Source organism: Pseudomonas sp. LBUM1662 (assembly GCF_059695915.1).
This window is the reverse complement of record NZ_CP166793.1, coordinates 4,884,886-5,113,416: the sequence shown is the minus strand read 5'-3', so window position 1 is coordinate 5,113,416 and position 228,531 is coordinate 4,884,886. Positions and strand designations below refer to the sequence as shown.

At 59.1% G+C, this 228,531-nt stretch carries 208 protein-coding genes, 8 tRNA genes and 4 pseudogenes (1 of these 220 only partly in view); 159 read left to right on the top strand and 61 right to left on the bottom strand.

The features are described 5' to 3' along the window. The first annotated feature begins 58 nt into the window (after positions 1–58). From ACA049_RS23140 to ACA049_RS23130, 3 genes are all read left to right on the top strand, one after another. Positions 59–149 (top strand) — tRNA-Ser (locus ACA049_RS23140). A gap of 107 nt (positions 150–256) precedes the next feature. After that, a tRNA-Arg gene (locus ACA049_RS23135) sits at positions 257–333 on the top strand. Positions 334–404: 71 nt separating this feature from the next. After that, positions 405–481, top strand: a tRNA-Arg gene (locus tag ACA049_RS23130). Positions 482–500: 19 nt separating this feature from the next. Here the strand turns inward: ACA049_RS23130 and ACA049_RS23125 are convergent. Then, the gene (locus tag ACA049_RS23125; RefSeq protein WP_497330119.1) at positions 501–1,019 is read right to left on the bottom strand and encodes a cell envelope protein SmpA; all 519 of its coding nucleotides are present in this window, start codon (positions 1,017–1,019) and stop codon (positions 501–503) included. A 319-nt stretch (positions 1,020–1,338) separates the two neighbouring features. On the opposite strand from ACA049_RS23125, the gene mgtE reads away from it, so the two are divergent. Then, a complete protein-coding gene (mgtE, locus tag ACA049_RS23120; protein ID WP_497330117.1) occupies positions 1,339–2,781 on the top strand; it encodes a magnesium transporter in 1,443 nt (480 codons plus the stop codon). 215 nt (positions 2,782–2,996) lie between these two features. Here mgtE and ACA049_RS23115 read toward each other — a convergent pair whose 3' ends face one another. Then, a complete protein-coding gene (locus ACA049_RS23115; RefSeq protein ID WP_003178899.1) occupies positions 2,997–3,323 on the bottom strand; it encodes an Arc family DNA-binding protein in 327 nt (108 codons plus the stop codon). 385 nt (positions 3,324–3,708) lie between these two features. Between ACA049_RS23115 and phnN the strand changes: the two genes are divergently transcribed. Beyond that, positions 3,709–4,281, top strand: coding sequence for a phosphonate metabolism protein/1,5-bisphosphokinase (PRPP-forming) PhnN (gene phnN / locus ACA049_RS23110; RefSeq protein ID WP_497330115.1), 573 nt, complete (start codon positions 3,709–3,711; stop codon positions 4,279–4,281). On the opposite strand, the gene ACA049_RS23105 is transcribed toward phnN, so the two are convergent. Together ACA049_RS23105 and ACA049_RS23100 are read right to left on the bottom strand one after the other, a co-directional pair. Further along, entirely contained in the window at positions 4,256–4,435 is a 180-nt protein-coding gene (locus ACA049_RS23105; RefSeq protein ID WP_109634075.1) for a PA3371 family protein, read from the bottom strand. The two genes, phnN and ACA049_RS23105, sit on opposite strands and share 26 nt — an antisense overlap. A 22-nt stretch (positions 4,436–4,457) precedes the next feature. Continuing rightward, entirely contained in the window at positions 4,458–4,691 is a 234-nt protein-coding gene (locus ACA049_RS23100) for a hypothetical protein (protein ID WP_497330113.1), read from the bottom strand. Between the two features lie 290 nt (positions 4,692–4,981). Here ACA049_RS23100 and ACA049_RS23095 point away from each other — a divergent pair. Further along, positions 4,982–5,058: transfer RNA gene (locus tag ACA049_RS23095), tRNA-Arg, on the top strand. A gap of 146 nt (positions 5,059–5,204) precedes the next feature. Then, the gene (locus ACA049_RS23090; RefSeq protein WP_497330111.1) at positions 5,205–5,744 is read left to right on the top strand and encodes a hypothetical protein; all 540 of its coding nucleotides are present in this window, start codon (positions 5,205–5,207) and stop codon (positions 5,742–5,744) included. A gap of 1 nt (position 5,745) precedes the next feature. Here ACA049_RS23090 and ACA049_RS23085 read toward each other — a convergent pair whose 3' ends face one another. Next, entirely contained in the window at positions 5,746–9,897 is a 4,152-nt protein-coding gene (locus tag ACA049_RS23085) for a CheR family methyltransferase (RefSeq protein ID WP_497330109.1), read from the bottom strand. A 205-nt stretch (positions 9,898–10,102) separates the two neighbouring features. On the opposite strand from ACA049_RS23085, the gene ACA049_RS23080 reads away from it, so the two are divergent. The 4 genes from ACA049_RS23080 (at position 10,103) to ACA049_RS23065 (ending at position 16,813) form a co-directional block, all read left to right on the top strand. Then, positions 10,103–11,707 carry a response regulator gene (locus ACA049_RS23080; RefSeq protein WP_497330107.1) on the top strand — a complete coding sequence of 535 codons (1,605 nt, stop codon included), beginning with the start codon at positions 10,103–10,105 and terminating at the stop codon, positions 11,705–11,707. Beyond that, complete coding sequence (locus tag ACA049_RS23075; protein ID WP_497330105.1) at positions 11,704–12,396, top strand: sensor histidine kinase; 693 nt, start codon at positions 11,704–11,706, stop codon at positions 12,394–12,396. Before ACA049_RS23080 ends, ACA049_RS23075 begins: the two co-directional genes overlap by 4 nt. Positions 12,397–14,130: 1,734 nt before the next feature. Continuing rightward, positions 14,131–15,372, top strand: coding sequence for a glutamine synthetase family protein (locus ACA049_RS23070; RefSeq protein WP_497336950.1), 1,242 nt, complete (start codon positions 14,131–14,133; stop codon positions 15,370–15,372). 70 nt (positions 15,373–15,442) lie between these two features. Then, positions 15,443–16,813 carry an MFS transporter gene (locus ACA049_RS23065; protein ID WP_497330103.1) on the top strand — a complete coding sequence of 457 codons (1,371 nt, stop codon included), beginning with the start codon at positions 15,443–15,445 and terminating at the stop codon, positions 16,811–16,813. A gap of 64 nt (positions 16,814–16,877) precedes the next feature. Here ACA049_RS23065 and ACA049_RS23060 read toward each other — a convergent pair whose 3' ends face one another. The 4 genes from ACA049_RS23060 to flgA form a co-directional block, all read right to left on the bottom strand. Next, positions 16,878–17,621, bottom strand: a complete 744-nt coding sequence (locus ACA049_RS23060) for a flagellar brake protein (protein WP_497330101.1) — start codon at positions 17,619–17,621, stop codon at positions 16,878–16,880. 92 nt (positions 17,622–17,713) lie between these two features. Continuing rightward, positions 17,714–18,181 (bottom strand): flagella synthesis protein FlgN, encoded by a 468-nt coding sequence (locus ACA049_RS23055; protein WP_497330099.1) that lies wholly within the window; start codon positions 18,179–18,181, stop codon positions 17,714–17,716. A 48-nt stretch (positions 18,182–18,229) separates the two neighbouring features. Then, positions 18,230–18,556, bottom strand: coding sequence for a flagellar biosynthesis anti-sigma factor FlgM (gene flgM / locus ACA049_RS23050; RefSeq protein ID WP_109633993.1), 327 nt, complete (start codon positions 18,554–18,556; stop codon positions 18,230–18,232). 164 nt (positions 18,557–18,720) lie between these two features. After that, complete coding sequence (flgA, locus tag ACA049_RS23045) at positions 18,721–19,482, bottom strand: flagellar basal body P-ring formation chaperone FlgA (protein ID WP_497330097.1); 762 nt, start codon at positions 19,480–19,482, stop codon at positions 18,721–18,723. An 82-nt stretch (positions 19,483–19,564) separates the two neighbouring features. On the opposite strand from flgA, the gene ACA049_RS23040 reads away from it, so the two are divergent. The 9 genes and pseudogenes from ACA049_RS23040 to ACA049_RS23000 all read left to right on the top strand — a co-directional run. Further along, positions 19,565–20,497: a chemotaxis protein CheV gene (locus ACA049_RS23040; RefSeq protein WP_123432838.1), complete on the top strand. Its 933-nt coding sequence runs from the start codon at positions 19,565–19,567 to the stop codon at positions 20,495–20,497. Between the two features lie 46 nt (positions 20,498–20,543). Then, positions 20,544–21,371 carry a protein-glutamate O-methyltransferase CheR gene (gene cheR, locus ACA049_RS23035; RefSeq protein ID WP_010457158.1) on the top strand — a complete coding sequence of 276 codons (828 nt, stop codon included), beginning with the start codon at positions 20,544–20,546 and terminating at the stop codon, positions 21,369–21,371. A gap of 356 nt (positions 21,372–21,727) precedes the next feature. Beyond that, on the top strand, positions 21,728–22,135 hold the full coding sequence (flgB, locus tag ACA049_RS23030) for a flagellar basal body rod protein FlgB (RefSeq protein WP_497330095.1): 408 nt from the start codon (positions 21,728–21,730) through the stop codon (positions 22,133–22,135). Positions 22,136–22,138: 3 nt separating this feature from the next. Beyond that, positions 22,139–22,582 (top strand): flagellar basal body rod protein FlgC, encoded by a 444-nt coding sequence (gene flgC / locus ACA049_RS23025; RefSeq protein ID WP_007980123.1) that lies wholly within the window; start codon positions 22,139–22,141, stop codon positions 22,580–22,582. A 15-nt stretch (positions 22,583–22,597) separates the two neighbouring features. After that, positions 22,598–23,323: a flagellar hook assembly protein FlgD gene (flgD, locus tag ACA049_RS23020; RefSeq protein ID WP_497330093.1), complete on the top strand. Its 726-nt coding sequence runs from the start codon at positions 22,598–22,600 to the stop codon at positions 23,321–23,323. A 31-nt stretch (positions 23,324–23,354) separates the two neighbouring features. Further along, positions 23,355–24,668 (top strand): flagellar hook protein FlgE, encoded by a 1,314-nt coding sequence (gene flgE, locus ACA049_RS23015; protein WP_497330091.1) that lies wholly within the window; start codon positions 23,355–23,357, stop codon positions 24,666–24,668. Positions 24,669–24,959: 291 nt separating this feature from the next. Continuing rightward, a pseudogene (locus tag ACA049_RS23010) lies at positions 24,960–25,082 on the top strand (flagellar basal body rod C-terminal domain-containing protein); the annotation flags it as partial. 289 nt (positions 25,083–25,371) lie between these two features. After that, positions 25,372–25,497, top strand: a pseudogene (locus tag ACA049_RS23005) (flagellar basal body rod C-terminal domain-containing protein); the annotation flags it as partial. 285 nt (positions 25,498–25,782) lie between these two features. Further along, positions 25,783–25,908, top strand: a pseudogene (locus tag ACA049_RS23000) (flagellar basal body rod C-terminal domain-containing protein); the annotation flags it as partial. 281 nt (positions 25,909–26,189) lie between these two features. On the opposite strand, the gene ACA049_RS22995 reads toward ACA049_RS23000, so the two are convergent. Continuing rightward, positions 26,190–29,084 (bottom strand): ribonucleoside-diphosphate reductase subunit alpha, encoded by a 2,895-nt coding sequence (locus ACA049_RS22995; protein WP_497330089.1) that lies wholly within the window; start codon positions 29,082–29,084, stop codon positions 26,190–26,192. A 731-nt stretch (positions 29,085–29,815) separates the two neighbouring features. Here ACA049_RS22995 and ACA049_RS22990 point away from each other — a divergent pair. Beyond that, positions 29,816–30,529: a response regulator gene (locus ACA049_RS22990; RefSeq protein ID WP_497330087.1), complete on the top strand. Its 714-nt coding sequence runs from the start codon at positions 29,816–29,818 to the stop codon at positions 30,527–30,529. After that, a complete protein-coding gene (locus ACA049_RS22985) occupies positions 30,526–32,136 on the top strand; it encodes an ATP-binding protein (protein WP_497330085.1) in 1,611 nt (536 codons plus the stop codon). Before ACA049_RS22990 ends, ACA049_RS22985 begins: the two co-directional genes overlap by 4 nt. A 125-nt stretch (positions 32,137–32,261) precedes the next feature. Here ACA049_RS22985 and ACA049_RS22980 read toward each other — a convergent pair whose 3' ends face one another. Both ACA049_RS22980 and ACA049_RS22975 read right to left on the bottom strand, forming a co-directional pair. Then, the gene (locus tag ACA049_RS22980; RefSeq protein WP_497330084.1) at positions 32,262–32,987 is read right to left on the bottom strand and encodes a 4'-phosphopantetheinyl transferase family protein; all 726 of its coding nucleotides are present in this window, start codon (positions 32,985–32,987) and stop codon (positions 32,262–32,264) included. 176 nt (positions 32,988–33,163) lie between these two features. Beyond that, on the bottom strand, positions 33,164–33,955 hold the full coding sequence (locus ACA049_RS22975; RefSeq protein ID WP_497330083.1) for a dienelactone hydrolase family protein: 792 nt from the start codon (positions 33,953–33,955) through the stop codon (positions 33,164–33,166). Positions 33,956–34,102: 147 nt separating this feature from the next. Between ACA049_RS22975 and ACA049_RS22970 the strand changes: the two genes are divergently transcribed. From ACA049_RS22970 to ACA049_RS22955, 4 genes are all read left to right on the top strand, one after another. Then, positions 34,103–34,705, top strand: coding sequence for a hypothetical protein (locus tag ACA049_RS22970; RefSeq protein WP_497330082.1), 603 nt, complete (start codon positions 34,103–34,105; stop codon positions 34,703–34,705). Between the two features lie 164 nt (positions 34,706–34,869). Continuing rightward, positions 34,870–35,547 carry a response regulator gene (locus tag ACA049_RS22965; protein ID WP_497330081.1) on the top strand — a complete coding sequence of 226 codons (678 nt, stop codon included), beginning with the start codon at positions 34,870–34,872 and terminating at the stop codon, positions 35,545–35,547. Beyond that, complete coding sequence (locus tag ACA049_RS22960) at positions 35,544–36,890, top strand: ATP-binding protein (protein WP_497330080.1); 1,347 nt, start codon at positions 35,544–35,546, stop codon at positions 36,888–36,890. The genes ACA049_RS22965 and ACA049_RS22960 overlap by 4 nt, the downstream gene beginning before the upstream one ends. A 472-nt stretch (positions 36,891–37,362) precedes the next feature. Further along, complete coding sequence (locus ACA049_RS22955; RefSeq protein ID WP_497330079.1) at positions 37,363–37,722, top strand: DUF6124 family protein; 360 nt, start codon at positions 37,363–37,365, stop codon at positions 37,720–37,722. 107 nt (positions 37,723–37,829) lie between these two features. Here the strand turns inward: ACA049_RS22955 and ACA049_RS22950 are convergent, their stop codons facing one another. Further along, positions 37,830–38,828, bottom strand: a complete 999-nt coding sequence (locus ACA049_RS22950; RefSeq protein WP_497330078.1) for an AraC family transcriptional regulator — start codon at positions 38,826–38,828, stop codon at positions 37,830–37,832. 338 nt (positions 38,829–39,166) lie between these two features. Here ACA049_RS22950 and ACA049_RS22945 point away from each other — a divergent pair, with 338 nt between their 5' ends. Then, on the top strand, positions 39,167–40,501 hold the full coding sequence (locus ACA049_RS22945) for a dicarboxylate/amino acid:cation symporter (protein WP_497330077.1): 1,335 nt from the start codon (positions 39,167–39,169) through the stop codon (positions 40,499–40,501). Between the two features lie 144 nt (positions 40,502–40,645). Next, positions 40,646–41,827 (top strand): CaiB/BaiF CoA transferase family protein, encoded by a 1,182-nt coding sequence (locus tag ACA049_RS22940; RefSeq protein ID WP_497330075.1) that lies wholly within the window; start codon positions 40,646–40,648, stop codon positions 41,825–41,827. Between the two features lie 134 nt (positions 41,828–41,961). Here ACA049_RS22940 and ACA049_RS22935 read toward each other — a convergent pair whose 3' ends face one another. After that, on the bottom strand, positions 41,962–42,456 hold the full coding sequence (locus ACA049_RS22935; RefSeq protein ID WP_219097167.1) for a SprT family zinc-dependent metalloprotease: 495 nt from the start codon (positions 42,454–42,456) through the stop codon (positions 41,962–41,964). 147 nt (positions 42,457–42,603) lie between these two features. Beyond that, positions 42,604–43,206 carry a Yip1 family protein gene (locus ACA049_RS22930; RefSeq protein WP_010457124.1) on the bottom strand — a complete coding sequence of 201 codons (603 nt, stop codon included), beginning with the start codon at positions 43,204–43,206 and terminating at the stop codon, positions 42,604–42,606. Positions 43,207–43,610: 404 nt separating this feature from the next. Here ACA049_RS22930 and ttcA point away from each other — a divergent pair, with 404 nt between their 5' ends. Both ttcA and ACA049_RS22920 read left to right on the top strand, forming a co-directional pair. Beyond that, positions 43,611–44,435, top strand: a complete 825-nt coding sequence (gene ttcA, locus ACA049_RS22925) for a tRNA 2-thiocytidine(32) synthetase TtcA (protein WP_497330073.1) — start codon at positions 43,611–43,613, stop codon at positions 44,433–44,435. 132 nt (positions 44,436–44,567) lie between these two features. Beyond that, on the top strand, positions 44,568–45,242 hold the full coding sequence (locus tag ACA049_RS22920) for a DNA-3-methyladenine glycosylase I (RefSeq protein WP_497330071.1): 675 nt from the start codon (positions 44,568–44,570) through the stop codon (positions 45,240–45,242). Between the two features lie 90 nt (positions 45,243–45,332). Here ACA049_RS22920 and ACA049_RS22915 read toward each other — a convergent pair whose 3' ends face one another. From ACA049_RS22915 to arsC, 3 genes are read right to left on the bottom strand one after another with little or no spacing between them, the layout of a single operon-like run. Continuing rightward, entirely contained in the window at positions 45,333–45,758 is a 426-nt protein-coding gene (locus ACA049_RS22915) for a DUF2069 domain-containing protein (protein ID WP_497330069.1), read from the bottom strand. 1 nt (position 45,759) lies between these two features. After that, entirely contained in the window at positions 45,760–46,356 is a 597-nt protein-coding gene (wrbA, locus tag ACA049_RS22910) for an NAD(P)H:quinone oxidoreductase (RefSeq protein ID WP_497330067.1), read from the bottom strand. Further along, positions 46,353–46,706, bottom strand: coding sequence for an arsenate reductase (glutaredoxin) (gene arsC / locus ACA049_RS22905; protein ID WP_497330065.1), 354 nt, complete (start codon positions 46,704–46,706; stop codon positions 46,353–46,355). Before arsC ends, wrbA begins: the two co-directional genes overlap by 4 nt. A gap of 114 nt (positions 46,707–46,820) precedes the next feature. Between arsC and ACA049_RS22900 the strand changes: the two genes are divergently transcribed. Beyond that, on the top strand, positions 46,821–47,288 hold the full coding sequence (locus ACA049_RS22900; protein WP_497330063.1) for a TlpA disulfide reductase family protein: 468 nt from the start codon (positions 46,821–46,823) through the stop codon (positions 47,286–47,288). Between the two features lie 120 nt (positions 47,289–47,408). Here the strand turns inward: ACA049_RS22900 and ACA049_RS22895 are convergent, their stop codons facing one another. Both ACA049_RS22895 and ACA049_RS22890 read right to left on the bottom strand, forming a co-directional pair. Next, positions 47,409–47,813: an META domain-containing protein gene (locus ACA049_RS22895; RefSeq protein WP_497330061.1), complete on the bottom strand. Its 405-nt coding sequence runs from the start codon at positions 47,811–47,813 to the stop codon at positions 47,409–47,411. Next, entirely contained in the window at positions 47,813–48,247 is a 435-nt protein-coding gene (locus ACA049_RS22890) for a hypothetical protein (RefSeq protein WP_109633947.1), read from the bottom strand. Before ACA049_RS22890 ends, ACA049_RS22895 begins: the two co-directional genes overlap by 1 nt. A gap of 134 nt (positions 48,248–48,381) precedes the next feature. Here ACA049_RS22890 and ACA049_RS22885 point away from each other — a divergent pair, with 134 nt between their 5' ends. Then, the gene (locus tag ACA049_RS22885; RefSeq protein ID WP_497330059.1) at positions 48,382–48,783 is read left to right on the top strand and encodes a hypothetical protein; all 402 of its coding nucleotides are present in this window, start codon (positions 48,382–48,384) and stop codon (positions 48,781–48,783) included. A 5-nt stretch (positions 48,784–48,788) separates the two neighbouring features. On the opposite strand, the gene ACA049_RS22880 is transcribed toward ACA049_RS22885, so the two are convergent. Together ACA049_RS22880 and ACA049_RS22875 are read right to left on the bottom strand one after the other, a co-directional pair. Further along, on the bottom strand, positions 48,789–49,778 hold the full coding sequence (locus ACA049_RS22880; RefSeq protein WP_497330057.1) for a 2-hydroxyacid dehydrogenase: 990 nt from the start codon (positions 49,776–49,778) through the stop codon (positions 48,789–48,791). Positions 49,779–49,978: 200 nt separating this feature from the next. Further along, positions 49,979–52,732, bottom strand: a complete 2,754-nt coding sequence (locus tag ACA049_RS22875) for a response regulator (protein ID WP_497330055.1) — start codon at positions 52,730–52,732, stop codon at positions 49,979–49,981. Positions 52,733–52,946: 214 nt separating this feature from the next. On the opposite strand from ACA049_RS22875, the gene ACA049_RS22870 reads away from it, so the two are divergent. The 8 genes from ACA049_RS22870 to ACA049_RS22835 all read left to right on the top strand — a co-directional run bounded on the left by ACA049_RS22870 (position 52,947) and on the right by ACA049_RS22835 (position 62,535). After that, complete coding sequence (locus tag ACA049_RS22870; RefSeq protein ID WP_497330053.1) at positions 52,947–53,669, top strand: response regulator transcription factor; 723 nt, start codon at positions 52,947–52,949, stop codon at positions 53,667–53,669. Further along, positions 53,656–55,080, top strand: a complete 1,425-nt coding sequence (locus ACA049_RS22865; protein ID WP_497330051.1) for a sensor histidine kinase — start codon at positions 53,656–53,658, stop codon at positions 55,078–55,080. The genes ACA049_RS22870 and ACA049_RS22865 overlap by 14 nt, the downstream gene beginning before the upstream one ends. Before the next feature lie 183 nt (positions 55,081–55,263). Next, complete coding sequence (locus ACA049_RS22860) at positions 55,264–56,286, top strand: PDDEXK nuclease domain-containing protein (RefSeq protein WP_497330049.1); 1,023 nt, start codon at positions 55,264–55,266, stop codon at positions 56,284–56,286. 107 nt (positions 56,287–56,393) lie between these two features. Beyond that, on the top strand, positions 56,394–57,296 hold the full coding sequence (cysM, locus tag ACA049_RS22855; RefSeq protein WP_497330047.1) for a cysteine synthase CysM: 903 nt from the start codon (positions 56,394–56,396) through the stop codon (positions 57,294–57,296). Beyond that, the gene (gene rlmD, locus ACA049_RS22850) at positions 57,296–58,648 is read left to right on the top strand and encodes a 23S rRNA (uracil(1939)-C(5))-methyltransferase RlmD (RefSeq protein WP_497330045.1); all 1,353 of its coding nucleotides are present in this window, start codon (positions 57,296–57,298) and stop codon (positions 58,646–58,648) included. The genes cysM and rlmD overlap by 1 nt, the downstream gene beginning before the upstream one ends. A gap of 122 nt (positions 58,649–58,770) precedes the next feature. Further along, entirely contained in the window at positions 58,771–61,014 is a 2,244-nt protein-coding gene (gene relA, locus ACA049_RS22845) for a GTP diphosphokinase (protein WP_497330043.1), read from the top strand. A gap of 116 nt (positions 61,015–61,130) precedes the next feature. Further along, positions 61,131–61,964, top strand: a complete 834-nt coding sequence (mazG, locus tag ACA049_RS22840) for a nucleoside triphosphate pyrophosphohydrolase (protein WP_497330041.1) — start codon at positions 61,131–61,133, stop codon at positions 61,962–61,964. A 28-nt stretch (positions 61,965–61,992) separates the two neighbouring features. Then, entirely contained in the window at positions 61,993–62,535 is a 543-nt protein-coding gene (locus ACA049_RS22835) for a DUF2058 domain-containing protein (protein WP_497330039.1), read from the top strand. Positions 62,536–62,605: 70 nt separating this feature from the next. Here the strand turns inward: ACA049_RS22835 and ACA049_RS22830 are convergent, their stop codons facing one another. From ACA049_RS22830 to ACA049_RS22805, 6 genes are all read right to left on the bottom strand, one after another. Continuing rightward, a complete protein-coding gene (locus ACA049_RS22830) occupies positions 62,606–62,794 on the bottom strand; it encodes a hypothetical protein (protein WP_497330037.1) in 189 nt (62 codons plus the stop codon). A 377-nt stretch (positions 62,795–63,171) separates the two neighbouring features. After that, positions 63,172–64,392, bottom strand: coding sequence for a beta-ketoacyl-ACP synthase I (fabB, locus tag ACA049_RS22825; RefSeq protein WP_461955223.1), 1,221 nt, complete (start codon positions 64,390–64,392; stop codon positions 63,172–63,174). Between the two features lie 11 nt (positions 64,393–64,403). Next, on the bottom strand, positions 64,404–64,919 hold the full coding sequence (gene fabA / locus ACA049_RS22820; protein ID WP_008148022.1) for a 3-hydroxyacyl-[acyl-carrier-protein] dehydratase FabA: 516 nt from the start codon (positions 64,917–64,919) through the stop codon (positions 64,404–64,406). A 248-nt stretch (positions 64,920–65,167) separates the two neighbouring features. Beyond that, entirely contained in the window at positions 65,168–67,069 is a 1,902-nt protein-coding gene (locus ACA049_RS22815; RefSeq protein ID WP_497330035.1) for an ATP-binding protein, read from the bottom strand. Next, positions 67,066–67,998: an ABC transporter substrate-binding protein gene (locus ACA049_RS22810; RefSeq protein WP_497330033.1), complete on the bottom strand. Its 933-nt coding sequence runs from the start codon at positions 67,996–67,998 to the stop codon at positions 67,066–67,068. Before ACA049_RS22810 ends, ACA049_RS22815 begins: the two co-directional genes overlap by 4 nt. Further along, on the bottom strand, positions 67,999–70,122 hold the full coding sequence (locus ACA049_RS22805) for a TonB-dependent receptor plug domain-containing protein (protein WP_497330031.1): 2,124 nt from the start codon (positions 70,120–70,122) through the stop codon (positions 67,999–68,001). 196 nt (positions 70,123–70,318) lie between these two features. On the opposite strand from ACA049_RS22805, the gene ACA049_RS22800 reads away from it, so the two are divergent. From ACA049_RS22800 to ACA049_RS22755, 10 genes are all read left to right on the top strand, one after another. After that, positions 70,319–71,344, top strand: a complete 1,026-nt coding sequence (locus ACA049_RS22800; protein WP_497330029.1) for an NAD(P)H-dependent glycerol-3-phosphate dehydrogenase — start codon at positions 70,319–70,321, stop codon at positions 71,342–71,344. Positions 71,345–71,367: 23 nt separating this feature from the next. Further along, entirely contained in the window at positions 71,368–71,712 is a 345-nt protein-coding gene (locus tag ACA049_RS22795; RefSeq protein ID WP_109633920.1) for a DUF4389 domain-containing protein, read from the top strand. Next, positions 71,709–72,161 carry a phosphohistidine phosphatase SixA gene (sixA, locus tag ACA049_RS22790; RefSeq protein ID WP_497330027.1) on the top strand — a complete coding sequence of 151 codons (453 nt, stop codon included), beginning with the start codon at positions 71,709–71,711 and terminating at the stop codon, positions 72,159–72,161. Before ACA049_RS22795 ends, sixA begins: the two co-directional genes overlap by 4 nt. A 181-nt stretch (positions 72,162–72,342) precedes the next feature. Next, entirely contained in the window at positions 72,343–74,010 is a 1,668-nt protein-coding gene (locus ACA049_RS22785; protein WP_497330025.1) for an AMP-binding protein, read from the top strand. A 32-nt stretch (positions 74,011–74,042) separates the two neighbouring features. After that, a complete protein-coding gene (locus ACA049_RS22780) occupies positions 74,043–74,486 on the top strand; it encodes a hotdog fold thioesterase (RefSeq protein WP_497330023.1) in 444 nt (147 codons plus the stop codon). 211 nt (positions 74,487–74,697) lie between these two features. Then, positions 74,698–75,504 (top strand): alpha/beta fold hydrolase, encoded by an 807-nt coding sequence (locus ACA049_RS22775; RefSeq protein ID WP_497330021.1) that lies wholly within the window; start codon positions 74,698–74,700, stop codon positions 75,502–75,504. After that, positions 75,501–76,355, top strand: a complete 855-nt coding sequence (locus ACA049_RS22770; protein ID WP_497330019.1) for an alpha/beta hydrolase — start codon at positions 75,501–75,503, stop codon at positions 76,353–76,355. Before ACA049_RS22775 ends, ACA049_RS22770 begins: the two co-directional genes overlap by 4 nt. Positions 76,356–76,405: 50 nt before the next feature. Next, positions 76,406–77,065: a glutathione S-transferase family protein gene (locus ACA049_RS22765; RefSeq protein WP_438661991.1), complete on the top strand. Its 660-nt coding sequence runs from the start codon at positions 76,406–76,408 to the stop codon at positions 77,063–77,065. Between the two features lie 8 nt (positions 77,066–77,073). Continuing rightward, positions 77,074–77,880 carry a DUF4892 domain-containing protein gene (locus tag ACA049_RS22760; RefSeq protein WP_497330017.1) on the top strand — a complete coding sequence of 269 codons (807 nt, stop codon included), beginning with the start codon at positions 77,074–77,076 and terminating at the stop codon, positions 77,878–77,880. Positions 77,881–77,948: 68 nt separating this feature from the next. Then, positions 77,949–79,004: an AI-2E family transporter gene (locus tag ACA049_RS22755; protein WP_497330015.1), complete on the top strand. Its 1,056-nt coding sequence runs from the start codon at positions 77,949–77,951 to the stop codon at positions 79,002–79,004. A gap of 125 nt (positions 79,005–79,129) precedes the next feature. Here the strand turns inward: ACA049_RS22755 and xopAW are convergent, their stop codons facing one another. The 3 genes from xopAW to ACA049_RS22740 form a co-directional block, all read right to left on the bottom strand. After that, positions 79,130–79,978 (bottom strand): XopAW family type III secretion system calcium-binding effector, encoded by an 849-nt coding sequence (gene xopAW, locus ACA049_RS22750; protein ID WP_497330013.1) that lies wholly within the window; start codon positions 79,976–79,978, stop codon positions 79,130–79,132. Positions 79,979–80,211: 233 nt separating this feature from the next. After that, entirely contained in the window at positions 80,212–81,261 is a 1,050-nt protein-coding gene (locus tag ACA049_RS22745; RefSeq protein WP_497330011.1) for a sensor histidine kinase, read from the bottom strand. Then, a complete protein-coding gene (locus ACA049_RS22740) occupies positions 81,261–82,019 on the bottom strand; it encodes a response regulator (protein ID WP_077749216.1) in 759 nt (252 codons plus the stop codon). Before ACA049_RS22740 ends, ACA049_RS22745 begins: the two co-directional genes overlap by 1 nt. A 293-nt stretch (positions 82,020–82,312) precedes the next feature. Here ACA049_RS22740 and pyrF point away from each other — a divergent pair, with 293 nt between their 5' ends. Beyond that, complete coding sequence (pyrF, locus tag ACA049_RS22735) at positions 82,313–83,011, top strand: orotidine-5'-phosphate decarboxylase (RefSeq protein WP_027924005.1); 699 nt, start codon at positions 82,313–82,315, stop codon at positions 83,009–83,011. Positions 83,012–83,100: 89 nt separating this feature from the next. Here the strand turns inward: pyrF and ACA049_RS22730 are convergent, their stop codons facing one another. Then, entirely contained in the window at positions 83,101–84,105 is a 1,005-nt protein-coding gene (locus tag ACA049_RS22730) for an NADP-dependent oxidoreductase (RefSeq protein WP_497330009.1), read from the bottom strand. Positions 84,106–84,341: 236 nt separating this feature from the next. On the opposite strand from ACA049_RS22730, the gene ACA049_RS22725 reads away from it, so the two are divergent. The 4 genes and pseudogenes from ACA049_RS22725 to ACA049_RS22710 all read left to right on the top strand — a co-directional run bounded on the left by ACA049_RS22725 (position 84,342) and on the right by ACA049_RS22710 (position 88,753). Next, on the top strand, positions 84,342–85,103 hold the full coding sequence (locus ACA049_RS22725) for an SDR family oxidoreductase (protein WP_461991780.1): 762 nt from the start codon (positions 84,342–84,344) through the stop codon (positions 85,101–85,103). Positions 85,104–85,288: 185 nt separating this feature from the next. Then, on the top strand, positions 85,289–86,680 hold the full coding sequence (locus tag ACA049_RS22720) for an aminotransferase-like domain-containing protein (RefSeq protein ID WP_497330007.1): 1,392 nt from the start codon (positions 85,289–85,291) through the stop codon (positions 86,678–86,680). A gap of 108 nt (positions 86,681–86,788) precedes the next feature. Continuing rightward, positions 86,789–87,892 (top strand): annotated as a pseudogene (locus tag ACA049_RS22715) (HAMP domain-containing protein); the annotation flags it as partial. Then, positions 87,872–88,753, top strand: coding sequence for a methyl-accepting chemotaxis protein (locus ACA049_RS22710; protein WP_497336948.1), 882 nt, complete (start codon positions 87,872–87,874; stop codon positions 88,751–88,753). The pseudogene ACA049_RS22715 and the gene ACA049_RS22710, both read left to right, overlap by 21 nt. Before the next feature lie 652 nt (positions 88,754–89,405). On the opposite strand, the gene ACA049_RS22705 is transcribed toward ACA049_RS22710, so the two are convergent. Continuing rightward, entirely contained in the window at positions 89,406–90,176 is a 771-nt protein-coding gene (locus ACA049_RS22705; RefSeq protein ID WP_497330005.1) for a hypothetical protein, read from the bottom strand. A gap of 378 nt (positions 90,177–90,554) precedes the next feature. Here ACA049_RS22705 and ACA049_RS22700 point away from each other — a divergent pair. The 4 genes from ACA049_RS22700 (at position 90,555) to ACA049_RS22685 (ending at position 90,968) form a co-directional block, all read left to right on the top strand. Continuing rightward, positions 90,555–90,630: transfer RNA gene (locus ACA049_RS22700), tRNA-Glu, on the top strand. Positions 90,631–90,632: 2 nt separating this feature from the next. Then, positions 90,633–90,708 (top strand) — tRNA-Gly (locus ACA049_RS22695). A 105-nt stretch (positions 90,709–90,813) separates the two neighbouring features. Further along, positions 90,814–90,889 (top strand) — tRNA-Glu (locus ACA049_RS22690). A 3-nt stretch (positions 90,890–90,892) separates the two neighbouring features. Beyond that, positions 90,893–90,968, top strand: a tRNA-Gly gene (locus ACA049_RS22685). A 149-nt stretch (positions 90,969–91,117) separates the two neighbouring features. On the opposite strand, the gene ACA049_RS22680 is transcribed toward ACA049_RS22685, so the two are convergent. The 4 genes from ACA049_RS22680 to ACA049_RS22665 form a co-directional block, all read right to left on the bottom strand. After that, positions 91,118–92,857 (bottom strand): dipeptidase, encoded by a 1,740-nt coding sequence (locus ACA049_RS22680; RefSeq protein ID WP_497330003.1) that lies wholly within the window; start codon positions 92,855–92,857, stop codon positions 91,118–91,120. Between the two features lie 196 nt (positions 92,858–93,053). After that, complete coding sequence (locus tag ACA049_RS22675; protein ID WP_497330001.1) at positions 93,054–93,692, bottom strand: LysE family translocator; 639 nt, start codon at positions 93,690–93,692, stop codon at positions 93,054–93,056. A gap of 1 nt (position 93,693) precedes the next feature. After that, positions 93,694–94,464, bottom strand: coding sequence for a 2OG-Fe(II) oxygenase (locus ACA049_RS22670; protein WP_497329999.1), 771 nt, complete (start codon positions 94,462–94,464; stop codon positions 93,694–93,696). A 93-nt stretch (positions 94,465–94,557) separates the two neighbouring features. After that, positions 94,558–95,184, bottom strand: coding sequence for an alanyl-tRNA editing protein (locus ACA049_RS22665; protein ID WP_497329997.1), 627 nt, complete (start codon positions 95,182–95,184; stop codon positions 94,558–94,560). Positions 95,185–95,274: 90 nt separating this feature from the next. On the opposite strand from ACA049_RS22665, the gene ACA049_RS22660 reads away from it, so the two are divergent. Next, positions 95,275–96,264 carry a LysR family transcriptional regulator gene (locus ACA049_RS22660; protein WP_497329995.1) on the top strand — a complete coding sequence of 330 codons (990 nt, stop codon included), beginning with the start codon at positions 95,275–95,277 and terminating at the stop codon, positions 96,262–96,264. Positions 96,265–96,428: 164 nt separating this feature from the next. On the opposite strand, the gene ACA049_RS22655 is transcribed toward ACA049_RS22660, so the two are convergent. Both ACA049_RS22655 and ACA049_RS22650 read right to left on the bottom strand, forming a co-directional pair. Beyond that, the gene (locus ACA049_RS22655; RefSeq protein WP_010461909.1) at positions 96,429–96,836 is read right to left on the bottom strand and encodes a PA2817 family protein; all 408 of its coding nucleotides are present in this window, start codon (positions 96,834–96,836) and stop codon (positions 96,429–96,431) included. Positions 96,837–96,901: 65 nt separating this feature from the next. Further along, positions 96,902–99,349, bottom strand: a complete 2,448-nt coding sequence (locus ACA049_RS22650) for an acyl-CoA dehydrogenase (protein WP_497329993.1) — start codon at positions 99,347–99,349, stop codon at positions 96,902–96,904. Between the two features lie 248 nt (positions 99,350–99,597). Between ACA049_RS22650 and ACA049_RS22645 the strand changes: the two genes are divergently transcribed. The 4 genes from ACA049_RS22645 to ACA049_RS22630 all read left to right on the top strand — a co-directional run bounded on the left by ACA049_RS22645 (position 99,598) and on the right by ACA049_RS22630 (position 102,766). Continuing rightward, entirely contained in the window at positions 99,598–100,257 is a 660-nt protein-coding gene (locus ACA049_RS22645) for a transglutaminase-like domain-containing protein (protein ID WP_497329991.1), read from the top strand. Positions 100,258–100,300: 43 nt separating this feature from the next. Then, entirely contained in the window at positions 100,301–100,924 is a 624-nt protein-coding gene (locus tag ACA049_RS22640) for a glutathione S-transferase family protein (RefSeq protein WP_497329989.1), read from the top strand. A 133-nt stretch (positions 100,925–101,057) separates the two neighbouring features. Continuing rightward, on the top strand, positions 101,058–101,990 hold the full coding sequence (locus ACA049_RS22635) for an ABC transporter ATP-binding protein (RefSeq protein WP_162437993.1): 933 nt from the start codon (positions 101,058–101,060) through the stop codon (positions 101,988–101,990). After that, positions 101,987–102,766, top strand: coding sequence for an ABC transporter permease (locus ACA049_RS22630; RefSeq protein WP_497329987.1), 780 nt, complete (start codon positions 101,987–101,989; stop codon positions 102,764–102,766). Before ACA049_RS22635 ends, ACA049_RS22630 begins: the two co-directional genes overlap by 4 nt. Positions 102,767–102,910: 144 nt before the next feature. Here ACA049_RS22630 and ACA049_RS22625 read toward each other — a convergent pair whose 3' ends face one another. After that, the gene (locus tag ACA049_RS22625; protein ID WP_497312986.1) at positions 102,911–103,429 is read right to left on the bottom strand and encodes a DUF2062 domain-containing protein; all 519 of its coding nucleotides are present in this window, start codon (positions 103,427–103,429) and stop codon (positions 102,911–102,913) included. 135 nt (positions 103,430–103,564) lie between these two features. Between ACA049_RS22625 and ACA049_RS22620 the strand changes: the two genes are divergently transcribed. The 12 genes from ACA049_RS22620 (at position 103,565) to ACA049_RS22565 (ending at position 115,028) form a co-directional block, all read left to right on the top strand. Beyond that, positions 103,565–105,799 (top strand): DNA internalization-related competence protein ComEC/Rec2, encoded by a 2,235-nt coding sequence (locus ACA049_RS22620; RefSeq protein WP_497329985.1) that lies wholly within the window; start codon positions 103,565–103,567, stop codon positions 105,797–105,799. Between the two features lie 98 nt (positions 105,800–105,897). Further along, positions 105,898–106,533: a flagellar polar localization protein PocA gene (gene pocA / locus ACA049_RS22615; RefSeq protein WP_162556235.1), complete on the top strand. Its 636-nt coding sequence runs from the start codon at positions 105,898–105,900 to the stop codon at positions 106,531–106,533. After that, positions 106,530–106,961: a flagellar polar localization protein PocB gene (pocB, locus tag ACA049_RS22610; protein ID WP_109633873.1), complete on the top strand. Its 432-nt coding sequence runs from the start codon at positions 106,530–106,532 to the stop codon at positions 106,959–106,961. Before pocA ends, pocB begins: the two co-directional genes overlap by 4 nt. Further along, positions 106,961–107,971, top strand: a complete 1,011-nt coding sequence (gene lpxK / locus ACA049_RS22605; protein WP_497329983.1) for a tetraacyldisaccharide 4'-kinase — start codon at positions 106,961–106,963, stop codon at positions 107,969–107,971. The genes pocB and lpxK overlap by 1 nt, the downstream gene beginning before the upstream one ends. Before the next feature lie 25 nt (positions 107,972–107,996). After that, positions 107,997–108,182, top strand: a complete 186-nt coding sequence (locus tag ACA049_RS22600) for a Trm112 family protein (RefSeq protein WP_010461887.1) — start codon at positions 107,997–107,999, stop codon at positions 108,180–108,182. After that, entirely contained in the window at positions 108,179–108,943 is a 765-nt protein-coding gene (kdsB, locus tag ACA049_RS22595; protein WP_497329981.1) for a 3-deoxy-manno-octulosonate cytidylyltransferase, read from the top strand. The genes ACA049_RS22600 and kdsB overlap by 4 nt, the downstream gene beginning before the upstream one ends. Beyond that, positions 108,943–109,407, top strand: coding sequence for a low molecular weight protein-tyrosine-phosphatase (locus tag ACA049_RS22590; protein ID WP_497329979.1), 465 nt, complete (start codon positions 108,943–108,945; stop codon positions 109,405–109,407). Before kdsB ends, ACA049_RS22590 begins: the two co-directional genes overlap by 1 nt. After that, positions 109,404–110,423: a UDP-N-acetylmuramate dehydrogenase gene (murB, locus tag ACA049_RS22585; RefSeq protein WP_497329977.1), complete on the top strand. Its 1,020-nt coding sequence runs from the start codon at positions 109,404–109,406 to the stop codon at positions 110,421–110,423. The genes ACA049_RS22590 and murB overlap by 4 nt, the downstream gene beginning before the upstream one ends. 246 nt (positions 110,424–110,669) lie before the next feature. Continuing rightward, positions 110,670–111,140: a (2Fe-2S)-binding protein gene (locus ACA049_RS22580; protein WP_497304565.1), complete on the top strand. Its 471-nt coding sequence runs from the start codon at positions 110,670–110,672 to the stop codon at positions 111,138–111,140. After that, the gene (locus ACA049_RS22575; RefSeq protein ID WP_497329975.1) at positions 111,137–113,458 is read left to right on the top strand and encodes a xanthine dehydrogenase family protein molybdopterin-binding subunit; all 2,322 of its coding nucleotides are present in this window, start codon (positions 111,137–111,139) and stop codon (positions 113,456–113,458) included. The genes ACA049_RS22580 and ACA049_RS22575 overlap by 4 nt, the downstream gene beginning before the upstream one ends. Further along, positions 113,458–114,441, top strand: coding sequence for an XdhC family protein (locus ACA049_RS22570; protein ID WP_497329973.1), 984 nt, complete (start codon positions 113,458–113,460; stop codon positions 114,439–114,441). Before ACA049_RS22575 ends, ACA049_RS22570 begins: the two co-directional genes overlap by 1 nt. Beyond that, complete coding sequence (locus ACA049_RS22565) at positions 114,438–115,028, top strand: nucleotidyltransferase family protein (RefSeq protein ID WP_497329971.1); 591 nt, start codon at positions 114,438–114,440, stop codon at positions 115,026–115,028. Before ACA049_RS22570 ends, ACA049_RS22565 begins: the two co-directional genes overlap by 4 nt. Before the next feature lie 191 nt (positions 115,029–115,219). On the opposite strand, the gene rne is transcribed toward ACA049_RS22565, so the two are convergent. Continuing rightward, positions 115,220–118,441, bottom strand: coding sequence for a ribonuclease E (rne, locus tag ACA049_RS22560; protein WP_497329969.1), 3,222 nt, complete (start codon positions 118,439–118,441; stop codon positions 115,220–115,222). 700 nt (positions 118,442–119,141) lie between these two features. Between rne and rluC the strand changes: the two genes are divergently transcribed. The 3 genes from rluC to ACA049_RS22545 are packed head-to-tail and all read left to right on the top strand — an operon-like array spanning position 119,142 to position 121,767. Next, positions 119,142–120,104, top strand: a complete 963-nt coding sequence (gene rluC / locus ACA049_RS22555) for a 23S rRNA pseudouridine(955/2504/2580) synthase RluC (protein WP_497329967.1) — start codon at positions 119,142–119,144, stop codon at positions 120,102–120,104. Then, complete coding sequence (locus ACA049_RS22550) at positions 120,091–120,753, top strand: HAD-IA family hydrolase (protein ID WP_497329965.1); 663 nt, start codon at positions 120,091–120,093, stop codon at positions 120,751–120,753. The genes rluC and ACA049_RS22550 overlap by 14 nt, the downstream gene beginning before the upstream one ends. A 24-nt stretch (positions 120,754–120,777) precedes the next feature. Further along, entirely contained in the window at positions 120,778–121,767 is a 990-nt protein-coding gene (locus ACA049_RS22545) for a S49 family peptidase (RefSeq protein WP_497329963.1), read from the top strand. 118 nt (positions 121,768–121,885) lie between these two features. Here the strand turns inward: ACA049_RS22545 and ACA049_RS22540 are convergent, their stop codons facing one another. Then, positions 121,886–122,464, bottom strand: a complete 579-nt coding sequence (locus tag ACA049_RS22540) for a Maf family protein (RefSeq protein ID WP_497329961.1) — start codon at positions 122,462–122,464, stop codon at positions 121,886–121,888. Between the two features lie 106 nt (positions 122,465–122,570). Here ACA049_RS22540 and ACA049_RS22535 point away from each other — a divergent pair, with 106 nt between their 5' ends. From ACA049_RS22535 to ACA049_RS22405, 27 genes are all read left to right on the top strand, one after another. After that, the gene (locus ACA049_RS22535) at positions 122,571–123,098 is read left to right on the top strand and encodes a YceD family protein (RefSeq protein WP_004371317.1); all 528 of its coding nucleotides are present in this window, start codon (positions 122,571–122,573) and stop codon (positions 123,096–123,098) included. A 13-nt stretch (positions 123,099–123,111) separates the two neighbouring features. Beyond that, positions 123,112–123,294 (top strand): 50S ribosomal protein L32, encoded by a 183-nt coding sequence (rpmF, locus tag ACA049_RS22530; protein ID WP_008152339.1) that lies wholly within the window; start codon positions 123,112–123,114, stop codon positions 123,292–123,294. Positions 123,295–123,298: 4 nt separating this feature from the next. Beyond that, positions 123,299–124,309: a phosphate acyltransferase PlsX gene (gene plsX, locus ACA049_RS22525; RefSeq protein ID WP_497329959.1), complete on the top strand. Its 1,011-nt coding sequence runs from the start codon at positions 123,299–123,301 to the stop codon at positions 124,307–124,309. Positions 124,310–124,435: 126 nt separating this feature from the next. Further along, a complete protein-coding gene (gene fabD, locus ACA049_RS22520) occupies positions 124,436–125,374 on the top strand; it encodes an ACP S-malonyltransferase (protein WP_497329957.1) in 939 nt (312 codons plus the stop codon). Positions 125,375–125,390: 16 nt separating this feature from the next. After that, positions 125,391–126,134: a 3-oxoacyl-ACP reductase FabG gene (gene fabG / locus ACA049_RS22515; RefSeq protein ID WP_497329955.1), complete on the top strand. Its 744-nt coding sequence runs from the start codon at positions 125,391–125,393 to the stop codon at positions 126,132–126,134. Positions 126,135–126,325: 191 nt separating this feature from the next. Beyond that, the gene (gene acpP, locus ACA049_RS22510) at positions 126,326–126,562 is read left to right on the top strand and encodes an acyl carrier protein (protein ID WP_010165887.1); all 237 of its coding nucleotides are present in this window, start codon (positions 126,326–126,328) and stop codon (positions 126,560–126,562) included. A 108-nt stretch (positions 126,563–126,670) separates the two neighbouring features. Continuing rightward, positions 126,671–127,915: a beta-ketoacyl-ACP synthase II gene (fabF, locus tag ACA049_RS22505; RefSeq protein ID WP_010461853.1), complete on the top strand. Its 1,245-nt coding sequence runs from the start codon at positions 126,671–126,673 to the stop codon at positions 127,913–127,915. Continuing rightward, a complete protein-coding gene (pabC, locus tag ACA049_RS22500) occupies positions 127,915–128,730 on the top strand; it encodes an aminodeoxychorismate lyase (protein WP_497329953.1) in 816 nt (271 codons plus the stop codon). Before fabF ends, pabC begins: the two co-directional genes overlap by 1 nt. 3 nt (positions 128,731–128,733) lie before the next feature. After that, a complete protein-coding gene (gene mltG, locus ACA049_RS22495; RefSeq protein ID WP_497329951.1) occupies positions 128,734–129,957 on the top strand; it encodes an endolytic transglycosylase MltG in 1,224 nt (407 codons plus the stop codon). 19 nt (positions 129,958–129,976) lie between these two features. After that, positions 129,977–130,609, top strand: coding sequence for a dTMP kinase (gene tmk, locus ACA049_RS22490; protein WP_497329949.1), 633 nt, complete (start codon positions 129,977–129,979; stop codon positions 130,607–130,609). Then, positions 130,602–131,588 (top strand): DNA polymerase III subunit delta', encoded by a 987-nt coding sequence (locus ACA049_RS22485; protein WP_497329947.1) that lies wholly within the window; start codon positions 130,602–130,604, stop codon positions 131,586–131,588. The genes tmk and ACA049_RS22485 overlap by 8 nt, the downstream gene beginning before the upstream one ends. A gap of 42 nt (positions 131,589–131,630) precedes the next feature. Beyond that, positions 131,631–131,987, top strand: coding sequence for a PilZ domain-containing protein (locus tag ACA049_RS22480; protein ID WP_438657885.1), 357 nt, complete (start codon positions 131,631–131,633; stop codon positions 131,985–131,987). Between the two features lie 14 nt (positions 131,988–132,001). Next, complete coding sequence (locus ACA049_RS22475) at positions 132,002–132,787, top strand: TatD family hydrolase (protein WP_109633837.1); 786 nt, start codon at positions 132,002–132,004, stop codon at positions 132,785–132,787. Between the two features lie 342 nt (positions 132,788–133,129). Then, complete coding sequence (locus ACA049_RS22470; protein ID WP_008152317.1) at positions 133,130–133,768, top strand: TetR/AcrR family transcriptional regulator; 639 nt, start codon at positions 133,130–133,132, stop codon at positions 133,766–133,768. Positions 133,769–133,906: 138 nt separating this feature from the next. Next, entirely contained in the window at positions 133,907–134,875 is a 969-nt protein-coding gene (locus ACA049_RS22465; RefSeq protein WP_497329945.1) for a GTP 3',8-cyclase MoaA, read from the top strand. A 172-nt stretch (positions 134,876–135,047) separates the two neighbouring features. Further along, positions 135,048–135,653 carry a DUF4823 domain-containing protein gene (locus ACA049_RS22460; RefSeq protein WP_438657882.1) on the top strand — a complete coding sequence of 202 codons (606 nt, stop codon included), beginning with the start codon at positions 135,048–135,050 and terminating at the stop codon, positions 135,651–135,653. 15 nt (positions 135,654–135,668) lie between these two features. Then, positions 135,669–136,229, top strand: coding sequence for a DUF1285 domain-containing protein (locus tag ACA049_RS22455; protein ID WP_497329943.1), 561 nt, complete (start codon positions 135,669–135,671; stop codon positions 136,227–136,229). Positions 136,230–136,438: 209 nt separating this feature from the next. Further along, positions 136,439–137,155, top strand: a complete 717-nt coding sequence (locus ACA049_RS22450; protein WP_497329941.1) for a FadR/GntR family transcriptional regulator — start codon at positions 136,439–136,441, stop codon at positions 137,153–137,155. Positions 137,156–137,281: 126 nt separating this feature from the next. Continuing rightward, on the top strand, positions 137,282–138,157 hold the full coding sequence (locus tag ACA049_RS22445) for an SMP-30/gluconolactonase/LRE family protein (protein ID WP_497329939.1): 876 nt from the start codon (positions 137,282–137,284) through the stop codon (positions 138,155–138,157). Positions 138,158–138,354: 197 nt separating this feature from the next. Continuing rightward, entirely contained in the window at positions 138,355–139,173 is an 819-nt protein-coding gene (locus ACA049_RS22440; RefSeq protein WP_497329937.1) for an SDR family oxidoreductase, read from the top strand. A gap of 115 nt (positions 139,174–139,288) precedes the next feature. Further along, positions 139,289–140,293: a substrate-binding domain-containing protein gene (locus tag ACA049_RS22435; protein ID WP_497329935.1), complete on the top strand. Its 1,005-nt coding sequence runs from the start codon at positions 139,289–139,291 to the stop codon at positions 140,291–140,293. Positions 140,294–140,359: 66 nt separating this feature from the next. Further along, positions 140,360–141,904 (top strand): L-arabinose ABC transporter ATP-binding protein AraG, encoded by a 1,545-nt coding sequence (gene araG, locus ACA049_RS22430; protein WP_497329933.1) that lies wholly within the window; start codon positions 140,360–140,362, stop codon positions 141,902–141,904. A gap of 9 nt (positions 141,905–141,913) precedes the next feature. After that, the gene (araH, locus tag ACA049_RS22425) at positions 141,914–142,882 is read left to right on the top strand and encodes an L-arabinose ABC transporter permease AraH (RefSeq protein ID WP_497329931.1); all 969 of its coding nucleotides are present in this window, start codon (positions 141,914–141,916) and stop codon (positions 142,880–142,882) included. A 221-nt stretch (positions 142,883–143,103) separates the two neighbouring features. Next, positions 143,104–143,817 carry a GntR family transcriptional regulator gene (locus ACA049_RS22420; RefSeq protein WP_497329929.1) on the top strand — a complete coding sequence of 238 codons (714 nt, stop codon included), beginning with the start codon at positions 143,104–143,106 and terminating at the stop codon, positions 143,815–143,817. Further along, positions 143,814–144,812: an ADP-ribosylglycohydrolase family protein gene (locus tag ACA049_RS22415; protein WP_497329927.1), complete on the top strand. Its 999-nt coding sequence runs from the start codon at positions 143,814–143,816 to the stop codon at positions 144,810–144,812. Before ACA049_RS22420 ends, ACA049_RS22415 begins: the two co-directional genes overlap by 4 nt. A 213-nt stretch (positions 144,813–145,025) precedes the next feature. Then, the gene (locus ACA049_RS22410; RefSeq protein WP_497329925.1) at positions 145,026–146,492 is read left to right on the top strand and encodes a purine-cytosine permease family protein; all 1,467 of its coding nucleotides are present in this window, start codon (positions 145,026–145,028) and stop codon (positions 146,490–146,492) included. Further along, positions 146,485–147,414 carry a PfkB family carbohydrate kinase gene (locus ACA049_RS22405; protein ID WP_497329923.1) on the top strand — a complete coding sequence of 310 codons (930 nt, stop codon included), beginning with the start codon at positions 146,485–146,487 and terminating at the stop codon, positions 147,412–147,414. Before ACA049_RS22410 ends, ACA049_RS22405 begins: the two co-directional genes overlap by 8 nt. A gap of 189 nt (positions 147,415–147,603) precedes the next feature. Here the strand turns inward: ACA049_RS22405 and ACA049_RS22400 are convergent, their stop codons facing one another. The 4 genes from ACA049_RS22400 to ACA049_RS22385 all read right to left on the bottom strand — a co-directional run bounded on the left by ACA049_RS22400 (position 147,604) and on the right by ACA049_RS22385 (position 150,296). Further along, a complete protein-coding gene (locus tag ACA049_RS22400; RefSeq protein ID WP_109633813.1) occupies positions 147,604–147,858 on the bottom strand; it encodes a hypothetical protein in 255 nt (84 codons plus the stop codon). 46 nt (positions 147,859–147,904) lie between these two features. Beyond that, entirely contained in the window at positions 147,905–148,240 is a 336-nt protein-coding gene (locus ACA049_RS22395; RefSeq protein ID WP_497329921.1) for a hypothetical protein, read from the bottom strand. 84 nt (positions 148,241–148,324) lie between these two features. After that, positions 148,325–149,530, bottom strand: coding sequence for an MFS transporter (locus ACA049_RS22390; protein WP_497329919.1), 1,206 nt, complete (start codon positions 149,528–149,530; stop codon positions 148,325–148,327). A 112-nt stretch (positions 149,531–149,642) separates the two neighbouring features. Further along, a complete protein-coding gene (locus tag ACA049_RS22385) occupies positions 149,643–150,296 on the bottom strand; it encodes an HD domain-containing protein (protein ID WP_497329917.1) in 654 nt (217 codons plus the stop codon). A 163-nt stretch (positions 150,297–150,459) separates the two neighbouring features. Here ACA049_RS22385 and ACA049_RS22380 point away from each other — a divergent pair, with 163 nt between their 5' ends. From ACA049_RS22380 to ACA049_RS22355, 6 genes are all read left to right on the top strand, one after another. Next, the gene (locus ACA049_RS22380; protein WP_010461803.1) at positions 150,460–150,942 is read left to right on the top strand and encodes a GNAT family N-acetyltransferase; all 483 of its coding nucleotides are present in this window, start codon (positions 150,460–150,462) and stop codon (positions 150,940–150,942) included. Positions 150,943–151,133: 191 nt separating this feature from the next. Then, positions 151,134–152,126, top strand: a complete 993-nt coding sequence (locus tag ACA049_RS22375; protein WP_497329915.1) for a 2-dehydro-3-deoxygalactonokinase — start codon at positions 151,134–151,136, stop codon at positions 152,124–152,126. 19 nt (positions 152,127–152,145) lie between these two features. Next, complete coding sequence (locus ACA049_RS22370) at positions 152,146–152,766, top strand: 2-dehydro-3-deoxy-6-phosphogalactonate aldolase (RefSeq protein ID WP_497329913.1); 621 nt, start codon at positions 152,146–152,148, stop codon at positions 152,764–152,766. Positions 152,767–152,828: 62 nt separating this feature from the next. After that, on the top strand, positions 152,829–153,977 hold the full coding sequence (gene dgoD, locus ACA049_RS22365) for a galactonate dehydratase (protein WP_008152275.1): 1,149 nt from the start codon (positions 152,829–152,831) through the stop codon (positions 153,975–153,977). A gap of 172 nt (positions 153,978–154,149) precedes the next feature. Further along, positions 154,150–155,460, top strand: a complete 1,311-nt coding sequence (locus ACA049_RS22360) for an MFS transporter (RefSeq protein ID WP_010461785.1) — start codon at positions 154,150–154,152, stop codon at positions 155,458–155,460. Positions 155,461–155,520: 60 nt separating this feature from the next. Further along, positions 155,521–156,324 (top strand): IclR family transcriptional regulator, encoded by an 804-nt coding sequence (locus ACA049_RS22355; RefSeq protein WP_497329911.1) that lies wholly within the window; start codon positions 155,521–155,523, stop codon positions 156,322–156,324. Here ACA049_RS22355 and ACA049_RS22350 read toward each other — a convergent pair. Further along, entirely contained in the window at positions 156,321–157,373 is a 1,053-nt protein-coding gene (locus tag ACA049_RS22350; protein ID WP_497329909.1) for an NAD(P)-dependent alcohol dehydrogenase, read from the bottom strand. The genes ACA049_RS22355 and ACA049_RS22350 overlap by 4 nt on opposite strands. 190 nt (positions 157,374–157,563) lie before the next feature. Between ACA049_RS22350 and ACA049_RS22345 the strand changes: the two genes are divergently transcribed. Then, the gene (locus tag ACA049_RS22345) at positions 157,564–158,454 is read left to right on the top strand and encodes an AraC family transcriptional regulator (RefSeq protein ID WP_497329907.1); all 891 of its coding nucleotides are present in this window, start codon (positions 157,564–157,566) and stop codon (positions 158,452–158,454) included. Positions 158,455–158,638: 184 nt separating this feature from the next. Here ACA049_RS22345 and ACA049_RS22340 read toward each other — a convergent pair whose 3' ends face one another. Next, positions 158,639–160,303 (bottom strand): electron transfer flavoprotein-ubiquinone oxidoreductase, encoded by a 1,665-nt coding sequence (locus ACA049_RS22340; RefSeq protein WP_497329905.1) that lies wholly within the window; start codon positions 160,301–160,303, stop codon positions 158,639–158,641. A gap of 548 nt (positions 160,304–160,851) precedes the next feature. Between ACA049_RS22340 and ACA049_RS22335 the strand changes: the two genes are divergently transcribed. The 10 genes from ACA049_RS22335 to ACA049_RS22290 all read left to right on the top strand — a co-directional run bounded on the left by ACA049_RS22335 (position 160,852) and on the right by ACA049_RS22290 (position 170,593). Further along, complete coding sequence (locus ACA049_RS22335; RefSeq protein WP_105343061.1) at positions 160,852–161,601, top strand: electron transfer flavoprotein subunit beta/FixA family protein; 750 nt, start codon at positions 160,852–160,854, stop codon at positions 161,599–161,601. Next, positions 161,602–162,531, top strand: a complete 930-nt coding sequence (locus ACA049_RS22330; RefSeq protein ID WP_497329903.1) for an electron transfer flavoprotein subunit alpha/FixB family protein — start codon at positions 161,602–161,604, stop codon at positions 162,529–162,531. Between the two features lie 219 nt (positions 162,532–162,750). After that, positions 162,751–163,587, top strand: coding sequence for a substrate-binding periplasmic protein (locus ACA049_RS22325; protein WP_497329901.1), 837 nt, complete (start codon positions 162,751–162,753; stop codon positions 163,585–163,587). 9 nt (positions 163,588–163,596) lie between these two features. Next, positions 163,597–163,953 (top strand): DUF4398 domain-containing protein, encoded by a 357-nt coding sequence (locus ACA049_RS22320; protein ID WP_109633786.1) that lies wholly within the window; start codon positions 163,597–163,599, stop codon positions 163,951–163,953. Further along, entirely contained in the window at positions 163,950–164,762 is an 813-nt protein-coding gene (locus ACA049_RS22315; protein WP_497329899.1) for an OmpA family protein, read from the top strand. Before ACA049_RS22320 ends, ACA049_RS22315 begins: the two co-directional genes overlap by 4 nt. Positions 164,763–165,117: 355 nt before the next feature. Further along, positions 165,118–166,557, top strand: a complete 1,440-nt coding sequence (locus tag ACA049_RS22310; RefSeq protein ID WP_109633782.1) for an aminotransferase-like domain-containing protein — start codon at positions 165,118–165,120, stop codon at positions 166,555–166,557. Positions 166,558–166,646: 89 nt separating this feature from the next. After that, positions 166,647–167,138, top strand: coding sequence for a translation initiation factor 2 (locus ACA049_RS22305; RefSeq protein ID WP_497336946.1), 492 nt, complete (start codon positions 166,647–166,649; stop codon positions 167,136–167,138). A 166-nt stretch (positions 167,139–167,304) separates the two neighbouring features. Next, positions 167,305–167,559, top strand: coding sequence for a YkgJ family cysteine cluster protein (locus ACA049_RS22300; RefSeq protein ID WP_109633779.1), 255 nt, complete (start codon positions 167,305–167,307; stop codon positions 167,557–167,559). Positions 167,560–167,600: 41 nt separating this feature from the next. Beyond that, positions 167,601–168,206 carry an START domain-containing protein gene (locus ACA049_RS22295; protein WP_497329897.1) on the top strand — a complete coding sequence of 202 codons (606 nt, stop codon included), beginning with the start codon at positions 167,601–167,603 and terminating at the stop codon, positions 168,204–168,206. Between the two features lie 293 nt (positions 168,207–168,499). Beyond that, positions 168,500–170,593, top strand: coding sequence for an LTA synthase family protein (locus ACA049_RS22290; RefSeq protein WP_497329895.1), 2,094 nt, complete (start codon positions 168,500–168,502; stop codon positions 170,591–170,593). A 60-nt stretch (positions 170,594–170,653) separates the two neighbouring features. Here ACA049_RS22290 and ACA049_RS22285 read toward each other — a convergent pair whose 3' ends face one another. Continuing rightward, complete coding sequence (locus tag ACA049_RS22285) at positions 170,654–170,812, bottom strand: DUF3309 family protein (RefSeq protein WP_169858239.1); 159 nt, start codon at positions 170,810–170,812, stop codon at positions 170,654–170,656. Positions 170,813–171,091: 279 nt separating this feature from the next. Between ACA049_RS22285 and ACA049_RS22280 the strand changes: the two genes are divergently transcribed. From ACA049_RS22280 to csrA, 3 genes are all read left to right on the top strand, one after another. After that, positions 171,092–171,907 carry an SDR family oxidoreductase gene (locus ACA049_RS22280; RefSeq protein ID WP_497329893.1) on the top strand — a complete coding sequence of 272 codons (816 nt, stop codon included), beginning with the start codon at positions 171,092–171,094 and terminating at the stop codon, positions 171,905–171,907. A 64-nt stretch (positions 171,908–171,971) separates the two neighbouring features. Then, positions 171,972–172,304: a YnfA family protein gene (locus ACA049_RS22275; RefSeq protein WP_403107395.1), complete on the top strand. Its 333-nt coding sequence runs from the start codon at positions 171,972–171,974 to the stop codon at positions 172,302–172,304. 145 nt (positions 172,305–172,449) lie between these two features. Continuing rightward, positions 172,450–172,635 (top strand): carbon storage regulator CsrA, encoded by a 186-nt coding sequence (csrA, locus tag ACA049_RS22270; protein ID WP_497329891.1) that lies wholly within the window; start codon positions 172,450–172,452, stop codon positions 172,633–172,635. A gap of 5 nt (positions 172,636–172,640) precedes the next feature. Here the strand turns inward: csrA and ACA049_RS22265 are convergent, their stop codons facing one another. The 4 genes from ACA049_RS22265 to ACA049_RS22250 all read right to left on the bottom strand — a co-directional run bounded on the left by ACA049_RS22265 (position 172,641) and on the right by ACA049_RS22250 (position 177,940). Then, the gene (locus ACA049_RS22265) at positions 172,641–172,868 is read right to left on the bottom strand and encodes a YheU family protein (RefSeq protein WP_010461751.1); all 228 of its coding nucleotides are present in this window, start codon (positions 172,866–172,868) and stop codon (positions 172,641–172,643) included. A 193-nt stretch (positions 172,869–173,061) separates the two neighbouring features. Further along, positions 173,062–174,252: an osmoprotectant NAGGN system M42 family peptidase gene (locus tag ACA049_RS22260; protein ID WP_109633769.1), complete on the bottom strand. Its 1,191-nt coding sequence runs from the start codon at positions 174,250–174,252 to the stop codon at positions 173,062–173,064. A 163-nt stretch (positions 174,253–174,415) separates the two neighbouring features. Further along, positions 174,416–176,164, bottom strand: a complete 1,749-nt coding sequence (gene ngg / locus ACA049_RS22255) for an N-acetylglutaminylglutamine synthetase (RefSeq protein ID WP_497329889.1) — start codon at positions 176,162–176,164, stop codon at positions 174,416–174,418. Between the two features lie 3 nt (positions 176,165–176,167). Further along, a complete protein-coding gene (locus ACA049_RS22250; protein WP_497329887.1) occupies positions 176,168–177,940 on the bottom strand; it encodes an N-acetylglutaminylglutamine amidotransferase in 1,773 nt (590 codons plus the stop codon). Positions 177,941–178,235: 295 nt separating this feature from the next. Between ACA049_RS22250 and ACA049_RS22245 the strand changes: the two genes are divergently transcribed. Then, positions 178,236–183,062, top strand: a complete 4,827-nt coding sequence (locus ACA049_RS22245; RefSeq protein WP_497329885.1) for an NEL-type E3 ubiquitin ligase domain-containing protein — start codon at positions 178,236–178,238, stop codon at positions 183,060–183,062. 5 nt (positions 183,063–183,067) lie between these two features. Here ACA049_RS22245 and mnmC read toward each other — a convergent pair whose 3' ends face one another. Beyond that, a complete protein-coding gene (mnmC, locus tag ACA049_RS22240) occupies positions 183,068–185,050 on the bottom strand; it encodes a bifunctional tRNA (5-methylaminomethyl-2-thiouridine)(34)-methyltransferase MnmC2/FAD-dependent 5-carboxymethylaminomethyl-2-thiouridine(34) oxidoreductase MnmC1 (protein ID WP_497329883.1) in 1,983 nt (660 codons plus the stop codon). Positions 185,051–185,323: 273 nt separating this feature from the next. On the opposite strand from mnmC, the gene pap reads away from it, so the two are divergent. Together pap and ACA049_RS22230 are read left to right on the top strand one after the other, a co-directional pair. Beyond that, positions 185,324–186,847 carry a polyphosphate:AMP phosphotransferase gene (gene pap, locus ACA049_RS22235; protein ID WP_497329881.1) on the top strand — a complete coding sequence of 508 codons (1,524 nt, stop codon included), beginning with the start codon at positions 185,324–185,326 and terminating at the stop codon, positions 186,845–186,847. Positions 186,848–186,949: 102 nt separating this feature from the next. Beyond that, positions 186,950–188,134, top strand: a complete 1,185-nt coding sequence (locus ACA049_RS22230; RefSeq protein WP_497329879.1) for a thiolase family protein — start codon at positions 186,950–186,952, stop codon at positions 188,132–188,134. 120 nt (positions 188,135–188,254) lie between these two features. On the opposite strand, the gene ACA049_RS22225 is transcribed toward ACA049_RS22230, so the two are convergent. Next, a complete protein-coding gene (locus ACA049_RS22225) occupies positions 188,255–188,449 on the bottom strand; it encodes a DUF6316 family protein (protein WP_497329877.1) in 195 nt (64 codons plus the stop codon). A gap of 210 nt (positions 188,450–188,659) precedes the next feature. On the opposite strand from ACA049_RS22225, the gene ACA049_RS22220 reads away from it, so the two are divergent. Next, complete coding sequence (locus ACA049_RS22220; protein WP_497329875.1) at positions 188,660–189,619, top strand: DMT family transporter; 960 nt, start codon at positions 188,660–188,662, stop codon at positions 189,617–189,619. A gap of 129 nt (positions 189,620–189,748) precedes the next feature. On the opposite strand, the gene ACA049_RS22215 is transcribed toward ACA049_RS22220, so the two are convergent. Beyond that, positions 189,749–191,143 carry a class II fumarate hydratase gene (locus ACA049_RS22215; protein WP_497329873.1) on the bottom strand — a complete coding sequence of 465 codons (1,395 nt, stop codon included), beginning with the start codon at positions 191,141–191,143 and terminating at the stop codon, positions 189,749–189,751. Positions 191,144–191,334: 191 nt separating this feature from the next. Here ACA049_RS22215 and ACA049_RS22210 point away from each other — a divergent pair, with 191 nt between their 5' ends. From ACA049_RS22210 to ACA049_RS22180, 7 genes are all read left to right on the top strand, one after another. After that, complete coding sequence (locus tag ACA049_RS22210; RefSeq protein WP_403107373.1) at positions 191,335–191,865, top strand: DUF2059 domain-containing protein; 531 nt, start codon at positions 191,335–191,337, stop codon at positions 191,863–191,865. Between the two features lie 12 nt (positions 191,866–191,877). Beyond that, entirely contained in the window at positions 191,878–192,171 is a 294-nt protein-coding gene (locus ACA049_RS22205) for a BolA family protein (protein ID WP_497329871.1), read from the top strand. A 167-nt stretch (positions 192,172–192,338) separates the two neighbouring features. After that, on the top strand, positions 192,339–193,280 hold the full coding sequence (gene trhO, locus ACA049_RS22200) for an oxygen-dependent tRNA uridine(34) hydroxylase TrhO (RefSeq protein WP_497329869.1): 942 nt from the start codon (positions 192,339–192,341) through the stop codon (positions 193,278–193,280). 39 nt (positions 193,281–193,319) lie between these two features. Then, positions 193,320–193,922, top strand: a complete 603-nt coding sequence (locus tag ACA049_RS22195) for a DsbA family protein (RefSeq protein ID WP_497336944.1) — start codon at positions 193,320–193,322, stop codon at positions 193,920–193,922. Further along, complete coding sequence (locus tag ACA049_RS22190; RefSeq protein WP_497329867.1) at positions 193,915–195,732, top strand: ABC transporter ATP-binding protein; 1,818 nt, start codon at positions 193,915–193,917, stop codon at positions 195,730–195,732. Before ACA049_RS22195 ends, ACA049_RS22190 begins: the two co-directional genes overlap by 8 nt. A 135-nt stretch (positions 195,733–195,867) precedes the next feature. Next, on the top strand, positions 195,868–198,327 hold the full coding sequence (locus ACA049_RS22185; RefSeq protein WP_497329865.1) for an EAL domain-containing protein: 2,460 nt from the start codon (positions 195,868–195,870) through the stop codon (positions 198,325–198,327). 78 nt (positions 198,328–198,405) lie between these two features. Then, on the top strand, positions 198,406–199,167 hold the full coding sequence (locus tag ACA049_RS22180; protein WP_403107365.1) for an iron-containing redox enzyme family protein: 762 nt from the start codon (positions 198,406–198,408) through the stop codon (positions 199,165–199,167). A 136-nt stretch (positions 199,168–199,303) separates the two neighbouring features. Here ACA049_RS22180 and ACA049_RS22175 read toward each other — a convergent pair whose 3' ends face one another. The 5 genes from ACA049_RS22175 to ACA049_RS22155 form a co-directional block, all read right to left on the bottom strand. After that, positions 199,304–200,230, bottom strand: a complete 927-nt coding sequence (locus ACA049_RS22175; RefSeq protein WP_497329863.1) for a GGDEF domain-containing protein — start codon at positions 200,228–200,230, stop codon at positions 199,304–199,306. Positions 200,231–200,604: 374 nt separating this feature from the next. Next, the gene (locus ACA049_RS22170; RefSeq protein WP_008031809.1) at positions 200,605–201,345 is read right to left on the bottom strand and encodes a YciK family oxidoreductase; all 741 of its coding nucleotides are present in this window, start codon (positions 201,343–201,345) and stop codon (positions 200,605–200,607) included. A 179-nt stretch (positions 201,346–201,524) separates the two neighbouring features. After that, positions 201,525–202,196 (bottom strand): N-acetylmuramic acid 6-phosphate phosphatase MupP, encoded by a 672-nt coding sequence (gene mupP, locus ACA049_RS22165; RefSeq protein ID WP_497329861.1) that lies wholly within the window; start codon positions 202,194–202,196, stop codon positions 201,525–201,527. Between the two features lie 4 nt (positions 202,197–202,200). After that, positions 202,201–202,899, bottom strand: a complete 699-nt coding sequence (gene ubiG / locus ACA049_RS22160; protein WP_038982154.1) for a bifunctional 2-polyprenyl-6-hydroxyphenol methylase/3-demethylubiquinol 3-O-methyltransferase UbiG — start codon at positions 202,897–202,899, stop codon at positions 202,201–202,203. A 57-nt stretch (positions 202,900–202,956) separates the two neighbouring features. After that, the gene (locus ACA049_RS22155; protein WP_497329859.1) at positions 202,957–204,291 is read right to left on the bottom strand and encodes a TRZ/ATZ family hydrolase; all 1,335 of its coding nucleotides are present in this window, start codon (positions 204,289–204,291) and stop codon (positions 202,957–202,959) included. Between the two features lie 108 nt (positions 204,292–204,399). Here ACA049_RS22155 and mtnA point away from each other — a divergent pair, with 108 nt between their 5' ends. The 22 genes from mtnA to ACA049_RS22045 all read left to right on the top strand — a co-directional run. Beyond that, a complete protein-coding gene (gene mtnA / locus ACA049_RS22150) occupies positions 204,400–205,476 on the top strand; it encodes an S-methyl-5-thioribose-1-phosphate isomerase (protein ID WP_497329857.1) in 1,077 nt (358 codons plus the stop codon). A gap of 423 nt (positions 205,477–205,899) precedes the next feature. Next, the gene (gene gyrA / locus ACA049_RS22145; RefSeq protein WP_497329855.1) at positions 205,900–208,569 is read left to right on the top strand and encodes a DNA gyrase subunit A; all 2,670 of its coding nucleotides are present in this window, start codon (positions 205,900–205,902) and stop codon (positions 208,567–208,569) included. Positions 208,570–208,828: 259 nt separating this feature from the next. Then, on the top strand, positions 208,829–209,914 hold the full coding sequence (gene serC / locus ACA049_RS22140; protein WP_497329853.1) for a 3-phosphoserine/phosphohydroxythreonine transaminase: 1,086 nt from the start codon (positions 208,829–208,831) through the stop codon (positions 209,912–209,914). Further along, complete coding sequence (gene pheA / locus ACA049_RS22135) at positions 209,914–211,008, top strand: prephenate dehydratase (protein WP_028620536.1); 1,095 nt, start codon at positions 209,914–209,916, stop codon at positions 211,006–211,008. The genes serC and pheA overlap by 1 nt, the downstream gene beginning before the upstream one ends. A gap of 10 nt (positions 211,009–211,018) precedes the next feature. After that, positions 211,019–212,131: a histidinol-phosphate transaminase gene (gene hisC, locus ACA049_RS22130; RefSeq protein ID WP_497329852.1), complete on the top strand. Its 1,113-nt coding sequence runs from the start codon at positions 211,019–211,021 to the stop codon at positions 212,129–212,131. 28 nt (positions 212,132–212,159) lie between these two features. Next, positions 212,160–214,367, top strand: coding sequence for a bifunctional prephenate dehydrogenase/3-phosphoshikimate 1-carboxyvinyltransferase (locus tag ACA049_RS22125; RefSeq protein WP_497336942.1), 2,208 nt, complete (start codon positions 212,160–212,162; stop codon positions 214,365–214,367). Continuing rightward, on the top strand, positions 214,364–215,053 hold the full coding sequence (cmk, locus tag ACA049_RS22120) for a (d)CMP kinase (protein WP_497329850.1): 690 nt from the start codon (positions 214,364–214,366) through the stop codon (positions 215,051–215,053). The genes ACA049_RS22125 and cmk overlap by 4 nt, the downstream gene beginning before the upstream one ends. A gap of 119 nt (positions 215,054–215,172) precedes the next feature. Next, on the top strand, positions 215,173–216,864 hold the full coding sequence (gene rpsA, locus ACA049_RS22115; protein ID WP_008148721.1) for a 30S ribosomal protein S1: 1,692 nt from the start codon (positions 215,173–215,175) through the stop codon (positions 216,862–216,864). 217 nt (positions 216,865–217,081) lie between these two features. Beyond that, the gene (locus tag ACA049_RS22110) at positions 217,082–217,360 is read left to right on the top strand and encodes a hypothetical protein (RefSeq protein ID WP_010461678.1); all 279 of its coding nucleotides are present in this window, start codon (positions 217,082–217,084) and stop codon (positions 217,358–217,360) included. 143 nt (positions 217,361–217,503) lie between these two features. Continuing rightward, positions 217,504–217,812, top strand: a complete 309-nt coding sequence (ihfB, locus tag ACA049_RS22105; RefSeq protein ID WP_311098855.1) for an integration host factor subunit beta — start codon at positions 217,504–217,506, stop codon at positions 217,810–217,812. A gap of 11 nt (positions 217,813–217,823) precedes the next feature. Then, entirely contained in the window at positions 217,824–218,063 is a 240-nt protein-coding gene (locus tag ACA049_RS22100; protein ID WP_497329848.1) for a lipopolysaccharide assembly protein LapA domain-containing protein, read from the top strand. Between the two features lie 230 nt (positions 218,064–218,293). Next, positions 218,294–219,373, top strand: a complete 1,080-nt coding sequence (rfbB, locus tag ACA049_RS22095; protein ID WP_497329846.1) for a dTDP-glucose 4,6-dehydratase — start codon at positions 218,294–218,296, stop codon at positions 219,371–219,373. Beyond that, positions 219,370–220,263 (top strand): dTDP-4-dehydrorhamnose reductase, encoded by an 894-nt coding sequence (gene rfbD / locus ACA049_RS22090; protein WP_497329844.1) that lies wholly within the window; start codon positions 219,370–219,372, stop codon positions 220,261–220,263. The genes rfbB and rfbD overlap by 4 nt, the downstream gene beginning before the upstream one ends. Next, positions 220,260–221,153: a glucose-1-phosphate thymidylyltransferase RfbA gene (gene rfbA / locus ACA049_RS22085; RefSeq protein ID WP_497329842.1), complete on the top strand. Its 894-nt coding sequence runs from the start codon at positions 220,260–220,262 to the stop codon at positions 221,151–221,153. Before rfbD ends, rfbA begins: the two co-directional genes overlap by 4 nt. Continuing rightward, positions 221,150–222,130, top strand: coding sequence for a dTDP-4-dehydrorhamnose 3,5-epimerase (gene rfbC / locus ACA049_RS22080; protein WP_497329840.1), 981 nt, complete (start codon positions 221,150–221,152; stop codon positions 222,128–222,130). The genes rfbA and rfbC overlap by 4 nt, the downstream gene beginning before the upstream one ends. Continuing rightward, complete coding sequence (locus ACA049_RS22075) at positions 222,117–222,791, top strand: acetyltransferase (protein WP_497329838.1); 675 nt, start codon at positions 222,117–222,119, stop codon at positions 222,789–222,791. The genes rfbC and ACA049_RS22075 overlap by 14 nt, the downstream gene beginning before the upstream one ends. An 11-nt stretch (positions 222,792–222,802) precedes the next feature. Beyond that, positions 222,803–223,720, top strand: coding sequence for a hypothetical protein (locus ACA049_RS22070; RefSeq protein WP_497329836.1), 918 nt, complete (start codon positions 222,803–222,805; stop codon positions 223,718–223,720). Then, positions 223,714–224,655 carry a GNAT family N-acetyltransferase gene (locus ACA049_RS22065; RefSeq protein ID WP_497329834.1) on the top strand — a complete coding sequence of 314 codons (942 nt, stop codon included), beginning with the start codon at positions 223,714–223,716 and terminating at the stop codon, positions 224,653–224,655. Before ACA049_RS22070 ends, ACA049_RS22065 begins: the two co-directional genes overlap by 7 nt. Further along, positions 224,648–225,748 carry a DegT/DnrJ/EryC1/StrS family aminotransferase gene (locus ACA049_RS22060; RefSeq protein ID WP_497329832.1) on the top strand — a complete coding sequence of 367 codons (1,101 nt, stop codon included), beginning with the start codon at positions 224,648–224,650 and terminating at the stop codon, positions 225,746–225,748. The genes ACA049_RS22065 and ACA049_RS22060 overlap by 8 nt, the downstream gene beginning before the upstream one ends. Before the next feature lie 79 nt (positions 225,749–225,827). Further along, positions 225,828–227,093, top strand: coding sequence for an O-antigen translocase (locus ACA049_RS22055; protein ID WP_497329830.1), 1,266 nt, complete (start codon positions 225,828–225,830; stop codon positions 227,091–227,093). Positions 227,094–227,238: 145 nt separating this feature from the next. After that, positions 227,239–228,144, top strand: coding sequence for a glycosyltransferase (locus ACA049_RS22050; protein ID WP_497336940.1), 906 nt, complete (start codon positions 227,239–227,241; stop codon positions 228,142–228,144). A 268-nt stretch (positions 228,145–228,412) separates the two neighbouring features. Beyond that, positions 228,413–228,531, top strand: partial view of an MraY family glycosyltransferase gene (locus ACA049_RS22045; protein WP_497329828.1) — the start only. It continues 922 nt past the right edge of the window; the window shows 119 of its 1,041 coding nt (coding positions 1–119); its start codon is at positions 228,413–228,415; the stop codon falls past the right edge of the window.

The following is a 228,531-nucleotide window of genomic DNA, read 5'->3' as shown; positions in this document are numbered from 1 at the left end:
TATCGTTTTTTATGTTTGCAAACGGGGAAGAAGCTGGTTAATATACGCCCCGTGTTGCGGAGAGCTGGCCGAGTGGCCGAAGGCGCTCCCCTGCTAAGGGAGTACACCTCAAAAGGGTGTCGGGGGTTCGAATCCCCCGTTCTCCGCCATTATTTGCGTAGTACGTTGTAATCTGGCTTTTTCGGTAAGTGTTTGAAATTACTAGAAAAAGTGCTTTACATAGAGATTAGACGGCCTATAATGCGCGGCAACAAATGCACTCGTAGCTCAGCTGGATAGAGTACTCGGCTACGAACCGAGCGGTCACAGGTTCGAATCCTGTCGAGTGCACCATTTAAGAGTTGTTTGCAGTAATGTGAATGACTTGGCTTCAACCAGTTGTGATCTGGTATAAAAACACAAATGCACTCGTAGCTCAGCTGGATAGAGTACTCGGCTACGAACCGAGCGGTCACAGGTTCGAATCCTGTCGAGTGCACCAAACACCAAAAAGCCCGCGTTTAACGCGGGCTTTTTGCCGTCTGGGATTTGGCTTTTCCCTTCGTGCATCCTTTCTCATCGAACTCGACGTGTGCGCTGCGGCCTCGCTTGAGGTCATAACGGTAGCTCGTTGCAGAATTCCTGATACTGATCTTGTCCGGCTTGCCCAGGGCGCTCTCGACGTCCTGTTGTGTCATGCCGGCGACTATCCGTTGATTGATGATTGCTTCGCGCCGTTCCTTGGCGGTTATCAGGTTTCCACACTTGTCCTCGGACTGACCTACAACGGTGGGCTCCTTCCTCCTGGTTTTTGCTGTGGGTTTTCCCCGGGCTTCCATTTCAGGCATGAGCGCTACCGGATTACCGGGCGAGAAGGTGCGCACATCCTGCAGCGAGAGATGTTCACCGTCCGTGCAGCTCAAGGTCGTGAAAGTGAGGCGGCCATCGGGTGCCTCGCAACGGTGAAGCGTGGTTGCCTGTAACCGGGGCGAAAGGCAAAGCAGGGCAAGCAGTAAAAAATAAAGGTTAATCGATGGCATTAAACGTCCTCCATGACGGTCCATGTCAGGGTAGCCGCTACATTTTTCGATGGGGGTGTGTTTTCTTTTCAGAATGAGTCGTCGCAGTTGGAGAGATCAGGACTGCACTCAGCTTTGTCTTGCAACCGCTTGTTTCAGCCATGATTTTTTAACGTTTAAAACCGTCGGGCGGTGTATCATTGCGCCCGTCAGCCCCGCCGGGGCTTGTGGAATACCTCCATGGACTTACCCAGTAGTTACTCAGTATCCCGTTTTTCCAATCATGAATTGACTGATTGATCCTTCCGGCGTGCCCCGCTGCTGGGAGTGGAGTTCGCCTATGTCCGAAGTTGAAGTAAAGAAAACGCAGGAAAGCTTGCAGGACCGCCTCGCTCAAGTCGTTGAGCTGCTGCAACGCCAGCGGGTGGTCGAAGACCTGACTCATCGCCAGGAAGGTCCGCACCACGAGCGGGTCGAGAACCTGGTTCACCGGCAAAACCTCGTCGAGCTGCAACGCAAGCTCGATGATCTGCACTCCGCCGACGTTGCCTACATCCTTGAAGCCTTGCCGCTGGACGATCGTCTGACGCTCTGGCAATTGGTCAAGGCTGATCGCGACGGCGACATCCTCCTCGAAGTATCCGACTCGGTTCGTGAAACCCTGATCGCCGACATGGACGATCACGAACTCCTGGCTGCGGCCAAGGACATGGATGCCGACGAACTTGCTGACCTGGCTTCCGAGCTGCCGCGAGACGTCGTCCACGAGCTGATGGAAACCCTCGACAGTCAACAGCGTGAGCGCGTCCGCTCCGCGTTGTCCTATGACGAGGAGCAGGTCGGTGCGCTGATGGACTTCGAGATGGTGACCATCCGTGAGGATGTCAGTCTCGAAGTGGTTCTGCGTTACCTGCGTCGTCTCAAGGAACTGCCTGGCCACACTGACAAACTGTTTGTGGTCGACTACGACGGCGTACTCAAAGGTGTGCTGCCGATCAAGCGTTTGCTGGTCAACGACCCGGAAAAACAGGTGTCGGAAGTCATGGCCAGCGATCCGGTGAGTTTTCACCCGGACGAAGACGCCTACGACGCCGCTCAGGCGTTCGAACGTTATGACTTGATCTCGGCGCCCGTGGTCGACAAGAACGGCAAGCTGATCGGCCGTCTGACCATCGATGAAATGGTCGACCTGATCCGTGAAGAGAGCGAAAACGAAGTCCTCAACATGGCGGGTCTGCGCGAAGAAGAAGATATCTTCGCCTCCGTCTGGAAATCCCTGCGTAACCGTTGGGCCTGGCTGGCGGTCAACCTGATCACCGCGTTCATCGCGTCGCGGGTGATCGGCCTGTTCGAAGGCTCCATCGAAAAACTGGTGGCACTGGCGGCATTGATGCCGATCGTGGCCGGTATCGGTGGCAACTCGGGCAATCAGACCATCACCATGATCGTTCGGGCGATGGCGCTGGACCAGGTGAGCACCGGCAATACCTCACGACTGATGCGCAAGGAGTTGGTCGTCGGTTTGATCAATGGCCTGGTCTGGGGCGGCGTGATTGGCATAGTGGCCTACCTGCTTTATGGCAGTTGGTCCCTGGGCGTGGTGATGACTGCCGCGATGACGCTTAATCTGTTGCTGGCGGCGTTGATGGGGGTGTTGATCCCGATGACCCTGGCGAAGATGGGGCGCGACCCGGCAATGGGCGCCAGTGTGATGATCACCGCCATGACCGACAGCGGCGGGTTCTTCATCTTCCTCGGGCTGGCGACGATCTTCCTGCTGTGATTTCCAACTGAAACCCGCTAATCGATTTCACTGTAGGAGCCAGGCTTGCCGGCGAAGGCGAACTCAAGGCGAACTCAAGGCGAACTCAAGGGCGCCTTCGCCGGCAAGCCTGGCTCCTACAAGTGCAACTAACCCGCCAACCGGCGGGTTTTTTATGGCCGAATTTCAGGCAAAAAAAAGCCAGCGATTATGCTGGCTTGGGCTTTCGAGTCGAATCAGGAAGCGTCTGCGGCCATTTCGGCGTCATGGGCAATCAGCGAAACAAGAGCATTCTGCTGACGGTGGGAGAGTTGGCGGAAGCGTTGCAGCAGTTCACGTTCGTGCAATGACAGCTCCGGGCTGTCCAGGCGCATGCTCAATTCTTCGCCCAGTGCACCTTCCTGAATAAGACTCTGCTCAAGGCGCGCAATGATTTCGGAGTTCATGCTGCGATGATGATTGCGAGCCACCTCGGCAATGCGTTCACGCATTCCGTCTGGCAGACGTACGACGAACTTGTCAGCCGTACGGCTGGAATAAATTGCCTGTTTCAATGGGCGCATATATTTAACCGGTTAGTTCAGGGGAGCGGTTCTCGGGATTGGCCGCAGGATGTCTGATAGGACAAGGTGTCTGGCCAAATGTTCAACCTGAATTGATAGAGGCTCGCATCATGCCTCAAAGCAGCCAGATCATTGGCGTCAATTCTGTGACAAATATTGAGCTGGGTAAAGGCGTTATGCCAGCACCATTATCAAAAATGTGGACTGGTTGGAAAACTTTGCCCCTTGCCCGTATCGCTAAACGCGTCGTCTGCCCGACAGGTGATGCCCGAAGACGTCTGAAGGTGCATGCTACGCGGATTCGATCCTTGGTCCTTACCTTATACAGGATAGTGGCAAATGGCCGATTTACTAGTGGCAGACCCGCAGAGAGGGACTATTCAGGATGGATGGCACATTGATTTACTTGATGGGTCCTTCAGGATCCGGCAAGGACAGCCTCATCGAAGCGGCTCGACAACCTTTACGCTCGATGAATGGCGAAGTAGTGCGCCGGGTCATCACGCGTTCGGCCGAATCCGTGGGCGAAGACGCCATCGGCGTCTCTCGAGAACAGTTCCAGCGCCGCCGGGACGCGGGTGACTTCGCCCTGTCGTGGCGCGCCAATGGCCTGGATTACGGCATTCCGATCCAGATTGACCAGTGGCTGAGGGACGGCCGCCATGTGTTGGTCAACGGCTCTCGCGGCCACCTGGCGGAGGCGCTGCAACGCTATCCTGCGCTGTTGCCGGTGCTGCTGACCGTCAAGGATGAGGTATTGCGCGAACGCCTGCTGCGACGTGGTCGTGAGAGCGTTGAGGAAATTGAAGCGAGGTTGCGCCGCAACGGGCTGTTTATGGCTGACGATTCACTCGGTGACGCGCAGATATATCGACTCGACAATTCTGGCGAGCTTGCTGTCACCGTTGAAAATCTTCTGAAAGTGCTGAAGCTCAGCGTAAAACCGGATCGAACTTGATTTTTCGCCCGACAATCAGCGCCAGCACGAACAAAGCGCCGAATACACCGCAGGCAATCAGGGGCAGGGTGGCGACCGTGTCCGGAACCAATGACAAATGAAGAATGCCGCTCAGTAAGGCAAGGATCAAACATCCTGCGGCTGATTTGGACATGCTGTGCTCCTGATAGGGTGATTCAAAATACCAAGCGTTCCGAAGACTGCGACACCAGCGGGTAAGTGTGCTGGTTCACGTCCTGGCCAACAAAGCCGCGCTGATCGTTCATGACCGCCAATTGCGGGGCTTTTTGCAGCTGGAGGTAATGGGGCATCCGATGCGCGACCTGCTCAGCGTCGTTCTCGGCGGCAAAATGACCACCCAGCAGGACGGTAAGGGCGATCGCATTCGAGAGTAAAAGGACGCTGTTCATGAGGCTGACCTCGGTTGTTCGTGAGAACAGCTAAAGCAGCCCGCGTGCCAAGAGTCTAACGGCAATTAAATCCTTTAAAAACAAAGAATTAACTTATTAATCAAAGAAGCGGTCGTTGCAAATTGCAATGATGGCATTTTGAGAGGATGCAATTTGCACGGTAAATTAAGCCACGAAAACGAAGGGCGTCTGCCTACACTTAAAAAGCCCTGCGGACGACATGACAAAAGCAGGCCTGCCCGTTAACATGCACGCCGTCCCTCGCACCGCATTCCTTGTGGGCGATCTGTGTCTCAGTAGCTCAATTGGATAGAGCATCCCCCTCCTAAGGGGAAGGTTGGCAGTTCGAACCTGCCCTGGGACACCATCCGAATTTTCAGCATCGAGCTGTAAAAAAACGCCCCGCCGGAGAAATCCTCCCGCGGGGCTTTTTTGTACCCGGCAGCCGACGATCTACATGGCAAGTCCGCCATTGCTGTGCCTTACTCCTCGTATCTCTCAGGGAGCGAAACAATGCGACACAGAGGCGCACATTTCTGGTTATGGACCAACACCCGGTTGCCTCTCCACACCCATGAAGAAGTGCTCAGCGATGGTGTGCAGGTCGAGGTGCAGGCGCGGATCAGTCATGAGGGCATCACCCAGGTATTCATCGGCATTTACGCTGACAGTGGATGGGCGATTCGCGAGGAGTTTCACGACAGGACAGTGGGTGAGTATTACTGTGCCGCATTGAGGTGGGGCGCTCAGCGGGCGAGAGAGCTGGTAGCGGATACTCAAGCGTTTGTCGCGCCGCATCGGGTGCAATTGACATTGGCCCCGGTGATTACCGATGAGCCGACACTGGCGCTGCGGCGCATGGAAATGACCGAGCGTGAGCTTTTGAAAATCCGCTCCGAAGACGCCTGGTCCGAATACCTGGCTGCCAAAGCCGCGATGCTTGAGCTGATGCGCGCTACCAAAGTCGATCCCACGGTCTGGGCGGACCACAAGGAGCGACTGCGCCAGGCGATCGATCGGCGCATCAGCGTGCAGCGCGCCTATTTGCGCTGACTCATTTGCCGATCGGTAAACTCGAAGAGCGCCGCAGCGCCTCGATGGTTTCGATCAGGCTGTCGTAGGACACCGGTTTGCCAATGTGCTGATCAAAACCCGATTGCCGGGATTTCTGAATGTCACTGTTGGCGCCGTAGCCGGTCAGCGCAATGGCCGGCACATCCTTGAGCAGCGGCAACTGGCGTAACGCGCTCATCAGCTCGTGACCGTTCATGACCGGCATGCCCAGGTCCGAAATGATGAGGTCGAAACGCGTGCTTTTTGCTGCGTCCAGAGCGGCTACCGAACGGTCGAAGGCAATCACTTGCGCGTCTTCCATTTCCAGCAGCACTTTCAAGGTTTCCAGTACCTCGGTCGAGTCGTCGACCAGCAGAATGGTCAAGCCGCTCAGCCTTCCGGCTGCGTCTTCAACAGTGGGGGCGGCTTGAGCATCACCGTTGGTTCTGGCCAACGGCAAATAGATGCTGAACGTACAACCGGCACCCAATCCGGGTGACGTCACTTCAACGGTGCCTCGTTGTGCCTCGGTCAATTGACGAACCAGCGACAGACCAATCCCCAGCCCTTCACGGTTGTGAGTGGCATGCTGCTTTTCGGCCTGTCCAAACAGATCGAACACGTGCTCAAGATTCTCGGCCGCGATGCCTGCGCCGTCGTCTTTGACGTCCAGCCGCACCTTGTTCCCGGCCTGACTGGCGATCAATTGCACGTGCCCGGTGGGCGGGGTGAATTTCAGTGCGTTGTTCACCAGGTTCCAGATGATCTGTTCCAGGCGTGTCGGGTCGGCACGGACCATCAAGGGCTGCGACGGCACGATCAACTCGACCGTGGTTTCGTGCTGCTCATTGAGAACGACGGTGTGGATGTCCCGCAGCACGCTGACCAGGTCCACGGCGACCGGTTGCAACCTGAGCTTGCCAGTACGGACCCGGGCGACATCCAGCAGGTCATCGATGATCCGCGCCTGGCTGGTCACCGCATCGCAGATCGTGTTCACGGCCTTGGCGGCGGGCGCCACGGTCTTGGTCACCGGCAGGCGCCGCAGCAGTTCTGCGTTGAGCTGGATCAGGTTTAGTGGGTGCTTGAGCTCGTGGGACATGACCGCAAAGAACTCGTCCTTGAGGTAGTTGGTATTGCGGGTCTCGGCCAGCTCCTGGCTCTGCGCTTCATGCTGACGTTTGTGGCCGGTCAGGTCCCGGGCGATCTTCACGTAGCCTTGCAGGTTGTCGCCGCTGAGCAGCGTTACCTCGCCGCTGCAAAAGAACCGGCTGCCGTCCTTGCGCATGTGCCAGCGCTCATCATCGTTGCGACCGTGGGTGCGAACGGCCAGCAGTTCGTTTTCAGGCACACCGGCGGCGCGGTCTTCCGGCGAGAAAATGAAATCGTAGTAGGCGCCTTCAGCTTCGGTCTTGCTGTAGCCGAAGATCAGCTCGGCGCCTTTGTTCCAGCTGGTGATCACCCCTTGCTCATCAAGGGTGATGATCGCGTAATCTCGGGTGCTTTCAGCCACCAGACGCATGCGTTCTTCGCCCAGTCGCAGTTCTTCTTCGGCGGCGCGGCGCTTGGTTATGTCGATGAAGGTCAGCACCGTGCCGTCGATATGGTCTTCGCAGGAGCGGTAGGGCAGCAGGCGGGCGATGTACCAGCGGTTGTCCGTGCTGCTGACCTCGCGCTCGATCATGTTCAATGATTCAAAGACCAATGCCGCGTCGCCCGCCAGATCGTCGTAGTGCAGGCGATGGGTGATGTCGAGCAACGAGCGGCCGGTATCCACCGGCAGCATGCTGAAGATGTCCGTGGCTCGCGGGGTGAACCATTTGATCCGCATGCTGCGGTCGACGAACACCGTGGCAATGTCGGTCGAGGCGATCAGGTTGGTCAGGTAGTCGTTGATCTTGTCGGTTTCTTCAACCTTGGTTTTCAGCTCGTAGTTGACCGTCAGCAGCTCTTCGTTGATCGACTGCAGCTCTTCCTTGCTGGTTTCCAGCTCTTCGGTGGCCGAACGCAGCTCTTCGTTGATCGCCTGCATTTCTTCATTGGAGGCCTTGAGCTCTTCGCTGGAGACTTCCGATTGCTCGATGGTGTCCTGCAAGTGCAACTTGGTGCGTTGCAGTTCGCGTTCAAGGTTGGACAGCACCTGGCTTTCGGTTTGCATCAGGGTCGTGGCGGCCTGTTCCGAAGGATCGACTTCGGCCTCTTCGAAAATCACCAGGACAAACTCGCCGTCCGACTCGTCGTCCTTATAGGGCTGCGCCATCAGGTCGACCTTGAAAAGGCGATTGTCACGGCTGATCGGCACTGCACGGGATTTCACCACCAGACCGCTCTGCTGGACTTGAAACAGCGTGGTGCGAATCTCCAGACGCAACTCGGGAAGGATCAGCGTCAACAGGTTGCGTGACAACTCACCGCCCACATGACGCAGGAAACGCCCGGCGCTTTCGCTCATGTGCAGGATGTCGGCGTTGGCATCGACAATCATGCTCGGTGGCGCGGCGCGTTCGAGGGCGCGCTGATGAATGTCGGCGAAGGACAGTTTGCGCTGCACCGCGCTTTGCGGTGTCTCGCGGGTCACACTGCTGCGCACATAACCGCCGCGCGGCATGGTCGGGGTGCGTCGGCTGTTGGCGGTGCCGGTCTTGGCGCGGAAGATCCGGTTGCGTTTGTCCACCGGGGTGAACAGCTCGTGGCAAGCGTCCGCGCTCTCGGAAGAACCCAGAAACAGGAAGCCGCCCGGGCGCAGCGCAAAGTGGAACATCTGCAGGATTTCACGCTGCACTTCGCGATCCAGATAGATCAGCAGATTGCGGCAGACAATCAGGTCGATTTGCGAGAAGGGCGGGTCGGATAACAGGCTGTGTTTGGCAAACAGGACCTTTTCGCGGATCTCCTTGCGAATCCGGTAATGGTCATCTTCCTTGACGAAATAGTGCCGCAGCCGCGTCGGCGGCACATCGGTCACGATCGCTTGCGGGTACAGACCGGCCCGGCCGATGCTGATGGCGCGCTCGTCGATGTCAGTGGCGAACAGTTGCAGCGAAGCTTTGCTGGCGTCCAGTTGCAGCTGATCGTTGAGCAGCATCGCCAGGCTGTAGGCTTCCTCGCCCGTGGAGCAGCCGGCGGACCAGACACGGATTTCTTCATTCTCGGGCTGCGCCGACACGGCGGCGCTGACCAGTTGCGGCAGCACGTCCCGTTCCAGGGCCTCGAACGCCTCGCGATCGCGGAAGAAGTTGGTCACGCCGATCAACATGTCGGCCAGCAGGGCCTTGGTTTCATCGGGATTGTTTTGCAGGTAGCGAAAATAGGCGCCCAGGTCGGGTTGCGCCGTGACTTGCATCCGACGCTCGATCCGTCGCAACACGGTCGCGCGTTTGTAGTGTTTGAAGTCATGACCGGTGCCGGTACGCAACTGGATCAGGATGTCGTGGAGCATCTGTTCGGCGAGTATCGCTTCACGCTCGGACACGGAGGCGAAGGTTTGCAGTTCCGGGTCGTTGGCGGTGGGCAGGCAGATTTCCTGCGAGTTTTGCCACAGTTCCAGCAGTTTTTGCGGCATTTCCACCACCGGCAACACCAGATCGACATTGCCGGTCTCGATGGCGGCGCGGGGCATGCCGTCGAACTCGGCATCTTCCGGCGCCTGGGCCACGGTGATGCCGCCGTGTTCCTTGATCCGCGACAAACCGACCGCGCCATCGGAGCCACTGCCCGACAGCACCAGGCAGAAGGCACGCTCGCGGTGGACTTCGGCCAGATCGCGGAAGAACAGATCGATCGAGGCGTGTCGCGTCTCGCGCGGCTCGTTGCTGCTGACCTCAAGCACACCGTCGTTCATCGTCAGCCGCTGAGCCGGCGAAATGACGTAGACGTGATTTTTTTCGATTGGCACCGTTTTGGTGACTTGCAGCACCGGCATCCGGGTCGATTCCTGGATGATCTTGTCCGCGATGCTCTGGTGATCGGGCGACAGGTGAAGAATGATCACGAAGGCCATGCCGTTGTCGTGGGGCATGTTCTCGAAAAACAACTTGATGGCTTGCAGCCCGCCCGCCGACGCACCAATGCCCACCACCGGAAAGTCCAGTGTGCTGGGGCTCAAGGCCTTTCGCTCAGGAGCATTGGCCGAGGGTGGGGGAGTGGTGGTCATGACTTCAGCCTTATACCGGCGACGGGGGTGAGTTGAGTTCAAGCGGAGATAAACGCACTCCAATAAAGCAGGATAATCCCGTTTTTCAATAACACCTTCAAATATTTAGAGACACTTGATTGGCCGGAGTTCTCAAGGGAACGGCACCCTTGGCCGATAACCCGAACGGTCATGGTCTTCTTCTCAAATTGCCTGGAAATCTTCGATGCTGTCGTATCACCAAAAGAGTTTTCTGATCGTCGATGATTTCTCGGATTTCCGCAGTTCCGTCAGGTCCATGCTGCGTGAACTGGGAGTCAAGGACGTCGACACCGCGGACACCGGGGAGCAGGCGCTGCGCATGTGTTCGCAGAAGGCCTACGATTTCATCCTGCAGGATTTCCACCTCGGCGACGGCAAGAAGAACGGCCAGCAAGTCCTCGAAGACTTGATGATCGAGAAGCTGATCAGCCATGAAAGTGTGTTCGTCATGGTCACTGCCGAAACCAGCCAGGCCATGGTGCTCAGCGCGCTGGAACACGAGCCTGACGCTTATCTGACCAAGCCGTTCAACCGTTCAGGCCTGGCCCAGCGTCTGGAGCGTCTGGAGCAGCGCAAGAACCTGCTCAAGCCGATCCTGCAAGCGCTCGATCGTGGCAAACCGCTCGAAGTGCTCAATGCCTGTATCGAGCTGTGCAAGAAGGACATCCGTTATTCGCCGCTGTGCCTGCGTTACCGCGCGGACGCCTTGCGCGACCTGAATCAGAACGAAGCGCTGGAACGCCTCTACGACAGCATCATTGCCGATCGCCCCTTGCCGTGGGCGTTTGCCGGTTTGGGCAAGTTGCTGTTCAAGCGCGGCCAGGTCAGCCAGGCCAAAGGCATTTACGAAAAAGCCCTGAAAGTGTTTCCGATGATGCCGGCGCTGTATGACGGCATGGCCGACGTGCTGGTGGTTGAAGGGGATACCAAGGGCGCACAGAAAGTATTGGAAGAAGCCATTCGCCTGTCGCCGCTGGCAGTTCGCCGCCAAGCGTTGCTGGGTAAACTGGCGATGACCAACGAAGATTACGACACGGCGTCCAAGGCTTATCGCCAGGCCGTGTCCCAAGGTGCGCAGTCACGTTTCAAGGATGCCGAAAGCAACTTGGGCCTGGCCCACGCGTTGATCAGCAAAGGCAGCGAGAAAGGCCTGGACACCCGCACCCGACTGGAAATCAACACGACCCTCAGCCTGGTGGCCAAGGAGAATCCTTCCGACCCCGGCCTGCAGATTCGTGCGCGACTGATGAAAGCCACCAGCCTGTTGCTCAATGACGCCGAAACCGCCGAGAAGCTTACCGAGCAGGCGATGATGCGCCTCGACGGCATGGAGCAGTTCATGAGCGCCGAAGCGGCGCTGCTGGTGGCCAAGCAGCTGCAAATGCTCGGACAGGCAAGCGCTGGCGCGTCGATGTTGAAAAACTGCGCGGAAATCTACGGTGACGATCCGGTGGTGATGCAAGGCATCGCCAAACTGACCGATGACCCGACGATTCTCAGCCAGAGCAACGCGGCCTCCGAACTCAACCGTCAAGGCGTGCAGGTGTACAAGACCGGCAACCTGGCGGAAGCCCGGGCGGTGTTTCGCAAGGCCCTGCACATGCAACCGAAGAACATCAGTATCGCGCTGAACATGGCGCAGTCGTTGTTGCACGGCACGGACACCAGCGTGCCGTCGGCCGAACTCGATGAATGTCGGAGCTGCCTGAAACTGGTCGGCATGATGCCCGACACCGACGCGCGGTATCCGCGCTACCAGAAACTGAAAATCAAGGCGTTCAGCGGATGAGCCAAGACAACACGGCACTGGATTTCTCGACGGTGATTGCCTCCACCGTGCACGACATGAAGAACTCGCTGGCCATGCTCATGCAGGCCCACAGCCAATGGTTGGCGCGCTTGCCAGACCCTGAGCAGCACAGCCCGGAGCAGGGCGTGATCGAGTACGAATTCGCTCACCTCAACGGCATGCTCGTGCAGTTGCTGGGGCTGTACAAGCTGGGCGTCAATCAGCTGCCATTGCAGCCGGCCTACCATGAGCTGGACGATTTCCTCGAAGCGCAACTGGCTTGCCATCAAGAGGTGTTCGCCAGTCGCGGCATCGTCGCCACCTATGAAGTCGACCCGTTGAGTCCCTTGGGGTTCTTCGACCGGGAGCTGGTGGCCTCGGTGTTGGCCAACTGCATCAACAACGCCATTCGTTACGCTCGCCAGTCGTTGCTGATCAGCGTCGTCGACGAGGCAGGGGAATTGGTGCTGACCATCAACGACGATGGCGACGGATATCCCGCCGAGATGATCGAGCTTCAGGCCGATTACGTGCAGGGCATCAACTACAGCAGTAGCAGCACCGGCCTGGGCTTGTATTTCGCCGGGCGCATCGCCGCGCTGCACCAGCGCAATGGCGTGGGCGGGCGCACCCGCATCAGCAACGGCGGCCCGTTGGGCGGCGGCGTGTTCAGCCTCTACCTCCCCTGACAAAAACAAATCCTGTAGGAGCTGTCGAGTGCAACGAGGCTGCGATCTTTTGATCTTGTTTCTAAAAAAGCAAAGTCAAAAGATCGCAGCCTCGTTTCACTCGACAGCTCCTACAGGGAATGGGGAGTGGCTTTGATATCACGTATCAGCAACGGCGGCCCGTTGGGCGGCGGCGTATTCAGCCTCTACCTCCCCTGATAAACACAAATCCTGTAGGAGCTGTCGAGTGCAACGAGGCTGCGATCTTTTGATCTTGTTTTTAAAAAAGCAAAGTCAAAAGATCGCAGCCTCGTTGCACTCGACAGCTCCTACATGGAATGGGGAGTGGCTTTGATATCACGTATCAGCAACGGCGGCCCGTTGGGCGGCGGCGTATTCAGCCTCTACCTCCCCTGATAAACACAAATCCTGTAGGAGCTGTCGAGTGCAACGAGGCTGCGATCTTTTGATCTTGTTTTTAAAAAAGCAAAGTCAAAAGATCGCAGCCTCGTTGCACTCGACAGCTCCTACATGGAATGGGGAGTGGCTTTGATATCACGTATCAGCAACGGCGGCCCGTTGGGCGGCGGCGTATTCAGCCTCTACCTCCCCTGATAAACACAAATCCTGTAGGAGCTGTCGAGTGCAACGAGGCTGCGATCTTTTGATCTTGTTTTTAAAAAGCAAAGTCAAAAGATCGCAGCCTCGTTTCACTCGACAGCTCCTACATGGATTGGGGAGTGGCTTTGATATCACGTATCAGCAACGGCGGCCCGTTGGGCGGCGGCGTATTCAGCCTCTACCTCCCCTGATAAACACAAATCCTGTAGGAGCTGTCGAGTGCAACGAGGCTGCGATCTTTTGATCTTGTTTTTAAAAAAGCAAAGTCAAAAGATCGCAGCCTCGTTGCACTCGACAGCTCCTACATGGAATGGGGAGTGGCTTTGATATCACGTATCAGCAACGGCGGCCCGTTGGGCGGCGGCGTATTCAGCCTCTACCTCCCCTGATAAACACAAATCCTGTAGGAGCTGTCGAGTGCAACGAGGCTGCGATCTTTTGATCTTGCTTCTAAAAAATCAAAGTCAAAAGATCGCAGCCTCGTTGCACTCGACAGCTCCTACATGGAATGGGGAGTGGCTTTGATATCACGTATCAGCAACGGCGGCCCGCTGGGCGGCGGCGTGTTCAGCCTCTACCTCCCCTGATAAACACAAATCCTGTAGGAGCTGTCGAGTGCAACGAGGCTGCGATCTTTTGATCTTGCTTTTAAAAAGATCAAGATCAAAAGATCGCAGCCTCGTTGCACTCGACAGCTCCTACATGGATTGGGGAGTGGCTTTGATATCACGTATCAGCAACGGCGGCCCGCTGGGCGGCGGCGTGTTCAGCCTCTACCTCCCCTGATAAACACAAATCCTGTAGGAGCTGTCGAGTGCAACGAGGCTGCGATCTTTTGATCTTGTTTCTAAAAAAGCAAAGTCAAGAGATCGCAGCCTCGTTTCACTCGACAGCTCCTACAGGGTTAGGGTGAGGGTGAGGGTTTGGGGGAGGCGTGATTTCTTTGTGTGCACTGCTTGATATTCCGAACAGGCGGAGCCTATTTTGTACGGGTCGCCGTTCGCGGCTCGCACAATTACAAAGGATTGCGTCATGACAACCGATGGCCAGCGTTCACTCGCGCAGCGATTGACGGGCATTGATGAGATTGAATGTGTTACGCCGGATTTGAACGGCGTGCCCCGTGGCAAGGTCATGACCGCCGAGGGGTTTGTCGAAGGACGGCGTTTGCAGATGGCGCGGGGTGTGCTGCTGCAATGCATCATGGGCGGCTATCCGCCGGCACGTTTTTACGGCTGCGATGATGGCGACCTGGCGCTGGTGCCGGACCCGGCCCATATCCACCGCCTGCCCTGGAGCAAGCAGCCCCGGGCATTGGCCATTTGCGACGCCGATGAACTGACCGGCGAGAGCTCCAGGCTGTCGACCCGTGGCCAACTCAAGGCCGTTATCGCCCGTTACGCGGCCCTCGGTCTGGCGCCAGTGGTGGCGACCGAGCTGGAATTCTTCGTCTTCGCGCCCAATCCCGACCCGACACAACCGTTCCAGCCGCCGCTGGGCCTGGACGGTCGGCGCGAGGAGGGGCATTCGGCGTTCAGTGTCAGTTCCAATAACGGTTTGCGGCCGTTCTTCAGTGAAGTCTACGAATGCATGGCGGCCCTGGGCTTGCCGCGTGACACCTTTATGCACGAGATGGGCGTCAGCCAGTTCGAGATCAACTTGCTGCACGGCGATCCGTTGCTGCTGGCCGACCAGACGTTCCTGTTCAAGCATCTGCTCAAGGAAGTCGCGCTCAAGCACGGCCTGACCGTGGTGTGCATGGCCAAGCCATTGGCGCACACGCCGGGCAGTTCGATGCACATTCACCAGAGCATCGTCGAGATCGGCAGTGGGCGGAACGTGTTCAGCGACGAGGCCGGTCAGCCGACAGCGACCTTCCGTCATTTCATTGGTGGCCAGCAGGCCGGCATGGCGGATTTCACCGCGCTTTTTGCACCGAACGTGAACTCCTATCAGCGCTTGTGCCATCCGTTTGCCTCGCCGAATAATGCCTGCTGGTCCCACGACAACCGTGCTGCCGGATTGCGCATTCCGGCCAGTTCTGCGGCCGCTCGTCGGGTCGAGAACCGCTTGCCGGGGGCCGATGCCAATCCGTACCTGGCGATCGCCGCCAGCCTTGCCGCCGGTTTGCACGGCATCGAAAACGAACTGGAGCCGAGCGAGGCAATCCAGGGCGAGTTCGAGGTGCCGGATAAACTTTCGTTGCCGTGTACCTTGCATGCCGCTCTTGAGCGTCTGAAACGTAGTTCATTGGCGAAGGAACTGTTCGGCACGGAGTTCATCGAAGGCTACGTCGCTTCGAAGACCATGGAGTTGACCAGCTTCTTTGATGAAATTACTCCCTGGGAGCGCCGTGTCCTGGCCGCCCAGGCCTGACGACCTGTCGTCTTCGGGCTATCTTTTCGGATAGCCCGTTTCTTACCGCAAGGAGCCGCTCGGAACGCCGATGCGCCAAATCTGGAAACCTTTTCGAGCGCTTTATTTTGCCTCGCTGATGATGTTGATCGGCTCAGGCTTGCTGAGTACGTACCTGGGCTTGCGCCTGGCGGCGGATAACGTCGACAGCCTGTGGGTGGGTGCGTTGATGGCGGCCAACTATTTCGGCTTGGTGCTGGGCGGCAAGATCGGTCACCGACTGATCGCGCGGGTCGGGCACATTCGCGCCTATTCGGCTTGCGCCGGGATTGTCGGCGCGGCGGTACTCGGCCACGGCCTGGTCGACTGGCTGCCGGCGTGGATTTTCCTGCGGGTGATCGTCGGCCTCGGCATGATGTGCCAGTACATGGTCATCGAAAGCTGGCTCAATGAGCAGGCCGAAGCCTCGCAGCGCGGCACCGTGTTCAGCGGTTACATGATCGCTTCGTACCTGGGATTGGTACTCGGTCAGTTGATTCTGGTCATGCACCCGGCCCTGGGCCTGGAGCTGCTGATGCTGGTCGCCTTGTGCTTCGCGCTGTGCCTGGTGCCGGTGGCGCTGACACGGCGGATTCACCCGGCACCGCTGCATCCGGCGCCGATGGAGCCGCGGTTCTTCATCAAGCGAGTGCCGCAGTCATTGAGTACGGTGTTGGGGGCGGGGCTGATCATTGGCTCCTTCTACGGTCTGGCGCCGCTGTATGCCTCGCAGCAAGGGCTGTCCACGGAGCAGGTCGGTCTGTTCATGGGTAGCTGCATTTTTGCCGGGCTGCTGGTGCAGTGGCCATTGGGCTGGCTGTCCGACCGTTATGACCGGGCGTTGCTGATCCGCTGTTTTGCGGTGGTCCTGGCCCTGACCGCGTTGCCGCTGGCGATCATGCAGCAGGTGCCGCTGGAGGTTCTGTTTGTCGCCGGTTTCTTCTGTTCGTTGGTGATGTTCTGCCTGTATCCGCTGGCCGTGGCGTTCTCCAATGACCACGTCGAAGGTGATCGTCGGGTGTCCCTGACCGCGATGTTGCTGGTGACCTACGGCGTTGGCGCCAGTATCGGGCCGTTGGTGGCCGGGGTCCTGATGAAGCTGTTTGGCAGCCACATGCTGTATGCCTTCTTCAGTTTCTTTGCGTTGGTGCTGGTGTGGCGGATCCGCCCGAAAGCGGTCACCAACCTGCACCAGGTCGAAGATGCGCCGCTGCATCACGTGGCCATGCCGGACAGCATGTCGAGTTCGCCGCTGGTGGCGTGCCTTGACCCGCGGGTCGATGAGCAAGTGGTGCAGGATCAGATGCAAAACCCGATCAACCCGGAACCGGAGCCAGAACCCGAACCGGATCCCGAAACCGATCCACCTCCCGAAGAACCTGACGCGGGTCGCGAGCAAAGCTTTACCGAAGCCAGGCCTTAAACCGGCGCATAAAAAAACGGGCAGTCACCGCAAGGGACTGCCCGTTTTTTGTTGAAGCGCCGTATTACATGTCGTCTTTGTCGAAGCGGCGCGCTTCACGCTGGAGCTGATAGACGAACCGTTCGACCTGGCGCTGCACCAGTCCGCTCATGTTGTGGAAGCGGATGCCGGCGAAGGTGGTGGAGATTCTTTCTTCGAAGTGCAGGTACCGCAGTTCCACCGGCGCGGTCATGCTGCCGAAGGGCAGGTCGGCAATAAAGCGGTCGTAAACCTGACCCAGTTGCAGCCTGGCGGTGATATCACCTTCAAAGCGCAGCTTGCAGCCAGTGGCGGAAATGTCGAGCAGCTTGCCTCTGATCGGAAACTTGAGCTTTTCACCGCCCAGTTCGACATCGACCAATTGCGCCAGCTTCAACGCCGCCCGGAAGGCATTGCGGCGCTGGTGGTAGACCACTTCATCGGGGAGGGTGCCACGGTAGCAGCGATCACCGGACTCATCGATGGTCAGCGGGCCGTTGCTTTCCCACGCAATACGCACGCCTTCGTGGAAACCTTCAACCCGAAAGGGCTCGCCTGCCAGCAGATAGCGTTCGCCGTCGCGAGGCACCATTTCGTCCAGGGCAATGCGATTGCCGTCACGGTCGACGTCCACCAGATAGCTCTGGAAGCGCTGGCTGCGTTCGTGGAACGTGATGATCAGCGGGTCATGGCTCTCTTGCAGCTGCCGCAGGTTACCGGCGATCTCCATCGGCGTGGATAGCACCTTGGGTGGCTGCGGAGCATCTTCCGCGTTTAAGGCATTGAACACGGTTCATCTTTCTCCAGACAAAATATGACTGCGACTTGCCAGCATACTGCCAGCATGTGAGGCGTCTTGATAGAGCGTGCTCATTAACAGGCTCAAGCCTGACTAAGCGGGCGCGGCTTCGCTAGCTTGGAGGTTGATCCGCGGGCATCGTAAAGTGCTGGCGGTTCGCCGCCGGTGAGAATTTTCAGCTGATTGGCCGTGGCGGCCTGCTGGACCAGGATCGACTGGCCATTATTGACGTTGGCCGCCTGGCATTGAGCCAGGAGATCGGTCAGTTTGTCGCTCTGTTCCAGCAATTGATCGCCGACGCTCGACTGGCTGGCGAGTTGCTCCAGGCCGTTGCGATTGGTCGGCAGGTTCAGGCTGGCGAGGATTTCACTGCGCTTGCGGCCATGCTGTTCAAGCAGAATGATCATTGCCTGTTTCTGCGCCAGAATCTCTTCGAGCAGCGGCATGTCGCGACCGTGCAACGCGATGGATTCGGTTTGCAGTAACTCCAGCAAGTATTGCGCTGGAGCAAAGTCGTCGGTGATCAGTTGCAGTAAATTAGTGTCGTGCATGGCTGGCCTTGGGGTTTAAGCGTCCAAAAGCCTGGCGCAGGCCGTGGCCTAGCGCTGGGCTTCGAAGTTGAGCAGTTTGCTGGCTACACGGTTGCTGTCGACTTTATAGCTGCCATCGGCAATCGCTGCTTTCAACTCGGCCACACGGGCGTTGTCGACGGCAGGCTGATCGCGCAGCTTGTCAGTGACCTTCTGCAACTGTTGAGCCTCATTGCTGAGGTGTACCGATTCCCCGCTTTTAGCGGTACTGGCCTGTTCGGCCGGGGTATTCAGCGGCGCGGATTTGCCGGTTTCGGCGGTTTCCTTCGCGGTGCTGGTACGCGTACTACCGGTAAGTGACGAGGAGCTGTTCAAACGGCTGAAATCGATGACCATGATAAAAACCTCTGGGTATTTGGACGCTTGCCATGTTTTCGGCTCTCCTTGCGAAAACTTTAGGCCCATTTATCAATGAGCTTGCATGCGCCAGCGCTTGTCCTGCCTGCGGCACAGTTTAGGGAACAGCCGGGCGGCGCGCCATCTTTCACCCACAGATCGTTCTACATGGCCACTTCCACCTGGCCCGGCGCCATGACTTGCGCCTTGATGACCCGCTGGGAGTTAAGGTTTTTCACTCGAATCTGTTCACGCAGCCCGCCGTTGGACAGGGCTTCGCCCGGCATGCGCACACTGAGCGTACCACTGCGGGCGGTAATCACCACTTGATCGCCCTTGCTGATGACTTCGGCCTGTTCGAGATGAACCAGCGTCAGCACCTGATTGGCGACCGTTGGTCGGGTAAGTTTTTGCCCGACAGCTTGTTCCAGGGAGGTGAAATAACCCTGGTTGATCTGGCTGATATCCCGCTCGCGCAACATGACATCGCCGGGCTCGATGACCCCGGCGCGTTTGAGCGGCCGCGTGGTCGTCACAACCTCTCGAAACAGGCGGACTTGAGCGGGTACGAAGACTGTCCAGGGGGATGTGCTGTCGCAGCGGACCTTGACCGTGACCCGCCCGATCGGGGTCGCGGGGCTCTCGAGGGTGGCTGTCAATTCCTTGTCGCACATGGGCATGCGCAGTCGCGGATCGAGCTGGCTGACCTCGATTTCGTACCGTCCTTCCGTTTGACTGGTAGCCAAATAGTCCTCTACGGTGAATTCAAGAAAGCCCTGAGTGACGCCGATAAGCATGTCAGGCAAGGTAACCGCGTCAGCAAGGGCAGGGCTGCCAGCGTTGAACAGGCAAACGGCCGACATCGCGCAAAGCAATTTGCGGGAAGTTGATGTCAGGCGTCGGAAAAATGTCGGTTCTGTGTTCATAAGAGTTAAAAAGCAAGCGCCGTGCCGTTTAGCAATGAATGTGCGTCGCAACACACTTAAGCGTTGGTGTAGGAGTCTGTGCATGGCTGGTGTAATGGATGCGGTAAACCAGCGCACGCAACTGGTTGGGCAGAATCGCCTTGAGCTGTTGTTGTTCCGTCTCGACGGCCAGCAGCTGTATGGGATCAACGTGTTCAAGGTCCGTGAGGTGCTGCAATGCCCCAAGCTGACCCTGATGCCCAAGTCCAGTCCTGTCGTGTGCGGTGTGGCAAATATCCGGGGGGCGACCATTCCGATTCTTGATCTGGCGATGGCGACCGGCTCCGGAGCCCTTAAAGATCAGAGCAATCCCTTCGTGATCATCACGGAGTACAACACCAAGACCCAGGGTTTCCTGGTGCGATCGGTGGAGCGCATCGTCAACATGAACTGGGAGGAGATTCATCCGCCACCCAAGGGCACGGGACGCGATCATTACCTGACGGCTGTGACTCGGGTCGACAATCAGTTAGTCGAAATCATCGACGTCGAGAAAGTGCTGGCGGAAGTGGCGCCGACACCGGAAGCGATTTCGGTTGGCGTGGTGGATGTCGAAACCCAGCACAAGGCCTTGTCCTTGAAGGTCTTGACCGTCGATGACTCGTCGGTGGCGCGCAAACAGGTGACGCGTTGCCTGCAAACCGTCGGTGTCGAAGTGGTGGCGTTGAACGACGGCAAGCAAGCGCTGGATTACCTGCGCAAGCTGGTCGACGAAGGGAAAAAGCCGGAAGAAGAGTTCCTGATGATGATTTCCGACATCGAGATGCCGGAAATGGACGGGTACACCCTGACGGCCGAGATCCGCAACGACCCGCGCATGCAAAAGCTTCATATCATCCTGCATACTTCGTTGTCGGGTGTATTCAATCAGGCAATGGTCAAGAAGGTCGGTGCGGATGACTTCCTTGCCAAATTCCGTCCTGATGACCTGGCATCCCGGGTAGTCGACCGGATCAAAGCAGCAGATATCAGCTAGGGGCCTTCTGTCCCTGGTGGTTAACACGATTTAAGAGGCGGCATCTTTGTCTACGGGTAATTTGGATTTCGAACAGTTCCGGGTATTCCTGGAAAAAGCCTGTGGCATTTTGCTCGGTGAAAACAAGCAGTACCTGGTCTCGAGCCGTCTCAACAAACTGATGGAGCAGCAAGGTATCAAGTCCCTGGGTGAGCTGGTCCAGCGCATCCAGACCCAGCCACGCAGCGGTTTGCGCGAGATGGTGGTGGATGCCATGACCACCAACGAAACCCTGTGGTTTCGTGACACCTATCCGTTTGAAGTCTTGAAGAACAAGGTGCTGCCCGAAGCGATCAAGGCGGCCCCCGGCCAGCGTCTGCGGATCTGGTCGGCGGCGTGTTCGTCGGGTCAGGAACCGTATTCGCTGTCGATGTCCATCGATGAGTTCGAACGCGTCAACATGGGCCAGTTGAAGATGGGGGCGCAGATTGTGGCCACCGACTTGTCCGGCACCATGCTGACCAATTGCAAGACCGGCGAGTACGACAGCCTGGCCATCGGCCGTGGTCTGTCGCCCGAGCGCCTTCAGCGTTATTTCGACCCGAAAGGGCCGGGACGCTGGGCGATCAAGGCGCCGATCAAGAGCCGCGTGGAGTTTCGCTCGTTCAACCTGCTGGACAGCTACGCGGCCTTGGGCAAGTTCGACATCGTGTTCTGCCGCAACGTGCTGATCTACTTCTCCGCCGAGGTGAAGAAAGACATCCTGTTGCGCATTCACAGCACGCTCAAGCCGGGCGGATATCTGTTCCTCGGCGCCTCCGAAGCGCTGAACGGTTTGCCGGATCATTACCAGATGGTCCAGTGCAGCCCGGGGATCATTTACCAGGCGAAGTGATTCGTTGGCAGCATCAAAAAAACGGGAGCCCTCAGCGGCTCCCGTTTTTTTTTTGCATGATGTCTCATCCCGCCGCATTACCTGTAGGAGCGAGGCTTGCCCGCGAAGGCGATGTGTCAGACACATTATTGCTGACTGATACATCGCCTTCGCGGGCAAGCCTCGCTCCTACAGTGGTCGGTGTGGCTCGTGACAAGCGGCAGAAAAGCGGCAGACGGCGGAAATCGGTTGCCGCTTTTCTGGCATTGCCGCCTTGCCACTGCCCGCAAAGCCCCGGTTTCCGGGCTTTTTTGAATTGGCACGCGGCTTGCTATGTCTCTGTTACGAAAAATCAGGTCACCCGAAGGTTTCCCGACATGAGCATCAGCTTCGATAAAGCGCTCGGTATCCACGAACAAGCCCTGGGCTTCCGCGCGCAGCGTGCCGAAGTCCTGGCCAACAACATCGCCAACGCCGACACCCCGAACTACAAGGCTCGGGACCTGGAGTTCTCCAAGGTGCTTGCCGCACAGAACGAGAAATCCAAGGGCGGCACGTTTGCCTTGAACATGACCAACAGCCGCCATATCGAGGCCGAAGGCCTGGGCAATGGCGACGAGTCGCTGATGTATCGCACGCCGATGCAGCCGTCGATCGACCAGAACACCGTGGACGCCCAACTGGAACAGTCGAACTACGCGGAAAACGCCGTCGGCTTCCAGGCCAGCTTCACCCTGCTCAACAGCAAATTCAAAGGGCTGATGTCAGCCCTGCGCGGAGAGTAATTCATGTCTCTATCCAGTGTTTTCAACATTGCCGGTAGCGGCATGAGCGCCCAGACCACGCGCTTGAACACCGTGGCCTCGAACATCGCCAACGCCGAAACCGTCTCGTCGAGCATCGACCAGACCTATCGCGCCCGTCACCCGGTGTTCGCCACCATGTTCCAGGGCGGCCAGAGCGGCGGCAGCGATTCGCTGTTCCAGAGCCAGGACGCCGCCGGACAAGGCGTGCAAGTGCTGGGCGTGGTCGAAGACCAGAGCAACCTTGAGGCGCGCTACGAGCCGAACCATCCGGCCGCCGACGCCAAGGGCTACGTCTACTACCCGAACGTCAACGTCGTCGAAGAAATGGCCGACATGATTTCCGCCAGTCGTTCGTTCCAGACCAACGCCGAAATGATGAACACCGCCAAAACCATGATGCAGAAGGTCCTGACCCTCGGTCAGTGATAAGGGGCGACTCAGATGAGTGTTACCGATACCACCAGCGGCGTGAACATCAAGGACGTCCTGGCCAATTCTTCGGTCAAGACCAATACCACCAGCAGCGACGGCCTGGCCTCGGCAACCAACAGCGCCACTGGCAAAAAGGCGTTGGGCAAGGATGCGTTCCTGCAATTGCTGGTCACCCAGCTGAAGAACCAGAACCCGCTCGAGCCGCAGGACAACGGTGACTTCGTGGCTCAGCTGGCACAGTTCAGTAGCCTGGAAGGCATCACCACGCTGAACGATACGGTCAGCGGCATTGCCGGCAACTACAACTCGTCGCAAGCGCTGCAAGCGTCTTCGCTGGTGGGCCGTTCGGTGGTCGCGCAGACCGACACCGCGGTCGTCGATACCTCCAAGAGCTTCAACGGCACGGCGGTGGTACCGGCATCGGTGGATCCGGTCACGATCAAGATCACTGACGCCGATGGCAAAGTGGTCCGCACCATCGATATGGGCAGCCAGAAGGCCGGCAACGCCAGCTTCATCTGGGACGGCAAGAACGATGCGGGCGAAGTGGCCAAGGCCGGCACTTACAAATTTGCCGCCACCGCCACTTACGACAGCAAGGCGACCTCGCTGGTGACTTACCTGCCGGCAACCGTCAACAGCGTGACCATCAGCCAGACCGGCGGTGAGTTGATGCTGAACCTGGCAGGCCTGGGCAGTGTTGCCCTGTCCAAAGTACAGACCATTGGTATATAGAGCCGACTAACACGGCACAAAGGAGTGGAATATGTCTTTCAATATCGGCCTTAGCGGTCTCTATGCAGCCAACAAACAACTGGACGTGACCGGCAACAACATCGCCAACGTCGCGACCACCGGTTTCAAATCGTCCCGTGCAGAATTCGAAGACGTGTACTCGGCCACTCGCCTGGGTACCGGCAGCAAGACCGTCGGTAACGGCGTGCGTCTGGCCAACGTTGCCCAGCAGTTCGGTCAGGGCGACGTGAACAACACCGGCAACGTGTTGGACATGGGCATCCAGGGCAATGGTTTCTTCATCCTCAGCGACAACGGCTCCCTGAGCTACACCCGTGCCGGTGCGTTCAAGACTGACGCTGAAAACTACGTCGTCGACAACAACGGTAACCGTCTGCAAGGTTACGGCGTTGATGACAACGGCAAGATCATCAATGGCGTGCTGACCGACCTGAAGATCGACACCTCGAGCCTGTCGCCAAAGGCGACCACTCGCGTCGATCAGACGATGAACCTTAACTCTTCGGAAACCCTTCCGACCGTTACGCCGTTCAACCCGGCTGAGCCATTGAGCTATAACAAGCCAATCTCCACACCGATCTACGACAGCCAGGGTAACCAGCACACTCTGGATCAGTATTACGTAAAAACCGGTACTAACGCGTGGACCATTCACACCTATGTGGACGGTCGTTCGCCTTCCAACCCGGCCACCGAGCCACCGGTGCCAGTGACTGCCACCGTGACCTTCAATTCTGACGGTACCGTGAACACCATGACCGGCAGTGCGGGTTTTGCCGTGACCGGCAAAACCTTCAAGCTGACCGGCTGGGTGCCAGGCGTGGTGACCAATGCCAGCGTGACGCCGAAAGTCTGGGGTCCTAACGGTTCGGTTCCGGCCACTGGTGGCCTGACCTTCGACATGACCAAGACCACCTCTTTCAACTCGGCAACTGCCCGTACCCAGCAATATCAGGACGGCTACGCCACTGGCCAGATCTCCAGCCTGACCATCGACGAAAGCGGTGTCATGACCGCCAACTTCAGCAACCAGCAAACCAAGGCCATCGGCCAGGTAGCGGTCGCCAGCTTCGCCAACGAACAAGGCCTGCAGCCAATCGGTGGTACCCGCTGGAAAGAAACCTTCGCCTCGGGCGTGGCCGGTGTCGATGCACCGAAAACCGGTACGCTGGGTGCGGTAGTGTCCAACTCGCTGGAAGAGTCCAACGTCAACCTGACCAACGAACTGGTTGATTTGATCAAGGCACAGAGCAACTACCAGGCAAACGCCAAGACCATCTCTACCCAGAGCACCATCATGCAGACCATCATTCAGATGACCTGATGCTGGATAGCGCTGCATAAGAAGCCCCTCGTGAGAGGGGCTTTTTTTGCCTTGTGGAATCAGGATCAAAAGATCGCAGCCTCGTTTCACTCGACAGCTCCTACAGGGGGGGCGTGTACACCGGGGCATTCCGTGTTTGCCCGATCCATGTAGGAGCTGTCGAGTGAAACGAGGCTGCGATCTCTTGATCTTGAAAGGCAGGCAAAAGAAAACCCCCGACAATCCAGAGGACTGATCGGGGGTTGTCCAGGTCAGCGCCTTTCAGCGCTCACCGGCTCAGCTTATTGGCAAGCCAACGTCAACCTGACCAACGAACTGGTTGATTTGATCAAGGCGCAGAGCAACTACCAGGCGAACGCCAAGACCATCTCTACCCAGAGCACCATCATGCAGACCATCATTCAGATGACCTGATGCTGGATAGCGCTGCATAAAGAACCCCTCGCAAGAGGGTTTTTTTTGCCTTGTGGAATCAGGATCAAAAGATCGCAGCCTCGTTTCACTCGACAGCTCCTACAGGGGGGGGGGCGGGTACACCGGGGCATTCCGTGTTTGCCCGATCCATGTAGGAGCTGTCGAGTGAAACGAGGCTGCGATCTCTTGATCTTGAAAGGCAGGCAAAAGAAAACCCCCGACAATCCAGAGGACTGATCGGGGGTTATCCAGGTCAGCGCCTTTCAGCGCTCACGGCTCAGCTTATTGGCAAGCCAACGTCAACCTGACCAACGAACTGGTTGATTTGATCAAGGCGCAGAGCAACTACCAGGCAAACGCCAAGACCATCTCTACCCAGAGCACCATCATGCAGACCATCATTCAGATGACCTGATGCTGGATAGCGCTGCATAAGAAGCCCCTCGTGAGAGGGGCTTTTTTTGCCTTGTGGAATCAGGATCAAAAGATCGCAGCCTCGTTTCACTCGACAGCTCCTACAGGGGGCGGGTACACCGGGGCATTCCGCGTTTGCCCGATCCATGTAGGAGCTGTCGAGTGAAACGAGGCTGCGATCTCTTGATCTTGAAAGGCAGGCAAAAGAAACCCCCCGACAATCCAGAGGACTGATCGGGGGTTATCCAGGTCAGCGCCTTTCAGCGCTCACGGCTCAGCTTATTGGCAAGCCAACGTCAACCTGACCAACGAACTGGTTGATTTGATCAAGGCGCAGAGCAACTACCAGGCAAACGCCAAGACCATCTCTACCCAGAGCACCATCATGCAGACCATCATTCAGATGACCTGATGCTGGATAGCGCTGCATAAGAAGCCCCTAGTGAGAGGGGCTTTTTTTGCCTTGTGGAATCAGGATCAAAAGATCGCAGCCTCGTTTCACTCGACAGCTCCTACAGGGGGGGCGTGTACACCGGGGCATTCCGTGTTTGCCCGATCCATGTAGGAGCTGTCGAGTGAAACGAGGCTGCGATCTCTTGATCTTGAAAGGCAGGCAAAAGAAAACCCCCGACAATCCAGAGGACTGATCGGGGGTTATCCAGGTCAGCGCCTTTCAGCGCTCACCGGCTCAGCTTATTGGCAAGCTTCGCAATCCGGCTCGTCGATGGCGCAAGCCTTCGGCACTGGGGCAGGGCCGGCAGGCGCTGCCAGGACCGAATCTTCACCGTGGTTGCCGCCGCTGGAAACAGCGTTCAGCTTGCCGGTGTTGATGGTCGACTTCTCAGTGCTGGTCGCGGCCAGGGCACGGAGGTAGTAAGTGGTTTTCAGACCACGGTACCAGGCCATGCGGTAGGTCACGTCCAGCTTCTTGCCCGATGCGCCAGCGATGTACAGGTTCAGCGACTGAGCCTGGTCGATCCACTTCTGGCGACGGCTTGCCGCGTCAACAATCCACTTGGTGTCCACTTCGAAGGCAGTCGCGTAGAGCTCTTTGAGTTCTTGCGGGATGCGCTCGATCTGTTGCACCGAACCGTCGTAGTACTTCAGGTCGTTGATCATGACCGAGTCCCACAGACCGCGAGCCTTCAGGTCGCGAACCAGGTACGGGTTGATCACGGTGAATTCGCCCGACAGGTTCGATTTCACGTAGAGGTTCTGGTAGGTCGGTTCGATCGACTGCGAGACGCCAGTGATGTTGGCGATGGTTGCGGTCGGTGCGATGGCCATGATGTTGGAGTTACGAATGCCTTTCTGAACGCGGGCACGAACCGGTGCCCAGTCCAGGGATTCGTTCAGGTCAACGTCGATGTACTTCTGGCCACGTTGCTCGATCAGGATCTGTTGCGAATCCAGCGGCAGGATGCCTTTGGACCACAGCGAACCCTGGAACGTCTCGTAGGCGCCGCGCTCGTCGGCCAGGTCACAGGAAGCCTGGATCGCGTAGTAGCTGACCGCTTCCATCGACTTGTCGGCGAACTCGACGGCTGCGTCGGAACCGTAAGGAATGTGCTGCAGGTACAACGCGTCCTGGAAGCCCATGATGCCCAGACCCACCGGACGGTGCTTGAAGTTGGAGTTCTTCGCTTGTGGCACCGAGTAGTAGTTGATGTCGATCACGTTATCGAGCATGCGAACGGCGGTGTTCACGGTGCGTTCCAGCTTGGCGGTGTCCAGCTTGCCGTTGACGATGTGGTTCGGCAGGTTGATCGAGCCCAGGTTGCAAACGGCGATCTCGTCCTTGTTGGTGTTCAAGGTGATCTCGGTGCACAGGTTCGAGCTGTGGACCACGCCGACGTGCTGCTGCGGGCTGCGCAGGTTGCACGGGTCTTTGAAGGTCAGCCATGGGTGGCCGGTTTCAAACAGCATGGACAGCATTTTGCGCCATAGGTCTTTGGCCTGGATGGTCTTGAACAGCTTGACCTTGCCCGGGTACTCGGTCAGGGCTTCGTAGTACTCGTAACGCTCTTCGAAGGCCTTGCCGGTCAGGTCGTGCAGGTCTGGCACTTCGGACGGCGAGAACAGGGTCCACTTGCCGTCATCGAAGACGCGCTTCATGAACAGGTCAGGGATCCAGTTGGCGGTGTTCATGTCGTGGGTACGACGACGATCATCACCGGTGTTCTTACGGAGTTCGATGAACTCTTCGATGTCCATGTGCCAGGTTTCCAGGTAGGCACAGACAGCGCCTTTGCGCTTGCCACCCTGGTTAACGGCAACGGCGGTGTCGTTCACCACTTTCAGGAACGGAACAACGCCCTGGGATTTGCCGTTGGTGCCCTTGATGTACGAACCCAATGCACGAACCGGGGTCCAGTCGTTGCCCAGGCCGCCGGCGAATTTCGACAACATGGCGTTGTCGTGGATCGCGTGGTAGATGCCCGACAGGTCATCCGGCACGGTGGTCAGGTAGCAGCTGGACAGCTGTGGACGCAGGGTACCGGCGTTGAACAGGGTCGGGGTCGACGACATGTAGTCGAAGGACGACAGCAGGTTGTAGAACTCGATCGCACGGTCTTCTTTCTGCTTCTCTTCGATTGCCAGGCCCATGGCCACGCGCATGAAGAAGATCTGCGGCAGTTCGAAGCGGATACCGTCCTTGTGGATGAAGTAACGGTCGTACAGGGTTTGCAGGCCCAGGTAGGTGAACTGCTGATCGCGCTCGTGGTTGATTGCCTTGCCGAGTTTTTCCAGGTCGAAGGTGGCCAGGACCGGGTTCAGCAATTCGAATTCGATACCCTTGGCGATGTACGCAGGCAGCGCCTTGGCGTACAGGTCGACCATCTCGTGGTGGGTCGCGCTTTCGGCTACGTTCAGGAAGCTCAGGCCTTCGGCACGCAGGGTGTCCATCAGCAGGCGGGCGGTGACGAACGAGTAGTTCGGCTCACGCTCGACCAGGGTACGCGCGGTCATCACCAGAGCGGTGTTGACGTCGGTCAGGGCCACGCCGTCGTACAGGTTTTTCAGGGTTTCGCGCTGGATCAGGTCGCCGTCGACTTCTTCCAGGCCTTCGCACGCTTCGGTGACGATGGTGTTCAGGCGGCCCATGTCCAGTGGAGCAAAGGTGCCATCGGCGCGGGTGATGCGGATCGACGGGTGAGCGTTGACGGCTTCTTCGGCCGGGGCGTGGGCAGCGCGTTCTTTCGAACGACCGTCACGGTAGATCACGTAGTCGCGGGCTACTTTCTGCTCGCCGGCACGCATCAGAGCCAGTTCGACCTGGTCCTGGATTTCTTCGATGTGGATGGTGCCGCCCGACGGCATGCGACGCTTGAAGGTCGCGGTGACTTGTTCGGTCAGGCGGGCCACGGTGTCATGGATTCGCGACGAGGCGGCAGCGGTGCCGCCCTCAACTGCGAGAAACGCTTTGGTGATCGCGACGGTGATCTTGTCATCGGTATAAGGAACGACAGTGCCGTTACGCTTGATCACGCGCAGTTGGCCAGGCGCGGTGGCGGACAGATCCGAAGTCGAATCAGCGGCCTGCGGCAAGGTGCCCTGCGGGTTCTCGCGAGTTGTGTCGGTTTGCATGGGGGAGTGTCTCCACATTCTCTATGTTTGTTTGAGCACCTTCATGGTGCCCACCGTTCTGTCCTGAAGCACTACAACCGACGGGCGTCGGGCATAACAACTTCGGGACAGTAGGAAAAGGCTAATGATGCCGCTTCCTTGCCGAAGTCTTTGGTCTCGAGCCAGGCCCGAAACCGGATTCCATTCCGGGTGACAGTAATGACTGCAACACCCGTACCGTTCCGGCTGTTCTGGCCTAAAAAAACGGTGCCATCCGCAGGTGCGGTTTGGGCTTTCAAAATCACGCTTGGTTCAACCGGAAACAGCAATAAAGCGCTTGAGTTTCTGGTCTGAAATGTGGTTGGGCTTTTTCAGTCAAAACCCTACATGTAGGGTTTTTTTGGCGCCGTGCTACAAGATAATGCGTTTTGGAGGGTGTTGCAACGTACTACCTGTGGATAAACCTGTGCGTAAATTGTGTGTGAAAGAGGGAACAGGCGTGTAGGCCGCGACCTAGCTGGAGCGAACCGTTTTTCACTGATTTCCAGCGATTGAAAACAGTCATTCGGATTTTTAAGGGCGCGAACCCTATCACAAAAAACCGGGTTGTCCGAACGCATTTGCCGGCTTGTGTTCTCGGCGTTCGGCGTTTATACAATCGGCCAGTGTGTATGCATTCTTATCCTCCCCAATCATTACAAAAAGACGGGTGGATCCTTCCTTATAAGTGTTGTTGGCAAGCAGAGGTCACCGTGGAGCAAGAAGCCTGGCAGATATTGATTGTGGAGGACGACCAGCGTCTGGCCGAACTGACCCGCGATTACCTGGAAGCCAATGGCCTGCGCGTATCGATCGAGGGCAACGGCGCCCTGGCCGCAGCTCGCATCATTAATGAAAAGCCGGACCTGGTGATCCTCGACCTGATGCTGCCGGGCGAAGACGGCCTGAGCATCTGCCGCAAGGTCCGCGACAAATATGACGGCCCGATCCTGATGCTCACCGCCCGCACCGACGACACGGATCAGATCCTCGGCCTCGACCTGGGCGCCGACGATTACGTGTGCAAACCCGTGCGCCCACGCCTGCTGCTGGCACGCATCCAGGCCCTGTTGCGCCGTAGCGAAGCCCCCGAAGTGGCCCCGGAAAAACAACGCCGCCTGCAGTTCGGCCCGCTGGTGGTGGACAACGCCTTGCGCGAGGCCTGGCTGAATGACAACGGCATCGAACTGACCAGCGCCGAATTTGATCTGCTGTGGCTGCTGGTGGCCAATGCCGGGCGAATCCTCTCCAGGGAAGAGATTTTTACTGCACTGCGCGGCATCGGCTATGACGGCCAGGACCGTTCCATCGACGTGCGCATCTCGCGCATCCGCCCGAAAATCGGCGACGACCCGGAGCATCCGCGACTGATCAAAACCATCCGCAGCAAAGGTTATCTGTTCGTTCCGGAAGCCTGCACCCTGTGAACTCGATCTTCCTGCGCATCTACGGCGGCATGTGCGCGGCGCTGATTCTGGTCGCGGTGCTTGGTGTGCTGGCGTTGCACCTGCTCAATCAGGTGCGCAGCGAGCAATACCGCGAACGCCTGGCCCACGGCACCTTCTCGCTGATGGCCGACAACCTTAATCCGATGAACGAAACCGAGCGCCACCGGGCCTTGCTGGTGTGGGAGCGTTTGCTCGGAATTCCGTTGGCGCTGAAAACCTTTGCCCAGACCGACCTCGACCTCACTCAGCGCACCCGCGTGCTGCGTGGCCAGGCGCTGGTGGAGCAGACCGGCCCGCATGCGGCGAAGGTGTATCGACTGGTCAGCGACAAGGAACAGTTGGTCCTGACCGGTGAAGTCCAGCAGATCAGCGAGCAACTGGCACGAGCAACTATTTATCTGCTGGCCGACGAACTGGTGCGGGTGCCGGTGGCCGAGCAGCCCAAGCGCCTGGCGCAGTTGAAACATGACAAGGGTTTCGGTTTCGACTTGCGGCTGGTCACCGTCGACCAGGCAGACATGGACGAAGACCAGAGTCGCCGGATCTCCGAAGGCGACACGGTGATGGCGCTGGGCAAGGGCGGCGACTCGATCCGCGTGTTTGCCGGCATGGTGGGCACGCCGTGGGTCCTGGAAATCGGCCCGCTGTATCAGATGAATCCTTATCCGCCCGAGTGGCTGGTGCTGATCGCGGCCCTCGGTTTGAGCCTGATCGGTTTGATCGTCTATTTATTGGTGCGACAACTTGAGCGCCGCTTGCGTGGCCTCGAAGCCGCCGCCACGCGCATCGCCAAGGGCAGCCTGGAAACCCGCGTGCCGGCCCGCGGCGCGGACTCGGTGGGGCGACTGGCCTCGGCGTTCAACGGCATGGCCGAGCACTTGCAGCAGTTGCTGGCCATCCAGCGTGAGCTGGTGCGCGCGGTGTCCCACGAATTGCGCACCCCGGTGGCGCGCCTGCGTTTTGGCCTGGAGATGATCGGCTCGGCCACCACGCCACAGGCCCTGGAGAAATACCGCGAAGGCATGGACCACGACATCGAGGACCTCGACAAACTGGTCGATGAGATGCTGACTTATGCACGGCTGGAGCAGGGCTCGCCGGCGCTGAATTTCCAGCGGATCGACCTGGATGCGCTGGTCAATCAGGTGATCGAGGAATTGGCGCCGTTGCGTGCCGATGTCACCGTGCAGCGCGGTTTGTGTTTGTCCGCCGCCGATTGCGACGACGCCTGGGTCGAGGCCGAGCCGCGCTATTTACACCGGGCGATCCAGAACCTGGTGAGCAACGCCATGCGCCATGCCTCATCGCGAGTGACCGTCAGTTACCAGGTCGGACAGCAGCGTTGCCGGGTGGACATCGAAGATGACGGACCGGGCGTGCCGGAGTCGGCGTGGGAGAAAATTTTTACGCCGTTCCTGCGCCTTGACGACAGCCGGACCCGGGCGTCGGGTGGGCATGGGCTGGGGTTGTCGATCGTGCGGCGAATTATTCACTGGCATGACGGGCGGGCGTTGATCAGCAAGAGCAAGAGTCTGGGCGGGGCGTGTTTCAGCCTGAGTTGGCCGAGGAATCAGGAGAAGCGGTGAGATTGCGGGTGTCGGTGCTGGCCCCTTCGCGAGCAAGCCCGCTCCCACAGGGATCTTCGGTGTGGCATAGGTCCCTGTAGGAGCGAGGCTTGCCCGCGAAGAGGCCCGAACCGACACTAAAGATCTCAGGCCTTGATACTGACCAGACTCAACAACTGCCCATCCACCACCCCGAACTGCGCATCCAGCTCAGTGCCATTGCGCCATTCACTGGACAGGTCCGTCAGCAATCGCAGCCGCACTTCACCCGCCTCGGTCCATTCCAACACCTCGGCATGTTCAAAATAAAACCGCTGTTGAACAATCGGGTACAGCGCCTTGAACAGACTTTCCTTCACCGAGAACGTCAGCGTCACCAGCATCGCCAGCTGATCGCGAGGGCCCGCTGCCATGCGCTGCAACTCCGGCGGGGTGAGGATTTCCCCGGCCAGGCGCTCGGCCCGTTCAGGGTTGAGCAGGTTTTCCAGGTCCATACCCAGCCCGCGCCAGTGGGTTTTATTGGCCACAATCGCCGCCGCCCGGCCGGTGCTGTGGGTGATTGAGCCGCTGATGTGCGCGGGCCACACCGGCGCCCGGTCTTCACCGATGGCCGGGCTGAAATTCAGCCCTTCCAGTTGCTGCAACGCTGCCCGGGCGCAAACCCGGCCAGACAGAAACTCGGCCTGACGCTTGGCCACCGAACGCTGGATGCTCGCCGGCGGCTCGATGGCGCTGCGCTGGAAGTCATCGCTGGCCAGTTGCGAGGTATCGAAGTGCGTGCTCAACAGCACCGTATCGGGCAGCACAAACGGCAGCGGCCAATGGGCATCGAGCGGGGTGCAGCAGACGGGCAGGGCGGGGACGGGATTCATGGCGGGCATTTTGCCGGGTTGCCTTCGGGCTGGGTAGTCCTGACGTTGGACCGCGTTACCGTTCTTCGCGGGCAAGCCTCGCTCCTATAGGTTTTGAGCCGATCACGAAATGGCGGAACAACACAAACCTGTAGGAGCGAGGCTTGCCCGCGAAGGCCGCGCCTCGGTCTTTCTGCTTAACCAAAAATCTTCTTGAAGAACGCCTGCATATCCGCCCAGGACTTTTCATCCGCCGCCTTGCTGTAGCCGATATCCGGCCCGCCATGATCGCCGTGACCCAAGCGATCCGCGTCTGGATTGCTAAACCCGTGCTTGGCGCCCTCAAGGCTGACGAACTGATAGTCAGCCCCGGCCTTGTCCATTTCAGCCTTGAAGGCCGCGACGTTATCCGCCGTCACCATGCTGTCCAGAGCGCCATGCTCCACCAGTATCTTCGCCTTCACGCTGCCCGGCGTTGCGGGCGTTTGGGTCGCCAGCGCCCCGTGGAAACTCACCACGCCCGCCAGCGGCACACCCTGACGTGCCGCATTCAACACCACGCCACCGCCAAAGCAGTAACCGATGGCGGCGATTTTTTCCGGATTGGTCTGTGGCTGTTTCTTCAGCAAATCGAGCCCGGCCAGGAAGCGAGCGCTGGACGCAGCACTGTCTTTCGACGCCGCTTGCATGAACGCCATGGCGTCCTTCGGATGTTCGGTGTTCTTGCCGTCGCCATACATGTCGATAGCCAGCGCGCTGTAACCCAGTCCGGCCAGATCGCGGGCGCGGCGCTTGGTGTAGTCGTTGAGGCCCCACCATTCGTGCACCACGACCACGCCCGGACGTTGACCTTTAATAGCGTCGTCGTAAGCGTAATAGCCGATCAGCTTAGTGCCGTCAGGGCTCTGATAAGGGATTTCCTGAGTCTTGATCGCGGCGTGGCCGAGCCCGCTCAAGGCCAGTAAGACGAAGGCGAGGAAAACGCGCATGGTCGGATCTCCTGCATAAAAGTCATCAAAACAGCTGGGGGGCGTTGGTTCAGCTCAGGTTCAGAGTGCGTTCAGGGGGAGTTCAGGGGTGGGTGAGTAACCTTGCCCCGTACCCAAAAAGCACATAGCGCATGAGGAAATTCCCCAATGACTAACTTCAAAAAACTGCTTCTGGCTTTCACCGTCCTGGGCGCGAGCACTGCGGCATTCGCCTCCGACGACAATTTCGCCAGCCTTACTCTTGGACAGACCAGCGACAAGGTCAAAAAGTCCCACGCCCTGAACGACAACCTCAACAGCCCGAACGCCGACGGTGTGATCGGCAAGGACACCACCTGGGGTGTGCGTCTGGGCCAGCAAAACAGCCAGGGCCGCTACTACGCCACTTACGACAACGTGTCGGGCTCGCACAATGGCATTAAACTGCGTCAGGAAAACCTGTTGGGCAGCTACGATCTGTTCTACCCGGTGGGCGGCAGCACCAAATTGTTCGGCGGTGCCACGGCCGGTCTGACCAAAATGACTCAGGAGTCCCCAGGTTTCAGCCGCGACAGCAACATCGGTTACGCCATTGGCGGCCAGGTTGGCGTGTTGCAGCAAGTGTCGCAAAACACCTCGGTGGAGCTGGGTTACCGTTACTTGCGCAGCAACGCCAGCACCGAGATGAGCGAGCGCGGCGGTAACAAACAGGGTTCGCTGGACCTGACCAGCAGCGCCCAGACCTACCTGTCGGCGAACTACGCTTTCTGATAGGCGCAATCCTTATGGGAGCGGGCTTGCTCGCGAAGACGGCGGCACAGTCGACATTGATGTTGCCTGACACACCGCTTTCGCGAGCAAGCCCGCTCCCACAGGTTTCGCGGTGTAACTGAGAGCTGTGCTGCTGGAGATAACGATTTGCCTAGGAGAGCGTTATGAAACTGCTGGTCGTCGAAGATGAAGCGCTGTTGCGCCATCACCTGCAAACCCGCCTGACGGACAGCGGCCACGTGGTCGAGTCCGTGGCCAACGCCGAAGAGGCGCTGTACCAGACCGAGCAGTTCAACCACGACCTGGCGGTGATCGACCTCGGCCTGCCGGGCATGAGCGGGCTCGACTTGATCCGCCATCTGCGCTCGCGCGGCAAGACCTTCCCGATCCTGATCCTCACCGCGCGCGGCAACTGGCAGGATAAGGTCGAAGGCCTCGCCGCCGGTGCCGACGATTACGTGGTCAAGCCGTTCCAGTTCGAAGAACTCGACGCGCGCCTGAATGCCTTGCTGCGCCGCTCCAGCGGATTTACCCAGTCGACCATCGTCGCCGGACCGCTGCTGCTGGACCTCAATCGCAAACAGGCGTCCCTCGATGAGCAACCGCTGGCGCTGACCGCCTACGAGTACCGAATCCTCGAGTACCTGATGCGGCATCACCAGCAAGTGGTGGCCAAGGACCGCTTGATGGAGCAGCTCTACCCGGACGACGACGAGCGCGATCCGAACGTCATCGAAGTGCTGGTCGGCCGTCTGCGCCGCAAACTCGAAGGTCCGGCCGGTTTCAAACCGATCGATACCGTGCGTGGCCTCGGCTACCTGTTCAATGAGCGCTGCACTTGATTCGATCCCTTCGTGTCCGGTTGATGCTCGCCGCCGCCACCCTGGCGGTGTTGTTCATGCTGGCGTTGCTGCCAGCGATGCAGGGCGCGTTCAGCCTGGCGTTGCAGGATTCCATCGAGCAGCGCCTGGCGTCGGACGTAAACACGTTGATTTCCGCCGCGCGGATCGAAAACAACGCCCTGCAGATGCCGGCGCAGTTGCCCGATGAGCGCTTCAACCTGACTGACAGCCGCTTGCTCGGCTACATCTATGACCGCGAAGGTCACTTGGTGTGGCGCTCGAAGGCCACCGGCGAAGAGAAGATCAACTACAAACCGCGTTACGACGGACGCGGCAATGAGTTCGCGCGCATTAGCGAGGCCGACGGTCAGGAATTCTTCGTCTACGACGTCGAAGTCAAACTGCTCGGCGGCAAGAGCGCGGCGTTCAGCATCGTCGCCCTGCAACCGGTGCACGAATACGAAGTCACCCTCGAAGGCCTGCGCGAAAACCTCTACCTCGGTTTCGGCGCCGCGTTGCTGGTGCTGCTGGCGCTGCTGTGGATCGGCCTGACTTGGGGCCTTCAAGCCTTGCGCCGGCTCAGTCAGGAACTCGATGAAATCGAAAGCGGCGCCCGCGAAAGCCTCAGCGAACAACACCCGCGCGAGCTGCTGCGCCTGACCGGCTCCCTCAACCGTTTGCTGCACAGCGAACGCGAACAGCGCAGCCGCTACCGCGATTCCCTCGACGACCTGGCCCACAGCCTGAAAACCCCGTTGACCGTGCTGCAAGGCGTCAGCGAAGACATGGCCCAACGCCCGGAAGACCGCGATCAGGCCTGGGTCCTGCAAACCCAGATCGAACGCATGAGCCAGCAGATCGGCTATCAACTGCAACGCGCCAGCCTGCGCAAAAGCGGCCTGGTGCGCCACCAGGTGCGCCTGCAACCGGTGCTGCAAAGCCTGTGCGACACGCTGGACAAGGTCTACCGCGACAAACGCGTGCGCGTCGCTTTCGACCTTCCGGACCCGTGTTACGTGCCGATCGAGCAAGGCGCGCTGCTGGAAATGATGGGCAACCTGCTGGAAAACGCCTATCGCCTGTGCCTGAGCGAAGTGCGCATCAGCGTGCGCGAAACCCTGAGCGGCGTTGAGTTGTGCGTGGAAGACGACGGGCCGGGCGTGCCGCCGGATCAGCGCGCGCGGATTCTGCAAAGGGGCGAACGGCTGGATCGCCAGCATCCGGGGCAGGGGATCGGGTTGGCAGTGGTGAAGGACATTATCGAGAGCTACAGCGCGAAGCTGACGCTCGGGGATTCACCCATGGGCGGTGCGGCGTTCCGGATTCATTTTCCGGTGGTTTGAAATCGGTGCCTGGCCAAAAAGATCGCAGCCTCGTTGCACTCGACAGCTCCTACAGGGATTTACGTACGCCTGTAGGAGCTGTCGAGTGCAACGAGGCTGCGATCTTTTGATCTTAAACGTGAATGTTTAAATGACATCTCCAGACACTCACCCAGGCTACACATCCTTGCGCCGCTGCCTACGACTACGCCAGAATCCGCCGGCTTGTGCGCCTGGGGCGTGGGCTCTAATGTTTGCGGGTCGCTGACGAATCAGCGATCGGGTTTAGCGATCCGATCCCATCACAGACGCAAAAGCGCCGAAGTTTGATTGCAGTTTTCAGTGCCTGCAATTCGCGTAATGGTGGCTGTGCGTGGGAGACCTTCGAGTCTACCCGGGGTTTCTGTGACCCGGATCGCTAACCTGCGTACAGCCGCCACCTTTACTTGTTTAGCGATAGGTCGTGGCGGCTCAACCAACCACGGAGCTTCACATGTTCAAAATTACGCCCAACCCACCCGAAACCGACGACGTTTCACCCTACGATTCCACCGACTCAAAAAAGCTCAACGAAGCCGCCGACCGCGCCCTCGATTACTACCTCAAACCGGTCATTCCCAAAGACACCCCGCGCAAACCCAGCACCATTTATCTCGTGGATCCTGATGCAAATGACGAAACGCTGCTGGTCAACGCCTGTGAGTCCATGGCGTCGGCGAGCGTGATGTTGAGTAATTTCGCGGGGTTGATGGAGGGGCCGCATCGCAACACCGTGCTGGGGATTCAGCAGGTGGTGATGCTCGGGGAGCTGGCGGTGAACCGGATGCTGGACAGGGTTGATCCGCAGCAGTAACGGTAGATCAAAAGATCGCAGCCTCGTTGCACTCGACAGCTCCTACAAGGGTACGCAAATCGCCCTGTAGGAGCTGTCGAGTGCAACGAGGCTGCGATCTTTTGATCTTAATGCTCTTGCGCGCGATAGGCCCCAGGCGTCAACCCGGTCCACTTCTTGAACGCCCGGTGAAACGCCGAAGGCTCGGAAAACCCAAGCTGCTCGGCAATCTGCTGCAACGACAGATCCGCACGGCCCAAATGATAAATCGCAATGTCCCGCCGCAACTGATCTTTCAATTCCTGAAAACTCGACCCTTCTTCCCGCAAGTGCCGGCGCAAGGTCTGCGGGCTGATGTGCAGGTGCGCGGCCACGGCTTCCAGATCCGGCCAGCGTGAACTGTCGCGGCTGAGCAAACGGCGTAACTGGCTGCTCAAACTGTCGCCATCATCCGGACGTGACAGCAGGTCGGCGGGGGAGTGTTGGAGGAAATGCTTGAGGGTGCGTTCGTCCTGCAACAGCGGCATGTTCAGGTAGCGGCTGTGAAACAGCAGACTGCTCTGCGCCGAGGAAAACTCCATGGGGCAGGGAAACAGCAAGTCGTATTCAGCCCCATGCTCGGGCCTCGGATAACTGAACGTCGCCTGCTCCAGCCGAATGCGCTGGCCGATCAGCCAGCTGCCGAGGCGATGCCACACCATCAGTTGGCTTTCGGTGAGGAAATGATCCGGGTCCTGAAATTTCGAGTCATCGAGGCTCAGGCGGATCATTTCGTCTTCGCGGGTCAAGGTCAGACACGGGCCGTCGGGGAATAGGCTATAAAACAATAAGCCGCGTTGCAGCGCCTTATCGAGGTTGCGGCAGTGGATCACGGCATGGCACATCATCGCGAAGGTGCCGGTTTTACTGGGTGTCGGCCCGAAACCGAGGTACTCGTCGTCGAGGGCCAGCCACAACCCCTGGATCAATCGCGTGAACTGCTCCGGCGCAATCCGCGCACGCGGCTCTTCAAGCAACTCGGGACTGATGCCCAGTTGTTGCAGCAGATTTGAATAGTCATAACCCAACCGGCGCGCGCCACCGAGGACGGCACGGGCGAAATGACTGGCGATGGTGCGTTCACGCATAGAGGCAGGTCCGACCCATTGAACGACGGATGGTAGCGGTCGCTCCTGACGATGAACAGGCGGATATCCGCCAAATTGTAGGACGAGGTCTGGAGGTTGGGCGGAAATCCGCCACATTGTTGTAACCGGCCGGTGACAAGCTTGAACCTGTAACCCTTGATGTCAAAAGGCTTGCAGGCATTTTTCCAAAGGTGGCACGGGCCTTGCGATACAACGAGCAGATGCCTGCCGTCGCGCAGCTCGACAAAACAAATCCCTCCAGTGCAGGAGGGTTCGCAATTGAAGTGTCCTGGGCAACAGATGGATGTTGTCACCGGGCACTCTTGAGGAACTTTGCAATGACGACTCGTCAGCCACTGTACAAATCCCTGTATTTCCAGGTGATCGTTGCAATTGCCATCGGCATCCTGCTCGGTCACTTCTACCCGCAGACCGGTGTGGCCCTCAAGCCGCTGGGTGACGGGTTCATCAAACTGATCAAAATGATCATCGCCCCCATCATCTTCTGCACCGTTGTCAGCGGTATCGCCGGCATGCAGAACATGAAGTCGGTCGGCAAGACCGGCGGCTACGCGCTGCTCTACTTCGAAATCGTTTCGACTATCGCGTTGCTGGTTGGTCTGCTGGTGGTCAACATTGTCCAGCCGGGCAACGGCATGCACATCGACGTGACCACGCTGGATGCCTCCAAAGTCGCTCAATACGTCGCGGCCGGTGCTGATCAAAGCGTCGTCGGCTTCCTGCTGAACGTGATCCCGTCCACCATCGTCGGCGCGTTCGCCACGGGCGACATCCTGCAAGTGCTGATGTTCTCGGTGATCTTCGGTTTCGCCCTGCATCGCCTGGGTGCCTACGGCAAGCCGATCCTGGACTTCATCGATCGCTTCGCCCACGTGATGTTCAACATCATCAACATGATCATGAAGCTCGCGCCAATCGGTGCCTTCGGTGCCATGGCGTTCACCATCGGTGCCTACGGTGTCGGCTCGCTGGTGCAACTGGGTCAGCTGATGGCCTGCTTCTACATCACTTGCCTGCTGTTCATCCTGATCGTGCTGGGCGGTATCGCTCGCGCTCACGGTTTCAGCGTGCTGAAAGTAATTCGCTACATCCGTGAAGAACTGCTGATCGTGCTGGGTACCTCCTCTTCGGAATCGGTACTGCCGCGCATGCTGATCAAGATGGAGCGTCTGGGCGCGAAGAAATCGGTGGTGGGTCTGGTGATCCCGACCGGTTACTCGTTCAACCTCGACGGTACCGCGATCTACCTGACCATGGCGGCCGTGTTCATTGCCCAGGCAACCGACACCCACATGGACATCACGCACCAGATCACCTTGCTGGTGGTGTTGCTGCTGTCCTCCAAAGGCGCTGCGGGCGTGACCGGTTCGGGCTTCATCGTGTTGGCCGCTACCTTGTCCGCCGTTGGCCACCTGCCAGTTGCCGGCCTGGCGCTGATCCTCGGTATCGACCGCTTCATGTCCGAAGCCCGTGCCCTGACCAACCTGGTCGGCAACGCCGTTGCGACCATTGTTGTGGCCAAGTGGGTCAAGGAACTGGACACCGACGTGCTGCAATCCGAGCTGGCTTCTGGCGGTCGCGGCATTGCTGACGAACGTGAAGAAGACGACCTGGGCGTGGCCGAAGGCCCAACCCCTAGCAACGTCAAGTAAGACTGGCTGCACTGAAAAACCCGCTTCGGCGGGTTTTTTCTTGCCCGGGATTTGAGCGTAACGGTCACAGCTGCTGACACTTCAGGTGATTGCTGCAATGCCATTGCCTGCCTAGGCTGGAGGCATCGTTCACGGAGGTCACTCATGCCCGGTCCACTGGCATCACTCAAGGTTCTGGATTTCTCGACACTGCTGCCGGGGCCGTTTGCTTCGTTGCTGCTGGCGGACATGGGCGCAGAAGTATTGCGCATCGAATCGCCGACCCGCATGGACTTGCTGCGGGTGTTGCCGCCGCACGATCACGGGGTGTCGGCCAGCCACGCCTACCTCAATCGCAACAAACGCAGCCTGGCGCTGGACCTCAAGCAGCCCGAGGCGCTGGGGGTCATCAAGCAGTTGCTGGCGGACCACGACATCGTGCTGGAGCAGTTCCGCCCCGGCGTGATGGAGCGCCTGGGCCTGGGTTATGAAGCGTTGAAGGCGATCAATCCGAAGCTGATCTACGTGTCGATTACCGGTTACGGCCAGACCGGCCCCTACAAGGCCCGTGCCGGCCACGACATCAACTACCTGGCGCTGGCGGGGCTGGCCAGCTACACGGGCCGCGCCGAAAGCGGCCCGCTGCCGTTGGGCATGCAAGTGGCGGATATCGCCGGTGGCTCGCTGCACGGCGTGATCGGGTTACTGGCGGCGGTGATCGCGCGGCAGCACAGCGGGGTGGGGCAGCATCTGGATGTGAGCATGACCGACTGCGCCTTCAGCCTCAACGCCATGGCCGGCGCCGGGTATTTGGCCTGTGGCGTCGAGCCGGGCAGGGAGGACCAGATGCTCAATGGCGGCAGCTTCTACGACTATTACCGCTCGCGGGACGGGCGTTGGTTATCGGTGGGCAGTCTGGAGCCGGCCTTCATGCAGCAACTGTGTACGGCGCTGGGGCGGCCGGAGCTGGCGGCCAAAGGGCTGTCGCCCAAACCCGCCGAGCAACAGGCGCTCAAGGATGAGTTGAAAGCCGAATTCGAGAAGCATGATTTTGCGCAGCTGTGCGAGTTGTTTGCCGGGGTTGATGCGTGTGTCGAGCCGGTTTTGAGCCTGAGCGAAGCGGTGCAGCATCCGCAGTTGCAGGCGCGGGAGTTGGTGACGGACGTACCGCGGGGGGATGGTTCGAGTCAGGCGCAGATGGCCTGTCCGTTGAAATTCTCGGATGGGTTGCCGGCGCCACGGCATGTGGGTGCGGTGTTGGGGCAGCATACGGATCAGGTGTTGGGAGAGTTGGGGATGAGTGCTGAGCGGATTGCAGAATTGCGCCGTGCCAAGGTGATTCTCTAGCGACTGTACCGGCCTCTTCGCGGGCAAGCCTCGCTCCCACAGGTATTGAATTGAGCACAAGATTTATGAACGACGCAGATCCTGTGGGAGCGGGGCTTGCCCGCGAAGAGGCCGGCCGAAACAACACAACCTGACTACTCGACCCGCATCTCCCCACTAAACACCAACGTGCTCCGGCACCGTCGGCACAAATACCGCCGCCCCTGTCGCACCAGCCCATGGCGCTGCGCCGAAAACGGGAAATCGCTGTCGACGCACGGGCATTTGTAGATGTAGCGCGTCACGCTGCGGCGTTTGACGTCGTAGGTGTGGCAGCGATTGGGCGGCAGTTCGTACACGCCGCGCATGATCAATTGCCACTCTTCACCGTGCGGCTGAATGCGGTCGCCGAACAGTTGGTGGGCGATCAGGTGCGCCACTTCGTGGGCCACGGTCTGCTTGAGGAAGTCTTCTGTGTTTTCCCGGTACAGCTGCGGATTGAAGCGCAGCAGGTTCTCGTGCAAATGCGCGACACCGGCTTTTTGACCGCGCAGCTTGAGGCTCACCACGGGGCGTTTGAAAGGTCGTTTGAAAAAGGATTCAGCTAGTTGGTAACAGTCTTCGACGCGGGAATTGAGTTGCTCGGGCATGCTTGATGGATCTCCAGAGACGTCGAGTATGCCGCAACGCCGGGGCCTTGCGAATCGCCGAGGCGCCGAATGGTCGTTACTCCTTACATTAGAAGGCCGCCTTGCGGCGGCCTGTGTTGGCAGATCTTGTTTTTGGGTGGTGTGTTGCTAATTGGTATAGACCGGCCCCACGCCGAGTCCCCAGACAATCACTGTAAACGCCATGATGGCGACCAGCACCACCAGGCCTACGGCAAGTACCGAACTTGAAAACAGAAAGCCCTCGTCTGATGGAATGTTCATGAAAGTGGGTAGCCCCACATACAGCAAGTACACCGTGTAGCAGATGGCCGCCGTCCCGACGATCATCCCCAGCCACATGTGTGGGTACAGCGCCGCCAGACCGCCGATGAACAGCGGGGTCGCGGTATAGGTCGCAAATGCAACGCAGCGGGCAAGACTTGGATTGGCGTCATAGGTGCGGGCCATCCAGTGGATGAATGCGCCCATCACCGCGACGCCGCCGAGCATCGCCAGGTACGACATGATCGTCATCCATAGCGCGCTTTCCTGGGTCAGCATGACCGGCGCTCGATTGCCGATCACCCAGCCGACTTGAGTGGTGCCGATAAACGCAGACACAGCGGGAATCGCCGCCAGAATCAGCGTGTGGGTCAGGTACATGTGGCTGATGCTTTCCTCTTGGTCGCCACGGATTTCTTTCCATTCCTGGTCGGGGTGGGTGAAGAGCCCCACTACGTGATGGATCATGCCAGTCACTCCTCTTGTTTTTACCGTCGCCCCCCAGTGGAGCGCCTACAGGCCAAAGTGGCCAAGTAAGTAATAGGTCTGAATATGTATGCGACCTTATGTCGCAGTATAGAAAGGTCTTTACGGCGCAGGTTGCAGGGCTTTAGAGCAAATCGCGCTGTAAACAGTGCTGTTAATCGCCGCAGGGTCTGTCACCACAATCCCTTGTGGGCCTGTAGGAGCTGTCGAGTGAAACGAGGCTGCGATCTTTTGACTTTGTTTTTTTACAGGCAAGATCAAAAGATCGCAGCCTCGTTTCACTCGACAGCTCCTACACAGCTCCTACAGGGATGGTGGGTACTTCGCCGATGACAGGTTTTTGCGTAAAATGCCGGCCTTTCGTCACATCTCACGGATCACGCGTCATGGGCACTCTCACGGTCAACCAGAACAAACTGCAAAAGCGCCTTCGCCGCCAGGCGGGGGAGGCAGTTGCCGATTTCAACATGATTGAAGACGGCGACAAGGTCATGGTCTGCCTGTCCGGTGGCAAGGACAGCTACACCATGCTCGACGTGCTCCTGCACTTGCAGAAGGTCGCTCCGATCAAGTTTGAGATCGTGGCCGTGAACATGGACCAGAAACAGCCAGGCTTCCCTGAACATGTGCTGCCGGCCTATCTGAAAGAGCTGGGCATCGAGTACCACATCGTCGAGAAAGACACTTACTCGGTGGTCAAGGAGCTGATCCCGGAAGGCAAGACCACCTGCTCGCTGTGCTCGCGCCTGCGTCGCGGCACGCTCTACACTTTTGCCGACGAAATCGGCGCGACCAAAATGGCCCTCGGTCACCACCGCGACGACATCGTTGAGACGTTCTTCCTCAACATGTTCTTCAACGGTTCGCTCAAGGCCATGCCGCCCAAGCTGCGCGCCGACGACGGCCGCAACGTGGTGATCCGCCCGCTGGCCTACTGCAACGAAAAAGACATCCAGGCCTACTCGGATTTCAAGCAATTCCCGATCATTCCGTGCAACCTCTGCGGTTCCCAGGAAAACCTGCAGCGTCAGGTGGTCAAGGACATGCTGCAAGAGTGGGAACGCAAGACCCCGGGCCGCACCGAAAGCATTTTCCGTAGCTTGCAGAACGTGCAACCGTCGCAACTGGCGGACCGTAATCTGTTTGATTTCACCAGCCTCAAGATCGACGAGACCGCCATGTCGCGGTTCGTCAACGTAGTCAACCTCTGACACAAATTGTGTGGGAGCGGGCTTGCTCGCGAAAGTGGTGTGTCAGTCGCCAACTATGCCGGCTGACACACCGCTTTCGCGAGCAAGCCCGCTCCCACATTCAGTTCTTCGTTTCAATCCTCAGGAGAGGGCATGCGCGATTACAAGTGGCTGCACGAATACTGTCTGAACCGCTTCGGCTCGGCAGCTGAACTGGAAGCCCATCTGCCCGTCCCCAAGACCCCGGCGCAATTGCGCAAGATCAGCGACGACCGCTACCTATCGACCATGGCGCTGCGCGTGTTTCGCGCCGGCCTCAAGCACAGCCTGGTGGACGCCAAGTGGCCGTCGTTCGAAGAAGTGTTCTTCAAATTCGACCCGGAAAAGGTCGTGCTGATGAGCGCCGAACACCTTGAGCGCCTGATGCAGGACGCGCGGATCATCCGCCACCTCGGCAAGCTCAAGAGCGTGCCGCGCAATGCGCAGTTCGTGCTGGACGTGGCGCATGAGAAGGGCAGCTTTGGCGAACTGATTGCCGATTGGCCGGTAACCGATATCGTCGGTCTGTGGACCTTCCTGAAAAAACGCGGCCATCAATTGGGCGGGTTGTCGGCGCCGCGCTTCCTGCGCATGGTCGGCAAGGACACGTTCGTGCCGAGCTACGACGTGGTGGCGGGGTTGAACGCGCAGAAGATCGTCGACAAGGTGCCGACAAGCCAGCGGGACCTGGCGTTGGTGCAGGATGTGTTCAACCAGTGGCATGAACAGAGTGGCGGGCGGGCGATGAGCCAGATTTCGATGATGCTGGCGTACACCGTCAATCATTAAGACCGGGTCGATCCCTTCGCGGGCAAGCCTCGCTCCTACAGGTACGGTGGTGCCGTTGTAGGAGCGAGGCTTGCCCGCGAAGGCGTCAGATCAGGCGACGGATATCTCACCCTCGCCAGCCAGTTTGCGGTTGAGCTGAAACCGCCACCGCACATACAGCAACGCCGAGCAAAACACCGCCAGGCTCGCGCCCATCTCCAGCAAGCCAAACAGCTGCCGGTTCGGGTCATACGCGGCCAATGCGCCCTTGATGAAATACAGGTTCACCACAAAACACATCCACGAATGCCCGCGCGCGCTGCCGATGATCATCCCCGGCGCCAGCAACAGCAGGGGCACCAGCTCGATCAGCAAAATCACCCACGGCCGGGCGCCATGCAGATCGGCAAACACCAGGTAGTAGGCGCACAGCAACCCCACCAGCCCTAAAAAGCACAGCAGGCTGATCACCCGCATCGCCCGAACCCGCGGTTCGAGCCATTCGATCGAGGGCAGAATCTTCGGCTTTTTCGCCACGTCAGTTCCCCAGCTTCTGCGCAGTCTTCGCCAGGCGCAGGCCCAAGGCCCGGCACAGCGCGACTTCGTGTTCATTCAAACCCTGTTTGCCATCGGCCCCGGCGTGATGGCTGGCGCCATAAGGCGTGCCGCCGCCACGGGTTTCCAGCAGCGCCGATTCGCTGTACGGCAGGCCGGTGATCAGCATGCCGTGGTGCAGCAACGGCAACATCATCGAGAGCAGCGTGGTTTCCTGACCGCCGTGCAGGCTCGCGGTGGAGGTGAACACCCCGGCCGGTTTGCCCACCAGGGCGCCGGTCAGCCAAAGATTGCTGGTGCCGTCGAGGAAGTACTTGAGCGGCGCCGCCATATTGCCGAAGCGGGTCGGGCTGCCCATGGCCAGGCCCGCGCAGTTCTTCAGGTCGTCGAGGCTGGCGTACAGCGCGCCTTCGTCGGGGATGTCCGGCGACACGGCTTCGCATTCGGTAGAGATCGGCGGAACCGTGCGCAGGCATGCTTCCATCCCTGCCTGCTCGACGCCGCGGGCAATTTGCCGGGCCATTTCATTGGTCGAGCCGCTGCGGCTGTAATACAGAACCAGAATGTACGGCGCGCTCACGGCAGCAACTCCAGTACGTTCTCCGGCGGACGGCCGATGATGGCTTTGTCGCCGACTTCGAGAATCGGTCGCTCCATGAGTTTCGGATGGGCGGCGATGGCGGCGATCAATTGCGCCTCGCTCAGGCTGCTGTCGGCCAGGTTGAGGGTTTTGTACTCGTCCTCGCCGGTGCGCAGCAGTTGCCGGGCGCTGATGCCGAGTTTTTTCAGCAGGCTCTGGATTTGCGTGGCGTCCAACGGGGTTTCCAGGTAGCGGACCACGGTCGGCGTCAGGCCACGGGCTTCCAGCAGTTCGAGCGCACCGCGGGATTTCGAGCAGCGCGGATTGTGATAAAGCGTCAGATCGGTCATGTGCGGGTCGCATCTTGCGTAAGGTGGCGGCTATTCTAACTGTGCAGCGCGTAATCCAGAACCTCGGGAGGCGATGGGTCGCAGGCGCATTCAATTTTGAACAAGGATCACGACATGACAAGACGACTGGCAGCAGCATTGGCGATCATCGGGACGTTGATGCTGGGGGGCTGTGGCAACGACTATGGCATCGACCAGAACGGCCAGAAAGTCGCCGCCGAACGTCTGGACAAACAATGGGTGGTGCTCAATTACTGGGCCGAATGGTGTGGCCCGTGCCGTACCGAAATCCCGGAGTTGAATGCGTTGGCCGATCAGCTGAAGGACAAGAAGATTGGTGTGTTCGGGGTCAATTTCGACAATGTGCAGGGGGAAGAGCTGAAAAGCGCCAGCGAGAAACTGGGGATCAAGTTCACCGTGCTGGCGTCGGACCCGGCAGATCTTTTCGAGTTGCCGCGTAGCGAGGCGTTACCGGTGACCTACATCATCGATAACAAAGGCAAGGTGCGCGAGCAGTTGATGGGCGAGCAGACAGCGGCGGGGGTGATGGCCAAGCTAGAGGCGTTGCAGGCGAAGAATTGAGTTGTTGTTGAGAAAAAGATCGCAGCCTCGTTTCACTCGACAGCTCCTACAGGTGAAATGCGAAACCCTTGTAGGAGCTGTCGAGTGCAACGAGGCTGCGATCTTTTCAAGGCTGAACAATCAACCCTCTTCAAGCCACCAGCGCAACGGCTTGCCTTCCGCCGGCCAGAAGCGCATCTGCTCGATCGGCGATACATCCCAGCGCTGCACGTTTTCCAGGGCCTGCATGAAGCGCTTTTCCTGCTCCATCACGGCCGGCGCGCACAGCTTGCGGGTGCTGCCGATCTTGCCGAAGCTCAGCTTGTCGCCTTCCAGCGTGTACGGCGCAAACCAGTGGTTGCAACCGCCATTGCCATAAGCACGACCGTCTTCACCCAGGGTGATGGTCAGGTGGCTGTAATCCATCAACGGACGTTCGCCGATCCATTCCAGAATGTAGCTACGATTTTGCTGCAATTTCACCGGCTCGGCGGCGCAGCCCAGCAGGCTTGCACCGACCAGTGCGGTCAGGGCGAGGCGTTTCATCACGCGGGCTCCTGGCATTTCGGGCACAGGTGCTTCTCACCAACGGTGGACCAGCCCAACTCGGCAATCCGCGCGGTGGCGGCAGGTTTTTCAGCCTTGTTGCCCAGTTTGGCGTCGACCGCAAACTCGAAGCTCAGTTCTTTGGCACAGCTGTCGCAATTGACTTTCCAGGTGTGGATCGCCAATTCGCCGAACACCGGACCACTGGCCACCGCGACCCATTGGCCGGGCGGGTTGATCAAGTGGCGAACCGTTTCCACGGTCAGGCGCATGGACAAGTCCTTGGCACCTTTGAGGGTCACGACCAGCACGTCATTATTACGAATCGAGCCGCCGTTGCCGGTGACTTGATAACGCCCCGGCACAAGGGCGCGGCATTCGGTGAGGGTGTGTTGCGGGTTCATCAGGTTGTAGCGGAAATCGTGTTCGACCATGGGTCCTCCAAATATGCGCGGTATGCTATCACGGGCCTGCACGCAGCATGGCGCGGGCAGATGACCTTCGATCTGGTTCAATTTACCCATCGACTCATGGCAAACTGCCGCTTTTGCATTTCTAAGGAACGGACATGGCGTTAATCGAATGTTATGAGTGCAAGCAAAGCATCAGCTCCACGGCGCCTGCTTGCATTCATTGCGGTGCACCGGCGGGAACGGCGCAAGCGACCACTTCGACGGCAGCGCCTGCACAGGCTCCCCTTTCTTTCGGGCGTTTGCCGGCCGATGAGAAAGTGGCCAGGGTGACCCCGGCCGCGTTCGGACGTAAACGCAAAACCGAAGCCCCGGCCGACATGGCGGCGCCGATACCCGCTGCTAACGGCGTGCGTCCGGTGGAACTGTGGCTGAAACTGATGATTTTCTTTCTGCCGCCGTTTTTTGTCTGGTTCCTGCTGCGTCGCGGGCATTCCGTGGGGCAACGCTTGCTGGGTTTCGGCTGGCTGGGCCTGATGATCCTTTTGTCCAAAGCCTGATCGGTTCAGCCTTCGACTTGATTCTGCGGCGTGCCGGCGGCCCAGGCCGCGATGTTCTGCAGGGTCGTCGTGGCAATCGCGTCCAGGGCTTCGCGAGTCAGGAAGGCCTGGTGCGCGGTGATGATCACGTTGGGAAAGGTCAGCAGCCGCGCCAGCACATCGTCCTGCAGCGGCAGGTCGGAGCGGTCCTCGAAGAACAACTGCGCCTCCTCTTCGTAGACATCCAGCCCCAAGTAACCCAACTGGCCGTCCTTCAACGCATCGATCAGCGCTGGCGTGTCCACCAGACCGCCACGCCCGGTGTTGATCAACATCGCGCCGGGCTGCAGGTGCGCCAGTGACTCGCGGTTGATCAAGTGTTTGCTCTGCGCATTGAGCGGGCAGTGCAGGCTGATGATCTGCGATTCGGCGAGCAGCTCGGGCAAGCTCACGTAACGAGCACCGAGGGCTTCGACCTGCGGGTTGGGGTAGGGGTCGTAGGCCAGCAACCGGCAGCCGAAACCGTTCATTATTTTCGCGAATGTGGCACCGATCTGCCCGGTGCCGACCACACCGACAGTCTTGCCCACCAAGTCGAAACCGGTCAGCCCGTGCAGGCTGAAATCCCCTTCGCGGGTGCGGTTGTAGGCGCGGTGCAGGCGCCGGTTGAGCGCCAGGATCAGCGCCACCGCGTGTTCGGCCACCGCGTGGGGCGAGTAGGCCGGAACCCGCACGATCGAAAGCCCCAGCAGCTTCGCAACAGCCAGGTCGACATGGTTGTAACCGGCCGAGCGCAGGGCGATCAAGCGTGTTCCGCCCGCGGCCAGGCGTTCCAGTACCGGGGCGCTCAAGTCATCATTGATGAAGGCGCAGACCACTTCGTGATACTCCGCCAACGCCACGGTATCGAGGCTCAGCCGCGCCGATTGAAAGTGCAACTCGATACCGGCGGGCAGCTCGGCGCCGAGAAAACTGTCGCGGTCGTAGGTCTGGCTGCTGAAAAGAATCGTGCGCATGCGGTCCTCCTGAAAAACTCGATCACGCTTATGTAGGAGCTGTGTAGGAGCTGTCGAGTGAAACGAGGCTGCGATCTTTTGACTTTGATCTTTTTAAAAGCAAGATCAAAAGATCGCAGCCTCGTTTCACTCGACAGCTCCTACACGCTCCTACAGGGGCCTGAGTTTAGCGGGTATGGTTTCGGCGCCATTGCGCTGCATCAAGCGTTGATCCGGGCGTGGGCCGCCAGGCGATTGATTGCGCGGTCGAGTTCTTCCAGCGCCCCGGGGGCTTTCGGGTCTTGTTGCTTGAGCAGGGTTTCGCTGCGCTGGCAGGCGGCGCGCAGTTGCGGGACGCCGCAATAACGGGTCGCGCCGTGCAGGCGGTGGACGCGCTCGATCAACGCGTTGTGGTCATTGGTTTCCCGGGCCATGCGAATCGCTTCGCGGTCGGCTTCCAGGGAGGCCAGCAACATCGCCAGCATGTCGGCTGCCAGATCGGCCTTGCCGGCGGCCAGGCGCAAGCCTTCGTCGTGGTCGAGCACCTGCAGTTCATGGGCGCCGCCATGGCTGTCGCTGGAACGCTCCGGCCCGTGATTGCGCAACGCCAGGCCGGTCCATTTCAACACTACCTGGGCCAGTTGCCGCTCGCTGATCGGTTTGGTCAGGTAGTCATCCATACCGCTCTGCAGCAGCGCGCGTTTTTCGTTGGCCATGGCGTGGGCGGTGAGGGCGACGATCGGCAGCGGCGTGCAATGCCGCTCGCTTTCCCACTGACGAATCGTCTCGGTGGTTTGACGCCCGTCCATGCCGGGCATTTGCACGTCCATCAATACCAGGTCAAAGGTTTCGCTTTGCACCGCTTTGACCGCCGCGTAACCGCTTTCCACCGCGAGTACCTTGGCGCCCATGTCTTCAAGCAGGGTTTGCACCAGCAACAGATTGGCCGGGTTGTCGTCGACGCACAGCACCTTCGGCGCACGGCTGGAAACCGGTTCGCCGGGTTCGCTGCGCTGCTGGCGCGGGTTGACCAGATCGGACAACGCCCGACGCAACTTGCGCGTGCACGCCGGTTTGGCCTGAAGCTGACTGTGCGGGTTGGGCACCGAGAGGTGGAACAGCGTCTGCTCGGTGGTCGGGCACAGCACCAGCACTTTGCAGCCCAGGTGTTCGAGGTCCCAGATGTGTTGGTTGAGGCGCTCCGGCGGCATGTCGTTGCTGGTGATGCCGAGCACCGCCAGGTCGATCGCCTGATCGGTCTGATGCGCGCCAGTCACGCCATTGGCCAGGCTTTCCAGGGTATTGAACGGCGTCACGACCAGACCGCAATCTTCCAGCTGATGCTGCAAGGCCTGACGCGCCAGTTCATGATTTTCCAGCACCGCCACGCGGCGCCCGAGCAGCGGTGGGCCGGGCAGGTCTTCGGCATCGTCGCGGGTCTTGGGCAGACTGAGGCTGATCCAGAACTCCGAGCCTTCGCCCGGTGTACTGTCGACGCCGATTTCGCCGCCCATCTGTTCGATCAGGCGCTTGGAAATCACCAGACCGAGGCCGGTGCCACCGGGCTGGCGGGACAGCGAGTTGTCGGCCTGGCTGAACGCCTGGAACAGGGCGCGCACGTCCTGGTTCGACAGGCCGATGCCGGTGTCCTGAATGCTGATGCGCAGTTGCACGCTGTCTTCGTGTTCTTCTTCGAGCATGGCCCGGGCGACGATGGTGCCTTCGCGGGTGAACTTGATCGCATTGCTCACAAGGTTGGTGAGGATCTGCTTGAGTCGCAGCGGATCGCCCACCAGCGACAACGGCGTGTCGCGATACACCAGGCTCACCAGCTCAAGCTGTTTGGCATGGGCGGCCGGGGCGAGGATGGTCAGGGTGTCTTGCAGCAGGTCGCGCAGGTTGAACGGAATATTGTCGAGCACCAGTTTGCCGGCCTCGATTTTCGAGAAGTCGAGGATCTCGTTGATGATCCCCAGCAGGCTGTCGGCGGATTTTTCGATGGTGCCCAGATAGTCGAGCTGGCGCGGGGTCAGCTCGCTTTTTTGCAGCAGGTGCGTGAAGCCGAGAATACCGTTGAGCGGCGTGCGGATTTCATGGCTCATGTTGGCCAGGAATTCGGATTTGATCCGGCTCGCCTCCAGGGCTTCCTTGCGCGCCAGGTCCAGTTCGATGTTCTGGATCTCGATGGTTTCCAGGTTCTGGCGCACGTCTTCGGTGGCCTGGTCGACGCTGTTCTGCAATTCTTCCTGAGCGTTTTGCAACGTGCCGGCCATGCGATTGATGCCGGACGCGAGCTCATCCAGTTCCTGACTGCCAAGGGGTGGCAGGCGGGTTTCCAGATGACCGTCCTTGAGTTGCGCCACCGCCAGTTTGATCTGGCTGATCGGCCGGTTGATGGTCCTGCCCATGCGCAAGGCGAGCAGCGCCGCACCGGCCAGGCCCGCGCCGATCAGCAGCAGGCTGGCGAACAGGCTGCGGTAACCGCGCAGCAGCATGCCGCTGTGGGACAGTTCGAGCTCGACCCAACCCAGCAGGCGCTCGGCTTCATCCGGAATCAAATCGCCCGCGAGGTTGCGGTGCTTGCCGAATACCGGCAGCAGATAACGCGTCGCATCGTTGCCACTGCGGCGCAGCATCTGCGAGCCATTGCCCATCGGCGCGGGGTTGAGCATGGTCGGGCCGGCGTGGGCCACGGGCGTGCGGTCGGGGGCGAGGAAGGTGACGGCGCGCACGTCCGGCGTTTCCAGCGACTGAGTGGCGATGCGCTCCAGCAACTCATTGTCTTTGTGGCCCATGGCCGGGGCGACCAAGGGCGCGAGCTGTTCGGCGATCATCTCGCCGCGCTGCATCAATTGGGTTTGCAGGTCGGATTGCTGCGTCCAGGTGAAATAGCCGCCCAGGACCAGCGCCATCAGGGTGGTCGGCAACAGGGTCAGCAACAGCACGCGGCCTTTAATTCCCAGTTTCTTGAGCACGCATCTCTCCTGCATCCAGCTATTGATTGACCTGCGCGTACATCCGGCACGCGCCACCGGGCCAGTGTAGCGATTTGCAGGCAGGCAATCTTCGTAAAATTGATGTCGTCATTCGTCGGCTCGACCGGCGCTTTTGCGCCACGGGCAAACCTTGGGTTGCCCATCGGCAGGCAATCTTGAATAATCGACAACTGAGAATTATTTGCAGATACTCATGACTCCCATCTCTGTTGGCCATCCGCGCATCCTGTCCATTGAAGACGACCTCGTCCTCGGTGCTTATGTGCACGAGCATTTGGGCCGCTGCGGTTTTCAGGTGACCTGGTGCCAGAACGGGCAGGAAGGCCTGGACATCGCCCGCGAGCAGCCCTTCGACGTGGTGTTGATGGATATTTTGCTGCCGGGCCTGAACGGGTTGAACGTGCTGACGCAATTGCGCCAGAGCCATTCGACTCCGGTGGTGCTGATGTCGGCGCTGGGCGCCGAGGCGGATCGCATCAGCGGTTTTCGCCTGGGGGCCGATGATTACCTGCCCAAACCCTTCAGCATGGCCGAGTTGCGTGTGCGCATCGAAGCGATCCTGCGCCGGGTGGCGCTCGACCGTCGGCCGGAGCCGGCAGCGGTCGCGGCCCCGGTCGACAGCCTGCGTTTCGATGACGACCTCTGCGACGTTTCCTATGGTGAACACGCCGCAGGCCTGACCCGAAGCGAGTATCGATTGCTGGATACCCTGAATCGCAATGGCGATGAAGTGCTGAGCAAAGCCTTCCTTTATCAGCATGTGCTGCAACGCGGTTTCGCGGCCCATGACCGCAGCCTCGACATGCACATCAGCCAGATCCGCCGAAAACTCAAAGGCATCGGCTACACCGAGCGCGAAGTGCGCACGGTCTGGGGCAAGGGTTACGTATTGAGTGCGGCCGATGAAATGGTCTGACCTGCCGGGCCGGCACTCGCTGTTCTGGAAACTGGCGTGTCTGTTGGTCGCGTTCTGTCTGCTGATGATCTGGCTGAGCTGGTCCTGGGGCCGTTATATGGAGGAGCGCAACCAGTTCCTGTCCGATGAGGCCCGAGGCACGCTGACGGGTTATGCCGCCGAGGCCGAACAGGCCTGGCGTCAGGGCCAGCGCGCGGGCGTGGATCACTGGCTGCACACCATGCGACAGCGCGAAGCGGGTTGGGCCGGTGTCATTGGCGGCGATTTACAGTCGTTGAGCGGCCAGCCGCTGACAGACAAGGAGATCGAGCGCCTGACCTTTCTGCGCGGCCTGGATTGGCCCATTCACAAGAGACGCCTGCCGTGGCTGCGGGTGCCGTTTCCCGGAGATCCCACCGCCGGCAGCCTGGTCATCGAGCTGCCCCAGCGCTTCGTGCCCGGCCAATACCGGGTGTTCTGGCGCGTGATCACCAACGGCGTGATCCCCGGCCTGTTCACCCTTTTATTGTGCGTCGGTCTTTATAGATTGTTGGTCGTGCCGTTGAACCATTTACGCGAACAGGCCAATGCCTGGCGTGCCGACCAGTTGAACGTGCGTCTGTCGAGCCACACCACCAATCGTTCGGATGAACTCGGTGAGCTGGGCCGGGCGTTCGATCACATGGCCGAGCGACTGCAAAGCACCGTCGCCCTGCAGCAGCAATTGCTGCGCGATTTGTCCCATGAACTGCGTACACCGTTGAGTCGTCTGCGGGTCGCCAGCGAAAGCGAGCAAGGGCTGGCGCAATTGCGCGAGCGCATCGGGCGAGAAGTCGATGGCATGCAGCGCCTGGTGGAAGACACTTTGCAACTGGCCTGGCTCGACACCGAGCGCGCGCCGTTGCCCGACGAAGCGATTCAAGTCCAGGCACTGTGGGAAATGCTCACCGAAAACGCCTGCTACGAAAGCGGCTGGCCGGTGAGCCAGTTGCAGTGTGCGGTGGATTCATCGTGCTGGGTCCGGGGCAATCTCAACACGCTCGCGCAAGCGCTGGAAAACATTCTGCGCAATGCCATTCGTCATTCACCGAGCGGCGGCATTGTGCGTTTCGGCGGGCAACGTGACGGCGACTTCTGGCATTTGTGGCTGGAGGACGAGGGCGGCGGGGTGGCTGAAGGGGATCTTGAGCGGATCTTCTCCCCGTTCATTCGACTCGACGGCTCGCGGCCGGGAGATGGCGGGTTCGGGTTGGGATTGAGCATCGCGAGGAATGCGGTGAAGCGTCAGGGCGGGCATCTTTGGGCTGAGAATACCGGGCGTGGGTTGCGGCTGAATATTCGGTTGGTGGCTGAGATGGATGGCGTCAGTGACGACGCCTTCGCGAGCAAGCCCGCTCCCACAGTGGATCTTTGCCGACCACAAATCGTCTGATCAACCCCGCACCCTGTGGGAGCGAGCCTGCTCGCGATGAGGCCCTCCCAGCCACCACATTTCTGATCTTTGCCGGAGCGTTCGGGTATTGCTGTACGACATTTCCCAAAGGGTATCAGCGGCGCCTTGACGCCAACTTGACGGTTTAAGCTCTCGCTTTTCCTCGTCCTCAAGGAGTTGGGCATGAATGCACCCAATGTTGCCGGCAACACAGCAGATGTCCGTTTCGATGAGGTACTTGCGCTGATTCACAGTGCCAAACAGCAGGCTATACAGGCGGTGAATACCCAACTGATCGAGCTGTATTGGCAGGTCGGTGCTTACATCAGTCGCAAGCTGGAGCAGGCAGAGTGGGGTGACGCTGTGATCAGTCAACTTGCGGAGCATCTGGCTAATACTCAGCCAGGGTTGCGTGGCTTTACCCGCCCCAATCTGTTCCGCATGCGCCAGTTCTACGAAATTTACCGGGGCAACGAAAAAGTCTCACCGCTGGTGAGACAAATACCTTGGACTCACAATCTGGTCATCTTCAGCCAGAGCAAACTCCCAGAAGAGCGGGAGTTTTACTTGCGTATGACGGTTCAAGAAAAATGGTCGAAGCGCGAACTAGAGCGTCAATTCAAAGCCGCACTGTTCGAGCGCAGTATGACCCAACCGGCAAAAGTCTCAGCAGCGCTGAGACAAACTCACCCGGCGGCACTTGAGATATTCCGTGACGCCTACATGCTCGAGTTTCTCGACCTGCCCGGGGGGCATGCCGAAACGGATCTGCATAAAGGGTTGCTGGCGCGCCTCAAGGAATTTCTGATCGAGCTTGGCCGCGACTTCTGCTTCGTCGGCTCCCAATATCCACTGCAAGTTGGAGGGCGTGATTTTGCTCTGGACCTATTGTTCTTCCACCGTGGGCTCAACTGCCTGGTGGCCATTGAACTCAAGGTCGGGCGTTTCGAACCGGAGTATCTGGGCAAGCTCAACTTCTATCTGGAAGCGTTGGACCGCAATGAACGCAAATGCCACGAAAACCCGGCCATTGGTGTGCTGCTCTGTGCCAGCAAGGATGACGAAGTGGTCGAGTACGCCCTCAACCGCAGCCTGTCGCCAGCGTTGATTGCTGAATATCAGGTTCAGCTACCGGACAAACAGTTACTGCAAGCCAAGTTGCATGAGTTCTATGCATTGAATATTGCGCAGGGAGAACAGCCCTGAACATCCCCTTATTCCCATAAGCCATAAGCACCGCACTTTGCGTGATATGGCCTGCGAACGTTTGCCGGTATGATAGGCGCCCCCGCAGTCTGGATTGCGAATACGCCATGACCTTGCAGTACCCAACCATCGCCGATTGCGTCGGCAACACTCCGCTGGTCCGTTTGCAGCGCCTGCCTGGCGCCACCAGCAATACCCTTTTGCTCAAGCTCGAAGGGAATAACCCGGCGGGTTCGGTCAAGGACCGGCCGGCGCTGTCGATGATTACCCGCGCTGAATTGCGCGGGCAGATCCACGCCGGCGATACGCTGATCGAAGCGACCTCGGGTAACACCGGTATCGCGCTGGCCATGGCTGCCGCGATCAAGGGTTACAAGATGATCCTGATCATGCCGGACAACTCCAGCGCCGAACGTAAAGCCGCGATGACGGCCTATGGCGCCGAGCTGATTCTGGTCACTCAGGAAGAAGGCATGGAAGGCGCGCGCGACCTCGCTCAGCGAATGGAAGCCGAAGGCCGTGGCAAGGTGCTGGATCAGTTCGCCAACGGGGACAACCCGGAGGCGCACTACACCACCACCGGCCCGGAAATCTGGCGCCAGACCGAGGGCTCCATCACCCATTTCGTCAGTTCGATGGGCACCACCGGCACCATCATGGGCGTGTCGCGCTACTTGAAAGAGCAGAACGACAACGTGCAGATCATCGGCCTGCAACCGATGGAAGGTTCGGCGATTCCGGGCATCCGTCGCTGGCCGCAGGAATACCTGCCGAAGATCTACCAGGCCGATCGCGTGGACCGGATCGTCGACATGGCGCAAAGCGAAGCCGAAGACGTGACCCGTCGCCTGGCCCGCGAAGAAGGCATCTTCTGTGGCGTGTCCTCGGGCGGTGCCGTGGCAGCGATGCTGCGCCTGTCCAAAGAAGTTGAAAACGCGGTGATCGTCGCGATCATCTGCGACCGTGGCGACCGTTACTTGTCGACCGGCATTTTCGACGCGCCCAACTGATGGCCAAGCAAGAGAGAGGCCTGCGCTTCCAACCCACCGGTGGCAGCAAGGCCCCGCAAATTCCGACCGGCAAAAAGCAGCGCTTGAGCATCGAGCGCCTGGCCAATGACGGTCGCGGTATCGCGTTTTTCGAAGGTCGCACCTGGTTCGTTATCGGCGCATTGGCCGGTGAAGAAGTCGAGGCGCGTGTGTTGGGCGCCCACGGCAAAGTGGTCGAGGCGCGCACCGAACGGGTGTTCCAGGCCAGCGAATTGCGTCGTCCGGCACCGTGCCCACATGCCGGTCGCTGCGGCGGTTGCAGCGTGCAACATCTGCCGCACACCGAACAACTCGCCCTCAAGCAACGCATGCTCGCCGAGCAACTGTCCAAGGTCGCCGGTGTCGAACCCCAGGAATGGGCAGCGCCGTTGAGCGGTCCGGAATTCGGTTATCGCCGTCGCGCCCGAGTGGCGGTGCGTTGGGACATGAAAGCGAAGAAGCTCGAAGTCGGCTTCCGCGCGGCGGGCAGTCAGGACATCGTTGCCATCAACGAATGCACAGTGCTGGTCCAGCCGTTGCAGCCGATCATGACCCGCTTGCCGGAAATGCTTCGTCGCTTGAGCAAACCTCAGGCGCTGGGGCATGTGGAATTGTTCGCCGGATCGTCGTTGGCGGTATTGCTGCGGCACATGTCGCCGTTGTCCGACGCCGACCTGACGATCCTCAAGGATTTCTGCGCATTCCATGAAGCCCAGTTGTGGCTGCATGGAGACGGCGCCCCGCAACCGGTCGAGGCCGATCAGTCGCTGGGTTATCGCCTTGAGTCGTGGGACTTGAACCTGGCGTACCGGCCGGGGGATTTCATCCAGGTCAATGCCGGGGTCAACGAAGCGATGATTGCCCAGGCGCTGGACTGGTTGAAGCCGACGGCGCAGGAGCGGGTTCTCGATCTATTCTGTGGGTTGGGTAACTTTGCTTTGCCCCTGGCCAAAACCGTTCGCGAAGTGGTGGCGGTGGAAGGCGTGCAGGCAATGGTCGAGCGGGCCGCCGACAATGCAGCTAGCAATAATCTGCATAACGTGAAGTTTTTTCAGGCCGATTTATCCCAGCCTTTGACCGATGCCGAATGGGCGCGCGAAGGCTTTTGTGCGGTACTCTTGGACCCACCGCGAGACGGTGCTTTCGAGGTCGTGCGCAAGCTGGCGTCCCTGGGCGCCAAACGATTGGTGTACGTGTCGTGCAACCCGGCAACGCTGGCGCGCGATACGGCCGAATTGATCAAGCAGGGCTACCGGTTAAAACGTGCCGGGATTCTCGATATGTTTCCTCAGACGGCACATGTCGAGGCCATGGCGTTATTTGAAGCGAGCTAGGACGGCTCGTCTGGTCCGACTGGCCGCCCGTGCCGCTCTCGCATTAGCCCCGTGAGGGCCATCGGGCAATGAAGGTCAGCGAATTGACGCATTGAATCTGCGTCGTAGGGAAGGTAAGCAAGATGGTACAGGTGAGAGCACACCAGCCGATCAACACCGACGGCAGTATCAATCTCGAGGCTTGGCTCGATCATGCGGTCAGTGTCGATCTGGCACTGGATCGCGAAGCCTTGAAGGAAGCGTGCGAGTTCGCTCGCGTGTCTGAACAACAAGCCAATGCGGCGAAGAATCTATGGTCCGAAGGGACCTCGAGTTTCCGCACGGGCCTTGAGATCGCCGAGATTCTCGCCGACCTCAAACTGGATCAGGATTCGTTGGTCGCGGCGGTCTTGTACCGCGGCGTGCGCGAAGGTCAGATCGAACTGCCGGCGGTCAGCCAGCGCTTCGGTCCGGTGGTCGCCAAACTCATCGACGGCGTGTTGCGCATGGCGGCGATCAGCGCCAGCCTGAGCCCCCGTCAATCGTTGGTGCTGGGCACCCAGGGCCAGGTCGAGAACCTGCGCAAAATGCTGGTGGCCATGGTCGACGACGTTCGCGTCGCGCTGATCAAACTGGCTGAACGCACCTGCGCAATCCGTGCGGTGAAAACCGCCGACGACGAGAAGCGCAACCGCGTTGCCCGTGAAGTCTTCGACATCTATGCGCCGCTGGCTCACCGTCTCGGTATCGGTCATATCAAATGGGAACTGGAGGATTTGTCCTTCCGTTACCTCGAGCCCGATCAGTACAAGCAAATCGCCAAGTTGCTCCACGAGCGACGGCTGGATCGCGAACGCTTTATCGCCGACGTGATGACCCAACTCAAAGACGAGTTGCAGGCCACCGGAGTCGATGCCGACATCAGCGGCCGGGCCAAACACATCTATTCGATCTGGCGCAAAATGCAGCGCAAGGGTCTGGAATTCAGCCAGATCTACGACGTGCGCGCCGTTCGCGTGCTGGTGCCGGAAATGCGCGACTGCTACACCGCGCTCGGCATCGTCCACACCTTGTGGCGGCACATCCCGAAAGAATTCGACGACTACATCGCCAACCCGAAAGAGAACGGCTACCGCTCGCTGCATACTGCGGTGATCGGCCCCGAGGGCAAGGTGCTGGAAGTGCAGATCCGCACCCATGCCATGCACGAAGAAGCCGAACTCGGCGTTTGCGCGCACTGGAAGTACAAGGGCACCGACGTCAAATCCGGTTCCAATCACTACGAAGAGAAAATCTCCTGGCTGCGTCAGGTCCTCGAGTGGCATGAAGAGCTGGGCGATATCGGCGGTCTGGCTGAACAATTGCGGGTCGATATCGAGCCGGACCGGGTCTACATCTTCACCCCGGACGGCCACGCCATCGACTTGCCCAAAGGCGCGACGCCGCTGGACTTCGCCTACCGCGTGCACACCGAAATCGGTCACAACTGCCGTGGCGCGAAGATCAACGGGCGGATCGTACCGCTCAACTACAGCCTGCAAACCGGTGAGCAAGTCGAGATCATCACCAGCAAGCACGGCACTCCGAGCCGCGACTGGCTGAACCCGAACCTGGGTTACATCACGACCTCGCGGGCGCGGGCAAAGATCGTCCACTGGTTCAAATTGCAGGCCCGCGATCAGAACGTCGCGGCCGGTAAAACCTTGCTCGAACGCGAACTCAGTCGCCTTGGCTTGCCGGCGGTGGACTTCGACAAGCTGGCCGACAAGGCCAACATGAAGACCGCCGAGGACATGTACGCCGCGTTGGGCGCCGGCGATTTGCGCCTGGCGCAACTGGTGAACTTGGCGCAACAACTAGTCGAACCGGAACGCGGCAACGAGCAACTGGAACTGATCCCGCGCAAAGCCACCGGCTACAAACCGGGCAAGCGCGGCGACATTCAGATCCAGGGCGTCGGCAACCTGATGACGCAAATGGCCGGTTGCTGCCAGCCGTTGCCGGGCGATGCCATCGTCGGCTACATCACCCAGGGCCGTGGCGTGAGCATTCACCGTCAGGACTGCGCCTCGGTGCTGCAACTGGGCGGGCGCGAGCCAGAGCGGATCATCCAGGTCAGCTGGGGCCCGGTGCCGGTGCTCACCTACCCGGTGGACATCATCATCCGCGCCTACGACCGTTCCGGTCTGCTGCGTGACGTCTCGCAAGTGCTGCTCAATGAGCGGATCAACGTGCTGGCGGTCAACACCCGCTCGAACAAAGAGGACAACACCGCACTGATGTCCCTGACCATCGAGATTCCGGGGCTGGATGCACTGGGGCGGTTGCTGGGGCGGATTTCCCAGCTGCCGAACATCATCGAAACCCGGCGTAACCGAACCCCGTGATGGCATGGCAACCGATACCTGTAGGAGCGAGGCTTGCCCGCGAAGACGTCATACCTGACACACCGCCTTCGCGGGCAAGCCTCGCTCCTACAAGTGCAATGTGTAGAGATTGATTGATGTATTCACTTGAAGATTTACTGCACCTGATGAGTCGTCTGCGTGATCCGCAGTTCGGCTGCCCGTGGGACATCAAGCAAACCTACGCCACCATCGTCCCGCACACCCTTGAGGAAGCCTACGAAGTCGCCGATGCCATCGAGCGCGGTGACTTCGATCACTTGCAGGGTGAGCTGGGCGATTTGCTGTTCCAGGTGGTTTATTACAGCCAGCTGGCCCGGGAAGAAGGGCGCTTCGAATTTGCCGGCGTGATCGACAGCATCACCCGCAAGCTGATCCGTCGTCATCCTCACGTGTTTCCCACCGGCGATCTGTACGCGCCGCTGGATGTGCCGCGTCTGAGTGAAGAACAGGTCAAGCAACGCTGGGAAGAGATCAAGGCTGAAGAGCGCGCCGAGAAATCTGCCGCACCCGAACAACTGTCCTTGCTCGATGACGTGCCCGCCACGCTGCCGGCATTGTCCCGTTCAGCGAAGCTGCAGAAGCGCGCAGGGCAGGTCGGTTTCGACTGGCCGGACGCCTTGCCGGTGCTGGACAAGGTCCGCGAGGAACTCGATGAAGTGCTTGAAGCCATGGCCGACAACGACTCGGCAGCGATTGCCGATGAAGTGGGTGATCTGTTGTTTTCCGTGGTCAATCTGGCGCGTCATTTGAAGGTCGATCCGGAAACCGCACTGCGTGGCGCCAACAGCAAGTTCGAAAGACGCTTCCGTTTTATCGAACAGGCATTGCGCGACACCCACCGTCCCATGGAAGATTGCACCCTCGAAGAGTTGGACGCCTTGTGGGGCGAAGCCAAACGTCAGGAAAAGAATTTGCCCAGCTGCGGTTGAGCAGTGGCCTAAGTGAGAAATAAGCACCATGAGCATTTCCCTTCGCGACCAGTTGCTCAAAGCAGGGCTGGTCAACCAAAAGCAGGCCAAACAGGTCGGCAAAGAGAAGCAGAAGCAGCAACGCCTGGCCCACAAAGGCCAGATCGAACTTGATGACTCGCAACAGCGTGCAGCCCAGGAAGCCATGGCCGAGAAGGTCAAGCGCGACCAGGAGCTGAACCGTCAGCAACAGGAGAAAGTCGAGGCCAAGGCCCGCGCGGCGCAGATCAAGCAATTGATCGAAGTCTCGCGCCTGCCGAAGCTGACCACCGAGGACTACTACAACTTCGTTGACGACAAGAAGGTCAAGCGCATCTCCGTCAACACGCTGATGCGCAACCAGTTGAGCAACGGCTTCCTGGCGATCGTGCACCATGCCGGCGGTTACGAAGTGATCCCCCGTGAGGCGGCCCTGAAGATCCAGGAACGCGATCCGCAGCGGATCGTGCAGCTGAACGTCAAGAAGGAAGAAGTCGCGGCCGAGGACGATCCGTACGCGGCCTACCAGATCCCTGATGATCTGATGTGGTAAGCCTTTAAAGACTGCAACAACGACAAACCCCGCTCATGGCGGGGTTTGTCGTTTTCAATGCTGTAGTTGCTTATGCGGATCGGAGCGCTCGTTGCTGCTCCTGCTTTTCCAGTTCGGCCTTGTAGCTGTGGGCGTCGGTCTCGGAGTGAAACATCCCCACCAGCATGTCTTGTTGATGGACATCCCAGATGCGGATACCGGCGGCTACACCTTCATGGGATTTATGTGAATCGTCGCGTTCAGTTACTTTTACAGTCATCTGCTAGCTCCAATCTCTGTTATCTGCAGCAAGGCGTGTGCAGGCCTCTGTTATATGTTTGGTTAGCCTGCTAAGTAAACGACTGAGTTCGGAAACGAATTTTTGCGAAATCGGCAAAAGTCCTGCAGCCCGCCAAACACGCGGCATTCGGTCGCAGGGCGTTGAGTTTCATGACAAAAGCTTCATGTTCGCCGTGAATATATCGCGGGTAGAACACGCTACCTGTAGGAGCCAGGCTTGCCGGCGAAGGCGTTCTTGAATGCGCCTTCGCCGGCAAGCCTGGCTCCTACAAAAAGCATTGCAGTGAACATTTTCAGGCACAAAAAAACGCCCCGAACCAGTCGGGGCGTTTTTGTGTGCAGCGAAACGGCGGGGTATTACTTACCCTGCCAGCGCTTCAGTACCAGAGTGGCGTTGGTGCCACCGAAGCCGAAGCTGTTGCTCATCACGGTGTTGATGGTGGCGTCTTCGCGAGTCTTGGTCAGGATCGGCATGTCAGCCACTTCCGGGTCCAGTTCGTCGATGTTGGCGGAACCCGCCATGAAGTTGCCTTCCATCATCAGCATGCAGTAGATCGCTTCATGAACGCCGGCGGCGCCCAGGGAGTGACCCGACAGGCTCTTGGTGGAGCTGATGGCTGGAGCCTTGTCGCCGAACACTTCACGCACACCTTTCATTTCCGCGACGTCGCCGACCGGAGTCGAGGTGCCGTGGGTGTTCAGGTAGTCGATCGGTGCGTCAACGGTGGACATGGCCATCTGCATGCAGCGGATGGCGCCTTCGCCGCTTGGGGCGACCATGTCGTAGCCGTCGGAGGTCGCGCCGTAGCCAACGATTTCCGCGTAGATCTTCGCGCCGCGAGCCAGAGCGTGTTCCAGCTCTTCGACCACGACCATGCCGCCACCGCCGGCGATGACGAAACCGTCACGCTTGGCGTCGTAGGCACGGGAAGCTTTTTCCGGGGTTTCGTTGTACTGGCTGGACAGTGCGCCCATGGCGTCGAACAGGAACGACTGGCTCCAATGCTCTTCTTCACCGCCGCCGGCGAACACGATGTCCTGCTTGCCCATCTGGATCTGTTCCATGGCGGTACCGATGCAGTGAGCACTGGTGGCGCAGGCAGACGCGATGGAGTAGTTCAGGCCCTTGATCTTGAACGGCGTGGCCAGGCAAGCGGAAACGGTGCTGCTCATGGTCCGCGTTACGCGGTATGGGCCAACGCGCTTCACGCCTTTCTCGCGCAGGATGTCCAGCGCTTCCATCTGGTTCAGCGTAGAGGCGCCACCGGAACCGGCGATCAGGCCGGTACGCGGGTTGGAGACTTGCTCATCGGTCAGGCCGGAGTCTGCGATGGCGTCTTTCATGGCCAGGTAGGCGTACGCCGCCGCGTGGCCGACGAAGCGATAGATCTTGCGATCGATCAGCTCTTCGAGGGGAAGGTCAATGGAGCCGGAAACCTGGCTACGCAGACCCATTTCGGCATATTCCGGGTTGAACCGGATGCCAGGGCGGCTTGCACGCAGGTTAGCGGAGACGGTCTCTTTGTCATTGCCCAGGCACGATACGATGCCCAGACCAGTGATAACGACGCGGCGCATGCGGATAACCCTTAGAAGTTGTCAGTGGAGGTGAAAACGCCGACCCGAAGGCCTTCGGCGGTGTAGATCTCGCGGCCGTCGACACTGACCGAACCATCGGCAATGGCCAGGTTCAGCTTGCCTTTCAACACGCGCTTGATCTGAATGTTATAGGTGACTTTCTTGGCGGTCGGCAGGACCTGGCCGAAGAATTTCACTTCGCCCGAACCCAGCGCACGGCCGCGGCCCGGCAGACCTTGCCAGCCAAGGAAGAAGCCGACCAGTTGCCACATGGCGTCGAGGCCCAGGCAGCCTGGCATCACCGGATCACCTTCGAAGTGGCAGGCGAAAAACCACAGGTCCGGAGTGATATCCAGCTCGGCGACCAATTCACCTTTGCCGTACTTGCCACCCTCGGCACTGATATGGGTGATGCGATCCACCATCAGCATGTTCGGGGCGGGCAGTTGTGCGTTACCCGGGCCGAACAGCTCACCGCGACTGCAGCGCAGCAGGTCTTCCCGAGTAAAGGCGTTTTGTTGGGTCATGCGAGCTCCTCAATAGTCCCATGCGGCAGGGTGGGGCAAATCTTCCCGGCCGACCGAGGCGTTCATGCCTCGAGTCAGCAGCCTACTCATAGACTATTGCGTTGTGGTGAAAGTCACAGCACCAAGGACATGAATGTACACTTGTGCACTGAAATTATTATTCAAGCCCCTTTTCGGGCCTGTTCGGGTGCCTAAGACTGCCGCACTTTCGCCTTTCACGCCAGTCGCAGATGGTCGAAAGGCCTGCACTACTGCACCCAGCGCTGCAGAATTTGCTGCAGATCAGTGCGTTTGAACGGCTTGGCCAGATAATCGTTCATTCCGGCGGATAAACACGCTTCACGGTCGCCCTGCAACGCATTGGCGGTCAGGGCGATGATCGGCAAGTCCGCGCAACCGGGCAACCGGCGGATCTGGCGGGTGGCTTCGTAGCCGTCGATGATCGGCAGTCGGCAATCCATCAGAATCGCTTCGAAAATCAGGCTCTCGGCACTTCGCACCGCCTGCGCGCCATCGGTCGCAACGCTGACAGTAAAGCCCAGGCTGCGCAACATTGCTTCAATGACGGTCTGGTTGACCGGGTTGTCCTCCACCAGCAACACATTGCGCCCTTCGCCATGGCCTTCGCCAGCCTGTGTCCGTGGCTTCAATTCCGGCAGCGACTGCTTATAGAGGGCCAAAGGAATTTCCAGGGTGAACACCGAGCCCAGGCCTTCTTCGCTCTGCGCGCGCAAAGTGCCACCCATCCGCTCGGCCAGGGTGCGCGCAATCGGCAACCCCAACCCGGTGCCGCCGTAACGCCTTGAAATAGAACTGTCAGCCTGCTGGAACGCATTGAACATCAATTCCAGGCTTTCGGCCGAGATGCCGATCCCGCTGTCACGCACGGTGCAGGTGAACCACAGCAGTTCGTGATCCAGTGACTGCCACTGCGGTTCGATGCTGACACGGCCTTGCTCGGTGAATTTCAGTGCATTGCCGACGAGGTTGACCAGAATCTGCCGGATCCGCGTCGGGTCGCCCTGAACCTGCAACGCGCGCATGTCCTCGGGAATCGCCAGGGCCAGATCCAGCCCGCGTTGCGCCGCGCTGTGCTGGAACGACTGGGCGCAGCTGCTGATCAGGTCCGCGAGGTTGAACGGAATGTGTTCAAGCTCCAGTTCCGATCGCTCGATGCGCGAAAAGTCGAGAATGTCGTTGATGACTTTGAGCAGGTGTTCGGTGGACTCCGAAGCGAGCGCCGCATACTCGATCTGCTCCTCGGTCATGTCAGTGGTTTCCAGCAGTTGCAGCATGCCCAGCACGCCATTCATCGGCGTGCGCAATTCGTGGCTCATCATCGCCAGGAAGTCGGATTTGGCGTTATTGGCCTTTTCCGCTTCTTCGCGGGTCTGGATCAATTGCGCCATGGCCTGATGCTGTTCACGGCTGGCCTGTTCAAGGCCCTGGGCGAGGTTGTTGATGTGTTGCGACAGGGCGCCCAACTCGGTGTCGTCGACAATCGGCAGCGGCGTCTTGTAGTCGCCGTCCTGTATCGCTTTCACCGCGTGGCCGATGTCGCGGATCGGCTGCGACAGACTGCCGGCCAGACGCCGCGCCACCAGAAAGGTAAACAGCAGCGCGAACAACGCGAGAATCCCGGCCTTGAACAGGATTTCCTGCTGGCGCTGGCTGAAAGCGTCATTGGACAAACCGACGATCACCCGGCCCAGATAGTCCTCGGGCGGGGCCGTGTTGGCGGTTTTGCTGCCCTGGAAAAAATCATTGTTCAGGGCGATCCGTTGCAGCCGCACCGGTGCCTGGAACACTTCGACCTGGTGCGAGCGGGTATGGGTTTCCGACGGTTGCTCGACGTACACCAGAATCCGGTTGGCACTGTCCTGGACTTCCAGGAAACGCACATTGGGCGTGGCCAGCGTGGCCTTGAGCAAACTTTCGAGCACCTCGTTGTTGCCCGAGATCACCCCGTATTCCGTGGCGGGCGCCAGTTGGTTGGCGATCAGCTGGCCGGTGTGGTTCAGCTCCTGGCGCAGGTCCTGGATCCGCACGAAGGTGAAGAAACTGATCAACAGCAACGTCAGCAACAGGGCGGGACCGAGACTGATGATCTGCGTGCGGGTATTGATGTCCCATCCGCGACGGAAGGTCATGGGCGGCTTTCTCCTTCGGCCAACTGTGTTGCGACAGATGCATCATTCATCTGTTCAATACCTAATGAACGAGCCACTTGCGGGTTACTCAAGACTTTGAAGTGCTGTGGGTAGAGCATCCGTGGCCAACTCGCGGTGGGGCGGTCGAGCAATTCGTCGAGTACCGCCAGCCAATCACTCTGATCGCTGTAGGTGCTGGCGAGGCTGCCGGCCTTGACGAAGGCTGCGTTGGGACCGACCAGCGCCAGTTGCCGCGCATAGCTGCTCAGCAACAGGTTCTTCGCGGTTTTCGGGTTGTACAAATCGGGATCGTCCAGGCCCAGCAGCACGTCGCTGTTTTTCAGCAACGTCTGCAAGGGGCGGCTGTCGTTGGTGTTGTCCCAGCGCTCCGTGACCACTTCAAGGCCCAGGGGCCGGGCGGCCTGATGCAGTTCTTCCAGAAGGAATTCGCTGTGACTGTCAAACAGCACGCCAACCCGACGGGCCTGGGGCAGGATCAATTGGGTCAGGCGCAATTGCCGATCCAGTGGCGGGTCGCTCCAGAGCAAACTCAGGTGCGACGGCAGGCTCGTGCCAAAGCGTTGCCGGGCTTGCAGGCGGCTGATGCGCAGCACCAATGTCGCCGGGCCTTGGGCCTCTTGCAGGCGCCAGTCGAGGCTCGGCAAATCCAGCAGAATCAAACGGGTGTCGGCCGCTAGCTTGCCGGGTGCCGGCAGGCTCGCCAGTGGCTGGAAGCGCACGTTATCCATGGGGCGCAGTTCGCTCAGCGCCTGCGCAAAGGATTGCACGCCGGGGCTGTCTTCGGCGCCGGTCAGCAGAATGTCGGCAGCGTGTGTCGGCAGGCTGGCAAGCAGGCTGCTAAACACCAGGCACAACCCTGCCAGCAGGCGGCCAAGGGTTGGCGACTTCCGTGACAGGCGATTCAGCATTTAAAACGTCAGCTCCGCGCTGAAGTAGAGCACCCGACGCTCGTCGTAATTGTTGTCGACGAAAGTGGTGGGTTGATCGTCGAGGCGTTGCTGGAGCACGCCGGCCAGTTCCAGGCTGGCCTTGCCCAGGCCGATACGTTTGGCGATGCGCGTGTCGACGCGTTCGAAGCGGTAGCCGTTGAGGGCGTCGTCACCGTAATAGAAGAGGGCGCTGTTCCAGCCGTGGCCCCAATTGCGCAGCCAACCGGCGGAGCCGCTGTTGCGCGCCGTCAGTAGCTCATCCTGAGGATTGCTCGCCTCGGCATCGACGTAGGCGTAGGTCAGGCGCAGCCGGTCGGCACTGCTCAGGCGCCAGTCCAGCTGGGTTTCCGTGCCCTTGAAACGCGAGCTGTTGGAGTTGCTGGCGATGTACTGATTGTTGCGCAGCGGCTCGCTGATCATGCCGCTGATTTCGTCGTAGAACAGTTTCACATCGACCGTCAGCCCAAGCTCCGCGAAGTAGCCGTTGTAGCCCAGTTCGCGCGAGTGCATGCGTTCTTGTTCGAGGTCGCCGGGGCCGCGGGTCTTGACGAAATACCGGGCGCTGGTCTGGCCATAGGCACTGGGTCTCAGGTTGGTGACCTGGTAACTCCAGTTGACGTTGTTCTCGAACATGTCCGGTGAGCGGATCGCTTCCGAGTACACCGCGCGTAGGCCGTGGCGCGGGTTGATCAAGTAATTGACCGCCACGCGCGGGGTCAGCGAGTTGCCGGTCAATTGCGTGTCTTCGAACATGGCTCCGCCCTGCAGCAACCAGTGCTCGGTGGCGCGCCACTCGAGTTGGCCGAATGCCCGCCAGGTGGTGTCGTCGAGCGTGCCATTGAAGTAGGTCTCGGAATCTGCCCGGTCGTAACGATAGTTCATGCCGCTGACCAGTCGCAGACTGTCGGACAGGCTGAGGGTGTCCTGCAGTTCGAGGTCGTAACGCGACTCACGGGCGCTCTGGTCGATGTCGCCACAGAGGGTTTGTCGGGCGCCGTTGCGCCATTGCGCCAGCACTTGATTGCCCAGCGCTCGTTCAGTCGCCGTGCCCGCTGGTGCGCCAGGGCCGGTAAAGCGTTCCATGTTGCGCGCCAGGCGTTCGGTGTAGTTCGGGTTGAGCTGCCAGAGTTCGGTCAGTTCGGGGCTGAACGAAACCTCGGCATCGCAGGCACGCCAGGTCTGCTGACGGTCCCAGTGCTGGGCCGAACCCTGGATATAAAGGCTGTGATCAGGATTGATGTCCAGGTTCCAGCGCAACGAACCGGCGTAGTCCTTGGCGATGACGTCGGAATTGTTCCCGGCAGCGGTAATCCCGGAGAACACCGGGCGGTAGGTATAAGGCCGCTGGTTGGTGCCGTCCTTGGCGTTCAACTGCCAGTCGATGCTCTGGTTTTCACTCAGCGTCTGACTGACGGCGAGGTTAAAGCGGTTCAAGCGTCGGCTGTCGCGGTAATCGGCACCGAATCGGTTGGTGTCGAAGCCGTCATCTTCCTGGCCGGACAACGACAGACGCAGGTCGCCGCCGTCCCAACCCGTGCCCTGGCTGGCATAAAAATCGTTGATGCCGCGCTGGCCACGGGTGACCTTCATCCGCGTGCCGTGGCTGTCGGCCGGGTTGCGGGTGATGATGTTGACCACCGCCATCAGCGCATTGGCGCCGTAGCTGACGGTGTTGGGGCCGCGGAAAACCTCGATGCGCTCGATGTCTTCCATGGCCACCGGAATATCACTCCAGTCCACCGTGGCCAGGCCGGCGCGGTACACCGAGCGGCCATCGATCAGCACCTGCATGCGCCGCGCTTCCGTAGCGTTGGTGCCGTGGTAGTTCACGGCCGCCTGGTTGCCGCTGATATTGCCGACCATCATGCCCGGCACCAGCCGCAGCAATTCGCTGATGTCTCGTGCGCCACTGGCGTTGATCAGTTCGCTGTCGATCACCGTCATGCTCCCTGGGACGGCGGCCGGCGACTGCTTCAGGCGGGTGGCCGTGAGCACTTGCGGCAGCGGTTCGTTGTCGAGGAACAAGTCGTCGGCCAGCAATGGCGAGCTGAAAAGCAGTGCCAGAACCAGCGGCGAGCGAGGTGAAGGAGAGCCAAACGACACGAAACATCCTTGATAGCGATTAGTTGGCGCGCATGTTAACCGAGCTGATCGACTTTTCCATTCACGATGCCGGCATTTTCCTAGGATTTATTGGTCTTCTTCCTACAAGTGCCGGTAATTGATACGGGGGCTGGCCGCCACTGGGACGCTCCGTATAATGCCGACATCGCCACTGGTATGGATTAACGGATTGCATATGACTGAACAGCGCCCAATTGCGGTCCTGGGAGGCGGAAGTTTTGGTACCGCCGTGGCTAATCTGTTGGCCGAGAACGGCCATCAGGTCCGGCAGTGGATGCGAGACCCCGAACAGGCCGAGTCCATTCGGGTCAATCGCGAGAACCCGCGTTACCTTAAAGGCATCAAGATTCTTCCGGCGGTAGAGCCGGTGACCGACTTGCAAGCGACCCTGGACGCCTGCGACCTGTGCTTTGTCGCGCTGCCGTCCAGCGCGCTGCGCTCGGTACTGGTTCCGCACGCCGACCGTTTGAGCGGCAAATTGCTGGTCAGCCTGACCAAAGGCATCGAAGCCCACACCTTCAAGCTGATGAGCGAAATCCTCGAGGAAATCGCCCCGCAAGCGCGCATCGGCGTGCTGTCCGGGCCGAACCTGGCCCGTGAAATCGCCGAACACGCGCTGACCGCCACCGTGGTCGCCAGCGAAGACGAAGAGCTCTGCCAACGGGTTCAGGAAGCGCTGCACGGTCGCACCTTCCGGGTGTACGCCAGCGCCGACCGCTTCGGCGTGGAGTTGGGCGGGGCACTGAAAAATGTGTACGCGATCATCGCCGGCATGGCGGTGGCGCTGGGCATGGGCGAAAACACCAAGAGCATGCTGATTACCCGCGCATTGGCGGAAATGACCCGCTTCGCGGTGAATCAGGGCGCCAACCCGATGACCTTCCTGGGGCTGGCGGGCGTGGGCGACTTGATCGTCACGTGTTCGTCGCCGAAAAGCCGTAACTACCAGGTCGGGTTTGCCCTCGGCCAGGGGTTGAGCCTTGAAGATGCCGTCACCCGTCTGGGCGAAGTTGCCGAAGGTGTGAACACGCTGAAGGTGCTCAAGGCCAAGGCTCAGGAAGTGGGCGTCTATATGCCGCTGGTCGCCGGGTTGCACGCGATCCTGTTCGAAGGGCGCACGCTCAATCAAGTGATTGAACTGTTGATGCGCGGCGAACCCAAAACCGATGTGGACTTCATTTCTACCAGCGGTTTCAACTGATCACGCTTTCCAGGGAGATGCACATGAACGATCCGAAAGAGCCCACCTACGAGTCCATTCTGCTGCGGGTGTTATGGATGATCGTCTTCTTGCTGGTCTGGCAAGTGGCGCAGTTCATCCTCGGCGCGGTGGTGCTGGTGCAACTGATCTATCGTTTGATTTATGGCGCCCCGAGCGCCAGCCTGATGAACTTCGGCGACAGCCTGAGCCAGTTCCTGGCGCAGATCGGTCGTTTCGGCACCTTCCACAGCGACCAGAAACCCTGGCCGTTCGCCGACTGGCCGACGCCGCGTACTCCGGAAGGCGAAGCGCCGCACGCCGTGCCGCCAGCGCCGCATCCGGCCCGAGATGAGGAGCCGAAACTATGAAACTCTGGGTATTGCGTCATGGTGAAGCTGAACCTTACGGCTCGCGCCCAGACTCCGAGCGAGCATTGACTCCCCACGGTTGCGAAGAAGTGCTGCGCAGCGCAGCCGAGCTGATTGGGCAACCCATCACTGCGATCTATGCCAGCCCGTTTCTGCGAGCGCAGCAGACTGCGCAACTAGTCCGTGAAGCATTGGGTTTCGAACCGGAGATTCGCACTGTGGAGTGGCTTACCCCGGGAATCGACCCGGACAAGGTGGCCGAGCAGTTGGTGTCAGTGAGTAACGTCCTTTTGGTCAGCCACAATCCGCTGGTGGGTAACTTGCTCAGCTATCTGCAGCATGGCGCCGGATATCCACCGGAAAAGGTCAGTACTGCCGGTCTGGCCGAGCTAGAGGGCAATGAACTGTTGATTGGATCGATGAAGCTCAACGGCATCAAACATCCTTGAAGGCGAAAGATCGCAGCCTCGTTGCACTCGACAGCTCCTACAGGGTTTCGCTTACACCTGTAGGAGCTGTCGAGTGCAACGAGGCTGCGATCTTTTGATCTTGTTTTGCAATAAATAATCAACCAAGCAACCGCTTGGTTGACTACGCTTGCTCCAGACCAAAAATAAAGGAGCGAGTCGCATGTCTGCTGCTTTTCGTTTGCCGCTGGACGTCTTTTACGAGCGTGAAGCCCGTCATCCCCGCCAACGGTTTCTGGTCCAGCCTACCGGCGGCGGACAGGTCGAAACCCTGACCTGGGCCGATGTCGGCCATCAGGCGCGCTGCGCTGCGCACTGGCTGCGGGCCCGCGAACTGCCCCAAGGCAGCCACATCGCCCTGATCTCGAAAAACTGCGCCCACTGGATCATCGCCGACCTGGCGATCTGGATGGCCGGGCACGTTTCTGTGCCGCTGTACCCGAACCTCACCGCCGAATCCGTGGCGCAAGTGCTCGAACACTCTGAAGCCGCGCTGGCGTTTATCGGCAAGCTCGATGACTGGCCGGGCATGTCTCGCGGGGTCAGCGCCGATCTGCCGACCATCAGCCTGCCACTGCATCCGCCCGGCACTTTCGATTTCAGCTGGGCCGACCTGCAGCGCAGCTCACCGATCCAGGACGACCCCAAACCCGCCGCCGATCAACTGGCGACCATCATTTACACCTCCGGCACCACCGGGCTGCCCAAAGGCGTGATGCACAGCTTCGGCAATCTGGGTTTCGCCACCACGCGCGGCACGCAGTTGTTCGGCCTCAACGAGTCGGACCGACTGCTGTCTTATCTGCCGCTGTGCCACGTCGCCGAACGGATGTTCGTCGAGCTGGCGTCGATCTACACCGGGCAAACTGTGTTCTTTGCCGAAAGCCTCGACACCTTCCTCACCGATTTGCAGCGTGCGCGGCCGACCGCATTGTTTGGCGTGCCGCGGATCTGGACTAAATTCCAGATGGGCGTGTACAGCAAGATCCCGGCAAAACGCCTCGACTTTTTGCTCGGCCTGCCCTTCATCGGCAAGCGGGTCGGGCACAAAGTACTCGCCGGGTTGGGGCTGGATGCGTTGCGCGTGGCGTTGTCCGGGGCCGCGCCCGTGCCGCAGACCTTGTTGCTGTGGTACCGCAAACTGGGGCTGGATGTGCTGGAGGTCTACGGCATGACCGAGAGCTGCGGTTATTCCCACATCGGCCGCCCCGGGGAGAACAAACCCGGCTGGATCGGCAAGCCTTGCCCGGAAGTTGAAGTGCGGATCGCCGACTCCGGCGAAGTCATGGTACGCAGCGGTGCGACCATGCTCGGGTATTTCAAGGAGCCCGAGAAAACCGCTGAAACCATCACCGAGGACGGCTTCCTGCACACCGGTGACAAGGGCGAGCAAGATGCCGAAGGCAACCTGCGCCTGACCGGGCGGTTGAAGGAAATCTTCAAGACCAGCAAAGGCAAATACGTCGCCCCTGCACCGATCGAAAACCGGCTGGCGGTGCATTCGCGAATCGAACAGGTGTGCGTGGTCGGCGATGGTCTGATTGCACCGCTGGGGTTGTGCGTGCTGTCGGCCGCCGGTCAGCAGGACGCTGGCGGAACGGCGCGGGCAGGGCTGCATTCAAGCCTGGAAAAACTCCTGGAGGAGGTCAATGGCGTACTCGACAAACACGAACGCTTGCGCCGGTTAGTGGTGGTCAAGGACAGTTGGGCGGTGGAAAACGGCTTCCTGACGCCGACCCTGAAGATCAAGCGCAACGTGATCGAAGCGGCGTACGGCGCTCGCTTCGAAGAATGGAGCGAGCGCAGCGAGGCGGTGCTGTGGCAGGATTGAGCCACGAATAAAACCAACAAAGGAAAGCAACGATGAGTCTGTGGCGTACCACTCCCAACGTCGAGCAGTTGAACGCAATCCAGAAAAACACCATCGGCGAAGTGCTGGATATTCGCTTCGAAGCCTTTGATGAAGAGTCCCTGACCGCGAGCATGGTCATCGACCACCGTACGCATCAGCCTTACGGTTTGCTGCACGGCGGCGCCTCGGTGGTGCTGGCCGAGACGGTCGGTTCCATGGCCAGTTACCTGTGCATCGATGCCAGCAAGTTCTATTGCGTGGGTCTGGAAATCAACGCCAACCATTTGCGTGGATTGCGCAGCGGCCGGGTGACGGCGGTGGCCAAGCCGATTCACATCGGGCGCACGACCCATGTCTGGGATATTCGCTTGAGTAGCGATGAGGGCAAGGCCAGTTGTGTGTCGCGGTTGACCATGGCGGTTGTGCCGTTGGGGGAGAATCCGCCGGGGCGTTGATGTTTCAAGATCAAGAGATCGCAGCCTCGTTGCACTCGACAGCTCCTACAGGGTTTTCACATTCCTCTGTAGGAGCTGTCGAGTGCAACGAGGCTGCGATCTTTTGATCTTGGCGACATCTCCTACCACCATTCCTGGCAGTTATGGTCATTGCCGCAGGACGTCGTCTTGCGGACAATCACCCTTTGTTTTCGTTGATGGATCGACCGGTATGTCGCAACAGATATTTTTCGCCCACGCCAATGGGTTTCCTTCGGGCACCTACGGCAAGTTGTTCGCGGCGCTGGCGCCCGAGTATCAGGTGACGCATCTGGAACAGCACGCCCACGATCCGCGTTTTCCGGCGGACGACAATTGGCGCAACCTGGTGGATGAGCTGATCCATCACCTGGAACAACAACCGGAACCGGTCTGGGGCGTCGGCCATTCCTTCGGCGGCGTGCTGCACCTGCACGCGGCGTTACGTTGCCCTGAACTGTATCGCGGCGTGGTGATGCTCGATTCGCCAGTGCTGACCCGTGCCGATCAATGGGTCATCCGTGCCGCCAAGCGCTTTGGTTTCATCGACCGTCTGACCCCCGCTGGCCGCACGCTGGGGCGCCGGGAAGAGTTTGCCGACCTGGAAGCGGCGCGCCTGTATTTCGCGGGTAAAACTCTGTTTCGCAGCTTCGATCCGGAATGCTTCGACGCTTACCTGCAACACGGTTTGCAAAAAGTCGGCGACAAGCTGCGCCTGCGTTTCGACCCGGCCACGGAAATCAGCATCTACCGTGGCGTCCCGCACACCAGCCCAGGCCAGGCACGGCAGTTGAAAGTGCCACTGGCGGTGGTGCGCGGGCACAAGAGCCGGGTGGTGATGCGGCATCACGCAAGCTCCGTCGGGCGCATGCCGTTGGGTGAGTCCCTGACCATGCCCGGTGGCCACATGTTTCCCCTCGAACGTCCGCAAGACACCGCCACGCTGCTGAAAAACCTGTTCAGCCGCTGGGAAGGTCGTCGCCAGCAGGATTGCGCATGAGCCACGTCGTCGAAGAAGTTCGCCTGAGCCTGCCGCACATCGAACTGGCCGCGCATTTGTTCGGCCCCGAAGACGGCTTGCCGGTGATCGCCTTGCACGGCTGGCTGGACAACGCCAACAGCTTCGCCCGGCTGGCGCCAAAGCTCAAAGGCCTGCGCATCATCGCCCTGGACATGGCCGGTCACGGTCATTCCGGGCACCGCCCGACCGGTGCCGGCTACGCGATGTGGGACTACGCCCACGACGTGCTGCAAGTTGCCGAGCAGTTGGGGCTGAAGCGTTTTGCACTGATGGGGCACTCCATGGGGGCGATCGCTTCGTTGATCATCGCCGGGTCGATGCCGGAACGCGTCACGCACCTGGCGTTGATCGACGGCATCATTCCTCCTACAGACAAAGGCGAAAATGCCGCCGAACGCATGGGCATGGCCCTGCAAGCGCAGCTGGATTTGCGGGAAAAACGCAAACCGGTCTACAACACCCTCGACCGTGCCATCGAGGCCCGCATGAAAGGTTTGGTGGCGGTCAGTCGCGAAGCCGCCGAGCTGTTGGCCCAACGGGGTTTGATGCCGGTGCCGGGCGGTTACACCTGGCGCACCGACAACCGCCTTACGCTGCCATCGCCGCTGCGTCTGACCACCGAGCAGGCGATGGCCTTCGTCCAGCGAGTCACTTGTCCTGCGTTGTTGGTGGTTGCCGCTGACGGCATGCTCGCCAAACATCCCGAATTGCTGGAGCGTCTACCCTTTAGCCGTGAACAGCTGCCCGGCGGCCATCATTTGCACCTGAATGACGAACCCGGCGCCGACCTTGTCGCAGACTGTTTCAATAGGTTCTTCGCCGTTCCTTGACTTGCGCCGGGCAACTGTCGAGGCTGGGCGGGTTGAAATGGGAGACAACCATGATAGATCTCTACACCGCTGCGACCCCGAATGGCCACAAGGTCTCTATCGTGCTCGAGGAACTCGGCCTGCCCTACACGGTGCACGCCTTGAGTTTCGACAAAAAGGAACAGAAGTCACCGGACTTCCTCAAGATCAATCCCAATGGCCGGATTCCGGCGATTGTCGACCGCGCCAATGGCGATTTCGCCGTATTCGAATCCGGCGCCATCCTGATTTACCTCGCTGAACTGAGCGGCAAACTGCTGCCCAAGGACCCGAAAGGGCGCTCGGTCGTCCTGCAATGGCTGATGTTCCAGATGGGTGGGATCGGGCCGATGCAGGGCCAGGCCAACGTGTTTTTCCGCTACTTTCCGGAAAAGCTCCAGGGCGCCATCGACCGCTATCAGCATGAAACCCGTCGCCTCTATGAAGTACTCGACACGCGCCTGCAAGCCGTGGAGTTTCTGGCGGGCGAGTACAGCATTGCCGACATCGCCACCTATCCGTGGGTGCGTGGCCATGAGTGGTCCGGTGTCGAGGTCGAAGGTTTGCCGGCCTTGCAGCGCTGGATGGCGACCATGGAGGCACGTCCGGCGGTCCAGCGCGGTTTGCTGGTGCCCGAGCGCATCGATGATGCCAGTGTCGTCAAGGGTGCCCAGGCCATGCTGATCCGATGAGTCTATCCATGCGTTCATTCAGTGTGCTGGCGCTGTGTTGTTTCAGTCCCTTGTTGTTTGCCGCCGATGTCCCGGGCAGTCAGGACTTGCCGATCGTGCCGCGTCTGGCCGATGCGCAGATCGTCGACTATCGCCCGAGCGCCGAGCTTGAGCGAATCTACCCATTGGGCTCGATCCGTAAAATCAGCGGCCAGTTGCGCTTCGATGGTCAAGTCAGCGCGCGCGGGCAAACCACCTCGGTGACCTACGAACTACCGCCGGAGCATTCTTCCACAGAGGCGTTCACTGCCGCCCGTGAAGCGTTGCAGAAGCAGGGCGCCGAGTTGCTGTTCTGGTGCCAGGCGCGCGATTGCGGCGAAAGCAGCCTGTGGGCCAATGAAGTGTTCACCAACGCCAAGCTCTATGGCGCCGATGATCAGCAGGCGTATTTGCTGCTGCGCCTGGCGGCGCCAAAGGACAACACGCTCGTCGCGCTTTACAGCATCACTCGCGGTAATCGCAAAGCCTACCTGCACGTCGAACAGTTCGACGCAGCAGCGCCGCTGGGTGATTTGCTGCCGACGTCCGCGACCTTGCTGCGAGAGCTGAAAAGTACCGGTGAACTCGATTTCCCCACATTGAATGCCGATCCGGATGCCGCCTGGTTGCGTTTGCTTTCTCGCGGGTTGAACCTCGACACAACCTTGCGGGTCAGTGTTTCCGGGCCGAATGCCGAAGCCTGGCGCCAGGCGCTGATCGGGCAGGGCGTGCGGGCGGCGCGAATGGAAGCCGGCAGCACCGAAAGCCCTGGCCTGCACATCGAACTGTTGCGATAAGCTTCATCAGGTGAACGCGGCTGGCGCGTTCGCCTGTTCTTTGTTGACTGATTTTTTCGAGAACCTACATGCTCAATAACGATCGGCTGTTGGTGCAGATCCTGCTCCTGGTGCTGTTTGGCGCGAGCCTCTGGGTGATGGCGCCGTTCTGGTCGGCCTTGTTCTGGGGCGCGGTGCTGGCGTTTGCCAGTTGGCCGCTGATGCGGTTGTTGACCCGCTGGCTCAATGGCCGCGAATCCCTGGCCGCGCTGGTGCTGACGGTGGGCTGGATGTTGCTGGTGGCGGTGCCGCTGGTCTGGCTCGGGTTCAACCTGGCGGACCACGTGCGGGACGCCACGGCGCTCATCAAGGATGTGCAGATGGATGGTTTGCCGGAAGCGCCGACCTGGCTGGGCGGTGTTCCCTTGGTGGGCGAGCGGTTGGTGGTGATCTGGAACAGCATCGATCAGCAAGGCGCCGCGATGATGGTGGCGATCAAACCTTATCTGGGCCAGGTCGGCAACTGGTTGCTGGCACGCAGCGCGCAGATCGGCGGCGGCATTCTCGAGCTGACGTTGAGCATTGTCTTCGTGTTCTTTTTCTACCGCGACGGGCCACGGTTGGCGGCGTTTGTCCATGGCCTGCTGCAGCGGCTGATTGGTGATCGCGCCGGTTACTACATCGAACTCGTGGCCGGGACTGTGCAGCGAGTGGTGAACGGGGTGATCGGCACGGCGGCGGCGCAGGCGGTCCTCGCGTTGATCGGGTTCCTGATTGCCGGGGTGCCCGGGGCGCTGGTGCTGGGCATCGTGACCTTCATGCTCAGCCTGATTCCGATGGGGCCACCGTTGGTGTGGATTCCGGCCACCGCGTGGCTGGCCTGGAAAGGCGAGTACGGGATGGCAGTGTTCCTCGGGTGCTGGGGCACGTTCATCATCAGCGGCGTCGACAACGTGCTCAAGCCGTATCTGATCAGCCGGGGCGGGAATTTACCGTTGGTGATTGTGTTGTTGGGCGTGTTTGGCGGGTTGATTGCGTTTGGGTTTATCGGGCTGTTTATCGGGCCGACGTTGCTGGCGGTTGCATACAGTCTGTTGACGGACTGGAGCAAGAGTCATGCGCGGGTAGAAGATCGCCGGCCCTAAGATTTTCGGTGGGGCTGAGGGCCTCTTCGCGGGCAAGCCTCGCTCCTACAGGTCATATGTCGGACGCACCGTCCGTGCACGACGTCGAACCTGTAGGAGCGAGGCTTGCCCGCGAAGCTTTTGACTCAGGTCGATACGTTCAGGTACTTGCCCACGCTCGCCACGTTATCAAGCGAATACTGCTTGCTCAGGTTGGCGATCATTTTGTTCAGCGCTTCATTGACGTTGAACTGAGCGGTGGAGCTGTCGCTGGTTTTCTCTCGACCCGCTTGCAACGCCGCTTTCAGTTCATCGCTGCTGACCCCGCCACTGCTGTCGCTGTCCAGCACCTTGAGCAGCGCGGCGCTGTTGTCGGTGCTGGTTGATGAGGTGCTGTTTGCCTGCAACGCGCTGCTCAATTCGGTGGCGGTTACGCTGCCATCGCTGTCCGTATCGAGCTGGCTGAACAATTCTTCGCTGGACACCTGCTGTGGTGGCGGTGGCGGCGGGGCGAGGCTGGCGGCGAGTTCGTCCTTGCTGACGGTGCCGTCCTGGTTCTTGTCCAGCGCCGAGAAGATTTCTGTGCTGTCGGCACTGCTGCCAGCGTTGCTCAGACCGTTGCTCAATTCGTCGCTGCTGATGGCGCCGTCACCGTCGGCGTCCAGGGCGCTGATCAGTGCGTCGGCCAGTTCAGTGTTCGGAGCCTGGTCATGTGGCGGTGGCGGAGGGGGCGCCATCGCGGCCATTTCTTCGCTACTCAGGCTGCCGCTGTCGTCACTGTCCAGATCGCCAAAGTTCTTGCTCAGGCTAACCAGAAGACCGTCGTCGGTTTTCTGCGACAGGGCGCTTTTGAGCTCGTCCTGATCCACCGCGCCGTCGCTGTTGCTGTCGAGTTTGGCGAACAGCTCTTTCTGGAATTGCTGACTGCGGGCACTGTTGGTTGAGGTGCTGCTGGTGCTGGTATAGCTCGTGTAATTGCTGACGCTACCAATCATTGGACTCACTCCCTGGAATGGAAAACCGGCGGGTGCACCGGCTTATGCAGCGTCAAGGGGCAAGGTGTCGTGGGTGTGTGAGGTTTGTACCGAGTGGCACACAAGTCCCCGGCCAGATTCGGATCTTGTGGGAGCGGGCTTGCTCGCGAAGAGGGAGTGTCAGTCGACATTGATATTGACTGACACACCCTCTTCGCGAGCAAGCCCGCTCCCACAATGGATTTGGGGGTGGTTCAGGTGCGGGGCAGGCGGATGACGGCGGTCAGGCCGCCGCCGGGGGTTTCTTCCAAGCTCAACTGCCCACCCAGCCGTTCCGCCGCTTCGCGAGCAATGGTCATGCCCAGGCCGACGCCGCCCGAGTTGCGGTTGCGCGAACCCTCCAGCCGAAAGAACGGCTCGAACACCGCTTCACGTTTGTCCGCCGCAATACCCGGACCGTGGTCGATGACTCGGATCACCAGTTGCTCGCGGTTGTCTTCGAGGGTGATCCGCGCATGCCCGGCATAGCGCAGGGCGTTATCCAGCAGATTATTGATGCACGAGCGCAAGGCCATCGGCTGCACTTGCAGCGGCGTGCAGTGGCCGCTGGCCTGGACGTCGGCGCCCTGGTCCTGGGCGTTTTCACTCAAGGATTCCACCAGCGCCTGCACATCCATCCATTGCCCGGCTTCGCTGGTGCGCTGTTCGTGCAAATAGGTGAGGGTGGCGTCGAGCATGCTGATCATGTCGTCCAGGTCCTGGCGCATCTGGCCCTGCAGCTTGTCGTCCTCGATCTGCTCCAGCCGCAGTTTGAGGCGAGAGAGCGGTGTGCGCAGGTCGTGGGACACCGCGCCGAGCATCCGCGAGCGCTGCTGCACCTGTTCGATAATGCGTTTCTGCATCAGGTTAAAGGTGTGGGCCGCCTGCCGCGCTTCCCGTGGGCCGGACTCACCCAGCGGCGGACTGTCGAGGTTTTCGCTCAAGCGCTCGGCGGCGTCACTCAAGCGCTGGATCGGCCGGCTGAGCAGTTTGGCGCCGTACCAGGCGGCGATGATCAGCGAGACAAACTGGAACGTCAGCGGCACTAACGGTCCGCCAAACCATGGCCGCGGTGGCCGGTTTTCGAAGCGCGGGTCCATCGGTGGACGCTGTCCATCCATGCCTTCGGAAAACTCCGGTGGCGGCGGTGGCGGCGGGGGGCCGTAATGATGAAACCAGGCAAACGCCAACAGGTGCGCGAGGATGATCGCCAGCAGCAGCACGCCAAACAGGCGGCCGAACAGCGTATCGAAGCGCGCCCGCATCAGCCGATGTCTCTCGCGTCGAACAGGTAACCCTCACCGCGAACGGTCTTGATCAACTGCGGGGCTTTCGGGTCATCGCCGAGCTTCTGGCGCAGGCGCGAGACCAGCAGGTCGATGCTGCGATCAAACGCTTCAATCGAACGACCACGGGCGGCGTCCAGCAGTTGTTCGCGGCTGAGCACCCGACGCGGACGTTCGATGAACACCCAGAGCAGGCGGAATTCGGCGTTGGACAGCGGCACCACCAGGCCATCGGCGGCGATCAATTGGCGCAGCACGCTGTTCAGGCGCCAGTTGTCGAAGCGAATATTCGCACGCTGTTCGGTACGATCGTCGCGCACTCGACGCAGAATGGTCTGAATCCGCGCGACCAGTTCTCGCGGTTCGAAGGGCTTGGCCATGTAGTCGTCGGCGCCCAGTTCCAGGCCGATGATCCGGTCGGTCGGTTCGCAGCGGGCGGTGAGCATCAGGATCGGAATGTCCGACTCGGCCCGCAGCCATCGGCACAGCGACAACCCGTCTTCGCCGGGCAGCATCAGGTCGAGCACCACCACGTCGAAATGCTCCGCTTGCAGCGCCAGGCGCATGGCGGCGCCATCGGTGACGCCGCTGGCGTGAATGTTGAAGCGGGCCAGATAGTCGATCATCAGTTCGCGGATCGGGACGTCATCGTCGACGATCAGGGCGCGAATGCTCCAGCGTTTGTCGTCAGCGGGTGCTTTTTGATCGTCGTTCAGAGGTGCTGGGGTGCTGTGCATGCGTGCGTTCATCTGCCAGGTAGGCTGCCAACCACAAAGATGGGCTGCGAGGTTGTGGTTCCAGCATAGGCGTCCAGCCCGCAGGCTGGAAGTGCTGTAAGGACGTGTTGCGGCTGCCGAGGGTAGTGAGCAAGGATGTTGTGGGCGTGTCGTGTGTGTATCGAACTCGACACAATCGGTGCAGGGGCTAGGCTTGCTTGAGTCTTCGGGACGATTTACCGATCATCGGGTCCCGCAGTGGCGCTGGTTCCGCTACAATGCGCGCCGATTTCGTCCTGCCTGAGAGCCCGCACATGTCCGTCTGCCAGACTCCTATCATCGTCGCCCTGGATTTCCCCACCCGTGACGCCGCACTGAAGCTGGCCGACCAGTTGGATCCGAAGCTGTGCCGGGTCAAAGTAGGCAAGGAACTGTTCACCAGCTGCGCCTCGGAAATCGTCGGCACCCTGCGTGACAAGGGTTTCGAAGTGTTCCTGGACCTCAAGTTCCACGACATCCCGAACACCACCGCCATGGCGGTAAAGGCTGCGGCGGAAATGGGCGTGTGGATGGTCAATGTGCATTGCTCCGGCGGTCTGCGCATGATGGCTGCCTGCCGCGAAGTGCTCGATCAGCGTACCGGCCCCAAACCGCTGTTGATCGGCGTGACCGTGCTGACCAGTATGGAGCGTGAAGATCTGGCTGGTATCGGCCTGGACATCGAGCCGCAGGAGCAGGTGCTGCGCTTGGCTGCACTGGCGGAAAAAGCCGGAATGGACGGTCTGGTGTGCTCGGCCCTGGAAGCCCAGGCCCTGAAATCGGCGCACCCGTCGCTGCAACTGGTGACCCCGGGGATCCGCCCGGCGGGCAGCGCCCAGGACGATCAGCGCCGTATCCTGACCCCGCGTCAGGCGCTGGATGCCGGTTCCGATTACCTGGTGATTGGTCGCCCGATCAGCCAGGCGGCGGATCCGGCCAAGGCGTTGGCTGCCGTAGTCGCCGAACTGGCTTAAGCGGCGACTGCTCAAACCATTCGCGGGCAAGCCTCGCTCCTACAAGGGCACCACCGTACCTGTAGGAGCGAGGCTTGCCCGCGAAGCTTTTAAACCTTCAGAACCAACTTCCCGAAATTCTCGCCGCTGAACAACTTCATCAGCGTCTCCGGGAACGTCTCCAGCCCTTCAACAATGTCTTCCTTGCTCTTGAGCTGCCCCTTGGCCATCCAGCCGGCCATTTCCTGCCCGGCGGCGGCGAACTGCGCGGCGTAATCCATCACCACGAAGCCTTCCATCCGTGCGCGGTTGACCAGTAACGACAGGTAGTTGGCCGGGCCTTTGACCGCTTCTTTGTTGTTGTACTGGCTGATCGCGCCGCAGATCACCACACGCGCTTTCATGGCCAGGCGACCCAGCACCGCGTCTAGAATATCGCCGCCGACGTTATCGAAATACACATCGACACCTTTCGGGCATTCACGCTTGAGGCCGGCATGCACGTCTTCGTTCTTGTAGTCGATGGCGCCATCAAACCCCAGTTCGTCGATCAGGAATTTGCACTTGTCTGCGCCGCCCGCAATGCCGATCACGCGGCAGCCTTTGATCTTGGCGATCTGCCCGGCAATGCTGCCGACTGCACCGGCCGCACCCGACAGCACCACGGTGTCACCTTCCTTCGGTGCGCCGACATCGAGCAGCGCGAAGTAGGCGGTCATCCCGGTCATGCCCAGCGCGGACAGGTAACGCGGCAGCGGTGCCAGTGTCGGATCGACCTTGTAGAAACCTCGCGGTTCGCCGAGGAAGTAATCCTGCACGCCCAAGGCCCCGTTGACGTAATCCCCAACCGCGAAGCCGGGATTGTTCGAGGCAATGACTTTGCCTACACCCAATGCGCGCATGACTTCGCCGATACCGACCGGCGGAATGTAGGATTTGCCCTCGTTCATCCAGCCACGCATGGCCGGGTCCAGGGACAGGTATTCGTTTTTGACCAGGATCTGACCCGCAGCCGGTTCGCCGACTGGCACTTCTTGATAGGTAAAGGTCTCGCGGGTAGCCGCGCCCACCGGACGTTTGGCGAGCAGGAACTGGCGATTGGTCTGGGAAGTCATGACAGGCACTCAAGATGAATGAAGCTTTGTTGATAGCCCTTCATGATCGATGCCGCAAGTTTGGCTGATGCGGCGAATGCACGTCGATCCAGTGCAGTGATAGTCAGTGCCGCCGTTCTATCACTGCAACTCATGGTTGCCCAACCGGGCTTCTGATAGTGCTGCCGTGTCACCTGCCCCTGTGGCTAGACTGGGAACACGCGATCCCCCGCATTCTTCTCTTTGAGGGCATAACAATGAGCATGACGTTTTCCGGCCAGGTCGCAGTGGTGACCGGCGCAGCCAACGGTATCGGCCGCGCGACCGCCCAGGCATTCGCCGCTGAAGGGTTGAAAGTGGTGGTGGCCGACATGGACACGGCCGGGGGCGAAGGCACTGTGGCACTGATTCGTACGGCGGGTGGCGAAGCGACCTTCGTGCGGTGCAACGTCACGCTGGAAAGCGATGTAAAAAATCTGATGGACGAGGTGGTGAATACCTACGGCCGTCTGGACTATGCCTTCAACAATGCCGGCATCGAAATCGAGAAAGGCAAACTGGCGGAAGGCACGATCGATGAGTTCGACGCGATCATGGGCGTCAACGTCAAAGGCGTCTGGCTGTGCATGAAGTACCAGTTGCCGTTGCTGCTGGCCCAGGGCGGCGGCGCGATCGTCAACACCGCTTCCGTGGCGGGTCTCGGTGCGGCGCCGAAGATGAGCATCTATGCGGCTTCCAAACACGCGGTGATCGGTCTGACCAAGTCCGCGGCGATCGAATACGCCAAGAAGAAGATTCGTGTGAACGCGGTCTGCCCGGCGGTGATCGACACCGACATGTTCCGTCGTGCCTATGAAGCGGACCCGAAGAAGGGCGAGTTTGCTAACGCCATGCACCCGGTCGGCCGCATCGGCAAGGTCGAGGAAATCGCCAGCGCGGTGTTGTACCTGTGCAGCGATGGTGCGGCATTCACCACGGGTCACTCCCTGGCCGTGGACGGTGGTGTCACGGCGTTCTGACAAACAAGGTTTTGCAGCGTAGGAAAAAGCCCGCATCCATGCGGGCTTTTTCATGGTTCCGTGAAAGCGGCGAACATTGTGTTTCAAAGGGTTAGAACCGAGGGTTTTGGCGGCGTTGTCGCACATCCGATCCAGCAGACCTGTGATTAACTGTTTCCCGCAAATGGACAGGAGTTTGCTTGCTCATGGAATTGAGAATCGATCGACAGGCATTGGTGCCGGTCGTGCAGCAAATCGTCGACGCGTTGGCCGTCTGGCTCCGTCAGAGCGAGGTGCTGCCAGGAACGCGTTTACCTTCTGCGCGGCACATCGCGCGGGTCAATCTGCTCAGTCAATCCAGCGTCGTCGAAGCCTGTGAGCGGCTGGTGACTCAAGGCATTCTGGCCTCGCGGCATGGCGCCGGTTTCATTGTCGCCACGCCGGCGGTGGCCGTTTCGGAACAGCAGGATTGCCCTTGGTTCGAAGGGGCGGAAGTGCAGCAGGGCGGGCTCTCGGGCGAACTCAAGCTGGGCTGTGGTGGGTTGCCCGAAAGCTGGCGCGAAACGGACGACCTGAGCTACGCGATTCGTCAGGTCAGCCGCACCGACATGGCCGGTTTGTTCAACTACAGCACGTCACGGGGTTTGCCTGCCTTGCGCCTGCAGTTTCTCAAACGCCTTGGACAGCTCGGTATCGAGGTGGACGAAAATCGTATCCTGACCACTGCAGGTGCCAGTCAGGGGCTCGACCTGATCGTGCGCACCTTGCTCAAACCGGGTGATTGCGTGGTGGTGGAAAGCCCGGGGTATCCACTATTGTTTGACCTGCTCAGATTGCACGGCGTGACGATGATCGAGGTGTCGCGCACCCCGCGAGGGCCCGATACGGCGCAACTTGAAGCCCTATTGGTGAAACACAGGCCCCGCGCGTTGTTCATCAACAGCTTTTATCACAACCCGACGGGCAGCTGCCTGACGCCCGCAGTGGCGCAAGAGGTTTTGCATCTGACCAAAACCCATGGCGTGCTGGTGGTTGAAGATGACGTCTATGCGGATTTGCACGGCGGCCCCGGTACTCGCCTCGCTGCGTTGGGTATCGATGACAACGTGATCTACGTCGGCAGCTACTCGAAAACCCTCAGCAGTTCATTGCGTGTCGGCTTCGTCGTGGCCAATGAAGGGGTTATATCGCGACTGGCCGAGGTCAAGATGATCAGCAGCATGGGCGCCTCAAGGTTCTGCGAGTCGGTGCTGGCTTGCCTGTTGGCCAGCGGCGCGTACCGCAAATTGGTCCAGCGTCAGCGCCAGCGTTTGAACATGGACAGGGAGGCAGCGCTGCAAGTGCTCGAAGACGCCGAATGGGAGGTTTTCGGCAAGCCGGCCGGCGGCCTGTTCATCTGGGCGCGATCGCGCATGTCCGACTACGCTCAGGTGCGCAAACAGGCCCGGCGCTTCGGTGTGCTGCTGTCTTCTGCCACGGCCTTCAGTCCAGGGGGACAGGCCAGTGACTGGCAGCGCATCAACGTGGCTTATGCCTGCGATCCTCGTGCACGGGCTTTTTTTCAGGCAACCGCTGCGAATCGACCTAAAACGTTCTGAAAACGACGTGAGCGTAGCTTTTTGCCATTATTCCGACGCCAGAGACTTGTGCTGGCGTATGCCCATTGCGAATCTGCGTCAACAGACTATGTCAGGGGACTAAGTGCAATGATTTCGGCCGTGCAAGGACGTTTTGCCAACCTCGGTATGGCAAAAAAAATGGGTGTCGGGTTTGTATTGGTGCTGCTGCTGACGGCCCTGGTGGCAGCCATCGGCGTTTGGTCCCTGCAAACCATCAGTCATCGCTTCGACGGGCTCAAGCAGATGTCGTCGCTCAACAGCGGTTTGCTCAAGGTGCGACTGCTTGAGCAGGAGTACGCCCTGCACGGCAACCCGAAAACCGTCGATGCCCTGCACGAGGGCGTGGACGGCCTGATCGCCCTGGCGACGCAGCTCAAGGCTGAGTCAGCGGCCAACGTGCCGGTGATGAATGACGTCGAGCAGTCCCTGGGGGCTTATCGCAAGGCGTTCGACGAGTTCGTCTCGCTGAGCCAGGCCAAGGACCTGGCCCTGGAAATGGCCAGTTGGTCGGTGTCCAGCGTGGCCAATAACCTTGATGTCCTGCAAGCGGGACTTGCCGATGACGGCGCCTATACCTTGAAGGAATCCGAAGGCAAGGACGGTGGGCAGTTCATCGAGCAAGCCAATCAGGTCAGCCAGGTTTCACGGCTGATGTTGCAGGCCATGAACGAAGCGCGTATGCGTCTGGACCAGAGCCGCAAGGGCGATGACAGCGCTGGACAGGGCAAGATCGAGCAGGCTGATCAGGCGCAGGTTCAGGCCGAGCAGTTGAAAACCACGGTCAAGGATGAGGGCTATCAGACCGTTCTCAATGAAGTGGCGGGTCACATCAACAGTTTCAGCGAGAAACTGGCCGAGTACACCGGTCTGCTGGCCCAGGAAAAAACCGTCTACGAGCAGTTGCACCAGCGTGCTGCGCAAGTGGTGGAGCGTGTCGATCAGGCCTATGTAGCCGAAGACCAGTCGATGCAGGCCGAGTTGAAAAAGAACTCGATGCTGATCATCGGCTCTTCAGCGCTGGCGTTGCTGGTCGGGTTGATTGCGGCGTGGGTGATTACCCGGTTGATCGTGGCACCGCTGCGCAGTGTGATCCGTGTTGCGCAGCAGATTGCTGCGGGTGATTTGAGTGCGACGGTTGAAGTGACGCGCCGTGACGAGATCGGCCAGTTGATGCAGGCCATGCAACAGATGGGAGCGGGGTTGAGCACTATCGTCAGCGGTTTGCAGGCCGGCATCGAGCAATTGGCGAGTTCGGCGCATTCGTTGTCGGCGGTGACCGAGCAGACCAACCTGGAGGTCAGCAGCCAGAAGGAAGAAACCGAGCAGGTCGCTACGGCGATGAATCAGATGACGGCAACGGTGCACGATGTTGCGCGTAACGCGGAGGAAGCCGCTCAGGCGGCGCAAACCGCGGACGGTAAGGTTGAAAGTGGTCAGCAGGTGGTGCGTCAGAGCATGGCGCGGATCGAGCAGTTGGCGGACTCGGCGACGTCGGCCAGTTCGAGCATCGAGAGCTTGAGTGCGGAAATCCAGAACATCGGCACGGTGTTGAGTGTGATCAAGAGCGTCGCCGAGCAAACCAATCTGTTGGCGCTGAATGCGGCCATCGAGGCGGCACGGGCTGGCGAGCAGGGCAGGGGTTTTGCGGTTGTGGCGGATGAGGTTCGGGCGCTGGCCAAGCGTACTCAGCAATCGACCGAGGAGATTGAGCGTCTGGTGAGTGCCTTGCGCTCGGCAGCGCAGTCGTCGGTGCAGCAGATTCAGAACAGTGGTGAGTTGGTGAAGCTGGCGGTGAGTGATGCGTTGCAGACTGAGAGTGCGCTGGGGAGTATTGCGGCGGCGGTGTCGTTGATTCAGCAGATGAACCAGCAGATTGCGGCGGCAGCGGAGGAGCAGAGTTCGGTGGCCGAGGAGATTAATCGCAGTGTGACGAGTATCCGTGCGAGTGCGGATCAGTCTTCGTTGGCGATGCAGGGGAATGCGGCGTCGAGTATTGAGCTGGCGCAGTTGGGGGTTGAGTTGAAGGGGATGGTCGGGCACTTTCGGCTCTGATCTGCTACCCACAGCTACTGTAGGAGCGAGGCTTGCCCGCGAAGGCGGCCTGATAGCCGACCATGTTCTTTCAGGTGTACATATCCATTTCTGCGGTAACGGCGGCTTGCGGTTTCGCTCTTACAGCGACTCCCTTTGGCAAACGCCCCAAAGGAAGCAAAGGTCTTCGCCCCAAGCGTCCGGCCCCTCGCTAAGGCTCGGCGTTCCTTCGCTCCGGTATCCATCCGGGGACACTGCCCTACGGTCTGCTTCGCGACGACCTGCATGCAGCGTGTTCGACTGCGTCGAACGGCGCTGCGCGCCACTCCCCGGATGAACACCTCCACTCAGCCTCCCGATATAGGGCGGGCAGATCAAGATCAAGAGCTGCAGGCGAGCTAACGCTCGGCCTGTTGAGTGGTGAAAAGCTTCGGGTGTTCACCGCCCCTGTAGGAGCTGTCGAGTGCAACGAGGCTGCGATCTTTTGATCTTGACCTTGACCTTGGCGGCCCGCCAGCCGACCAATCTCTCTCAGATGTACTCATCCCCTTGTGAGAGCTGGCCTGCCGGCGATGGCGGCCTGCCAGCCAACCCATCTTCCCCGGCAGTACTCACCCACCAAATCCAACTCAAAAAAAAACCACCTCGCGGTGGCTTCTTTTTGCTCTCCTGATCAGTCGTAGATCACTTTTTTCTTCCAGTCCGCATCAGCTTCTACTTCCTTGAGGCCGGCGTTCAACTGGTTGGTCTCGCTTTCAACGGCAGCGATGTTGTCCATCACCATGGCGTTGGCGCGGGCCAGGAGTTTTTCCAGGTATTCGAGCTGTTCGGCGTAGACCTGCGGTTCCTGCTGTTTACGCAGGTATTGCACGCCGCGTTCGAAGGCGAGGCGGGCCTGGCCTGGCTGGTTTTGTTGCAGGCAGTGCTGGCCGAGGTTGTTGAAGAACTCGATGTGCAGCAGCACCAGAATGTGGCGCACTTCGCGGATCCAGCGCTTGGCTTCGTTGGTCGGCAGGTAGCCGTCCTGCGCTGCGCGGGTGATTTGGCCGTGCAGGGCTTCGAGCAGGAAACGCACGTCCTTGGCCTTGGCTTCGGTCTGGATCGGTGCCGGCGGGTTGTTGACCGGGATCGATTCACCCTGAGCGGCCAGGGCTTCCAGTTCGGTGATCCGCGCCCTGAGGTTGGAGCTGGTTTTTTCCAGGTTAAGCAAACGCTGGCAGACGTTGAGTTCCAGACGGGTCAACAGCAGTTTGAGCGCCGGTGTCATCAGCTGGCCGGGGAAGGTCTCGGTGATTTCGCCGCAGCGACGCAAGCGGTCGTTGAGTTCAACCTTGGTACGGGCCTTTTCCAGCTTGTTGTTTTCCACCACATGGTTCATGTAGCCAATGGCGATCAATAGTGCGATCCCGGCTACGACTAGCAGGGTGATCATGAGTGGTGTCACCGGTAAGACCTCTTTATAGGGTTCGCGATCGAGTGTAGTGGCTTGGCATTTGGGCGCATAGGGCCGCTCGACGAGTTGAATCGGTTGTGGCTGTCTTTATATCGGCCGTGGTTCGACATATATAAATGCTGGCAAAGGTGGATCACATTGCCATCATCTTCGGCGGCGGACTATAACGTCTTGGTGGTTGCCAGAATATAGTCGCCAAAGGTCAACAGGCGGAAAAGCCGGAATACCTGCTGAAAGCGGGGCGAAGTCATTGATTTAAATAAATTTATATCTGGGGGTTGACGACCCTTCAATCCATCCATAGAATGCGCGCCACTTACAGCGTAAAGCACACAGCGAAACGCGGTAGGAAGTGAATGTTGTACGTGTGTCCCCTTCGTCTAGTGGCCTAGGACACCGCCCTTTCACGGCGGTAACAGGGGTTCGAGTCCCCTAGGGGACGCCAATGCGGGAATAGCTCAGTTGGTAGAGCACGACCTTGCCAAGGTCGGGGTCGCGAGTTCGAGTCTCGTTTCCCGCTCCAATTTTAAGCAGCGTTGCTTTCGGGCAGGGCTGAGTGAAGCCAGAGCCGACATCTTCGGATGCGGATTTGGGCACTGAAATACACACCATGTGTTTCAGTTAGCGTGTCCCCTTCGTCTAGTGGCCTAGGACACCGCCCTTTCACGGCGGTAACAGGGGTTCGAGTCCCCTAGGGGACGCCATTTGCGGGAATAGCTCAGTTGGTAGAGCACGACCTTGCCAAGGTCGGGGTCGCGAGTTCGAGTCTCGTTTCCCGCTCCATATTTAACGAAAACGCCGCTCAGCAATGAGCGGCGTTTTTGTTTGTGCGTGATCCATAAAAAAGGACCTCAAGGTCCTTTTTTTGTGGGTGCTGGAATCTAGACGATGAACGCATCGGACCCGCCAGAACAGCGGGCCCGACAAAGCGATCAGAGTTTCGGCAACTGCCCGATGCGCCCCATCATCTCCGTCACGATCTGCAGGTCCAGCAGGAACTGGTCGACCGTCTTGAACTCATTGTCGGTATGGCCTGTGTACTTGACCTCAGGTCGGGCCAGGCCGAATTGCACGCCATTAGGCAGTTCGTGCACCGAGGTGGCGCCAGCGGAGGTGCCGTACTTGTGTTCCATGCCCAGGTTTTCGCTGGCCACGGCGAGCAAGGCCTTGACCCATTCACCTTCTGGATTGCGGTACATCGGTTCGGCGATCGAGTAGTCGAAGGCCACCGCAACGTCGGTCTTCTTGCTCCAGGCGTCCAGCTTGTCGGCGATTTCGGCCTTGAGGGTTTCCGGGGACTTGCCCTTCGGCACCCGCAGGTTGACCGCGAGCTTGAAGGTTTTGTCATCCATGGCGACATAGGTCAGGGAAGCGGTCAGCGGTCCCATGAAGGCATCGGAAAAACCAACCCCCAATTTGCCACCCAGGTAATCCAGGCCCCAGTTGTCCGCCGCATAACGGGCGGCGTCGGTGATGTGGTTGTGCTTGAGCGCGACCTTGCCGTCCAGTCTATTGATGAAAACCAACATTCTAGCCACCGGGTTGACGCCGGACTCTGGCTCGGAGGAGTGGGCGGAAACGCCGGTGACCGTCAGCTTGACGTCCATGCCATCGACCTTGGCGGTGACGTCGAAGTTGCCGCCATTGCTTTTGGCATAATCGGCGCCGGCCTTCTGCAGGCTGGCGGCCAATTCAGCAGGTTTCTCAGTCAAAAGGGTGACGACCGATGTCGACGGAATCTGGTTGGTGGCCATGCCGCCGGTCATCGAGATGATTTCGGCGCCCGTGCCCTCAGCCTTGCGCTTGGCAAAGTTGGCCATCACGGTGCCATAGCCTTTCTCGGCAATCACCACCGGGTAGCCACCATCCAGCGCCAGGTTGTAGTTGGGCGTCGGGTTGTGTTCGAAGTAATAAGGGATGGCGTCGCCGGTGGTTTCTTCAGTGGTGTCGACCAGCAGCTTGAAATTTCGCGCCAGTGGCAGCTTCTCTTCCTTGATGATCTTCATTGCATAAAGCGCCACCACGATGCCGTTCTTGTCATCCTCGGTGCCGCGGCCATACATGCGGTCACCGATCAGGGTGACCTTGAACGGATCGAGTTTGGTGCCGTCTTTCAGGACCCAGTTCTCCGGCGTCACCGGCACTACGTCGGCATGCGCATGAATGCCCACGACTTCATCGCTGCTGCCTTCAAGGGAGATTTCATAGACGCGATTGTCGATGTTGCGGAAGTTCAGGTTGAACCCCTGGGCCAGACCCTTGATCTTCTCGGCGATCTTGATGAATTCGGGATTGTCGTGCTGGTCAACGCCGTCCACGCGGAAAGTCGGGATGGCCACCAGCTCGCGCAAGGTCTCGGTGGCAGCGGCGCCGTATTTAACCCGTGCGTAGAGGCCAAGCAGGCGATGGATTTCGTTCTGCTGTTCTGGCGTAAGGGTCTTGTTGTCGAGGAAGGCGCTGATGGCCGGGCCGAGCTTGGCGGTTTTGCCGAGGTCGCTCTTGGCCAGACCTCCCAGGAACTGCCTGAAATCCGTAACCGATTTGTCACTGAAGGTTTTGAGGATCGCCGCGCTCTGTTGCTGCGTGATGTTGGCGTGCGCTGTCAGGGTGAACGACGAAAGGCTGGCCAGAATCAGGGTTGACGCAGCCAGGTGCTTGAGTGAGAAATTCATTGCTGAGGGCATTCCTTTGCAGGCAGTTTGTGAGAAGTTTCTGATCGATAAGACAGAAACGTTTCCAACCTAACACTGTAACGGAGTGTTGCGGGAGCCCTGAAGTGGGATCTGTCGCACAGAAATGCGAAAGCGGCGCAGAAATGAAAAAGGCCCGTCAGTCTGACTGAACGGGCCTTTTGCGTTTCAGGTGGTTTTACATCGACAGGATCAGGCGTCCGGCGAACAGGATCAGAATCACCCCCATGGTGCGTTCGAACCAATGCCCCATGCGCATGAACAGCAATCGCACCCGGGCGCTGGAAAAGAACAACGCGACGATCACAAACCACAGCGCGTTCACAAAACACATCCACACCCCATACAGCGCCTGGATCTTCAAGGGTGTGGTGGCGCTGATGATCGTGGTGAAAATCGCCAGGAAAAACAGCGTTGCCTTGGGGTTGGTCGCGTTGGTCAGAAAACCGGTGGTGAACGCCTTCAGCAGCGTTTGCTCGACGACCGGCTCATCGCTGACTTTTTCACCTTCAAGCACCGACTTGGGTTTACTGCGCAGCAAGCTGACACCGAGGTACAAAATGTAAGCGCCGCCCACCACCTTGGCCACGGTCAACAACCAGGGCGTCGTGTGCATCAACGCGCCGACGCCAAGCAGGGTGTAAAGCACATGCACGGAAATCCCCGCACCGATGCCCAGGGCCGTGCAGATCCCGACCAGTCGGCCGAAACGCACACTCTGGCGGATGGTGACCGCGAAGTCCGGTCCCGGTGCAACTACAGCCAGAAAGTGAATGGTCGCCAGCGCCAGGAACTCGCCCAGGTAATTCGAAAGCATTTCAACTCCAGAAAGTAAGGGGTGAAGCATTGCCGCGATAGCCGACAAAGAACGAAAGGCTCAACCGCGGATCCGCCACGCCCGGCGTTACCGAGTGCATGCAGCGCGAATTGAACATGATGAAATCCCCCGGCTCAGGACGAATCTCCAGGGTCGGAGTGCCGAGCAGGGCCGGGTCGATGCCGTAGCTGTCGCCACGCATTTCATCGAATTGATCCGGAGAAATGTCGTGGTCCCACATCTGCAGCGCGCCGCCCTCGGTCGGCATGTTCAGGTAAACATTGCAGGCGAACTGCGCTTCCAGGCTTCTGGCCTGGTAACTGTCGGGGGCGTCCTTGGCGAAAATGTCGTGATGGGCGAGGAAGCACACACCCGGTTTCACCACGCGGGACAGCCCGACATACATTTTGCGTCCGTAGAGATTCTCCAGATGCGCACCTGCCGGCCAGGACTCATCGAGCATGCAGCGCAGGGTGTCGACCGGGGACGAGTAGGGGGCGCATCGTTTACGCAACTCCGCGATGTTGCGCGAGGCATGCTCGAAATAATCTTCGATCAGCAGCGGCTGGTTTTCCGCCTCATAAAACGCCATGCCGATGCGACCGATGCTCGGCGCATTGATATAGCCTTCGAAACCCGGAGCGAGGATCTTGTCGCCAATCTGAATCGCCAGCGGCTGGGGCAGCAGGCCTTTGACGCGGATGGCGAGGACTTCTTCGTTGGCCAGTTTTTTTATGCACGTCTCATCGAGACGCTCGACGTCAAGCATCATGTCTTAGGTCCATCTATCAGATAGTCAACAGAACCCGCGAACGCGGGCTCCCCCGGGCGTCAGGCGATGACGGGGACGCCATCGCCCGAAAGCTCAATCCACGCTGTAGTGGACTGACAGCGTTCCCTTTTTCAGTGAAAGGGAAGCGATCGTGACCGTGCCCAAATCCTTCAGGCTACGTACATGGGTGCCGCCGCAGCCGTAGGCGGGCAGTTCACCGAAACCAATTTCCCGGGCGCCTTCGCGCATCGACGTCAGACGTGGCAGATCCTGGGCAACCCATTGCTCGATGGCGTGCTGAATCATCTCGGCCTCGACCTCTTTTGCCGACTCTGCCGGTTTGAATTGCACGCGTCCTTCGCCCGGCCAGTGATGAGCCTTGATCGGCATCCAGCCTAGCGCCTGGACAAAATGGCCGATCAGGTGACCGGCCGAATGCATGCGCGAATTGAACTGGCGACGTTGCTCGTCAACCCGAATCTGCGTCATGCCGAGCTTCACCGGTTGGTCGACAAAATGAATGATCCGGTCCGGGTCCTGCACCACGCGCAGGACCTGGCTTTCGCCGATCCAGCCGGTATCGCAAGGCTGACCGCCACCTTGAGGGTGAAACAAGGTGGCGCGCAGCACCACCGCAAACTCGTTCTCCTGGGGCGTGCAATCCAGGACTTCCACATTGGCCTTGAGGTCATCACTATGGAAAAAGAGGCGAAGCGTCATATTCCATGTCCTCATTAAAGTTTCTGTTTTTATTATATGAAGCGTGGAATTGCGTGATAATCCGTTCAAACATCAAAGGACTGTTGCGCTGTGAGCATAAATCTTCCACTGCCGTTGCTGGGTGAAATGGCGATCTTCGTCAAGGTTGTCGAGACCGGCAGCTTTTCCGAAGCGGCCCGCCAGCTGGGGTCTTCACCCTCGGCGGTGAGTCGCAGCATTTCTCGTCTGGAAAAGGCGCTGGCCACGCGTTTACTGCAGCGAACCACGCGCAAACTGCGCTTGAGTGACGGTGGCGAAGAGGTGTTCAAGCGCTGCCAGGAGATGGTCAGTGCGGCCAAGTCGGTGATGGAAATCAGCGGGCAGTTCACCCATGAAGCGGAAGGGCTGATAAGGGTCAGCGTGCCCAAGGCGGTCGGTCGATTTGTGATTCACCCGCATATGCCGGAATTTCTGCGCCGTTATCCCAAAGTGGATGTGGAACTGTTGCTTGAGGACCGGCAGGTGGACCTGATCGACGACCACGTTGATCTGGCGATCCGTATCACCGATCGACCACCCGCCGGGTTGGTCGGGCGGCAATTGCTGACCATCGACCATTTGCTCTGCGCTACGCCGCAATACCTGGCCGAACATGGCACGCCGACGCATCCCCATGACTTGCTCAACCACAGCTGCATCTACCTGGGCGAAACCCCGAGCGATGCGCGCTGGAAATTCAAGAAAGGCACCAAGGCTGTGACGGTCGGTGTCCGCGGCCGGTATGCGGCGAATCACACGGGCGTGCGACTGGGCGCAGTGTTGCAGCACATCGGGATTGGCAGCCTGCCGTATTTCACGGCGCGTTATGCGCTGGAACAGGGGTTGATTGTGCAGGTGTTGCCGGACTGGACCTTCCTTGCGTCCTACCACGGCGGCGCCTGGTTGCTGCATTCGCCGACACGCTATTTACCGCCGAAGTTGCGGGTGTTTATTGATTATCTGGTGGAGTGCCTGGAGAAGGAGCCGACCCTGAGCAAGCCGGGGAAGCTGGGTAAGGTCGCGGCGGAATATGAGTTGCCCGAGAGTGATGGGTTGCTTTAAGGGACGCCTTCGCGGGCAAGTCGGATCGCCGCACCGCTCGCTCCTACAGGGATCGCGGACAACCTGTAGGAGCGAGGCTTGCCCGCGAAGGCGTCCTCGGAAATGCTACAAAAAAAAGGCCCGCATGAATAACCATGCGGGCCTTTAGCATTTCCAGCCGGGAATCAGTGCTTCGGCTCGTCGTTCGACATCGCCAGCAGCTGTTTTTCCTGATTCCAGTCGAACGGTTCGTCGTTCTGTTCGGCTTCGAAGCGACGTTCTTCCAGTGCCTGGTACAAGTCGATTTCATCATCGGGCATGTAATGCAGGCAGTCGCCGGCGAAGTACCACAGCAGGTCGCGCGGGACCAGGTGGGCAATTTGCGGGTAGCGGGTGATTACCTGGCACAGAATGTCCTGGCCCAGGTATTGGCTTTCGATCGGGTCGACCGGCAGCAATGCACGCAGTTCGTCGAAACGCTCCAGAAACAAGGCATGGCTTTCTTCGGGAACCTGTTCGGCCTCACCTACGGCGACCAGTATGCTGCGCAGGTGGTCGAGCAAGACAAGATGATCGGCAACGACGTTGGACACGAGATAAGTCCTCAAGAGCAAAACGGGCGCGGGAGTATAAAGCCCCCACGCCCCTTTTTACAGGATCAGCGGACCTTTCCGTCGGCCAGCGCGAGTTCGTCTTTGTCGAAATCATCGACATCAATCACCTTGCGCCGCGCTGTTTCGGCTTCACGCAGGGTCTGCGCTTCCACTGCTTGCAACACGCCGGCCTCCAGCGCCGCATCGATGACGTGTTCGCCGGCCGTCGGTTTGACCTGACCACTTTTGAGCGCCACGTGCAGTTTTTTCTGCAACGGCTGCGCCGCGCTCAACAGGTTGCAGGCATGTTGCAGGGCACCGACCGCGTCGTCCGCCGATTGCGGACGGTAGCAACCGCCGAGCAGCTCTTCGAGGGTTGGATCGCCCTTGGCGCGGCCAATCACGGCGGCGACTTCGGCGCCAAGTTTGTCCGATGGCCCTTTGTGACGACGGCCGAACGGGAACACGATCACCCGCAGCAGGCAACCCAGCACCTTGTTCGGGAAGTTGCTCAGCAACTCATCCAGCGCACGTTCCGACTGGCCAAGGCTTTCTTCCATGGCCCAGGTAAACAGCGGCGCCATGTGTTCCGGCGAATCGAGGTCGTGGTAACGCTTGAGCGCAGCGGAGGCGAGGTACATGTTGCTGAGTACATCCCCAAGACGCGCCGACAGGCGTTCGCGACGTTTCAGTTCACCGCCCAGCAGCATCATGCTGAGGTCGGCGAGCATGGCGAACGCGGCGGCCTGACGATTGAGTGCGCGGAAATAACCCTGACTGAGCTTGTTCCCGGGTGCGTGTTCGAAGTGCCCGAAGCCGAGGTTCAGCACCAGCGTGCTGGCGGCATTGCTCACGGCGAAACCGACGTGCTTGAGCAGCAGGCCATCGAACTCGGTGAGTGCCTGATCCTTGTCCTCACGACTGGCGAGGGCCATTTCTTTCAGCACGAACGGATGGCAGCGAATGGCGCCCTGACCGAAGATCATCAGGTTGCGCGAGAGAATGTTCGCGCCTTCCACGGTGATGAAGATGGGGGCGCCATTCCAGCTGCGACCGAGGTAGTTGTTCGGCCCCATGATGATCGCCTTGCCGCCATGAACATCCATGGCGTGGCTGATGCACTCGCGACCGCGTTCGGTGAGGTGATACTTGAGAATCGCCGACAGCACCGACGGTTTTTCGCCAAGGTCCACTGCGTTGGCGGTGAGCATTCGGGCGGCGTCCATCATCCAGGCGTTGCCGCCGATGCGCGCCATGGCTTCCTGGATACCTTCGAAGGCCGACAGTGGAACGTTGAACTGCTCGCGAACCTGCGCGTACTGACCTGTCACCAGGCTGGTGAACTTGGCTGCGCCGGTGCCGACCGCGGGCAGGGAAATCGAACGCCCGACCGACAGGCAGTTCATCAGCATCATCCAGCCCTTGCCGAGCATTTCCTGACCGCCGATGAGGAAGTCTAGCGGCACGAAGACGTCCTTGCCTGAGTTCGGGCCATTCATGAAGGCAGCACCCAGCGGCAGGTGACGACGGCCGATTTCAACACCGGCGGTGTCGGTCGGGATCAGCGCCAGGCTGATGCCCAGGTCTTCCTTGTCGCCCAGCAAATGGTCCGGGTCATAGGCCTTGAAGGCCAGGCCGAGGAGGGTGGCTACCGGGCCCAGCGTGATGTAGCGCTTTTCCCAGTTCAGGCGCAGGCCAAGGGTTTCCTTGCCTTCCCATTCACCTTTGCAGATGACTCCGGTGTCGGGCATCGCGCCGGCATCGGAGCCCGCCAGCGGACCGGTCAGGGCGAAACACGGGATATCGTCACCGCGGGCCAGTCGTGGCAGGTAATGGTTACGTTGTTCGTCGGTACCGTAATGCAGGAGCAGTTCAGCGGGGCCAAGCGAGTTGGGGACCATCACGGTGGACGCGAGGTCGCCACTGCGGGTCGCCAGTTTCATCGCTACCTGAGAGTGGGCATAGGCCGAGAAGCCCTTGCCGCCAAATTCCTTGGGAATGATCAGCGCAAAGAAGCCGTTTTCCTTGATGTGAGTCCAGGCTTCAGGCGGCAGGTCCATGTCTTGCCCGATCTGCCAGTCGGTGACCATGGCACAGAGTTCTTCGGTCGGACCGTCGATAAAGGCCTGTTCTTCTTCACTCAGTTGCGCTTTTGGATAGGACAGCAGCTTGTTCCAGTCCGGGCGACCGCTGAACAGTTCGCCGTCCCACCACACCGTGCCGGCGTCGATTGCATCGCGTTCGGTTTGAGACATCGGCGGCAGGGTTTTCTGGAACCAGCTGAACAGCGGCGCGCTGAAGAATTTGCGGCGCAGGTCGGGCAGCAACAACGGCGCCGCGACGGCTGCGATCAACACCCAGAAAACCAGCAGCAGCCAGCCTGGCGCACGGCTGAAGGCACCCATCGCGACAATATAGACAGCGACGATGCACAGGGCGGGCAGGGGGGCGATGCGACGGTGGGCTAAATAAGCTATCCCGACAACTAGAACCAGTATCCACAACAGCAGCATATTTAATCCTCCGTGAACCAGGGCAAAACCAACCTTCAGAGCTTAGACGGCATCCGCAAAACAGGGTGGTCGGAGCGAGGTGATTGAATTCGTGGGAAACCACCGATGAGTTTTGTAGGTTGGGTTGGCAACACGCCCGGGAAATCGTTCGTTTCCTACGCGGCTATACGCCCATGTTTGGCCGAAACGTCGTTATCTCTGTGCTGAGGGTGTCGCTAGACTCGTGGCTTCCCCAGGAGATTGTTCTCATGCACGAGTATCTGAATCCCGGCCGCTTCATCGATAGTGACCACCCCTCGGTGGTGGAGTTCGCCGAAAAACATCGGGGCGCCAGTCGCAATCCGCTTGAGCAGGCGATCAACCTCTATTACGCGGTGCGCGAAGCCGTGCGCTATAACCCCTACACCTTCAGTCGCGACCCGGATACGTTGCGCGGCAGTTATGCATTGGCGGCCGGCGAGAGCTATTGCGTGCCCAAGGCCACGCTGCTGGCCGGTGCCGCACGCCATTGCGGGATCCCTGCTCGGATCGGTCTGGCAGACGTACGCAATCACCTGTCGACCCCGCGTTTGCTTGAGTTGCTCAAGAGCGACGTGTTTGCCATGCACGGCTATACGGAGCTGTTTCTAAACGGTCGCTGGGTCAAGGCGACGCCGGCCTTCAACCAGCAACTGTGCGAACTGTTCAATGTCGCGCCGCTGGAATTCGACGGGATCAACGACAGCGTTTTCCATCCCTTCAACCGCGACGGCGAGCAGTTGATGGAGTACCTGGTCGACCACGGCCAGTTCACCGACGTGCCTGAAACGTTCTTTTTCGAGCACCTGGAAAAGTGCTACCCGCATCTGTTCAGCGACACATTGCCGGCGTTGCTGGGTGACATGCAGAGTGATTTGAGCCGCGCCTGATCCAGCGTATGCTGCCTGCGCATTCATCCATAAAGAGGCGGTCATGCTGAAAATCTGGGGTCGGAAAAATTCGTCGAATGTCAGAAAGCCATTGTGGGCCGCCGAGGAGTTGGGTCTGGCCTATGAAGCCATCGATGCGGGCGGGGCCTTTGGTGTAGTCGATACGCCGCAGTATCGTGCGATGAATCCCAATGGCCGGGTGCCGGTGATTGAAGACGACGGCTTCGTGCTCTGGGAATCGAACGCCATCGTGCGTTACTTGATGGCCAGCCACGCCGACGGCACTGCCTGGTATCCGGCGGATTTGAAGGCGCGTGCCGCCGCTGACAAGTGGATGGATTGGGCCACCTCAAGTTTTTCCGGTCCGTTCCGCACCGTGTTCTGGGGCGTGTTGCGCACGCCCAAGGACAAGCAGGACTGGCCCGCCATCAACGCAGCGATCAAGGAATGCAATGAGCTGCTAGCGACGGCCGACCAGGCGTTGGCGGCCAAACCCTACCTGTCCGGCGACGAAATCGGCATGGGCGACATCCCCCTAGGCAGTTTCATTTATGCCTGGTTCGAGATGCCGATCGAGCGCGCGCCGCAGCCCCATCTTGAAGCCTGGTACGCACGACTCAAACAGCGTCCGGCGTATAAAAAAGCCGTTATGACCGCGTTGACTTAATACTCACTATCGACACACTTGACTGTACTTGTGTGGCGGCGACAAGCACCATTGCGCTCACGCGCCGCGGTTGTATTGGTCGCCGCCCGCCCATAGTTATCCCTTTCTTCCCTTCTTGGTGCGTAAATCCGATATGAGTTCCGCTCTGTCCATCCGGCAGCTAACCAAAACCTACGGCAACGGTTTCCAGGCCCTGAGTGGTATCGATCTGGACGTCGCCGAAGGTGACTTTTTCGCCTTGCTCGGCCCTAATGGTGCCGGCAAATCCACGACCATCGGCATTCTCTCGACCCTGGTGAACAAGACCAGCGGCACCGTGAATATCTTCGGTCACGACCTGGACAAGAATCCTGCGCAGCTCAAGCGCTCCATCGGCGTGGTGCCCCAGGAATTCAACTTCAACCAGTTCGAAAAAACCTTCGACATCGTCGTGACCCAGGCCGGTTACTACGGCATTCCGCCGAAGATCGCCAAGGAACGCGCCGAACAGTATCTGACCCAGCTCGGGCTGTGGGACAAGCGCGATGTGCCGTCGCGTTCGCTCTCCGGCGGCATGAAGCGTCGACTGATGATCGCCCGCGCACTGGTTCACGAACCGCGCCTGCTGATCCTCGACGAACCGACCGCGGGTGTGGACATCGAATTGCGTCGCTCGATGTGGACCTTTCTCACCGAGCTGAACCAGAAAGGCATCACCATCATCCTTACCACCCATTACCTGGAAGAGGCTGAGCAGTTGTGCCGCAACATCGGCATCATCGACCACGGCACCATTGTCGAGAACACCAGCATGAAACAGCTGCTCGGCCAGCTGCATGTGGAAACCTTCCTGCTCGACCTCAAGAACACGCTGAACGTCGCGCCACAGTTGCTCGGTTACCCGACCAAGCTGCTCGACAGTCACACCCTTGAAGTCCAGGTCGATAAGGCCATGGGCATCACCGCGTTGTTCACCCAGTTGGCGCAGCAGAACATCGAAGTGCTGAGCCTGCGTAACAAAACCAATCGCCTCGAGGAGTTGTTCGTGTCCCTGGTGGAGAAAAATCTGTCGAAGGTGGCGGTATGAGTTCCGAGCTGCAACCCAACCTGGTAGCCCTCAACACCATCGTTTACCGCGAGGTGAAGCGCTTTACCCGGATCTGGCCGCAGACCCTGCTGCCGCCGGCCATCACCATGGTCCTGTACTTCGTGATCTTCGGTAACCTGATCGGCAGGCAGATCGGTGATATGGGTGGTTTCACCTATATGGAATACATCGTGCCGGGCCTGATCATGATGTCGGTGATCACCAACTCCTATGGCAACGTGGTGTCGAGTTTCTTCGGCAGCAAGTTCCAGCGCTCCATCGAGGAATTGATGGTCTCGCCGGTTTCACCCCATACGATTCTGATCGGCTACACCTTGGGCGGCGTGCTGCGCGGGTTGATGGTCGGGCTCATCGTGACCCTGCTGTCGCTTTTCTTCACCCAGTTGCAGGTACATCACCTGGGCGTGACCATTCTGGTGGTGGTGCTGACGGCGACGATCTTCTCGTTGCTGGGCTTCATCAACGCGGTGTTTGCGCGCAACTTCGATGACATCTCGATCATCCCGACCTTCGTGCTGACACCGCTGACGTACCTGGGCGGGGTGTTCTACTCGATCTCCTTGCTGCCACCGTTCTGGCAGACCGTGTCCCTGGCGAACCCGGTGCTGCACATGGTCAACGCCTTCCGTTACGGCATTCTTGGTGTTTCGGACATCAAGATCAGCGTGGCGATTACCTTCATGCTGGTGGCGACGGTTGTGTTGTACATCGGTTGTGCGCGGCTGCTGGTGAGTGGGCGCGGGATGCGTACCTAAAGTAAGACCGCGTCGCCTTCAATCGCGGGCAAGCCTCGCTCCTACAGGGCACTATCAGACCTGTAGGAGCGAGGCTTGCCCGCGAAGGCGTCAGCTCAGACACCACAAAAACAAACGGCCTCCAATTGGAGGCCGTTTTTGCATCTACTGCATCCGGTTTTTCTTGCGCCGCTTCCACTGCCGGCTCACCCACCAGCGCCAATACATCATCACCAGGCAATAGGCGAGGGCGCCCAGCACCAGCCCCGTCACCACCGACCCCAGCAAAAACGGCTGCCACAAAGTGGACAGCTCGCCGCTGATCCACTCCCAGGTCAGCTCGTCCGGCAAATGCCTGGCCGGCACATCCATCAACCATGCCCCCGTCTGATAAGTGCAGAAGAACACCGCAGGCATGGTGATCGGGTTGGTCAGCCAGACCAGGCTGACCGCAATAGGCATGTTGCCCCGCACCACGATCGCAAGGATGGCCGCGACCAGCATCTGCAACGGAATGGGCAGGAATGCAGCGAACAACCCCACCGCCATGGCCCGTGCGACGGAATGACGGTTGAGGTGCCAGAGGTTCGGGTCATGCAGCAGGGTGCCGAGAAAGCGTAAGGATTTGTGTTCCCTGATGCTGGTCGGGTCTGGCATGTAACGTTTGAATAAGCGCCGGGGCATAAGGCTTCTCGGTCGGTTAAGGCGGCAAGTATGTCTGGATTCTATGAACCGCCCATTCAGACTTTGTGACAATTAATAACCGTGCGCGTGCGATCGGCCAGCTATGCCTAGGGTGGGACTCTCAAGGACGGGCGTATGCGCACAGGGATGATGGCGCTGGCGTTGGGTCTGCTGGCCCTGCGTTTTTTACCGGTTTTACCGCCGGTCTGGTTATGGATGTTGCTGCCGGTTGTGGGTTTGATGCTGTTGCCGTTTCGGACTTACCCGTTGGCGTTTTTCCTGTTCGGCTTCAGTTGGGCATGCGCGAGTGCGCAATGGGCGCTGGATGATCGCCTGCCGCTGAAGCTCGATGGCGAGACTCGCTGGGTCGAAGGTCGGGTAACGGGCTTGCCGCAGAATACCGAAGGTGTGGTGCGCTTCGAGCTGACTGACAGTCAGTCCCGAAGCACCCGGCTGCCCCGGCATCTGCGTCTCGCCTGGTATGACGGGCCGCCCGTCAACAGCGGCGAACGCTGGAGACTGGCAGTCAAATTGAAGCGACCGGCCGGGCTGCTCAACCCGCATGCCTTCGACTATGACGCCTGGCTGCTGGCCCAACGCATCGGCGCTACCGGGACGGTCAAGGATGGCCTGCGGCTGGCCGCCGCCCAATGGGCCTGGCGTGACAGCATTCGCCAGCGGTTGCAGGCGGTAGATGCCCAAGGCCGGACGGGGGCGCTGACGGCGTTGGTGCTTGGCGACGGTGGCGGGTTGAGTCGTGAGGATTGGCAGGTGCTGCAAGCCACCGGCACCGTGCATCTGTTGGTGATTTCCGGGCAGCACATCGGGCTGCTGGCGGGGCTGGTGTATCTGCTGATCGCAGGGTTGGCGCGCTATGGTCTGTGGCCAAGCCGTTTACCCTGGCTGCCATGGGCCTGCGGGCTGGCGTTTGCTGCTGCGCTGGGTTACGGGTTGCTGGCCGGTTTCGAGGTGCCGGTACGCCGGGCCTGCGTGATGATCGGACTGGTGCTGTTGTGGCGGCTGCGGTTTCGTCATCTCGGTGCCTGGTGGCCGCTGTTGCTGGCGCTCAACGGCGTTTTATTGCTCGACCCGCTGGCAAGCCTACAACCGGGGTTCTGGTTGTCGTTTGCGGCGGTGGCGGTGTTGATCTTCACCTTCGGTGGACGGCTGGGCCCTTGGCGCTGGTGGCAAACCTGGACCCGTGCGCAATGGCTGATTGCGATCGGACTGTGCCCGTTGCTGTTGATCCTCGGGTTGCCGATCAGCGTCAGCGGGCCGGTGGCCAATTTGCTGGCGGTGCCCTGGGTCAGTCTGGTGGTATTGCCGCCAGCCTTGCTCGGGACGTTGTTATTGCCCATCCCCTATGTGGGCGAGGGATTGCTGTGGTTGGCGGGCGGTCTGATCGACCTGTTGTTCAAGGGGCTGGCATTGATGGCCGGGCGATTGCCCGTCTGGGTGCCGGTCGCGGTACCAGTGTGGATTTGGGCGCTCGGCATGCTGGGGACCTTTCTTCTATTACTGCCTGCAGGTGTGCCGTTGCGCCCGTTGGGTTGGCCGTTGCTGCTGTTGCTGGTTTTTCCACCTCGCCCGATGCTTCCGGAAGGCGTCGCCGAAGTCTGGCAACTGGACGTCGGCCAAGGCCTGGCCATCCTCGTGCGCACCCGTCATCACACGGTGTTGTATGACACCGGGCCACGTTTCGGAGATTTCGACCTCGGTGAGCGGGTGGTCCTGCCGACATTGCGCAAACTGGGCGTGACCGGGATCGACCTGATGCTCATCAGCCACGCTGACGCCGATCATGCCGGCGGCGCCCGCGCGGTTGCCAACGGATTGCCGGTGGCGCAGGTCTTGAGCGGCGATCCCAAGGCACTGCCAGCCGAATTGCGCGCCGAGGGCTGTGAAAGCGGCCGGCAATGGAACTGGGACGGTGTGAACTTTCAGCTCTGGCAATGGACGTCGGCCCACGACAGCAATCAAAAATCCTGTGTCTTGCAGGTCGAAGCCAATGGCGAGCGATTGCTGTTGACCGGTGACATCGACACCGCTGCCGAACGGGCATTGCTCGACAGCCCGCTGGCCGCGCCGACCGATTGGCTGCAATCGCCGCACCACGGCAGCCGCAGTTCTTCCTCGATGGCACTGCTCACGGCGTTGCAACCCAGGGCTGTGCTGATTTCCCGTGGCCAGGGCAATTCCTTTGGTCACCCGCACCCCACGGTCATGGCGCGCTATCAAAAACGCGGGATGGCGATCTACGACAGTGCCGCCCACGGCGCCATTCGTCTGCAACTGGGACGCTTCAAGCCGCCATGGACGATGCGTCTGGAACGGCGTTTCTGGCGCGATCCGCCACCGTCCGATCCATAACCGCAAGTTATGAAAGCCCGACCGGATGCGACATCACGGTCTTCGGTGCATCCGGCCCCTATGTTAGAGTGGCGCACTTTTTCGAGGGGACTGTCACTGTGTGGGAATTGGTCAAATCCGGCGGCTGGATGATGCTGCCGATCATTTTGAGTTCCATCGCGGCCATGGCGATCGTCGCCGAGCGTCTCTGGACCCTGCGAGCCAGCCGTGTGACCCCGGAGCATCTGCTCGGGCAGGTCTGGGTGTGGATCAAGGACAAGCAGCTCAATAAGGAAAAACTCAAGGAACTGCGCGCCAACTCACCGTTGGGCGAAATCCTCGCGGCGGGCCTTGCCAACTCCAAACATGGTCGCGAGATCATGAAAGAGTGCATTGAAGAAGCCGCCGCGCGGGTGATTCATGAACTCGAGCGCTACATCAATGCGTTGGGCACCATCGCCGCGATGGCCCCGTTGTTGGGCTTGCTGGGTACGGTGCTGGGCATGATCGATATTTTCAGTGCGTTCATGGGCACGGGCATGGGCACCAATGCCGCGGTGCTGGCGGGCGGTATTTCCAAGGCGCTGATCACCACGGCCGCCGGCCTGATGGTTGGTATTCCGGCAGTGTTCTTTCACCGATTCCTGCAACGCCGGATCGATGAGCTGGTGGTGGGCATGGAGCAGGAAGCGATCAAACTGGTCGAAGTGGTGCAGGGCGACCGTGATGTGGACCTGGCCGAGGGCAAAGCGTGAAATTCCGCCGCAAACCGCGGGAAACGGTAGACATCAACCTCGCGTCGCTGATCGACGTAGTGTTTATCCTGCTGCTGTTTTTCGTGGTCACCACTACGTTTACCCGTGAAACCCAGTTGCGCGTCGATCTGCCGGAAGCGGTCAGCGGCTCGCCTGCCGAAGACCAGCAGGTCAAACACCTGGACGTGGCCATCAGTGCCGAAGGCGCGTTCTCGGTGAACAATCAGGTATTGCCGAAGAACGACCTGGCCACGTTGATGGACGCGTTGCAGAAAGAATCCAATGGCGACACCAACCTGCCGCTGTCGATCAGCGCTGATGGCAAGACTCAGCATCAGTCGGTCATCACCGCCATGGACGCCGCCGGCAAGCTGGGTTTCAGCCACTTGCGCATGACCACGGTCGAAGCGGCACCGCCCGCGCCCTGATGGCCATGTCCGATCGCTTGCTCGCCGCGTGGTACCAAGGTCATCCGGCCCTGAAGCTGTTACAGCCGCTGGAGTGGCTGTATCGGCGCGTGGTCATGAACAAGCGCAAGCGCTTTCTGGCGGGCGAGGGCGAGATCTATCAGCCGCCCGTGCCGCTGATTGTGGTCGGCAACATCACCGTCGGCGGCACCGGCAAGACACCGCTGATTCTGTGGATGATCCAGCACTGCCAGCGCAGCGGTTTGCGGGTCGGCGTGGTCAGCCGGGGTTACGGCGCCAAACCGCCGCAATTGCCGTGGCGCGTCGAAGCGGATCAGAGCGCGGACATTGCCGGCGATGAACCGCTGTTGATCGTCCAGCGCACCGGCGTGCCGTTGATGATTGACCCTGATCGCAGCAGCGCCGTCAAAGCGCTGCTGGCGAGCGAGCCGCTGGACCTGATCCTTTCCGATGACGGCATGCAGCATTACCGCCTGGCCCGAGACCTGGAACTGGTGTTGATCGACGCCGCCCGAGGCCTGGGTAATAAACGCTGCCTGCCGGCCGGCCCCTTGCGTGAACCAATTGAACGCCTGCAAAGCGTCGATGCGGTGCTGTACAACGGCGCCGTCGATGATCGCGAAGACGGTTTTGCCTTCCAGTTACAACCCACCGAACTCATCAACCTGCAAAGCGATGAACGTCGTCCCCTCGACCACTTCCCCGCAGGTCAGGCGTTGCACGCCGTGGCCGGGATCGGCAATCCGCAGCGTTTCTTCACGACCCTCGAAACGCTACACTGGCAGCCAGTGCCGCATGCGTTTGCCGACCACGCCGAATACAGCGTGCAGGCCTTGAATTTCACACCGTCATTGCCGTTGGTTATGACCGAAAAGGACGCGGTGAAGTGCCGTGCCTTCGCCGCCGCCGATTGGTGGTACCTGGCGGTCGATGCTGCGCCATCGCCGGCCTTTGTGGCCTGGTTCGATACGCAGCTGATGCGCCTGTTGCCGGCTCGTCTTTTGCCTTAACTCCGTTCTAATCCAGGGAATGCTCATGGACACCAAATTGCTCGACATCCTCGCTTGCCCGGTCACCAAAGGCCCGCTCAAGCTCAGCGCCGACAAGACCGAGCTGATCAGCAAGGGCGCCGGCCTGGCTTACCCGATTCGCGACGGCATCCCGGTGATGCTCGAAACCGAAGCCCGCACCCTGACCACCGACGAGCGTCTGGATAAATGACCACAGCCTTTACCGTTGTCATTCCATCGCGTTATGCCTCCACCCGTCTGCCGGGCAAACCGCTGCTGCTGATCGCCGGCAAGCCGATGATCCAGCACGTCTGGGAACAGGCGAGCAAAAGCAGTGCCGAACGGGTGGTGGTCGCCACTGACGACGCTCGCATCGTTGAGGCTTGCAAAGGTTTCGGCGCCGAAGTGGTGCTGACCCGCGAAGATCACAACTCAGGCACTGATCGCCTGGCGGAAGTCGCGGCGAAACTGGGTCTGGCCGCCGATGCCATCGTGGTCAACGTCCAGGGCGATGAACCGCTGATTCCCCCGAGCGTGATCGATCAGGTCGCGGCCAATCTGGCGGCGCACACCGAAGCGCGCATGGCCACTTTGGCCGAGCCGATCGAAGACGTCGAAACCCTGTTCAACCCCAACGTGGTCAAGGTCGTCAGCGACCTCAATGGCCTGGCGCTGACCTTCAGTCGCGCCACCTTGCCATGGGCCCGGGATGCGTTCGCCAAAAGCCGCGAGCAATTGCCGGAAGGCGTGCCGTACCGCCGCCACATCGGCATTTATGCCTACCGCGCCGGTTTCCTGCATGACTTCGTCAGCTGGGGGCCGTGCTGGCTGGAAAACACCGAATCCCTCGAACAGCTGCGAGCCCTGTGGCACGGCGTGCGGATTCACGTCGCCGACGCGCTGATCGCACCGCCTACTGGCGTCGATACCGTCGAAGACCTCGAGCGCGTTCGTCGCCTGCTGGAGGCCTGATGCGCGTTTTGTTCGTGTGCCTGGGCAACATCTGTCGTTCTCCGACGGCCGAAGGTGTACTGCGGCATAAATTGCGCGAAGCGGGGCTGGCTGATCAGATCGAAGTCGCCTCCGCCGGCACTGGTGACTGGCATGTTGGCAAGGCGCCGGACAAACGCAGCCAGGCCGCCGCCAAATTGCGCGGTTACGACCTGTCCGCCCAGCGCGCCCAGCAAGTGTCCCGCGCCGATTTCGCCACCTACGACCTGATTCTGGCGATGGACAACAGCAACCTGCGTAACCTCAAGGCCCTGCAACCGGCCAAGGGCAAGGCTGAGCTGGACCTGTTCCTGCGTCGCTACGAGTCGGAACTCGATGAAGTGCCGGACCCGTACTACGACGGCGACCAAGGTTTCGAGCAGGTGCTAGACCTGATCGAGCGCGCTAGCGAACTACTGGTGATCGAATTGAAGGGACGGTTATGAGTTTGCAGGTTCAAACCCGGGTTTCGCTCAAGCCGTTCAATAGCTTTGGTGTCGACGTTCAGGCCCGATTGTTTGCCGAGGCCGACAGCGACGCCGATGTGCGTGAAGCCCTGGCGTATGCGTCGGCCCATGACGTGCCGTTGCTGGTGATCGGTGGCGGCAGCAACTTGCTGCTGACGGCTGATATCCAGGCGCTGGTGCTGCGCATGGCCACCCGCGGGATTCGGATCCTGAGCGATGACGGCAGCAAGGTCGTGATCGAAGCCGAAGCCGGCGAACCTTGGCACCCGTTCGTGCAGCACACCCTGGCGCAGGGGTTGTCGGGGCTGGAAAACCTCAGCCTGATTCCCGGCACCGTGGGCGCTGCGCCGATGCAGAACATCGGCGCCTATGGCGTCGAGATCAAGGACGTGTTCGCCGGCCTGACCGCGCTGGACCGCCAGACCGGCGAGCTGCGGGATTTCACTCTGGAAGAATGCAACTTCGCCTATCGCGACAGCCTGTTCAAACAGGAACCAGGGCGCTGGTTGATCCTGCGCGTGCGTTTCACCCTGGCCCGCGCCGCACACCTGCATCTTGAATACGGCCCGGTTCGCCAGCGCCTGACCGAGCAAGGCATCGATCACCCGACCGCCACCGATGTCAGCCAGGCGATTTGCAGTATTCGCAACGAAAAGCTCCCAGACCCGGCCGTCCTCGGCAATGCCGGCAGCTTCTTCAAGAACCCTCTGGTGCCGGCCGCGCTGGTTGCACAGCTGAAAACCGAATACCCGGACCTGGTGGCCTACGCGCAACCCGATGGGCAGATGAAACTGGCGGCCGGCTGGTTGATCGAGCGGGCGGGCTGGAAAGGCTTTCGCGACGGCGATGCCGGCGTGCATAAGTTGCAGGCGCTGGTGCTGGTCAACTACGGCACAGCCACCGGCCTGCAATTGCTGAACCTGGCGCAGCACATTCAGAAAGACATTTCGGAACGTTTCAAAGTCGACCTGGAAATGGAGCCAAATCAGTATTGAAGCTACGCTTTAATGACTGATCTCAAAGCCCTGCACACCTTCAACTGTGCAGGGCTTTTTTGTTAATGCTGGGTTAACTTAGCCCCCTAACGATGCAAGCATTTGCTCCACCAAAGGCCCGATGCAGACGTTTCCGTCCGCGTAAGAGAGCCTCATTAGCCTGAGCCGATCTGCGTGAAGCTAACCGCGAACCCCACGCGGCAGATTGCTCGACCCCATAACCTCCAGAAATATGCGGGCGTGCCCATGATTACCCTGAAGCTCAATGGTCAAGACCATCAACTCGACGTCACCGAGGATATGCCGCTGCTCTGGGCAATTCGCGACGTGGCTGGTTACAACGGCACCAAATTCGGCTGTGGCATGGGCCTGTGTGGTGCCTGCACCATTCATATCGAAGGCGCTCCGGCGCGCAGTTGCATCACGCCGATCGGCGCGGTGGTCGGCCAGAACGTCACCACCATCGATAACCTGCACGCCGACCCGGTCGGGCAAGTCGTGCAGCAAGCCTGGCTGGACACCGCCGTGGCCCAATGCGGTTTCTGCCAGGGCGGGCAGATCATGTCGGCGACTGCGCTGCTCAAGACCAATCCGAACCCTAGCGACGCACAGATAGAAGAGGCGATGGTCGGCAATATTTGCCGGTGCGGCACCTACAACCGCATCAAGACCGCCATCCGCCAGGCATCCACTCACTTGAAGGAGGCCAAGGCATGAGCCAGTTACCGAATGATTTTGCGTTGAGCAACCTCAGCCGCCGCGGCTTCCTTAAAGGTGTCGGCGCCACCAGTGCGCTGGTGCTGGTGGCGAGCTGGGGCTGGCAAGATGCTTTCGCCGAAGAAAAAGAGAAAAAGTTCGGCGCCGACGGCATGCCCAATGGCTGGATCGATGATCCCAAGGTTTACATCAGCATCGCCGCAGACGGCATGGTGACCGTGGTCTGCAACCGTTCGGAAATGGGCCAGGGTGTACGCACCAGCTTGACCATGGTGGTGGCCGATGAGCTGGACGCCGACTGGGCGATGATGAAAGTGCAGCAGGCGCCGGGCGACGAAATTCGCTTCGGCAACCAGGACACCGACGGTTCGCGCAGCATGCGTCACTGGTACGAGCCGATGCGTCGCTGCGGCGCGGCCGCGCGGACCATGCTTGAACAAGCAGCGGCCGAACAGTGGAAAGTGCCGGTCAGCGAATGCCATGCGCAACTGCATAAAGTGGTGCACAAGCCGACCGGTCGCGAACTGGGCTATGGCGCCCTGGCCGCCGCTGCGGGTGCGCTGGCAGTGCCGGCCCGTGACAGCCTGCGGCTCAAGCAGCCGTCGGAATTCCGCTACATCGGCAAGGAAGGGACCAAGGCGATCGACGGTGCCGACATCGTCAATGGCCGCGCCATTTACGGTGCCGACGTGCATTTCGACGGCATGCTCTACGCCGTGATTGCGCGTCCGGCGGTCTATGGCGGTACGGTCAAATCCGTCGATTCCAGCGCTGCGCTGAAAGTCCCGGGCGTGATCAAAGTGATCCAGATCGAAGGCCGTCCGCTGCCGTCCGAGTTCCAGCCATTAGGTGGCGTGGCCGTGGTGGCCAGCAACACCTGGGCCGCAATCAAGGGCCGCGAAGCGTTGAAAATCGAGTGGGATGACGGCCCCAATGCCAGCTATGACTCGATCGCTTATCGCAAAGAGCTGGAGGCCGCGTCCCTCAAACCCGGCAAAGTGGTGCGCAATACCGGCAATATCGACGACGCCATGAAAGGCGCCAACAGCACCCTCGAAGCCTCGTATTACCTGCCGCACCTGGCGCAGGCGCCCATGGAACCGATGGTCGCCATCGCCCGCTTCAAGGACGGTGTGTGCGAAGCCTGGGCCCCGAGCCAGGCACCGCAGGTCACCCGCGAACGGATTGGCGAGCGTCTCGGCATTCCGTTCGATAACGTCACCTTCAATGTCACCTTGCTGGGCGGCGGTTTCGGTCGCAAGTCCAAGCCGGACTTCATCATCGAAGCGGCGATCCTCGCCAAGGAATTCCCTGGCAAGGCTGTACGGGTGCAATGGACCCGTGAAGACGACATCCACTGTTCCTACTTCCACACCGTATCGGCCGAATACCTGAAGGCCAGCCTGGACAAGGATGGCCTGCCCTCCGGCTGGTTGCACCGCACCGTGGCCCCGAGCATCACCGCGCTGTTCGCCCCGGGCATGAACCACGAGGCGGCGTTCGAGTTGGGCATGGGTTTCACCAACATGGCGTACGCCATCCCCAACGTCCGCCTGGAAAACCCGGAAGCGGCAATCCATACCCGGGTCGGCTGGTATCGCTCGGTGTCGAACATTCCCCACGGCTTTGCGATCCAGAGCTTTGTCGATGAGCTGGCGCATAAGGCCAAACAAGATCCACTCAAGTACCAGATCAAATTGCTCGGCCCGGACCGTCAGATCGATCCGCGCACCTTGAGTGAAGAGTGGAACTACGGCGAATCCCCCGAGCGTTATCCAATCGACACCGGGCGCATGCGCACCGTGCTGGAAACTGCCGCCAAGGCCGCCGGTTGGGGGCGCGAGTTGCCCAAGGGCCGAGGCCTGGGCCTGGCGGTGCATTACAGCTTCGTCACCTACGTGGCGGCGGTGATCGAAGTCGAAGTCAAAGACGACGGCACGCTGATCGTGCACAAGGCCGACATCGCCGTGGATTGTGGCCCGCAGATCAACCCCGAGCGGATTCGCGCTCAGTTCGAAGGCGCCTGCGTCATGGGCCTTGGCAATGCGGTGGTCGGGGAAATCAGCTTCAAGGACGGCAAGGTGCAGCAGGACAACTTCCACATGTACGAAGTGGCGCGCATGTCGCTGGCGCCGAAGGAAGTGGCCGTGCATCTGGTCACGCCACCGGGCGTTGTGCCGTTGGGCGGTGTCGGCGAGCCCGGCGTACCGCCGATTGCACCCGCGCTGTGCAACGCCATTTTCGCCGCCACCGGCCAGCGTATTCGTAGTTTGCCGGTCCGCTTTCAGCTGCAGGGTTGGCAGAAGGCGCAGGCCTGATGGACAGCGCAGATCTGAACGTCCTGCGCAGCGTGCTGGAATGGCGCCGCGCCGGTCAGCGGGTGGTGTTGTACAGCGTGGTCCAGACCTGGGGCACTGCGCCCCGGGCGCCTGGCGCGATGCTGGCGTTGCGAGAAGATGGCGTGGTGATCGGCTCGGTGTCCGGCGGGTGTGTCGAGGATGATTTGATCGCCCGGTTGCACGATGGGCGGATTCCGCCTGACGGGCCGCCCGTGCAATTGATCACCTACGGCGTCACCCGCGAGGAGGCCGCACGGTTTGGTTTGCCGTGCGGCGGCACATTGCGCCTGACCGAGGAACGGGTCGGCGATCCAGGTTGGGTCGCCGAGTTGCTGGCACGCTGCGAGGCCCATGAAATCGTCGCTCGCTCGCTGGATATCGCGACCGGTGAAGTGGTTTTGCAGGCCGCGAACAAAAGCGATGTATTGAGCTTTGACGGCAATACGCTGCGTGCCATCTACGGTCCGCGTTGGCGGCTATTGCTGATCGGTGCGGGGCAGTTGTCCCGGTATGTCGCCGAGATGGCACGGCTGTTGGATTTCGAAGTGCTGATCTGCGATCCGCGCAGCGAGTTTGTCTACGGTTGGGAAGAACAACACGGGCGTTTCGTCTCGGGCATGCCAGATGAGGCAGTGTTGAACATCCAGACCGACGAACGCACAGCGATTGTCGCCTTGACCCACGATCCGCGGCTGGATGATATGGCGTTGCTGACGGCCCTCGATTCCAAGGCGTTTTATGTCGGTGCCTTGGGCTCGCGGGTCAACAGCCTTAAGCGTCGGGAAAACCTGGCTCAGCTAGGCTTGTCACCACAAGCCATCGCGCGGCTGCACGGCCCGATCGGTTTGCACATCGGCAGCCACAGCCCGGCGGAAATCGCCTTGTCGCTGCTGGCCGAAATTGTGGCGATCAAGAACGGCGTCGAACTCAAGCAGAAGAAGCCGTTGCAGGAGGTGGTATGAGCGAGTCCATCGGCGTCATCGTGCTGGCGGCGGGGCAGGGCAGTCGTTTCAGGCAGGTGGCGGGGAACGACAAGGACAAATTGCTGGCGGACTGTACCGGTCGCGACGGCGCTGTTCGTTCGGTGATCGAACAGGTGCTGGTAAATGTGCCGGCCAGCCTTGGGAAACGCGTGCTGGTGACCACCGAAGATCGCCCGCAAGTGATTCGCATGGCGCAGGCGTATGGCTTCGAGATTGTGCTGATCGAGTCGACCGGGATGGGCGACAGCATCGCGGCTGGCGTCGCGGCGTGTCCGCAGCTCAGTGGCTGGTTGATTGTGCTGGGGGATATGCCATTTATCTTGCCGTCGAGTGTCGAGCGGGTGGTGGCGGGGATTGCTGAGGATTGCGTCAGCGTGCCGGTGCATGCGGGCGAGTACGGGCATCCGGTAGGATTCGGTCGCAGTTTTGGCCCGGGGTTGATGGCGTTATCGGGGGATCATGGCGCGAAGCCGTTGTTTGCGCAGGGCCGGGTGGTTGAAGTGGCGGTGGATGATGCCGGGGTGTTGTGGGATGTGGATGTGCCAGAGAAATTGGTCTTCCAGTAGCCTCGACACAAATCCCCTGTGGGAGCGGGCTTGCTCGCGAAAGCGGAGTGTCAGTCGACATTAATGTTGAGCGTGACGGCCTCTTCGCGAGCAAGCCCGCTCCCACATTGGATCGCGGTGATGTTCGAGACAACGAACATTAAAAAGCCCCGCCTGGATCACCAGGCGGGGCTTTTTAATGGCCGATGGAATCAGACGAGGGGTTTAGGCTCGTGTTCTTTTTCCAGGGCTTGTTCGTGTTGCTCTACCGCTTCCTGTACGGAGCGTGGTGCTTCTTCGATGACCGATTCGGCAACAGGTGCCGCTTCGACCACTTCAGCCACAACCGGTGCAGGCTCGGCAGCGACAGGCGCTTCAACCGGAGCAGCAGCGGCAGCCAGTTCGGCTTCCTTCTGCAGACGCTCGGCTTCACGCTTGCGACGACGCACTTCACGCGGGTCGTTCGGCGCACGGCCATTTTCGGTCAGGGCGCTGACAGGCGCCGCTTCAACGACCGGTGCAGGCACTTCGGCAACAACCGGAGCCGGCGCTTCAACAACTGGAGCAGGCTCGGCAGCCACAACCACTGGCTCGGAGACCACGGCTTCAGCCACCTGGACTTCAGCAACCGGTGCAGGTGCTTCAACAGCCACCGGCTCGGCCACCCAGTTGAACGCGGTTTGTTCTTCACGAACTTCGCGGACAGCTTCGGTCACGGTTTCGCTGGACGTTTCGACCGCTGGCTCGGCAGCAAACACTGGCTCGGCCACTGGAGCGGTTTCAACAACCGGCTCAGCTTCACGAACCGGTGCCACTTCGATTTCCGGAGCAGCAGTGGCTTCGACCGGAGTTGTTGCTTCTACCACTGGCGCTTCAACCGGAGCTGATTCCAGGGTGGCGGCTGTTGCGCGTTCGGCTTGCTCGTTGGCTTGTGCTTCAGCAGGGGCGCTGATCACGGTGCTGGCAACGGCTGCGGTAACAGCCAGGCCGGCGGCCAGATCAGAGGTGCTTGGCGCTTCGTTGCTGTCGCCCGCTTCGCTGCCTTCGGCTGATTCGGAATCTTCCGAACCTTCGATCACGTTGCCGTTGGCATCGCGTTGACGCTCGCGACGGTTGCTGCGACGACGCTGACCACGGGAGCGGCGGCGTGGACGATCGCCTTCGGCGCCTTCCTGACCGTCTTCCTGCAGTTGCTCTTCGTTGGTTACCAGTTCTTCTTCGGCAACGGCAACAGCGGCTTGCTCGGTACGTGGCTGACGTTCTTCACGCGGTGGACGCGGAGCACGTTCTTCACGTGGCTGGCGAGCCGGACGCTCTTCAGCGGTCGCAGCAACGGCCGGAGCAGCGGCGTCCAAAGGTTCGCGCAGTTCACGCACGCGTTCTTCACGCTCGCCACGTGGCTTGCGATCTTCACGAGGTGCGCGCGGTGCACGTTCTTCGCGAGGGGCGCGTGGTGCGCGCTCTTCACGTGGCGCACGTTCTTCGCGGGCTACTGCTGGCGTTTCTTCGCGGGCTTCGCGTGGTTGACGCTCTTCGCGTAGCTCACGTGGTGCGCGCTCTTCACGCGGTGCACGTTCCTCACGAGGCTTGCGCTCTTCATCGCGGCGACCGTTACGGTTGCGGCTCTGCTGACGACCGTTGCGACGCTCTTCGTTGCGGGCCGGGCGCTCGGTGGTCGCTGGTTTTTCAACCACAACCGGAGCAGCAGGCTCTTCTTTTGTAGCGAACAGGCTGACCAGCGATTTCACCAGGCCTTTGAACAGGCTTGGCTCAGGCGCGACGGCTGGCGCGGCCACCGGAGCGGCGACGACTTCGGTCGGAACCGGAGCGTTGGCGCGGGCCGGAGCAGTCTTGACCGCGGCTTCCTGGCGAACCAGGGTGCGGGTCGCAGCGGCTGGCTGGACTTCTTCGACTTCGGCAGCGGCAGCAGCGATTTCGTAGCTGGACTGGCCGACCGCAGCTTCCGGGCTGTCATCGCGCAGACGCTGAACTTCGAAGTGCGGCGTTTCGAGGTGATCGTTCGGCAGAATGACGATGCGGGCACGGGTGCGCAGTTCGATCTTGGTGATCGAGTTGCGTTTTTCGTTGAGCAGGAAGGCGGCGACCGGAATAGGCACTTGTGCACGAACTTCGGCGGTGCGGTCTTTCAGGGCTTCTTCTTCGATCAGGCGCAGGATCGCCAGGGACAGCGATTCAACGTCACGGATGATGCCGGTGCCGTTGCAACGCGGGCAAACGATGCCGCTGCTTTCGCCCAGCGATGGACGCAGGCGCTGACGGGACATTTCCAGCAGGCCGAAGCGCGAGATGCGACCGACTTGCACGCGAGCGCGGTCGGCTTCCAGGCATTCGCGGACTTTCTCTTCCACGGCGCGCTGGTTCTTGGCAGGGGTCATGTCGATGAAGTCGATGACGATCAGGCCGCCGATGTCGCGCAAGCGCAACTGACGGGCGATTTCTTCGGCGGCTTCAAGGTTGGTCTGCAGGGCGGTTTCTTCGATGTCGCTGCCTTTGGTGGCGCGCGCCGAGTTGATGTCGATGGACACCAGGGCTTCGGTCGGATCGATAACGATGGAACCGCCGGAAGGCAGCTCGACGACGCGCTGGAAGGCGGTCTCGATCTGGCTTTCGATCTGGAAACGGTTGAACAGCGGAACGCTGTCTTCGTACAGCTTGATCTTGCTGGCGTACTGCGGCATCACCTGGCGGATGAAGGTCAGGGCTTCGTCCTGGGCTTCAACGCTGTCGATCAGCACTTCGCCGATGTCCTGGCGCAGGTAATCGCGGATGGCGCGGATGATCACGTTGCTTTCCTGGTAGATCAGGAATGGCGCGGAGCGATCCAGCGAGGCTTCTTTGATGGCGGTCCAGAGTTGCAGCAGGTAATCGAGGTCCCACTGCATTTCTTCGCTGCTGCGGCCCAGGCCGGCAGTGCGCACGATCAGACCCATGTCAGCCGGGGCAACCAGGCCGTTCAGGGCTTCACGCAGTTCGTTGCGCTCTTCACCTTCGATGCGACGGGAGATACCGCCGGCACGCGGGTTGTTCGGCATCAGCACCAGGTAACGACCGGCCAGGCTGATGAAGGTGGTCAGGGCTGCGCCCTTGTTGCCACGTTCTTCTTTTTCGACCTGAACGATGACTTCCTGGCCTTCGCTCAGGACGTCCTTGATGTTGACGCGGCCTTCAGGGGCTTTCTTGAAGTATTCGCGGGAGATTTCTTTGAGGGGCAGGAAGCCGTGGCGCTCAGAGCCGAAATCGACAAAGGCAGCCTCAAGGCTTGGTTCGATGCGAGTAATCCGGCCTTTATAGATGTTGGCCTTCTTCTGCTCGCGTGCACCGGATTCGATGTCCAGGTCGTAGAGGCGTTGGCCATCTACCAGTGCAACACGCAACTCTTCGGGTTGAGTTGCGTTAATCAGCATTCTTTTCATGTAGTACCGTCGGTTTCCGGGCTGCCGGAAACGGCGTTCGGCACACACGACTTCTCACGGTCGGTGTCAGGTGCGTCGGGAGTGGTTGGCCATTCCCGTGTCCAGCGATGTCCGGCCAATTGGGCCGTTATCGCGACGTACGCGTCCTGCTTGCTGTGGCTACTTAAGCACTCAGTCAGGAGGAGGAATCAACCAGCGGCTGTGGACGAGATGAAGCGTCTTGATAAAGCCTAGTGCTACACAGTCCAGCGGTTGTGCATCTCCACCCTACACGTATCCCTGATAATTCGGGTGCTGCCGCGCGCAGAATCCGCAGCGGGTTGGCATTTACCGTGAGCTCCGAAGGGGGAGGTCACGCATCATGGCTAATTTAGGCGTTGTTTCCGAAGCGTTCGCTCGGGGTCGTCCGTAGCTGACTGCACTTTGTGAACTGGCCGTGAATATTGGCTCGCAAGGCGAGTGAAAACTCTGCTTTGCGGCTTGATTCAGGCCTCATGTCACCTGCGCTCGTTACAGCTGCAAACTCCACCGTTACGTAGCGAAAGCCCCGTAGGACGGCCTCGCGTCCTGGTGAATTGCGTTGGTCAGGGCCGGTTTTTGACCGTTAGTCCGCTGTCCAGGCCGCTTTTGGCGGCGTTCGCGACTATAGCAGCAATGATTAAGTGCTTCAATTCCATAAAAAATTGTTATCATCCGCGGCATGACGACTACTGCCCCTTCGACCCCAGCCGTACAACTGCTGGAGGTCTCGCCGGAATATGCCGGCCAACGTATTGATAACTTCCTTCTCGCTCGGCTCAAAGGCGTGCCCAAGACCTTGATTTACCGCATTTTGCGCAAGGGCGAAGTGCGGGTGAACAAAGGTCGGATCAAGCCCGAATACAAGCTGCAGGCGGGCGATATCGTGCGCGTGCCGCCCGTTCGCGTGCCTGAGCGCGACGAACCTGTGCCGCTGGCCCAAGGCCTGCTGCAACGCCTCGAAGCCTCGATTGTGTTCGAAGACAAGGCGCTGATCGTGATCAACAAGCCTTGCGGCATCGCGGTTCACGGTGGCAGCGGCCTGACTTACGGGGTGATCGAGGCTTTCCGTCAGTTGCGTCCCGATTGCAAGGAGCTCGAACTGGTTCACCGTCTCGACCGTGACACCTCCGGCCTGCTGATGATCGCCAAGAAGCGCAGCATGCTGCGTCACTTGCACACGGCATTGCGCGGCGATGGCGTCGACAAGCGCTACATGGCGCTGGTTCGCGGCAACTGGGCGGCCTCGATCAAGCAGGTTCGTGCATCGCTCGGCAAGAGCAATCTGCGTTCCGGCGAGCGCATGGTCGAGGTCGACGAGGAGGAGGGCAAGGAGTCTGTGACCGTGTTCAAGGTCCTGCGCCGTTTTGGTGACTTTGCCACGATGGTCGAAGCCAGGCCGATCACCGGCCGCACTCACCAGATTCGGGTTCACACCTTGCACGCCGGACACTGCATCGCTGGCGACACCAAGTATGGCGATGAGGGTTTCAGCAAGGAAATTCGTGATCTGGGCGGCAAGCGCCTGTTCCTGCACGCCTACATGCTGACGGTGCCGTTGCCCGATGGTGGTGAGTTGAAGCTGCAGGCGCCAGTGGACGAGATGTGGGCCAAGACCGTGGAGCGCCTGAGTGCACCCCTCTGATTACAAACTGCTGATTTTCGATTGGGACGGCACGCTCGCTGATTCCATTGGTCGGATTGTCGAGGCGATGCATGTCGCGTCCGAACGGTCCGGGTTTCAGTTGCGTGACGATTTTGCGGTCAAAGGCATTATCGGTCTGGGTTTGCCTGAGGCCATCCGCACGTTGTACCCGGACATTGGCGATGCGCAGTTGGTGGCGTTTCGTGAGCATTACGCGGATCACTACATCGCCGCCGAAGCCGTGCCTTCGCCGCTGTTCGAAGGCGTCGTCGAGTCGATGGAGGCGTTTCGCGCCGAGGGTTATCATCTGGCTGTGGCCACGGGCAAGGCTCGTCGCGGGCTGGATCGGGTGCTGAAGGCTCACGGCTGGGAAGATTATTTCGATATCACCCGTGCCGCCGATGAAACCGCCAGCAAGCCCCATCCGCTGATGCTTGAGCAGATTCTCGCCCATTGCGAGGTTCGTCCGGAGCAGGCGCTGATGGTCGGCGATTCATCCTTCGATCTGCTGATGGCGCGTAACGCCGGCATGGATTCGGTGGCGGTCAGTTATGGCGCGCAATCGATCGATGCGCTGAAGCTGTTCGAGCCGCGACTGTCCATTGATCGTTTTTCAGAATTGCATGCCTGGCTGGGTCAGCGGGCTTAACAGTTTTTTGCTGGGGTAGATGTCATGACCGACGAATGGAAAGCGCCCGCCAAGTCGAGCGCAGAGAGCGGTGACGAAAAAAGCTGGAAGCTGCTGGAAAAGACCCTGCTGGCCAGTGTCCAGGAGCAACGCCGGTCTCGTCGCTGGGGAATTTTCTTCAAGCTGCTGACCTTTGTGTACCTGTTCGGCGCGCTGGTGCTGTTTACGCCGCTGATGGACATGGAAAAAAGCGCAACCCGCGGTTCCCACTACACGGCGTTGATCGACGTGACCGGCATGATCGCCGACAAGGAGCCGGCCAGCGCTGACAACATCGTCGGCAGCCTGCGTGCGGCCTTCGAGGACGAGAAGGTCAAGGGCGTGATCCTGCGCATCAATAGCCCGGGCGGCAGTCCGGTGCAGTCGGGTTATGTGTATGACGAGATCGTGCGTCTGCGCGGCTTGCACCCGGATACCAAGGTGTACGCGGTGATCTCCGACCTGGGGGCTTCCGGTGCTTACTACATCGCCAGCGCGGCGGATCAGATCTACGCCGACAAGGCGAGTCTGGTCGGCTCCATTGGTGTGACGGCGGCCGGTTATGGCTTTGTCGGCACCATGGAGAAGCTCGGCGTCGAGCGTCGCACCTACACGTCGGGCGAGCACAAATCGTTCCTCGATCCGTTCCAGCCGCAAAAACCTGAGGAAACTCAGTTCTGGCAGGGCGTTCTGGATACCACGCACCAGCAGTTCATCAATAGCGTGAAGAAGGGTCGTGGTGACCGTCTCAAGGACAAGGAGCATCCGGAGCTGTTCTCTGGATTGGTCTGGAACGGCGAGCAGGCGTTGCCTCTGGGGCTGATCGATGGCCTGGGGAATGCCAGTTCGGTGGCGCGTGATGTAATTGGCGAGAAAGAGCTGGTGGACTTCACCGTTCAGGAATCGCCGTTCGATCGCTTCTCGAAAAAGCTCGGTGCCAGCGTGGCTGAGCAGTTGGCGATGTGGATGGGCTTTCACGGTCCGTCGTTGCGCTGATTCTCCGGTTTTTTTCAAGTCAAAAGATCGCAGCCTCGTTGCACTCGACAGCTCCTGCATTGGAACGCGTATTCCTGTAGGAGCTGTCGAGTGCAACGAGGCTGCGATCTTTTGATCTTTATGGGATTTGCACCCCCTCGACCAGCAGCATGTCAATCAGGCGAATCAGCGGCAGGCCGATCAGGCTGGTGGCGTCAGGGCCTTCGGTGCTCTGAAACAGGCTCACCCCCAAACCTTCAGCCTTGAAGCTGCCAGCGCAGTCGTACGGCGTTTCGGCGCGCAGGTAGCGTTCGATGCGTGCCGGGTCGAGGGTGCGCATGTGTACGGTGAAGGGCACGCAGTCGACTTGGCAGTCGCCGGTCTGGCTGTTGAGCAGCGCCAGGCCTGTCAGGAAGGTCACGCTGGCACCGCTCGACGCCAGCAGTTGTTCGCGGGCCTTTTCGAAGGTGTGGGGTTTGCCGATAATCCGCTCACCGAGGACCGCGACCTGATCGGAGCCAATGATCAGATGAGCGGGGTGGGTGCCGGCAAGTGCCCGGGCTTTTTCTGTGGCGAGGCGCTTTACCAGATCAATGGCAGACTCGTCCGGACGATGGCTTTCGTCGATATCCGGCGAGCTGCACGTGAATGGCAGCTGCAAGCGGGCCAGCAATTCCCGGCGATAAACCGAGCTTGAAGCGAGTAATAAAGGCAGCATGCGCATCTCCAGAAGACAGGCGCGAATTCTAGCGGAGGCTTGCAAGTGACGGACAGGGCTGAATTTCCTTTGACATGGCTGGGTGCATCCCTATAATGCTGCGCCTATGTTGAATGACCCGATTCCACCTCACGTTGACCCGCGCAAATTGGCTGACCGTGGCACCACCCTTCAAGGTGAACTGCTGCTGGCCGATTTGGAGAGACTCTGCGACCCGCTTTCCGATACTGTCGGTACGGTGCAGGCTAAATTCGTTTTTGAACGAGATGAACGTAAGTCTGTGGTAATCCACAGCTTTATCGACACCGAAGTCAAAATGGTTTGCCAGCGTTGTCTTGAGCTGGTCACCCTGCCGATCCATAGCGAATGCAGTTATGCTGTGGTGAAGGAGGGTGCGAATACCCAGTCGTTGCCGAAAGGTTATGACGTGCTGGAACTGGGCGAAGATCCATTGGATCTGCAGTCACTGATCGAGGAGGAGCTTCTGCTCGCCTTGCCCATTGTGCCTGCTCATCATCCGGAAGAATGCCAGCAGCCGGCGGGTCTCGATGAGCCCGAACCGAGCGAGGACGAGGTAACGCGGTCCAACCCGTTCAGTGTATTGGCGCAGTTAAAGCGTGACCCAAACGTTTAGGAGTTAATCAATTATGGCTGTTCAGCAGAACAAAAAATCCCGCTCTGCCCGTGACATGCGTCGTTCGCACGACGCCCTGACGGCAAGCACTCTGTCTGTAGAAAAAACCACCGGTGAAATTCACCTGCGTCACCACGTATCGCCAGAAGGCGTATACCGTGGCCGTAAAGTGATCGACAAGGGCGCTGACGAGTAATCACTTGTCTGCTCAAGTCATCGCGATTGACGCAATGGGCGGGGACTTCGGTCCCCGCAGCATTGTTCAGGCCAGCCTTGCTTGTCTGTCTGCTACACCCTCGCTGCACCTGACCCTCGTCGGTCACCCCTCCCTACTTGAAGAACTGCTCTCTGGCCAATCGGCTGTGGATCGCTCGCGCCTGTCGATTGCTCCGGCGTCCGAAGTCATCACCATGGACGAAAAGCCTGCCCAGGCCTTGCGCGGCAAACCTGATTCGTCGATGCGCGTGGCGCTCGAGCTGTTGCGAGACGGCAAGGTCCAGGCGTGTGTCAGTGCCGGCAATACCGGCGCGCTGATGGCGTTGTCGCGGTTTGTGCTCAAGACCTTGCCCGGCATTGATCGGCCGGCAATGGTGGCGGCGATTCCGACGCAGAAGGGTTATTGCCAGTTGCTCGACCTTGGCGCCAACGTTGATTGCAGTGCCGAACACTTGTTGCAGTTCGCGGTGATGGGTTCGGTGGCGGCAGAAACCCTTGGCATCGTCCGTCCTCGGGTGGCTTTGCTGAACATCGGCACCGAAGACATCAAGGGCAATCAGCAGGTCAAGCTGGCGGCGACCTTGTTGCAAAGCGCTCGCGGCATCAACTACATCGGCTTTGTCGAGGGTGATGGCTTGTACCGGGGCGAGGCGGACGTGGTGGTGTGTGACGGCTTTGTCGGCAATATCCTGCTCAAGTCCAGCGAAGGCCTGGCGACCATGATTGCCGGGCGCATTGAAGCGTTGTTCAAGAAAAACCTAGCCTCGAAAATGGTTGGCGCACTCGCGCTGCCGCTGATGAAGCGTCTTCAAGCCGATCTGGCGCCTGCGCGGCATAACGGCGCAAGCTTCCTGGGTTTGCAGGGGATTGTCGTGAAAAGCCATGGTTCTGCCGGCGTTCAGGGTTTCCAGAGTGCGATACAACGTGCCCTGATCGAGATCCAGGAAAACCTGCCGGAACGCATTCACGGTCGTCTGGAGGATTTGTTGCTTTAGGCGTTTTCGTCGGACAATGCTTAAATGTGACCGCTCAGTTCAATTGGCCATCCAACTGTCAGTTTCTTGCGTCCCCCAAGCGGGACGTCAAATTCTCCGACGACAAGATCATTAGGGGCTTGTTACATGTCTGCTTCCCTCGCATTCGTCTTTCCAGGACAGGGTTCGCAGTCCCTCGGCATGCTGGCCGAGTTGGGCGCGCAACATCCGGTTGTCCTCGAAACATTCAAAGAAGCTTCCGCTGCCCTGGGTTACGACCTGTGGGCGCTGACCCAGCAAGGGCCGGAAGAGCAACTCAATCAAACCGATAAAACCCAACCGGCCATTCTGACCGCCTCGATCGCCTTGTGGCGTCTGTGGCTGGCTGAAGGTGGCGCGCGTCCGGCTTACGTTGCCGGTCACAGCCTGGGTGAGTACAGCGCGCTGGTCGCTGCTGGCAGCCTGAGCCTGGGCGATGCGGTCAAGCTGGTTGAGCGCCGCGGTCAGTTGATGCAGGAAGCCGTTCCGGCCGGGCAGGGCGGCATGGCCGCAATTCTCGGTCTGGACGATGCTGATGTGCTGGCAGCCTGTGCCGAAGCGGCGCAAGGCGAAGTGGTCAGTGCGGTCAACTTCAACTCCCCGGGCCAAGTGGTTATTGCCGGTGCCAAGGCTGCGGTCGAGCGCGCCATCGAAGGCTGCAAGGCCCGTGGTGCCAAGCGCGCCATGCCGTTGCCGGTCAGCGTACCGTCCCACTGCGAGCTGATGCGCCCGGCGGCCGAGCGTTTCGCCGAGTCGATCGCCGCGATCGACTGGCAAGCGCCGCAGATCCCTGTTGTTCAGAACGTCAGCGCTACCGTGCCGGCCGATCTGGAAACCCTCAAGCGCGATCTGCTTGAGCAACTCTACAAGCCTGTGCGCTGGGTCGAATCGGTCCAGGCGCTGGCCGCCAAGGGCGCGACCCAACTGGTCGAATGCGGTCCTGGCAAAGTGCTGGCCGGCCTGAACAAGCGTTGCGCCGAAGGCGTGTCGACATCCAACCTCAATACCCCAGACGCTTTCGCTGCCGCTCGTGCAGCGCTGGCCTGAATCAGGAGAAACTTGCATGAGTCTGCAAGGTAAAGTTGCACTGGTCACCGGTGCAAGCCGTGGTATCGGCCAGGCTATTGCCCTGGAACTGGGCCGTCAGGGCGCCATCGTTATTGGCACTGCGACCTCTGCATCGGGTGCCGAACGCATCGCTGCTACCCTGAAAGAAAATGGTATCCAGGGCACTGGCCTGGAGCTCAATGTCACCAGCGACGAATCCGTCGCAGCGGTGTTGGCGAGTATCACTTCGCAGTTCGGAGCGCCGGCGATTCTGGTCAACAATGCCGGTATCACCCGCGATAATCTGATGATGCGCATGAAAGATGACGAATGGCATGACGTCGTCGATACCAACCTGAACAGTCTGTTCCGCCTGTCCAAGGGCGTTTTGCGCGGTATGACCAAAGCCCGTTGGGGACGAATTATCAGTATTGGCTCTGTTGTGGGTGCCATGGGCAACGCAGGCCAAGTAAACTACGCAGCCGCCAAGGCCGGTCTGGAAGGTTTCAGCCGTGCACTGGCGCGTGAAGTCGGTTCGCGTTCGATTACGGTAAACTCGGTGGCCCCAGGGTTCATCGACACCGATATGACCCGCGAATTGCCTGATGCCCAGCGTGAAGTCATGCTGGCGCAGATTCCGCTGGGCCGTCTGGGTCAAGCTCAAGAGATCGCGTCTGTGGTCGCTTTTCTTGCTTCCGACGGTGCGGCTTACGTTACTGGGGCTACAATCCCGGTGAACGGCGGGATGTACATGAGTTAAATGTGACGGATTGCTTCAAAAAAATGTCATACGAGCTGTCTAAAATCCGTTATAAAGCTGCAATCTATTTATAGGCAGAGGGCTGTCGGGTTTGAGGAGTGAAGCTTTCAGTTGAAAAACTGAAAAGTCTTTCTATACACTTACCCACTGGCCAGCTGCCTGAATTTGTCCATTAGGAGTGAAAACAAGGTATGAGCACCATCGAAGAGCGCGTCAAGAAAATCGTTGCTGAGCAACTGGGCGTTAAAGAAGAAGAAGTGACCAACACTGCTTCCTTCGTTGAAGACCTGGGTGCCGACTCCCTTGACACCGTTGAGCTGGTGATGGCTCTGGAAGAGGAATTCGAGACCGAAATCCCTGACGAAGAAGCTGAGAAGATCACTACTGTACAAGCTGCAATCGACTACGTTACTAGCCACCAGGCGTAATAGTTTGTAATCGTTGCTTGCTGTCATGGAAAAACCGCACTGCCATCACGGCGTGCGGTTTTTTCTTTAGGCCTCATGCAAAGTCGTCATTTGAAAAAGGAGAGTGCTGTGTCGCGTAGACGCGTCGTAGTCACCGGTATGGGTATGTTGTCGCCACTGGGCACGGATGTGCCGAGCAGTTGGCAGGGCATTCTGGCTGGCCGCAGTGGCATTGGTCTGATCGAACACACCGACCTTTCTGCCTATTCCACCCGTTTTGGCGGCTCGGTAAAGGGCTTCAATGTCGAGGAATATCTGTCGGTCAAGGAAGCACGCAAGCTCGACCTGTTTATTCAATACGGTCTGGCTGCCGGTTTTCAGGCTGTACGTAACGCAGGCCTTGAAGTCACCGATGCCAACCGTGAGCGCATCGGCGTGGCCATGGGGTCGGGTATTGGCGGTCTGACCAATATCGAAGAAACCAGCCGCACCCTGCATGATTCCGGTCCACGACGGATTTCTCCGTTTTTCGTGCCTGGCTCGATCATCAATATGATTTCCGGTTTTCTGTCCATCCACTTGGGTGCACAGGGACCTAACTACGCCATCGCCACTGCGTGTACCACCGGTACGCACTGCATTGGCATGGCAGCCCGCAACATCATGTACGACGAAGCCGACGTGATGATTGCCGGCGGCGCCGAGATGGCGGCTTGCGGTCTGGGCATGGGTGGCTTTGGTGCTTCCCGCGCGCTGTCGACCCGCAACGACGAGCCGACCCGCGCCAGCCGTCCATGGGACAAGGGCCGTGATGGCTTCGTATTGTCCGACGGCGCCGGCGCTCTGGTGCTTGAAGAACTGGAACACGCCAAGGCACGCGGCGCGACCATCTATGCCGAACTGATCGGTTTCGGTACCAGTGGCGATGCCTATCACATGACTTCGCCTCCGGCCGATGGCGCCGGTGCTGCCCGTTGCATCACCAATGCCTTGCGCGACGCGAAGATCAATGGCGACCAGGTTCAGTACATCAACGCCCACGGCACTTCGACTTCAGCCGGCGACCTCGCCGAAGCCTGTGCGATCAAGTCGGTGTTCGGCGATCACGCCTACAAACTGGCCGTCAGTTCGACCAAGTCCATGACCGGCCACTTGCTGGGTGCAGCGGGCGCGGTCGAGGCAATCTTCAGCGTGCTGGCGATCAACAGCCAAGTGGCACCACCGACCATCAACCTCGATGAGCCGGACGAAGGCTGCGACCTCGATTTCGTGCCGCACACCGCGCGCAACATGGATATCGATGTGGTGCTGTCCAACTCCTTCGGGTTTGGCGGTACCAACGGTTCGCTGGTGTTCCGCCGGTTCGCTGACTGATGGACAGCTGGGTCGACGGTCAACCGGCTGACGCTTTGTCGCTGAAGGATCGCGGCCTGGCTTACGGCGATGGTCTGTTCGAGACCATCGCCGTGCGTGGCGGGCAACCGTTGCTGCTTGACCGACATCTGGCGCGTCTGGCTGATGGATGTTCACGCCTGGCGATCACTGCCGATCATGAGTTGATTCGCAGTGAGCTGCTGGCTTATGCCGGCTCACTGGGTGAGGGCGTGCTCAAGCTCATCGTCACCCGCGGCGACAGTCTGCGCGGTTACGCGCCCGACCCATCGGCTCAGGCCCGAAGAATTCTGCAAGGCAATCCCCCCGCTGCTTATCCTGCCGTTCATGGCGAGCAGGGCGTTCGCCTGTTCCCGTGTGCGACGCGACTGTCCAGGCAGCCACTGCTTGCCGGCCTCAAACACCTTAATCGTCTGGAGCAGGTCATCGCCCGGTCCGAATGGCAGGACACTGAGCATGCTGAAGGCTTGATGCTCGATCTGGCGGGACGCGTGATCGAAGGTGTGTTCAGCAATCTGTTCCTGATTCGCGATGGCGTGCTGATCACGGCCGATTTGAAGCGCTGCGGCGTGGCCGGCGTCATGCGTGCCGAATTATTGTTTCAAGCCGAGTCATTGGGGATCCCCACGCAAATCACCGACATCAGCCTCGATCAGCTGCAATGGGCCGATGAAGTCTTTGTCTGCAACAGCGTATATGGCGTTTGGCCGGTGCGCGCCTATGCTGCGCTGAGCTGGCCGGTTGGGCCGCTCACCCGTAAACTCCAAACCATTGCCCGCGCGCTACTGGATGCTTGATACGTGAGACGTAAATTCTTGCTGCTGCTGGAAACCGGATTGGTTCTGGCAGGGCTGTGTCTGGGCGCCTCCGCCTGGAAGATTCATACGGCGCTGAATCAGCCGCTGAACATCACCCAGGAAGAACTGCTGGAAGTGCCCAAAGGCACGACACCCACCCGCACCTTCTATCGACTCGAAGCCGATGGCGTCATCAAGGACGCTTTCTGGCTGCGTGTGTATTGGCGTTTCAACCTGGCCGGACAACCTTTGCACAAGGGCGAATACCGCATGCAGCCCGGTATGACCGTCGAAGGGTTGATCGACCTCTGGAAACGTGGGGACATCGTTCAGTACAGCCTGACCCTGGTCGAAGGCTGGAATTTTCATCAGGTCCGGGCGGCATTGGCCAAGGATGAAAAACTCGAACAGACCCTGAACGGCCTGAGCGATAGCGAAGTGATGACCAAACTGGGCCATGCCGGGATCTTTCCCGAGGGCCGATTTTTCCCCGACACTTACCGCTTCGTGCGAGGCATGACCGACGTTGATCTGCTGAAGAAAGCCTACGATCGGCTCGACGAAGTCCTGGCCAAGGAATGGGAACAACGCGCTGCGGATGTGCCGTACACCGAACCCTATCAGGCGCTGATCATGGCCTCGCTGGTGGAAAAGGAAACCGGTGTGCCACAAGAGCGCGGGCAAATTGCTGGCGTGTTCGTTCGACGAATGGCGATGGGCATGCTGCTGCAGACCGATCCGACGGTGATCTACGGCCTCGGTGATCGCTACAGCGGCAAGTTGACCCGCGCCCACCTCAAGGAAGCGACGCCGTACAACACCTACATGATTTCGGGCCTGCCGCCGACTCCGATTGCGATGGTCGGCCGCGAAGCGATCCATGCCGCGTTGAACCCGATGGCAGGCAACAGCCTCTACTTCGTCGCTCGCGGTGATGGCAGCCACGTGTTTTCCGATGATCTGGATGCCCACAACAATGCGGTGCGGGAATTCCAGCTCAAGCGGCGTGCCGATTACCGTTCGAGCCCGGCACCGGTCTCGGCGCCAGAAGCCCAGAATGGTGAGGCGCCAGACGCCGAGGCGCCGATTCCGGCCGCGTCGCCCAACCCTGATCCCGAGGCTGTGCCGCCCGTAGCGCCGCAGGAGCCTGCTGCTGCACCTGCTCCGGAGCCTGAAACCCAACCTGTGCCAGAGCCGGACGCACCGGCTGCGCAAAGCCCGCAATGACTTTGATTAAGGACTGCCTGTGACTGGCTTGTTTATTACCCTGGAAGGCCCGGAAGGCGCCGGCAAGAGCACCAACCGCGAATACCTGGCCGAGCGTCTGCGCGCCGCCGGTATCGAGGTGGTGCTGACCCGCGAGCCGGGTGGTACGCCGTTGGCCGAGCGGATTCGCGAAGTGCTGTTGGCGCCGGTTGATGAAGTCATGAACCCCGACACCGAGTTGTTGCTGGTGTTCGCCGCGCGGGCCCAGCACCTGGCCGAGGTGATTCGCCCGGCGCTGGCCCGTGGCGCGGTGGTCTTGTGTGATCGTTTCACCGATTCGACCTACGCGTATCAGGGCGGCGGCCGCGGTTTGTCGCTGGAGCGCATCGCGGCGCTGGAAACGTTTGTGCAGGGCGATTTGCGCCCGGACCTGACGCTGATCTTTGATCTGCCGGTGGAAGTGGGTCTGGCCCGCGCCAGCGCTCGCGGTCGCCTGGATCGTTTTGAACTCGAGGGCCGAGCCTTTTTCGATGTCGTGCGCAGTGCGTTCCTCAAGCGCGCTGAAGCTGACCCGGCGCGTTATGTGCGGGTCGATGCCGCTCAGCCGCTGACGCAGGTCCAGCAGTCGCTGGACGCCTTGCTGCCGCGACTGCTGGAGTTGACCCGTGGCTGAAGCCTATCCGTGGCAGGACAGCCTCTGGCAGCAGCTGGCCGGTCGCAAGCAACATGCGCACGCCTATCTGCTGCATGGCCCAGCCGGCATCGGCAAGCGCGCGCTGGCCGAGCGGTTGATGGCCAGTCTGTTGTGCCAGCGTCCGACGGCACAGGACGCCTGCGGAGAGTGCAAATCCTGCCTGCTGCTCAAGGCCGGCAGCCACCCCGACAACTACATTCTGGAACCCGAAGAAGCCGACAAGGCGATCAAGGTCGACCAGGTGCGTGATCTGGTCAGCTTCGTGGTGCAGACAGCGCAGATGGGCGGGCGCAAGGTGGTGTTGATCGAGCCGGTCGAGGCGATGAACATCAACGCTGCGAACGCCTTGCTCAAAAGCCTTGAAGAACCGTCCGGCGATACCGTTTTGCTGTTGGTCAGCCACCAGACCAGCCGCCTGTTGCCGACCATCAAGAGCCGCTGCGTGCAGCAGGCCTGTCCGCTGCCAAGCGAGGCGATGAGTCTGGCCTGGCTGGCCAAGGCCCTGCCGGACACTTCGGAAGAAGAGCGTGTCGAATTGTTGACCCTCGCCGCCGGCTCTCCGCTGGGCGCGGTCAAGTTGCAGACCCAGGGCGTGCGCGAGCAGCGAGCGCTGGTGGTCGAAGGCGTGAAGAAGCTGCTCAAGCAACAACAATCACCGACGCAGTTGGCCGAGGAATGGAAAACCGTTCCGCAGTTGCTGTTGTTCGATTGGTTCTGCGACTGGTCGAGCCTGATCCTGCGCTATCAATTGACTCAGGATGAAGAAGGCCTGGGGTTGACGGACATGCGCAAGGTCATTCAATACCTGGCGCAGAAAACCGCTCAGGATAAAGTCTTGAGTATCCAGGACTGGATCCTCGCTCAACGCCAGAAGGTCATGAGCAAAGCCAACCTCAATCCGGCGCTGTTGCTCGAAGCGTTGCTGGTGCAATGGGCATCCTTGCCTACCCAGAAGTGATCGTCTGTGCCTAGACTCTGATCATCAGCAGTGGAGGTCAGCATGAATGAAGCCGTCAATCCGGGGCCGCGCAACGGCATTTTGTCCCTGACCATCAAGGACAAGTCCGTGCTTTACGCGGCCTACATGCCATTCATCAAGAACGGTGGCCTGTTTATCCCGACCAACAAAAGCTACAAGTTGGGCGACGAGGTGTTCATGCTGCTCAACCTGATGGATGAGGCCGAGAAGATTCCGGTTGCCGGCAAGGTTGCCTGGATTTCCCCCAAAGGCGCCCAGGGCAACCGGGCCGCGGGGGTCGGCGTACAATTCAACGACGGCGACAACACGGCGCGCAGTCGGATCGAAACCCATCTGGCCGGAACCCTTAAGTCCGACCGTCCTACTCATACGATGTAAGTTGCAGCCCTTTTATGCTCGTAGATTCCCATTGTCACCTCGATCGTCTTGACCTCGCCGCCCACGATGGCTCCCTGGATGCCGCGCTCGATGCGGCTCGCCAGCGCGGGGTAGGGCACTTTCTGTGTATCGGCGTCAGCGTCGAGAATGCCGCGGACGTCAAAGCCCTGGCCGAACGTTATGACGACGTCGACTGCTCTGTGGGCGTGCATCCCCTGGATGTACAGCCGGGTGCCGCGCCGGCGCTGGATTGGCTGTTGCGTGAACTCAATCATCCGCGAGTGGTGGCGATCGGTGAGACCGGTCTGGATTATCACTACGAGCCGGAAGCGGCGGAGTTGCAGCAGGAATCGTTTCGCTTGCACCTGCAGGCCGCGCAGCAAACCGGCAAACCGGTGATCATCCACACTCGCGGTGCCCGCGCTGATACGTTGAGTTTGCTGCGCGAGGCCGCGCTGCCTCAGGCGGGCGTGCTGCATTGCTTCACGGAAGACTGGGACATGGCCAAGGCTGCGCTGGACATGGGCTATTACATTTCCCTGTCTGGCATTGTCACTTTTCGCAATGCCGATGCGCTGCGTGACGTGGCCAGCAAAGTGCCCGCTGATCGCTTGCTGGTGGAAACCGACTCGCCGTACCTGGCGCCGATTCCTTATCGCGGCAAACCGAACCTGCCGCAGTACGTACGCGAGGTTGCGGAATTTCTGGCAATGTTGCGGGGTGAGTCCTACGAGCGATTTGCCGAGCAGACCACTGAAAACTTCAAGCGGCTGTTCCCGCTGGCGCATGTGAAAGGCTGAATCGCAGGCAAAAAAAACCCGGGTTCTGGGGGGTGAATCCGGGTTAAGACCATTAGGAGTAAAACAAAGGCACGCGGTCCGTTGGTACCTATATCGACGCGACACTTGGGGGAGATGCCCCGCCGACAGTTCAAGTATTGATCAGTATTGCGCCGAGTCCAGTTTACCGGCCCCGGTTTTTAAACAATTTTGGAATACGGCCGCTTCAGAAGAGTTCTCATCAACTGACGACCCTGTGTGAAATCATCAAGAAACACAGATATGGTCGGATGATCCGTGCATTTTGGCGCAAGTTAGGCATAATACGCGGCTTCGAATTTTGACCCCTACAGACCTTTTCTTATGCATAAAGAACCTCGTAAGGTCCGTGAGTTTCGTCGCCGCGAGCAAGAAATTCTCGATACCGCGCTCAAGCTGTTCCTCGACCAAGGTGAAGACAGTGTCACCGTCGAGATGATTGCTGATGCCGTCGGTATCGGCAAAGGCACGATCTACAAGCATTTCAAATCCAAGGCGGAGATCTATCTGCGCCTGATGCTCGACTACGAGCGTGATCTGAACGAGCTGTTGCATTCGGCGGATGTCGACAAGGACAAGGAAGCTCTGTCCCGGGCCTACTTCGAATTCCGCATGCGCGATCCACAACGCTATCGCTTGTTCGATCGCCTTGAAGAGAAGGTGGTCAAGGGCAACCAGGTGCCAGAGATGGTCGAGGAGCTGCACAAGATCCGCGCCTCGAACTTCGAACGCCTGACCTTGTTGATCAAGGGCCGGATCAGCGAAGGCAAGCTCGAAGACGTGCCGCCGTACTTCCATTACTGCGCGTCCTGGGCGCTGGTGCACGGCGCTGTGGCGCTGTATCACTCGCCGTTCTGGAGCAATGTGCTGGAAGATCAGGAAGGCTTCTTCCAGTTCCTGATGGACATCGGCGTGCGCATGGGCAACAAGCGCAAGCGCGATACCGACACGCCGAGCAGCTGAACCATTCAGTTGCCTTATTGCGCCATGTTTTCGCTACATGGCGCAGTACCTCAGGAATATACTCAGGCATGGGACTTGCTAAAACTTGATTTGTGAGTCAATTTTTACGCGTTCAAATTCCTTTCGCCGGAGTGCTCCATGATCGTTGACCGTCAAGGCAGGCGTTTCCGCAATTTGCGGATCAGTCTGACTTCAGCCTGCAATTACGCGTGTACCTACTGCGTGCCCAACGGCAAGCGGTTGGTGGCTGCGCAGGACGAATTGTCGGCCGACGCCATGGCGCGCGGCGTGGCGTATCTGATCGAAGCGGCGGGCATCGAGCGCTTGCGCATCACCGGTGGCGAGCCGCTGGTCAGCCCCAAGCTCGAAGCCTTCATGACGGCCGTCGGCAAAATGGGCCTGGAAGACATCAGCCTGACCACCAATGGTCAGTTGCTGGCAAAGAAGTTGCCCTTGCTGGTCGACGCCGGCATCCGTCGCATCAACGTTTCCCTCGATACCCTGGACGCCAGCGCGTTCCGCAGCATTGCCCGTGGCGGCGATCTGGCGACCGTACTCGACGGGATGGACCAGGCCAAGGCCGCCGGCCTGAAAATCAAGGTCAACATGGTGCCCCTGCGCGGCCAGAACCTCGATCAGGTGATGCCGCTGCTCGATTACTGCCTGGAGCGCGGCTATGAGTTGCGCTTTATCGAGCTGATGCGCATGGGTCACCTGGCCAGCGACAACAACGCCTTCCTGCAACAGTTCGTCAGCCTTCAGCAGTTGCTGAGCCTGATTGGCGAGCGCTACGAATACCTGCAAGCCGATGCGCCCGTAGACGCCACTGCCGTGCGCTACGAAATTCCGGGGCAGGGGCATTTCGGTGTCATCGCCAACGAAAGTGTTCCCTTCTGCCGGACCTGCTCACGGTTGCGTCTGTCTTCCACGGGCTGGCTGCATGGCTGCCTGTCGTCGAGCAATCGCCACTATGTCGGCGATCTGTTGGACAAGCCGCGCCATCAGGCATTGCCAGCGTTGCAGCGACTCTTGGTGAAAGCCTTGGGGGACAAGCAGGAAGTGGCGTTCTCCGGTGGTGCGACTGTCATGAAGATTATTGGCGGCTGATCGGGCCCCATCGTGGGCAAGCCTCACTCCTGCAGGACTTGCGCAATTCCCTGTAGGAGCGAGGCTTGCCCGTGAAGGCAATCTGTCAGGCGCAGATGTTTGCCGAGCTGGCGCGGAAGCTGCATCCCATGGCCATTCGCCGGTTTTCCGTCACCGGCCTCTGGAGGGTAGGATGCGTAGCCTGGTTTTGCTGCTGGCCGTTTTGGCGCTTGGTGGCTGCATGAATGTCAGCGATATGGCTGAAGGAACTCGCTACCACATGAGCGATGCAGGGCTGCTGGATCACAGCGACAGTCGTCGGGTGAATAACCTGCGTATTCAGCCGGACTCGTTCATCTACATCGCCCAAGGTGCTTTCGCGCCGCCGGGCAGCGCCTATCCGCGCCCGAACGTGGTTGCTGAAGAAGCCTTCAATGGCTTTATCGAATACTTCCCGATGGTTCGTCGCGCGCGTACCCCCGAAGGCCTCGATCAGGCCATGGGTGAAGCCCGTGCCGCCGGTGCCCATTACCTGCTTTACACGCGATTCGCCAAGGCGGATGACCGTATCGGTAACTCGGACGAATGGCTCGATCAGGAATACGTGGATCGCCTCGGCATCGACAGCGGCGTGATTCAGATCATGTTGATCGAGACCAGCACCCAGTATTTGATTGATACTGCACGTATCAAGAGTCGTGGCGGTTTACTGACGTTCCACGATAACAAGCCACAAGACCTGATTGGCCCGCCGCTTGAGCAATACGCGCGCAGCCTGATCGGGCTCAGCGACCAGTAATTCAAGGAGAACGCCATGAGTGGCCCGCAAAAAGCCAACGACTTGTTGGGGCAAATCCCCAAAACCAAAGGCTTGCCGCCGGTCCACCTGTGGAACCCTGACTTCTGTGGCGACATCGACATGCGCATCGCCCGTGACGGCACCTGGTTTTATCTGGGGACGCCGATCGGACGCAAGCCGATGGTCAAGCTCTTCTCCACCATCATCCGCCGCGATGGCGATGATTACTTCTTGATCACCCCGGTCGAGAAGGTCGGCATCAAGGTGGATGACGCACCGTTTGTGGCGATTGCCGTGGACGTGGAGGGCGAGGGCGAAGCTCAGGTCTTGCGCTTCACCACCAACGTCGACGAGACCGCAGACGCCGGCACTGAACACCCGATCCGTGTGGTCATCGATCCGGTTACGCAAGAGCCTGCACCGTACGTGCATGTACGCACCAACCTCGAAGCCCTGATCCACCGCAACGTGTTCTACCAACTCGTGGAACTGGCCGTGACCCGTGAAATCGACGGGCAGCGCTGGCTGGGCGTGTGGAGCGGCGGCGAGTTCTTCCGCATAGGGCTTGAGCCATAACGCATAACACTGTGGGAGCGGGCTTGCTCGCGAAGGCGGCGTGACCGACAACAATAATGTTGAATGTGACGGACTCTTCGCGAGCAAGCCCGCTCCCACATTGGATTTGTGAGCTCATCCAAAAAAATCAAATTGACACCCAATCGTATGATGATTAGCGTGGGCCTCCATCGCGAACGGCTTTTTGCCGTTCCTGAATCGAGGTGCCCATGTCCAGCAGTTTTCATGCGTCGACCGTCGATTGGCTGGGTTGCTGGATAGCCGCAGGCCAGGTCAAACCCGGTGAGACCATCAAGGTCGAGGCCGACCTGGGTGAGCAGCTCGGTGTCAGTCGCACGGTCATTCGCGAAGCCATCAAGACCCTGGTTGCCAAAGGCATGCTCGAAGTCGGGCCAAAGGTCGGCACGCGGGTGTTGCCGGTGCGACGCTGGAACCTTTTCGACCCGCAGGTCGTGGGCTGGCTGTCGCGCAGCGGCCTGCCGGAAAACTTCGTCGACGACTTGCTCGACCTGCGCCGCACCATCGAGCCGATGGCCGTGCGCTGGGCCTGCGAGCGCGCGACGGGCGAACAGGTTCAGGCGATATTGCAGGCCTACAACGCACTGGAACGGGCAGTGGACAGCGGCATCGATTACAACCACGCCGACCAGATCTTCCACGAGTGCATACTCGCCGCCAGCCACAATCAGTTCATCGAACAAATGGTTCCGGCCCTTGGGGCGCTGTTGGCTGTGTCGTTCGAAGTGTCTGCCGCCGACCCGGACGAACTGCGCCGCACGCTGCCGATTCACAAAGACATGGCCGACGCCATCGCCGCCCGGGATGCCGCGCGGGGTGTATGGGCCTGCATGACCCTGATCGATAACGCAGACCTGGCGATCAAACGGTTTTACCCCAAAGTCATGGCCGACAAAAAAGCCAGCTGACAACAAAGAACCCTTGTGGGAGCGGGCTTGCTCGCGAAGGCGTCGGCACATCCGACATTGATGTCATAGATACACCGCTTTCGCGAGCAAGCTCACTCCCACATAAAGCAAAAAGCAGGAGGTTTCATGACGTGGAATGCGGTTACCGGACACCGTGCGCAACTCGGTGAAGGCCCGTTCTGGGATGCGCCGACCCAGGCGCTGTACTGGGTGGACATCGCCGGCAAGCAAGCCCTGCGGCTGATCGGCGCCAACGTGCAGATCTGGGAAATGCCGGAACACGTCTCCGCGTTCATCCCCTGCGAAAGCGGCGATGCGCTGGTGACATTGAGCAGCGGCGTCTATCGACTGGACCTTGATTCTCCGGGACTCGAGCCGCGCCTGACCTTGCTCTGCGTGGCCGATCCACAACCCGGCAACCGTGCCAACGAAGCTCGCTGCGATGCGCAGGGCCGGCTCTGGCTCGGCACCATGCAAAACAATATCGGTGAAAACGGCGAAGACTTGCCCATCGTGCGTCGTTCCGGCGGGCTGTTTCGCATCGACCGCGATGCCCGGGTCACGCCGCTGCTTCGCGGACTGGGCATTCCCAACACGATGCTGTGGAGCGAAGACCAGACCACGCTGTTTTTCGCCGACAGCATGGACCAGACCTTGTACCGCTATTTCGTTCACACCGACGGCAACCTGGACACTGCGTATGTCTGGTTCGGCCCGCATGAGCGGGGCGGGCCTGATGGTTCGGCGATGGACTCCGAGGGTTACATCTGGAACGCCCGTTGGGACGGCAGCTGTCTGATCAGGCTGACGCCGGACGGCTATGTCGACCGCCTGATCGAATTGCCGGTGAGCCGTCCGACCAGTTGCGTGTTCGGCGGCGAAGATCTGAAAACCCTGTACATCACCAGCGCCGCGAGCCCGCTCAACCATCCTTTGGACGGCGCGGTGCTGTCGATTCGCGTCGATGTGCCTGGCAAACCTTGTACTCGCTTCGCTGGATAAAATCCCAAAATATGGGATGTAAAATTATATATTGAGATTATTTGGTGGTCGGGTTTATAGTCGGCCATCAGTTACACGCACTCACACTTAAAAAAACAAAACAGGTGAAGTGATGCAGCAATTTTCCAACAAGTCTTTTGACCGGACATCGACAGATGCCCGGTTTTTGTCGTGTCTGCAAAAGGGGGGCTTGGTCCATGGCTGAGCCTCTTTCCTTGCCACCCGTGCCCGAGCCGCCCAAGGGCGAACGCCTGAAAAACAAGGTGGTGTTGCTGACCGGCGCTGCGCAGGGCATTGGCGAGGCGATAGTCGCCACGTTCGCATCGCAGCAGGCCAAGCTGATCATCAGTGATGTCCAGGCTGAGAAAGTCGAGAAAGTCGCGGCGCACTGGCGGGATAAAGGCTTCGATGTCCGCGCGATCAAGGCCGACGTCTCCCGGCAACAAGACCTGCACGCGATGGCCAGGTTGGCGGTCGAGCTTCACGGGCGGATCGACGTATTGGTCAACTGCGCCGGGGTCAACGTGTTCCGTGATCCACTGCAAATGACTGAAGAAGACTGGCATCGCTGCTTCGCCATCGACCTCGACGGCGCCTGGTACGGTTGCAAAGCGGTGCTGCCGCAAATGATCGAGCAGGGCATCGGCAGCATCATCAACATCGCCTCGACCCATTCCACTCACATTATTCCGGGCTGCTTTCCGTACCCGGTGGCCAAGCACGGCTTGCTCGGGCTGACCCGCGCGCTGGGCATCGAATACGCACCAAAGGGCATCCGCGTGAACGCAATCGCGCCGGGCTACATCGAAACCCAATTGAACGTCGATTACTGGAACGGTTTTGCCGACCCCCAGGCCGAACGTCAACGGGCCTTCGACCTGCACCCGCCGCGGCGTATCGGGCAACCGATGGAAGTGGCAATGACCGCGGTATTCCTGGCCAGTGATGAAGCGCCGTTCATCAATGCCTCGTGCATCACCATCGATGGTGGTCGCTCGGTCATGTATCACGACTGAACAAAACGGCTTTCAGACGCGGAACTCCGTTTGAAATCCAATCATCATACGATATGACTATTTGCTGCACCGCTTTTCAAAATAACGCTCAAAAAAAATAACAAGGAGTCAGCTTATGAATCGTCGTCGTGGGATCCGTTCCCTGTGCTGTGCCGCCCTGGCGGTCACTGCGGTCAGCCTGAGCAGCACGCTGCTGGCGGCCGAGGAAGTGAAAATCGGTTTCCTGGTCAAGCAGGCGGAGGAGCCCTGGTTCCAGACCGAATGGGCATTCGCCGAAAAGGCCGGGAAAGACAAGGGCTTTACCGTGATCAAGATCGCCGTGCCTGACGGCGAGAAAACCCTCTCGGCCATCGACAGCCTCGCCGCCAACGGCGCCAAGGGCTTCGTGATCTGCCCGCCAGACGTCGGCCTCGGTCCGGCCATCGTGGCCAAGGCCAAGGCCAACGGTTTGAAAGTGATCGCTGTCGATGACCGTTTCGTCGATGCCAGCGGCAAGTTCATGGAAGACGTGCCTTACCTCGGCATGGCCGCGTTTGAAGTCGGCCAGAAACAAGGCAACGCCATGGCCACCGAAGCGAAAAAGCGCGGCTGGGACTGGAAAGAAACCTACGCGGTGATCAACACGTTCAACGAACTCGACACGGGCAAGAAACGCACCGACGGTTCGGCCAAGGCGCTGGAAGATGCCGGTTTTCCTAAAGATCACATCCTCTTCACCGCGCAGAAAACCCTCGACGTACCCGGCAGCATGGACGCCACCAACTCGGCGCTGGTGAAACTGCCCGGCGGCGCGAAAAACCTGATCATCGGCGGCATGAACGACAACACCGTGCTGGGCGGCGTGCGCGCCACCGAAAGCGCCGGTTTTGCCGCGGCCAACGTGATCGGCATCGGCATCAACGGCACCGACGCCATCGGTGAACTGAAGAAAGCCAACAGCGGCTTCTTCGGTTCGATGCTGCCAAGCCCGCACATCGAGGGCTACAACACCGCCAGCATGATGTACGAGTGGGTCACCACCGGCAAAGAGCCACCGAAATACACCGCGATGGACGACGTGACACTCATCACTCGCGAGAACTTCAAGCAGGAACTGGAAAAGATCGGCCTGTGGAACTGAGGGCTGGTTGATTTCATCGGCGGCCCTGGCGACGGGGCCGTCTGATCTGTGTGATGAGGTGGTTTTATGCACGCGCAAGTACAGACACATGAGCACAGCGTCGGCGGTAGCCTGCGCTTCAACGGGATCGGCAAAACCTTTCCCGGGGTGAAGGCGCTGGATGGCATCAGCTTCGTCGCGCATCCGGGGCAGGTTCACGCCTTGATGGGCGAGAACGGCGCCGGCAAATCGACTCTGCTGAAAATCCTCGGCGGTGCCTACACGCCGAGCAGCGGCGACCTGCAGATCGGCGAGCGGACGATGGCCTTCAAATCCACTGCCGACAGCATCGGCAGTGGCGTCGCAGTGATCCACCAGGAGCTGCACCTGGTCCCGGAAATGACCGTGGCCGAGAACCTGTTCCTCGGTCATCTGCCGGCCAGTTTCGGTTTGATCAATCGTGGCGCGCTGCGACAACAAGCGCTGGCCTGCCTCAAGGGCTTGGCCGATGAGATCGATCCGCAAGAGAAAGTCGGGCGCCTGTCCCTCGGCCAGCGACAGCTGGTGGAAATTGCCAAGGCGTTGTCCCGTGGCGCGCATGTGATTGCCTTCGATGAACCCACCAGCAGCCTGTCGGCGCGGGAGATCGATCGCTTGATGGCGATCATCGGACGCCTGCGCGACGAAGGCAAAGTGGTGCTTTACGTATCCCACCGCATGGAAGAAGTGTTCCGCATCTGCAATGCGGTGACGGTGTTCAAGGACGGCCGCTACGTGCGTACCTTCGAGGACATGAGCGAACTGACCCACGACCAACTGGTGACGTGCATGGTCGGTCGCGACATTCAGGATATCTACGATTACCGCAGTCGCCAGCGTGGCGCCGTCGCGCTCAAGGTTGACGGTTTGCTCGGGCCTGGCTTGCGTGAACCGGTGAGTTTCGAGGTGCACAAGGGCGAGATCCTCGGGCTGTTCGGCCTGGTCGGTGCGGGGCGTACCGAGTTGTTCCGGATGCTCAGCGGGCTGACGCGCAACACCGCCGGACGCCTGGAGCTTCGTGGTCATGAAGTGAAACTGCGTTCCCCTCGCGATGCCATCGCGGCCGGCATTTTGCTGTGCCCCGAAGACCGCAAAAAGGAAGGCATCCTGCCGCTCGCCAGTGTCGCCGAGAACATCAACATCAGTGCGCGCGGCGCCCATTCCACGTTCGGTTGCCTGTTGCGTGGGCTGTGGGAAAAGGGCAACGCCGACAAGCAGATCAAGGCGCTGAAAGTGAAGACGCCCAGCGCCGAGCAGAAAATCATGTACCTGTCCGGCGGCAACCAGCAGAAGGCCATTCTTGGTCGCTGGCTGTCGATGCCGATGAAGGTCCTGCTGCTCGATGAACCGACGCGCGGCATCGACATCGGGGCCAAAGCCGAGATCTACCAGATCATCCACAACCTGGCCGCCAGCGGCATCGCGGTGATCGTGGTGTCTAGCGACCTGATGGAAGTGATGGGCATCTCCGACCGCATCCTGGTGCTTTGCGAAGGCGCGATGCGCGGCGAGTTATCTCGCGCAGAGGCCAATGAATCCAACCTGCTGCAACTGGCTTTGCCGCGCCAACGCGCTGACGGCGTGGCGAACTGAGAGGTGACTATGACAATCCAAAACAACGCTTTGCCGACCCAGCGCAAACCCCTGGACCTGCGGCGCTTTCTCGACGACTGGGTCATGCTGATGGCGGCGGTCGGGATCTTCGTGCTGTGCACGCTGCTGATCGACAACTTCCTCTCGCCGCTGAACATGCGCGGCCTTGGCTTGGCGATTTCGACGACGGGGATTGCCGCCTGCACCATGTTGTACTGCCTGGCGTCCGGGCATTTCGACTTGTCGGTGGGCTCGGTGATTGCCTGTGCCGGCGTGGTCGCGGCGGTGGTGATGCGCGACACCGACAGCGTGTTCCTCGGTGTGAGTGCGGCGCTGGTGATGGGGCTGATTGTCGGCCTGATCAACGGCATCGTGATTGCCAAGCTGCGGGTCAACGCGTTGATCACCACGTTGGCGACCATGCAGATTGTGCGTGGCCTGGCCTACATTTTCGCCAACGGCAAAGCGGTCGGCGTGTCGCAGGAATCGTTCTTCGTCTTCGGCAACGGCCAGTTGTTCGGCGTGCCGGTGCCGATCCTGATTACCATCGTCTGCTTCCTGTTTTTCGGCTGGCTGCTGAATTACACCACCTACGGGCGTAACACCATGGCCATCGGCGGCAACCAGGAAGCAGCGTTGCTGGCTGGGGTGAACGTTGACCGGACCAAGATCATTATCTTCGCCGTGCATGGCGTGGTCGGTGCGTTGGCCGGGGTGATCCTTGCGTCGCGCATGACGTCCGGACAGCCGATGATTGGCCAGGGTTTTGAGCTGACGGTGATTTCGGCTTGCGTGCTGGGCGGGGTGTCGTTGAGCGGCGGGATCGGCATGATTCGGCATGTGATTGCCGGGGTGTTGATTCTGGCGATTATCGAGAATGCGATGAACCTGAAGAACATCGATACGTTTTATCAGTACGTGATTCGCGGTTCGATCTTGTTGCTGGCTGTCGTGATTGACCGTCTCAAGCAACGCTGAGATTTTTGCTGTATGGGCTGGCCCCTTCGCGGGCAAGCCTCGCTCCTACAGATTGTGTGCCGGGCCGGGAATCCGGCTGACGGATAACCTGTAGGAGCGAGGCTTGCCCGCGAAGGCGGCCTACCTGATTCACAAGGTCATCTCAAATGACTGCTTCCCTCCCGTCACTTCTCTGAAATATTCCTTGCTCGCCTGACCCGGTTTCGGTTATCAATTTGTACATGATTAGACAGGTACGATTTGACAAGAAACAACGGGTGGTCGACGAACTCATCCGGCGCATCGAAAGCGGCCTCATGGAGGACGGCTTTCTGTTGCCGGGCGAGCATCAGTTGGCTCAAGAATTCAAAGTCAGCCGCGGCACGCTGCGCGAGGCCCTTGCCGAGTTGAAACGACGCAACTACATCGCGACCCAAAGCGGCGTGGGCTCCATCGTCACCTTCGACGGTGTGGTACTCGACCAACGCAGCGGCTGGGCTCAGGCGCTGGCCGACAGCGGGGCGCTGATCAATACCGAAGTGCTGCGGCTGGAGGCCGTCACGCGTCCGGACCTGATGTCGCGCTTCGGCACCGACCAGTTCATCACCCTCGACCGGCGCCGCCGTTCCAACGACGGCAAGCTGGTTTCCCTCGAACGCTCATTGATGCCCGCCACCGGAGGCCTGGAAAGCCTGCCGCGTGTCGGCCTGATCGACAATTCCCTGACCATCACCCTGGCCGCCTATGGCTATATCGGTGAACGCGGCGATCAATGGATCGGCGCCGAACCCTTGAATGCCGAAGACGCCGAGTTGCTCGGACGCCCGGTCGGCACCGTTTTCCTCAAAGCCTTGCGCACCACCTACGACCGGCAGAACCGCTTCATGGAACAGGTCGAAAGCTTGCTCGATCCGGTGCACTTTCGCCTGCACCTGCAATTTGGAGAATCCAAATGATCGCGCTCGACCGTGCGCTCGGCGCGTTCTACGGACTCGCCTTGGGCGATGCGCTCGGCATGCCGACGCAATCCCTGAGCCGTGCCGAGATCAAGGCACGCTTCGGCCAGATCACCGACCTGCAAGACGCCGGCCCCGATCAACCGATCGCCGCCAACATGCCCAAAGGCTCGATCACCGACGACACCGAACAGGCGATGCTGGTCGGTCAATTGTTGGTGGACGGTGAGGGCCGGATCGAACCGGCAGTGCTCGCTGAGCGGCTGATCGAATGGGAAGCCGGGATGCAGGCCAAAGGCTCGCAAGACTTGCTCGGGCCTTCGACCAAACGGGCGATCGAAATGATCCTCTCCGGCCACTCGCCGGAAGAAGCGGGTCGCTACGGCACCACCAACGGCGCGGCGATGCGCATCACGCCAGTGGGCATCGCAGTGGATGTCGCCAACCCTGAACGTTTCATCAAGGCCGTGGTGCAAGCCTGCCAGGTCACTCACAACACCACGCTGGGGATTTCCAGTGCGGCGGCGGTGGCGGCGGTGGTGTCGGCCGGCATCAACGGCATGGATCTGGGCGAAGCCTTGAACCTCGGCCAGCACATCGCCCAGCAAGCTGAAAGCCATGGCCACTGGGTGGCGGGCGGACGGATTGCCTCGCGCATCAGTTGGGCGCGGACCATCAGCGTCGACAGTGACAAAGCGTTGCTGGCGGATCTGCTGTACGACGTGATCGGCACGTCGGTGGCTTCGCAGGAATCGGTGGTGGTCTCGTTTGCGCTGGCGCAACAAGTCGCCGTCGGTGAAATGAACGCCTTCGAAGCGGTGTGCATGGCCGCGAGCCTGGGCGGTGACACTGACACCATCGCGGCGATTCTCGGCGCGATGCTTGGGGCCTGCCTGGGTCTTGGGAGTTGGCCGGTGGCGATGATCGAACAGGTCAAAACTGTTAATGATCTGGAGCTGGAGTCTTTGGTAAAAGGGCTTTTAGCTTTGCGTTGACCGGACTGGCCTCTTCGCGAGCAAGCCCGCTCCCACAGGAAACCCCAGGTACAAGCCGTACCTGTGGGAGCGGGCTTGCTCGCGAAGGGCGCGCCGCGTATTTGAATTGATAACCCCGCAATGGAACGCACGAATACGGCCAGGATCGCCGGGATGTAGTTTCGTCTTCCGTCATTGCCCACAACCACAACAAAGGCAACAGGAGCATTTTTCATGAGTTCATCGAACGCCGGGCAAAGCGCCGGGCAACTGGAAACCCGCGGCATCGAACCGGTGCCGGAAGCGGAGTGCAACGGTCATCCGCTGCAACTGTTCTGGGTCTGGTTCGCGGCCAACATTTCCATCCTCGGGCTGCCGCTGGGCGCCACGCTGGTCGCGTTTCGCGGCTTGGCGATCTGGCAGGCGATCATCGTCGCGATTCTCGGCGCTGCGGGTTCTTTCGCGGTGGTCGGGATCATCTCCATCGCCGGTCGCCGTGGTCGCGCACCGAGCCTGACCCTGTCGCGCGCCATCTTCGGCGTACGCGGCAACATCGGCCCGACGCTGGTCTCGCTGATGTCGCGGCTCGGTTGGGAAACCGTCAACACCACCACCGCCGCGTTCGTGTTGCTGTCGCTGTGTTCGATCCTGTTCGGCTCGCCGGTTGAAGCGAAAAGCGCACCGGTACTGACCCTGATTTTTATCGCGATTTTCGTGCTGCTGACTTTGTCGGTGTCCGGCCTTGGTCACGCGACTTTGCTGGTGATCCAGAAGTGGGCGACGTACGTGTTCGGCGCGCTGAACATTCTGGTCGGCGGTTTCCTTTGCGCCACCATCGACTGGAGCGCGGTGTTCAATGCCACGCCTGCGCCATTGAGCGCGATGATTATCGGCGTCGGCACCATGGCTGCCGGCACCGGGATCGGCTGGGCCAATGCCGGCGCCGACATGTCGCGTTATCAGCACCGCAGCGTCAAAGCCGTGCGCCTGGTCGCGTCGGCCGCGTTCGGTGCGGGGATTCCGCTGGTGTTGCTGATTACCCTCGGCGGCCTGCTGTCGGTGGGCAACAACGACCTGGCCTCGGCCACTGACCCGATCATCGCGATCCGCGACATGCTGCCGACCTGGATGGCCGTGCCGTACCTGATCACCGCGTTCGGCGGGTTGCTGCTGTCGAACAACCTGTCGGTGTATTCCGCCGGTCTGACCACGCTGACCCTCGGTCTCAAGGTCAAGCGCGTCTACGCTGTGGTGGTCGACATCGTTGCGATCTTCGCCGGTTCGATTTACTTCATGCTGATCGCCGACAGTTTCTATGGCCCGTTCATTACCTTCATTTCGCTGCTGGCAGTGCCGATCACGGCGTGGGTCGGGATCTTCGTCGTTGACCTGATCCATCGTCATTACTACAGCCCCAAAGACCTGCTGGACGTCAGCCCGAGCAGCGCCTACTGGTACAACGGCGGTATCGAGTGGCGCGCGTTTGGTGCGTGGGCGCTGGCGATCGTGCTGGGCTTCAGCTTCACCACCATTGGCACCACCGAACAAAACGTCTGGTTTCGCGGTTTCCTGTCCGACTCATGGCTGGGCCATAACGGCCTCGGCTGGATCGTGACGTTCCTGGTGGCGGGCGGGATCTATTTTGTACTCGGTGGGGCCAGGGATCGTCGTGCCGCAATGACTGAGAACGCTCATGCCTAATTTGCTGCACACCGGCCAGGTCACCATCGACCTGGTCATGGCCGTGGACAAACTGCCTCAACCGGGCGGCGACGTGTTGGCGCAATCCGCCAGTTTTGAAGCTGGCGGAGGGTTTAACGTGATGGCCGCCGCTGCGCGTAACGGCTTGCCGGTGGTCTACCTCGGCCGTCATGGCACCGGTCGCTTCGGCGACCTGGCCCGTGAGGCGATGAAGGCTGAAGGCATCCGGATCGGCATCGCGCATCAGGCCGAACGGGATACGGGGTTGTGTGTTGCGGTGACCGACGCGTCGGCCGAGCGCAGCTTCATTTCCTACATCGGCGCCGAGGGCGAATTGACCGCCGAGGACCTGGCGGACGTGCAGGTCGAGGCGGGCGACTACGTTTATGTCAGCGGCTACAGCCTGCTGCATGTCGGCAAGGCCCTGGCGCTGGTGGACTGGGTGCTGGGGTTGCCGCACGCGGTCAACGTGGTGTTCGACCCGGGCCCGTTGGTGGATTCGCCGGATGCACCGTTGATGCAGATGTTGTTGCCGCGCATTGATGTGTGGACCAGCAACAGCGTCGAGGCACTACGGTTTACCGGGGCGTCGGACATTGACGAGGCGCTGGACAGGCTGACCGATCATCTGCCGGCCGAGGTGTTGATGGTGGTCCGCGATGGGCCGCAAGGGTGCTGGATCAGTCAGTACGGCGAACGTCAGCATGTGCCCGGTTTCAAGGTTGAGGCAGTCGATAGCAATGGTGCTGGCGATGCCCATGCCGGAGTGTTTCTGGCCGGGTTGGCGCAGGGGTTGTCAGCGGGTGAGGCGGCGCGGCGGGCGAATGCGGCTGCGGCGTTGGCGGTCACTCGGTGGGGGCCGGCGACTTCGCCTGGGACTGCTGAGGTGGATGAGTTGATCAGGAAGACATTCAGCGTCTGAGCTGCCGTCTTCGCGAGCAAGCCTCGGTCCTACAGGGGATTTGTGTTGTTCGCAAATCCCCTGTAGGAGCGGGGCTTGCCCGCGAAGGGGCCAGAAAAATCACTGGAGATTCTGAAGGGATTTCTCTTGCTGCTTGTAGAGTCGGTCAAGCGGTCGCAGCCGCGCACGACTGCGACCTGATTCATCGTGTTAAACGTCCAGCTTTCGCGCCGCCTCAACCCCAGCCGCGCTGAGTTTGATCGGCAGTTGCAGCGAGTGCTCGCCGGCGTCATTACAGGTCACATGCCCGTGCTGGATCAGCCCGCGATCCTGCAGCGTGGCGAGGGCGCTGGCCACGACTTTCTCCCCCCGGTAATTGTCCAGGACCTCCTTGCCCAAGCCACCTGGGTGGGCGTGCAGCAGACGGGTCAGGACTTCTTTCTCAAGGTTTTTATCGACGTTCATGGTTACCTCTTCATGGATGTGGATAGGTGTAACTCGCATGGGCGAACTATTGGCTGGCACCGCCTTCGGAGCCCGAGCCACCCGTGGTGGTTTTCGAGCCGATGCCGGCGCCTGCGTTATCGGGTGTCTGGGTGTCCGGCTGGTTCATTCCCCCTTGACGGCCCGCATCGTTGCCTTGAATCCGTGGGTCGGTGCCCGTGGACGCAGGCACGCTGTCGACGCCCGAGCCATTGGTGTTCATGCCGGGCGAGCCTTGGGTGGTCGGGGATTTTGGACCTTCAACCGGGTTGGTCGGGCCGGTCCCGGTGGCGGTGGTCGCCGCGAACGCGGCAGAGGACAACAGCGTGGCAAGAGCGAAGGCAGTCAAGCGGGACGTGATCATGGTGTCGTCTCCATTCAATTAGAGTCCTTACCTGATGTTGGTCCGCCTCCGATTTGGATTGGTGCCTGATGAACGACGAACGGTTCAAGCTTGCTGAAGCGATCTGGCGCTGACGACCCGGCGCCAGATCAGGCGGCCTACGGTGATCAGCCAGTTCAACAGCGCTACGGCGAGAACTGTGAGCAGAAGTGTCGTCATTCCGTGTTCGACGATGATCTTCCCGGCCAGCAACGGAAAGCCGAACACGCCGATGAAGTACGACAGGCTGAACAGCAACAACGATTGCGACGTGGTGCCGTGCGGCGCTTCGTTCGCCGCCAGGCCATTGATCACCGAGTACGTCAGCCCGTAACCGATCCCGAGCATCATCGCCGCCAGCACATAGCTGAACCCACTGTCGACCACGAAACCGAACAGCACAATCGAGCCCATCATCAGCCCCGACAGCAGGCAGGATGCGCGCAACGGATCGCGCTTGACCACGAAACCGGCAATCAACATTCGGCTGCTGATCGCTGCGCCCATGAAACCGAAAAAGAACAGCGAGTAATCCAGCGAGCGAGACGCTGCGTAACTGGTTTGAAAGCTCGACAGGCCACCGAACACGCACCCACCGAGGCCGACCATGATGATCGGGAACAGTGCTTTGGACGACAGCACCCGAACGGTGGCGCGCCAGGAAATACGCGCGACGGTGGTGGCAGGCGAGGGCGCTTTTTTCAGCTGAGTATCCAGCCGCCAAAACAGCAACACGCCGATCAGACTGGCCAGCGCCGACAGGTAAAACGCTGCGGTCACCGGATAGCCGAGCGCACTGGCTGCACGCCCCAACAACGGACCGCTGCCGATCCCGGTCATCATGCTGCCGGACAGCAGCGCGAAGTACTTTGCGCGTTGGGCGGGCGTCACCAGGCTCGCCACGATAATCGGTCCCAAGGTGTAGAACACGCCCCAACCCAGCCCCAGCAGCAGTCCGAAAAACAGCAACAGATTGCCGAAGCCAGGCGTCACCGCGAAGCCCAGACTGGCTGCCACCAACAGCACACCAAACAGCGCAATCGAACGCGCCGCGCCGAGCAGATCAGACAGGTGCCCGGAGACAATCACCGCCGCAAACGTACTGAGCATCGCCGCCGAAATCACACTGCCGGCATCGTGTTCGTTGCCGCCCCGTGAGCCGATCAACAGTGACAACAAAAACGTCGAGCCATAGGACAGCGACAGCAAATAACTGGCGAGGCAAAACAGGCCGAACAACCTGCTTGAGACGTGGGGCGGTGCGGTAGACATGACGCGGTTCCTTGACCCGATAAAGGTGTTCCCCCTCTATCTACCACGCACATCGACATTGTTAGGTCCGAGGTTATCGATGCCAGGGTTAGTGCGGGCCGGAGTAATGCGCTCAGGGTATGCCGATTTCTTCCTTGAACAACTCCATGAAACCCTTCAAGCGCTCATGCCTGGTGCGCGCCAGACGTTGGCCGGTCATCGTCTGGAAACCGTCCGCCAGGTGCAGCAGCTTGGTCTGGAAATGATCGAGGCAAAAGCGCTTGTCATCGTAGTCCCGCGCTCTCGCTTCCGGGTCTTGCGGGTCGTACAACGCGCTGCCCATGCGCCCGGCGATGTAAAACGTGCGCGCTACGCCAAGCATGCCGAGGGAGTCGAGGCGGTCGGCGTCCTGCATGATCTTCGCTTCGAGCGAGGTCGGTGTGATGTTGGCGGAGAAGCTGTGGGCTTCGATGGCATGGGCGACCGCTTTGATTTTTGTGCTTGGCCAATTCATGTCGGCCAGCACGGCAGACGCCTTCTCGGCGGCCAGTCGTGAAGCCTGTGAACGAAGCGGCGAATTCTTCTCCACCGCCACGCAGTCATGCAAAAGCACCGCCGCCAGCAACACGTCGAGATCGCCTCCTTCTTCAGCATGAAGCGTGCGCACGTTGTGCCACACCCGCTGCAGATGGGACAGATCGTGAGCGCCATCCTCCGAGGGTTCCAGCGCATGGGGGAGCAGCTCAGCGGCGAGCGTTTGCAGCGGCGCAAAAGCATCAGTGGTCATAAACATCCTGTTAAGTGAAAAACGTACTTGTCAGCAACGCAACCATTAGCAGCTGCCGAGCAGCGGCTACACATGCTCCATGGATCAGCTTTGAATTTCCAGTATGACGAGCGCCACGCGCCGACTTAGTATGGCGTTTTCAACTTTCGACAAAGGCCCGTCCATGACGATCGAGATCCGCCCGGCGACCCCCAGCGATGCACCGCAAATCCTCGGGTTCATCACTGAACTGGCCGACTACGAACGTGCCCGCCACGAAGTCATCGCCAGCGTCGCCGACATCGAACGCAGCCTGTTCAGCGAAGGCGCCACCGCCCACGGCCTGATCTGCCTGCGTGACGGCCTGCCGATCGGCTTCGCGGTGTTCTTCTTCAGCTATTCAACCTGGCTCGGCAGCAACTGCCTGTACCTCGAAGACCTCTACATCACCCCCCAACAGCGCGGTGGCGGCGCCGGTAAAACCTTGCTGCGCCACCTCGCCAAAATCGCCTGCGCCAATGATTGCGGACGCTTCGAGTGGAGCGTGCTGGACTGGAACAAACCGGCGATCGAATTTTACAAGTCGCTGGGTGCGCAGCCGCAGGAAGAGTGGGTGCGGTATCGGATGGATGGGAAGGTGTTGCGCGAATTTGCCGAGGGGAGTTGATCTCCGGCAAGGCTCGTTAAATATCGCAGCCTTCGACGGCTCCTGACTCGATCGGCAGGGGGCGTCGAAGGTCGCGATATTTTTTTGAGTCAATCCCAATATATGGGAATGATATTTATATATTGAGATTTATCCACGTCCGGGTTTATAGTCCAGCTCACTCACTGCCAATAAACAAAACAGGTGAAGCGATGCTGGCGCAATTGATCGCGCTCGATTGGGGGACGACCTCATTACGTGCTTACAAACTCGCTGCGGGTGGCCAGGTGCTGGAACAGCGGTCGCTGTCGTCCGGGATCATGCAGTTGCCCCGGACGCCGCGAATCATCAACGGTCAGGCATGTGCTGACGGTTTTGAACTGGCCTTCGACGAGGCGTGCGGTGACTGGCTCGACGCGCAGCCGGATTTGCCGGTGATTGCCTGTGGCATGGTCGGCAGCGCACAGGGCTGGCGCGAAGCGGCCTACTGCGACACACCGGCAAACGTCGCCAATCTCGGAACTTCCCTACAAACCATTCGTAGTCTTCGCGGTGTCGATGTGCACATCGTGCCGGGCGTGATTCAGCGTTCGCGCTTGCCGAACGTGATGCGCGGCGAAGAAACCCAGGTGCTTGGTGTCCTGCAGAATCTGCCGATCGAGCAGGGCCGTGATCTGTTGATCGGCCTGCCGGGCAGTCATTCGAAATGGGTGGAAGTGGCCGGCGGTTGCATCGTGCATTTCGACACCTTCATGACCGGCGAAATTTTCGCCGTGCTCAGCGAACACAGCATTCTGGGGCGCACCCAGCAAAAGGGCGCGTCCTTCGATGGCCAGGCGTTTGATCGCGGTGTGCAAGTGGCGCTGTCGGCGGAGGGCGAGATCGGGCCGCTGTCGACATTGTTCAGTGCCCGCAGCCTCGGGTTGACGGGCGAACTCAGCGCGACCGCGCAACCGGATTACTTGTCCGGCCTGTTGATCGGCCATGAGTTGTCAGCGTTGGCGAACGTTCAGCGGCGCCGACGCAACAGCGTTCATCTGCCGTCGATCATCCTCATTGGTAATTCCCAACTCTGCGCGCGCTACAGCCGGGCCCTCGACGCCTGCGGTTTTGCCCGCGTGACCCTGGCCGAACAAGCCACCGAACGCGGGTTGTGGCAGTTGGCGGTCGCCGCCGGACTGATCGCCGCACACCCACCCCGTTAAACCTGACTGGAGGTCTGACATGCTCAAGCAAGCACTGGCGCAAAACGGTCTGATCGCGATCCTGCGTGGCCTGCACCCGCAAGAAGCGGCCGCCATCGGTGAGGTCCTATACGCCGCCGGATTTCGCGTCATCGAAGTGCCGCTCAATTCCCCTGAGCCGTACGAAAGTATCCGCATCCTGCGCAGTACGTTGCCCGCCGATTGCCTGATCGGCGCAGGCACGGTGCTGACGCCGGAGCAGGTCGAGCAAGTGAAGGCGGCGGGCGGGCAGGTAATTGTCATGCCGCACAGCGATCCCAAAGTGTTACGCGCAGCAAAAGCGGCGGGGCTGTTTCTGTCGCCGGGCGTTGCCACGCCGACTGAGGCTTTCGCCGCACTGGCCGAAGGGGCGGATGTTCTGAAGATGTTCCCGGCCGAGCAGATGGGGCCGGCAGTCGTCAAAGCCTGGCTCGCGGTGCTGCCTGCGGGAACGATTCTGGCGCCGGTCGGTGGGATCACACCGGACAACATGCAGGTGTTTATCGACGCCGGGGTCAAAGGCTTCGGCCTCGGTTCCGGGTTGTTCAAACCGGGCATGACGCCTGAGGAAGTGGCCGTAAACGCCAAGGCGTATGTCGCTGCATGGAACGCTCTGCGTTAAGACTTTCTGGCGCCGAGCGCGCTACATCTATAAGAGCTGCACTTATAAAAAGAGAGCACAAGATGAAAATTACCAAACTCACCACCTTCATCGTTCCGCCACGCTGGTGCTTCCTCAAGGTCGAAACCGACGAGGGCGTGACCGGCTGGGGCGAGCCCGTGGTCGAAGGCCGCGCGCACACCGTGGCGGCTGCCGTTGAAGAATTGTCCGACTACCTGATCGGCAAAGACCCACGCAACATCGAAGACATCTGGACCGTGCTGTACCGCGGTGGCTTCTACCGTGGCGGCGCGATCCACATGAGCGCGCTGGCCGGTATCGATCAGGCGTTGTGGGACATCAAGGGCAAGGCTTTGGGCGTGTCGGTCAGCGACCTGCTCGGTGGCCAGGTACGCGACAAGATTCGCGTCTATTCGTGGATCGGCGGCGACCGCCCGGCGGACACCGCTCGTGCGGCGAAAGAAGCGGTCGAGCGTGGTTTCACCGCGGTGAAAATGAACGGCACCGAAGAGCTGCAATTCCTCGATTCCTTCGAGAAAGTCGACCTGGCCCTGGCCAACGTCGCCGCCGTGCGTGACGCGGTGGGCCCGAACGTCGGCATCGGTGTCGACTTCCATGGCCGGGTGCACAAACCCATGGCCAAGGTGCTGATGAAGGAACTCGACCCGTACAAACTGATGTTCATCGAAGAGCCGGTACTCAGCGAAAACTACGAAGCGCTGAAGGAACTGGCGCCGCTGACCAGCACCCCGATTGCCCTCGGCGAGCGCTTGTTCTCGCGCTGGGATTTCAAGCGTGTGCTGAGCGAAGGTTACGTCGACATCATCCAGCCGGACGCGTCCCACGCCGGCGGCATCACCGAAACCCGCAAGATCGCCAACATGGCCGAAGCCTACGACGTGGCGCTGGCGCTACATTGTCCGTTGGGCCCGATTGCCTTGGCGGCGTGCCTGCAGCTGGACGCGGTTTGCTACAACGCGTTCATCCAGGAGCAGAGCCTGGGCATTCATTACAACGAGAGCAACGACCTGCTCGATTACGTGAAAGATCCGCGGGTGTTCGACTACGACAAAGGCTTCGTGAAAATCCCGAATGGCCCGGGCCTGGGCATCGAGATCAATGAGGAATACGTGATCGAGCGTGCGGCTGTCGGCCACCGCTGGCGCAACCCGATCTGGCGCCATGCCGATGGCAGTTTTGCGGAGTGGTGAGTTCCTCCTGACTCACCTCAATCCCTGTGGGAGCGGGCTTGCTCGCGAATGCGGCCCATCATTCAACATTGATGTCGGCTGACACACCGCATTCGCGAGCAAGCCCGCTCCCACAAGGGATTCGCGCAAGTCTTAATATTGACCTCAATAAACATAAGAAGAGGCATTCCCCATGCAACCGCAAACCCTTACCGGGCAGGCGTCGTTGGTGGCGCCCAGCCGCAAGCGTTTTTTCATCATGGTGCTGCTGTTTATCACCGTGGTGATCAACTATCTGGACCGCAGCAACCTGTCCATCGCCGCCCCCGCGCTGACCAGCGAACTGGGCATCGACCCGATCCACGTCGGGCTGATTTTCTCGGCGTTCGGCTGGACCTACGCCGCCATGCAAATCCCCGGCGGCTGGCTGGTGGATCGGGTGCCGCCACGCATCCTTTACAGCGTCGCCTTGCTGCTGTGGTCGATCGCCACGGTGATGCTCGGTTTTGCCGCCAGCTTCATCGCGCTGTTCGTCTTGCGCATGGCAGTGGGTGCACTGGAAGCGCCGGCGTACCCGATCAACAGCCGTGTGGTCACCACCTGGTTCCCCGAGCGCGAACGCGCCACGGCCATCGGTTTCTACACCTCCGGGCAGTTCGTCGGCCTGGCGTTCCTGACGCCGGTACTCGCCTGGCTGCAGCATGAGTTTGGTTGGCACATGGTGTTCGTCAGCACCGGTGCGGTCGGCATTCTCTGGGCGGTCATCTGGTACGCGGTGTATCGCGAGCCTCGAGATTTCAAAGGCGCCAACGACGCCGAAATCGAGCTGATCCGCGAAGGTGGCGGGCTGGTGGATATCCAGGCCGAACAGGCCAAAGTCAAAGCCAAATTCAGCTGGACCGACCTCGGCATCGTGCTGACCAAGCGCAAATTGTGGGGCATCTACCTCGGCCAGTTCTGCCTCAACTCGACGTTGTGGTTTTTCCTGACGTGGTTCCCGACCTACCTCGTGAAATACCGCGGCATGGACTTCATCAAGTCCGGCCTGTTGGCGTCGCTGCCGTTTCTCGCCGCCTTCATCGGCGTGCTGTGTTCCGGGTTCTTCTCCGACTTCCTGATCCGTCGCGGCTACACCGTGGGCTTCGCACGCAAATTGCCGATCATTGGCGGCTTGCTGATCTCCACCTCGATCATCGGCGCCAATTTCGTTGAATCGACGCCGCTGGTGATTGCCTTCCTTGCGTTGGCGTTCTTCGGTAACGGGCTGGCGTCGATCACCTGGTCGCTGGTGTCAACGCTGGCCCCGGCGCGGTTGCTCGGATTGACCGGTGGGGTGTTCAACTTCATCGGCAACCTGTCGGCGATTACAACGCCGATCGTCATCGGTTTCCTGGCGACCGGCGATTCGTTTGCCCCGGCGATCACCTACATCTCGGTTCTGGCATTGATTGGCGCGCTTTCCTACATCTTGCTGGTGGGCAAGGTCGAGCGTATCAAGTTGTAGTGGCAGCCATCGGGCGACCATAATGCCGCCCGTTCACTCGCTCAACGGTAAAGGCTGGATATGCAGGAAGACGACCCAAAAATCGCCAAGGACGCCGCGCCGACCGGCACCCAGACACTGCTTCGTGGCCTGGGTGTGGTTCAGGCCGTGGCCAGTGGCGCCCGCGATCTCAAGGAAATCGCCCGGCTCATCGGCACGACGCGCAGCACCACCCATCGTCTGGCCAGTTGCCTGGTGGACGAACGTTACCTGCGCGTGGTGCCGCAAGTCGGTTACTTGCTGGGGCCGAAGCTGATCGAGCTGGGTTTCCAGGCGCGGGAAGAACTGCCGCTGGTGACCCTGGCCGGGCCGTATCTGGATGAGTTGTCGGCGTTGACCGGCGACACCATTCACCTGGCGATTCGTGAAGGCGACGAGGTGCTATACCTGCACAAGAATCCGGGGCGCAATGGTCCGGAAATGCGTTCGCGGGTCGGCCATCGCATGCCATTGGCGCGCACCGGGATCGGCAAGGCGCTGATGCTCGATGACACGCAGGAAGAATGGCAGCGGCTGTACGAAGTCAGCCTGCCGGCGGGTGGGAAAAATCAGTTTTGGCCGCTGCACCCGGAGCAGTCCTGGGAGCAGTTTCAGCAGCGCATGATTGAGTATGTAGCGGGTGGTTACGCCTTCGACCTGGAAGACAACGAGCCGTCGATCCGCTGTGTGGCGGCGCCGATCCGTGATGCCAGCAAGCGCATCGTCGCTGGCATCAGCATCGCCAGCACCGTGCCGTACATGCCGCTGGAAAAAATGGCCGAGCTGATTCCCCTGATCAAAGGGGTCACGGCCCGGCTCTCGGCAGAACTTGGCGCGAAGATTTAGATCTTCAGCGTCGCCATGTCGATCACGAAACGGTACTTCACGTCACCGGCAATCATGCGGGCGTAAGCCTCGTTGATCTGACGGATGTCGAGCATTTCGATGTCGCAGGTGATGTTGTGCTCGGCGCAGAAATCCAGCACTTCCTGGGTTTCGGCAATGCCGCCGATCAGCGAACCGGCCAACACACGACGGCTCATCACCAGTTTGCCGGCATGGACCGGTGGGTCGACCGGTTCGATCAGCCCGACCAGAATGTGCACGCCGTCGAAACGCAGGGTGTCGAGGTAGGGGTTGAGGTCGTGCTGCACTGGAATGGTGTCCAGCAGGAAGTCGAAATAGCCTGCAGCAGCCTTCATCTGTTCGGCATCGGTGGACACGATCACGTGGTCCGCGCCCTGACGACGTCCTTCTTCAGCCTTGCTCGCCGAGCGGGTGAACAGCGTGACTTCCGCGCCCATCGCCTTGGCGAACTTGATGCCCATGTGGCCGAGGCCGCCCATGCCCAGAACCCCGACCTTGTCGCCAGCCTTCACGCCGTAGTGCTTGAGCGGCGAGTAAGTGGTGATGCCGGCGCAAAGAATCGGCGCAGCGCTGGCCAAGGCGAGTTTTTCCGGAATTCGCACGACGAAGTGTTCGCTGACCACGATGCTGTCAGAGTAACCGCCCATGGTGTTGCTGCCATCGACCCGATCCGGGGTGGCGTAGGTCATGGTCGGACCTTCGAGGCAATATTGCTCGAGGTTGGACTGGCAGGCTTCACAGCTGCGGCAGGAATCGACCATGCAACCGACGCCGACCAGATCGCCGATTTTGTGCCGGGTAACATTCGCACCGACGGCGGTGACTTTGCCGACGATCTCGTGGCCGGGCATCAACGGGTAAACGGCAATGCCCCACTCGTTGCGGGCCTGGTGGATGTCGGAATGGCAGACGCCGCAGTAGAGAATGTCGATCGCAACGTCGTCTGCCCTTGGGCTGCGGCGTTCGAATTTCACGGGGGCGAGGGGAGTGGTGGCCGACTGGGCGGCGTATCCGATGGCGGTGTACATGGTGAACCTCGCGGAAGCAGTGACAAGTGAGGCGACGCATTTTGGGCGCCGAGCCTGCCACCGGCCATGGCGATTCCTCCGGGTGTCATGCCTATTCCTCCGGCATCAGCGTTCGTTTGATCAAATGGGCGACCAGACCTGCGATGATGCTTTCATCCCGTTTTCCGCGACTTTTTTGTGAAGAATTCTTATGTTGCTAACCCGTCATCTCGACGCCAATGCCACGCTGGTTTCCCTGATTGAGCCTTTGACCACTCGCGATGGTTTCGCCCCGACGGCGTTGCCGGGTGTGCAAGTTTTGCGCGCCAGTTGTGATGTGGCTCGAGGGCCGCAAATTTACGAGCCAAGCCTGGTGATCATCGCCCAGGGCAGCAAACTGGCGTATCTGGGGCCGCGTACGCTGGAGTACGGCGCCGGGCATTATCTGATTCAGGCATTGCCGGTGCCGTTTGAGTGCGAAACGTTTTCGGCACCGAACGGGCCGATGCTGGGTGTTTCCATCGCCATTGATCGGGTGTTGCTCGGCGAATTGGTGTTGGCCATGGGGCTGGTGCCGGGGCGCACGGTGCCTGCGCAAACACTGGAGTCCATGACGTCGGCTGTGCTCGAGGATGCAATGCGCGGTTGCGTGGAACGGCTGTTGCGTTGCCTGCACGATCCGCTGGAATGCCAGATCATGGGGCAGGCGCGTTTGCGCGAATTGTTGTTCGTCGCGTTGCGCGGTCCGCAAGCCGATGTGTTGCGTGCGCTGGTGGAACAGCAGGGGCAGTTCGCGCGGATTGCGGCTTCGCTCAACCATCTGCACGGGCATTTCACCGAACCGTTGAATGTGGAAACCCTGGCCAGTTGCGCGAACATGAGTGCGTCGACCTTTCATGAGCATTTCAAGCGCAGCACGTTGTTGTCGCCGGTGCAGTATTTGAAGCGCTTGCGCTTGCTCAAGGCGCAGCAGTTGTTGCTCGCCGAGGGGTTGGGTGTGGCGCAGGCGGCGCATCGGGTCGGGTATCAGAGCACGTCGCAGTTCAGTCGCGAATATAAGCGCTACTTCGAACGCAGTCCCGGGGATGACCGCGCTGCCTGATCCACCGACAATCCCCTGTGGGAGCGGGCTTGCTCGCGAAAGCGGTGTGTCAGTCGACTCAGGTGGTGACGGATACACCGCATTCGCGAGCAAGCCCGCTCCCACAGGGGGCCTTCGGTGTTTTATAAATTGCGGGCAATAAAAAGGCCCCCATTCCGGGAGCCTTGATGTTCAGGCGTGCGGCTTACATGTTCGGGTAAGTCGGGCCGCCAGCACCTTCCGGCGCCACCCAGGTGATGTTCTGTGCAGGGTCCTTGATGTCGCAGGTCTTGCAGTGAACGCAGTTCTGGGCGTTGATCTGGAAGCGCTTCTCGCCGTCTTCCTTGGTCACCACTTCGTACACGCCGGCCGGGCAGTAACGTTGGGCAGGCTCATCGTACAACGGCAGGTTCTTGGCGATCGGAATGCTCGGATCGGTCAGCTTCAGGTGGCACGGCTGTTCTTCTTCGTGGTTGGTACCGGAGATGAACACCGAGCTGAGTTTGTCGAAGCTGATCTTGCCGTCCGGTTTCGGGTAGTCGATCTTCTTGCAGTCGGCCGCGAGCTTGAGGCACGCGTAGTCCGGCTTGTTGTCGTGCAAGGTGAACGGCAGTTTGCCGCCGAAGATGTTCTGGTCGAGCCAGTTGAAACCACCGCCGACAATGGCGCCGAACTTGTGGATCGCCGGGCCGAAGTTGCGGCTGGCGAACAGTTCGTCGTAGAGCCAGCTCTTCTTGAAGGCGTCGACGTAAGTGGTCAGCTCTTCAGTGCCGTCCTTTTCAGCGAACAGCGCCTCGGCCACGGATTCAGCGGCGAGCATGCCGGACTTCATCGCGGTGTGGCTGCCTTTGATCTTGGCGAAGTTCAGGGTGCCGAGGTCGCAACCGATCAGCGCGCCGCCCTTGAAGACCATTTTAGGCAGCGAGTTCAGGCCGCCTTTGCAGATGGCGCGGGCGCCGTAGCTGATGCGCTTGCCGCCTTCCAGGTACTGCTTGAGTACCGGGTGATGCTTGAGGCGCTGGAACTCGTCGAACGGCGACAGGTAGGTGTTGCTGTAGGAAAGATCGACGATCAGACCGACGACCACCTGGTTGTTTTCCAGGTGATAGAGGAACGAGCCGCCGGTGTTTTCGGTGCCCATGATGTCCATCGGCCAACCGGCGGTGTGGACCACCAGGCCTGGCTGATGCTTGGCTGGATCGACTTCCCAGATTTCTTTCAGGCCGATGCCGTAGTGCTGGGCGTCGGCTTCGCTGTCGAGGTTGAAGCGCTTGATCAGCTGCTTGCCGATGTGGCCACGGCAACCTTCGGCGAACAAAGTGTACTTGCCGCGCAGTTCCATGCCCGGGGTGTACAGGCCTTCTTTCGGGTGACCTTCACGGTCAACGCCCAGGTCGCCGGTGATGATCCCGCGAACCACACCGTTCTCGTCGAACAGCGCTTCCTGAGCGGCGAAGCCCGGGTAGATTTCTACGCCCAGGTTCTCGGCCTGCTGGGCCAGCCAGCGGCACAGGTTGCCCAGGGAGATGATGTAGTTGCCATCGTTGTGCATGGTCTTGGGCACAAAGAAGTCAGGAATTTTTTGCGCGCTGTCGGCGTTTTTCAGGACGAAGATGTCGTCGCGGGTCACTGGCGTGTTCAGCGGCGCGCCGAGTTCTTTCCAGTCCGGGAACAATTCGTTCAGGGCGCGGGGTTCGAAGATCGCGCCGGACAGGATGTGTGCACCGACCTCGGAGCCTTTTTCGACCACGCAGACGCTGATTTCCTTGCCGGCTTCAGCAGCCTTCTGCTTCAAGCGGCAGGCGGCGGAAAGACCCGCGGGGCCGGCACCGACGATGACCACGTCGAATTCCATGTATTCGCGTTCCACAGGCTATCTCCTACTCAAGGCTCAACAGTTTTTTTTCTAATTGGAGGTTTGGTGTCGCATCCATGAATTCCTTCGCAACGCGCGGAACAGGACAATCGATTGACCACCTTTCTCTCTGGGTGGCGCATTATATCTACACCACTCCTAGCGTCCAATACAAACGTTTGTTTGAATTGGCTCAAAGCCAGAGAAATCAAAGTCACGCGGCTTATGAACGGCTATTTTGCCGTATTGACCGGAATAGGCGTTCCGGTCAAGATACGGTCGGTTTTGCGCTCGCCGTAGGCTGACTGTTGGTATCAAGAGCACCTCTAAAGACAGGGCGATGGCAGTACAAGGTGATTGGCTGCGCAGGTTAGGCGCGCAGTTTACACGCCGCGATAATGAATGACTCGTCGGTCACCACTGACGAACGGTCATCCACCTCGTGAGCAAAGTTCACCCGATACACCTGCCAGCGTTTTTAGAGGTGCCCTTGCGCCGATGAGCATCAAACCGCCAGGTTCGCCTAGGCGACTTTCTTTTCACCGGAGAGTAACGAGGAATCCATGAAGGTTCTTGTAGCTGTCAAACGCGTTGTGGATTACAACGTCAAGGTTCGCGTCAAGGCGGACAATTCCGGCGTAGACCTCGCCAACGTCAAGATGTCGATGAACCCGTTCTGCGAAATCGCAGTGGAAGAAGCCGTACGCCTGAAAGAGAAAGGCGTTGCGACTGAAATCGTCGTCGTCTCCATCGGCCCGTCCACCGCTCAAGAGCAACTGCGCACCGCGCTGGCTCTGGGTGCTGACCGCGCCATCCTCGTCGAATCCGCCGAAGACCTGACTTCTCTGGCCGTTGCCAAGCTGCTCAAGGCTGTTGTCGACAAGGAACAGCCTCAGCTGGTGATCCTTGGCAAACAAGCCATCGACAGCGACAACAACCAGACTGGCCAGATGCTCGCTGCATTGAGCGGCTACGGTCAGGGCACCTTCGCTTCGAAAGTCGAAGTGTCCGGCGACACCGTTGCCGTGACCCGCGAAATCGACGGCGGCGCGCAGACAGTTTCCCTGAAACTGCCGGCCATCGTCACCACCGACCTGCGTTTGAACGAGCCGCGCTACGCGTCCCTGCCAAACATCATGAAAGCCAAGAAGAAGCCTCTCGAAGTGCTGACTCCGGATGCTTTGGGCGTTTCCACCGCCTCCACCAACAAGACCGTGAAAGTCGAAGCGCCTGCTGCACGCAGCGCGGGTATCAAGGTCAAGTCGGTGGCTGAACTGGTCGAGAAACTGAAAAACGAAGCGAAGGTAATCTAAATGACTATCTTGGTTATTGCTGAACACGACAACAAAGTAGTGGCCCCGGCCACGCTGAACACTGTGGCTGCTGCCGCCAAAATCGGCGGTGACATCCATGTTCTGGTTGCCGGCCAGGGCGTTGGCGCCGTGGCTGAAGCTGCAGCGAAAATTGCTGGCGTGGCTAAAGTGCTGGTGGCCGACAACGCCGCCTACGCTCACCAGCTGCCGGAAAACGTCGCTCCTCTGGTTGCCGAGCTTGGCAAGGGCTACAGCCACATCCTGGCTGCCGCCACTTCCAACGGCAAAAACATCCTGCCGCGCGTTGCCGCGTCGCTGGACGTTGACCAGATCTCCGAGATCATCTCGGTCGAAAGCGCTGACACCTTCAAGCGCCCGATCTACGCCGGTAACGCGATCGCTACCGTTCAATCGAACGCTGCCGTCAAAGTGATCACCGTGCGTGCCACCGGTTTCGACCCGGTTGCCGCTGAAGGTGGTTCTGCTGCTGTTGAAGCAGTGGCTGCTGCTCACGACGCTGGCACTTCGAGCTTCGTTGGCGAAGAACTGGCCAAGTCCGATCGTCCAGAACTGACCGCTGCCAAGATCGTCGTTTCCGGCGGCCGCGGCATGCAGAACGGCGACAACTTCAAACACCTGTACGCCCTGGCCGACAAGCTGGGCGCTGCCGTCGGTGCTTCCCGCGCTGCGGTCGACGCAGGTTTTGTACCCAACGACATGCAGGTCGGTCAGACCGGCAAGATCGTTGCTCCACAGCTGTACATCGCCGTCGGTATTTCCGGCGCGATCCAGCACCTGGCCGGCATGAAAGACTCCAAAGTGATCGTTGCGATCAACAAGGACGAAGAAGCGCCGATCTTCCAGGTGGCCGATTACGGCCTGGTGGCGGACTTGTTCGAAGCCATCCCCGAGTTCGAGAAGCTGGTCTAATCCAGTCGCTTGACTTATAAAGAGCCCGGCCTTTTGGTCGGGCTTTTTTTTTGTTCCTCCGTAGGAGCCCTGTAGGAGCTGTCGAGTGAAACGAGGCTGCGATCTTTTGATCTTGATCTTTTTAAAAGCAAGATCAAAAGATCGCAGCCTCGTTTCACTCGACAGCTCCTACACAGCTCGTACAGTCGATTTAACCGGGTTTGAGTGGAGAGTGTTGCCATGGATTTGCGCCGCCTATATGGCTGGTCACTATTGCTGGGGCTGACGGCGTTACCTGCGCTGGCCGTGGCCGCAGGCAAGTGCGAGCGCCTGGTGGTGACCGGCAGCCCAGACGCGCCACCGTATCTGTGGCAAGACCCGCAAAATCCCAAGCATTTGATCGGCGCCAGTGCTGATCTGTTGCAACACGTGGCGGGAGAGTTGGGCATCAAGGTCGAGCTGCTTTACGCCGGTAAACGTGCGCAGGCTCTGGACGAAGTGCGCAGCGGGCGCATGGACATGCTGGCCGACGCACCGTTGACGGTCAGTGAGCTGGACACTCTGGATTACATCCATCCGCCGCTGCTGGAAAACGACTACTTGGTCTGGACTCGAAAAGACTCGGCACTGGTCTATAACGAAGCGCAAGACCTTCACGGTCATCCCGGTGCTGTGTCGGAAAAGTCTCGAATGACCCAGGCATTCGGCACTTTCGCCGAGCAGCAATTGACACTCGTGCGTACTCCGAACCTGACCCAGGCCTTTCAGAAATTGCTGTTGGGCGAGGTGGAATTTGTCCTCGCTGGACGCTACTCGGGTATGGCCGCCGCGCAAACCCTGAGCATGGCCAACGACCTGATCGCTCGCCCGCAACCGGTCGACAAACCCGGCCTGTTCCTCGCGGTTTCCCATAACTCCGCCTGCAACGATCCGTGGTTGCGCGGACAGCTGGCCAAAAAGATGACAGAATTGCCCGCGTCCGGACTGACGGAGATCGCGCTACAACGCAATATCGAGCGTTGGAAAGCGCAGCAGCAACAACCGCAGCAACAGCCTGTCAGTGCCCCAAAACAGTAGGGATTTTTAGTGAGTATTCGACCTCTTTTCGCTGCCCTGGCCGTTCTGGCTCTGGCGGGTTGTGCAGCCGATCCGGCGCCGAATGAACAAATACGCCTGACCGAACAGGCGCTCGTACAAGCCAAAGCCGTGGGCGCCACTGTCGACGACGTACCAGAACTGAAACTGGCCGAAGACAAGTTTTCCCGTGCCCAGGGCGACATGACGGATCAGTCCTACAGGCATGCGCGCATGCGGGCCGAACAGGCCGAACTGGACGCTCGCCTGGCCGAAGCCAAGGTGCTGACCCTCAAGAGCGAGGAGCAGTTGAACGTGCTCAATACCCGCATCACTCGCCTGCGCAAGCAACTGGGAGATGCCCAATGAGCCTCAAGTCCAAATTACTCGGCGGTTTGATCCTGGCCGGTTGCGCGAGCCTTTACGGTTGCGCCGGCCAACACAGCGAGGCCGCGTTGCAGCAAGCCGGGACTGACTTCCAGAAGGTCAAGGAAGACTCCAACGTGCTGCGAATCGCGCCCAAGGACGTGATCCGCGCCGGTGAATCCCTGGCACGCGCCGATCGTCTGTCCAGCTACTGGGGCAGCGGCTCGGATGTGGTGCATTACGCCTACTTGAGCCAGCGTTACAGCGAAATCGCCCGTGAACACACCAATCAGGTGCTCAACGAAGAGCGTGCGGCGAAGCTCGAACTGGAGCGTCAGCGCCTGCAACTGGCTCTGCGTGAGTCCAAGTTGCTCAGCGTGCAGCAGCAGGGCAAGTGGCTCGAAGAACAGATCGTTGCGCTGGCCACCACGCAGACCGACCGTGGTCTGGTGATGACACTCGGCGATGTGCTGTTCGACACCGGTGAAGCGGAGCTGAAGAATTCGGCGAACCGTGTGGTGTTGAAGATCGTGCAATTCCTGCAGCTCAACCCCAAGCGTGTGGTCCGCATCGAAGGCTACACCGACAGCACCGGCGGCAAACAGGACAACCTCAAACTGTCCCGTGACCGTGCACAATCGGTGGCGGACGTGCTGATGGACTTGGGTATCGACGACAAACGCATCAAAGTCGAAGGCTACGGCGATGAATTCCCGGTGGACGTGAACGCTTCCGAGCGTGGTCGCGCGCAGAACCGTCGAGTGGAAATTGTGTTCTCCGACGAAAAAGGCCAGCTCGGCGCCGCCCGCTAAGGGCTGCGTTACTGGATGAGGCAGGCAAACGAAAACGGGTAATGCCCCCATCCTGTAGGAGCTGTCGAGTGAAACGAGGCTGCGATCTTTTGATCTTGATCTTTAAAAAAGCAAGATCAAAAGATCGCAGCCTCGTTTCACTCGACAGCTCCTACAGTCCTACACTGCTCCGCGCAGCTTTTAAAACCCGGCCTGCCAGTCAGCGCCGGGTTTTTTATGCCTCAAAAGCAGTACAGTTTTTGCTGACACTGCACTGTACGGTCGACTATTGTGGCAACTGTCCCAGTACACTTCTAAACTGTTCCGGTATTGTTTCACACAAGAATAAAATGCCCGTGAAATCGAGTGCTGCGTCATGACCAATCTCTTGCTCTACCAACGTATTGCTCAGCAACTGGCCGAAGACATCCGCCGTGGTGTCTATCAACCGGGGGAACGCGTGCCTTCGGTGCGCAAGATGAGCTCGCAGCTGAACGTCAGCCACGCGACCGTTTTGCAGGCTTACGCCAATCTTGAGGATCAAGGGCTGATCCGCGCCCGACCGCAGTCGGGTTACTACGTGCACCAGACACCGGCCCTGACGGCGCCAACGCCGGACATCGCCCGGGTCGAGCGGCCCGGTCTGGTCACCCGCAGCAGCATCATTCAGCAAGTGCTGGTCGAATCCCGTCGCGAGGGTGTTTTCCCCTTGGGCGCGGCGGTGCCGAGCGTCGATTACCTGCCGGTCCGCGCCTTGCATCAGCAATTGGCCAAAGTCACCCGTTTCCATAGCCCGCGTGCCTTCAGCTACATGTTCAGCCCCGGTTTTGAACCGTTGCGCCGGCAGGTGGCGATCCGCATGCGTGATGCCGGCGTGGTGGTCGATCCTTCCGAAGTGGTGATCACCCACGGCTGTGTCGATGCGTTGCAGATGTCACTGCGCGTGCTCACCCGGCCGGGCGATCTGATCGCCGCCGAGTCGCCGACTTATTATGGTTTGCTGCAACTGGCCGACTTGCTGGGCCTCAAAGTCATCGAGATCCCCAGCGACCCGGCGACCGGCATGAGCCTCGAAGCCCTGCAATTGGCCGCCAACCAATGGTCGATCAAGGCGCTGGTGCTGACCACGCGTCTGAGCAATCCACTGGGCGGCACCATGCCCGAAGAGCGGCAGAAACAACTGCTGCGCCTGGCCTCGGATTTCGATATCCAGATTGTCGAAGACGATATCTACGGCGAGTTGATGTTCGAGCAAGGCCGGACCAAGTCGCTTAAGGCCTACGACCGGCTGGATCGAGTGATCTATTGTTCGAGCTTCTCCAAGACCCTGTCACCGGGCGTGCGGATTGGCTGGATGATCGCCGGCAAATACCAGCAAGAGATTCAGCGTTTGCAGACGTTCAGTACGCATTCGGCGTGCAGCGTCACGCAAATGGGCATCGCCGCCTACCTGGAAAATGGCGGTTACGATCGTCACTTGCGCTACATCCGCCAGGAATACCGCAAGAACCTCAGTGCCTTCCAGTTGGCGGTGCAGCAGTATTTCCCGGAAGGTACACAGATGACACGGCCCACGGGCGGCTTCATTCTGTGGGTCAGTCTGCCGGGGCGGGTCAACACTCAGGAATTGCACGTGCGGGCGTTGCAGCAGGGCATCAGTATCGCGCCGGGGCTGATTTTCAGTAACACCGAGCAGTTCAATCACTGCATTCGCCTCAACTGCGGCACGCCGTGGAATCGCGAAGCGGAGCGGGCATTGATGACGTTGGGGATGTTGGCGACGCAGCTTTGCCAGGAGACGGCCAGCGGTTTCTGACAGAACGGCTGGTCGTTTCGTACACGTGCTTGTCATGTTGCGTACAACAGGCGAGCATATGGCCCTCTGCCGTTAGCGTCGTTGGTTCCATGAAACCGATTTTTCCTGCCGTCTGCCTATCGATCTGCCTCCTCGTGACCGTTCATGCCCAAGGCGTCATGGCGGCTTCCGTTCAGGAAAAACCGACAGCCAGCGCAGAAACGACAAAAAAACCAACGCCCGTCAAAAAAACTGCAGCAGTGAAAAAGAACGCCGCCCCGGTCAAAAAGAAACCGGCGGTGGTAAAAAAACGCCCGCCGATTGCCTCCAAGTCAAAATCGGCCCGTGAAGTGGCGAAGACCCAACTCCCTTCCGCCGATCTCGACCTGAGCCTGCCTGAACATCTGGTCGAAGAGTTGAAACCCGTCGGTACGGTGCCGTTGCCCAAGCACGATGCGGTGTTGCCGCAAATGTTCGGTGACAAGAGCAGCCCGTTTCAACTCAATGGCCGACTGCTCAACAACGAAATGCAGCTTCAACTACGCAATGAAGAGCGCCGCGACGTTGAAGGCGCCGCGCTGGATTTCGAGTTCAAACAGTAAATCTGCGCCAATTCGTGACCCGCAGCCCAGACGCTTTGTCGGAGACTGGTCAGTCACATCCGTTTGAGTGCAAAAACCCCGGTCCAGGTAATTTTAAACAGCTGTTTTAGCGGTTACTCTGTGCCCCGTCCATTAACACATCGCCCGTCGCGAGGAGCTTGTCGTCATGAAATGCCGTGAAGGCTGTGGCGCCTGTTGCATTGCCCCTTCCATCAGTTCACCGATTCCCGGCATGCCCAATGGCAAAGCCGCTGGCGAACGTTGCGTACAACTGTCTGTCGATAACCTGTGCAGCATTTTCGGCGATCCGAAACGTCCTGCCGTGTGTTCGGCGTTTGAAGCCGACGTCGAAGTCTGCGGAAGCAGCAGTGACGAAGCGATCAAGTTGCTCGGATGGTGGGAGCAAATGACGGCTGCATGATGTGTTCTACGAACGGAACTTCAACAACAAGGAATAAGACTATGGGTTCGCTGCATCGTATGGCTGCGCTGTTTGGTTTGACAGTGTTGCTGGCCACCACGGCCGCGCAGGCTGAAGACTGGAAAGTGGCCAAGAATGAAGACGGCATCAAGGTGTCCCTGAGTGAAGTGGCCGGCTCCGATTACAAGGCCTACCAGGGCGTGACCCTGATGAAAACCACCATGGCCAAGTTGCGCGCGCTGCAGGAAGACGTGGCAGGCGCCTGCGCGTGGATTCACGAGTGCAAGGCCCAGAAGCTGCTCAAGCACGAAGGCGATCAGAGCTGGACCTACACCCAATTCAATACGCCATGGCCGGTGACCCCGCGCGATTCGGTGCTGCATATCACCACCACCGAAGGCGCCGATGGCAGCCTGACCCGCAAGCTCGAAGGCGTGCCGAAGTACATTCCTGAGGAAAAGGGTTTCGTGCGCGTGACCAAGGTCGATGGCTTCTGGAAGTTCGTCCCCAAGGGTGACCAGATTGAAGTGACCTACCAGGTACACACCGAACCAGGCGGCAGCATCCCGTCGATGGTCGCCAACAAGTTCGTGGTCGATGCGCCGTTCAACACGCTCAAAGCCCTGAAAGAACGCGCCGAGAAGTAATCGCGCGCTGTTTCATAAAACGCCCCGACCTTTCGGGGCGTTTTTGTCTGGCAATAGAGTCATGCGCTCCCCCAGGTTTATTTTGTTTCCGGATATACGTTGCACGAAATTTTCACAATGCCTCCAAGACAATTCGCCCGCGTCAGCATTGCGGGCACTAATTCATGGCAATGCTGCGGGTGATCGTGCAACATTTGCGCACCGCGCAAGCCCCGGGGTCGAGAACTGGCCAACAGAGGGCAGGGCGCCGCTTCACTTTTGAAACTTCAACTTCCAATGGGTCCTAAAACGACATGGCAAACCCGGACGCCCTGAGTCAGCAGCGAGCTTCTAGTCGCCTGCTGCAACCGACCGTCAAATCGCATCTGGCCTACACGCTGCTGTGTGCCTTGGTCATGATGGTCATGTTCAGCCTGCTGCGCGTCGCGCTGCTGGTTTACAACCGCGAAATGATCCTCGACACACCGGCCTCGACCTTTCTCGAGGCGTTCGCCAATGGCCTGCGTTTCGACCTGCGCCTGGTGGTCTACCTCAGCATTCCGCTGATTCTGGCACTGTTCAGCGCCCGGGCCATGGCCGCTCGCGGGTTCTTCCGTTTCTGGCTGACGATAGCTTCGAGCATCGCGCTGTTCCTCGGCCTGATGGAGATGGATTTCTACCGCGAGTTCCACCAGCGCCTCAACGGCCTGGTCTTCCAGTACGTGAAGGAAGACCCGAAAACCGTGATGAGCATGCTCTGGTACGGTTTTCCTGTGGTTCGCTACCTGCTGGCCTGGGCGTTCGGCACATTGATCCTGACCCTCGCCTTCAAGGGCGCCGACCGTGCAACCCGTCCTCGCGGTCCGTTCAGCGGCGGCAGCATCGGCACGCGCCAGATCGCCCCGTGGTATGCCCGAGGCGTCGTGTTCGTGGTCTGCCTGTTGGTCTGCGTGGTTGCCGCTCGTGGCACTCTGCGCCAGGGCCCGCCGTTGCGTTGGGGCGACGTCTACACCACCGACTCGAACTTCGCCAACCAGTTGGGCCTCAACGGCACGCTGTCGCTGATCGCGGCGGCCAAGAGCCGGATGTCCGAAGACCGCGACAACATCTGGAAAGCCACACTGGAACAGCCAGTGGCTCAGCAGACTGTCCGCGATATGTTGCTGACCCCGAGCGACAAACTGGTGGATGGCGAAACCGCGGCCGTGCGTCGCAGCTATTCCCCGGCCGCCGACAAGACCCTGCCGATCAAGAACGTCGTCGTGATCCTGATGGAAAGCTTCGCCGGTCACTCGGTGGGCGCGCTGGGCCGTCCGGGTAACGTCACGCCGTACTTCGACAAGCTGTCGAAAGAAGGCCTGCTGTTCGACCGCTTCTTCTCCAACGGCACCCACACCCACCAGGGCATGTTTGCCACCATGGCGTGTTTCCCGAACCTGCCAGGTTTCGAATACCTGATGCAGACCCCGGAAGGCAGTCACAAACTGTCCGGCCTGCCGCAGTTGCTCAGCGCCCGTGACTACGACGATGTGTACGTCTACAACGGCGACTTCGCCTGGGACAACCAGTCGGGTTTCTTCAGCAACCAGGGCATGACCAACTTCATCGGGCGTAACGACTTCGTTAACCCGGTGTTCTCCGACCCGACCTGGGGCGTGTCTGACCAGGACATGTTCAACCGCGGCCTGGAAGAGTTGAAAGCCCGCGATGGCAAGGACAAAAAACCGTTCTATGCCTTGCTGCAAACCCTGTCCAACCACACGCCGTACGCCTTGCCGACGCCATTGCCGGTCGAGCGCGTGACCGACCGTGGCAGCCTCAACGAACATTTGACCGCCATGCGCTACTCCGACTGGGCGCTGGGTCAATTCTTCGAGAAGGCGCGTAAAGAGCCGTACTTCAAGGAAACCCTGTTCGTGGTGGTCGGCGACCACGGTTTTGGCAACGAGCAGCAGATCACCGAAATGGACCTGGGCCGCTTCAACGTACCGATGCTGCTGATCGGGCCGGGCGTGCAGGACAAGTTCGGCCAGGTTGACCACACCGTGGGCACTCAGATCGACATCGTGCCGACCATCATGGGTCGTATCGGTGGCGACGTGATTCACCAGTGCTGGGGCCGTGACTTGCTGAACCTGCCGGAAGGCGACAAGGGCTTCGGCGTGATCAAGCCTTCGGGCAGCGATCAAACCGTAGCGCTGCTGACCGCGGACCGTGTGTTGGTACTGCCTAAGGAAATGCCGCCCAAGCTGTATCAGTACGAACTGGGCGCCAATCCAAAAGGCGAAGTGATTCCGGCGTCGGCTGACGAAGCGGCCCTCAAGCAAAAGCTAGAGTCGTTCATCCAGACGGCCACCAAGAGCCTGATCGACAACACCGCCGGTGTGGTTGACGGCAAGCCGGACTAAGTTTTCCGCGCAATAAAAAAGAGGCCCTTCAAGGGCCTCTTTTTTTTGCCTGTTAAATCTTTATATCTTGCCAAGTAACAGCAGAATCAACAGCACCACCAACACCACGCCGATGATACCCGACGGGCCATAACCCCAACTTCTGGAGTGTGGAAAGACCGGCAAACCACCTACCAGCAGGAGAATCAGAATTACGATAAGAATTGTGCCCATGTCTATTTCCTTGTTGGAAGTGTTCTGGATGACCTAGCTTTTAACTGTCAGCTGGACTGCAATAAACCCGAGCTGCTTACAAAATCCGACTATTGCTCGTGGCAGAAAATTCCAAGTTTTTTTAATGTTTTTCGAAGAAAGCCTTATTTCGTTTTTTGCAGCGTTAGTTGATTCGCACGCTCCAGCGGTTTGCTCGGACCATTCAGCAATCTGATGGAGCGTGGGTCGCGCAATGTCCTTCGCTACACTCAACGCATCTTCCCCGGAACAACAAGGCTGTTTGCTATGCAAAATCGCATGATGATCACTGGCGCGGGCTCAGGCCTGGGTCGCGAAATCGCGCTGCGCTGGGCGCGTGAAGGCTGGCAGCTGGCCTTGTCGGATGTCAGCGAGCCCGGTCTGCAGGAAACCCTGAAACGGGTTCGTGAAGCGGGCGGCGACGGTTTCATCCAGCGTTGCGATGTGCGCGATTACAGCCAGCTGACGGCGTTCGCCCAGGCGTGCGAAGAGAAGCTTGGCGGCATCGATGTCATCGTCAACAACGCGGGCGTGGCGTCGGGCGGATTCTTCAGTGAACTGTCCCTGGAAGACTGGGACTGGCAGATCGCAATCAACCTGATGGGCGTGGTCAAGGGCTGCAAGGCCTTCCTGCCGCTGCTGGAAAAAAGCAAAGGCAAGATCATCAACATCGCTTCCATGGCGGCCCTGATGCAAGGCCCGGCCATGAGCAACTACAACGTGGCCAAGGCCGGCGTCGTGGCCTTGTCCGAAAGCCTGCTGGTCGAACTGGCGCAGCAGGAAGTGGGCGTGCATGTGGTCTGCCCGTCGTTCTTCCAGACCAATTTGCTGGACTCTTTCCGTGGCCCGACCCCGGCCATGAAAGCCCAGGTCGGCAAATTGCTGGAAAGCTCACCGATCACCGCGACCGACATTGCCGATTACATCTATGAGCACGTCGCCGCTGGTGAATTCATGATCCTGCCCCACGAGCAGGGCCGCATGGCCTGGGCGCTGAAGCAGAAAAACCCGCAACTGCTGTACAACGAAATGACCACCATGGCCGACAAAATGCGCGCCAAGGCCAAACAAAACGCAGGCTGAACTTGCCCGTGCGCAACACCGTCGTTAGGGTGGCCGCAACCGGCCATCCTCACGAGACCTCTGCATGCTCAATTACCTGTGGTTTTTCCTCGCGGCGCTGTTCGAAATCGCCGGCTGCTTCGCGTTCTGGATGTGGCTGCGCCAAGGCAAGAGCATTTGGTGGGTGGTGCCGGCGCTGCTCAGTCTGACGTTGTTCGCGCTGTTGCTGACCCGCGTCGAGGCGACTTACGCCGGTCGCGCCTATGCCGCCTATGGCGGCATTTATATTGTCGCCTCGATCGGCTGGCTGGCGGTGGTCGAGCGGATTCGTCCCCTGGGTTCGGACTGGTTGGGCGTGGCGCTGTGCGTGATCGGGGCCAGCGTGATTCTGTTCGGCCCGCGTTTCTCCGCTTCCTGAAGCGACATTTAAAGGATTTGTCAGACGTTTCCGTAAGGGCGGATCGTCCAGCGTTGTAGGGCAAGACTGAATTGCCGACATTGCATTGAAGCGCGACGGTGCGACGGGCATCTTCAAGGGCCGGTAACCCTGAAGGATGAATGCCATGCTTGTACTCAGTCGCGTTGTGGGCGAGATGATTTCCATCGGTGACAACATTTCAGTGCGCATCATCGCCGTCAACGGAGGCAGCGTGCGCTTCGGCGTCGAAGCGCCGCAGAACGTCAATGTGCATCGAGCCGAGGTCTATGAGCGCATCCAGATCAAACTGGCCAAAACCAAAGATCGGTGAGCGCTTCAGTCGAACAGGTGCTTGGGCACATCATGCTTGAGCATCAACTGGCATTGCTCGCTGTCCGGATCGAAAACAATCAGCGCCTGCCCTTTGGTCAATGCCTGGCGAACACGCAAAACGCGGGTTTCCAGCGGCGTGTCGTCACCATTGTCCGTGCCGTCGCGGGTCACGAAATCCTCGATCAGGCGGGTCAGGGTGTCGACTTCAAGTTGGTCGTAGGGAATCAGCATAGGCACCTCGGCTAAATAATGGCGCGATGCTACGGCGAATGATCGGTTGCGGCTAGCCCGCAGCTAGTGTTGTGCCTGATCCACCGCCTTCGCGGGCAAGCCTCGCTCCTACAGGTTATGTGTCGATGCGCGAAACCTGTAGGAGCGAGGCTTGCCCGCGAAAGGGATCCCTCAGACGATGAAAAAGCCAGGGTCAGCTATCTGTTCGCTGCCCAACGAGGCTATCCACCGACGGCACCCGCGTATCACTTTCCATCTGCGTGTCATGCTCGATCTGATGACTGAACCGGTCCAGCGAACCCTTCGCCGGCTGGGCATCACTGGCAAATACCGGCGGGCTAAGAATGTAGGCGCCGAGCAGTCGGCTCAAGGCCGCCAGGCTGTCGATGTGCGTACGCTCGTAACCATGAGTTGCATCGCAACCGAACGCGAGCAGGGCGGTGCGGATGTCGTGCCCGGCGGTGACGGCCGAATGCGCATCGCTGAAGTAATAGCGGAACAGGTCGCGGCGCACCGGCAACTCGTTTTCACTGGCCAGTCTCAGCAAATGCCGTGACAGGTGATAGTCGTAAGGCCCGCCGGAATCCTGCATCGCCACGCTCACCGCGTGTTCGCTGGAGTGCTGGCCGGGTGCGACCGGCGCGATGTCGATGCCGACGAACTCGCTGACGTCCCAGGGCAGGGCCGCCGCCGCGCCGCTGCCGGTTTCCTCGGTAATGGTGAACAGCGGGTGACAATCGATCATCAGCTCCTCACCGCTGTCGATGATCGCTTTCATCGCCGCCAGCAACGCCGCAACACCGGCCTTGTCGTCAAGGTGACGAGCGCTGATGTGGCCACTTTCAGTGAACTCCGGCAACGGGTCGAAGGCGACGAAATCGCCCACGCTGATCCCCAGGGAGTCGCAGTCGGCGCGGGTGGCGCAGTAAGCGTCCAGACGCAATTCGACGTGATCCCAGCTGATCGGCATTTCATCCACGGCGGTATTGAACGCGTGCCCGGAAGCCATCAGCGGCAACACGCTGCCGCGAATCACCCCGTTGTCGGTGAACAGGCTGACGCGGCTGCCCTCGGCAAAACGGCTGGACCAGCAGCCGACCGGGGCCAGGGTCAGGCGGCCGTTGTCTTTCACGGCGCGAACCGCCGCGCCGATGGTGTCGAGGTGAGCGGAGACCGCTCGGTCCGGGCTGTTTTTCTTGCCCTTGAGCGTGGCGCGGATGGTGCCGCGCCGGGTCATTTCGAAGGGAATGCCGAGCTCTTCGAGGCGTTCGGCGACATAGCGCACGATGGTGTCGGTAAACCCGGTCGGGCTGGGAATGGCGAGCATTTCCAGCAGGACTTTTTGCAGGTAGTTGAGATCTGGTTCCGGGATTTTGCTGGTCATGGAAACTCCTGATGAGTTGAGGCCATCGATGGTTTCGATGAGGAGAAAAGATGGGGTGCCTGAACTGACGCCTTCGCGAGCAAGCTTCGCTCCTACAGGTATTGCGCGTTTCTTTGTAGGAGCGAGGCTTGCCCGCGAAGGCGTCTGCCCAGACGACACATGACTAGGAAACAGCCGGCTGACTGTGCGGAAACAACAAATCCACAAACCGCTCCGCCGTCGGCTGCGGTTCATGGTTGGCCAGCCCGGCGCGTTCGTTGGCTTCGATAAACACGTACTCCGGTTGATCGGCGGCAGGCACCATCAGGTCGAGCCCGACCATGGGAATATCCAGCGCCCGCGCAGCCCGCACGGCAGCATCGACCAGGGTCGGATGCAAAATCGCCGTGACATCCTCCAGAACGCCACCGGTATGAAGATTCGCCGTACGCCGTACGAACAGATGCTCGCCGGCCGGCAGAATGCTGTTGTAGTCATAACCCGCCGCCTGCAACGTGCGCTCGGTCTCATGGTCCAGCGGGATTTTGCTTTCCCCGCTGGTGGCTGCTTGCCGACGTCGGCTCTGCGCTTCGATCAGCGCGCCAATGGAATGCTGACCATCGCCCACCACTTCAGCGGGCCGACGAATCGCCGCGGCGACCACTTCGAAACCGATCACCACAATCCGCAAATCGAGACCTTCGTGAAAGCTTTCCAGCAGCACGCGACTGTCGAACTGGCGAGCGGCTTCGATGGCTTGCTGGACCTCTTCGATCGTCCGCAAATCCACCGCAACGCCGTGGCCCTGTTCGCCATCCAGTGGCTTGACCACCACTCGCTCGTGCTCGTCGAGAAACGCCAGGTTGTCATCGCCGTTGCCGGCCAGTTGCTGCGAGGGCAGGTTCAAGCCGGCGGCCTTGAGCACTTTGTGCGTCAGGCTTTTGTCCTGGCACAGGGTCATGCTGATGGCGCTGGTCAGGTCGCTCAGGGATTCGCGGCAACGCACCCGGCGCCCGCCATGGCTGAGGGTGAACATCCCGGCGTCGGCGTTATCGACGTGCACATCAATCCCGCGTCGATGGGCTTCCTCGACAATAATCCGCGCATACGGATTGAACTCGGCTTCGGGACCAGGCCCAAGGAACAGCGGTTGATTGATGCCGTTCTTGCGCTTGATGGCGAAGGTCGAGAGGTTGCGAAAACCGAGCTTGGCGTAAAGGCTTTTCGCCTGCCGGTTGTCGTGCAACACCGACAGGTCCAGGTAACTCAGCCCACGGCTCATGAAGTGTTCGATCAAATGCCGCACCAGCACTTCACCGACGCCGGGCCGCGAACAGTGTGGGTCGACCGCCAGGCACCACAGGCTGCTGCCGTTCTCCGGATCGTTGAACGCCTTGTGATGATTGAGGCCCATGACGCTGCCGATGATCGCGCCGCTGTCTTCATCTTCGGCCAGCCAATACACCGGTCCGCCCTGATGTCGCGGCGTCAGCAGATTTGCATCGATCGGCAACATGCCGCGCGCCTGGTACAGCTGATTGATCGCCTGCCAGTCGTTCTCGCTTTGCGCCCGGCGAATACGAAAGCCGCGAAACACCCGGGTGGACTGGCGGTAATCGCTGAACCACAAACGCAGGGTGTCGGAGGGGTCAAGAAACAGCTGTGCCGGTTCCAGCCCCAGCACTTGCTGGGGCGCAGCGACGTACAAGGCAATGTCGCGCTCGCCGGTCTGCTCGTTCAGCAGTTCCTGGGCCAGGCTCGCCGCATCCGCAAAGGTATGGCCGATCAGCAACCGGCCCCAGCCGCAATGCACGGCAATCGGCGCCGCGCCCAGTTCACTGCCGTCTTCGGCCAGCCGCGCCTGCAAGCGTTCGTAAGAGGGCGCCTGACCGCGCAACAGGCGTTGGCTATACGCCGTGGCGTGAGGTTTCATCGATCAGATTCCTTGTTCACTGAGCCACAGGTTCAGGGCCGCCAATTGCCACAGCTTGGAGCCGCGCAACGGGGTCAACTGGCCTTGCGGATCGGTCAGCAGACGGTCGAGCATGGCCGGGTTGAACAGGCCGCGATCCTGGCTTGGATCGAGCAGCAGTTCGCGCACCCAGTTCAGCGTATCGCCCTGCAAATGCTTGAGGCCGGGGACCGGGAAGTAACCTTTCTTGCGATCGATCACTTCACTCGGAATCACCAGTCGCGCGGCTTCTTTCAACACTTGCTTGCCGCCATCCGGCAGTTTGAATTTGCCCGGCACCCGGGCCGACAATTCCACCAGGCGATAATCAAGAAACGGCGTACGCGCTTCCAGGCCCCAGGCCATGGTCATGTTGTCGACGCGTTTGACCGGGTCGTCCACCAGCATCACCGTGCTGTCCAGACGCAAGGCTTTATCCACCGCCGCATCGGCACCGGGCTGTGCGAAATGTTCCTTCACGAAGTCACCGGCGGCGTCATTCGCCGTCAGCCATTTCGGTTGCACGGTGGCGGCGTAGTCCTCGTAGCTGCGGTCGAAGAACGCATCGCGATAGGCCGCGTACGGATCGGCGGCGCCGTCCACTTGCGGATACCAGTGATAACCGGCGAACAACTCATCCGCACCCTGGCCGCTCTGCACCACCTTGCAATGCTTGGCCACTTCCCGAGACAGCAGGTAGAAGGCGATGCAGTCATGGCTGACCATCGGCTCGCTCATGGCGCGGAACGCCGCCGGCAGTTGCTCGATGATCTCGCTTTCATTGATGCGCAGTTGATGGTGCTGGGTGTTGTAGTGCTTGGCGATCAAGTCCGAATACTGGAACTCGTCGCCCCGTTCGCCGCCGGCATCCTGGAAACCGATGGAGAAGGTCGACAGGTTTTCCACGCCGACTTCACGCAACAGACCCACGAGCATGCTCGAGTCGACACCGCCCGAAAGCAGTACGCCGACGTCCACGGCAGCACGTTGACGAATCGCCACCGCGTCGCGGGTGCTGTCGAGTACACGGTCACGCCAGTCTTCGAGTGTCAGATTCATCTCGTCGGCGTGTGGGCCGTAGGGCAGGGTCCACCAGGTTTTCTGTTCGGTGGTGCCATCCGCTTCAACGCGCATCCAGGTAGCGGGCGGCAGTTTTTCGATGCCGGCCAGCAGGGTGCGTGGAGCGGGAACCACCGCATGGAAATTCAGGTAGTGGTTGAGCGCTACCGGATCGAGGATCGGGTTGATGTCGCCGCCCTTGAGCAGCGCCGGCAACGCCGAGGCAAAGCGCAAGCGTTGACCGGTGCGCGACAGGTACAGCGGCTTCACGCCGAGACGGTCGCGGGCGATGAACAGGCGCTTGGCGTCACGCTCCCAAATGGCGAAGGCGAACATGCCATTGAGTTTCGGCAACAGCGCTTCGCCCCAGGCGTGATAGCCCTTGAGCAACACTTCGGTGTCACCGCCGGAATAGAAGGCATACCCGAGGCTTTCAAGCTCGGTGCGCAGTTCCGGGAAGTTGTAAATCGCGCCATTGAAGGCCAGGGACAAGCCCAACTGGTTGTCGACCATCGGCTGCGCCGAGCCGTCCGACAGGTCCATGATTTTCAGGCGACGGTGGCCCAGGGCAATCGGTCCCTGGCTATGAAAACCCCACGCGTCCGGGCCGCGAGGGGCCAGGTGATGGGTGATTCGTTCAACGGCCGCGAGGTCCGCAGGTTGTTGATCAAAGCGTAACTCGCCAGCTAATCCGCACATAAAGTCCTTACCGGTTTTTCCGTTGGGGAGGGTCAATCGGTACGCGCCAAAACGGCGGGTACTCAGAAACTGACTCCGCTCGCTAGTGGGAGTTTTAGAACGATAAGTTATAAGCGGGGGTTGCCGGACAAATGGCAGGTGCAGCACAGGTGTGCATTGCAGGGGTGGTAATTATTGATGTGATGCATACGAGTAGCTGCTCGGAAGCACGGCGATTCGACCCAGTATTCGAATTATCAATTGCCTGTTGCACTTCATAGACTGAGCGCCTCTAAACGCAATAAGGATATTGCTCATGCCAGACACACCCGCCAAAGCCGCTACTGCGGCTGTGCCAATGACACCCGCGCAACATCTTGAGGCGTTGCTGGAACACACTGCTGATCTGGATAAGGCGCAAGTGCTGCAAGCGTCTATTCCAGAATGGTTGGCTACTGCAGATCTGACCGTGGTGCAGGCTTTGAGAGCCGCGTTCGAGCAATCTTTTGTCGTTCAAGGCAAGGCCACAGCGGCGCTTGAGGCGCTTACGCCGCTGGACGAGTTCTGCAAAGTGCAACTGACCGATTTCCTCAAGCGCAGATGGACAATCGATTTCGACGTCGAGCGGGACACGCTGGAGGTCACCCACATAAGGTATGTGTCGACAGGGCTGCTGCCGATAGGCTACGAGAATAAAACAAACACTCCCTCACGCAGCCTGCTGCACATGGCCATGGAAAACTTCACCCTGGATGAAACCCTGAGCCAGGGTGTTTTCAAGGACTCATCGATACACATCAACAAGATTTCCAAGCCAAGCCCGGAAATAACCCCTGCGATATTCGCTGCACTGTGCCGCGATCTCGACCTCGGTGCCCGCTATCAGCGTCATCTCAGCGACGCCTTGGCATTGCCGGCCAAACCCGAAAAAGATGCGCCTGTCGATGATCGCGCCTCCACTGCCGATATCCGGCGGTTGAAGGTGCTGGACATGCAAGTCGCCCTCCATATCGCCTACTTGAAAAAGGACATCACCCACGCCGTTTATACGATGCTGCTGAACGTGATCGAACAGGATGTTCCGGCGGCGCAAACCAGCGACGCAGTGTTTGATGGCGGGCCGGTGCATTGGCAAGGTTTGACGATTCATGGCGCCTGCATCTGCGGGGTGCTGGTCTTTACCCGAGTCTCCATCGATACCGAGTCGAAGGCCAGATGCGTGGTTTACATGCCGAATGAACCCCGACGACCCGTGTATGAATACGCCTCGCTGGAGGACTTCAAGGTCTACCTCACCCTCAAATTGCAAAGTACAAGCTACCGGAAATTTTTCGTCGGGCAGTACCTGCACGGTCACGATAAAACCGGGTTTTTTGCACAATTCGACAAAAACAGGATGTTGGGCACCCTCGTTGCCGCTCCCGCCGATACGTGCCTTGCCGATTTTTTCTTCAGTTCCTTCGTTAGCAAGGCTCAGCAAGACGCACTAACCCTGGCTATCCCGACTGAAAATGTCGATGCGCAGCAACGGGAAAAAACCATTCAGATGTTGCAGGATGGAGGCCTTCTGCTGTTGAACGCGGCCGCTTTTTTCGTACCGGTGATCGGCCAATTGATGCTGGCGACGGCCGTCGTCGACATCGTCAGCGAGGTGTATGAAGGGGTCGTTGACTGGACACATGGCGAGCGAACCGAGGCGTTGTCGCACTTGCTGAATGTTGTCGAAAACGTCGCACAAATGGCGGCGTTTGCGGCGGGTAGCAAAATCATCTCGCAAGCTGTCAGCAGAGGCGTGAAAGAACAGGCGGCATTCTTCGACGGTTTCGAGGCCGTCACTCGCACTGATGGCAAAGCAAGACTTTGGAAGCCCGACCTCGAACCTTACAAACAGTCCACCACACTGACTGGCGACGTAAAGCCTGATTCGCAAGGGTTGTACCGGCATGCCGGGCAGACTTCGATTGTCATGGATGGGGCTCGCTATGAAGTCACCCGCAACGCGGCGGGGACGGCCTGGACCATCAAGCATCCTGTGCGAACTAATGCCTACCAGCCTGCCGTCGAGCGAAATGTGGAGGGTGGACGGCGACATGCCCATGAACACGCACACGAGTGGCGCGACGGTGCTTATTCATTGGGACGCACGGATCAACGCTTGAGCGAACTCGGCAGTGACCTTGACGCGATTGCCGAAATCACCGGCATGACGCCTGACAAGTTGCACCATTTGCATGAACGCAATTTCAAGTTGCCGCAGCGTCTGAATGACTGTGCCGAGCGCTTCAAGATAGACCAGCGCATCACCAGGATGGTCACCGCGATGGAGCGGGGAGAGACCGCAAACACAGCGTTTGTCCAGGAGCAACTGCATACATTGCCCAGGTTGCAAGGCTGGCCGGCAGAGCGCTTCATTGAAGTGAGAGACGCCGAAAACCTGGCCGTGTCCCGCTTTCCCGAGACCGCCTCGCTTGATGATGTCGACAACAGCGTGCTTGTCAGCCAGGCGCAACTGGATGCGGGGCAACTGCTCGATACCGTCATCGATGGGCTCTACTCGAATGAAGTCGAGGGCATCATCGGTCGCACGACAACGGAATCGAAAGCGTCGCTGTTGGCAAAGGAGATCGCGAAAAACCTCAAGAGCAATCGCCAGCCGCTGTATGAGTGGCTCTACAAAGCTTATGACGGCACGGCCTCCGGTGACGTTGCGACACTGCGTGAACACGCCCCTGACCTTCCCACTCGCGTGTGTCAGGAGTTGCTTGAAAACGCCTCCGGCAGAGATCGCAGCTTTCTGCGTGACCGCAAGATCCCCGGCGTGGATCTCGCCCGGCAGGTCAGCGAGGCACAGGCAACAATACGGCAGGACCGGGCACTCATGGGGTTGCACCGTCCGCTACTGGCCAGTGCCGACACCGACAAACTGGCGCTCGGGCTGATGGATCGTGTGCAAGGCTGGGACGACGGCTATCGCCTTGAAGTACGACAGGGCTCAGTGACCGGTACCTTGCTGGACAGTGTGGGCGAAACTGACGCGCCGACTCGCGGAGTCATCGTCAAGAAGACCGCTGGCTATCAGGTCACCCAAAGCAACGGCAATGTGTCCTCCACCCTGACGAGCGACACGCTGCTCGAGGCGATACATGACGCATTGCCTGCCACCCAACGCAATCGCATGGGTTTCACGAACAACGAAGCATTGGATATCCCGACACTGCGCTCACGACTGCTGAGGGTTGCCATCAGCGATCCGGCGCTGACCGGGCGGGTGCTGCGGGGTGAACACAGCGAGACGCCGAAATACCTTTCCGCCTGTGTCCAGGCAGATCCCCCCGTTGCGAACCCTTATGCAAGGGGCCTGATTCGTAAGGTCAAAAAACTTTACCCGCTGTTCACGGACGCCCAGGTTTCGTCGTTTCTCGATGATGCTGGAAGTACCCAGACGGAGCGGGTGAATCAAATAAAGGAGCTAGAGCAGCAACTGAAGAAACTGCGCGGCGTGCTGCACACCTGGCGTGACGATGAAGTGGAAATGAAGACGCTGCCGGGCCAACTCAACGATATCCGTGTGAGTCGTCGTCAGGTGGCCAATACCATCGAAAACTGTTGGCGTCGGATCTCAGATCCGCGTTGGCCGCAAAATCAGCCCGTTACAGCGCTCACACTGGAGCGCAGCCCGGTGGGCCCGTTGCCGACACTGACAGAGCAGGATGTCGTACATGTGCGCAGCCTCTCCATCAAGGATATGCAGGCCGGGGACGAGCTGGTGTATTTCCTCAAACCGTTCAAAGGGCTTGTCACACTGGAGCTGGAACGCAATCAACTCACACGATTGCCTGAGGTGTTGTCGCATATGCCCAAGCTTGAACACTTGCGGTTGGACGGTAATCAGATACAGCTGACCGAACACACGTTGCGCAAACTGGCCGACATGCGCAATCTGCGCACGCTGGGGCTCAGCGGCAATCGTTTGGGTGCCACAATCGACGTCAGCAAAATGCTTGATCTGCAAACGCTGTTATTGCGCGATACGCACGCCACGGAACTGCCTGTCGGTCTTTACCGTCCGCCGTACCTGGAGTTCGTGGACCTGAAAGGTAACCAGATTCGCGAGTTGCCAGGCTGGTTGTTCCAGGCCCCTCGACGATTCGCGCGAACGATGAACCTAAAGAATAACCCTGTCTCCGAGGCGAGTCTGACCCAGCTGAAGGCTTACCGCGACAATACGGGCACCGGCATGGGCCTGCTGGAAGATGATACTGCGATGTTCACTGAGCTAAGGGCCCGAGACCTGTGGATGCCCCATTCGCTCGAAGGCAACTATGCCAGTCGAAACCGTGCATGGATGGCGCTGAAGAACGAACCCGATTCGAAAGAGTTCTTTGAATTGCTGGCAGCCATCGGAGACACAGCGGATAGCCGCTTTGTGCGCGAGGACATGACCCGGCGGGTCTGGGATGTCATTCAGGCGGGGGAGAGGGATTCTGAGTTGCGCGCTCGATTGCTGACGATGGCGGTAAAAGGCAATTGCGATGATGCCGCGGCGACGATTTTCAGTCATCTTGAAGTAGCGGTCGAGCTTGATACGTTGGTTCGGCAGGCCGCGAATTCACATGATGAGGCCGCCCGGTTACTAAGTCTTGGGCGGCGCCTGTTCCGCCAGGACTATCTTGCGAAGATCGCTGAGCAACATGTTGTAAATGCCAAAATCAGGCCTGATCCGGTGGAAGTCGAACTGGCCTACCGAACCGGTCTGGCTGAAAAACTCGATCTTGTCGGCCAGCCCAGGCATATGCGCTTTGCAGCGCTTGGAGGCGTGACAGCGGAAAACCTGAAGACGGCAATCAACAAGGTCTTCGCCGCAGAGCTTTCGCATGAGTTGCTCGATGACCTGAGTAGCCGATCGTTCTGGGTTGAATTTTTGCGACAGCATCATCAACAGCAGTTCAGCGATCTGGTTGCGCCTTTCCATGTGCGGATGGAGACGGCTTTTGAAAGCCAGGCAACGCTTGGCGTGCAATACCGTTCAGTGGTCGACGGCATCGCCGATGAGCTGAAGAAGGCCGAGACCGATTTGCTGAAGCGTCTGACCGAGGCGGCCATGAAGGCTGACGAAGCAAGGACTTGCTTTGCACTGGATTGAATGCCTCAGGCCTTGCCGCGTATCAAGCGACGCAAGCTGAATCGGTTTGGATGACACGCCTCGGCCACGGCTCTGGGCAATGGCAGCGGTTCGTTGTCGAGCCAGGCTGCCAGCAACTCGCCTGACAACGGAGCGGTGATCAGCCCTCGAGAACCATGGCCGCTGTTGACGTACAAACCGTCCAGCCATGGGCAAGGGATGTCGGGTGTTTGCCGGGCATCCTTGCTCAGGGCGATGTAAGCGTCGGCGAAGGCTTGACCGTCAGCCAAAGGGCCGACAATCGGCAGGTAGTCCGGGCTGGTGCAGCGAAACGCCGCGCGACCTTCAAGTGCATCGGGTTGCAAGGCGTCTGCGCCGAGTCGGGCGACCAGGTCCACCGAGATTTCTTCGAGCATCTGCAGGTTGCCGGCGTGTTCGGCAGCGGTGGGCGTCAGGTCGTCGTTGGTGAAATCGAAACTCGCGCCGAGGGTGTGTTCACCCAGACGGGCCGGCGCGACATAACCTTCAGCGCACACGACGGTGCTCAGGCTTTGGCTTGCCGGTGTCTGCCGCAAGCGAGTGATCTGTCCGCGAATACGTTTGAGCGGCAAATCGCTGCTGAAGTCGAAACGCTTGATCTCGGCAGCACCGGCCAGCACCGCCACGGGCGCGGCGGCCAGCAACTGGTCGCCATCCCACGCTTGCCATTGCCCCTCTACACGACGCAGTTCCAGTACATCGTGATGGGTCAGGACCCGGATATTCGGATGCGATGCTTGCCATGTGCACAGGGCGGGCGGATGCACCCAACCGCCTTCGGGGTAAAACAGGCCACCGGATGGCAGTGCGATGCCCGCGCGAATCTCGGCGTGTTCCCGATCGAGGGTGTGCAGCAAATCCCCGGAAAATGCCGCCGCCAATTGTGCCTGGCGTTCTGCTTCCTTGGCGTTGAAGGCCAGTTGCAACACGCCGCAATCATCCCAGTCGACGTCGCGCTGCAAGTGTTCCAGCAGGCGTCGGGTGTGGCCGAAACCACTGACAATCAATTGGGACAACGCCGTGCCGTGGGCGGACAGCTTGAGGTACAACACGCCTTGCGGATTGCCCGACGCTTCCTGCGCGATACCGTCATGACGCTCCAGCAAACTCACCTGCCAACCCCGCGTGGCCAGACTGGCCGCCGTGGCGCAACCGGCCAGACCGGCGCCGATCACCAAGGCATGACGCTCGCCGGTCAACGGGGCCGGACGCGCAAACCAGGGTTTCGCAATGACAGGCGCAGGTGTTTCTTCAGGCCAGCCAAGAAACACCCCGCGCAGGATTTCCCATTTGTGGCCGATGCCGGGCGTGCGCTTCATCTTGAAGCCCGCCGCGTTCAGCAGACGGCGTACCCAACCGGTGCTGGTGAAGGTGCTGATGGTCGAGCCGGGCGCTGCCAACCGTGCCAGTTCGGCAAACAACTCGGAGGTCCACATGTCGGGGTTTTTCGCCGGGGCGAAACCGTCGAGAAACCAGGCGTCGATCTGTGCGTCCAGTTGCGGTAATTGCTCCAGCGCATCGCCGATCAGCAAGGTCAGAGTGACGCGACCGTTGTCCAGAACCAGTCGCTGGAAGCCTTGATGGATCGCCACGTACTGCGCCAGCAATTGATCGGCAAACGGCTTGAGCTCCGGCCACAACGCCAAGGCTCGCTGCAAGTCTGGCTGGCTTAGCGGGTACTTTTCCACGCTGACAAAATGCAGCCGCGCACCGGCCACCGCGTGCTGCTCGAACAGCTGCCAGGCGCAGAGGAAGTTAAGTCCGGTGCCGAAACCGGTTTCGCCAATGACCAGCCGACCGCCGTCCGGCAGCGCGGCGAAGCGTTCACGCAACCCGTTCTGTTCGAGGAAAACGTAGCGGGTTTCTTCAAGGCCTGACTTGTCCGAAAAGTAGACGTCGTCGAACACTCGCGAATACGGGCGACCCTGGTCGTCCCAGTCGAGTTGGGCGTGAGGCAATACAGGTTTCATGGCAGGCTCGGCAACGGCAAGGCGGCCATTCTAGCTGATCGACGGGGCGATGCTTGCACGACCGCCGACTCGCAGAAAATCCTGTAGCAGCTGCCGAGGCTCGAGGCTGCGTTGCGTGTCCGCAGGACCGCCTTGAAGGGCCGCTGCGCAGCCCAACGCACCCTCGTGCCTCGGCACCTGCTACAGGGAACGGTGGTGCGGTGAAGAAATGGATTCTTCCACGCAAAAGAACTCAATCCGCTAGTCTTGCTCAATCTGGAAAGGGAGCCGTCCATGTTTGAATCTGCTGAAATCGGTCACGCCATCGACAAAGAAACCTACGAAGCTGAAGTGCCGGCGCTGCGTGAAGCGTTGCTTGAAGTGCAGTTCGAACTTCAGCAGCAAAAGCGCTTTCCGGTGATCATCCTGATCAACGGCATCGAAGGCGCCGGCAAGGGCGAGACGGTCAAGTTGCTCAACGAGTGGATGGATCCGCGTCTGATCGAAGTCCGCACTTTCGATCAGCAGACCGATGAAGAGCTGGCGCGACCACCCGCCTGGCGGTATTGGCGGATGCTCCCGGCCAAGGGGCGCATGGGGATTTTCTTTGGCAACTGGTACAGCCAGATGCTCCAGGGCCGGGTCCATGGGTTGTTCAAGGACGCCGTGCTGGATCAGGCAATCAATCAGTCCGAGCGCTTTGAAAAAATGCTCTGCGACGAAGGCGCGCTGATTTTCAAATTCTGGTTTCACCTCTCCAAGAAGCAAATGAAAGCCCGTCTCAAGGCGCTCGCCGACGACCCCTTGCACAGCTGGCGCATCAGTCCGCTGGACTGGCAACAATCGCGCACCTACGACAAATTTGTGAAGTACGGCGAGCGCGTGTTGCGCCGCACCAGCCGCGACTACGCGCCCTGGCATGTGATTGAAGGCGTGGATGCGCATTACCGCAGTCTGGCGGTGGGCAAAATCCTGCTCGAAGGCCTGCAAAGTGCCTTGAAGCGATCCAGGATCCATCCGGCCAAGGTCAACGCTGCGCCCCTGCCGATTCATGTTGATCAGTTGAACCTGCTCGACAGCCTCGACTTGAGTCAACACCTGGACAAGGACGATTACGAAGAACAGCTGATTACCGAGCAGGCACGATTCTCGGGACTGATGCGCGACAAACGCATGAAGCAACATGCGCTGGTCGCGGTGTTCGAAGGCAATGATGCGGCGGGCAAGGGCGGGGCGATTCGTCGTGTCGCGGCGGCGCTCGATCCACGTCAGTACAGCATCGTGCCGATTGCCGCGCCCACCGAAGAGGAAAGGGCTCAACCGTATTTGTGGCGCTTCTGGCGGCACCTTCCGGCCAAGGGCAAGTTCACGGTGTTCGATCGCTCCTGGTACGGGCGCGTGCTGGTGGAGCGCGTCGAAGGTTTCTGTCCGCCGGCTGACTGGCTGCGGGCCTACAGCGAGATCAATGATTTCGAAGAGCAGATTTCCGAGTCGGGCGTCATTGTGGTCAAGTTCTGGCTGGCCATTGACAAGGAAACACAGCTGGAGCGTTTCGAGGCGCGCGAAGAAATCCCCTTCAAACGTTTCAAGATCACTGAAGACGACTGGCGCAACCGCGACAAATGGGACGCTTACCGCGCGGCCGTCGGCGACATGGTTGACCGTACCAGCACCGAAATCTCACCGTGGACCCTGGTGGAGGCCAATGACAAGCGCTGGGCCCGGGTCAAGGTTCTGCGCACGATCAACCATGCGCTGGAAGAAGCGTTCGAGAAATCAGACAAGCACGACAAGAAGAACAAAAAACGCAAGTCGTGAGCCGATGGTTACGCATACGCGGGGTGAATGATTGTCGCGGTCGGTTATGGGGTGGACTTATGCTCGGTCCACTCTCAACCGACAACAACAATGAGGTATGCCATGCGTGAAGTGGTGATCGTCGACAGCGTGCGGACCGGCCTGGCCAAATCCTTTCGCGGCAAGTTCAACCAGACCCGTCCGGATGACATGGCGGCACATTGCGTCGATGCCTTGTTGGCGCGCACCGGCATCGACCCGGCCAGCGTCGAGGATTGCATCGTCGGTGCGGGCTCCAACGAAGGCGCCCAGGGTTACAACATCGGTCGCAACGTCGCGGTGTTGTCGCGCCTGGGCATCGGCACCGCGGGCATGACCCTCAACCGGTTCTGTTCATCGGGTTTGCAGGCCATCGCCATTGCTGCCAACCAGATCGCGTCGGGCTGCAGCGACATCATCGTGGCCGGTGGCGTTGAATCCATCAGCCTGACCATGAAAAGCGTGAACACCGACAACCTGATCAACCCGCTTTTGAAAGAGCAGGTGCCGGGCATCTACTTCCCGATGGGCCAGACCGCCGAAATCGTCGCGCGCCGTTACGGCGTCAGTCGCCAGGAGCAGGATCTGTACGCCCTGCAAAGTCAGCAGCGCACCGCTCAGGCTCAGGCCGATGGCTTGTTCGATGATGAAATCGTGCCGATGGCGGTGAAGTACCGGGTTGAAGACAAGGCCACCGGTCAGATCCAGATCCTCGACGGGATCGTCGATCGCGACGACTGCAACCGCCCGGACACCACGCTGGAAAGCCTGGCCGGGTTGAAACCGGTGTTTGCCGAGGACGGTTCGGTGACGGCGGGCAACTCGTCGCAACTGTCCGATGGCGCGTCGATGACGCTGGTGATGAGCCTGGAAAAAGCCCTGGAACTGGGCCTCAAGCCCAAGGCGTTCTTCCGCGGTTTCGCGGTGGCCGGGTGTGCGCCGGACGAGATGGGCATCGGCCCAGTGTTCTCGGTGCCGAAACTGCTCAAGGCCAAGGGGTTGCAGGTGGCCGACATTGATCTGTGGGAGCTCAACGAGGCATTTGCCTCGCAGTGCCTGTACAGCCGCAACCGCCTGGAAATCGATAACGACAAGTACAACGTCAACGGCGGCTCGATTTCCATCGGCCACCCGTTCGGCATGACCGGTTCGCGTCAGGTCGGGCACATTGTGCGTGAGTTGCAGCGACGCAACTTGCGTTACGGCGTGGTCACTATGTGCGTCGGGGGCGGGATGGGGGCGACGGGGTTGTTTGAAGCGGTGCGTTAAGCCTTCAAGGTGGGTGGTGATTGTTGGATCGCCTTCGCGAGCAAGCCCGCTCCCACACTCGACCTGCATAGCGCAGATCCAATGTGGGAGCGGGCTTGCTCGCGAAGGCAGCACCTCGGTCTAACGCCTGGCTCCCAAAACCTGCATCCGCGCGATGTAAGCCTGAATCTCCCGCTCCACCGCCTGCGGATTTTCAAACGGCCCCTCCAGCGTATTTTCCCGAGTGCTGAAAAACAGTTCCCCGTTCACCCGACACACCCGGTCGCAGCGAAAGTGCGTGGCGGGAGCGTTGTCCTGGGCGCGCATGCCGTACATGGCGATCTCCTGAAGGCTGTTCCTGTGGGCGGATCCAATGAGCTTATGCATGAACCACTTGCGGCGCCCGACCAACCGATCGACGGCGCATCGCCAAATTAATGGTGCGACCTGCACAGTTTCATTCGCGGCCAGTCGCCAACTGTCCCTGTGTCGCGCCGGGGTCTGCGCCTAGAATGGTGTTTCTTGCCATCTGGCTTTGGGGTTCGCATGCACATTTCATCCGGTCGCTGGGTTTATGGTCTGTTCCTGGCCTTGCTGACCGCCGTTCTGTGGGGAATCCTGCCGATCAAACTCAAACAAGTCCTGCTGGTGATGGACCCGGTGACGGTGACCTGGTTTCGCCTGACGGTGTCCGGTGGCTGCCTGTTCATTTATCTGGCCGCGACCAAACGCCTGCCGAGCCGCAAAGTCCTCGGCCCGCGTGGTGGGTGGCTGGTGTTGATGGCGGTGCTCGGCCTGGTCGGCAACTACGTGCTGTACCTGATGGGCCTTAACCTGCTGAGCCCCGGCACCGCGCAACTGGTGGTGCAGATGGGCCCGATCATGTTGCTGATCGCCAGTCTGTTTGTGTTCAAGGAACGCTTCAGTGTGGGGCAGGGGATTGGTTTGCTGGTGCTGCTGATTGGCTTCGCACTCTTCTTCAATCAACGCCTGGCCGAGTTATTGACCTCGTTGACCGATTACACCGCGGGCGTGTTGCTGGTGCTGCTGGCGTCCACAGTCTGGACCTTCTATGCCTTGGGGCAGAAGCAATTGCTGACGGTGTGGAATTCGTTGCAGGTGATGATGGTGATCTATCTGTTCTGCGCTTTATTGCTGACGCCGTGGGTGCATCCGTTGGAGGCCCTGCAGTTGAGCCCGCTGCAAGGCTGGTTGCTGCTGGCGTGTTGCATGAACACCTTGATTGCCTACGGTGCATTTGCCGAAGCGCTGGCCCATTGGGAAGCTTCGCGAGTCAGTGCGACGCTGGCGATTACGCCGTTGGTGACGTTTGGCGCGGTGGCCGTGGCGGCGTGGGCGTGGCCGGAATTTGTGCATGCCGAGACGATCAACGGCCTGGGGTATGGCGGGGCGGTGTTGGTGGTGGTGGGATCGGCGTTGGTGGCCCTTGGGCCGTCGTTGATTGCCGGGCTCAGGGCGCGGCGGATGAAGATGGCTGCCAGTTAAACCGTGTCATGTTCATCGCGGGCAAGCCTCGCTCCTACAGGGTTTGTGTCGATCACAATATTCAGGATCGACACAAACCTGTAGGAGCGAGGCTTGCCCGCGAAGGCTGACTGTCAGGCGCTACAAAATTCAGCCCTTGGCACCGGCCTCAAGCATATTCTCCGGCCTTACCCACGCATCAAACTGTTCATCCGTCAGATACCCCAGCTGCAACGCCGCCTCACGCAAGGTCAGCCCCTCGCTGTAAGCCTTCTTGGCAATCTCCGCCGATTTGTCATAACCGATATGCGGGTTCAGCGCGGTCACCAGCATCAACCCACGCTCCAGGTGCTCAGCCATTTTTGCTGCATCCGGTTCAAGCCCGGCGATGCAATGCTGCTGGAAGTTGCTGCAGCCATCGCCCAGCAGGCGGATCGATTGCAACAGGTTGTGGATGATCACCGGTTTGAACACGTTCAGCTGCAAGTGCCCCTGACTCGCCGCAAAACCGATGGCGACGTCGTTGCCCAGGACCTGGCACGCCAGCATCGACAAGGCTTCGCATTGGGTTGGATTGACCTTGCCCGGCATGATCGAGCTGCCCGGTTCGTTGGCCGGCAGTTTCACTTCGGCAAAACCGGCACGCGGCCCGGAACCCAGCAGGCGCAGGTCGTTGGCGATTTTCATCAGGGTCACGGCGAGGGTTTTCAATGCGCCAGAGAGGGTGGTCAGCGGTTCATGGCCGGCCAGCGCGGCGAACTTGTTCGGTGCGGTGACGAACGGCAGGCCGGAGAGGGCGGCCAACTCCGCAGCGATCGCTTCACCAAAACCGTGGGGCGAATTCAGCCCGGTGCCGACCGCGGTGCCGCCCTGGGCCAGTTCACAGACCGCCGGCAGCGCGCTGCGGATCGCCCGTTCGGCGTAATCCAGTTGCGCGATGAACGCCGAGAGTTCCTGGCCGAAGGTGATCGGCGTGGCGTCCATCATGTGGGTACGGCCGGTCTTGACCAGTTTCATGTGCCGCGCCGACAACTCGGCCAAGCCGCCAGAGAGTTCACTGATCGCCGGCAGCAAATGCTGCTGCACGGCTTGGGCGGCGGCAATATGCATGGCGGTCGGGAAGCAGTCGTTTGAGCTTTGGGAGCGATTGACGTGATCGTTGGGGTGAACCGGCGTCTTGCCGCCACGCGGGTTACCGGCCAGCTCGTTGGCGCGACCGGCGATCACTTCGTTGACGTTCATGTTGCTCTGGGTGCCACTGCCGGTCTGCCAGACCACCAGCGGGAACTGGTCGTCGTGGTTACCGTCGAGGACTTCGTCGGCGGCCTGTTCGATCAGGCGGGCGATGTCGGCGGGCAAGTCGCCGTTGCGGTCATTGACCCGCGCCGCGGCTTTCTTGATCAGGGCCAGTGCGTGCAGCACGGCCAGCGGCATGCGTTCGTTGCCAATGGCGAAGTTGATCAGCGAGCGTTGCGTCTGAGCGCCCCAGTAGGCCTCATCCGGGACTTCCACCTGGCCAAGGCTGTCGGTTTCGATACGGCTCATCTTGCACACTCCTGTAGGTCGATAGCGCAGTTTAGGCCGTGATCGCCGGCCGTGGTTCCATCAGTCTGGTTTTTGACCGTTCAACCCCTCTAATTCAGGCCCGACAAGGCTTGGGGTTGAGTGACACACTTTTTTAGGCGCAGAATGGACGCCCTTGGGGTTTTACCTCGCCTGCTAGAAAAGGAAACTCGATGACTCGTCTTCGTGCCATCTGTACCGCGGTTGCACTGGTTTGCGCCAGCGGCCCTGTTTTTGCCGATACCGCCAGCCACAACGCCAGTGCCGAAGCTTTCCTGACCCTGGCGCACGCTGACAAATTGGGCACTCCGGTGTACATGCAAGTGCAGCAAATGTTCGCTCAGCGCTTTGAACAGACCAAAGCCCCTGAATCGAAAAAAGCCTTGCTGGAAACCTACCAGGCCAAAGCCAATGCCGCGCTGGACCAAGCCATTGGCTGGAACAAGCTGAAGCCGGACATGGTCAAGCTCTACACCACCAACTTCAGCGAATCCGAGCTGAAAGATCTGGTCGCGTTCTACAAGTCGCCACTGGGCAAGAAAGTCCTGGAAAAAATGCCGCAGCTGACTCAGCAATCGGCCCAGATGACTCAAGCCAAGCTGGAAAGCGCAGTGCCTGTGGTCAACAAACTGCTGGCTGACATGACTAACGAGCTGGATCCTAAAGCCGGCGCTGCTGCTCCTGCTGCCAAGAAAAAGCCTTAAGCGGAGCCCGGTATGACCATGCAACAACGCATCGAATCGACGCTGGGCCTGTTACAGCCCGAGCATCTGCAAGTGCTGGATGAAAGCCATATGCACAGTCGTGGGTTGCAAACCCATTACAAGGCCGTGGTGGTCAGCCAGCAGTTCGAAGGGCTCAACCGCGTCAAGCGTCACCAGAAAGTCTACGGCACGCTCGGCGAGCTGATGGGCGAGTTCCATGCGTTGGCGCTGCATACCTACACGCCTGAAGAATGGGCACAGATCGACGCGGCTCCGGCCTCGCCGACCTGTGCTGGCGGCAGGTAGGAGCGAGGCTTGCCCGCGAAGGCGTCCTCAAGATCGCCTTCGCGGGCAAGCCTCGCTCCTACAGAAGCACTTATTTTTGTTAGACTGCCCAACGCGCCGCTTACCCGGCGCGTTTTTTTTCGCATCCGGTTCACCCCTTACGAGGGTAGCCACCTGGAGAAACACCCATGACACAACAGATTGTCGTGGCGGCACTGTATAAGTTCGTCACTCTGGAAGATTACGTCGCCCTGCGCGAGCCACTGCTGCAAGCGATGGTCGACAACGGCATCAAAGGCACGCTGCTGATCGCCGAAGAAGGCATCAACGGCACCGTGTCCGGCAGCCGCGAAGGCATTGACGGGCTGATGGCCTGGCTCAAGAACGACCCGCGCATGGACGACATCGACCACAAAGAGTCGTACTGCGACGATCAGCCGTTCTATCGCACCAAAGTCAAACTCAAGAAAGAAATCGTCACCCTCGGCGTCGAAGGCGTGGACCCGAACAAAAAGGTCGGCACCTACGTCGATCCACAGAACTGGAATGCGCTGATCAGCGATCCGGAAGTGCTGTTGATCGACACCCGCAACGATTACGAGGTCTCGATCGGCACCTTCGAAGGCGCCATCGATCCGAAAACCACCAGTTTTCGCGAATTTCCCGATTACATCAAAGCCCACTTCGACCCGGCCGTGCACAAGAAAGTCGCGATGTTCTGCACCGGCGGCATTCGTTGTGAGAAGGCTTCGAGCTACATGCTCAGCCAGGGTTTTGACGAGGTCTATCACCTCAAGGGCGGCATCCTGAAGTACCTCGAAGAGGTGCCGCAGGAAGAAACCAAATGGCAGGGCGACTGCTTCGTGTTCGACAACCGCGTGACCGTGCGTCATGACCTCAGCGAAGGCGACTACGATCAATGTCATGCCTGTCGTACGCCGATCAGCGTCGAAGACCGCGCGTCCGAGCATTACGTGGCCGGCATCAGTTGCCCGCATTGCTGGGATACGCTGAGCGAGAAAACCCGTCGCAGCGCCACGGATCGGCAGAAGCAGATCGAACTGGCCAAGGCGCGCAACCTGCCTCACCCGATCGGCTACAACTACAAGCAAACTCCTTCAGAGGCTTGAACCATGTCTGCCCAACGCCTGCTCTACGTGATGGACCCGATGTGTTCCTGGTGCTGGGGCTTTGCGCCCGTCGCCAACGCGCTGGTCGAGCAGGCGCAGGCGGCAGGGGTGGACGTGCATCTGGTGGTGGGCGGCTTGCGCACCGGCAGCGGCTCGGCATTGGAGCCGACTACCCGGCGCTACATCCTTGAGCATTGGCAAGCCGTCACCCAGGCCACCGGACAACCGTTCAAGACCGAAGGCGCGTTGCCTGACGGTTTTGTCTACGACACCGAGCCTGCCTGTCGGGCGCTGGTGACGGCACGCTACCTGGCACCGGATTGCGCGTGGAAACTGCTCGGTTTGATTCAACACGCGTTCTACGCTGAAGGTCGGGATGTCACTCACGCCAGTGTCCTGGTTGAGTTGGCCGAGCAGGCCGGTCTGCCACGCATCGAGTTTGCGGCGGCGTTCGACCGTGCCGATCAGCACGCGGCGACCGCTGCCGATTTCACCTGGGTACAGGACTTGGGCATTGCCGGTTTCCCGACTTTGCTGGCCGAACGTAATGGCCAACTGGCGCTGTTGACCAATGGCTATCAACCCTTGAGTGAGTTGTCGCCATTGCTCGGTCGTTGGCTGGAGCGCGCTGCCTGTGCATGACCTGCCCGATGACACGCCCGCTCCCAAGCGTGTCGATCGGCTGAGTTGGGCTGAAATCCGTCGCTTGGCCCTTCACCATAAAAAATCCCTGTGGATCGCCAATGGCGTGGCGGTGTTGGCCACCCTGTGCAGCGTGCCGATTCCTCTGCTGCTGCCGTTGCTGGTGGACGAAGTGCTGCTGGGGCACGGCGATTCCGCGCTGAAAATCATGAACCACGCCTTGCCGCTTGGCTGGCAGAAAGCCGCGGGCTACATCGGCCTGATGCTGCTGGTGACCTTGTTTCTGCGCTGTGGCGCCTTGCTGTTCAACGTGGTGCAGGCGAAGTTGTTCGCGGCGCTGGCCAAAGACATCGTGTATCGCATCCGCATCCGGCTGATCGAACGGCTCAAGCGCATTTCCCTGGGGGAATACGAAAGCCTGGGCAGCGGCACGGTGACCACGCACCTGGTCACGGACCTGGACACGCTGGACAAATTTGTCGGCGAGACGCTCAGTCGATTCCTGGTGGCGATGCTGACACTGGTCGGCACCGCCAGCATTCTGATCTGGATGCATTGGAAGCTGGCACTGCTGATCATGTTGTTCAATCCGCTGGTGATCTACGCCACGGTGCAACTGGGCAAGCGGGTCAAGCACCTGAAGAAGCTCGAGAACGACAGCACCTCGCGGTTCACCCAGGCCCTGACCGAAACCCTCGATTCGATTCAGGAAGTGCGCGCCGGCAACCGTCAGGGATTTTTCCTCGGGCGTCTGGGGCAGCGGGCCCGGGAAGTGCGCGATTACGCGGTGAACTCGCAGTGGAAGACCGATGCGTCGAACCGCGCGAGTGGTTTGCTGTTTCAGTTCGGCATCGATATTTTCCGTGCCGCGGCGATGCTCACCGTATTGTTTTCCGACCTGTCCATCGGCCAGATGCTGGCGGTGTTCAGCTACCTGTGGTTCATGATCGGTCCGGTGGAGCAGCTGCTCAATTTGCAGTACGCCTATTACGCCGCCGGAGGTGCGCTGTCGCGGATCAACGAGCTGCTGGCTCGCGCCGACGAGCCGCAATATCCCGGCGGTGTCGATCCGTTCCAGGGACGCGACACCGTGGGCATCGAAGTCCAGGGCTTGAGTTTCGGATACGGCGACGAGTTGGTGTTGAACCAGATGGACCTGTCCATCGCCCCCGGTGAAAAAGTGGCGATCGTCGGTGCCAGCGGCGGTGGCAAGAGCACCTTGGTGCAGCTGCTGCTGGGGTTGTACACGCCCCTTGCCGGGACTATCCGCTTCGGTGGCTCGACCCAGCAAGAGATCGGCCTGGAGACCGTGCGCGAAAACGTCGCCGTGGTCCTGCAACATCCCGCGCTGTTCAACGACACCGTGCGCGCCAATTTGACGATGGGCCGTGTGCGCAGCGACGAGGCCTGCTGGCAGGCGCTGGAAATTGCCCAGCTGAACCAAACTGTTCGAGCGTTGCCTGATGGTTTGGACAGCATCGTCGGACGTTCAGGTGTGCGTTTGTCCGGTGGCCAGCGGCAACGGCTGGCGATTGCGCGAATGGTGCTGGCCGAACCCAAGGTCGTGATTCTCGATGAGGCCACCTCGGCGCTGGACGCTGCCACCGAATACAACCTGCACCAGGCGCTGGCGCGGTTCCTGAGCCACCGCACGACGCTCATCATTGCGCATCGGTTGTCGGCGGTGAAACAGGCCGATCGGGTGCTGGTGTTCGACGGTGGGCAAATTGCCGAGGACGGTGACCATCAGCAGCTGATTGCCGACGGTGGTTTGTACGCCAAGCTTTATGGCCATTTGCAGCAGCATTAGTGACAGTTCGCGCCAGGTTGGCGACAAGAGCACGCAAAATATGGCCATTGGCTTGCCGGGATCGAATACGCACCCTAGTCTAGCTGTAGCGATCACGTTGGATGATGATCTGGCAGTGCTAATGCAAGGGACCTCATGAAGCAAAAGCGGACTCTCGGAACGCCCAGATTGTTGGGCATCGTCTGGCCATTTATTGCCGTAGTGCTATTTCAAGCGCTGTTGGGCGGTGTCAGTCTCTATGTACTTTCGGCGGTCCGGGGCTATGTTGCCGGGGAGAGCCTGTGGTCGAAAGGCCAGAAGGACGCCATCTATTACCTCAATCTCTACGCGGACAGTCGCGACGGGGCCATTTTCCTCAAATACCAGAACGCCATTGCCGTACCGCAGGGCGGCCACGAGTTGCGCGTGGCGCTGGATCACCAGCCACCGAATATCGAAGCCGCGCGCGTGGCGATTCTCAAGGGTGGCAATCACCCCGACGACGTCTCCAGCCTGATCTGGCTGTACCTCAATTTCCGCCATTTCAGCTACCTGGAAAAAGCCATCGACCGCTGGACGGTGGGTGACGCGTACCTGGTGCAGCTCGATGACGTCGCCCAGGAGATGCATCAGCGCATCACCGAAAATCGGGCGTCGGACGCCGACATCAAGCGCTGGAAAGAGCAGATTTTTGCAATCAACGATGGTGTGACGCCTGCCGCCAAAGCCTTCAGCGATGCCTTGGGCGAGGGCTCGCGCTTGATTCTGCGCCTGCTGCTGGTAACAAACCTGGCCACAGCCCTGGGCTTGATTGCATTGGCCCTGATGCGCACCCACAAACTGCTCAAGCAGCGCCATGCCTTTGCCGAGGCCCTGCAGCTGGAGAAAGACCGGGCGCAGATCACCTTGCAATCCATTGGCGACGGGGTAATCACCACGGATGTCGACGGTGCAATCGCCTACATGAACCCGGCGGCTGAAGCGTTGACTCACTGGAAAGGTGAACAGGCCATCGGCTTGCCGCTGGCGGCCTTGTTCAATCTGCTGGATGACAACGCTCAGGCCGATGGCTTTACCTTGATCGAGCACATCTTGAGCGGTCAGCTCAGCGGCGGCAGCGAACATTCCAAACTGATCCAGCGCCTGGATGGCAGCACCGTCTCGGTCACCCTGGTCGGGGCGCCGATCCGCAACGCGGACAAGGTCAGTGGCGCGGTGCTGGTGTTGCATGACATGACTCAGGAGCGGCAGTACATCGCCAACCTGTCCTGGCAGGCGACCCATGACGCCTTGACCGGGCTGGCCAATCGTCGCGAGTTCGAGTATCGCCTGGAGCAGGCGCTGCACAACCTGACGCGGTACTCCGGGCGCCATTCCTTGATGTTTCTCGACCTGGACCAGTTCAAACTGGTCAACGACACCTGTGGCCATGCGGCGGGTGACGAGCTGCTACGGCATATTTGCGCGCTGTTGCAATCGGGCCTGCGCGAAGGTGACACCCTGGCCCGACTGGGCGGAGACGAGTTCGGCATTTTGCTGGAAAACTGTCCGCCGGACGCGGCCGAGAAAATTGCCGAGAGCCTGCGTCACACCGTGCAGAACCTGCACTTTGTCTGGAAGGGCAGGCCATTCGTCACGACGGTGAGTATCGGGATGGTTCATATCGCGCAAACCCCGACCACCCTCGAAGCTTCTCTGCGTGCCGCTGATATGGCCTGTTACATGGCCAAGGAAAAAGGGCGTAACCGTGTTCAGGTGTATAACGCCGATGATTCGGAACTGTCCCTGCGTTTCGGTGAGATGGCGTGGGTGCAGCGTCTGCACATGGCCCTGGAAGAGGACCGCTTTTGCCTGTACTCCCAGGAAATCGCGCCCCTTGGGCATACCGAACACGGCGGCGGGCATATAGAAATCCTGTTGCGTCTACATGATGAAGCCGGGCGCATGATATTGCCGGACAGTTTTATTCCGGCTGCCGAACGTTACGGCTTGATGACTGCACTTGATCGTTGGGTGGTACAGAACGTCTTCAAGATCATTGCCCAATGTATTGCCGAAGAGCGCAAAGGTCCTTTGGCCATGTGTGCGATTAATCTGTCAGGCACTACTATAGGAGATGACGCGTTTCTGGACTTCCTGAGGGAACAGTTTGTTGCATGGTCCATTCCACCTGAAATGATTTGTTTTGAAATTACAGAGACCAGTGCAATTTCAAATTTGGGAAGTGCAATTAGATTTATCAATGAACTCAAAGGTTTAGGCTGCCACTTTTCATTGGATGACTTCTGCGCCGGGATGTCCTCATTCGCCTACTTGAAACATTTACCTGTAGACTTCTTGAAGATCGATGGAAGTTTCGTAAAGGATATGCTGGACGACCCGATTAACCGCGCCATGGTAGAAGTGATCAACCACATCGGCCATGTCATGGGTAAGCGCACGATTGCCGAGTTTGTAGAAACACCCCAGATCGAGCAGGCATTGCTGGAGATCGGGGTCGATTTCGCTCAAGGGTATGTCATTGAACGCCCGCATCTGTTTACCTGCGATAGTTTGCAAAGTCGTCCTGCCAGGCCTCAACCTTTGTTATTCAAGGCGCCTGGCACGTTCCGTTGAAATCTCTTGCTGATCCTAACAATCACAATCAAAAGGAGCCCGACAGTGATCGACACATTCAACCGAACCGGACCACTCATGGAAGCTGCAAGTTACCCGGTATGGGCGCAACAGCTCATCAAGGATTGCAGCGAGAGTAAGCGCCGGGTTGTCGAACACGAACTGTATCAGCGCATGCGAGACAATAAACTCAGTGCAAAAACCATGCGTCAGTACCTTATTGGTGGCTGGCCGGTCGTTGAACAGTTCGCGTTATACATGGCACAAAACCTGACCAAGACTCGTTTTGCCCGCCACCCAGGTGAAGACATGGCGCGTCGTTGGTTGATGCGCAATATTCGTGTCGAACTGAACCATGCTGATTACTGGGTGAACTGGAGTCGCGCCCATGGTGTGAGCCTGGAAGATCTGCAAGCGCAACATGTTGCCCCAGAACTTCACGCCTTGAGTCACTGGTGCTGGCACACCAGTTCGGCGGATTCGCTGATTGTCGCCATTGCCGCCACCAACTACGCCATCGAAGGTGCGACCGGGGAGTGGTCGGCACTGGTCTGTTCCAATGGTGTCTACGCGGCAGCGTTCCCGGAGGAAGATCGCAAGCGGGCCATGAAGTGGTTGAAGATGCACGCCCAGTACGACGATGCCCACCCCTGGGAAGCGCTGGAAATCATCTGCACGCTGGCGGGCATGAACCCGAGCAAATCCCTGCAAGTGGAATTGCGCGAGGCTGTCTGCAAGAGCTACGACTACATGCACCTGTTTCTGGAGCGCTGCATGCAGCTGGAACACTCGGAAAAGGCCCCGGTCGCGCGTGAGCGCATGGCATTGGCCGAAAGCTGATCCATAGGCATACAAGTCAAAAAAATGTGGGAGCGGGCTTGCTCGCGAAAGCGGACTTTCATTCAACATCATTGTTGAATGCTGATCCGTCTTCGCGAGCAAGCCCGCTCACATTGTCATCTGGGTAGCTAAAAATTTAACCCGCCATTGCCAACCGGTTACGCCCTTCGCGCTTGGCGACGTACAGCGCGCTGTCGGCCCGGCGCAACAAGCTCTCGGCAGACTCGCCCGGCAGCAGGGTCGAACACCCCAGGCTGACCGTCAGCTCGACCAGATTGCCATCGGCCTTGTAGTTCTGCGCCTGCGCCGCAAACCGCAGTCGTTCGCCGACCATGGCGGCGGCTTCGCGGCTGGTGTTGGACAGCAGGATCAGAAACTCTTCGCCACCAAACCGGAACACCATGTCCACGTTGCGCAGCTGGTTTTTGATCGCGGCGGCGACAGCCTTGAGTACGTCATCGCCCGCACTGTGGCCGTAGTTGTCGTTAACGGTTTTGAAATGATCGATGTCCAGCATCAGCAGCGACAACGGCATCAAGTGGCGTCGCGACATCTCGATTTCACGTTGCAAAGTCTGATCCATGGCGATGCGATTGCCGGTGTCGGTCAAGGGATCACGCAAGGCACTTTGCGTCGCGGCCCGGTAGAGCAGGGCGTTACGCATCGGGAAAAGCAGCGTGGACAACAACGATTCCAGGTTGCCCTGTTCGTACTCGCTGAATCGCTGATTGCGGCGGAACACCAGTTCACCCAGGTTCTCGCCCTCATGACTGAGGCTGTAGCTGACGGAATGATGGCCGCGCTGACCGAACTCCAGACGCAAGTCGCTGGCCGGATGCTGATAAGTCAGCGCATCCAGCGGCACCAGGCGTTGAATCTCGCGGAAGAAAAGTCCGAGAATGCGTTGTGGCTCAAGACTGGTTTGCAGCTGCTGGCCGAGTTGCTGGCGCAATTGTGCAAGGCTGAATGGCCGCTCCAGAATGGGAGGTTGCTGACCAAAGCCCAGGCGTTGCAATTTGGCGCTGTCGAAGTCAATTGCGTTGGTCTGGGATGGTGATTTCATATGGCGTGAGCCCCTAAGCAGTAAGGCTGTCTTACAGGCTGGGTGAGAGCGGCTTTGGGCTGCGCGTCATACTGGTCCATCAGTCCCGTAGGACATTTGGCGCAAGTTTAGTCCGCTTTGTCGAATATTAGTAACCTATCGACTGAGGCGTCTGCCCGATTGCTTTCACACGGCGTGTCTGAGCAAATTTAGAGCGAAAGTCATGCCAATGAGTTCCTTCTAATAAAAAACGTTCAAAATCAATATTTTGAGAGCGTTCTGAAGGATTTTTGGCTGGGAGGGCGACGGCGATTTGACTGAAACCGCTGCAGTTACGAGGCACTTTAAGTGCCGCGCCGGGAATTCGGCACGACACACAAAGCGACGTGCGGTCGTCACTGGGCGTTGAAAGCCTGACCGTTGATGCCCGTGCTGTCCGGGCCCATCAGGTAAAGGTAGACCGGCATGATCTCCTCGGGCGTCGGGTTGTTCAGTGGATTTTCGCCCGGGTAAGCCTGGGCGCGCATGCTGGTGCGGGTGGCGCCCGGGTTGATGCTGTTGGAACGTACCGGTGCGACAGTGTCGACTTCGTCAGCCAGGGTTTGCATCAGGCCTTCGGTGGCGAACTTGGACACGCCGTACGCGCCCCAATACGCACGACCCTTGCGACCGACGCTGCTGGAGGTGAACACCACCGACGCGTCCTGAGACAGCTTGAGCAGCGGCAGCAGGGTGCTGGTGAGCATGAACATGGCGTTGACGTTGACTTGCATCACGCGCATGAAGTTCTCGCCGGACAGCTGCTCGATCGGCGTGCGCGGACCAATGATCGACGCGTTGTGCAGCAAACCGTCGAGGTGGCCGAACTCGGTTTCGATCATCGCGGCCAGTTCGTCGTACTGATGAGGCAGCGCGGTTTCCAGGTTGAACGGGATCACCGCGGGTTGTGGATGCCCGGCTGCTTCGATCTCGTCATAGACCTGAGTCAGATTGGCTTCGGTCTTGCCCAGCAGCAATACGGTTGCGCCATGGGCAGCATAGGTTTTCGCCGCCGCAGCGCCAATGCCGCGCCCTGCGCCGGTGACCAGGATGACCCGGTCCTTGAGCAATTCAGGGCGGGCGGAATAATCAAACATAAGAAACCTCGACTAAAACAAAAACAGATCGCGGCGCGGCCATCGCGGGCAAGCCCGCTCCCACAAGGATTGAAGGTGTTCACACATTTCGTATCCACCAACAAAACCCTGTGGGAGCGGGCTTGCCCGCGAAGGCGTCAGCATTCACACCACATATCCCCAGAGACTGGAACCAGCTCTCAGCAGCTACAAAGGGCGCTATCCAACACTTTGCGCAACTCCAGCGGATGATCCACCACCACATCCGCACCCCAATGCCGCGGGTTGTCGTCCGGGTGAATGTAGCCGTAGGTCACCGCCGCGGTTTTGGTGCCGGCATCACGACCCGACTCGATATCGCGCAGGTCGTCGCCCACAAACAGCACGCTGGCCGGGTCCAGGTCGAGCATCTTGCACGCCAGGATCAATGGCTCGGGGTCCGGTTTGCTGTTTTTCACATGGTCCGGGCAGATCAACAGCGCCGAGCGCTCAGCCAGCCCCAGTTGCTGCATGATGGGCTCGGCGAAACGCACGGGCTTGTTGGTCACCACGCCCCAGATCAGGTTGGCCTTCTCGATGTCGGCCAGCAGTTCACTCATGCCGTCGAACAGCTTGCTGTGAACCGCGCAATCCTTGAGATAACGCTCGAGGAACTCCAGGCGCAGTTCTTCAAAGCCCGGAGATTCCGGGTCCATGGCGAAAGTCACGGCGACCATCGCCTTGGCGCCGCCGGAAATCTCGTCGCGGATGTGCTTGTCGTTGACCGGCGGCAAGCCGCGATCAGCGCGCATCGCCTGGCAGATGGCAATGAAGTCCGGCGCTGTGTCGAGCAGGGTGCCGTCCATGTCGAAAAGGACTGCTCTGATACGCATCGGCTTACTCCTCGCGCAGGGTCTGGATCATGTAGTTGACGTCCACGTCGGACGCCAGTTTGTAGTGCTTGGTCAGCGGGTTGTACGTCAGGCCGATGATGTCCTTGACGGTCAGGCCGGCCATGCGGCTCCAGGCACCGAGCTCGGAAGGGCGGATGAATTTCTTGAAGTCGTGGGTGCCACGTGGCAGCAACTTCATGATGTATTCGGCGCCAACGATGGCGAACAGGTACGCCTTCGGATTGCGGTTGATGGTGGAGAAGAACACCTGGCCGCCCGGTTTGACCATTTTGAAGCAGGCGCGGATCACCGAGGAGGGATCCGGCACGTGCTCGAGCATTTCCAGGCAGGTGACCACGTCGAACTGCTCGGGCATTTCTTCGGCCAGGGCTTCGGCGGTGATCTGTCGGTATTCGACGCTCACGCCGGATTCCAGCTGGTGCAATTGCGCGACCGCCAGTGGCGCTTCGCCCATGTCGATGCCCATGACAGTAGCGCCGCGCTGGGCCATGGCTTCACTGAGGATGCCGCCGCCGCAGCCCACATCGAGGACTTTCTTGCCGGCCAGATTGACCCGCTCGTCAATCCAGTTGACCCGCAGCGGGTTGATGTCATGCAGCGGTTTGAACTCGCTTTCGCGGTCCCACCAGCGATGGGCCAGGGCTTCGAATTTGGCGATTTCGGCGTAGTCGACGTTGCTCATGTTTAAGTCCTCTAAAACTTGAAAAATCCTGATGCCCCGGCGTTCAGGCCGGGGTGCTTACAATTCGGTGTGGCCGCTGATGCGCTGGCCCCAGGCCTTGGCGGTGGCGCAGAGCTGCTCTTCGTCCAGGCGGGTCAGGCGACGGTCGTCGAGCAGTTGCTTGCCGGCGACCCACAGGTGTTTCACGCAGTCGCGGCCGGTGGCGTATATAAGCTGCGAAACCGGATCGTAGACCGGCTGCTGCGCCAGGCCCGACAGGTCGAACGCGACGATGTCCGCGGCTTTGCCGACTTCCAGCGAACCGACTTCAGCCTCGATCCCCAGCGCACGGGCGCCGTTGAGCGTGGCCATGCGCAGCGCGCGATGGGCGTCCAGCGCGGTGGCCGAGCCGGCGACAGCCTTGGCCAGCAACGCAGCCGTGCGGGTTTCGCCGAGCAAATCGAGGTCATTGTTGCTGGCCGCGCCATCGGTGCCGACGGCGACATTGACGCCGGCCTGCCACAGACGCTCGACCGGGCAGAAGCCGCTCGCCAGCTTGAGGTTGGACTCCGGGCAATGAATTACGCTGGTGTTGCTTTCTACCAGCAGCACCAGGTCTTCATCGCTGATCTGGGTCATGTGCACGGCCTGGAAGCGCGGCCCGAGCAGGCCCAGGCGCCCGAGTCGAGCCAATGGGCGTTCACCGCGCTGCTCGACCGATTGCTGCACTTCGAACGCGGTTTCGTGGACGTGCATGTGAATCGAGGCATCCAGCTCTTCGGCGATCACCCGGATTTTCTCCAGGTTTTCGTCGCCCACGGTGTAAGGCGCATGGGGGCCGAAGGTGACCTTGATGCGTTCGTGGTGCTTGAGATCGCCGAACAATTCGACGCCCTGACGAATGGCGTCGTCCGCTGTGCTGGCGCCTGGAATCGGGAAGTCGAGGATCGGGATCGCGATTTGCGCACGAATGCCACTGTTATGGACGCGTTCGCTGGCAACCTTCGGGAAGAAATACATGTCAGAGAAGCAGGTGATGCCACCTTTGATCTGCTCGGCGATCGCCAAATCAGTGCCGTCGCGTACAAATGCTTCATCGACCCACTTGGCCTCGGCGGGCCAAATGTGGTTTTCCAGCCAGGTCATCAGCGGCAGATCGTCGGCCAGACCCCGGAACAGCGTCATCGCCGCATGCCCGTGGGCATTGATCAGGCCCGGGCTGAGCAGCATGTCCGGCAACTCACGCACTTCGGTTGCGTTAAGCTTCAGCGCAGCCTCCCGTGGGCCGATAAACACGATACGCCCGTCGCGAATGCCGATGCCGTGCTCTTTGAGGACAACACCAGCGGGTTCGACGGGTACCAGCCAGGTCGGCAGCAATAACAGGTCGAGCGCAGCGGCAGTGTTCGGCATCGAGGGTCGGTTCCAGTGCTTTTGTAAAGGATGGCGAAGTATACCCGAGCGTCTTCGCGGGGGGATCGCTATAATCGGCGGCTTTTGTTCATGAGTGCGGGGTGTGGGATGCGCGATCGACTGTTGGCTGCGGAGAAGGTGAAGGCCATCGATTGGCGTGATGGCGCCCTATACCTGCTGGATCAGCGTATTTTGCCGTTCGAGGAAACGTGGATCGCCTACACCGGCGCCGCGGGCGTGGCCGAGGCCATTCGCTCGATGGTGGTGCGCGGCGCGCCCGCTATCGGCATCAGTGCCGCCTATGGCGTGGTGCTGGCGGCACGTGCCCGCTTCGCCGAGGGCGGCGACTGGCAGGCAGCGCTGGAAGAAGATTTCGCGCTGCTCGCCGACTCCCGTCCGACCGCAGTCAATCTGTTCTGGGCCTTGGGTCGCATGCGTGATCGGCTTGAACGCTTGAAGCATCACGCTGATCCGCTGTCAGTGCTTGAAGCGGAAGCCATCGCCATTCATGAAAGCGATCGCGAAGCCAACCTGACCATGGCGCAACTGGGCGTGGACCTGATCCGCAAGCATCAGGGCAATGCGCAGGCAATCCTGACCCACTGCAACACCGGCGCACTGGCCACCGGCGGCTTTGGCACGGCGCTGGGGGTGATTCGCGGGGCCTTTATCGAGGGCATGGTTGAACGCGTCTACGCCGATGAAACCCGCCCATGGCTGCAAGGTTCGCGATTGACCGCATGGGAGCTGGCCAACGAAGGCATTCCCGTCACCGTCAATGCCGACTCCGCCGCCGCGCACATCATGAAAACCAAAGGTGTGACCTGGGTGATCGTCGGCGCGGACCGGATCACCGCCAATGGTGACGTGGCGAACAAGATCGGCACGTATCAACTGGCGGTCAATGCCATGCACCACGGCGTGCGCTTCATGGTGGTGGCGCCGAGTTCGACCATCGACATGAACCTGGCCAGTGGCGACGAGATTCCGATTGAAGAACGCGATGGTCGCGAGTTGCTGGAAGTCGGCGGCAAGCGTGTCGGGGCGCAGGTTGATGCGTTCAACCCGGTGTTCGACGTGACCCCGGCTGACCTGATCGATGCGATCGTCACCGAAAAAGGCATCGTCGAGCGCCCGGACACCGCGAAAATGGCGCAGTTGATGTGCCGCAAGCGTCTGCACTAAAGATTTCTGCGCCTGATAAATCGCCATCGCGGGCAAGCCTCGCTCCTACAGGTTCGCGCGATCTGTAGGAACGAGGCTTGCCCGCGAAGAACGATGACTCGGTCTCCCGCTCCTGATACCCCAAATTCTGCTTGCGAATCTTGGGTTGTGACGGCTCTAAGCCTCTCTCGTCCCCTTTCAGCCTGCCACCAGTCAACTAACTACACTCCATGCGCATCTGGGGGATAGGTGCGTGGCGGCTCTTGTGATAACATCCGGCGTTTTCCGAGGCAGTCCCACGGGGTTGTCTTTACTGCGCAAATCCATGGTTCAACTTGTTGATTTGTCGTAAGTCGGTGCATGGCACTCAGCCTGCAGCGGCGAGCTTCGTTCGTCCCATATGGATGTGACGAAGTTTCACCAGAAAAAGGAATCGAGCTTCTCATGGGCGAACTGGCCAAAGAAATCCTCCCGGTCAATATCGAAGACGAGCTGAAGCAGTCCTACCTCGACTACGCGATGAGCGTAATCGTCGGGCGGGCCCTGCCGGATGCGCGCGATGGCTTGAAGCCCGTGCACCGGCGTGTGCTGTTCGCGATGAGCGAGCTGGGCAACGACTTCAACAAGCCGTACAAGAAATCTGCCCGTGTTGTCGGTGACGTAATCGGTAAGTATCACCCGCACGGTGATACCGCGGTGTACGACACCATCGTCCGGATGGCGCAGCCATTCTCGCTGCGCTACCTGCTGGTAGACGGTCAGGGCAACTTCGGTTCCGTGGACGGCGACAACGCCGCCGCCATGCGATACACCGAAGTGCGTATGACCAAGCTGGCGCACGAGCTGCTGGCTGACCTGCACAAAGAAACCGTGGACTGGGTGCCGAACTACGACGGCACCGAAATGATCCCTGCGGTCATGCCGACCCGTATTCCCAACCTGTTGGTCAACGGCTCCAGCGGTATCGCCGTGGGCATGGCGACCAACATCCCGCCGCACAACCTCGGTGAAGTCATCGACGGTTGCCTGGCGCTCATCGACAACCCCGAGTTGACCATCGATGAGCTGATGCAATACATCCCCGGTCCGGACTTCCCGACCGCCGCGATCATCAACGGTCGCGCCGGTATCATCGAAGCCTACCGCACCGGTCGTGGCCGCATTTACATGCGTGCCCGCTCGATGATCGAAGACATCGACAAGGTCGGTGGCCGTCAACAGATCGTCATCACCGAACTCCCTTACCAGCTGAACAAGGCCCGTCTGATCGAGAAGATCGCCGAGCTGGTAAAAGAGAAGAAGCTCGAAGGCATCACCGAACTGCGCGACGAGTCCGACAAGGACGGTATGCGCGTCGTGATCGAGCTGCGTCGCGGCGAAGTGCCTGAGGTGATCCTCAACAACCTCTACGCCCAGACCCAACTGCAAGCCGTATTCGGTATCAACATCGTTGCGCTGATCGACGGCCGTCCGCGGATCCTGAACCTCAAGGACCTGCTGGAAGCCTTCGTTCGTCACCGTCGCGAAGTGGTTACCCGCCGTACCGTTTTCGAACTGCGTAAAGCCCGCGAACGTGGTCACATCCTGGAAGGTCAAGCGGTAGCCCTGTCGAACATCGACCCGGTCATCGCCCTGATCAAGGCTTCGCCGACGCCGTCGGAAGCCAAGGAAGCGCTGATCAAGACCGCGTGGGAATCCTCCGCCGTGGTTGCGATGGTCGAGCGCGCCGGTGCCGACTCTTGCCGTCCAGAGACCCTGGACCCGCAATACGGTCTGCGCGAAGGCAAATACTTCCTGTCGCCAGAACAGGCACAAGCCATTCTGGAACTGCGTCTGCACCGCCTGACCGGTCTGGAACACGAGAAGCTGCTGGCCGAGTATCAAGAGATCCTCAACCAGATCGGCGAGCTGATCCGCATCCTCAGCAGCGCCACGCGCCTGATGGAAGTGATCCGCGAAGAGCTGGAAGTGATCCGCGCCGAATACGGCGACGTGCGTCGCACCGAGATTCTCGATGCCCGTCTCGACCTGACCCTGGGTGACATGATCCCGGAAGAAGAGCGCGTCGTGACCATCTCCCACGGTGGCTACGCCAAGACCCAGCCTTTGGCTGCGTATCAGGCCCAGCGTCGTGGCGGTAAAGGCAAATCGGCTACCGGCGTCAAGGATGAGGACTACATCGCTCACCTGCTGGTCGCCAACAGCCACACCACGCTGCTGCTGTTCTCCAGCAAAGGCAAAGTGTATTGGCTGAAAACCTACGAAATTCCGGAGGCGTCCCGTGCTGCTCGTGGTCGTCCGCTGGTCAACCTGCTGCCGCTGGACAGTGATGAATACATCACCACCATGCTGCCGGTCGACGAGTACACCGAAGGTCACTTCATCTTCATGGCCACTGCCAAAGGCACCGTGAAGAAGACCCCGCTGGAATCCTTCAGTCGTCAACGCAGCGTCGGTCTGATCGCGCTGGAGCTGGATGAAGGCGACGTGCTGATCTCAGCTTCCATTACAGATGGTAGCCGCGAAGTCATGCTGTTCTCCGACGGCGGCAAGGTCACTCGCTTCAAGGAAACCGACGTTCGCGCCATGGGCCGTACCGCTCGTGGTGTGCGCGGCATGCGTCTGCCGGAAGGCCAGAAGCTGATTTCCATGCTGATCCCGGAAGAAGGCAGCCAGATCCTCACCGCTTCGGCCCGTGGTTACGGCAAGCGTACGGCGATCACCGAGTTCCCTGAGTACAAGCGTGGCGGTCAGGGCGTTATCGCCATGGTCAGCAACGACCGTAACGGCCGTCTGGTCGGCGCGGTCCAGGTGCTCGACGGCGAGGAAATCATGTTGATTTCCGACCAGGGCACTCTGGTGCGTACCCGAGTCGACGAAGTCTCCAGCCTGGGTCGTAACACTCAAGGTGTTACCCTGATCAAACTGGCCAGCGATGAAACGCTGGTAGGTCTGGAGCGGGTTCAGGAACCGTCGGAAGTCGAAGGCGAAGAGCTTGAAGGTGAAGAGCTGGAGGGCGAAGAGGGTGCGGTGTTCGACGGTGAGGTCGTGATCGACGATGTCGTTGAAGATCAGCAACTCGATGCCGCTGCTGACGAAGAGCCACAAGAGTAAGTGGACAAACAGGGGGCGGATGAAAATTCGCCCCCTTCTTGTTTCACCTGTTTGAATGTAAGAACCGTAGGACCTGTAGGAGCTGTCGAGTGAAACGAGGCTGCGATCTTTTGATCTTGCTTCCAAGAGATCAAGATCAAAAGATCGCAGCCTCGTTTCACTCGACAGCTCCTACAGATGTTCAGAGATCCAGAAATTTAGAGATTTCGAGTTTTCAGATTTATTGCGTGATTACCACCAAATCAGAGCGAGATTGGATGTGAGCAAGAGAGCCTATAACTTCTGTGCCGGTCCTGCGGCACTTCCCGAAGCTGTCCTGCAGCGCGCCCAGGGTGAACTCCTTGACTGGCACGGCAAGGGCCTGTCGGTCATGGAAATGAGCCATCGCAGTGATGAGTTCGTGTCCATCGCCACCAAGGCCGAGCAGGATCTGCGTGATCTGCTGAATATCCCCTCGAACTATAAAGTGCTGTTTCTGCAAGGTGGCGCCAGCCAGCAATTTGCTCAGATCCCTCTGAACCTGTTGCCGGAAAGCGGCACGGCCGACTATATCGACACCGGTATCTGGTCGCAGAAAGCCATCGAAGAAGCCTCGCGCTACGGCCGCGTCAACGTTGCCGCTACTGCCAAGCCTTACGACTATTTCGCAATTCCTGGTCAGAACGAGTGGAGCCTGTCGAAAGACGCGGCCTACGTTCACTACGCGCCGAACGAAACCATCGGCGGCCTGGAATTCAACTGGGTTCCGGAAACCGGCGACGTTCCGCTGGTTGCCGACATGTCTTCGGACATCCTTTCGCGCCCCATCGATGTTTCGCGCTTCGGCATGATCTACGCCGGCGCCCAGAAAAACATCGGTCCGAGCGGCATCGTCGTGAACATCATTCGCGAAGACCTGTTGGGCCATGCCCGTTCCCTGTGCCCGACCATGCTCAACTACAAGGTCGCCGCCGATAACGGCTCGATGTACAACACGCCGCCAACCCTGGCCTGGTACCTGTCCGGTCTGGTATTCGAGTGGCTGAAAGAGCAGGGTGGTGTTGAAGCCATCGGCAAGCTCAACGAAGTGAAACAGCGCACGCTGTACGACTTCATCGATGCCAGCGGCTTGTACAGCAACCCGATCAACAAGTCGGATCGCTCGTGGATGAACGTGCCGTTCCGCCTGGCTGATGACCGTCTCGACAAGCCATTCCTGGCCGGTGCCGACGAGCGTGGCCTGTTGAACCTCAAGGGTCACCGTTCCGTGGGCGGCATGCGTGCCTCCATCTATAACGCCGTCGACATCGTTGCGGTCAACGCACTGGTTTCGTACATGGCAGAGTTCGAGAAGGAACACGGCTAATGTCTGAGCAAGAACTCAAGGCACTGCGCGTTCGCATTGATGCCCTGGACACCAAAGTCCTGGAGCTGATCAGCGAGCGCGCACGCTGCGCCCAGGAAGTTGCGCGAGTAAAGATGGCCTCGCTGGCCGAAGGCGAAGTGCCGGTGTTCTATCGTCCTGAGCGTGAAGCTCAGGTGCTCAAGCGTGTGATGGAGCGCAACCAGGGGCCGCTGGGCAACGAAGAGATGGCGCGGTTGTTCCGCGAAATCATGTCCTCGTGCCTGGCGCTGGAACAGCCACTGAAAGTGGCTTACCTCGGCCCTGAAGGCACCTTCACTCAAGCCGCCGCCATGAAGCACTTCGGTCACGCCGTGATCAGCAAGCCGATGGCGGCGATCGACGAAGTGTTCCGCGAAGTGGCAGCCGGTGCGGTGAACTTTGGCGTGGTCCCGGTGGAAAACTCCACCGAAGGCGCGGTCAACCACACCCTCGACAGCTTTCTCGAACACGACATGGTCATCTGTGGCGAAGTCGAGTTGCGGATTCACCACCACCTGCTGGTCGGTGAAAACACCAAGACTGACAGCATCAGTCGTATCTACTCTCACGCCCAGTCGCTGGCCCAGTGCCGCAAGTGGCTGGACGCGCATTACCCGAACGTCGAGCGCGTGGCAGTTTCGAGCAACGCCGAAGCGGCCAAGCGGGTCAAGGGCGAGTGGAACTCGGCAGCGATTGCCGGCGACATGGCGGCAGGCTTGTACGGGCTGACCCGTCTGGCCGAGAAAATCGAGGATCGCCCGGACAACTCCACGCGATTCCTGATGATCGGCAGCCAGGAAGTACCGCCGACCGGCGACGACAAGACTTCGATCATCGTCTCCATGAGCAACAAGCCCGGTGCGCTCCATGAGTTGCTGGTTCCGTTCCACGACAACGGCATCGACCTGACGCGGATCGAGACGCGACCTTCGCGCAGCGGTAAATGGACCTACGTGTTCTTCATCGACTTCGTCGGCCACCACCGTGATCCGTTGATCAAAGGTGTATTGGAAAAGATCAGTCAGGAAGCAGTAGCACTCAAAGTGCTGGGTTCCTACCCGAAAGCAGTTCTCTAAGGGGTAGCAAATGAGTGGTGACTTCCTCGCTCTGGCACAGCCGGGCGTGCAACAACTTTCGCCTTACGTTCCGGGCAAACCCGTGGATGAACTGGCGCGCGAGCTGAATATCGATCCGGCCAAAATCATCAAGCTGGCCAGCAATGAAAACCCGCTGGGCGCCAGTCCCAAAGCGCTGGCGGCGATTCGCGAAGAATTGGCCGAGCTGACTCGTTATCCAGACGGCAACGGTTTTGCACTCAAGACCCTGCTGGCCGAGCAGTGCCGCGTCGAGCTGAATCAGGTGACGCTGGGCAACGGTTCCAACGACATTCTGGAGCTAGTGGCCCGTGCTTACCTGGCGCCCGGCCTGAACGCAGTGTTCAGCGAGCATGCATTTGCGGTCTATCCGATCGCCACGCAAGCCGTCGGCGCTACGGCCAAGGTGATCCCGGCCAAAGAATGGGGTCATGACCTGCCGGCCATGCTGGCGGCGATCGATGCCGACACCCGCGTGGTCTTCATCGCCAATCCGAACAATCCGACCGGGACCTGGTTCGGCGCCGAGGCGCTGGACGAGTTCCTGCAGGACGTGCCTGAACACGTTCTGGTGGTGCTGGACGAGGCCTACATCGAATACGCCGAAGGCAGCGATTTGCCGGATGGCCTGGACTTCCTGGCCGCGTACCCGAACCTGCTGGTTTCGCGCACGTTCTCCAAGGCTTACGGCCTGGCAGCATTGCGGGTCGGTTATGGCTTGTCCACCGCCGTGGTCGCCGATGTGCTGAACCGCGTGCGTCAGCCGTTCAACGTCAACAGCCTGGCCCTGGCCGCTGCATGCGCTGCGTTGCAAGACACCGATTACCTGGCTGAAAGCCGTCACCTGAACGAATCCGGCATGCAGCAACTGGAAGCGGGTTTCCGTGAGTTGGGGCTGAGCTGGATTCCTTCCAAGGGCAACTTCATCTGCGTCGATGTGGGGCAGGTGGCTGCGCCGATCTTCCAGGGCTTGTTGCGCGAAGGCGTGATCGTGCGTCCGGTGGCTAACTACGGCATGCCGAACCACCTGCGCATCACCATCGGTCTGCCGGCTGAAAACAGCCGCTTCCTTGAGGCGCTGACCAAGGTTCTGGCTCGTGGTTGATGTCACTGCACTGCAATCTGCTGCCCCTATGATCGGTCGCCTGGTGGTGGTCGGCCTGGGGTTGATCGGCGGTTCGTTTGCCAAGGGTTTGCGTGAAAGTGGCCTGTGCCGCGAAGTGGTCGGGGTCGATCTAGACCCTCAATCGCGCAAGCTCGCGGTTGAGCTGGGTGTGGTGGACCGTTGCGAAGAAGACCTGGCGGTTGCTTGCCAGGGCGCGGACGTGATCCAGCTCGCCGTACCGATCCTCGCCATGGAAAAAATGCTTGGCCGATTGGCTGGCATGGACCTGGGGCAAGCGATTCTGACCGACGTCGGCAGTGCCAAAGGCAATGTCGTGCGCGCCGCGACCGAAGCGTTTGGCGGCATGCCGTCGCGTTTCGTGCCGGGGCATCCGATTGCCGGTTCCGAGCAGAGCGGGGTGGAAGCCTCCAATGCCGAGCTGTTCCGTCGCCATAAAGTGATTTTGACGCCGCTGGATCAAACCGATCCGGCCGCGCTGGCCGTGGTCGACCGTTTGTGGCGTGAATTGGGTGCCGATGTCGAGCACATGCAGGTCGAGCGTCACGACGAAGTGTTGGCGGCGACCAGCCATTTGCCGCACTTGTTGGCGTTCGGTCTGGTCGATTCACTGGCCAAGCGCAATGAAAACCTTGAGATCTTCCGTTACGCTGCCGGCGGTTTCCGCGATTTCACAAGAATCGCGGGGAGCGACCCGGTCATGTGGCACGACATCTTCCTCGCGAACCGCGAAGCTGTCCTGCGCACACTCGACACATTTCGCAGCGATCTCGACGCCTTGCGCGACGCGGTCGATGCAGGGGATGGGCACCAATTGTTGGGCGTGTTCACACGCGCCCGGGTTGCCCGCGAACATTTCAGTAAAATCCTGGCCCGCCGGGCTTATGTGGACGCTATGAACTCCAACGACCTGATTTTCCTGGCACAACCTGGTGGCCGCCTGACTGGGCGGATTCGTGTACCGGGCGATAAATCGATTTCCCACCGTTCGATCATGCTCGGCTCCCTGGCCGAAGGCGTCACCGAAGTCGAAGGCTTCCTCGAGGGCGAAGACGCCCTGGCGACCTTGCAAGCCTTCCGCGACATGGGCGTGGTGATCGAAGGTCCGCACCACGGTCGCGTGACCATTCACGGCGTCGGCCTGCATGGCCTGAAACCAGCACCGGGCCCGATCTATCTGGGCAACTCGGGCACCTCGATGCGTCTGCTGTCGGGCCTGCTGGCTGCGCAGGACTTCGATAGCACGCTCACTGGCGATGCGTCGCTGTCCAAGCGTCCGATGAATCGCGTGGCCAATCCGCTGCGTGAAATGGGCGCCGTGATCGAGACCGCGGCTGAAGGTCGTCCACCGATGACCATCCGTGGCGGCAACAAGCTCAAAGGCCTGACTTACACCATGCCGATGGCCAGTGCCCAGGTTAAATCCTGCCTGCTGCTGGCCGGCTTGTACGCCGAAGGCAAGACCACGGTCACCGAGCCAGCTCCGACCCGCGATCACACCGAACGCATGCTGCGTGGCTTCGGCTACCCGGTCAGTGTCAACGGTGCTACCGCTTCGGTCGAATCCGGGCACAAGCTGACCGCTACCCATATTGAAGTGCCGGGCGATATTTCCTCGTCCGCGTTCTTCCTGGTGGCTGCGTCAATCGCCGAAGGATCGGAGCTGGTGCTTGAGCACGTTGGCATCAACCCGACCCGTACTGGTGTGATCGATATTCTGCGCCTGATGGGCGCTGACATCACCCTGGAAAACCAGCGTGAAGTTGGCGGCGAACCGGTGGCTGACCTGCGCGTGCGTGCAGCTAAACTCAAGGGTATCGAGATTCCGGAAGCGCTGGTTCCACTGGCGATCGACGAATTCCCGGTGCTGTTCGTGGCGGCGGCCTGTGCCGAAGGGCGCACTATCCTGCGCGGCGCTGAAGAGCTGCGGGTCAAGGAATCGGACCGGATCCAGGTCATGGCCGATGGCCTGCTGGCGCTGGGCGTCAAATGCGAACCGACCCCGGACGGCATCATCATCGACGGCGGCCTGATTGGCGGCGGCGAAGTGCACGGGCATGGCGATCACCGCATTGCCATGGCCTTCAGCGTGGCTTCGCTGCGCGCTACGGCACCGATTCGCATCCATGACTGTGCCAACGTCGCAACCTCATTCCCGAACTTCCTCGCGCTGTGTGCGCAGGTCGGCATCCGTGTTGCACAAGAGGCTCAGTCGTGAATATCAAGCCGCCGGTCATCACCATCGACGGACCTAGCGGTTCGGGCAAGGGCACTATTGCCGGAATTCTGGCCAAGCGCCTGGGTTGGTGCCTGCTGGATTCCGGTGCGCTCTATCGTCTGCTGGCTTTCGCCGCGCGCAATCATGGCGTCGATCTGACCAATGAGGAGTCGCTGAAACTGCTGGCCGCTCATCTGGACGTGCAGTTCGTCGGCGCGACCGAAGGTCATCCGCAGCGAATCATCCTTGAAGGTGACGATGTCACTGATGATTTGCGCAACGAACAGGTGGGTGCCTGGGCTTCCCAGGTGGCTGCCTTGCCGGCCGTCCGCGATGCTCTGCTTCAGCGCCAGCGTGCTTTTCAGGAGCCGCCGGGGTTGGTCGCCGATGGTCGTGACATGGGCACGGTGGTTTTCCCGGACGCGCCGCTGAAGATTTTCCTCACTGCCAGTGCCGAGGAGCGTGCGCGCCGTCGATACTTGCAGTTGAAGGGCAAAGTCGATGGTGTTAGTCTGTCGAGTCTGCTAGATGAGATACGTGCCCGCGATGAGCGTGACACCCAGCGAGCGGTAGCCCCGCTCAAGCCGGCGGCTGACGCCATACAGCTGGATTCCACGGAATTATCCATCGATCAGGTGCTGGAACGCATCATGAGCGAGATCGCCATTCGCGATATCGCCGGGTGACCAAGAAGGCCGCAGGGGACCAGTCATAGTCCTGTGGCGCTTCTTCTAAATGAAACTAACCCACACCGTCTGGGGTGTGGAGATGGGCGTATTCTTCGCCCTCATTCACAGGAATTAAAATGAGCGAAAGCTTTGCGGAACTCTTTGAAGAAAGCCTAAAAACCCTGAACCTTCAGGCAGGCTCCATCATCACCGGTGTTATCGTTGATATCGATTACCAAGCTCGCTGGGTAACCGTTCACGCTGGCCTGAAGTCTGAAGCACTCATCCCGCTTGAGCAGTTCTACAACGATGCTGGCGAACTGACTATCAACGTCGGTGACGAAGTTCACGTTGCTCTGGACTCGGTTGAAGACGGCTTTGGTGAAACCAAGCTGTCCCGTGAAAAAGCCAAGCGCGCTGAATGCTGGATTGTTCTGGAAGCAGCCTTCGCAGCCGAAGAAGTGGTCAAGGGCGTTATCAACGGTAAGGTTAAAGGCGGCTTCACTGTCGACGTTAACGGCATCCGTGCGTTCCTGCCAGGTTCTCTGGTTGACGTCCGTCCAGTGCGCGACACCACGCACTTGGAAGGCAAAGAGCTGGAATTCAAGGTCATCAAACTCGACCAGAAACGCAACAACGTTGTCGTTTCCCGTCGCAGCGTCCTCGAAGCCGAGAACTCCGCCGAGCGTGAAGCTCTGCTGGAATCCCTGCAGGAAGGCCAACAAGTCAAAGGTATCGTCAAGAACCTCACCGATTACGGCGCATTCGTCGATCTGGGTGGCGTCGATGGCCTGCTGCACATTACCGACATGGCTTGGAAACGTATCAAGCATCCTTCCGAAATCGTCAACGTTGGCGACGAGATCGATGTCAAGGTTCTGAAATACGATCGCGAGCGCAATCGTGTTTCCCTGGGCCTGAAGCAGCTGGGCGAAGATCCATGGGTTGCTATCAAAGCCCGTTACCCAGAAAGCACCCGCGTTACCGCTCGTGTAACCAACCTGACCGACTACGGCTGCTTCGCTGAGCTGGAAGAAGGCGTTGAAGGCCTGGTACACGTTTCCGAAATGGACTGGACCAACAAGAACATCCACCCTTCGAAAGTCGTACAAGTCGGCGACGAAGTGGAAGTTATGGTTCTGGACATCGACGAAGAGCGTCGTCGTATCTCCCTCGGCATCAAGCAGTGCAAATCTAACCCATGGGAAGATTTCTCTGGCCAGTTCAACAAGGGCGATAAAATCTCCGGCACCATCAAGTCGATCACCGATTTCGGTATCTTCATTGGTCTGGACGGCGGCATCGACGGTCTGGTTCACCTGTCCGACATCTCCTGGAACGAAGTGGGCGAAGAAGCCGTTCGCCGCTTCAAGAAGGGCGACGAGCTGGACACCGTTATCCTGTCGGTTGACCCAGAGCGCGAGCGCATCTCCCTGGGTATCAAGCAACTGGAAAGCGATCCGTTCTCCGAGTACGTTCAAGAGAACGACAAAGGCGCAATCGTTAAAGGCATCGTGAAAGAAGTTGACGCTAAAGGCGCCATCATCACTCTGGCCGACGATATCGAAGCGACTCTGAAAGCCTCCGAAATCAGCCGTGACCGCGTTGAAGACGCGCGTAACGTTCTGAAAGAAGGCCAGGAAGTAGAAGCCAAGATCATCAGCGTTGACCGCAAGAGCCGTGTAATCCAGCTCTCCATCAAGTCGAAAGACGATGCTGAAGAGAAAGAAGCCATCCAAAGCTTGAAAGACAAGCCTTCGGATAGCATCGCTGCTGGTCCTACCACTCTGGGCGACCTGTTGCGTGCACAAATGGAAAAACAGAACTAAGTTCTGTCAGACCATAGAAAAAGGGCGACTTCGGTCGCTCTTTTTTGTGCCCGGGATTTGGTAAGCCTGTCGATGGGATCATGCCGGGTTGTCGACCGTTGAAACCAATGTCCCTTCTGAGCTGTCTCTTTCTTTAATCGGATCAATCGCTTATTTGCAGCTAGTCTTTAGCTCAAGCGAACGAACGCCGGGCAGGGTGCCTGCCATAAGGAAGTGAATGAACAAGCTCATTGTCGCAATGGCGGTATTGGCACTGACGGGTTGTGGCACGAATGCCAAGACCCATGCTGTGCGCGGAGTCAGTGGCGTAGAGATAGATTGTTCAGGGTTGGGTTCTGGATGGGAGAAGTGTCGTAAGCGCGCGGACAAAGAATGCAAGGCTGCCGGTTACAAGGTTATAGCAAGGTCCGATGATGCCAAGGATGAGGATGAATTTCCTTTCGGTTTTAATCCCGCAGGTTATCTGACGCGCACCATGCTGGTTATCTGTCGATGAGGCTGTTCGGTGTTGAAGTTTGCTGAAGTCAGGAAGGGCATTGCTGGTAAATATATGTGAAACCCTGGGCTGTTCAAATTCCTCCGGGCATGCTAAAACCTTTGAAGCGCTTTTCCTAGCTGCTTGAAAAAGAAGGGAAAAATATGACGAAGTCGGAGTTGATCGAACGAATTGTCACCCATCAAGGGCTGCTCTCATCCAAGGATGTAGAGCTGGCCATCAAGACCATGCTCGAGCAAATGTCTCAATGCCTGGCCACCGGCGATCGTATCGAGATCCGTGGTTTTGGCAGCTTTTCACTGCACTATCGTGCGCCGCGGGTTGGTCGTAATCCGAAGACGGGTCAGTCGGTTAGCCTCGATGGCAAGTTTGTTCCTCATTTCAAGCCGGGCAAGGAATTGCGCGACAGGGTCAATGAGGAAGAGGAGGAAGGCCTTGACCTTCACAGCTAAAGGAGTGATGCATGCGTAACCTCAAGCGGGTGCTCCTCAGTATAGTTGTCCTGTTGTTGATTCTGGCAGTGCTGGCTTTTGTGCTTGAAAATCAGCAGTCGGTTTCGCTGCTGTTCCTTGGCTGGTCAGGTCCGCAATTACCCGTGTCGCTGGTCTTGGTTATTGCACTGCTATTCGGCATGTTGATTGGGCCGATTCTAGGTTGGCTTCTCCGGCGGGCGTCAAGATCCTCTCGCAAGCATCTTGTTTGATCGCGAAATGAATAAGATGTATCTCGAATTGCTTCACAGCTTGTCTATATCCATTAGTAAAAGCGTCATTAAGCTGTAAAATGCTGCGCTTATCCGATAATGGCACGTTCCTGCGTCGGGTCAGACTGGTTCTGTCAGAAGCCTCAGCTTAGGTGACGGCTTTTGCATTCATGGATTAGACAGCGCTCGGTTTGGTGGCCCTGTCAGCAACTCAAAGGGTGTAGTTTCGCGTGAAAATTCTAGTAACCGGCGGTGCCGGGTTCATCGGCTCGGCAGTCATCCGTCATATCATCTCCAACACTGCCGACTCCGTCGTTAACGTCGATAAGCTGACGTACGCCGGTAACCTTGAGTCATTGGCCGAAGTTAGCCAGAACTCACGCTATGTGTTCGAGCGCGTTGATATCTGCGATCGTGATGAAATCGACCGTGTTCTGCGTGAGCACCAACCAGATGCCATCATGCACCTGGCCGCAGAGTCCCACGTTGACCGCTCGATTTCCGGCCCATCTGAATTTATCCAGACGAACATCATTGGCACTTACACCCTGTTGGAAGCAGCACGTCACTACTGGGTTGCACTGGAAGATGGGCGCAAAGCCAACTTCCGCTTCCACCATATTTCTACTGATGAAGTCTATGGGGATCTTGAAGGCCCGGAAGACCTCTTCACCGAAACCACCCCCTATCAGCCAAGCTCACCGTACTCAGCGAGCAAGGCCAGCTCTGATCACCTCGTTCGCTCCTGGAGCCGTACCTACGGCTTGCCAACCTTGGTGACCAACTGCTCAAACAACTATGGCCCGTGCCACTTCCCTGAGAAGCTGATCCCGCTGATCATCCTCAATGCGCTGGAAGGCAAGCCGCTGCCAGTTTACGGTAAAGGCAACCAGGTTCGCGATTGGCTCTATGTTGAAGACCATGCCCGTGCTTTGTACAAAGTTGTGACCGAGGGTGTTATCGGCGAGACGTACAACATCGGTGGCCATAACGAAAAGCAAAACATTGAAGTCGTGCACACACTTTGCGCATTGCTCGACGAATTGCGCCCGGACTCTGCCCATCGTCCGCACGCCAGCCTGATCACCTATGTCCAGGATCGCCCGGGCCACGACCAGCGTTACGCAATCGATGCCAGCAAAATTCAACGCGAGCTGGGCTGGACGCCGGAAGAAACATTTGAAACCGGTATTCGCAAGACTGTCGAGTGGTACCTCTCCAACACCGAATGGGTAGCTCATGTGAAAAGCGGCAGCTACCAGCAGTGGATCGACCAGAATTACGCGGATCGTTCTTCGAGCAAGGCATGAAGATCCTACTGCTGGGGAAAAATGGCCAGGTAGGCTGGGAGTTACAGCGCTCCTTGGCACCGCTTGGCGATTTGATTGCGCTGGATCGTCATAGCGTTGATGGTTTGTGCGGCGATTTATCTGAACCCGATGCACTGCGCGCAACAATTCGCCAAGTCAAACCTGACGTTATCGTCAACGCTGCGGCTTACACGGCTGTCGATAAAGCAGAGTCCGAAACCGAGCTGGCGGACCGTGTGAACAGTCTAGCCAGTCAAGTTTTGGCCGAGGAAGCCGCTAACCTGGACGCATGGTTGATCCATTATTCGACCGACTACGTATTCAACGGTCAGGGTTCACTGCCTTGGCAAGAATCCGACTCGGTCGCGCCAGTGAATCACTACGGTGCCAGCAAGCTCTCAGGTGAGCGGGCGATCACTGCGTCTGGATGCAAGCACCTGATTTTTCGCACTAGTTGGGTGTACGGCAGTCGTGGTAACAATTTTGCCAAGACCATGCTGCGTCTGGCCAAGGATCGCGAAACCCTGAGCATCATCTCCGACCAGGTTGGAGCGCCGACTGGGGCAGATCTGATTGCCGACGTGACGTCGTTGGCCATTCGGCAAGTACTTAAGAGTCCGGAACTGGCAGGGGTGTATCACCTGGCCGCCGGAGGCGAAGTATCATGGTATGACTATGCCTGCCATGTGATCGAATTTGCGCAGGCCAGTGGCGAACAACTTGCGGTGAACGCAATCAATCCGATCGAAACAGCCGCTTATCCAACACCTGCACGCCGACCTCTGAATTCGCGTTTGAATACTCAGAAGCTGCGCAACAATTTTTCTCTACACTTACCGGATTGGCGAAGTGGTGTAACCCGAATGCTTAGGGAAGTTCTAAATAAATGACCAAGACAAATCGTAAAGGCATCATCCTCGCTGGTGGCTCGGGCACGCGGTTGCATCCATTGACCCTTGGTGTCTCCAAACAGATGCTACCGATCTACGACAAGCCGATGATCTTTTATCCGCTATCAGTGCTGATGCTCGCAGGTATGCGAGAGATATTGATCATTTCCACTCCCGAAGACTTGCCTTGTTTTCGCAAATTGCTGGGTGATGGCAGCCTGTACGGCATTAAGCTGACCTATGCGGAACAGCCTAGCCCGGATGGCTTGGCGCAGGCGTTTATCATTGGTGAAGAGTTCATCGGCGATGACCCTTGCTGTCTGATCCTGGGCGACAATATTTTCTACGGTCAGCACTTCTCAGACAACTTGCGTTCCGCGACGACTCAAAAGGAAGGCGCAACGGTATTTGGTTATCACGTTTCTGATCCTGAGCGATTCGGTGTCGTTGAATTCGATGCCTCGGGACGTGCTCTGAGTATTGAAGAAAAGCCGGTAAAGCCTAAATCCAATTACGCGGTAACCGGACTGTATTTCTACGATAACGATGTGGTTGAAATCGCTAAGAACATTAAGCCTTCAGATCGGGGCGAGCTGGAAATCACCGATGTCAATCGGGCCTATCTGGAACGCAAGACACTGAGCGTGGAAATGCTGGGGCGCGGTTTTGCCTGGCTCGACACTGGTACGCATAATTCCCTCCTGGAAGCGAGTCACTTCGTTCACACCATCGAGCAGCGCCAAGGCTTGAAAGTGGCTTGCCTGGAAGAAATTGCATTCAATAATGGTTGGATAGACTCAGCCCAGCTGAAGATTCAAGCCGATAAATTAGCAAAAACTGGATATGGGCAGTATTTGCAAAAAATGCTGGATGAGGGGCGTCACTCGTGAGGCTCCTTCAAACTTCTTTGCCTGACATAGCTATTCTAGAGCCTGCGATTTATGAAGATTCGCAGGGGGGGGCTATGCAGAGTTTTGATGAACCTGCATTCCACAAAGCCCTTAAAGAGGCCGGTTTTCCAGTACCGCGGCCTCTAATCCAGGATACCCATTTTTGTTCAAAGAAGGGTGTGCTTCGAGGCCTGCGTTATCAGCTTCCTCCCCGTGCTCAAGGCAATTTGATCAGGGTAGTCAATGGTTCAGCTTATGTGGTGGCCGTCGATGTGCGTCACGATTCGCTGACATTCGGAAAATGGGTTGGCATTGAGCTGGACGCTGTTAGTCAGCACATGTTGTGGATTCCCGAGGGCTTCGCACACGGCTTTTTTGCATTAGAGGACAATACTAATTTTTTCTGTAAGACAACTAATGGTCACCATAAGGAGTCTGAGAGAAACATCAGGTGGAATGACCCTGATATAGGCATAGACTGGCCCGGGTTTATAGAAAAAACCGTTAGTGCTGAAGATGAAGTTGCGCCTCTCTTGAAAAACAGTGAGCCGCACTCGGAGTTTCTTCAGGGCACTACCGAATTAAAGGACTTGAAAGTAATCGGTGATAATCGCGGAAGTTTGATTGCCCTCGAACAAGGCTTGAACATTCCTTTTGCGATTAAGCGTGTTTATTATATATACGATACTCTCTCTGATGTAAGTCGTGGTTTTCACGCGCATCGACGTCTAGAGCAGATGGCAATTTGTGTATCTGGAAGTTGTAATATTGTCATTGATGATGGTGCCACCAGGCAGCAAGTAAGACTGGAATCGGCGAGTAAGGCCTTGATCATCCGTAATATGATATGGCGTGAAATGCATGAGTTTAGTGACGATTGCGTTCTTCTTGTTTTGGCCAGTGAGTATTATGATGAGTCCGATTATATTCGGGATTATGACCAATTCATTAAGGAGGTGAGTTGTGGAAAAAAATAAAAAATTGGTAATCGTCGGGGCAGGCGAATTGGCAATGATCGCCTATGAATATTTCACATATGATTCTGCTTACGAAGTTTGCGGCTTCGCTGTGGAGCGAGATTATATCGAAAGCGCTACGCTCTATGACTTGCCTATCGTCCCCTTGGAGGATGTGCAACAGCAATATCCTCCTTCCGAGTTTGAAGTGTTTGTGGCGATTCCCGCGTCACAACTCAATCGCTTGAGAACACGTTTGTATCAGAGCGTTAAAGAGAAAGGCTATACCTGCGCCACCTATATCAGCTCACGTGCATTCGTATGGCGGAATGCGGAAGTAGGGGAGAATTGTTTTATATTTGAAAATAATACTGTGCAACCTTTCGTTAAGATTGGAAATAACGTAATTCTCTGGAGTGGTAACCATATCGGTCACCGCTCGGTGATTGAGGATAACTGCTTTATTTCCTCGCATGTGGTTGTTTCGGGCTACTGTACAATCGGGGAATCTTGCTTTTTAGGTGTGAACTCTACGCTTAATGATCATGTGACGGTTGCTCGGGACTGTATTGTCGCTTCCGGTTCATTAGTATCGAAAGACCTGAAAGAACCTGAGCGTATTTATTATGGTTCTCCAGCAAAAGAACTACCCAAAAAAAGTTCACTCAGCGTTAAATTGTAGAGGAAGGCGTCATGAAGTGGAACAAGCTAGGTCATGTCTTTTCTCCAGTCGGAACTAACGATTGGAAGAAAAATTCTGCGCTGACGCCTACACCGATTCTACTGAACGATGATGTAATCCGTGTGTATGCAGGGTTCAGGGATGAAGAGGGTATTAGTAGAATTGGTTACGTGGACGTCGATGCGCAAGACCCGACTAAAGTCCTCAAGGTTTCTGAAGTTCCAGTTTTGGACCGGGGGAGAGACGGGTGCTTTGATGACAATGGCGTTATTCTAGGTGACATCGTTAGATGTGGTAACGTCCTGCGGATGTACTATGTTGGTTTTCAAATAGTTAAGCGCGCAAAATTTCTAGCATTTACAGGGTTGGCAGAAAGCACTGATGGCGGAGAGACATTTTCGCGTGTTTCTGAAGTACCTGTCATGGACAGGGCTGAAGCCGGAACAACAATCCGAGCGATCCATTCTGTTCTGTTCGAGGACGGTGTCTGGAAAGTATGGTATGCGGTGGGTGACTCTTGGACATTAATTAATGGCAACCACTACCCAGACTACAATATTTGGTACACAGAGTCGGTCGACGGTCGGATATTTAACCGGGAAGAGCTGTTGTGTATAGACGTGGAAGGAGATGAATATCGGATAGGGCGGCCCTCGGTATACAAAGTAAAAGACAAGTATTATATGTTTTATACTAAGGGCGGCACATCCGGCAGCGATTATTTTCCAGGTGTGGCCGTGTCCAGCGATGGAAAACAATGGGAGCGTCGTGATTCAAGTTTTGGATTGACACTTTCTGACAGTGGCTTCGACTCTGTACATCTTTGCTACCCAAGATTAGTCGCAGCTGGAGAAAAGACGTTCTGTTTTTATAATGGAAATAACATGGGAGCAGAGGGATTTGGTGTGGCGGAGTTGTTGGAATGGTAGTTTGCGAGTTTTATTCGGCTGCCAAAAAAAATGAGTGGGATAGTTTTGTTGTAGACTCCAAAACTCCAATGTTTCTATTTAAAAGAGACTTTATGGAGTACCACTCGGATCGATTTATTGATGCCTCATTGATGATTTATGAGGAAGAAGTTCTGGTCGCTGTGTTACCTGCGTCTCGTAACGAAGATGTATTGGTCAGCCACGGTGGCTTGACATACGGCGGCTTGGTTCTGTCTCAAAAGGTAAAGGCTGAAACTGTCCTAGAAAGCGTTGAGGCTTTGATGCTTTTTGCTAGGTCTCACGGGTTTAACAAGATTTTATACAAGGCTACTCCTTACATATTTTCAATTCATGGAGCACAAGAAGACCTCTATTCTTTATCTAGGGTCGGAGCTGAAATCGTTCGTAGGGATTTGTCGAGCATAATTTTCCTGGATCGGCGATTGAAGCTTTCCAAAGGCAGAAAGTGGCTTATTGCTCGAGCAAAAAAGAATAATTTAGTTGTGACTGACTCCAATGACTGGGCCGAATTTATTGGTTTGCTCAATGGTGTATTGGAGAAGCATGGGGCCGTGGCAGTTCATACGCCACAGGAACTTGAGTTATTATCATCTCATTTTCCTGAAAACATATCTCTCAGAATCGTGAAGTCTGAAGGACAGTTGCTAGCTGCGACCTTGCTTTTTAAATTTGGTACTGTCGTCCATACTCAGTATCTAGCGACAAACTCCGAAGGCAAAGAAGTGGGGGCGTTAGATTATCTTATTGAGAGCTGTATTCAAGAAAGTCAAGACGGCGGATTTAAGTATTTTAGTTTCGGGGTGTCTACTGAGGATGGTGGGAAATACATCAACTCCGGTCTGCTTGCTCAAAAAGAAAGTTTTGGTGCCCGTGGTATGGCAATTGATTTTTACGAGATTAAACTAAATGATTAATTTTCTTGATTTGAAAAAAGTAAATCAGGCCTACGCTGTTGAATTGAAAGAAGCCTGCGCAAGAGTTATTGACTCTGGTTGGTATATTGGTGGTCAAGAACTATCAAAGTTTGAGCAGGAATTTGCGGCCTATTGTGGTTCGCAGCATTGTGTTGGCGTTGCCAATGGTCTGGATGCTTTGAGTCTGACCCTCAGAGCCTGGAAGGAAATGGGTAAGCTGGCAGACGGCGACGAGGTTATTGTTCCTGCCAATACTTATATTGCCAGTATTCTGGCGATCACGGAAAATGGCTTGGTGCCAGTTCTCGTTGAGCCCGATGAGCATAGCTTCAATTTGTCACCTCAACTGGCAGAGCGCGCGATAACCAATCGGACTAAAGTCATACTGGCGGTACACTTGTACGGCCAACTGGCAGACATGCCGTCGCTGTGCGCGCTGGCAAAGAAATACAATCTATTGGTGTTGGAAGATTCGGCTCAGGCGCACGGTGCCAGCATTGAAGGCCGCAAGGCTGGTACTTGGGGAGATGCTTCAGGATTCAGCTTTTATCCAGGTAAAAACCTGGGGGCTCTCGGTGACGCAGGGGCTGTCACAACCGACGACGATGAACTGGCGTCTGTTGTTCGTGCACTAGGCAACTACGGAAGCTATAAGAAGTATGAGAATCAATACAGGGGCGTGAACAGTCGGTTGGACGAAATTCAAGCGGCAATGTTGAGAGTTAAATTGCGTCATCTGGATCGTGAAATAAGCGTGAGGAAAGCACTGGCTAATCAATATATTGCCAACATTGATAACGCTCTGATTCAGGTTCCATCGCTCGCGCTCCAAGAACAACATGTATGGCATTTGTTTGTTGTGCGTAGCGAAAGGCGTGATGAGTTGAAAAGCTATCTGCACGCCCATGGTATTGAAACGTTGATTCACTATCCTATTCCGCCACACAAGCAAAACGCTTACAGGGCATTGGCTTCGGAGCATCATCCTGTAACGGAAGCCATACACCGGACAGTATTAAGCTTGCCATTAAGTCCAGTCACTTCTGCTGCTGAAGTCAGTATGGTAATCGAACGTTTGAACGCCTTTTCTTAATTCGTTGTGTTTTGGCTTGGCCAGGAATAAGTTAGCTTTAGAAGGGGCTAAAGCTAATATTTTTACAATGCTGCGTTAAATGGTTTTGATTTTGAATATATTAAGAACTGGTTTGCTAACCTCTATCGCTACCGTTGCTCGATTATTGTCGGGTTTTTTGGTGATGAAGTTTGTAGCGATTTTAGCTGGGCCTGAAGGCGTTGCACAACTCGGCCAGTTTATGAGTCTCACAGCGTTACTGGTTGTATTTTCGGGAGGGGGAGTTGGTGCAGGTGTCGTCAAGTATTTGGCGGAATATCGTGAGCAAAATATCTCCCTGCAGATACTATTAAACTCAGCATTTTGTTTTTCCCTCGCATCGTCGTTTGTGATGTGTGTAGTGGTGCTCGTTTTTAGCGAGCATTTATCGGTTTGGTTGCTTGGTGATCTGCGCTATCAAAGTCTGATTATAGTGCTGGCATTCGCACAGATTTTTGTAGCACTGCATAATTTAATCATCGCGATCGTCAATGGCATGATGGATGTAAAACGCCTTGCTGCGATACACGTAGGAGGGGCTGCTATTGGGGTGCTCGCCCCATTGGTTTTGGGCTACTATTATCAGTTGTACGGTGTGCTTCTGGCTTTTCTGTTGGCTCAAGCGAGTCTATTGTTTGTTAGTTTTATTTTCTATAAGAAAAGTGATTATTTCAAGTGGAGTTATTTTTCTCTGCTCTGGGATGTCGAGATGGTTAAAAAGTTGTCGCATTTTTCGGTGATGACATTAACTTCAGCACTTCTCGCTCCAGCAGTCCAAATTGCAACTCGAAATATTTTAGCTGGCAAATTTTCTTGGGAGCAAGTCGGGTATTGGCAAGCGGTAAGCAAGGTCTCGGAAGCCTACTTACTATTCATCACTATGGCCATCAGTGTTTACTATCTTCCTAAGTTATCTGCAATTATGGATAAAAGGTTGTTTATTGCTGAGATTAGAACTGCTTACCAATATTTGGTGCCGGCGGTCATTGTGTCTGCGTTAGGTATATATATATTCCGCGATTTTATAACTCAGGTGCTATTCTCTGACGAATTTTCGGATGCGCTTTATCTTTACGCTCCGCAACTGTTAGGTGATGTTATTAAGGTAATGTCCTTCATACTGTCTTTCATAATGCTCGCCAAAGCCATGACGAAATTATTTATATTTTCTGAGGTGTTTTTCAGTCTGACCTATGTGGCGTGGGTGTATTTTTTGACGGAGCACTTTGGGCTGGTTGGGGCGATGTACGCGTTTGTTGTGAATTACGCGATTTATTTTGTATTCAGTTTTGTCGTCGCTCGTCGCTTCATAGTGAATATGAGATGAGAGCAGGCATTTTATGCTGAAGTTATATCTCTTAGCATGGCGTATCGAATCATTTTAATTTCACTGCTGACAAGAATGAATGTCTTAACCGCTTGAATAGCTGTTGGCAAGGGGTGTTAGTGAGCAATCAGCGATCGAGAAGGAGATTTTGGTGGATAGGGTTGAAATCGCTGTACTGTTAGCTGCCTATAATGGTGTTAAATGGTTGCCTGCGCAGGTTGAATCAATTCTTCGGCAAACTAATGTTGATGTCACTATTTTTATTAGTGTTGATTCTTCCAGTGATTCAACAGAGTTATGGGCGAGCGAGCTGGCGCTAAATAATCCTCGGGTCAAAGTTCTTCCTCATGGCGAGCGCTTTGGTGGGGCGGGTAAAAATTTTTATCGGCTGATCCGTGACGTAGATTTTTCTGAGTTTGATTATATAGCTCTAGCTGATCAGGATGATATTTGGTTAGACGATAAGCTGATCGCCGCTCACAAGAAGATTTCGGAAACGTACGCTTCCGGTTATTCGAGTAATGTCACGGCGTTTTGGCCTGAAGGGCGAGAAGTCTTACTTGATAAAGCACAACCGCAACGTAAGTATGACTTTCTTTTTGAGGCAGCAGGGCCTGGTTGCAGTTATGTTCTTAAAGTGTCTGATGCGCTTGAGTTCAAACAATTTTTAATAGCAAATTGGTCGCTTGTATGTGAAGTGTCTTTGCACGATTGGATGGTGTATGCCTGGTTTAGGTCTAGCGGTCTGAGTTGGTACATCGATCCAGTCTCTCATATGCTCTATCGTCAGCATTCAAATAATCAGTTCGGCGCTAATACTGGTATTAAGGCTCTCATCGCTCGTTTGTCTTTATTGCGAAGCGGATGGTACCGAGGAGAAGTAACTAAAATTTCAGGTTTGTTGGCAGGTCAGGCTCAAGGATTGCCGGTGTCATTGGTCAAGCAAGGAAAAATTCCTTCCTCTTTTTTGATTCGTAACTGGGCTTGTTTGCGCCGTCGATTTCGCGATCGAATTTTCTTGTTGGTGATGATTGTTCTGGGGATTTATTAGGTATGTGGTTGTAAAGTGGTCTGTTTTTTTTGCAACTATCATCTCCGGTTAAGAGTGAAAAAAACTGGCGCGTGCAGGTCATTTTGAGTGTTCAGTAGGGTGAAACCTTGAGTGGAATTTTCAGGAATGTATAATCCTATCGGTAACCGTGCGATTCAAAGAGATTTCGCATGTCATTAAATTACGTTTTTATGCAATCGATTACACATGTGACAGCTGAGGAAACGCTGAAAGCTGCTGAGGAGCAATATATGGAGCATAAAAAATAATGATTCAGTCGTTGTTCTTTCCTATCGTTATTCTCCTGTCTTTGGCGCTGACTGAGGTGCTGCGACGTTATGCCCTTGCGCGCAGTATTATCGATGTACCAAATGCTCGAAGTTCTCA

Excerpts from the sequence above, each read along its gene's own strand:
- ACA049_RS22065 (WP_497329834.1), top strand. The coding sequence starts at position 223,714 with ATGGTAGTTTGCGAGTTTTATTCGGCTGCCAAAAAAAATGAGTGGGAT.
- ACA049_RS22375 (WP_497329915.1), top strand. The coding sequence starts at position 151,134 with ATGCTGGCGCAATTGATCGCGCTCGATTGGGGGACGACCTCATTACGT.
- ACA049_RS22355 (WP_497329911.1), top strand. The coding sequence starts at position 155,521 with ATGCAGGAAGACGACCCAAAAATCGCCAAGGACGCCGCGCCGACCGGC.
- ACA049_RS22370 (WP_497329913.1), top strand. The coding sequence starts at position 152,146 with ATGCTCAAGCAAGCACTGGCGCAAAACGGTCTGATCGCGATCCTGCGT.
- ACA049_RS22390 (WP_497329919.1), bottom strand. The coding sequence starts at position 149,530 with ATGTCTACCGCACCGCCCCACGTCTCAAGCAGGTTGTTCGGCCTGTTT.
- ACA049_RS22410 (WP_497329925.1), top strand. The coding sequence starts at position 145,026 with ATGAGTTCATCGAACGCCGGGCAAAGCGCCGGGCAACTGGAAACCCGC.
- ACA049_RS22745 (WP_497330011.1), bottom strand. The coding sequence starts at position 81,261 with ATGCGGGCGCGCTTCGATACGCTGTTCGGCCGCCTGTTTGGCGTGCTG.
- ACA049_RS22835 (WP_497330039.1), top strand. The coding sequence starts at position 61,993 with ATGAGCATTTCCCTTCGCGACCAGTTGCTCAAAGCAGGGCTGGTCAAC.
- ACA049_RS22170 (WP_008031809.1), bottom strand. The coding sequence starts at position 201,345 with ATGTTTGATTATTCCGCCCGCCCTGAATTGCTCAAGGACCGGGTCATC.
- mgtE (WP_497330117.1), top strand. The coding sequence starts at position 1,339 with ATGTCCGAAGTTGAAGTAAAGAAAACGCAGGAAAGCTTGCAGGACCGC.
- ACA049_RS22970 (WP_497330082.1), top strand. The coding sequence starts at position 34,103 with ATGACTAACTTCAAAAAACTGCTTCTGGCTTTCACCGTCCTGGGCGCG.
- ACA049_RS22590 (WP_497329979.1), top strand. The coding sequence starts at position 108,943 with ATGCGCGTTTTGTTCGTGTGCCTGGGCAACATCTGTCGTTCTCCGACG.
- flgM (WP_109633993.1), bottom strand. The coding sequence starts at position 18,556 with ATGGTCATCGATTTCAGCCGTTTGAACAGCTCCTCGTCACTTACCGGT.
- trhO (WP_497329869.1), top strand. The coding sequence starts at position 192,339 with ATGACACAACAGATTGTCGTGGCGGCACTGTATAAGTTCGTCACTCTG.
- ACA049_RS22225 (WP_497329877.1), bottom strand. The coding sequence starts at position 188,449 with ATGTACGGCATGCGCGCCCAGGACAACGCTCCCGCCACGCACTTTCGC.
- ACA049_RS22945 (WP_497330077.1), top strand. The coding sequence starts at position 39,167 with ATGACGACTCGTCAGCCACTGTACAAATCCCTGTATTTCCAGGTGATC.
- ACA049_RS22310 (WP_109633782.1), top strand. The coding sequence starts at position 165,118 with ATGACCAATCTCTTGCTCTACCAACGTATTGCTCAGCAACTGGCCGAA.
- ACA049_RS22380 (WP_010461803.1), top strand. The coding sequence starts at position 150,460 with ATGACGATCGAGATCCGCCCGGCGACCCCCAGCGATGCACCGCAAATC.
- ACA049_RS22900 (WP_497330063.1), top strand. The coding sequence starts at position 46,821 with ATGACAAGACGACTGGCAGCAGCATTGGCGATCATCGGGACGTTGATG.
- ACA049_RS22650 (WP_497329993.1), bottom strand. The coding sequence starts at position 99,349 with ATGCTGCTGTTGTGGATACTGGTTCTAGTTGTCGGGATAGCTTATTTA.
- rfbA (WP_497329842.1), top strand. The coding sequence starts at position 220,260 with ATGACCAAGACAAATCGTAAAGGCATCATCCTCGCTGGTGGCTCGGGC.
- ttcA (WP_497330073.1), top strand. The coding sequence starts at position 43,611 with ATGGGCACTCTCACGGTCAACCAGAACAAACTGCAAAAGCGCCTTCGC.
- flgB (WP_497330095.1), top strand. The coding sequence starts at position 21,728 with ATGAGCATCAGCTTCGATAAAGCGCTCGGTATCCACGAACAAGCCCTG.
- ACA049_RS22470 (WP_008152317.1), top strand. The coding sequence starts at position 133,130 with ATGCATAAAGAACCTCGTAAGGTCCGTGAGTTTCGTCGCCGCGAGCAA.
- ACA049_RS22535 (WP_004371317.1), top strand. The coding sequence starts at position 122,571 with ATGTTGAATGACCCGATTCCACCTCACGTTGACCCGCGCAAATTGGCT.
- araG (WP_497329933.1), top strand. The coding sequence starts at position 140,360 with ATGCACGCGCAAGTACAGACACATGAGCACAGCGTCGGCGGTAGCCTG.
- rfbD (WP_497329844.1), top strand. The coding sequence starts at position 219,370 with ATGAAGATCCTACTGCTGGGGAAAAATGGCCAGGTAGGCTGGGAGTTA.
- ACA049_RS22220 (WP_497329875.1), top strand. The coding sequence starts at position 188,660 with ATGCACATTTCATCCGGTCGCTGGGTTTATGGTCTGTTCCTGGCCTTG.
- acpP (WP_010165887.1), top strand. The coding sequence starts at position 126,326 with ATGAGCACCATCGAAGAGCGCGTCAAGAAAATCGTTGCTGAGCAACTG.
- ACA049_RS22435 (WP_497329935.1), top strand. The coding sequence starts at position 139,289 with ATGAATCGTCGTCGTGGGATCCGTTCCCTGTGCTGTGCCGCCCTGGCG.
- fabD (WP_497329957.1), top strand. The coding sequence starts at position 124,436 with ATGTCTGCTTCCCTCGCATTCGTCTTTCCAGGACAGGGTTCGCAGTCC.
- csrA (WP_497329891.1), top strand. The coding sequence starts at position 172,450 with ATGCTTGTACTCAGTCGCGTTGTGGGCGAGATGATTTCCATCGGTGAC.
- ACA049_RS23040 (WP_123432838.1), top strand. The coding sequence starts at position 19,565 with ATGGCTGGTGTAATGGATGCGGTAAACCAGCGCACGCAACTGGTTGGG.
- ACA049_RS23080 (WP_497330107.1), top strand. The coding sequence starts at position 10,103 with ATGCTGTCGTATCACCAAAAGAGTTTTCTGATCGTCGATGATTTCTCG.
- ACA049_RS22155 (WP_497329859.1), bottom strand. The coding sequence starts at position 204,291 with ATGCCGAACACTGCCGCTGCGCTCGACCTGTTATTGCTGCCGACCTGG.
- ubiG (WP_038982154.1), bottom strand. The coding sequence starts at position 202,899 with ATGAGCAACGTCGACTACGCCGAAATCGCCAAATTCGAAGCCCTGGCC.
- ACA049_RS22760 (WP_497330017.1), top strand. The coding sequence starts at position 77,074 with ATGCGTTCATTCAGTGTGCTGGCGCTGTGTTGTTTCAGTCCCTTGTTG.
- ACA049_RS22230 (WP_497329879.1), top strand. The coding sequence starts at position 186,950 with ATGCGTGAAGTGGTGATCGTCGACAGCGTGCGGACCGGCCTGGCCAAA.
- ACA049_RS22755 (WP_497330015.1), top strand. The coding sequence starts at position 77,949 with ATGCTCAATAACGATCGGCTGTTGGTGCAGATCCTGCTCCTGGTGCTG.
- ACA049_RS22185 (WP_497329865.1), top strand. The coding sequence starts at position 195,868 with ATGAAGCAAAAGCGGACTCTCGGAACGCCCAGATTGTTGGGCATCGTC.
- ACA049_RS22245 (WP_497329885.1), top strand. The coding sequence starts at position 178,236 with ATGCCAGACACACCCGCCAAAGCCGCTACTGCGGCTGTGCCAATGACA.
- ACA049_RS22940 (WP_497330075.1), top strand. The coding sequence starts at position 40,646 with ATGCCCGGTCCACTGGCATCACTCAAGGTTCTGGATTTCTCGACACTG.
- ACA049_RS22210 (WP_403107373.1), top strand. The coding sequence starts at position 191,335 with ATGACTCGTCTTCGTGCCATCTGTACCGCGGTTGCACTGGTTTGCGCC.
- ACA049_RS22345 (WP_497329907.1), top strand. The coding sequence starts at position 157,564 with ATGTTGCTAACCCGTCATCTCGACGCCAATGCCACGCTGGTTTCCCTG.
- ACA049_RS22975 (WP_497330083.1), bottom strand. The coding sequence starts at position 33,955 with ATGCGCGTTTTCCTCGCCTTCGTCTTACTGGCCTTGAGCGGGCTCGGC.
- ACA049_RS22400 (WP_109633813.1), bottom strand. The coding sequence starts at position 147,858 with ATGAACGTCGATAAAAACCTTGAGAAAGAAGTCCTGACCCGTCTGCTG.
- mazG (WP_497330041.1), top strand. The coding sequence starts at position 61,131 with ATGTATTCACTTGAAGATTTACTGCACCTGATGAGTCGTCTGCGTGAT.
- ACA049_RS22350 (WP_497329909.1), bottom strand. The coding sequence starts at position 157,373 with ATGTACACCGCCATCGGATACGCCGCCCAGTCGGCCACCACTCCCCTC.
- gyrA (WP_497329855.1), top strand. The coding sequence starts at position 205,900 with ATGGGCGAACTGGCCAAAGAAATCCTCCCGGTCAATATCGAAGACGAG.
- rlmD (WP_497330045.1), top strand. The coding sequence starts at position 57,296 with ATGGCCAAGCAAGAGAGAGGCCTGCGCTTCCAACCCACCGGTGGCAGC.
- ACA049_RS22920 (WP_497330071.1), top strand. The coding sequence starts at position 44,568 with ATGCGCGATTACAAGTGGCTGCACGAATACTGTCTGAACCGCTTCGGC.
- ACA049_RS22675 (WP_497330001.1), bottom strand. The coding sequence starts at position 93,692 with ATGCTTTCGAATTACCTGGGCGAGTTCCTGGCGCTGGCGACCATTCAC.
- ACA049_RS22440 (WP_497329937.1), top strand. The coding sequence starts at position 138,355 with ATGGCTGAGCCTCTTTCCTTGCCACCCGTGCCCGAGCCGCCCAAGGGC.
- ACA049_RS22275 (WP_403107395.1), top strand. The coding sequence starts at position 171,972 with ATGCTCAATTACCTGTGGTTTTTCCTCGCGGCGCTGTTCGAAATCGCC.
- ACA049_RS22260 (WP_109633769.1), bottom strand. The coding sequence starts at position 174,252 with ATGACCAGCAAAATCCCGGAACCAGATCTCAACTACCTGCAAAAAGTC.
- ACA049_RS22565 (WP_497329971.1), top strand. The coding sequence starts at position 114,438 with ATGAGCGAGTCCATCGGCGTCATCGTGCTGGCGGCGGGGCAGGGCAGT.
- flgC (WP_007980123.1), top strand. The coding sequence starts at position 22,139 with ATGTCTCTATCCAGTGTTTTCAACATTGCCGGTAGCGGCATGAGCGCC.
- pheA (WP_028620536.1), top strand. The coding sequence starts at position 209,914 with ATGTCTGAGCAAGAACTCAAGGCACTGCGCGTTCGCATTGATGCCCTG.
- ACA049_RS22545 (WP_497329963.1), top strand. The coding sequence starts at position 120,778 with ATGACCGACGAATGGAAAGCGCCCGCCAAGTCGAGCGCAGAGAGCGGT.
- ACA049_RS22865 (WP_497330051.1), top strand. The coding sequence starts at position 53,656 with ATGAAATGGTCTGACCTGCCGGGCCGGCACTCGCTGTTCTGGAAACTG.
- ACA049_RS22860 (WP_497330049.1), top strand. The coding sequence starts at position 55,264 with ATGAATGCACCCAATGTTGCCGGCAACACAGCAGATGTCCGTTTCGAT.
- ACA049_RS22800 (WP_497330029.1), top strand. The coding sequence starts at position 70,319 with ATGACTGAACAGCGCCCAATTGCGGTCCTGGGAGGCGGAAGTTTTGGT.
- ACA049_RS23090 (WP_497330111.1), top strand. The coding sequence starts at position 5,205 with ATGCGACACAGAGGCGCACATTTCTGGTTATGGACCAACACCCGGTTG.
- xopAW (WP_497330013.1), bottom strand. The coding sequence starts at position 79,978 with ATGATTGGTAGCGTCAGCAATTACACGAGCTATACCAGCACCAGCAGC.
- ACA049_RS22830 (WP_497330037.1), bottom strand. The coding sequence starts at position 62,794 with ATGACTGTAAAAGTAACTGAACGCGACGATTCACATAAATCCCATGAA.
- fabG (WP_497329955.1), top strand. The coding sequence starts at position 125,391 with ATGAGTCTGCAAGGTAAAGTTGCACTGGTCACCGGTGCAAGCCGTGGT.
- murB (WP_497329977.1), top strand. The coding sequence starts at position 109,404 with ATGAGTTTGCAGGTTCAAACCCGGGTTTCGCTCAAGCCGTTCAATAGC.
- ACA049_RS22670 (WP_497329999.1), bottom strand. The coding sequence starts at position 94,464 with ATGATGCTTGACGTCGAGCGTCTCGATGAGACGTGCATAAAAAAACTG.
- ACA049_RS22645 (WP_497329991.1), top strand. The coding sequence starts at position 99,598 with ATGCACGAGTATCTGAATCCCGGCCGCTTCATCGATAGTGACCACCCC.
- ACA049_RS22335 (WP_105343061.1), top strand. The coding sequence starts at position 160,852 with ATGAAGGTTCTTGTAGCTGTCAAACGCGTTGTGGATTACAACGTCAAG.
- rpsA (WP_008148721.1), top strand. The coding sequence starts at position 215,173 with ATGAGCGAAAGCTTTGCGGAACTCTTTGAAGAAAGCCTAAAAACCCTG.
- ACA049_RS22995 (WP_497330089.1), bottom strand. The coding sequence starts at position 29,084 with ATGCAAACCGACACAACTCGCGAGAACCCGCAGGGCACCTTGCCGCAG.
- ACA049_RS22895 (WP_497330061.1), bottom strand. The coding sequence starts at position 47,813 with ATGAAACGCCTCGCCCTGACCGCACTGGTCGGTGCAAGCCTGCTGGGC.
- ACA049_RS22125 (WP_497336942.1), top strand. The coding sequence starts at position 212,160 with ATGATCGGTCGCCTGGTGGTGGTCGGCCTGGGGTTGATCGGCGGTTCG.
- ACA049_RS22455 (WP_497329943.1), top strand. The coding sequence starts at position 135,669 with ATGAGTGGCCCGCAAAAAGCCAACGACTTGTTGGGGCAAATCCCCAAA.
- ACA049_RS22950 (WP_497330078.1), bottom strand. The coding sequence starts at position 38,828 with ATGCGTGAACGCACCATCGCCAGTCATTTCGCCCGTGCCGTCCTCGGT.
- ACA049_RS22980 (WP_497330084.1), bottom strand. The coding sequence starts at position 32,987 with ATGAATCCCGTCCCCGCCCTGCCCGTCTGCTGCACCCCGCTCGATGCC.
- rluC (WP_497329967.1), top strand. The coding sequence starts at position 119,142 with ATGACGACTACTGCCCCTTCGACCCCAGCCGTACAACTGCTGGAGGTC.
- ACA049_RS23065 (WP_497330103.1), top strand. The coding sequence starts at position 15,443 with ATGCGCCAAATCTGGAAACCTTTTCGAGCGCTTTATTTTGCCTCGCTG.
- ACA049_RS22415 (WP_497329927.1), top strand. The coding sequence starts at position 143,814 with ATGATCGCGCTCGACCGTGCGCTCGGCGCGTTCTACGGACTCGCCTTG.
- phnN (WP_497330115.1), top strand. The coding sequence starts at position 3,709 with ATGGATGGCACATTGATTTACTTGATGGGTCCTTCAGGATCCGGCAAG.
- ACA049_RS22295 (WP_497329897.1), top strand. The coding sequence starts at position 167,601 with ATGGGTTCGCTGCATCGTATGGCTGCGCTGTTTGGTTTGACAGTGTTG.
- ACA049_RS22640 (WP_497329989.1), top strand. The coding sequence starts at position 100,301 with ATGCTGAAAATCTGGGGTCGGAAAAATTCGTCGAATGTCAGAAAGCCA.
- ACA049_RS22725 (WP_461991780.1), top strand. The coding sequence starts at position 84,342 with ATGAGCATGACGTTTTCCGGCCAGGTCGCAGTGGTGACCGGCGCAGCC.
- ACA049_RS22540 (WP_497329961.1), bottom strand. The coding sequence starts at position 122,464 with ATGCTGCCTTTATTACTCGCTTCAAGCTCGGTTTATCGCCGGGAATTG.
- flgE (WP_497330091.1), top strand. The coding sequence starts at position 23,355 with ATGTCTTTCAATATCGGCCTTAGCGGTCTCTATGCAGCCAACAAACAA.
- flgA (WP_497330097.1), bottom strand. The coding sequence starts at position 19,482 with ATGAACACAGAACCGACATTTTTCCGACGCCTGACATCAACTTCCCGC.
- cysM (WP_497330047.1), top strand. The coding sequence starts at position 56,394 with ATGACCTTGCAGTACCCAACCATCGCCGATTGCGTCGGCAACACTCCG.
- ACA049_RS22175 (WP_497329863.1), bottom strand. The coding sequence starts at position 200,230 with ATGAAATCACCATCCCAGACCAACGCAATTGACTTCGACAGCGCCAAA.
- ACA049_RS22250 (WP_497329887.1), bottom strand. The coding sequence starts at position 177,940 with ATGTGCGGATTAGCTGGCGAGTTACGCTTTGATCAACAACCTGCGGAC.
- ACA049_RS23075 (WP_497330105.1), top strand. The coding sequence starts at position 11,704 with ATGAGCCAAGACAACACGGCACTGGATTTCTCGACGGTGATTGCCTCC.
- ACA049_RS23115 (WP_003178899.1), bottom strand. The coding sequence starts at position 3,323 with ATGCGCCCATTGAAACAGGCAATTTATTCCAGCCGTACGGCTGACAAG.
- ACA049_RS22935 (WP_219097167.1), bottom strand. The coding sequence starts at position 42,456 with ATGCCCGAGCAACTCAATTCCCGCGTCGAAGACTGTTACCAACTAGCT.
- ACA049_RS22930 (WP_010457124.1), bottom strand. The coding sequence starts at position 43,206 with ATGATCCATCACGTAGTGGGGCTCTTCACCCACCCCGACCAGGAATGG.
- ACA049_RS22280 (WP_497329893.1), top strand. The coding sequence starts at position 171,092 with ATGCAAAATCGCATGATGATCACTGGCGCGGGCTCAGGCCTGGGTCGC.
- ACA049_RS22570 (WP_497329973.1), top strand. The coding sequence starts at position 113,458 with ATGGACAGCGCAGATCTGAACGTCCTGCGCAGCGTGCTGGAATGGCGC.
- ACA049_RS22215 (WP_497329873.1), bottom strand. The coding sequence starts at position 191,143 with ATGAGCCGTATCGAAACCGACAGCCTTGGCCAGGTGGAAGTCCCGGAT.
- ACA049_RS22460 (WP_438657882.1), top strand. The coding sequence starts at position 135,048 with ATGCGTAGCCTGGTTTTGCTGCTGGCCGTTTTGGCGCTTGGTGGCTGC.
- kdsB (WP_497329981.1), top strand. The coding sequence starts at position 108,179 with ATGACCACAGCCTTTACCGTTGTCATTCCATCGCGTTATGCCTCCACC.
- pyrF (WP_027924005.1), top strand. The coding sequence starts at position 82,313 with ATGTCCGTCTGCCAGACTCCTATCATCGTCGCCCTGGATTTCCCCACC.
- ACA049_RS22405 (WP_497329923.1), top strand. The coding sequence starts at position 146,485 with ATGCCTAATTTGCTGCACACCGGCCAGGTCACCATCGACCTGGTCATG.
- ACA049_RS22620 (WP_497329985.1), top strand. The coding sequence starts at position 103,565 with ATGCGCACAGGGATGATGGCGCTGGCGTTGGGTCTGCTGGCCCTGCGT.
- mnmC (WP_497329883.1), bottom strand. The coding sequence starts at position 185,050 with ATGAAACCTGTATTGCCTCACGCCCAACTCGACTGGGACGACCAGGGT.
- ACA049_RS22580 (WP_497304565.1), top strand. The coding sequence starts at position 110,670 with ATGATTACCCTGAAGCTCAATGGTCAAGACCATCAACTCGACGTCACC.
- ACA049_RS22325 (WP_497329901.1), top strand. The coding sequence starts at position 162,751 with ATGGATTTGCGCCGCCTATATGGCTGGTCACTATTGCTGGGGCTGACG.
- ACA049_RS23125 (WP_497330119.1), bottom strand. The coding sequence starts at position 1,019 with ATGCCATCGATTAACCTTTATTTTTTACTGCTTGCCCTGCTTTGCCTT.
- ACA049_RS22720 (WP_497330007.1), top strand. The coding sequence starts at position 85,289 with ATGGAATTGAGAATCGATCGACAGGCATTGGTGCCGGTCGTGCAGCAA.
- ACA049_RS22195 (WP_497336944.1), top strand. The coding sequence starts at position 193,320 with ATGTGTTCCTGGTGCTGGGGCTTTGCGCCCGTCGCCAACGCGCTGGTC.
- ACA049_RS22880 (WP_497330057.1), bottom strand. The coding sequence starts at position 49,778 with ATGCGCACGATTCTTTTCAGCAGCCAGACCTACGACCGCGACAGTTTT.
- ACA049_RS22785 (WP_497330025.1), top strand. The coding sequence starts at position 72,343 with ATGTCTGCTGCTTTTCGTTTGCCGCTGGACGTCTTTTACGAGCGTGAA.
- ACA049_RS22680 (WP_497330003.1), bottom strand. The coding sequence starts at position 92,857 with ATGAATTTCTCACTCAAGCACCTGGCTGCGTCAACCCTGATTCTGGCC.
- ACA049_RS22360 (WP_010461785.1), top strand. The coding sequence starts at position 154,150 with ATGCAACCGCAAACCCTTACCGGGCAGGCGTCGTTGGTGGCGCCCAGC.
- ACA049_RS22475 (WP_109633837.1), top strand. The coding sequence starts at position 132,002 with ATGCTCGTAGATTCCCATTGTCACCTCGATCGTCTTGACCTCGCCGCC.
- ACA049_RS22070 (WP_497329836.1), top strand. The coding sequence starts at position 222,803 with ATGAAGTGGAACAAGCTAGGTCATGTCTTTTCTCCAGTCGGAACTAAC.
- arsC (WP_497330065.1), bottom strand. The coding sequence starts at position 46,706 with ATGACCGATCTGACGCTTTATCACAATCCGCGCTGCTCGAAATCCCGC.
- araH (WP_497329931.1), top strand. The coding sequence starts at position 141,914 with ATGACAATCCAAAACAACGCTTTGCCGACCCAGCGCAAACCCCTGGAC.
- ACA049_RS22300 (WP_109633779.1), top strand. The coding sequence starts at position 167,305 with ATGAAATGCCGTGAAGGCTGTGGCGCCTGTTGCATTGCCCCTTCCATC.
- ACA049_RS22780 (WP_497330023.1), top strand. The coding sequence starts at position 74,043 with ATGAGTCTGTGGCGTACCACTCCCAACGTCGAGCAGTTGAACGCAATC.
- ihfB (WP_311098855.1), top strand. The coding sequence starts at position 217,504 with ATGACGAAGTCGGAGTTGATCGAACGAATTGTCACCCATCAAGGGCTG.
- ACA049_RS23070 (WP_497336950.1), top strand. The coding sequence starts at position 14,131 with ATGACCGCCGAGGGGTTTGTCGAAGGACGGCGTTTGCAGATGGCGCGG.
- ACA049_RS23055 (WP_497330099.1), bottom strand. The coding sequence starts at position 18,181 with ATGCACGACACTAATTTACTGCAACTGATCACCGACGACTTTGCTCCA.
- ACA049_RS22110 (WP_010461678.1), top strand. The coding sequence starts at position 217,082 with ATGAACAAGCTCATTGTCGCAATGGCGGTATTGGCACTGACGGGTTGT.
- dgoD (WP_008152275.1), top strand. The coding sequence starts at position 152,829 with ATGAAAATTACCAAACTCACCACCTTCATCGTTCCGCCACGCTGGTGC.
- ACA049_RS22630 (WP_497329987.1), top strand. The coding sequence starts at position 101,987 with ATGAGTTCCGAGCTGCAACCCAACCTGGTAGCCCTCAACACCATCGTT.
- ACA049_RS22600 (WP_010461887.1), top strand. The coding sequence starts at position 107,997 with ATGGACACCAAATTGCTCGACATCCTCGCTTGCCCGGTCACCAAAGGC.
- ACA049_RS22775 (WP_497330021.1), top strand. The coding sequence starts at position 74,698 with ATGTCGCAACAGATATTTTTCGCCCACGCCAATGGGTTTCCTTCGGGC.
- ACA049_RS22465 (WP_497329945.1), top strand. The coding sequence starts at position 133,907 with ATGATCGTTGACCGTCAAGGCAGGCGTTTCCGCAATTTGCGGATCAGT.
- ACA049_RS22815 (WP_497330035.1), bottom strand. The coding sequence starts at position 67,069 with ATGACCTTCCGTCGCGGATGGGACATCAATACCCGCACGCAGATCATC.
- rpmF (WP_008152339.1), top strand. The coding sequence starts at position 123,112 with ATGGCTGTTCAGCAGAACAAAAAATCCCGCTCTGCCCGTGACATGCGT.
- mtnA (WP_497329857.1), top strand. The coding sequence starts at position 204,400 with ATGCGCGATCGACTGTTGGCTGCGGAGAAGGTGAAGGCCATCGATTGG.
- mupP (WP_497329861.1), bottom strand. The coding sequence starts at position 202,196 with ATGCGTATCAGAGCAGTCCTTTTCGACATGGACGGCACCCTGCTCGAC.
- ACA049_RS22385 (WP_497329917.1), bottom strand. The coding sequence starts at position 150,296 with ATGACCACTGATGCTTTTGCGCCGCTGCAAACGCTCGCCGCTGAGCTG.
- ACA049_RS22445 (WP_497329939.1), top strand. The coding sequence starts at position 137,282 with ATGACGTGGAATGCGGTTACCGGACACCGTGCGCAACTCGGTGAAGGC.
- ACA049_RS22965 (WP_497330081.1), top strand. The coding sequence starts at position 34,870 with ATGAAACTGCTGGTCGTCGAAGATGAAGCGCTGTTGCGCCATCACCTG.
- ACA049_RS23085 (WP_497330109.1), bottom strand. The coding sequence starts at position 9,897 with ATGACCACCACTCCCCCACCCTCGGCCAATGCTCCTGAGCGAAAGGCC.
- ACA049_RS22810 (WP_497330033.1), bottom strand. The coding sequence starts at position 67,998 with ATGCTGAATCGCCTGTCACGGAAGTCGCCAACCCTTGGCCGCCTGCTG.
- pap (WP_497329881.1), top strand. The coding sequence starts at position 185,324 with ATGTTTGAATCTGCTGAAATCGGTCACGCCATCGACAAAGAAACCTAC.
- ACA049_RS22205 (WP_497329871.1), top strand. The coding sequence starts at position 191,878 with ATGACCATGCAACAACGCATCGAATCGACGCTGGGCCTGTTACAGCCC.
- relA (WP_497330043.1), top strand. The coding sequence starts at position 58,771 with ATGGTACAGGTGAGAGCACACCAGCCGATCAACACCGACGGCAGTATC.
- ACA049_RS22730 (WP_497330009.1), bottom strand. The coding sequence starts at position 84,105 with ATGACTTCCCAGACCAATCGCCAGTTCCTGCTCGCCAAACGTCCGGTG.
- ACA049_RS22740 (WP_077749216.1), bottom strand. The coding sequence starts at position 82,019 with ATGCACAGCACCCCAGCACCTCTGAACGACGATCAAAAAGCACCCGCT.
- ACA049_RS22770 (WP_497330019.1), top strand. The coding sequence starts at position 75,501 with ATGAGCCACGTCGTCGAAGAAGTTCGCCTGAGCCTGCCGCACATCGAA.
- fabA (WP_008148022.1), bottom strand. The coding sequence starts at position 64,919 with ATGACCCAACAAAACGCCTTTACTCGGGAAGACCTGCTGCGCTGCAGT.
- ACA049_RS22795 (WP_109633920.1), top strand. The coding sequence starts at position 71,368 with ATGAACGATCCGAAAGAGCCCACCTACGAGTCCATTCTGCTGCGGGTG.
- ACA049_RS22100 (WP_497329848.1), top strand. The coding sequence starts at position 217,824 with ATGCGTAACCTCAAGCGGGTGCTCCTCAGTATAGTTGTCCTGTTGTTG.
- ACA049_RS22765 (WP_438661991.1), top strand. The coding sequence starts at position 76,406 with ATGATAGATCTCTACACCGCTGCGACCCCGAATGGCCACAAGGTCTCT.
- ACA049_RS22420 (WP_497329929.1), top strand. The coding sequence starts at position 143,104 with ATGATTAGACAGGTACGATTTGACAAGAAACAACGGGTGGTCGACGAA.
- ACA049_RS22055 (WP_497329830.1), top strand. The coding sequence starts at position 225,828 with ATGGTTTTGATTTTGAATATATTAAGAACTGGTTTGCTAACCTCTATC.
- ACA049_RS22330 (WP_497329903.1), top strand. The coding sequence starts at position 161,602 with ATGACTATCTTGGTTATTGCTGAACACGACAACAAAGTAGTGGCCCCG.
- sixA (WP_497330027.1), top strand. The coding sequence starts at position 71,709 with ATGAAACTCTGGGTATTGCGTCATGGTGAAGCTGAACCTTACGGCTCG.
- ACA049_RS23100 (WP_497330113.1), bottom strand. The coding sequence starts at position 4,691 with ATGAACAGCGTCCTTTTACTCTCGAATGCGATCGCCCTTACCGTCCTG.
- ACA049_RS22305 (WP_497336946.1), top strand. The coding sequence starts at position 166,647 with ATGAAACCGATTTTTCCTGCCGTCTGCCTATCGATCTGCCTCCTCGTG.
- ACA049_RS22265 (WP_010461751.1), bottom strand. The coding sequence starts at position 172,868 with ATGCTGATTCCCTACGACCAACTTGAAGTCGACACCCTGACCCGCCTG.
- ACA049_RS22710 (WP_497336948.1), top strand. The coding sequence starts at position 87,872 with ATGCAGGCCATGCAACAGATGGGAGCGGGGTTGAGCACTATCGTCAGC.
- ACA049_RS22480 (WP_438657885.1), top strand. The coding sequence starts at position 131,631 with ATGAATGAAGCCGTCAATCCGGGGCCGCGCAACGGCATTTTGTCCCTG.
- ACA049_RS22290 (WP_497329895.1), top strand. The coding sequence starts at position 168,500 with ATGGCAAACCCGGACGCCCTGAGTCAGCAGCGAGCTTCTAGTCGCCTG.
- ACA049_RS22885 (WP_497330059.1), top strand. The coding sequence starts at position 48,382 with ATGGCGTTAATCGAATGTTATGAGTGCAAGCAAAGCATCAGCTCCACG.
- lpxK (WP_497329983.1), top strand. The coding sequence starts at position 106,961 with ATGGCCATGTCCGATCGCTTGCTCGCCGCGTGGTACCAAGGTCATCCG.
- ACA049_RS22625 (WP_497312986.1), bottom strand. The coding sequence starts at position 103,429 with ATGCCCCGGCGCTTATTCAAACGTTACATGCCAGACCCGACCAGCATC.
- hisC (WP_497329852.1), top strand. The coding sequence starts at position 211,019 with ATGAGTGGTGACTTCCTCGCTCTGGCACAGCCGGGCGTGCAACAACTT.
- ACA049_RS22315 (WP_497329899.1), top strand. The coding sequence starts at position 163,950 with ATGAGCCTCAAGTCCAAATTACTCGGCGGTTTGATCCTGGCCGGTTGC.
- ACA049_RS22575 (WP_497329975.1), top strand. The coding sequence starts at position 111,137 with ATGAGCCAGTTACCGAATGATTTTGCGTTGAGCAACCTCAGCCGCCGC.
- ACA049_RS22635 (WP_162437993.1), top strand. The coding sequence starts at position 101,058 with ATGAGTTCCGCTCTGTCCATCCGGCAGCTAACCAAAACCTACGGCAAC.
- fabB (WP_461955223.1), bottom strand. The coding sequence starts at position 64,392 with ATGCGCCGCGTCGTTATCACTGGTCTGGGCATCGTATCGTGCCTGGGC.
- ACA049_RS22870 (WP_497330053.1), top strand. The coding sequence starts at position 52,947 with ATGACTCCCATCTCTGTTGGCCATCCGCGCATCCTGTCCATTGAAGAC.
- ACA049_RS22450 (WP_497329941.1), top strand. The coding sequence starts at position 136,439 with ATGTCCAGCAGTTTTCATGCGTCGACCGTCGATTGGCTGGGTTGCTGG.
- ACA049_RS22180 (WP_403107365.1), top strand. The coding sequence starts at position 198,406 with ATGGAAGCTGCAAGTTACCCGGTATGGGCGCAACAGCTCATCAAGGAT.
- ACA049_RS22890 (WP_109633947.1), bottom strand. The coding sequence starts at position 48,247 with ATGGTCGAACACGATTTCCGCTACAACCTGATGAACCCGCAACACACC.
- flgD (WP_497330093.1), top strand. The coding sequence starts at position 22,598 with ATGAGTGTTACCGATACCACCAGCGGCGTGAACATCAAGGACGTCCTG.
- ACA049_RS22955 (WP_497330079.1), top strand. The coding sequence starts at position 37,363 with ATGTTCAAAATTACGCCCAACCCACCCGAAACCGACGACGTTTCACCC.
- ngg (WP_497329889.1), bottom strand. The coding sequence starts at position 176,164 with ATGAAACCTCACGCCACGGCGTATAGCCAACGCCTGTTGCGCGGTCAG.
- ACA049_RS22665 (WP_497329997.1), bottom strand. The coding sequence starts at position 95,184 with ATGACGCTTCGCCTCTTTTTCCATAGTGATGACCTCAAGGCCAATGTG.
- ACA049_RS22060 (WP_497329832.1), top strand. The coding sequence starts at position 224,648 with ATGATTAATTTTCTTGATTTGAAAAAAGTAAATCAGGCCTACGCTGTT.
- rne (WP_497329969.1), bottom strand. The coding sequence starts at position 118,441 with ATGAAAAGAATGCTGATTAACGCAACTCAACCCGAAGAGTTGCGTGTT.
- ACA049_RS22395 (WP_497329921.1), bottom strand. The coding sequence starts at position 148,240 with ATGATCACGTCCCGCTTGACTGCCTTCGCTCTTGCCACGCTGTTGTCC.
- pabC (WP_497329953.1), top strand. The coding sequence starts at position 127,915 with ATGGACAGCTGGGTCGACGGTCAACCGGCTGACGCTTTGTCGCTGAAG.
- ACA049_RS23105 (WP_109634075.1), bottom strand. The coding sequence starts at position 4,435 with ATGTCCAAATCAGCCGCAGGATGTTTGATCCTTGCCTTACTGAGCGGC.